At 67.1% G+C, this 230,686-nt stretch carries 202 protein-coding genes, 2 tRNA genes, 3 rRNA genes and 2 pseudogenes (1 of these 209 cut by a window edge); 120 read left to right on the forward strand and 89 right to left on the reverse strand.

The genetic code is table 11. The annotated features are described in order from the left end of the window. The first annotated feature begins 101 nt into the window (after positions 1-101). The gene (dapE, locus tag JF781_RS01400) at positions 102-1,166 is read left to right on the forward strand and encodes a succinyl-diaminopimelate desuccinylase (protein ID WP_225330213.1); all 1,065 of its coding nucleotides are present in this window, start codon (positions 102-104) and stop codon (positions 1,164-1,166) included. Here the strand turns inward: dapE and JF781_RS01405 are convergent. Next, positions 1,163-3,280 carry an AAA family ATPase gene (locus JF781_RS01405; protein WP_225341132.1) on the reverse strand — a complete coding sequence of 706 codons (2,118 nt, stop codon included), beginning with the start codon at positions 3,278-3,280 and terminating at the stop codon, positions 1,163-1,165. The two genes, dapE and JF781_RS01405, sit on opposite strands and share 4 nt — an antisense overlap. A gap of 86 nt (positions 3,281-3,366) precedes the next feature. Here JF781_RS01405 and JF781_RS01410 point away from each other — a divergent pair, with 86 nt between their 5' ends. The 7 genes from JF781_RS01410 to JF781_RS01440 all read left to right on the forward strand — a co-directional run bounded on the left by JF781_RS01410 (position 3,367) and on the right by JF781_RS01440 (position 9,110). Beyond that, positions 3,367-3,930 (forward strand): TIGR00730 family Rossman fold protein, encoded by a 564-nt coding sequence (locus tag JF781_RS01410; RefSeq protein ID WP_225330164.1) that lies wholly within the window; start codon positions 3,367-3,369, stop codon positions 3,928-3,930. A gap of 75 nt (positions 3,931-4,005) precedes the next feature. Further along, positions 4,006-5,784 carry a long-chain-acyl-CoA synthetase FadD6 gene (gene fadD6, locus JF781_RS01415; protein WP_225330165.1) on the forward strand — a complete coding sequence of 593 codons (1,779 nt, stop codon included), beginning with the start codon at positions 4,006-4,008 and terminating at the stop codon, positions 5,782-5,784. Between the two features lie 179 nt (positions 5,785-5,963). After that, positions 5,964-6,788: a dihydropteroate synthase gene (gene folP / locus JF781_RS01420; protein ID WP_225330180.1), complete on the forward strand. Its 825-nt coding sequence runs from the start codon at positions 5,964-5,966 to the stop codon at positions 6,786-6,788. Next, the gene (locus JF781_RS01425; RefSeq protein WP_225330166.1) at positions 6,785-7,774 is read left to right on the forward strand and encodes a glucosyl-3-phosphoglycerate synthase; all 990 of its coding nucleotides are present in this window, start codon (positions 6,785-6,787) and stop codon (positions 7,772-7,774) included. Before folP ends, JF781_RS01425 begins: the two co-directional genes overlap by 4 nt. Before the next feature lie 58 nt (positions 7,775-7,832). Then, positions 7,833-8,186 (forward strand): DivIVA domain-containing protein, encoded by a 354-nt coding sequence (locus JF781_RS01430; RefSeq protein WP_225330167.1) that lies wholly within the window; start codon positions 7,833-7,835, stop codon positions 8,184-8,186. 2 nt (positions 8,187-8,188) lie between these two features. Then, positions 8,189-8,770: a DNA-3-methyladenine glycosylase I gene (gene tag / locus JF781_RS01435; RefSeq protein WP_225330168.1), complete on the forward strand. Its 582-nt coding sequence runs from the start codon at positions 8,189-8,191 to the stop codon at positions 8,768-8,770. A gap of 166 nt (positions 8,771-8,936) precedes the next feature. Further along, entirely contained in the window at positions 8,937-9,110 is a 174-nt protein-coding gene (locus JF781_RS01440) for a DUF3117 domain-containing protein (RefSeq protein WP_003878471.1), read from the forward strand. A 29-nt stretch (positions 9,111-9,139) separates the two neighbouring features. On the opposite strand, the gene glgA is transcribed toward JF781_RS01440, so the two are convergent. Next, on the reverse strand, positions 9,140-10,312 hold the full coding sequence (gene glgA, locus JF781_RS01445) for a glycogen synthase (RefSeq protein WP_225330169.1): 1,173 nt from the start codon (positions 10,310-10,312) through the stop codon (positions 9,140-9,142). 155 nt (positions 10,313-10,467) lie between these two features. Between glgA and glgC the strand changes: the two genes are divergently transcribed. Continuing rightward, positions 10,468-11,682 (forward strand): glucose-1-phosphate adenylyltransferase, encoded by a 1,215-nt coding sequence (glgC, locus tag JF781_RS01450; RefSeq protein ID WP_225330170.1) that lies wholly within the window; start codon positions 10,468-10,470, stop codon positions 11,680-11,682. Here the strand turns inward: glgC and JF781_RS01455 are convergent. The 6 genes from JF781_RS01455 to JF781_RS01480 all read right to left on the reverse strand — a co-directional run bounded on the left by JF781_RS01455 (position 11,679) and on the right by JF781_RS01480 (position 18,042). Next, positions 11,679-13,361 carry a CocE/NonD family hydrolase gene (locus JF781_RS01455; protein WP_225330171.1) on the reverse strand — a complete coding sequence of 561 codons (1,683 nt, stop codon included), beginning with the start codon at positions 13,359-13,361 and terminating at the stop codon, positions 11,679-11,681. The genes glgC and JF781_RS01455 overlap by 4 nt on opposite strands. A gap of 22 nt (positions 13,362-13,383) precedes the next feature. Beyond that, entirely contained in the window at positions 13,384-14,058 is a 675-nt protein-coding gene (locus JF781_RS01460; protein ID WP_225330172.1) for an isoprenylcysteine carboxylmethyltransferase family protein, read from the reverse strand. A 7-nt stretch (positions 14,059-14,065) separates the two neighbouring features. Next, positions 14,066-15,709: an ABC transporter permease gene (locus JF781_RS01465; RefSeq protein ID WP_225330173.1), complete on the reverse strand. Its 1,644-nt coding sequence runs from the start codon at positions 15,707-15,709 to the stop codon at positions 14,066-14,068. Then, complete coding sequence (locus JF781_RS01470) at positions 15,706-16,638, reverse strand: ABC transporter ATP-binding protein (protein ID WP_225330181.1); 933 nt, start codon at positions 16,636-16,638, stop codon at positions 15,706-15,708. The genes JF781_RS01465 and JF781_RS01470 overlap by 4 nt, the downstream gene beginning before the upstream one ends. Positions 16,639-16,659: 21 nt before the next feature. Continuing rightward, positions 16,660-17,298, reverse strand: a complete 639-nt coding sequence (locus tag JF781_RS01475) for a TetR/AcrR family transcriptional regulator (RefSeq protein ID WP_225330174.1) — start codon at positions 17,296-17,298, stop codon at positions 16,660-16,662. A 75-nt stretch (positions 17,299-17,373) separates the two neighbouring features. Continuing rightward, entirely contained in the window at positions 17,374-18,042 is a 669-nt protein-coding gene (locus JF781_RS01480) for an O-methyltransferase (RefSeq protein WP_225330175.1), read from the reverse strand. A 202-nt stretch (positions 18,043-18,244) separates the two neighbouring features. On the opposite strand from JF781_RS01480, the gene sigE reads away from it, so the two are divergent. From sigE to tatB, 4 genes are all read left to right on the forward strand, one after another. Beyond that, a complete protein-coding gene (sigE, locus tag JF781_RS01485; RefSeq protein WP_225330176.1) occupies positions 18,245-19,000 on the forward strand; it encodes an RNA polymerase sigma factor SigE in 756 nt (251 codons plus the stop codon). Between the two features lie 142 nt (positions 19,001-19,142). Next, on the forward strand, positions 19,143-19,538 hold the full coding sequence (gene rseA, locus JF781_RS01490; RefSeq protein ID WP_225330182.1) for an anti-sigma E factor RseA: 396 nt from the start codon (positions 19,143-19,145) through the stop codon (positions 19,536-19,538). A 157-nt stretch (positions 19,539-19,695) separates the two neighbouring features. Beyond that, on the forward strand, positions 19,696-21,210 hold the full coding sequence (locus JF781_RS01495) for a S1C family serine protease (protein ID WP_225330177.1): 1,515 nt from the start codon (positions 19,696-19,698) through the stop codon (positions 21,208-21,210). Then, complete coding sequence (gene tatB, locus JF781_RS01500; protein ID WP_225330178.1) at positions 21,211-21,630, forward strand: Sec-independent protein translocase protein TatB; 420 nt, start codon at positions 21,211-21,213, stop codon at positions 21,628-21,630. A 16-nt stretch (positions 21,631-21,646) separates the two neighbouring features. Here tatB and JF781_RS01505 read toward each other — a convergent pair whose 3' ends face one another. The 5 genes from JF781_RS01505 to JF781_RS01525 all read right to left on the reverse strand — a co-directional run bounded on the left by JF781_RS01505 (position 21,647) and on the right by JF781_RS01525 (position 26,872). Beyond that, entirely contained in the window at positions 21,647-22,801 is a 1,155-nt protein-coding gene (locus JF781_RS01505; protein WP_225330179.1) for an Mrp/NBP35 family ATP-binding protein, read from the reverse strand. 86 nt (positions 22,802-22,887) lie between these two features. After that, the gene (locus JF781_RS01510) at positions 22,888-24,183 is read right to left on the reverse strand and encodes a lytic murein transglycosylase (RefSeq protein ID WP_225341133.1); all 1,296 of its coding nucleotides are present in this window, start codon (positions 24,181-24,183) and stop codon (positions 22,888-22,890) included. A 105-nt stretch (positions 24,184-24,288) separates the two neighbouring features. Further along, positions 24,289-24,831, reverse strand: a complete 543-nt coding sequence (locus JF781_RS01515) for a DUF1003 domain-containing protein (protein WP_225330218.1) — start codon at positions 24,829-24,831, stop codon at positions 24,289-24,291. Beyond that, entirely contained in the window at positions 24,828-26,135 is a 1,308-nt protein-coding gene (locus JF781_RS01520) for a magnesium transporter MgtE N-terminal domain-containing protein (protein WP_225330219.1), read from the reverse strand. The genes JF781_RS01515 and JF781_RS01520 overlap by 4 nt, the downstream gene beginning before the upstream one ends. 140 nt (positions 26,136-26,275) lie before the next feature. Then, positions 26,276-26,872, reverse strand: a complete 597-nt coding sequence (locus tag JF781_RS01525; RefSeq protein WP_225330220.1) for a DUF4190 domain-containing protein — start codon at positions 26,870-26,872, stop codon at positions 26,276-26,278. Positions 26,873-27,055: 183 nt separating this feature from the next. Between JF781_RS01525 and JF781_RS01530 the strand changes: the two genes are divergently transcribed. From JF781_RS01530 to JF781_RS01555, 6 genes are read left to right on the forward strand one after another with little or no spacing between them, the layout of a single operon-like run. After that, positions 27,056-27,583, forward strand: coding sequence for a general stress protein (locus JF781_RS01530; protein ID WP_225330221.1), 528 nt, complete (start codon positions 27,056-27,058; stop codon positions 27,581-27,583). 23 nt (positions 27,584-27,606) lie between these two features. Beyond that, on the forward strand, positions 27,607-29,019 hold the full coding sequence (locus JF781_RS01535; protein ID WP_225330222.1) for an extracellular solute-binding protein: 1,413 nt from the start codon (positions 27,607-27,609) through the stop codon (positions 29,017-29,019). 32 nt (positions 29,020-29,051) lie between these two features. After that, positions 29,052-29,957 carry a carbohydrate ABC transporter permease gene (locus JF781_RS01540; protein ID WP_225330233.1) on the forward strand — a complete coding sequence of 302 codons (906 nt, stop codon included), beginning with the start codon at positions 29,052-29,054 and terminating at the stop codon, positions 29,955-29,957. Continuing rightward, positions 29,947-30,786 (forward strand): carbohydrate ABC transporter permease, encoded by an 840-nt coding sequence (locus JF781_RS01545; RefSeq protein WP_225330223.1) that lies wholly within the window; start codon positions 29,947-29,949, stop codon positions 30,784-30,786. Before JF781_RS01540 ends, JF781_RS01545 begins: the two co-directional genes overlap by 11 nt. A gap of 4 nt (positions 30,787-30,790) precedes the next feature. Next, positions 30,791-31,969 carry an ABC transporter ATP-binding protein gene (locus tag JF781_RS01550; RefSeq protein ID WP_225330224.1) on the forward strand — a complete coding sequence of 393 codons (1,179 nt, stop codon included), beginning with the start codon at positions 30,791-30,793 and terminating at the stop codon, positions 31,967-31,969. Beyond that, a complete protein-coding gene (locus JF781_RS01555) occupies positions 31,966-32,559 on the forward strand; it encodes a suppressor of fused domain protein (protein WP_225330225.1) in 594 nt (197 codons plus the stop codon). Before JF781_RS01550 ends, JF781_RS01555 begins: the two co-directional genes overlap by 4 nt. An 85-nt stretch (positions 32,560-32,644) precedes the next feature. Here the strand turns inward: JF781_RS01555 and corA are convergent, their stop codons facing one another. Next, on the reverse strand, positions 32,645-33,745 hold the full coding sequence (gene corA, locus JF781_RS01560) for a magnesium/cobalt transporter CorA (RefSeq protein ID WP_225330226.1): 1,101 nt from the start codon (positions 33,743-33,745) through the stop codon (positions 32,645-32,647). A 178-nt stretch (positions 33,746-33,923) separates the two neighbouring features. On the opposite strand from corA, the gene JF781_RS01565 reads away from it, so the two are divergent. The 3 genes from JF781_RS01565 (at position 33,924) to JF781_RS01575 (ending at position 37,047) form a co-directional block, all read left to right on the forward strand. Continuing rightward, complete coding sequence (locus JF781_RS01565; protein ID WP_225330227.1) at positions 33,924-34,913, forward strand: malate dehydrogenase; 990 nt, start codon at positions 33,924-33,926, stop codon at positions 34,911-34,913. A 74-nt stretch (positions 34,914-34,987) separates the two neighbouring features. Next, positions 34,988-36,178 carry an NADP-dependent malic enzyme gene (locus JF781_RS01570; RefSeq protein WP_225330228.1) on the forward strand — a complete coding sequence of 397 codons (1,191 nt, stop codon included), beginning with the start codon at positions 34,988-34,990 and terminating at the stop codon, positions 36,176-36,178. Next, complete coding sequence (locus tag JF781_RS01575; RefSeq protein ID WP_225330229.1) at positions 36,175-37,047, forward strand: glycine betaine ABC transporter substrate-binding protein; 873 nt, start codon at positions 36,175-36,177, stop codon at positions 37,045-37,047. The genes JF781_RS01570 and JF781_RS01575 overlap by 4 nt, the downstream gene beginning before the upstream one ends. Before the next feature lie 59 nt (positions 37,048-37,106). On the opposite strand, the gene JF781_RS01580 is transcribed toward JF781_RS01575, so the two are convergent. From JF781_RS01580 to JF781_RS01595, 4 genes are all read right to left on the reverse strand, one after another. Continuing rightward, the gene (locus tag JF781_RS01580; protein WP_225330230.1) at positions 37,107-37,958 is read right to left on the reverse strand and encodes an SDR family oxidoreductase; all 852 of its coding nucleotides are present in this window, start codon (positions 37,956-37,958) and stop codon (positions 37,107-37,109) included. 110 nt (positions 37,959-38,068) lie between these two features. Continuing rightward, the gene (locus tag JF781_RS01585) at positions 38,069-38,896 is read right to left on the reverse strand and encodes an SDR family oxidoreductase (protein WP_225330231.1); all 828 of its coding nucleotides are present in this window, start codon (positions 38,894-38,896) and stop codon (positions 38,069-38,071) included. 129 nt (positions 38,897-39,025) lie between these two features. Continuing rightward, positions 39,026-42,760 (reverse strand): multifunctional oxoglutarate decarboxylase/oxoglutarate dehydrogenase thiamine pyrophosphate-binding subunit/dihydrolipoyllysine-residue succinyltransferase subunit, encoded by a 3,735-nt coding sequence (locus tag JF781_RS01590; protein ID WP_225341134.1) that lies wholly within the window; start codon positions 42,758-42,760, stop codon positions 39,026-39,028. A 184-nt stretch (positions 42,761-42,944) separates the two neighbouring features. After that, positions 42,945-43,724, reverse strand: coding sequence for a hypothetical protein (locus JF781_RS01595; protein ID WP_225329980.1), 780 nt, complete (start codon positions 43,722-43,724; stop codon positions 42,945-42,947). A gap of 408 nt (positions 43,725-44,132) precedes the next feature. Here JF781_RS01595 and JF781_RS01600 point away from each other — a divergent pair, with 408 nt between their 5' ends. Beyond that, on the forward strand, positions 44,133-46,007 hold the full coding sequence (locus JF781_RS01600) for an MFS transporter (protein WP_374109657.1): 1,875 nt from the start codon (positions 44,133-44,135) through the stop codon (positions 46,005-46,007). 5 nt (positions 46,008-46,012) lie between these two features. Here the strand turns inward: JF781_RS01600 and JF781_RS01605 are convergent, their stop codons facing one another. Both JF781_RS01605 and JF781_RS01610 read right to left on the reverse strand, forming a co-directional pair. Then, positions 46,013-49,435, reverse strand: coding sequence for a TM0106 family RecB-like putative nuclease (locus tag JF781_RS01605; protein WP_225329978.1), 3,423 nt, complete (start codon positions 49,433-49,435; stop codon positions 46,013-46,015). 60 nt (positions 49,436-49,495) lie between these two features. Then, positions 49,496-50,098: an LppP/LprE family lipoprotein gene (locus tag JF781_RS01610; protein WP_225329983.1), complete on the reverse strand. Its 603-nt coding sequence runs from the start codon at positions 50,096-50,098 to the stop codon at positions 49,496-49,498. A 99-nt stretch (positions 50,099-50,197) separates the two neighbouring features. On the opposite strand from JF781_RS01610, the gene JF781_RS01615 reads away from it, so the two are divergent. The 3 genes from JF781_RS01615 (at position 50,198) to JF781_RS01625 (ending at position 53,820) form a co-directional block, all read left to right on the forward strand. Next, positions 50,198-51,901, forward strand: coding sequence for a DEAD/DEAH box helicase (locus tag JF781_RS01615; RefSeq protein WP_225329977.1), 1,704 nt, complete (start codon positions 50,198-50,200; stop codon positions 51,899-51,901). Further along, a complete protein-coding gene (locus tag JF781_RS01620; RefSeq protein ID WP_225329976.1) occupies positions 51,898-53,037 on the forward strand; it encodes an acyltransferase in 1,140 nt (379 codons plus the stop codon). Before JF781_RS01615 ends, JF781_RS01620 begins: the two co-directional genes overlap by 4 nt. Positions 53,038-53,103: 66 nt before the next feature. Then, positions 53,104-53,820 carry a siderophore-interacting protein gene (locus JF781_RS01625; RefSeq protein ID WP_225329975.1) on the forward strand — a complete coding sequence of 239 codons (717 nt, stop codon included), beginning with the start codon at positions 53,104-53,106 and terminating at the stop codon, positions 53,818-53,820. 25 nt (positions 53,821-53,845) lie between these two features. Here the strand turns inward: JF781_RS01625 and JF781_RS01630 are convergent, their stop codons facing one another. The 3 genes from JF781_RS01630 to JF781_RS01640 form a co-directional block, all read right to left on the reverse strand. Beyond that, positions 53,846-54,427 (reverse strand): TetR/AcrR family transcriptional regulator, encoded by a 582-nt coding sequence (locus JF781_RS01630; protein ID WP_225329974.1) that lies wholly within the window; start codon positions 54,425-54,427, stop codon positions 53,846-53,848. Further along, complete coding sequence (locus tag JF781_RS01635) at positions 54,427-55,668, reverse strand: cytochrome P450 (protein ID WP_225329973.1); 1,242 nt, start codon at positions 55,666-55,668, stop codon at positions 54,427-54,429. The genes JF781_RS01630 and JF781_RS01635 overlap by 1 nt, the downstream gene beginning before the upstream one ends. 135 nt (positions 55,669-55,803) lie before the next feature. After that, positions 55,804-57,171 carry an FAD-binding oxidoreductase gene (locus JF781_RS01640; protein WP_225329972.1) on the reverse strand — a complete coding sequence of 456 codons (1,368 nt, stop codon included), beginning with the start codon at positions 57,169-57,171 and terminating at the stop codon, positions 55,804-55,806. A gap of 65 nt (positions 57,172-57,236) precedes the next feature. Here JF781_RS01640 and JF781_RS01645 point away from each other — a divergent pair, with 65 nt between their 5' ends. Genes JF781_RS01645 through JF781_RS01655 form a run of 3 tightly spaced genes read left to right on the forward strand, consistent with a single transcriptional unit; the run spans position 57,237 to position 60,277 of the window. Then, positions 57,237-58,073 (forward strand): uracil-DNA glycosylase, encoded by an 837-nt coding sequence (locus tag JF781_RS01645; RefSeq protein ID WP_225329971.1) that lies wholly within the window; start codon positions 57,237-57,239, stop codon positions 58,071-58,073. After that, positions 58,070-59,200: an FAD-binding protein gene (locus tag JF781_RS01650; RefSeq protein ID WP_225329970.1), complete on the forward strand. Its 1,131-nt coding sequence runs from the start codon at positions 58,070-58,072 to the stop codon at positions 59,198-59,200. The genes JF781_RS01645 and JF781_RS01650 overlap by 4 nt, the downstream gene beginning before the upstream one ends. A gap of 45 nt (positions 59,201-59,245) precedes the next feature. Further along, on the forward strand, positions 59,246-60,277 hold the full coding sequence (locus tag JF781_RS01655; RefSeq protein ID WP_225329969.1) for an LLM class flavin-dependent oxidoreductase: 1,032 nt from the start codon (positions 59,246-59,248) through the stop codon (positions 60,275-60,277). A gap of 7 nt (positions 60,278-60,284) precedes the next feature. On the opposite strand, the gene JF781_RS01660 is transcribed toward JF781_RS01655, so the two are convergent. Then, positions 60,285-64,217: a bifunctional diguanylate cyclase/phosphodiesterase gene (locus JF781_RS01660; RefSeq protein ID WP_225329982.1), complete on the reverse strand. Its 3,933-nt coding sequence runs from the start codon at positions 64,215-64,217 to the stop codon at positions 60,285-60,287. A gap of 148 nt (positions 64,218-64,365) precedes the next feature. After that, positions 64,366-64,800, reverse strand: a complete 435-nt coding sequence (locus JF781_RS01665) for an HIT family protein (RefSeq protein WP_225329968.1) — start codon at positions 64,798-64,800, stop codon at positions 64,366-64,368. Positions 64,801-64,883: 83 nt separating this feature from the next. On the opposite strand from JF781_RS01665, the gene JF781_RS01670 reads away from it, so the two are divergent. After that, positions 64,884-66,272, forward strand: a complete 1,389-nt coding sequence (locus JF781_RS01670) for an amidase (protein ID WP_225329967.1) — start codon at positions 64,884-64,886, stop codon at positions 66,270-66,272. A gap of 30 nt (positions 66,273-66,302) precedes the next feature. Here JF781_RS01670 and JF781_RS01675 read toward each other — a convergent pair whose 3' ends face one another. Next, the gene (locus JF781_RS01675; protein ID WP_225329966.1) at positions 66,303-66,824 is read right to left on the reverse strand and encodes a DNA-deoxyinosine glycosylase; all 522 of its coding nucleotides are present in this window, start codon (positions 66,822-66,824) and stop codon (positions 66,303-66,305) included. Between JF781_RS01675 and JF781_RS01680 the strand changes: the two genes are divergently transcribed. Both JF781_RS01680 and JF781_RS01685 read left to right on the forward strand, forming a co-directional pair. Beyond that, on the forward strand, positions 66,823-67,989 hold the full coding sequence (locus JF781_RS01680) for an adenylate/guanylate cyclase domain-containing protein (protein WP_225329981.1): 1,167 nt from the start codon (positions 66,823-66,825) through the stop codon (positions 67,987-67,989). The genes JF781_RS01675 and JF781_RS01680 overlap by 2 nt on opposite strands. A 272-nt stretch (positions 67,990-68,261) precedes the next feature. Then, positions 68,262-68,846, forward strand: coding sequence for a hypothetical protein (locus JF781_RS01685; protein WP_225329965.1), 585 nt, complete (start codon positions 68,262-68,264; stop codon positions 68,844-68,846). 42 nt (positions 68,847-68,888) lie between these two features. Here the strand turns inward: JF781_RS01685 and JF781_RS01690 are convergent, their stop codons facing one another. The 4 genes from JF781_RS01690 to JF781_RS01705 all read right to left on the reverse strand — a co-directional run bounded on the left by JF781_RS01690 (position 68,889) and on the right by JF781_RS01705 (position 75,701). Continuing rightward, on the reverse strand, positions 68,889-70,670 hold the full coding sequence (locus JF781_RS01690; protein WP_225341135.1) for a serine/threonine-protein kinase PknH/PknJ: 1,782 nt from the start codon (positions 70,668-70,670) through the stop codon (positions 68,889-68,891). Between the two features lie 174 nt (positions 70,671-70,844). Next, positions 70,845-71,990: a BTAD domain-containing putative transcriptional regulator gene (locus tag JF781_RS01695; RefSeq protein WP_374109655.1), complete on the reverse strand. Its 1,146-nt coding sequence runs from the start codon at positions 71,988-71,990 to the stop codon at positions 70,845-70,847. A gap of 43 nt (positions 71,991-72,033) precedes the next feature. Beyond that, a complete protein-coding gene (locus JF781_RS01700; protein WP_225326747.1) occupies positions 72,034-73,938 on the reverse strand; it encodes an ABC transporter ATP-binding protein in 1,905 nt (634 codons plus the stop codon). Continuing rightward, positions 73,935-75,701, reverse strand: coding sequence for an ABC transporter ATP-binding protein (locus tag JF781_RS01705; RefSeq protein ID WP_225326746.1), 1,767 nt, complete (start codon positions 75,699-75,701; stop codon positions 73,935-73,937). Before JF781_RS01705 ends, JF781_RS01700 begins: the two co-directional genes overlap by 4 nt. A 181-nt stretch (positions 75,702-75,882) precedes the next feature. Between JF781_RS01705 and JF781_RS01710 the strand changes: the two genes are divergently transcribed. Both JF781_RS01710 and JF781_RS01715 read left to right on the forward strand, forming a co-directional pair. After that, entirely contained in the window at positions 75,883-76,440 is a 558-nt protein-coding gene (locus JF781_RS01710; RefSeq protein WP_225326745.1) for a DUF3558 domain-containing protein, read from the forward strand. An 8-nt stretch (positions 76,441-76,448) separates the two neighbouring features. Further along, complete coding sequence (locus tag JF781_RS01715; RefSeq protein WP_225326744.1) at positions 76,449-76,979, forward strand: DUF3558 domain-containing protein; 531 nt, start codon at positions 76,449-76,451, stop codon at positions 76,977-76,979. Positions 76,980-77,052: 73 nt separating this feature from the next. Here the strand turns inward: JF781_RS01715 and JF781_RS01720 are convergent, their stop codons facing one another. Beyond that, complete coding sequence (locus JF781_RS01720) at positions 77,053-77,556, reverse strand: histidine phosphatase family protein (protein ID WP_225326743.1); 504 nt, start codon at positions 77,554-77,556, stop codon at positions 77,053-77,055. 163 nt (positions 77,557-77,719) lie between these two features. Here JF781_RS01720 and JF781_RS01725 point away from each other — a divergent pair, with 163 nt between their 5' ends. From JF781_RS01725 to JF781_RS01735, 3 genes are all read left to right on the forward strand, one after another. Further along, positions 77,720-78,871, forward strand: coding sequence for an exonuclease SbcCD subunit D (locus tag JF781_RS01725; RefSeq protein ID WP_225326742.1), 1,152 nt, complete (start codon positions 77,720-77,722; stop codon positions 78,869-78,871). Continuing rightward, positions 78,868-81,489, forward strand: coding sequence for an AAA family ATPase (locus JF781_RS01730; protein ID WP_225326741.1), 2,622 nt, complete (start codon positions 78,868-78,870; stop codon positions 81,487-81,489). Before JF781_RS01725 ends, JF781_RS01730 begins: the two co-directional genes overlap by 4 nt. Positions 81,490-81,584: 95 nt before the next feature. Next, positions 81,585-82,829 (forward strand): alpha/beta fold hydrolase, encoded by a 1,245-nt coding sequence (locus tag JF781_RS01735; RefSeq protein ID WP_225326740.1) that lies wholly within the window; start codon positions 81,585-81,587, stop codon positions 82,827-82,829. Here the strand turns inward: JF781_RS01735 and JF781_RS01740 are convergent. From JF781_RS01740 to JF781_RS01755, 4 genes are all read right to left on the reverse strand, one after another. After that, positions 82,816-84,522: an ABC transporter family substrate-binding protein gene (locus JF781_RS01740; RefSeq protein WP_225326739.1), complete on the reverse strand. Its 1,707-nt coding sequence runs from the start codon at positions 84,520-84,522 to the stop codon at positions 82,816-82,818. The two genes, JF781_RS01735 and JF781_RS01740, sit on opposite strands and share 14 nt — an antisense overlap. Continuing rightward, positions 84,485-86,320 (reverse strand): ABC transporter ATP-binding protein, encoded by a 1,836-nt coding sequence (locus JF781_RS01745; protein ID WP_225326738.1) that lies wholly within the window; start codon positions 86,318-86,320, stop codon positions 84,485-84,487. Before JF781_RS01745 ends, JF781_RS01740 begins: the two co-directional genes overlap by 38 nt. Continuing rightward, entirely contained in the window at positions 86,317-87,192 is an 876-nt protein-coding gene (locus tag JF781_RS01750; RefSeq protein ID WP_225326760.1) for an ABC transporter permease, read from the reverse strand. Before JF781_RS01750 ends, JF781_RS01745 begins: the two co-directional genes overlap by 4 nt. A gap of 101 nt (positions 87,193-87,293) precedes the next feature. After that, positions 87,294-88,271, reverse strand: coding sequence for an ABC transporter permease (locus tag JF781_RS01755; RefSeq protein WP_225326737.1), 978 nt, complete (start codon positions 88,269-88,271; stop codon positions 87,294-87,296). A 212-nt stretch (positions 88,272-88,483) separates the two neighbouring features. Here JF781_RS01755 and JF781_RS01760 point away from each other — a divergent pair, with 212 nt between their 5' ends. Beyond that, a complete protein-coding gene (locus JF781_RS01760; RefSeq protein WP_225326736.1) occupies positions 88,484-88,975 on the forward strand; it encodes a carbonic anhydrase in 492 nt (163 codons plus the stop codon). Positions 88,976-89,049: 74 nt separating this feature from the next. Here JF781_RS01760 and JF781_RS01765 read toward each other — a convergent pair whose 3' ends face one another. Next, on the reverse strand, positions 89,050-89,487 hold the full coding sequence (locus JF781_RS01765) for a PaaI family thioesterase (RefSeq protein WP_225326735.1): 438 nt from the start codon (positions 89,485-89,487) through the stop codon (positions 89,050-89,052). Between the two features lie 115 nt (positions 89,488-89,602). On the opposite strand from JF781_RS01765, the gene cysD reads away from it, so the two are divergent. The 3 genes from cysD to JF781_RS01780 are packed head-to-tail and all read left to right on the forward strand — an operon-like array spanning position 89,603 to position 92,917. Further along, positions 89,603-90,532, forward strand: a complete 930-nt coding sequence (gene cysD / locus JF781_RS01770) for a sulfate adenylyltransferase subunit CysD (protein WP_225326734.1) — start codon at positions 89,603-89,605, stop codon at positions 90,530-90,532. Further along, a complete protein-coding gene (gene cysC, locus JF781_RS01775) occupies positions 90,532-92,373 on the forward strand; it encodes an adenylyl-sulfate kinase (protein ID WP_225326733.1) in 1,842 nt (613 codons plus the stop codon). Before cysD ends, cysC begins: the two co-directional genes overlap by 1 nt. Before the next feature lie 58 nt (positions 92,374-92,431). Continuing rightward, entirely contained in the window at positions 92,432-92,917 is a 486-nt protein-coding gene (locus JF781_RS01780; protein ID WP_225326732.1) for an RrF2 family transcriptional regulator, read from the forward strand. A gap of 17 nt (positions 92,918-92,934) precedes the next feature. On the opposite strand, the gene JF781_RS01785 is transcribed toward JF781_RS01780, so the two are convergent. Both JF781_RS01785 and JF781_RS01790 read right to left on the reverse strand, forming a co-directional pair. Further along, positions 92,935-93,324 carry a VOC family protein gene (locus tag JF781_RS01785; protein WP_225326731.1) on the reverse strand — a complete coding sequence of 130 codons (390 nt, stop codon included), beginning with the start codon at positions 93,322-93,324 and terminating at the stop codon, positions 92,935-92,937. 57 nt (positions 93,325-93,381) lie between these two features. Continuing rightward, the gene (locus JF781_RS01790) at positions 93,382-93,795 is read right to left on the reverse strand and encodes a VOC family protein (RefSeq protein WP_225326759.1); all 414 of its coding nucleotides are present in this window, start codon (positions 93,793-93,795) and stop codon (positions 93,382-93,384) included. 66 nt (positions 93,796-93,861) lie between these two features. Between JF781_RS01790 and JF781_RS01795 the strand changes: the two genes are divergently transcribed. Both JF781_RS01795 and JF781_RS01800 read left to right on the forward strand, forming a co-directional pair. Continuing rightward, complete coding sequence (locus JF781_RS01795) at positions 93,862-94,740, forward strand: LLM class flavin-dependent oxidoreductase (protein WP_225326758.1); 879 nt, start codon at positions 93,862-93,864, stop codon at positions 94,738-94,740. Positions 94,741-94,795: 55 nt separating this feature from the next. Further along, a complete protein-coding gene (locus JF781_RS01800; RefSeq protein ID WP_225326730.1) occupies positions 94,796-95,668 on the forward strand; it encodes a tetratricopeptide repeat protein in 873 nt (290 codons plus the stop codon). Between the two features lie 16 nt (positions 95,669-95,684). On the opposite strand, the gene JF781_RS01805 is transcribed toward JF781_RS01800, so the two are convergent. Together JF781_RS01805 and JF781_RS01810 are read right to left on the reverse strand one after the other, a co-directional pair. Further along, the gene (locus tag JF781_RS01805) at positions 95,685-97,412 is read right to left on the reverse strand and encodes an NAD-binding protein (protein ID WP_225326729.1); all 1,728 of its coding nucleotides are present in this window, start codon (positions 97,410-97,412) and stop codon (positions 95,685-95,687) included. A gap of 260 nt (positions 97,413-97,672) precedes the next feature. Continuing rightward, positions 97,673-98,044 (reverse strand): nuclear transport factor 2 family protein, encoded by a 372-nt coding sequence (locus tag JF781_RS01810; protein WP_067176198.1) that lies wholly within the window; start codon positions 98,042-98,044, stop codon positions 97,673-97,675. A gap of 108 nt (positions 98,045-98,152) precedes the next feature. Here JF781_RS01810 and JF781_RS01815 point away from each other — a divergent pair, with 108 nt between their 5' ends. Both JF781_RS01815 and JF781_RS01820 read left to right on the forward strand, forming a co-directional pair. After that, positions 98,153-98,632, forward strand: coding sequence for an NUDIX domain-containing protein (locus tag JF781_RS01815; RefSeq protein WP_225326757.1), 480 nt, complete (start codon positions 98,153-98,155; stop codon positions 98,630-98,632). 115 nt (positions 98,633-98,747) lie between these two features. Continuing rightward, complete coding sequence (locus JF781_RS01820) at positions 98,748-99,218, forward strand: hypothetical protein (RefSeq protein ID WP_225326728.1); 471 nt, start codon at positions 98,748-98,750, stop codon at positions 99,216-99,218. A gap of 15 nt (positions 99,219-99,233) precedes the next feature. Here the strand turns inward: JF781_RS01820 and JF781_RS01825 are convergent, their stop codons facing one another. Continuing rightward, positions 99,234-99,905 (reverse strand): glycoside hydrolase, encoded by a 672-nt coding sequence (locus JF781_RS01825; RefSeq protein ID WP_374109658.1) that lies wholly within the window; start codon positions 99,903-99,905, stop codon positions 99,234-99,236. A 185-nt stretch (positions 99,906-100,090) separates the two neighbouring features. Here JF781_RS01825 and JF781_RS01830 point away from each other — a divergent pair, with 185 nt between their 5' ends. Then, positions 100,091-100,432 carry a hypothetical protein gene (locus tag JF781_RS01830; protein WP_225326726.1) on the forward strand — a complete coding sequence of 114 codons (342 nt, stop codon included), beginning with the start codon at positions 100,091-100,093 and terminating at the stop codon, positions 100,430-100,432. A 66-nt stretch (positions 100,433-100,498) separates the two neighbouring features. On the opposite strand, the gene JF781_RS01835 is transcribed toward JF781_RS01830, so the two are convergent. Together JF781_RS01835 and JF781_RS01840 are read right to left on the reverse strand one after the other, a co-directional pair. Further along, entirely contained in the window at positions 100,499-101,671 is a 1,173-nt protein-coding gene (locus JF781_RS01835) for a Fic family protein (protein WP_255640742.1), read from the reverse strand. Positions 101,672-101,858: 187 nt separating this feature from the next. Next, a tRNA-Arg gene (locus tag JF781_RS01840) sits at positions 101,859-101,934 on the reverse strand. 115 nt (positions 101,935-102,049) lie between these two features. Here JF781_RS01840 and argS point away from each other — a divergent pair. The 21 genes from argS to JF781_RS01945 all read left to right on the forward strand — a co-directional run bounded on the left by argS (position 102,050) and on the right by JF781_RS01945 (position 123,800). Continuing rightward, the gene (argS, locus tag JF781_RS01845; RefSeq protein ID WP_225326724.1) at positions 102,050-103,702 is read left to right on the forward strand and encodes an arginine--tRNA ligase; all 1,653 of its coding nucleotides are present in this window, start codon (positions 102,050-102,052) and stop codon (positions 103,700-103,702) included. Beyond that, positions 103,699-105,117: a diaminopimelate decarboxylase gene (gene lysA / locus JF781_RS01850; protein ID WP_225326723.1), complete on the forward strand. Its 1,419-nt coding sequence runs from the start codon at positions 103,699-103,701 to the stop codon at positions 105,115-105,117. Before argS ends, lysA begins: the two co-directional genes overlap by 4 nt. 3 nt (positions 105,118-105,120) lie before the next feature. Then, the gene (locus JF781_RS01855; protein WP_225326722.1) at positions 105,121-106,446 is read left to right on the forward strand and encodes a homoserine dehydrogenase; all 1,326 of its coding nucleotides are present in this window, start codon (positions 105,121-105,123) and stop codon (positions 106,444-106,446) included. Then, positions 106,443-107,525 (forward strand): threonine synthase, encoded by a 1,083-nt coding sequence (gene thrC, locus JF781_RS01860; protein ID WP_225326721.1) that lies wholly within the window; start codon positions 106,443-106,445, stop codon positions 107,523-107,525. Before JF781_RS01855 ends, thrC begins: the two co-directional genes overlap by 4 nt. A 94-nt stretch (positions 107,526-107,619) precedes the next feature. Further along, on the forward strand, positions 107,620-108,555 hold the full coding sequence (gene thrB / locus JF781_RS01865) for a homoserine kinase (RefSeq protein WP_374109659.1): 936 nt from the start codon (positions 107,620-107,622) through the stop codon (positions 108,553-108,555). A gap of 266 nt (positions 108,556-108,821) precedes the next feature. Further along, complete coding sequence (rho, locus tag JF781_RS01870; RefSeq protein ID WP_225326720.1) at positions 108,822-110,693, forward strand: transcription termination factor Rho; 1,872 nt, start codon at positions 108,822-108,824, stop codon at positions 110,691-110,693. A 182-nt stretch (positions 110,694-110,875) separates the two neighbouring features. Beyond that, the gene (gene rpmE, locus JF781_RS01875; protein WP_225326719.1) at positions 110,876-111,106 is read left to right on the forward strand and encodes a 50S ribosomal protein L31; all 231 of its coding nucleotides are present in this window, start codon (positions 110,876-110,878) and stop codon (positions 111,104-111,106) included. 99 nt (positions 111,107-111,205) lie between these two features. Then, on the forward strand, positions 111,206-112,279 hold the full coding sequence (gene prfA, locus JF781_RS01880; RefSeq protein ID WP_225326718.1) for a peptide chain release factor 1: 1,074 nt from the start codon (positions 111,206-111,208) through the stop codon (positions 112,277-112,279). Positions 112,280-112,313: 34 nt separating this feature from the next. Beyond that, positions 112,314-113,228 (forward strand): peptide chain release factor N(5)-glutamine methyltransferase, encoded by a 915-nt coding sequence (gene prmC / locus JF781_RS01885; protein WP_374109660.1) that lies wholly within the window; start codon positions 112,314-112,316, stop codon positions 113,226-113,228. After that, positions 113,228-113,887, forward strand: coding sequence for an L-threonylcarbamoyladenylate synthase (locus JF781_RS01890; RefSeq protein WP_225326716.1), 660 nt, complete (start codon positions 113,228-113,230; stop codon positions 113,885-113,887). The genes prmC and JF781_RS01890 overlap by 1 nt, the downstream gene beginning before the upstream one ends. Before the next feature lie 44 nt (positions 113,888-113,931). Next, on the forward strand, positions 113,932-115,125 hold the full coding sequence (rfe, locus tag JF781_RS01895) for a glycosyltransferase family 4 protein (protein ID WP_225326715.1): 1,194 nt from the start codon (positions 113,932-113,934) through the stop codon (positions 115,123-115,125). A 216-nt stretch (positions 115,126-115,341) separates the two neighbouring features. Next, on the forward strand, positions 115,342-115,830 hold the full coding sequence (locus JF781_RS01900) for an ATP synthase subunit I (protein ID WP_225326714.1): 489 nt from the start codon (positions 115,342-115,344) through the stop codon (positions 115,828-115,830). Then, positions 115,823-116,581, forward strand: coding sequence for a F0F1 ATP synthase subunit A (gene atpB / locus JF781_RS01905; protein ID WP_225326713.1), 759 nt, complete (start codon positions 115,823-115,825; stop codon positions 116,579-116,581). Before JF781_RS01900 ends, atpB begins: the two co-directional genes overlap by 8 nt. Before the next feature lie 84 nt (positions 116,582-116,665). After that, complete coding sequence (locus JF781_RS01910) at positions 116,666-116,914, forward strand: F0F1 ATP synthase subunit C (RefSeq protein ID WP_024636915.1); 249 nt, start codon at positions 116,666-116,668, stop codon at positions 116,912-116,914. 9 nt (positions 116,915-116,923) lie between these two features. Beyond that, positions 116,924-117,457, forward strand: coding sequence for a F0F1 ATP synthase subunit B (locus JF781_RS01915; protein ID WP_225326712.1), 534 nt, complete (start codon positions 116,924-116,926; stop codon positions 117,455-117,457). A 6-nt stretch (positions 117,458-117,463) separates the two neighbouring features. Further along, a complete protein-coding gene (locus tag JF781_RS01920) occupies positions 117,464-118,804 on the forward strand; it encodes a F0F1 ATP synthase subunit B/delta (RefSeq protein ID WP_225326711.1) in 1,341 nt (446 codons plus the stop codon). A gap of 67 nt (positions 118,805-118,871) precedes the next feature. After that, positions 118,872-120,524 (forward strand): F0F1 ATP synthase subunit alpha, encoded by a 1,653-nt coding sequence (gene atpA / locus JF781_RS01925; protein ID WP_225326710.1) that lies wholly within the window; start codon positions 118,872-118,874, stop codon positions 120,522-120,524. Positions 120,525-120,530: 6 nt separating this feature from the next. Then, positions 120,531-121,445 (forward strand): F0F1 ATP synthase subunit gamma, encoded by a 915-nt coding sequence (locus JF781_RS01930; protein ID WP_225326709.1) that lies wholly within the window; start codon positions 120,531-120,533, stop codon positions 121,443-121,445. Between the two features lie 28 nt (positions 121,446-121,473). After that, a complete protein-coding gene (atpD, locus tag JF781_RS01935; RefSeq protein ID WP_225326708.1) occupies positions 121,474-122,934 on the forward strand; it encodes a F0F1 ATP synthase subunit beta in 1,461 nt (486 codons plus the stop codon). A gap of 50 nt (positions 122,935-122,984) precedes the next feature. Continuing rightward, on the forward strand, positions 122,985-123,350 hold the full coding sequence (locus JF781_RS01940) for a F0F1 ATP synthase subunit epsilon (RefSeq protein WP_225326707.1): 366 nt from the start codon (positions 122,985-122,987) through the stop codon (positions 123,348-123,350). A 6-nt stretch (positions 123,351-123,356) separates the two neighbouring features. Beyond that, positions 123,357-123,800: a DUF2550 domain-containing protein gene (locus JF781_RS01945; RefSeq protein ID WP_225326706.1), complete on the forward strand. Its 444-nt coding sequence runs from the start codon at positions 123,357-123,359 to the stop codon at positions 123,798-123,800. A 30-nt stretch (positions 123,801-123,830) separates the two neighbouring features. Here the strand turns inward: JF781_RS01945 and JF781_RS01950 are convergent, their stop codons facing one another. Continuing rightward, positions 123,831-124,415 carry a cob(I)yrinic acid a,c-diamide adenosyltransferase gene (locus tag JF781_RS01950; RefSeq protein WP_225326705.1) on the reverse strand — a complete coding sequence of 195 codons (585 nt, stop codon included), beginning with the start codon at positions 124,413-124,415 and terminating at the stop codon, positions 123,831-123,833. A 195-nt stretch (positions 124,416-124,610) separates the two neighbouring features. On the opposite strand from JF781_RS01950, the gene murA reads away from it, so the two are divergent. The 4 genes from murA to rrf all read left to right on the forward strand — a co-directional run bounded on the left by murA (position 124,611) and on the right by rrf (position 131,360). Next, positions 124,611-125,864, forward strand: a complete 1,254-nt coding sequence (gene murA, locus JF781_RS01955) for a UDP-N-acetylglucosamine 1-carboxyvinyltransferase (RefSeq protein ID WP_225326704.1) — start codon at positions 124,611-124,613, stop codon at positions 125,862-125,864. A gap of 369 nt (positions 125,865-126,233) precedes the next feature. After that, positions 126,234-127,765 (forward strand): 16S ribosomal RNA (locus JF781_RS01960). A gap of 283 nt (positions 127,766-128,048) precedes the next feature. Continuing rightward, positions 128,049-131,157 (forward strand): 23S ribosomal RNA (locus JF781_RS01965). A gap of 90 nt (positions 131,158-131,247) precedes the next feature. After that, positions 131,248-131,360: ribosomal RNA gene (gene rrf, locus JF781_RS01970) — 5S ribosomal RNA — on the forward strand. The 16S, 23S and 5S rRNA genes sit together here, the layout of an rRNA operon. A gap of 297 nt (positions 131,361-131,657) precedes the next feature. On the opposite strand, the gene JF781_RS01975 is transcribed toward rrf, so the two are convergent. Next, positions 131,658-132,827, reverse strand: coding sequence for a PPE family protein (locus JF781_RS01975; protein ID WP_304621345.1), 1,170 nt, complete (start codon positions 132,825-132,827; stop codon positions 131,658-131,660). 12 nt (positions 132,828-132,839) lie between these two features. Beyond that, positions 132,840-133,139: a PE family protein gene (locus tag JF781_RS01980; protein ID WP_225326703.1), complete on the reverse strand. Its 300-nt coding sequence runs from the start codon at positions 133,137-133,139 to the stop codon at positions 132,840-132,842. Positions 133,140-133,504: 365 nt separating this feature from the next. On the opposite strand from JF781_RS01980, the gene JF781_RS01985 reads away from it, so the two are divergent. Continuing rightward, on the forward strand, positions 133,505-134,656 hold the full coding sequence (locus tag JF781_RS01985; RefSeq protein WP_225326702.1) for a PPE family protein: 1,152 nt from the start codon (positions 133,505-133,507) through the stop codon (positions 134,654-134,656). Between the two features lie 30 nt (positions 134,657-134,686). Here the strand turns inward: JF781_RS01985 and JF781_RS01990 are convergent, their stop codons facing one another. The 4 genes from JF781_RS01990 to JF781_RS02005 form a co-directional block, all read right to left on the reverse strand. Then, a complete protein-coding gene (locus JF781_RS01990; RefSeq protein ID WP_225326701.1) occupies positions 134,687-135,400 on the reverse strand; it encodes a hypothetical protein in 714 nt (237 codons plus the stop codon). Between the two features lie 23 nt (positions 135,401-135,423). Next, the gene (locus tag JF781_RS01995; RefSeq protein ID WP_225326700.1) at positions 135,424-135,732 is read right to left on the reverse strand and encodes a hypothetical protein; all 309 of its coding nucleotides are present in this window, start codon (positions 135,730-135,732) and stop codon (positions 135,424-135,426) included. A 61-nt stretch (positions 135,733-135,793) separates the two neighbouring features. After that, positions 135,794-136,285: a methylated-DNA--[protein]-cysteine S-methyltransferase gene (locus tag JF781_RS02000; RefSeq protein WP_225326699.1), complete on the reverse strand. Its 492-nt coding sequence runs from the start codon at positions 136,283-136,285 to the stop codon at positions 135,794-135,796. After that, the gene (locus JF781_RS02005) at positions 136,282-137,769 is read right to left on the reverse strand and encodes a DNA-3-methyladenine glycosylase 2 family protein (protein ID WP_225326698.1); all 1,488 of its coding nucleotides are present in this window, start codon (positions 137,767-137,769) and stop codon (positions 136,282-136,284) included. Before JF781_RS02005 ends, JF781_RS02000 begins: the two co-directional genes overlap by 4 nt. A gap of 219 nt (positions 137,770-137,988) precedes the next feature. On the opposite strand from JF781_RS02005, the gene JF781_RS02010 reads away from it, so the two are divergent. Continuing rightward, complete coding sequence (locus tag JF781_RS02010; protein ID WP_225326697.1) at positions 137,989-139,062, forward strand: GGDEF domain-containing protein; 1,074 nt, start codon at positions 137,989-137,991, stop codon at positions 139,060-139,062. Between the two features lie 13 nt (positions 139,063-139,075). Here the strand turns inward: JF781_RS02010 and JF781_RS02015 are convergent, their stop codons facing one another. Continuing rightward, entirely contained in the window at positions 139,076-140,701 is a 1,626-nt protein-coding gene (locus JF781_RS02015; RefSeq protein WP_225326696.1) for an adenylate/guanylate cyclase domain-containing protein, read from the reverse strand. Between the two features lie 45 nt (positions 140,702-140,746). Here JF781_RS02015 and nucS point away from each other — a divergent pair, with 45 nt between their 5' ends. Together nucS and JF781_RS02025 are read left to right on the forward strand one after the other, a co-directional pair. After that, positions 140,747-141,418, forward strand: coding sequence for an endonuclease NucS (gene nucS / locus JF781_RS02020; protein WP_225326695.1), 672 nt, complete (start codon positions 140,747-140,749; stop codon positions 141,416-141,418). Between the two features lie 23 nt (positions 141,419-141,441). Next, on the forward strand, positions 141,442-141,750 hold the full coding sequence (locus JF781_RS02025; protein WP_225326694.1) for a hypothetical protein: 309 nt from the start codon (positions 141,442-141,444) through the stop codon (positions 141,748-141,750). A gap of 10 nt (positions 141,751-141,760) precedes the next feature. Here the strand turns inward: JF781_RS02025 and mce are convergent, their stop codons facing one another. Next, on the reverse strand, positions 141,761-142,228 hold the full coding sequence (gene mce, locus JF781_RS02030) for a methylmalonyl-CoA epimerase (protein WP_225326693.1): 468 nt from the start codon (positions 142,226-142,228) through the stop codon (positions 141,761-141,763). A gap of 88 nt (positions 142,229-142,316) precedes the next feature. Between mce and JF781_RS02035 the strand changes: the two genes are divergently transcribed. Beyond that, positions 142,317-143,498: an acetyl-CoA C-acetyltransferase gene (locus JF781_RS02035; RefSeq protein WP_225326692.1), complete on the forward strand. Its 1,182-nt coding sequence runs from the start codon at positions 142,317-142,319 to the stop codon at positions 143,496-143,498. A 181-nt stretch (positions 143,499-143,679) separates the two neighbouring features. Further along, on the forward strand, positions 143,680-144,597 hold the full coding sequence (locus JF781_RS02040) for a tetratricopeptide repeat protein (protein WP_225326691.1): 918 nt from the start codon (positions 143,680-143,682) through the stop codon (positions 144,595-144,597). Positions 144,598-144,689: 92 nt separating this feature from the next. Here JF781_RS02040 and glgB read toward each other — a convergent pair whose 3' ends face one another. After that, positions 144,690-146,885 (reverse strand): 1,4-alpha-glucan branching protein GlgB, encoded by a 2,196-nt coding sequence (glgB, locus tag JF781_RS02045; protein ID WP_225326690.1) that lies wholly within the window; start codon positions 146,883-146,885, stop codon positions 144,690-144,692. Positions 146,886-146,920: 35 nt separating this feature from the next. Then, on the reverse strand, positions 146,921-149,014 hold the full coding sequence (locus JF781_RS02050; protein WP_225326689.1) for an alpha-1,4-glucan--maltose-1-phosphate maltosyltransferase: 2,094 nt from the start codon (positions 149,012-149,014) through the stop codon (positions 146,921-146,923). Between the two features lie 283 nt (positions 149,015-149,297). On the opposite strand from JF781_RS02050, the gene glgP reads away from it, so the two are divergent. Continuing rightward, the gene (gene glgP, locus JF781_RS02055; RefSeq protein WP_225326688.1) at positions 149,298-151,943 is read left to right on the forward strand and encodes an alpha-glucan family phosphorylase; all 2,646 of its coding nucleotides are present in this window, start codon (positions 149,298-149,300) and stop codon (positions 151,941-151,943) included. A gap of 10 nt (positions 151,944-151,953) precedes the next feature. Here the strand turns inward: glgP and JF781_RS02060 are convergent, their stop codons facing one another. Further along, positions 151,954-153,975: an ATP-dependent DNA helicase gene (locus JF781_RS02060; protein WP_374109656.1), complete on the reverse strand. Its 2,022-nt coding sequence runs from the start codon at positions 153,973-153,975 to the stop codon at positions 151,954-151,956. An 8-nt stretch (positions 153,976-153,983) separates the two neighbouring features. Beyond that, positions 153,984-155,291 carry a nicotinate phosphoribosyltransferase gene (locus JF781_RS02065; protein ID WP_225326687.1) on the reverse strand — a complete coding sequence of 436 codons (1,308 nt, stop codon included), beginning with the start codon at positions 155,289-155,291 and terminating at the stop codon, positions 153,984-153,986. 66 nt (positions 155,292-155,357) lie between these two features. Between JF781_RS02065 and clpS the strand changes: the two genes are divergently transcribed. The 8 genes from clpS to rdgB all read left to right on the forward strand — a co-directional run bounded on the left by clpS (position 155,358) and on the right by rdgB (position 161,170). Next, a complete protein-coding gene (gene clpS / locus JF781_RS02070) occupies positions 155,358-155,663 on the forward strand; it encodes an ATP-dependent Clp protease adapter ClpS (RefSeq protein ID WP_055404466.1) in 306 nt (101 codons plus the stop codon). A gap of 24 nt (positions 155,664-155,687) precedes the next feature. Continuing rightward, on the forward strand, positions 155,688-156,269 hold the full coding sequence (locus JF781_RS02075) for a DUF2017 domain-containing protein (protein WP_225326686.1): 582 nt from the start codon (positions 155,688-155,690) through the stop codon (positions 156,267-156,269). 5 nt (positions 156,270-156,274) lie between these two features. Next, the gene (locus JF781_RS02080; RefSeq protein ID WP_225326753.1) at positions 156,275-157,327 is read left to right on the forward strand and encodes a P1 family peptidase; all 1,053 of its coding nucleotides are present in this window, start codon (positions 156,275-156,277) and stop codon (positions 157,325-157,327) included. A gap of 60 nt (positions 157,328-157,387) precedes the next feature. Next, on the forward strand, positions 157,388-158,059 hold the full coding sequence (locus tag JF781_RS02085; protein ID WP_225326685.1) for a rhomboid family intramembrane serine protease: 672 nt from the start codon (positions 157,388-157,390) through the stop codon (positions 158,057-158,059). Continuing rightward, complete coding sequence (gene murI, locus JF781_RS02090; RefSeq protein ID WP_225326684.1) at positions 158,056-158,871, forward strand: glutamate racemase; 816 nt, start codon at positions 158,056-158,058, stop codon at positions 158,869-158,871. Before JF781_RS02085 ends, murI begins: the two co-directional genes overlap by 4 nt. 72 nt (positions 158,872-158,943) lie before the next feature. Continuing rightward, positions 158,944-159,726 (forward strand): cyclic nucleotide-degrading phosphodiesterase, encoded by a 783-nt coding sequence (locus JF781_RS02095; protein WP_225326683.1) that lies wholly within the window; start codon positions 158,944-158,946, stop codon positions 159,724-159,726. Between the two features lie 23 nt (positions 159,727-159,749). After that, on the forward strand, positions 159,750-160,529 hold the full coding sequence (gene rph, locus JF781_RS02100) for a ribonuclease PH (protein WP_225326682.1): 780 nt from the start codon (positions 159,750-159,752) through the stop codon (positions 160,527-160,529). A 2-nt stretch (positions 160,530-160,531) separates the two neighbouring features. Beyond that, positions 160,532-161,170: an RdgB/HAM1 family non-canonical purine NTP pyrophosphatase gene (gene rdgB / locus JF781_RS02105; protein ID WP_225326681.1), complete on the forward strand. Its 639-nt coding sequence runs from the start codon at positions 160,532-160,534 to the stop codon at positions 161,168-161,170. A gap of 48 nt (positions 161,171-161,218) precedes the next feature. Here rdgB and JF781_RS02110 read toward each other — a convergent pair whose 3' ends face one another. Both JF781_RS02110 and JF781_RS02115 read right to left on the reverse strand, forming a co-directional pair. Then, positions 161,219-161,569, reverse strand: a complete 351-nt coding sequence (locus JF781_RS02110; protein ID WP_225326680.1) for a DUF3817 domain-containing protein — start codon at positions 161,567-161,569, stop codon at positions 161,219-161,221. Next, the gene (locus JF781_RS02115) at positions 161,566-161,946 is read right to left on the reverse strand and encodes a hypothetical protein (protein WP_225326679.1); all 381 of its coding nucleotides are present in this window, start codon (positions 161,944-161,946) and stop codon (positions 161,566-161,568) included. The genes JF781_RS02110 and JF781_RS02115 overlap by 4 nt, the downstream gene beginning before the upstream one ends. 78 nt (positions 161,947-162,024) lie before the next feature. Between JF781_RS02115 and JF781_RS02120 the strand changes: the two genes are divergently transcribed. Continuing rightward, positions 162,025-162,108, forward strand: a tRNA-Leu gene (locus JF781_RS02120). 226 nt (positions 162,109-162,334) lie between these two features. On the opposite strand, the gene JF781_RS02125 is transcribed toward JF781_RS02120, so the two are convergent. The 5 genes from JF781_RS02125 to JF781_RS02145 form a co-directional block, all read right to left on the reverse strand. Then, positions 162,335-162,658 carry a hypothetical protein gene (locus tag JF781_RS02125; protein WP_225326678.1) on the reverse strand — a complete coding sequence of 108 codons (324 nt, stop codon included), beginning with the start codon at positions 162,656-162,658 and terminating at the stop codon, positions 162,335-162,337. 365 nt (positions 162,659-163,023) lie between these two features. After that, the gene (locus JF781_RS02130; RefSeq protein WP_225326677.1) at positions 163,024-163,296 is read right to left on the reverse strand and encodes a hypothetical protein; all 273 of its coding nucleotides are present in this window, start codon (positions 163,294-163,296) and stop codon (positions 163,024-163,026) included. A 360-nt stretch (positions 163,297-163,656) separates the two neighbouring features. Next, complete coding sequence (locus tag JF781_RS02135) at positions 163,657-163,806, reverse strand: hypothetical protein (RefSeq protein ID WP_225326676.1); 150 nt, start codon at positions 163,804-163,806, stop codon at positions 163,657-163,659. An 11-nt stretch (positions 163,807-163,817) separates the two neighbouring features. Continuing rightward, positions 163,818-164,090, reverse strand: a complete 273-nt coding sequence (locus JF781_RS02140; protein ID WP_225326675.1) for a hypothetical protein — start codon at positions 164,088-164,090, stop codon at positions 163,818-163,820. A gap of 228 nt (positions 164,091-164,318) precedes the next feature. Continuing rightward, positions 164,319-164,753, reverse strand: coding sequence for a thiol-disulfide oxidoreductase DCC family protein (locus JF781_RS02145; protein WP_225326674.1), 435 nt, complete (start codon positions 164,751-164,753; stop codon positions 164,319-164,321). Positions 164,754-165,027: 274 nt separating this feature from the next. Between JF781_RS02145 and JF781_RS02150 the strand changes: the two genes are divergently transcribed. From JF781_RS02150 to JF781_RS02160, 3 genes are all read left to right on the forward strand, one after another. Then, entirely contained in the window at positions 165,028-167,643 is a 2,616-nt protein-coding gene (locus JF781_RS02150; RefSeq protein WP_225326673.1) for an ABC transporter ATP-binding protein/permease, read from the forward strand. Then, a complete protein-coding gene (locus JF781_RS02155) occupies positions 167,640-169,385 on the forward strand; it encodes an ABC transporter ATP-binding protein (RefSeq protein WP_225326672.1) in 1,746 nt (581 codons plus the stop codon). Before JF781_RS02150 ends, JF781_RS02155 begins: the two co-directional genes overlap by 4 nt. Before the next feature lie 87 nt (positions 169,386-169,472). Continuing rightward, positions 169,473-170,555: a phosphotransferase family protein gene (locus JF781_RS02160; RefSeq protein ID WP_225326671.1), complete on the forward strand. Its 1,083-nt coding sequence runs from the start codon at positions 169,473-169,475 to the stop codon at positions 170,553-170,555. Here the strand turns inward: JF781_RS02160 and JF781_RS02165 are convergent. From JF781_RS02165 to JF781_RS02180, 4 genes and pseudogenes are all read right to left on the reverse strand, one after another. Then, a pseudogene (locus JF781_RS02165) lies at positions 170,541-173,800 on the reverse strand (LuxR C-terminal-related transcriptional regulator). The gene JF781_RS02160 and the pseudogene JF781_RS02165 sit on opposite strands and share 15 nt — an antisense overlap. A gap of 107 nt (positions 173,801-173,907) precedes the next feature. Continuing rightward, complete coding sequence (locus JF781_RS02170; RefSeq protein ID WP_225326670.1) at positions 173,908-174,336, reverse strand: pyridoxamine 5'-phosphate oxidase family protein; 429 nt, start codon at positions 174,334-174,336, stop codon at positions 173,908-173,910. Positions 174,337-174,385: 49 nt separating this feature from the next. Beyond that, positions 174,386-175,207, reverse strand: coding sequence for a mycofactocin-coupled SDR family oxidoreductase (locus JF781_RS02175; protein ID WP_225326669.1), 822 nt, complete (start codon positions 175,205-175,207; stop codon positions 174,386-174,388). After that, complete coding sequence (locus JF781_RS02180) at positions 175,207-176,400, reverse strand: acyl-CoA dehydrogenase family protein (protein ID WP_225326668.1); 1,194 nt, start codon at positions 176,398-176,400, stop codon at positions 175,207-175,209. Before JF781_RS02180 ends, JF781_RS02175 begins: the two co-directional genes overlap by 1 nt. Positions 176,401-176,513: 113 nt before the next feature. Here JF781_RS02180 and fabG point away from each other — a divergent pair, with 113 nt between their 5' ends. From fabG to JF781_RS02210, 6 genes are all read left to right on the forward strand, one after another. Then, positions 176,514-177,263, forward strand: a complete 750-nt coding sequence (gene fabG / locus JF781_RS02185) for a 3-oxoacyl-ACP reductase FabG (RefSeq protein WP_225326752.1) — start codon at positions 176,514-176,516, stop codon at positions 177,261-177,263. Between the two features lie 111 nt (positions 177,264-177,374). Further along, positions 177,375-178,592 carry an acetyl-CoA C-acetyltransferase gene (locus JF781_RS02190; protein WP_225326667.1) on the forward strand — a complete coding sequence of 406 codons (1,218 nt, stop codon included), beginning with the start codon at positions 177,375-177,377 and terminating at the stop codon, positions 178,590-178,592. Continuing rightward, positions 178,589-179,791 (forward strand): CoA transferase, encoded by a 1,203-nt coding sequence (locus JF781_RS02195; protein WP_225326666.1) that lies wholly within the window; start codon positions 178,589-178,591, stop codon positions 179,789-179,791. The genes JF781_RS02190 and JF781_RS02195 overlap by 4 nt, the downstream gene beginning before the upstream one ends. 23 nt (positions 179,792-179,814) lie before the next feature. Then, the gene (locus JF781_RS02200) at positions 179,815-181,008 is read left to right on the forward strand and encodes an acyl-CoA dehydrogenase family protein (protein WP_225326665.1); all 1,194 of its coding nucleotides are present in this window, start codon (positions 179,815-179,817) and stop codon (positions 181,006-181,008) included. 4 nt (positions 181,009-181,012) lie between these two features. Then, positions 181,013-181,687: a GntR family transcriptional regulator gene (locus JF781_RS02205; protein WP_225326664.1), complete on the forward strand. Its 675-nt coding sequence runs from the start codon at positions 181,013-181,015 to the stop codon at positions 181,685-181,687. 76 nt (positions 181,688-181,763) lie between these two features. Beyond that, positions 181,764-182,126, forward strand: coding sequence for a hypothetical protein (locus tag JF781_RS02210; protein WP_036454922.1), 363 nt, complete (start codon positions 181,764-181,766; stop codon positions 182,124-182,126). Here the strand turns inward: JF781_RS02210 and JF781_RS02215 are convergent. The 6 genes from JF781_RS02215 to JF781_RS02240 form a co-directional block, all read right to left on the reverse strand. Next, positions 182,123-183,652, reverse strand: a complete 1,530-nt coding sequence (locus JF781_RS02215; RefSeq protein ID WP_225326663.1) for a class I adenylate-forming enzyme family protein — start codon at positions 183,650-183,652, stop codon at positions 182,123-182,125. The two genes, JF781_RS02210 and JF781_RS02215, sit on opposite strands and share 4 nt — an antisense overlap. Next, positions 183,645-185,186: a class I adenylate-forming enzyme family protein gene (locus JF781_RS02220; RefSeq protein WP_225326662.1), complete on the reverse strand. Its 1,542-nt coding sequence runs from the start codon at positions 185,184-185,186 to the stop codon at positions 183,645-183,647. Before JF781_RS02220 ends, JF781_RS02215 begins: the two co-directional genes overlap by 8 nt. After that, positions 185,176-186,645 carry a class I adenylate-forming enzyme family protein gene (locus tag JF781_RS02225; protein WP_225326661.1) on the reverse strand — a complete coding sequence of 490 codons (1,470 nt, stop codon included), beginning with the start codon at positions 186,643-186,645 and terminating at the stop codon, positions 185,176-185,178. Before JF781_RS02225 ends, JF781_RS02220 begins: the two co-directional genes overlap by 11 nt. Then, the gene (locus tag JF781_RS02230) at positions 186,645-187,439 is read right to left on the reverse strand and encodes an enoyl-CoA hydratase/isomerase family protein (protein ID WP_225326660.1); all 795 of its coding nucleotides are present in this window, start codon (positions 187,437-187,439) and stop codon (positions 186,645-186,647) included. Before JF781_RS02230 ends, JF781_RS02225 begins: the two co-directional genes overlap by 1 nt. A gap of 8 nt (positions 187,440-187,447) precedes the next feature. Further along, on the reverse strand, positions 187,448-188,260 hold the full coding sequence (locus tag JF781_RS02235) for an enoyl-CoA hydratase/isomerase family protein (protein WP_225326659.1): 813 nt from the start codon (positions 188,258-188,260) through the stop codon (positions 187,448-187,450). Positions 188,261-188,356: 96 nt separating this feature from the next. Then, positions 188,357-189,178, reverse strand: a complete 822-nt coding sequence (locus tag JF781_RS02240; protein WP_225326658.1) for an enoyl-CoA hydratase/isomerase family protein — start codon at positions 189,176-189,178, stop codon at positions 188,357-188,359. A gap of 197 nt (positions 189,179-189,375) precedes the next feature. Here JF781_RS02240 and JF781_RS02245 point away from each other — a divergent pair, with 197 nt between their 5' ends. Together JF781_RS02245 and JF781_RS02250 are read left to right on the forward strand one after the other, a co-directional pair. Then, complete coding sequence (locus JF781_RS02245) at positions 189,376-190,062, forward strand: hypothetical protein (RefSeq protein ID WP_225326657.1); 687 nt, start codon at positions 189,376-189,378, stop codon at positions 190,060-190,062. Beyond that, positions 190,059-190,955 carry an enoyl-CoA hydratase/isomerase family protein gene (locus tag JF781_RS02250; RefSeq protein WP_225326656.1) on the forward strand — a complete coding sequence of 299 codons (897 nt, stop codon included), beginning with the start codon at positions 190,059-190,061 and terminating at the stop codon, positions 190,953-190,955. Before JF781_RS02245 ends, JF781_RS02250 begins: the two co-directional genes overlap by 4 nt. Positions 190,956-190,974: 19 nt before the next feature. Here JF781_RS02250 and JF781_RS02255 read toward each other — a convergent pair whose 3' ends face one another. Continuing rightward, a complete protein-coding gene (locus JF781_RS02255; protein WP_225326655.1) occupies positions 190,975-191,778 on the reverse strand; it encodes a TetR/AcrR family transcriptional regulator in 804 nt (267 codons plus the stop codon). Positions 191,779-191,970: 192 nt separating this feature from the next. Between JF781_RS02255 and JF781_RS02260 the strand changes: the two genes are divergently transcribed. Then, on the forward strand, positions 191,971-192,768 hold the full coding sequence (locus JF781_RS02260; RefSeq protein ID WP_225326654.1) for an SDR family NAD(P)-dependent oxidoreductase: 798 nt from the start codon (positions 191,971-191,973) through the stop codon (positions 192,766-192,768). Between the two features lie 43 nt (positions 192,769-192,811). Then, positions 192,812-193,828 carry a dihydrodipicolinate synthase family protein gene (locus tag JF781_RS02265; protein WP_225326653.1) on the forward strand — a complete coding sequence of 339 codons (1,017 nt, stop codon included), beginning with the start codon at positions 192,812-192,814 and terminating at the stop codon, positions 193,826-193,828. 61 nt (positions 193,829-193,889) lie between these two features. On the opposite strand, the gene JF781_RS02270 is transcribed toward JF781_RS02265, so the two are convergent. Then, positions 193,890-194,129 carry a CsbD family protein gene (locus JF781_RS02270; RefSeq protein WP_225326652.1) on the reverse strand — a complete coding sequence of 80 codons (240 nt, stop codon included), beginning with the start codon at positions 194,127-194,129 and terminating at the stop codon, positions 193,890-193,892. 262 nt (positions 194,130-194,391) lie between these two features. On the opposite strand from JF781_RS02270, the gene JF781_RS02275 reads away from it, so the two are divergent. From JF781_RS02275 to JF781_RS02300, 6 genes are read left to right on the forward strand one after another with little or no spacing between them, the layout of a single operon-like run. After that, entirely contained in the window at positions 194,392-195,216 is an 825-nt protein-coding gene (locus JF781_RS02275) for an enoyl-CoA hydratase (RefSeq protein ID WP_225326651.1), read from the forward strand. Positions 195,217-195,235: 19 nt separating this feature from the next. Further along, a complete protein-coding gene (locus JF781_RS02280) occupies positions 195,236-196,438 on the forward strand; it encodes an amidohydrolase family protein (protein WP_225326650.1) in 1,203 nt (400 codons plus the stop codon). A 22-nt stretch (positions 196,439-196,460) separates the two neighbouring features. Further along, positions 196,461-198,086, forward strand: a complete 1,626-nt coding sequence (locus JF781_RS02285) for an acyl-CoA synthetase (protein WP_225326649.1) — start codon at positions 196,461-196,463, stop codon at positions 198,084-198,086. Then, positions 198,083-198,913 carry an amidohydrolase family protein gene (locus JF781_RS02290; protein ID WP_225326648.1) on the forward strand — a complete coding sequence of 277 codons (831 nt, stop codon included), beginning with the start codon at positions 198,083-198,085 and terminating at the stop codon, positions 198,911-198,913. The genes JF781_RS02285 and JF781_RS02290 overlap by 4 nt, the downstream gene beginning before the upstream one ends. Positions 198,914-198,915: 2 nt before the next feature. After that, positions 198,916-199,962 carry an acyl-CoA dehydrogenase family protein gene (locus JF781_RS02295; protein WP_225326647.1) on the forward strand — a complete coding sequence of 349 codons (1,047 nt, stop codon included), beginning with the start codon at positions 198,916-198,918 and terminating at the stop codon, positions 199,960-199,962. Next, positions 199,962-201,161 (forward strand): acyl-CoA dehydrogenase family protein, encoded by a 1,200-nt coding sequence (locus JF781_RS02300; protein ID WP_225326646.1) that lies wholly within the window; start codon positions 199,962-199,964, stop codon positions 201,159-201,161. The genes JF781_RS02295 and JF781_RS02300 overlap by 1 nt, the downstream gene beginning before the upstream one ends. 33 nt (positions 201,162-201,194) lie before the next feature. Here JF781_RS02300 and JF781_RS02305 read toward each other — a convergent pair whose 3' ends face one another. Genes JF781_RS02305 through JF781_RS02315 form a run of 3 tightly spaced genes read right to left on the reverse strand, consistent with a single transcriptional unit; the run spans position 201,195 to position 204,835 of the window. Beyond that, positions 201,195-202,340, reverse strand: coding sequence for a thiolase family protein (locus JF781_RS02305; RefSeq protein WP_225326645.1), 1,146 nt, complete (start codon positions 202,338-202,340; stop codon positions 201,195-201,197). Positions 202,341-202,389: 49 nt separating this feature from the next. Next, positions 202,390-203,604 carry a CaiB/BaiF CoA-transferase family protein gene (locus JF781_RS02310; protein WP_225326751.1) on the reverse strand — a complete coding sequence of 405 codons (1,215 nt, stop codon included), beginning with the start codon at positions 203,602-203,604 and terminating at the stop codon, positions 202,390-202,392. A gap of 22 nt (positions 203,605-203,626) precedes the next feature. Further along, a complete protein-coding gene (locus tag JF781_RS02315; RefSeq protein ID WP_225326644.1) occupies positions 203,627-204,835 on the reverse strand; it encodes a cytochrome P450 in 1,209 nt (402 codons plus the stop codon). A gap of 90 nt (positions 204,836-204,925) precedes the next feature. Here JF781_RS02315 and JF781_RS02320 point away from each other — a divergent pair, with 90 nt between their 5' ends. Both JF781_RS02320 and JF781_RS02325 read left to right on the forward strand, forming a co-directional pair. Beyond that, positions 204,926-206,422, forward strand: coding sequence for a coniferyl aldehyde dehydrogenase (locus JF781_RS02320; protein WP_225326643.1), 1,497 nt, complete (start codon positions 204,926-204,928; stop codon positions 206,420-206,422). Beyond that, on the forward strand, positions 206,419-207,624 hold the full coding sequence (locus JF781_RS02325; protein ID WP_225326642.1) for a cytochrome P450: 1,206 nt from the start codon (positions 206,419-206,421) through the stop codon (positions 207,622-207,624). The genes JF781_RS02320 and JF781_RS02325 overlap by 4 nt, the downstream gene beginning before the upstream one ends. Before the next feature lie 7 nt (positions 207,625-207,631). Here JF781_RS02325 and JF781_RS02330 read toward each other — a convergent pair whose 3' ends face one another. Further along, complete coding sequence (locus JF781_RS02330; protein WP_225326641.1) at positions 207,632-208,624, reverse strand: hypothetical protein; 993 nt, start codon at positions 208,622-208,624, stop codon at positions 207,632-207,634. A gap of 93 nt (positions 208,625-208,717) precedes the next feature. Continuing rightward, a pseudogene (locus tag JF781_RS02335) lies at positions 208,718-209,306 on the reverse strand (alcohol dehydrogenase catalytic domain-containing protein). 316 nt (positions 209,307-209,622) lie between these two features. Between JF781_RS02335 and JF781_RS02340 the strand changes: the two are divergent. Beyond that, positions 209,623-210,423, forward strand: coding sequence for a FadR/GntR family transcriptional regulator (locus JF781_RS02340; RefSeq protein ID WP_225326640.1), 801 nt, complete (start codon positions 209,623-209,625; stop codon positions 210,421-210,423). 244 nt (positions 210,424-210,667) lie between these two features. Here JF781_RS02340 and JF781_RS02345 read toward each other — a convergent pair whose 3' ends face one another. The 6 genes from JF781_RS02345 to JF781_RS02370 form a co-directional block, all read right to left on the reverse strand. After that, the gene (locus JF781_RS02345; RefSeq protein WP_225326639.1) at positions 210,668-211,510 is read right to left on the reverse strand and encodes an SDR family oxidoreductase; all 843 of its coding nucleotides are present in this window, start codon (positions 211,508-211,510) and stop codon (positions 210,668-210,670) included. Further along, positions 211,507-211,980 carry an SRPBCC family protein gene (locus tag JF781_RS02350; protein ID WP_225326638.1) on the reverse strand — a complete coding sequence of 158 codons (474 nt, stop codon included), beginning with the start codon at positions 211,978-211,980 and terminating at the stop codon, positions 211,507-211,509. The genes JF781_RS02345 and JF781_RS02350 overlap by 4 nt, the downstream gene beginning before the upstream one ends. 3 nt (positions 211,981-211,983) lie before the next feature. Continuing rightward, on the reverse strand, positions 211,984-213,636 hold the full coding sequence (locus JF781_RS02355; RefSeq protein ID WP_225326750.1) for an acyl-CoA synthetase: 1,653 nt from the start codon (positions 213,634-213,636) through the stop codon (positions 211,984-211,986). An 85-nt stretch (positions 213,637-213,721) separates the two neighbouring features. Beyond that, a complete protein-coding gene (locus JF781_RS02360) occupies positions 213,722-214,342 on the reverse strand; it encodes a PaaI family thioesterase (RefSeq protein WP_225326637.1) in 621 nt (206 codons plus the stop codon). After that, positions 214,339-214,968, reverse strand: a complete 630-nt coding sequence (locus tag JF781_RS02365) for a cysteine hydrolase (RefSeq protein ID WP_225326636.1) — start codon at positions 214,966-214,968, stop codon at positions 214,339-214,341. Before JF781_RS02365 ends, JF781_RS02360 begins: the two co-directional genes overlap by 4 nt. Then, entirely contained in the window at positions 214,965-215,972 is a 1,008-nt protein-coding gene (locus JF781_RS02370) for a Rieske 2Fe-2S domain-containing protein (RefSeq protein ID WP_225326635.1), read from the reverse strand. The genes JF781_RS02365 and JF781_RS02370 overlap by 4 nt, the downstream gene beginning before the upstream one ends. A gap of 83 nt (positions 215,973-216,055) precedes the next feature. Here JF781_RS02370 and JF781_RS02375 point away from each other — a divergent pair, with 83 nt between their 5' ends. From JF781_RS02375 to JF781_RS02395, 5 genes are read left to right on the forward strand one after another with little or no spacing between them, the layout of a single operon-like run. Next, a complete protein-coding gene (locus JF781_RS02375; protein ID WP_225326634.1) occupies positions 216,056-216,328 on the forward strand; it encodes a nuclear transport factor 2 family protein in 273 nt (90 codons plus the stop codon). Next, positions 216,321-217,943, forward strand: coding sequence for an NAD(P)/FAD-dependent oxidoreductase (locus JF781_RS02380; protein WP_225326633.1), 1,623 nt, complete (start codon positions 216,321-216,323; stop codon positions 217,941-217,943). Before JF781_RS02375 ends, JF781_RS02380 begins: the two co-directional genes overlap by 8 nt. A gap of 18 nt (positions 217,944-217,961) precedes the next feature. Then, positions 217,962-219,083, forward strand: coding sequence for a PHB depolymerase family esterase (locus tag JF781_RS02385; protein ID WP_225326632.1), 1,122 nt, complete (start codon positions 217,962-217,964; stop codon positions 219,081-219,083). Then, a complete protein-coding gene (locus tag JF781_RS02390; RefSeq protein WP_225326631.1) occupies positions 219,083-219,463 on the forward strand; it encodes a nuclear transport factor 2 family protein in 381 nt (126 codons plus the stop codon). Before JF781_RS02385 ends, JF781_RS02390 begins: the two co-directional genes overlap by 1 nt. Then, the gene (locus JF781_RS02395) at positions 219,460-220,536 is read left to right on the forward strand and encodes a TIGR03857 family LLM class F420-dependent oxidoreductase (protein ID WP_225326630.1); all 1,077 of its coding nucleotides are present in this window, start codon (positions 219,460-219,462) and stop codon (positions 220,534-220,536) included. Before JF781_RS02390 ends, JF781_RS02395 begins: the two co-directional genes overlap by 4 nt. Positions 220,537-220,555: 19 nt before the next feature. On the opposite strand, the gene JF781_RS02400 is transcribed toward JF781_RS02395, so the two are convergent. Beyond that, positions 220,556-222,052: an acyl-CoA carboxylase subunit beta gene (locus tag JF781_RS02400; RefSeq protein ID WP_225326629.1), complete on the reverse strand. Its 1,497-nt coding sequence runs from the start codon at positions 222,050-222,052 to the stop codon at positions 220,556-220,558. A 246-nt stretch (positions 222,053-222,298) separates the two neighbouring features. Between JF781_RS02400 and JF781_RS02405 the strand changes: the two genes are divergently transcribed. From JF781_RS02405 to JF781_RS02425, 5 genes are read left to right on the forward strand one after another with little or no spacing between them, the layout of a single operon-like run. Then, the gene (locus JF781_RS02405; RefSeq protein WP_225326749.1) at positions 222,299-223,522 is read left to right on the forward strand and encodes a cytochrome P450; all 1,224 of its coding nucleotides are present in this window, start codon (positions 222,299-222,301) and stop codon (positions 223,520-223,522) included. A gap of 16 nt (positions 223,523-223,538) precedes the next feature. Further along, complete coding sequence (locus tag JF781_RS02410; protein WP_225326628.1) at positions 223,539-224,360, forward strand: SDR family NAD(P)-dependent oxidoreductase; 822 nt, start codon at positions 223,539-223,541, stop codon at positions 224,358-224,360. Positions 224,361-224,407: 47 nt separating this feature from the next. After that, complete coding sequence (locus JF781_RS02415) at positions 224,408-225,064, forward strand: TetR/AcrR family transcriptional regulator (RefSeq protein WP_225326627.1); 657 nt, start codon at positions 224,408-224,410, stop codon at positions 225,062-225,064. Further along, positions 225,051-225,728 (forward strand): hypothetical protein, encoded by a 678-nt coding sequence (locus tag JF781_RS02420; RefSeq protein WP_225326626.1) that lies wholly within the window; start codon positions 225,051-225,053, stop codon positions 225,726-225,728. The genes JF781_RS02415 and JF781_RS02420 overlap by 14 nt, the downstream gene beginning before the upstream one ends. Positions 225,729-225,731: 3 nt before the next feature. Continuing rightward, positions 225,732-227,636, forward strand: a complete 1,905-nt coding sequence (locus JF781_RS02425; protein ID WP_225326625.1) for a YhgE/Pip domain-containing protein — start codon at positions 225,732-225,734, stop codon at positions 227,634-227,636. 8 nt (positions 227,637-227,644) lie between these two features. On the opposite strand, the gene JF781_RS02430 is transcribed toward JF781_RS02425, so the two are convergent. Then, positions 227,645-228,802, reverse strand: a complete 1,158-nt coding sequence (locus JF781_RS02430) for a Zn-dependent alcohol dehydrogenase (protein ID WP_225326624.1) — start codon at positions 228,800-228,802, stop codon at positions 227,645-227,647. Then, positions 228,799-230,031, reverse strand: a complete 1,233-nt coding sequence (locus JF781_RS02435) for a cytochrome P450 (RefSeq protein ID WP_225326623.1) — start codon at positions 230,029-230,031, stop codon at positions 228,799-228,801. Before JF781_RS02435 ends, JF781_RS02430 begins: the two co-directional genes overlap by 4 nt. A gap of 260 nt (positions 230,032-230,291) precedes the next feature. Here JF781_RS02435 and JF781_RS02440 point away from each other — a divergent pair, with 260 nt between their 5' ends. Beyond that, positions 230,292-230,686, forward strand: the 5' portion of a protein-coding gene (locus JF781_RS02440) for an alpha/beta hydrolase (RefSeq protein ID WP_225326622.1). The gene runs 562 nt beyond the window's last position; only the first 395 of its 957 coding nucleotides appear in the window; it begins with the start codon at positions 230,292-230,294; its stop codon lies beyond the right edge, outside the window.

Consider the following 230,686-nt stretch of genomic DNA (forward strand, 5'->3'; position numbering starts at 1 on the left):
TGCGCCCGGCTCCGCCGCGCTTGCGATCGCCACTGGGCCAGATGGTGGCGACCCGCTGCGCCCGGCTCCGCCGCGCTTGCGATCGCCACTACCCTGAGACCGTGCTGGACTTACGCGGCGATCCGATCGCGCTGACCGCGGCGCTGGTCGACATCCCCAGCGAATCGAGAAACGAAGCGCGCCTGGCGGACGAGGTCGAGGCCGCGCTGCGCGCGCAGGCCTCCGGCTTCGAAATCGTCCGCAACGGCAACGCCGTGCTGGCGCGAACCCGGCACCAGCGTTCGTCGCGGGTGCTGCTGGCCGGCCACCTGGACACCGTCCCGGTGGCCGGGAACCTGCCCAGCCATCGCGAGGGCGGCGAGCTGCACGGCTGCGGCACCGCCGACATGAAATCCGGGGACGCCGTCTTCCTCCACCTCGCTGCCACCGTCGCCGAACCCGTGCACGATCTGACGCTGGTGATGTACGACTGCGAGGAAATCGACGCCGCGGCAAACGGTTTGGGTCGCATCGAACGGGAGCTGCCGGACTGGCTGGCCGCCGACGTGGCCATCCTGGGCGAGCCGACCGGCGGCTACATCGAAGCAGGCTGCCAGGGCACCCTGCGCGTGGTCGTCAGCGCCACCGGGACCCGCGCCCACTCGGCGCGATCCTGGTTGGGGGACAACGCCATTCACAAACTGGGTGCCGTACTCGAGCGGCTGGCCGCATATCAGGCACGCAGCGTCGACATCGACGGCTGTACGTACCGTGAGGGCTTGTCCGCGGTGCGTATCGACGGTGGAGTGGCGGGCAACGTCATTCCCGATGCGGCCGCGGTGACGGTCAACTTCCGCTTTGCCCCGGACAGGTCGGTGGCCGACGCGCTACAACACGTGCACGACGTGCTCGCCGGGCTGGACGTGCACATCGAACAGACCGACGCGGCGGCCGGGGCGATGCCGGGGCTGTCCCAACCGGCCGCCAAGGCCCTGGTCGAGGCGGCGGGCGGCAACGTCCGAGCCAAGTACGGCTGGACCGACGTCGCCCGGTTTGCCGCGCTGGGCATACCGGCGGTCAACTTCGGTCCCGGCGATCCGAATTTGGCGCACCGGCGTGACGAACGCGTGGCGGTCGACAACATCACCGCCGCGGTGGACATGCTGCGCCGCTACCTGAGCGGCTAGGCACCACACCGCCGTGCCTGCGCGGCGGCGTCGGCGGCGGCCGCGTGCATCCCGATCGACGTCAGCTCGTCCGACACCGCCCGCAACGCCGCGGCATCGCCGGCGGTCAGCGCGCGGGCGTGGGCCAACGCGATTCTTCCTACGACACAATCGATCTCGTCGCAGAGCCGGGCCAACGGATCGGCGGCCCGGCTATCGCCCAGCCGCACGGCCTCGTGCCAGACACGCACCGCCACGGCCCGCTGCCCGCCGCGCTCGGCCGTGCGGGCGGCGTCGCGCGCGGCGGCCACCGCGCCGTGCGCGTCGCGCATCAACGCCAGCCGCCATGCCCGCGCCACCCCGAGCTCGGGCGCGAACAACGCCGACTTGGTTCCGTGCCGGGATTCGGCCCGGCTCAACGCTTTTGCCGCGGCCGCGGTATCGCCCAGCTGGGACAGCGCGGTGGCCAGCAGCGTCAGCGACAGCGGCCCCCACGAATAGCCGGTGCGCTCCAGGGTGGCGGCCGCCGGACCCAATAGCTCTGCCGTAGAAGCGAATTCGCCTTCGGTCAACAACACATGCGCCAGCAGCACCTCGCCGATCGCGCGGCCGGGCTGCTGCAGTTCGGCGAAGTCGGTGAACTGCCGGGCGAGCTGGCGGGCCTCGTCGAGCCGTCCCGCCAACAGCAGCGTGGTCGTCTGGGCCAGCCCGATGGTGAAGCGCAGCAGCCCGGGATGCTCGGCACCCAAGGCGCGCTGCGCCAACGGCTCGACGTCACCGAATCGGCCCTGCCGCGCCGCGCACAACGCGGCCGCGCTCCCGGCCCAGGCCACCGCCTGGTCATCGGCCGACGACGAGGTGAGCACTTCGTCGGCGACCTTGACCGCGTGCCCGACGTTGCCCGCGTTCATCGCGAAGGTTGCGCTCAGCGCGTCGAGGGTGGTCCGCGGGCCGGCCTCCGCGACGCGGTTGCGCACGGTCCGCAGGAACGCCGTCGCGCGCTCCGGCTCGCTGAGCATCCAGAACTGGTTCGCCGCCCGCAGCAGCGCCCAGTCCATCAGCGCGGCTTCGGTCAACCCGGTGGAGTCGACGTCGGCCAGCATCGCATCGGCCTCGCGGCCACGGCCCTGCCACGCCACCGCGTGGGCCAGCGCGAGCCGCGCCGCCAGAGCGCCGGAGCGCTCCAGCGCCGAGCGGGCCAGGCGCTCGCCCAGCGTCAGGTCACCCAGGCGGAGCGCCTGCTGCGCGGCGGCGACGACGTCGGCCGGCCGCGGGAGCGCGTCGCTGTCCAGCGCCAACGATACCAGCCGCAGCCGGTCGCTGAGATGGTCCGACGGGCGCTGCGCCATCAGTTCGACCAGCTCGGTGCGGCGTTGGCGCGCGTCGTCGGGGTCGAGCGCGGCGCGCGCCCGCTCGGCGAACAGCGGGTGGGCCGTATAGACGACCGGGTCCTCGGAGGCCCCGCCCCGCACCCGGGTCTCGGCCGCACCCCACTTGACCGCCTCGGCCACCGCGCCGTCGCCGGCCAGCACGGTCAGATCGGTGAGCGACAGCGGCTCGCAGACGGCGAGATACTCCAGCACCGACCGCGCCGGCGCGGGCAGTTCGGCGAGGAAGGTGTCGACCTCAGCGGGCGCCGTCGTGCCGCCGGGCGGCTCGATGTCGATCCGGTCGAGCAGGCCGTCGGTCCACAGCGCGGCGATCGCGTCGGGGGAGGACTCGGCGCGGGCGGTGACGATCAGCCGCGCCGCGCCGGCCCGCGCCAGCTGGTAGACCAGCGTTGCCGACAGCACGTCCAGATGTTGGGCATCGTCGACGACGAGCAGCAGGTCCTCGCCGCCCAGCGAGACGCGGGCGGCCCGCAGCAGCGCGGCCGGCTTGCCGATGTCGGCGATCTGCACCAGGTGGCTGAAGGCCCCGAACGGGACCGCGCGTTCGGTCGGGGTGCCGGTGACCCAGCGGACGAGGGTCTCGGGCTGCTGACCGGCGAAGTGCTCGGCGGCCACGCGGGCCAAGGTGGATTTGCCGACACCGTCGGGTCCCAACACCACCGCTCCCCGACCCCCGTCGGCCAAGGCCGCATCCAGCCGCTCTGAGGCCGTCGCATGTTGGGGGACGTTCCATCGAATCGGCACTGCCGGATTTTATGGCGCACGGGCCGTCGGCAAGGCGAAAGCCCCAGATATGACGGGCTATTGCGCTTGGTCTACCTTTGGCGGATATGCCCGGGGAACGCGATTCAGCCCGCGAGTGGGCGGTGTGTGTGTACTGCGCGTCCGGTCCGCAGCATCCCGAATTGCTCGGTGTCGCTGCGGAACTCGGCGAGGCGATCGCGGAGCGGGGCTGGACGCTGGTGTGGGGCGGTGGCCGCGTTTCGGCGATGGGCGCGGTGGCGAGCGCGGCGCGGGCCCGCGGCGGCCGCACCGTCGGCGTCATCCCCCAGGTCTTGATGCGCCGCGAGATCGCCGACGCGGACGCCGACGAGCTGATCGTGAGCGACACCCTGCATGAGCGCAAGCAGATCATGGAGGACCGCGCCGACGCGTTCATCGCGCTGCCGGGCGGCATCGGCACCCTCGACGAGTTGCTCGACACCTGGACGACGGCCTACCTCGGCCTCCACGACAAACCCATCGTCCTGCTGGACCCCGTGGGTCACTACGAAGGGCTGTGGATGTGGTTGTGCGGACTGCTGGATAGCGGTTACGTCTCCCAGGCGGCGATGGACCGATTGGTGCTGGTCGACAAGGTGAGCACCGCGCTGGACGCGTGCGCGCCCGGCTGAGCCCGCCGGCCGGTCCCAGCCCCTACTAGGCTGTCCGCCGAGCTTGACTTTTTGGAAACGAATCGAGGGGATCACGTGTCCGATCGTGACGGGGGAGCGCGCACGGCGGTCAAACTGACCGACATCGCATCTCGGGTGCCGGCCGTGCTGGCCGACCTGCCGGTGATCGCGCGCGGGGCGCTGACCGGGCTGCTGGCCCAGCCGGGCTCCAAGAAATCGATCGGCACGGTGTTCCAGGAGCGGGCCGCCCGTTACGGCGACCGGATCTTCTTGCGGTTCGGCGACCAGCAACTGACCTACCGCGACGCCAACGCGGCCGCCAACCGGTACGCCGCGGTGCTGGCCTCGCGCGGCGTCGGCCACGGCGACGTCGTCGCCATCATGCTGCGCAACTCGCCCAACGCCGTGCTGGCCATGCTGGCCGCGGTCAAGTGCGGCGCGGTCGCCGGCATGCTCAACTACCACCAGCGCGGCGATGTGCTCGCGCACAGCCTCGGCCTGCTGGAAGCCAAGGTGCTCATCGCCGAGACCGATCTGGTCAGCGCCGTCGCGGAGTGCGGGGGCTCGGGCGGCACCCAGACGCTCACCGTCGAAGACCTGGAGCGGTTCGCGGCGAGCGCCCCGGCCACCAACCCGGCGTCGGCTTCGGCCGTGCACGCCCGAGACACCGCGTTCTACATCTTCACCTCGGGCACAACCGGTTTCCCCAAGGCCAGCGTCATGACGCACCTGCGGTGGCTGAAGGCGCTCGCGGCGTTCGGCGGCATCGGGCTGCGGCTCAAGAGCGCCGACACCCTCTACTGCTGCCTGCCGCTGTACCACAACAACGCGCTGACGGTCGCGTTGTCGTCGGTGATCAACTCGGGGGCGACGCTGGCGCTGGGCAAGTCCTTCTCGGCGTCGAAGTTCTGGGACGAGGTGATCGCCAACGACGCCACGGCCTTCATCTACATCGGCGAGGTGTGCAGATACCTGCTCAACCAACCGGCCAAGCCGACCGACCGGGCGCACAAGGTGCGGGTGATCGCCGGCAACGGGCTGCGCCCGGAGATCTGGGACGAGTTCACGAAACGATTCGGGATCGCGCGCGTCTGCGAGTTCTACGCCTCCAGCGAGGGCAACGCCGCGTTCATCAACGTCTTCAACGTGCCCCGCTCCACCGGTGTTTTTCCGCTGCCGTTGGCCTACGTCGAGTACGACCCGGACACTGGCGCCCCGCTGCGCGGCGACGACGGGCGCGTGCGCCGGGTGCCGGCCGGGGAGCCGGGCCTGTTGCTCACCCCGGTCAACCGGCTGCAGCCCTTCGACGGCTACACCGACCCGGAATCCAGCGAAAAGAAGTTGGTGCGCAACGCTTTTCGTGAGGGCGACTGCTGGTTCAACACGGGCGACGTGATGAGCCCGCAGGGTCTGGGCCATGCCGCGTTCGTCGACCGGCTCGGCGACACCTTCCGCTGGAAGGGCGAGAACGTGGCCACCACCCAGGTCGAGGCGGCACTGGCATCCGACGAGTCCGTCGAGGACTGCACGGTCTTCGGGGTCGAGGTGCCGCGCACGGGTGGTCGCGCCGGGATGGCGGCGGTCAAGCTGCGCGACGGCGCCGAGTTCGACGGGCGGTCGTTGGCCCGTGCCGTCTACGAGCAGCTGCCCGGCTACGCGCTGCCGTTGTTCGTGCGGGTGGTCGAGTCGATCGAGCAGACCACGACCTTCAAGAGCCGCAAGGTGGAGCTGCGCGAGCAGGCCTACGGCCCCGACGTGGCCGACCCGCTGTACGTGCTGGCCGGACGCGACGACGGCTACGTGCCGTTCTACGACGAGTACCCCGACGAGGTCGCCGAGGGTAAACGCCCGTAGGGGGCGGCCGCGCCGATCAGTCGGTCGCGAGCGTGACCACACTGCGAGATGGCGAGTCGGATTTCGCAGTGCCGTTACGCTCGCGACCTGGCACTGCACGCTGTTCGGCGACCAGGCACCATAGACGCGTGCAATCGTCGTTCTGCGGCCGTCCCGTGTCAGCCGATCGCGCGCTGATCATGGCGATCGTCAACCGCACCCCGGACTCGTTCTACGACAGGGGCGCGACCTTCAGCGACGAGGCCGCCCGGACGGCCGTGCACCGGGCCGTGGCCGACGGAGCCGACGTCATCGACGTGGGCGGCGTCAAGGCCGGCCCGGGTCAAGAGGTCGACGCCGACACCGAGATCGCCCGGCTGGTGCCGTTCATCGAATGGCTGCGCGACGCCTATCCCGACCAGGTGATCAGCGCCGATACCTGGCGATCCGAGGTCGCCAAGGTGGCCTGCGCGGCCGGGGCCGACCTGATCAACGACACCTGGGCCGGCGTCGACCCCGCCCTGCCGGAAGTGGCCGCGGAGTTCGGGGCGGGTCTGGTGTGTTCGCACACCGGGAACGCGCAGCCGCGCACCCGCCCGTTCCGGGTGAACTACGGAACGAGCACGCGCGGCGTGGTCGACGACGTGATCGCCCAAGTCGCCGCCGCCGCCGAGCGAGCGGTCGCGTGCGGCGTGGCCCGCGACCGGGTGCTGATCGACCCGACCCACGACTTCGGCAAGAACACCTTCCACGGGCTGCTGCTGTTGCGCCATGTCGACGATCTTGTTAATACCGGGTGGCCCGTGCTCATGGCTTTGAGTAACAAGGACTTCGTCGGGGAGACTCTGGGTGTGGAATTGACCGAGCGGCTCGAGGGAACGCTGGCGGCCACCGCGCTCGCCGCGGCCGCCGGTGTGCGGATGTTTCGCGTGCACGAGGTCGCCGCCACCCGCCGGGTGCTGGAAATGGTGGCCTCGATCCAGGGGACGCGCCCGCCGGCCCGCACGGTGAGGGGGCTCGCATGACGATGTCGGACCTGGTCGCGGGCGATCTCGCCAGCGACGGGATGCTCGCCGCGAGGCCGGGGGACACCTGGCTGGCCGACCGCAGCTGGAACCGCCCGAGCTGGACCGTCGCCGAACTGGAGGCGGCCAAGGCCGGGCGGACCATTTCGGTGGTGCTGCCCGCCCTCGACGAGGAAGAAACCATCGAGTCGGTGATCGAAAGCATCTCACCGCTGGTCGACGGGCTGGTCGATGAGCTGATCGTGCTGGACTCCGGCTCGACCGACGACACCGAGATCCGGGCCGTCGCCGCCGGCGCCCGCGTCGTCAGCCGCGAGCAGGCGCTGCCCGAGGTGCCGATACGGCCCGGCAAAGGCGAGGCGTTGTGGCGTTCGCTGGCGGCCACCCGCGGCGACATCGTGGTGTTCGTCGACTCCGACCTGATCAACCCGCACCCGATGTTCGTGCCGTGGCTGGTCGGCCCCCTGCTCACCGGCGACAGCGTTCACCTGGTCAAGAGCTTCTACCGGCGGCCCCTCAATGTCGCCGATGTGGGTGGCAGTGCGGGTGCCACCGGCGGTGGGCGGGTCACCGAGCTGGTGGCCCGGCCGTTGCTCGCGGCGCTGCGGCCCGAGCTGGGCGGGGTGCTGCAGCCGCTCGGCGGCGAATACGCGGCCACCCGCGAGTTGCTGACCTCGGTGCCGTTCGCCCCGGGCTACGGCGTGGAGATCGGCCTGCTGGTGGACACCTTCGACCGGCTGGGTCTCGACGCGATCGCCCAGGTCAACCTGGGCGTGCGGGCACACCGCAACCGGCCGCTGGCCGAGCTGGGCGCGATGAGCCGCCAGGTCATCGCGACCCTGCTGTCACGCTGCGGGATCCCCGACTCCGGGGTCGGCCTGACCCAGTTCGTGGCCGTCGGGCCCGACGGTCAGGGCTACTCCCAGCACACCTCGCCGGTGTCGCTGGCCGACCGGCCGCCGATGCAGATGATCAGGCCCCGATAAGCCCCAAGGGGTCACGCTGGACATCGCCGCGTCGGCGGCATAGGGCAATATCGATCCCGTGGCGTTGGTGTTGCTGTACCTGGTGGTGCTGGTGCTGGTGGCGATCGTCCTGTTCGGCGCGGCCAGCCTGTTATTCGGTCGCGGCGAGCAGCTGCCGCCCCTGCCGAAAGGGACGACGGCGACGGTGCTGCCCGCCTACGGCGTGACCGGCTCCGACGTCGATGCCGTCAAGTTCACCCAGACGCTGCGCGGATACAAGACCAGCGAGGTGGACTGGGTGCTGGACCGGCTCGCCCGCGAGCTGGAGGCCCTGCGCGGCCAGCTCGCCGCGGTGCACGCCGCGCCCGCGGCCGAACAGGACACCGAGGACGATTCCGCGGAACCCGGCGAGGGCGAGGATCGTCAGGACTGAATGTGAGCGAAGACGAGCTGGTTCGGTGCAGCTGGGCGGCCATTCGGCCCGGGCCGGACTTCGAGATGTACCGCAACTACCACGACCAGGAGTGGGGTCGTCCGCTGCGCGACGGGGTGGCCCTGTTCGAGCGGATGAGCCTGGAGGCCTTTCAGAGCGGCCTGTCGTGGCTGATCATCCTGCGCAAACGGGAGAATTTCCGGCGTGCGTTCTCCGGGTTCGACATCGCGACCGTCGCCGAGTACACCGACGACGACGTGCAGCGGTTGATGGCGGACCAGGGAATCGTGCGCAACCGCGCCAAGATTGACGCGACGATCGCCAACGCCCGCGCGGCCGCGGAGCTGGGAACTCCGGCGGACCTGGCGGAGCTGCTGTGGTCGTTTGCGCCGTCGCCGCGGTCGCGCCCGGCCGACGCAACCCAAATTCCCTCGGCCACTGACGAATCGAAGGCCATGGCGCGTGAACTCAAGCGGCGTGGGTTCCGCTTCGTCGGTCCGACCACCGCCTATGCGTTGATGCAGGCGACCGGCATGGTCGACGACCACATCCGGGGTTGCTGGGTGCCCGCGACCGCCCGCTGAGCACACAGTTGTGGGTCTTTGTACGAGCGGTGACCTGGATAGGGAACAATGGAGGGGTGATAAGTCAGTTCGATGGCGGGCATGGCTTGAAGTTCGCTGGCGGGGCGTGCTCGGTGCCGACCAGGTCCGCGCGGGCGGGCCAGCTCGAACCTGGAGGGAGCACTCGATGGCGGCGATGAAGCCCCGGACCGGAGACGGTCCTCTGGAAGCAACCAAGGAGGGGCGCGGCATCGTGATGCGGGTACCACTTGAAGGTGGAGGTCGACTGGTCGTCGAGCTGACGCCCGACGAAGCCGCTGCCCTCGGTGACGAACTCAAGGGCGTCACGAGCTCCAGCTAGGGCTTGCCGCCGAACGAGAGTCGGCGGTGCTACGCACACACCTTCCGATAGATCTCCAGGGTCTGCTCGGCGACGTGGGCCCAGGAGAACTCCTCGACGCAGCGTTGGCGTCCTGCCTTGCCGTAGCGCTGCGCTTTTTCGCGGTCGGCGATGAGGTCGTTGACCGCCTCGGCCAATCCGGCCTGATAACCCGCCACATCGTCGGGGTCGTAATGCACCAGGGTCCCGGTGACCCCGTCTGCGACCACCTCCGGAATACCGCCCACATCCGAGGCCACCACCGCGGCCGCGCAGGCCATCGCCTCCAGGTTCACGATGCCCAACGGCTCATACACCGACGGGCACACGAAAACCGATGCGGCCGATAAGATTTCGCGCAATTCCCCGATGGGAAGCATTTCCCGGACCCAGAAGACGCCGGTGCGGCCGCGGGCCAGGGCGGCGACCGCATCCCGAATCTCGTCGGCGATCTCCGGGGTGTCGGGGGCCCCGGCGCACAGCAGCACCTGCGCCTCCGGGCTGAACCGGTGGGCGGCCGCCACCAGGTGCGCGAGCCCCTTCTGCCGGGTGATGCGACCCACGAACACCACCAGCGGGCGGGCGGGATCGACGCCGAGTGCGGCCAGCATCGACCCGGTCTGCGGTGGGGTCGCGGGGAACCAGACGTCGGTGTCGACGCCGTTGCGGATGACGTGTACGGCGCCGGGGTCCAGCGCGGGGTAGACGCGCAGGATGTCCTCGCGCATCGCGGAGCTGACCGCAATGACGGCGTCGGCGGCCAGCACCGCGGTGTGTTCGACCCAGGTCGAGATCCGGTAGCCCCCGCCGAGTTGTTCGGCCTTCCACGGGCGCAGCGGCTCGAGCGAATGCGCGGTCAACACGTGCGGGACGTCGTAGAGCAGCGCGGCCAGGTGCCCGGCCATGCCGGTGTACCAGGTGTGTGAATGCACCACGCTGGCCGCCGATGCCGCGGTGGCCATCATCAGGTCGGCGGACAGGGTCGTCATCGCCGCGTTGGCCCCCTGCAACCGCGGGTCGGGCTGGTGCACGTGCACTCCCTGGGCTTCCGGGCGGGGCGCGCCCATGCAATGCACGTCCACCGCGCACAGCCGGCGCAGGTGGCTGACGAGCTCGGTGACGTGTACCCCCGCCCCGCCATAGACCTCTGGGGGATATTCCCGAGTCATCATCGCCACCCGCATACCCGCACCGTAGTTCGGCGACGACGAGGGCCGTGAGTCGGGCGGGGTCGTCTGTTTGCCCGCAGACCCAAATACCTTGACGGACAGCCCCACAGAAGCGGGCAATGACGCCGTCCCCCTGGCAGCGTTTCGCGGCGGCCGATAGGTTTGACACCATGAGGGAAGCACCACACGTGCTGGGCATCGTCCTGGCCGGCGGTGAGGGCAAGCGGCTGTATCCGCTGACCGCGGATCGCGCCAAGCCCGCGGTTCCCTTCGGGGGCGCCTATCGGCTGATCGACTTCGTGCTGTCCAACCTCGTCAACGCCCGCTATTTGCGGATCTGCGTTCTGACGCAGTACAAGTCGCATTCACTCGACCGTCACATTTCGCAGAACTGGCGGTTGTCCGGCTTGGCCGGTGAGTACATCACGCCGGTGCCCGCGCAGCAGCGCCTCGGCCCGCGCTGGTACACCGGTTCGGCCGACGCGATCTACCAGTCGCTGAATCTGATCTACGACGAAGACCCCGACTACATAGTGGTTTTCGGTGCCGACCACGTGTACCGGATGGACCCCGAGCAGATGGTCCGGTTCCACATCGACAGCGGGGCCGGCGCGACGGTAGCCGGCATCCGGGTGCCCCGCAGCGAGGCCACCGCGTTCGGCTGCATCGACTCCGACGAGTCCGGGCACATCCGCCAATTCGTGGAGAAGCCGCTCGATCCGCCGGGCACCCCGGATGACCCTGAGACGACGTTCGTGTCGATGGGCAATTACATCTTCACCACCAAGGTGCTCATCGACGCGATCCGCGCGGACGCCGACGACGACCATTCCGACCACGACATGGGTGGTGACATCATCCCGCGACTGGTGGCTGACGGGATGGCCGCGGTTTACGACTTCAGCGACAACGAGGTGCCCGGCGCCACCGATCGTGACCGGGCCTACTGGCGGGACGTCGGAACGCTGGACGCGTTCTATGACGCCCACATGGACCTGGTGTCGGTACATCCGGTGTTCAACCTCTACAACAAGCGCTGGCCGATCCGCGGCGAGTCGGAGAACCTGGCGCCGGCCAAGTTCGTCAACGGCGGTTCCGCGCAGGAGTCGGTGGTGGGCGCCGGCAGCATCATCTCGGCGGCGTCGGTGCGCAACTCGGTGCTGTCGTCCAACGTGGTGGTCGACGACGGCGCGATCGTGGAAGGCAGCGTGATCATGCCCGGCGCTCGGGTCGGTCGTGGCGCGGTGGTGCGCCACGCGATCCTGGACAAGAACGTCGTCGTGGGGCCGGGCGAGATGGTCGGGGTGGATCTGGAGAAGGACCGGGAGCGCTTCGCGATCAGCGCCGGCGGCGTGGTCGCGGTGGGCAAGGGCGTCTGGATCTAGGGGATCTCCGGGATCAGCAGGTGCGCGCCGCGTTCCGGGCCCCAATGCAGGGTGACGCGCCCGCGCGGTGAGCTCTGGTAGGCCGCCGGGAATTGGCCCGTCAGCGGGTTTCTCGGGCACAACCAGCGCCCGGCGACCACCAGCCGCAGCTGCTCGCCCGCGCGGAACAACGTCGCCGACGGGCCCAGCGCGACGTTGACCTCGACCACCTCGCCGGCGGACACCGGCCGCGGATCGGTGCCGGTGGTGACGGGTTCTCCCGGGCGGGAAAGCTCGGGGTCCAGGGTGCGCAGCGAGACGCGCTGCCAGCCGGTGCTCACCCGGTCTCGACCGTAGCCATACGAGCCCTCGAATCCGACGAAGCGGTCCCCGCGCCACTTCTCCACCCCGACGAACAGGTTCGCGTCGTCGCAGCCGCTCAGCTCGACCCACAACCGGGCGGCCATCGGCCCGGTCAGCTCGATGTCGCCGGGAACCGTCCAGGTGAAAGATGCCGCGCGCGAACGTGTTCCGAATGTCACCCGGCCGGGATGCAAGGGAGGCTCGGACGTCAACACCCCGCTGGCGCCCAAATAGATTGGGCGCCACAGGGTTCGGTTCAGTGGCCACTCGGCCTCTTCGCGCACCGCCGCGACGGTATCGCGGTCCTCGCGTACCTCGAGGCGCACACTGCGCGAGGCGGGGGCGCCATTGAGCACACCGCGAAAGAACGCCAGCTGCTCGGCCAGCGCGTCCTCGGAGTAGAAGGTGGCCCACTTGCCGCCCCGATGCATGTAGAGCCGGGCGTGGCCGGACCCGCCGCGCGTGAACGCGCGGAGGGAGCCGCGGCTGTGCAGGTTGTTGTCGGACAGGCTCCCGCACACCAGCATGGGCACCGTGATCGAGGCCAGGTCCGGTGCCAGGGAGCGCCAGAACTCGTCGCGCTGCGGGTGGAGGTCCTGCATGCGTTCGAGGTCGTAGGTCTGCCGCGTAGCGCGTCGCACGTTTCGCGACCACATCCGGGTGAAGCCCCGCTCCCGGACACCGCCCGGAAACGTCAGGTCGTGGTAGGCGTCGGTGAAGCCTTCCCACGGACAGATCGCGCGCAGCGCCGGCGGCCGCAGCGCCGCGACGGCGTACTGGCTGATGGCCAGGTAGGACACCCCGAGCATGACGACGTTGCCGTGGCTCCACGGTTGGCCGGCGATCCACTGCACCAGGTCGTAGGTATCCTCGGCCTCTTGCCGCGACAGCAGGCTCCCGGTGCCGTCGGAGTGCCCGCAACCGCGCGAGTCGGCGTTCACCACGACGAAGCCCTGCGCGGTCCACCACGCCGGGTCGGGCGCCTCCCAGCCGGTCAGCGCCGAGAAGGCCACCGGCCGCGGCTGGCGCAGTACCCGGTACTGCGCGGAGAACGTCCACGTGTCGCCCCGCCGCTGCGGCAGGTTGTCCTTGCCGTAGGGGTGGATGCTGAGGACGACCGGTCGTGCTTCGGCGCCGGCATTGCGAAAGACGTTGATCCGCAACACCGTTCCGTCGCGCGTGGCGACGGCGACGTCGCGCTCGACCTCGAGGTCGGCGGGCGGGTCGGTGACGGTGACGGGTGGTCTGGCGACGCCGCGAATCCGGCTCAGTGCGTACCGCAGCCCACCGCGCCGTCGCCACGGGCGGTCCAGGGCCGGTAGCCGATTGGGCGCCACGGCAATACCCTAGGCGCGCCGGCTACCAGATGTAGGGAACCAACCGATAGCGCACGCGCTCGGCGTATTCGCGGTAGCCGGGCAATTCGTGAATGAGCAGCTTTTCCTCGTCAAAGATGCGCAGCGCGAGCACGATGGTGCCGGGGATGACGAAGAGCAGCCCCCAATACGAGTCGAGTGCCAGGGGGATGCCGATCATCATGATCACGTTTCCGACGTACATCGGATGGCGCACGAATTGATACAGGCCACCGGACACCACGGTCTGGTCCGCTTCCACCGTGACCGTGGCGCCGGCATAACTGTTCTGGACGATCACCAGCATGGCGATCCCGAGCCCGATCGCCACCAGCACGTCGCCGAGCAGCGACAGCCACGCCGGCACCGACGACCAGTCGAACCGATGGTCGAGCGCGCTGAAGACCATCGTCGCGAACAGACCCAGGAACGAGCCGGTGATGATGAATTTCTGAGCGGTTCTGGGTTCGGCCCGCGGGCCCGCACGCATGCGCCGCTGCAGGGCCGCGGGGTTGGCCCGGCTCAGGTAGACCGTGGGCACGATGGTCGCCACGGTGAACACGGCGATGAAGACCCACGCCTGCCAGTAGTGCAACGTGCCCGCCGGTAGAAGCAGGATCAAAACCCAGGAAAGAATGCCTCCGAGGGATGTCGTCGTCACGCGGATCCCGGTTTTCATCACGCTCCTAGCAGCGTAGATCGCGGCGCCGAAAAGCCATGGCACCCAGAACCACCAACCCTACGTCGATGGCCAGTAGCCATAGCAAGGGCACGGCGGTGAAATCAGCGCCAATTCTCGGGATGTGCCCGAACGGTTCGAGGTCGAGCAGCCACTGCGGGAACCGGGCCAACGATCCGATCAGGTACAGGGCGATGAAACCGATCAGCACGCCCCAGGCCACCGGTGTGAACCGCGGCGCGGCGCCGAAGACACCAACCGTCACGGCCGACAACAGCCAGACGGCGGGCAGTTGGACCGCCGCGCTTGCGACGACCGTCGCGAGTTTGCCGCCGACATCGCCGGCCGCGATGCCGTAGACAAACCCGGCGGTCAACCCGCTGGCCAGCATCGCCAGCGCGGACCCACCCAGTGCGGCCACCAAATAGCTTGCGAGCCAACGGGTTCGCGACACCGCCGCGGCCAACACCGTCTCGGCTCGCTGGGTGGCCTCTTCCTGGTGCAACCGTAGCGTGAGCGAGACGGCGAACGCGGCGGCCACCATGCCCATCATGGCGAACGCCACGGTGATGAAGGCATCCTCGAGGGCGCTGGTGCCGCCCATCCGGGCGACGATGTCGCGGGCCGCGCCGCTGTCGCCCAGCTCGTCGCCGATGCCGTGCACCACGCTGCCCACCAGCAGCCCGTACAGGCACAGTCCGACCGTCCACAGCAGCAGCGCCGCGCGGTCGAGGCGCCACGTCAGCCCGAACGCGTTGCTCAGCGCTGGCGAAGCGGTCGCGGGCCCGGGGCGTTCGGCGATGAGCCCGGCGCCGACATCGCGGCCGGCGAGCAGCCGATACGCTAGGAGGGTCAGCGCGGTCGCCGTCGCCAGGTGCAGCAGCAGCACCCACCAGCGATCACCCGCATACGGTTTGACCAGCAGCGACCACCCCAGGGGAGACAGCCACGACAACGCTCCCGACCCGGCGTCGCCGACGGCGCGCAGGGTGAACGCGGTTCCCAGGACGGCGAATGCGGCACCGCGCGCGAACCTGGCGCTGGGCGATAACTGTGCGGTCACCGCGGCGACCGCGGTGAACACGAGGCCGGAGCAGGCCAGCGCCGCCCCGAACGCCAGCGATCCGGCGGGCGGGACGTCGGTGCTCAGCAGGCCCGCCGCGCCGATCGCGCCGGTGCCGATCGAGGCCCCGAACGACAGCAGCAGCGCCGCGCTCAGGCTGGCATAGCGGCCGATCGCGGTCGAGTCCACCAACTCGGTCCGCCCGTTCTCCTCGTCGGCGCGGGTATGCCGGATCACCGTGAGGATGACGGCCACCGCGATCAGCACGTGGAACATCCCGGCTTTCCAAATCCCCACGGCGCCAAGGCTGTCGCTGTAGACCTGGCCATACAGCGCGCGCTGGGCCGGGCTGGCCATGATGGACGCGGCGAACCCGGCACGGCCGGCCTCGGTGGGGTAGATCTTTTCGATGCTGCCGACGTACACCGTCGCCAACGGCACCGACAGCAGAAACACCCACAGCGGCAACGAGACCCGGTCGCGGCGCAAGTAGAGCCGCAACATCGCAAGCGTTCCGGCAAAATTCGAACTGCGGGGCGGCGCAGGCGATGCCGACGCGTAAGGCCGGTCCAGTGTTGGCGCGCTCATGACAACGACACCTTTTCCGCGTCGCGCCCGTGCCGGCCGTCACGGCCGGAGGTGTCTCCGGACGTGTCATAGTGGCGCAAGAAGAGCTCTTCGAGCGTCGGCGGCTGGCTGACCAGGCTGCTCACGCCGGCGTCGCCGAGCACGCGGATGAGCTCGCCCAGGCTTTCGCTATCGACCTGGGCGCGCAGCGTATTGCCCTCGACGCTGACGTCCTCGACGCCTTTGATCCGCCTGAGATCGCCCGGGTCGCCGGTCATTTCGGCCCTGATCGAGGTGCGGCTCAGATGCCGCATGGAGTCGAGCGAACCACTTTCGATGGTCTTGCCCGCCCGGATGATCGTCACCCGTTCGCACAACGCTTCCGTCTCGGCCAGGATGTGGCTGGACAACAACACCGTCGTTCCCCGGTCGCGGGCCTGCGCCACGCACTGTTGAAACACGTTCTCCATCAACGGGTCCAGGCCGCTGCTGGGCTCGTCCAGGAGCAGCAGCCTGGCGTGGGACGAGAACGCCGAGATGAGGGAGACCTTCTGGCGGTTGCCCTTGGAATACGTGCGCGCCTTCTTGTGCGGGTCCAGGTCGAAGCGCTCGATCAGCTCCGCGCGGCGTCGCTTGTCGATGCCGCCGCGCATGCGGGCCAGTAGATCGATGGTCTCGCCGCCTGTCAGCGAGGGCCACAGCGTCACATCACCTGGGACATACGCGATTTGGCGATGCAGCGCGACGGATTGGGTCCAGGGATCACCGCCCAGCAACCGCACGCTGCCACTGTCGGCTTTCACCAGACCCAACAGGATGCGGATGGTGGTGGACTTTCCGGCGCCGTTGGGGCCGAGGAAGCCGTGGACTTCCCCTTCCTGCACGGTGAGGTCGAGGCCGTCGAGTGCCCGCACCGCGCCGAAATTCTTGGTGAGCCCTCGGATCTCGATCGGGGCAGAGCCGACGGATTTTCAGTTGCCATGGGATTTTCCTTGATCTTCGGCAGCCAGGAACGCGTCGTACATGGTCCGGCCGGTCAGCAATCCTTCGGTGTAGACCTCGAGGGCGGGCAGGATCATCTCACGCGCGTAGTCGCGCAGCACCGCGCGAAGATCCGTTGGTGTTTCATGCATTTGGATGTAGAGAAGGAACCCGCCGCCGCCGGTGATCGCCATATATTTGGCGCGGGCCTGGGGATCGCGGCTGGGCTTGATCGTCCCGGCGCGCACACCCTCTTCCATGTATTCTTGCGCGTTGTCAATCATCCTGCGCCACATCATGTTCGCCAGCTCGCCGCCGGTCTGCATGCTGCGCACCAGGTATGCCATCAGCGGTGCGTACTCCTCGATCTCGGCCATCTGGGTGAACCAGGTGGCCGGGTCGTTGGATTGGAGTGCCTCGGACTTGGTGTTGCGGATCTCCTCGGCGATGTGGTCCTCGCAGGCCTTGCGCAGGCCCTCCTTCGAGCCGAAGTGGTGGATCACTAGCGCGGCACTCACGCCCGCCGCTTCGGCGATGGCACGAAGCCCGACGCCGAATCCGTGCTCGCCGAACTGCTCGATGGCCGCATCGCGGATTCGGGCCGCGGCCGTCAGGTCGGCTGAACGCATGTTCAGTACGCTAAACGCACGTTCAGTCCGCGGTCAAGGATGACTCGCGTCAAGAATGCGTAAAAGTGTGCGAATTCAGTCGCGAACCGCGGCCAGGATGCCGTCGCCGAGCGGCACCAGCGCCGGGGTGAGCCGCTCGTCCTCGGCGATGAGGCGGGCCGCCTCGCGCACCGCCACCACCTCGGCGTCGCGGGCAGCCGGATCGCCGGCCCGCCCGCCCAGCGCCGCCCGGTGCACCACGATCACGCCGCCGGGGCGTAGCAACCGGACGCCCTCGACGACGTAGTCCGGCTGATCGATCGGGTCGGCGTCGATGAACACCAGGTCGTAGGACTCGTCGGCGAGCCGGGTGAGCACCTCTTGGGCGCGCCCGCCGATCAGCCGGCTGCGCGACGGGCCGATGCCGGCCTCGGTGAACGCCTGCTTGGCCAGCCGCAGGTATTCGGGCTCGATGTCGATCGTCGTCAAGACGCCGTCATCGCTCATGCCCGACAGCAACCACAGCCCGCTGACGCCCGCGCCGGTGCCCACCTCGGCGACGGCCTTGCCGCCGCTCAGCTTGGTCAGCAGGCTCAACAACGCGCCCACGGCCGGCGTCACCGCGCCCGCGCCGATGTCGACGGCACGCTCGCGGGCGGCCGCCAACACCGCGTCCTCCGATATCGATCCCTCGGCGTGGGCAAAGAGCGATTCGGCCCGACTGGGCGCTGTTTGGCCAGGGGCTTCTGCGTCGGTGCCGTCCATGCCCGCAGCGTATTCCAATTGATCGCGCGAACCGACAGGCGCGCCTAAAACCGCACGCCGGCGACACGCCCAACCGGCCCGGTGCGTTTAAGGTCACCGTGCGATGGATATTTCCTGCACAGCGCAGGTAACGAAACGGTTTCTCAGGCTCAGCTCAGACTGTTCATATACCGCACATACGCCGATACGCGACGGTGTCCGTATGGATCGCGGAGCGCGTTGGGCGGGGAATACCGAATGGCAGCTGCCTGTTGCCGTCAATGACGAAGTGCCAGTGATCGGCACACCCGATTCGGAGGAATTGATCATCACCACCTTGCTCAGCCCGTCCAGCATGTCTCACGCGCAGGAGCGCCCCACCGACGAGTGGGTGGAGCCGGCGGATGCTCCGCAGGGGACCGCGGTTTTCGACGCGACCGGGGACAAGTCGGCCATGCCGTCGTGGGACGAGCTGGTTCGTCAGCACGCCGACCGGGTGTACCGGCTGGCCTATCGGCTTTCCGGCAACCAGCACGACGCCGAGGACCTCACCCAGGAGACCTTTATCCGGGTTTTCCGGTCGGTGCAGAACTATCAGCCGGGCACGTTCGAAGGGTGGCTGCACCGCATCACCACCAACCTCTTCCTCGACATGGTGCGCCGGCGCGCGCGCATCCGGATGGAGGCACTGCCCGAGGACTACGAGCGGGTGCCCGCCGACGAGCCCAACCCCGAGCAGATCTACCACGATTCACGGCTCGGCCCTGACCTGCAGGCGGCGCTGGATTCGCTGCCGCCGGAATTCCGTGCGGCCGTCGTCCTGTGTGACATCGAAGGTCTGTCCTACGAGGAGATCGGTGCCACCCTGGGCGTCAAGCTCGGGACCGTGCGCAGCCGCATCCACCGCGGACGCCAGGCCCTGCGTGACTACCTCGCCGCCCACTCCGATCGGCACGAGCTGCGCGCCCAGTCGGCGTAGGCAGCGACCGCCCGCCTGTCTCGGCAGCGGAGCGATCAGGTAGATATTCAGCGGCTTTGCGCCCGTAGCTGCGCTATTGCCCACCGGCTCGCGCTACATTCGAGAGGAGGCGGCAAGGACAATGAGTGGCAAGGAGCTGGTGATGCCCGATCGAGGACATGTGTTCCGCCGCGCGTTCTCCTGGCTTCCCGCCCAGTTCGCCTCCCAGAGCGACGCGCCCGTCGGCGCACCCCGCCAGTTCGGTTCCACCGAGCACCTGTCCGTCGAGGCGATCGCCGCGTTCGTCGACGGCGAGCTGCGGATGAACGCCCACCTGCGGGCCGCGCATCACCTGTCGATGTGCCCCCAGTGCGCGGCCGAGGTCGACGATCAGAGTCGGACGCGCGCGGCGCTGCGCGATTCGCACCCGATCCGCATCCCCAGCACGCTGCTCGGCATGCTGGCTGACATTCCCTACGATTCGCCCGACGACTCGACCGCACCGGCATCCGACGGTTTCGCCGACCGCGATGCCCGCGAGCGTCGCAAGCGTCGATAGCGATCGGACTCGCTGCGCAATCGCCCCACTCGCTCGTTCATGTCGACCCACGACGCGCCGTGGATACTAGGGTGGACACGGACAACGCCGCTGCCGCACATATCGGCCGGTAAAGGCCCGTCTCGAGCGCTCAAGTAGAGGATCCAAAAGGGATAACGTGACCTCCGACCAAGGCTTCGACCGAAGCAATGACAGCGGCAACCGCCTAGCGCCGCGCCCCGTCTCGCGTCCGCCGGTCGACCCCGCATCGCGTCGGGAGTTCAGTCGTCCCGACGGGCTGCGCGGGTCGTTCGTGGCCGAGCGCGTCCGCCCGCAGAAGTACCGGGACCAGTCCGAATTCCGGCCGAGCGATCGTCCGGCCGACCCCGTCCTCCAGGAGGCCTTCCACCGGCCGCAGGGCAGCCTCGATTCGCTGCAGCGCCACCCCGTGGACGTCGGCGCGCTGGCCGCCGAGAAAGACGGCGGGGAGCCCGACGAGCTGGACGATCCCTGGCGGGATCCGGCGGCCGCGGCGGCCTTGGGAACCCCGGCGGTCGCGCCATCGACCTCGCGCTCCGCGCTGGGCTACGGCGGCAAACTGGGTGTGCGCGACGTGCTGTTCGGCGGCCGGGTGTCCTACCTGGCGTTGCTGGTGTTGGCGCTGATCGCGTTGGTCATCGGCCTGATCGGCGGGGTGGTGGGCCGCAAGACGGCCGAGGTCGCCGAGGCGTTCACCACCTCCAAGGTGACGCTGTCGACCAACGGCAACGGGGAAGGCCCGGCCGGGCGCTTCGCCAAGGTGGCGTCGGCGACCGCGAACGCCGTGGTGACCATCGAGTCCAAGAGCGACCAGGAGGGCATGCAGGGCTCCGGCGTCGTCATCGACGGGCGTGGCTACATCGTCACCAACAACCACGTCATCTCCGAGGCGGCGAACAACCCCAGCCAGTTCAAGACCACCGTGGTGTTCAACGACGGCAAGGAAGTGCCCGCCAACCTGGTCGGGCGCGACCCCAAGACCGACCTGGCGGTGATCAAGGTCGACAACGTCGACAACCTGAGCGTGGCGCGCCTGGGTGATTCCGACAAGGTGCGGGTGGGCGACGAGGTCCTCGCCGCGGGTGCGCCGCTGGGGCTGCGCAGCACCGTGACGCACGGGATCATCAGCGCGCTGCACCGGCCGGTCCCGCTGTCCGGGGAGGGCTCGGACACCGACACGGTGATCGACGCCCTGCAGACCGACGCGTCGATCAACCACGGCAACTCCGGCGGCCCGCTGATCGACATGGATTCCCAGGTGATCGGCATCGACACCGCGGGTAAGTCGTTGTCCGACAGCGCAAGTGGGCTCGGCTTTGCGATCCCGATCAACGAGGCCAAGGAAGTTGCCCAGACCTTGATCCGGGACGGGAAGATCGTGCACCCGACGCTGGGCGTCAGCACCCGCTCGGTGAGCAACGCGATCGCCTCCGGCGCCCAGGTCGCCAACGTGAAGGCAGGAAGTCCGGCGCAGAAGGGCGGCGTCCTGGAAAACGACGTCGTCGTCAAGGTGGGGAACCGCAAGGTCGCCGACGCCGACGAATTCGTGGTCGCGGTGCGGCAACTGACCATCGGCCAGGATTCCCCGATCGAGGTGGTCCGCGATGGCCGGCACGTCACCCTGACGGTGAAACCGGACCCGGATAGCGGCTAGATGTTCGCCAACGTCGGCTGGGGAGAGATGCTCGTCCTCGTCGTGGTCGGGTTGGTGGTCCTCGGCCCCGAGCGGCTTCCCGGCGCCATCCGGTGGTCGGCCAACGCGTTGCGCCAGGCGCGCGACTACCTGAGCGGTGTGACCAGCCAGTTGCGCGAGGATCTCGGTCCCGAGTTCGATGACCTGCGCGGTCCGCTCAGCGAATTGCAGAAGTTGCGGGGCATGACCCCGCGCGCCGCGCTGACCAAGCACCTGTTGGACGGCGATGACTCGTTCCTGACCGGAAACTTCGACAAGCCGGTGAACGGGGATGCGTTGGAGACGCCGCCGCCCGCCCCTCCCGCACCGGCGAACGGACAACCGCTCGGAGCGGAACAGCAGACGGGCGGCCACACGCCGTTCGACACCGACGCAACCTGAACCGGCCCGGCCGGTTTCAGCGGCCTTTCGGATCGAGCCCCAGCGATACGCCGGCCAGCCCGCGCCGACGCGAGGACAAGCTGTCGGCCACCCCGCGCAGCGCCTTGCCCACCGGCGAATCGGGCGCGCTCAGCACCAAGGGAGTGCCGGAATCGCCCGCGGCCACCAGCTCGGGATCCAGCGGGATCTGACCCAGCAGCGGCACATCGGCGCCGACCGCGCGCGACAGCCGCTCGGCTACCTGCTCGCCGCCCCCCTCACCGAACACCTTCAGCGTGGAGCCGTCCGGCAGCGTGAGCCCCGACATGTTCTCCACGACGCCGGCGAGGCGTTGGCGCGTCTGCAGCGCGATGCTGCCGGCCCGCTCGGCGACCTCGGCCGCGGCCAGCTGTGGCGTCGTCACCACCAGAATCTCCGCGTTCGGGATCAGCTGCGCCACCGAGATGGCGATGTCGCCGGTCCCCGGCGGCAGATCGAGCAGCAGCACGTCCAGATCACCCCAATAGACGTCGGCCAGGAATTGCTGCAGGGCGCGGTGCAGCATCGGCCCGCGCCATACCACCGGCGTGTTGCCCTCGGTGAACTGAGCGATCGAGATGACCCGCACCTCGTGGGCGATGGGCGGCAGGATCATCGACTCGACCTGGGTGGGCCGGTCGGTGGTGCCCATCATGCGGGGGATGGAGTGGCCGTGGATGTCGGCGTCCAGCACGCCGACGGACAGGCCGCGGGCCGCCATCGCCGCCGCCAGGTTGACCGTGACGGTGGACTTGCCCACCCCGCCCTTCCCGGACGCGACCGCATAGACTCGCGTCAGCGAATTCGGTTGTGCGAACGGGATAATCGGCTCACGCGCGTCACCACGCAACTGCTTGCGCAGCTCGGTGCGCTGCTCGTCGCTCATCACGTCGAGGCTGACCTTCACCGCGCCCGTGCCCGGGACGTCGGAGACCGCCTGGCTGACCCGTTCGGTGATCTCGTTCTTCTTCGGACAGCTGGCGGTGGTCAGGTAGATCGCGACATGGACCGAGCCGTCGGGTTCGGTGTCGACGCTTTTGACCATCCCGAGATCGGTGATAGGGCGCCGCAGTTCGGGGTCGATCACCTTCCCCAGTGCGGCGCGGATTGCCGCGCTCAGGTCGGCGGAATCAGAAGAGTCATGGCTGGACATCACCGCCGAGTGTAGGCGTGCGCGATGGAGCAGTCGGGCGGCGACCCGTTGAGCCCGGCTTTGCCGCGCTGGCGATCGCCGCGGTGTCAGTTGGCCGGGCCCGGCGCGGGCTTGTGCACCGCGGGCGCGTTCGGCGCCGCCGCTGGGCCGGCCGGTTTGGGCGACGGCGCGGCTTGCGGCGCGCTGGCTGCCGGGGGCGCCGGCGGCGCGACGACATCCGGGGGCGGCGGAGCGAACGGCTGCGGCGGAGCGAACGGCGGCGGAGGTGCCGCCGGAGGTGAGCTCTGGGTGCCGATGCAAATCACGGTGCACCCGGGAAGTTGGGCCGGCGCCTGCTGAGGCGTGGGAGACATCCAGGGGAACATCGGCGGGGGACTGACCATCGCGGGGCTGCTCAGGTCGATCAGTGGTACGCGCGCCAGCGGGTCGTCCAGCGGCAGGCCGTTGATGTTCATCGGCAGGTTGGGCCCCAGCCCTTCGGGATGCTCGAGGTGCGCGTCGCCCAGCGGCGGCGGCGGTCCGGTCATCGGCGGCAGGTCGACCGGGACGACGCCCGTGGCGTAGGCTGCCGCCCACCCCAGCACGTTCTGCGCATAGGGCATCGAGTTGTTGTAGCGCAGAATCGCGCTCAACACCTGCGACTGATCACGCAGGTTCAGCCCCCCGCTGCACAGATACCGGGCAGCCGCGAGGGTGGAGTCGAACAGGTTCTGCGGGTCGGCCACGCCGTCGCCCTTGCCGTCGGAGGCGTAGCGCGCCCAGGTCCCCGGCAAGAACTGCATCGGTCCCATCGCGCGGGCGTAGGTGACGCGATTGGCGGCGCTGCTCTGGATGATGACTTCGTTGCCGGGCAGCGTGCCGTCCAGCGACGGGCCGTAGATCGGGGTGATCGCGGTGCCGCGTGCGTCGACCGCGCCGCCGCCCGCGTGCCCCGATTCGATGCGCCCGATGCCTGCCAGCAGGTTCCAGCTGACGCCGCAGCCCGGGGCGGCGACGGCCATCTTCTGCTCCGCGTTGCGGTATGCGGCCAATGCGATGCTCGGAATGCCCAGTGCGCCACGCGCATTGACGATCATCGCCGGCGGCGGGGCGGACAGCGCGGGCTCGGCGACGTGAAAGGCGGTGGGGCTGCGGTCTACCGCGACGACGGCGGGCCCGGTGAGGTCGGGGAAGGTGGGGGAGACCGCGGCCACCGGAGTGACGGCGGCATGAACCGGCGGCATCTGCGCCGGAAGTTCAGGTGCCGCCCCGCTGACGGCGCCCGCGAAGACCAGCGGAGTGATCATGGCGACGCCGAATATCGGCTTGCGCGTATTCCGAAGTGCTAGCTGCCGCGCAGTCGCGGCGGCCGGGCTCGCACCCCGGTTTCCCCCTATGCGCACTCGACCGTCCTAGGTGTGAGCTGGACTTACTTTCTGTTAGATCGGTGAACCAGATCACCATACATAACTCTTGTGGCGCGAGTGGCGCAATGGTCGAAGCGGATCTCACCTTGATTTCTTAGCCGCGCGCTCCAGGTTGTCGCCCTGCGGTGCCGGGCCCGCATCGGGGGATTCCGGCGTCAGATCGGCGAGCAGTTCGCGCAGGTCATCCAGTTCGTGGCGCAGGTATTCGCGGGTCACCACCTCGCCGACGGCCAGCCGCAATGCCGCCAATTCACGGGCCAGGTATTCGGTGTCGGCCTTGGTCTGGGCGGCGCGACGGCGGTCCTCTTCGAGTGCGACGCGGTCGCGGTTCTCCTGCCGGTTCTGCGCCAACAGGATCAGCGGGGCCGCGTAGGCGGCCTGTGTGGAGAAGGCCAGGTTCAACAGGATGAATGGGTAGGGGTCAAAGCGCGCCTTGGCCGCGAACAGGTTCACCGCGATCCACACCACCACCATGACCGTCTGCAGCAGAAGGTAGCGGCCGGTGCCGAAGAAACGCGCGATCGATTCGGTGAGCTGCCCGACGGTCTCCGGATCCAGCCGGGGGGAATACCTGCGCGATGTCCGCGGGGTGTACAGCCCTCGCGGAGCCGTGGATTTGCTCACGCGGAACCTCCCAAGCCTTGGAATTGGCCGGCCGCGTCGAGTTCCTGCATGTCCACGCGCCAGTCGTGCGGCAGCAGGTGATCGAGCAGGTCGTCCACGGTGACCGCACCCAACAGGTGGTTCTGGTCATCGACGACGGGGCCGCACACGAGGTTGTACGCGGCGAGGTAGCGGGTCACCGCGATCAGCGGCGTCTCCGGTGTCAGGGTGAGCAACTCGCTGTCGACGATCCCGCCGACCAGCTCGGCTGGCGCCTCGCGCAACAGCCGCTGCAAGTGCACGCAGCCCAGGTAGCGGCCGGTCGGCGTCGCCGTCGGTGGACGCGCCACGAACACCATTGAGGACAGGGCGGTGCTGAGGTCCGGATCGCGGACCCGGGCCAGCGCCTCCGCGACCGACGTGTCCGGGGTGAGGACCACCGGATCGGAAGTCATCAGGCCACCCGCGGTGTCCGGCGAATGCGTCAGCAGCCGGCGCACGGGCGCGGACTCGTCGGGGTCCATCCGGGTCAGCAGCATCTCGGCGTCGGTGGGGTTCAGCACGCCGAGCAGGTCGGCGGCGTCGTCGGGATCCATCTCCTCGAGCACGTCCGCCGATCGCTCGGTGCCCAGCTGCGACAGCACCTCGGCCTGATCCAGCTCCGGCAACTCCTGCAGGATGTCGGCCAGCCGGTCGTCGTTGAGCGCCCTGAGCACCTCGTAGCGTCGCTTCGCCGGTAGTGCGCGGATCGCGTCGGCCACATCGATCGGCTTGCGCCCTTCAAACTGGCCCAGCAGCTGCGCCACCCCCTGCCCCGGCAAGGCCAGCGCCGACGGGGTCAAACCCTGCACGCTTTGCCAGTCCACGACGTGAACGGGACCGCGCCGTCCCAGCCGTCGGTGCGGGCGCACGGCGACCCGACTCACCATCCAGTCGCGCGTCCGGTTCTGTTCGATGCCCAGATCGGTGACCACGACGTCGAGGCCGGCCAGCTCGGGCAGTTCGGGGTCGTTGACCTTGACCTGGGTGTCCAGCACCTGGCCGATCGCCAGAACTTCCCCGGGCCGCTGCACGAAGTGGCGTAGGGACACGTTGCCGGTGCTCAGCGTCACGCCGTTGGGCTCGATGGACGCGACTCGCAGGATCGGGATGAAGATGCTGCGCCGGGTCGCGAGGTCGACGACCAACCCCAGGACGCGCGGCTGCTGGCGGACGATGCTGATGCTGATCACAACGTCGCGGACCCGGCCGACGGACTCCCCGAGTGGACCCAACACCAACATTCGCGCGAGCCGCGCGATGTACACCCTGTTGACCGATCCCATGGAAGTAGAGCCTAGGCAGCCATCGGTCCGATGGCAGACCGGCCGGGCTTATCGCGCCGGGCACTGATGCGGGGCGACCCGCTGCGCCCGGCTCCGCCGCGCTTGCGATCGCGCCAGGCACTGATGCGGGGCGAACGCCGCTAATGCGTGCGCAGCGCGAAGAGCACGATCACCAAAGTCACCACCAGCGTGGCGATTCCGATGACGATGCCGGCGACCGCCAGGCCGAAACCCTCCTGCCGGGTCCGCTTGATCTGGTCCAGGGCGATCGCGCCCAGCACCATGGCCACGATTGAGCCGATGCAGCACAACAGGCCGGTGAACGACGCGATGAGCGAGGCGATCGCCAGCGGGTTCGTCCCGGGCACAGCGGCCTGGGCCGGATAGCCACCGTGGTAGTCCGGCGGCGGGTAATAGCCGCCCGCATATCCGGGAGACCCGTAGGGGGGCGGCCCGGCGTACTGCGGTGGTGCCGGCGGGTAGGGCGATCCGCCGTAACCGGCTGGTTGTTCATAGCCCGGTGGTGGCGGGACGGGCGGGGGGTACGACGGCGGCGGATACCCGGCTGCGTAGTCGGTGGGATAGCCCGGCGGTGGATACGGCGGGGGCGCCGAATCGGCGGAGGGCGGTTCCCAGGGGGCCGGCTGGTCCTGCTGCTCAGAGGCGTCGCCGCCGGTGGGTGGGTCGGCCTTGTCGTCGTGGGCACTCTCGCCGAAGCCGCCGCCGGGAGCTGTCATGGTGTTCAACCTAACCCATGGGCAGGTGGCGGCCACCGGGGCGAAACGTCAGGGCCTTGCGCAACCCCGGGCTGGTCACTCCACGCCAGCGCGCCGTGTTTTCGCAGGTGGCGACGGGCCGCGGGATAGGGTGGAAAGGCCCTGAGATGAAACGACGACCGAGGCGGAGGACAATGAACGGCGATGACTAATCCTTTCCAGCCTGGGCAGGTTCCCGGCGCGACGCCAGGAGGCGCGACGGGGCGTGGGCGAGGGTCGCCTGGACTGCCGACACCTCCGCGGGGCTGGCCGGTCGGGTCCTATCCCACCTACGCCGAGGCGCAACGCGCCGTCGACTACCTCTCCGAGCAACAGTTCCCGGTCCAACAGGTGACCATCGTGGGTGTCGACCTGATGCAGGTGGAGCGAGTTACCGGCCGATTGACCTGGCCCAAGGTGCTCGGCGGAGGCGTGCTGAGCGGGGCGTGGCTGGGCCTGTTCATCGGCCTGGTGCTGGGCTTCTTCAGTCCCAATCCCTGGGGCGCACTGGTCACGGGCCTGGTCGCCGGCGTCTTCTTCGGGCTCATCACTTCGGCTGTTCCGTATTCAATGGCCCGTGGCACAAGGGATTTCAGTTCGACCATGCAATTGGTGGCTGGGCGCTACGACGTGCTCTGTGATCCGCAAAACGCAGAAAAGGCGCGGGACCTGTTGGCGCGCTTGGCGATCTGAGGCGCGCACGAGAGGTGTGATCGGTGGTGAGTCGTCGTGTGCGCGTACGCCGGACGGGCGCAATCGCGCTGGCGACGCTCACCATCGCCGCGGCGGTATCGGCATGCGCTTCCGGAACGCACGGGCTGGTAATCAGCTTCTACACCACGGCTGCCGACGGTGCGACGTTCACCGCGGTCGCGCAGGATTGCACCAAGCAATTCGGCGGCCGCTTCGCCATTCAACAGATCAGTCTGCCCAGAGCCCCCGGCGAGCAGCGTTTGCAGCTGGCGCGGCGGTTGACCGGTCACGACCGCACGCTGGACGTGATGTCGCTCGACGTGGTGTGGACGGCGGAGTTCGCCGAGGCGGGCTGGGCGCTACCGCTGTCCGACGATCCCGCGGGGCGCGCCGAACCCGACGCGACGGCCGATATCCTGCCGGGCCCGCTGTCGACGGCGCGCTGGGAAGGCAAGCTCTACGCAGCCCCCGTCACAACGAACACCCAATTGCTTTGGTATCGGCCGGATTTGGTGCGTCAGCCGCCGCGAACCTGGGATGGGATGGTGCGCGAGGCCACCAGATTGCACGCCGCGGGGCAGCCCAGCTGGATCGCCGTGCAGGCCAACGAGGGCGAAGGCCTGGTGGTCTGGTTCAACACGTTGCTGGCCAGCGGGGGCGGCCAGGTGCTATCCGACGACGGCCGCCACGTCACGTTGACCGACACGCCGGCGCACCGGGCAGCCACCGTCACTGCGCTGCGGATCCTCAAATCCGTGGCGAGCGCGCCCGGGGCCGATCCGTCGATCACCCGCACCGACGAGGGCACCGCGCGGTTGGCGGTCGAACAGGGCAGGGCCGCGCTCGCGGTCAACTGGCCGTACGCGCTGGCATCCATGCTGGAGAACGCGGTGAAGGGCGGTGTGCCCTTTCTGCCGCTCAACCAGGATCCGCGGTTGGCCGGCAGCATCAACGACGTCGGAACGTTCGTGCCCACTGACGAGCAATTCCGCATCGCCTATCAGGCCAGCCAGAAAGTCTTCGGCTTCGCGCCGTATCCCGGTGTGACGCCGGGCCGTCCGGCCAAGGTGACCATCGGCGGCGCGAACCTGGCGGTGGCCAGCACCACCCGCCACCGAGCCGAGGCGTTCGAAGCCATCCGCTGCCTGCGCAGCCTGCAGCACCAGAAGTACGTGTCGATCGCGGGGGGCCTGCCCCCGGTGCGCACGTCGCTGTATTCGGACCCGCAGTTCCAGGCCAAGTACCCGATGTACACGATCATTCGCCGCCAACTCACCGATGCCGCGGTGCGTCCGGCCACGCCGGTCTATCAGGCGGTGGCCATCCGGTTGGCCGCGACGCTGAGCCCGATCACCAAGGTCGACCCCGAGCGGACCGCCGACGAGCTCGCCACCGAGGTGCAGAAGGCCATCGACGGGAAGGGGCTGTTGCCGTGACGGCCGCGGCCCCCGAAACGCGCCCGGCCCGACTGCCTTCCGTCGCATCGCGTTTGCGGACCCGGAATCAGCACTCCGAACAGCGATTGGCTTTGTTACTCGTCGCCCCGGCGGCGATCCTGATGCTGACGGTGACGGCATATCCGATCGGCTACGCCGTGTGGTTGAGCCTGCAGCGCAACAACCTTGCCGTCCCCGACGACACCGCGTTCATCGGCCTGAGCAATTACGTGACGATCCTGACCGATCGGTATTGGTGGACCGCGCTGGCGGTCACCCTGGGCATCACCGTGGTTTCGGTGTCCCTCGAATTCGTCCTCGGCCTGGCGCTGGCGCTGGTGATGCACCGCACCCTCGTCGGAAAGGGCTTGGTGCGCACCGCGATCCTGATCCCGTACGGCATCGTGACGGTGGTCGCGTCGTACAGCTGGTACTACGCCTGGACCCCGGGGACGGGCTATCTGGCCAACCTGCTGCCGCATGGTAGTGCGCCGCTGACCGCTCAGATCCCGTCGCTGGCCATCGTCGTGATCGCCGAGGTCTGGAAGACGACACCGTTCATGGCGCTGCTGCTGCTGGCCGGGCTGGCGCTGGTGCCAGAGGATCTGCTGAAGGCCGCGCAGGTCGACGGCGCCGGCCCGTGGCGCCGCTTGACCGGAGTCATCATGCCGATCATCAAGCCGGCGGTAGTGGTCGCCCTGCTGTTCCGAACACTCGACGCCTTCCGCATTTTCGACAACATCTACGTCTTGACCAATGGCGCCAACAACACCGATTCGGTCTCGATCCTGGGCTATGACAACCTGTTCAAGGGGTTCAACGTCGGGCTCGGCTCGGCGATCAGCGTGCTGATCTTCTTCTGCGTGGGCCTCATCGCCCTACTGTTCATCAAGGTCTTCGGCGCGGCGGCGCCCGGTGGTGACGTCGATGGTCGTTGACGGGCAGGGCGCGCGGCGCACCGCGATCTGGGCGGTCATCGACATCGTGGTCGTGGTGTACGCGCTGCTTCCGGTGTTGTGGATCTTCAGCCTCTCCCTGAAGCCGACGTCAACGGTCAAGGACGGCAAGCTGATTCCGTCGTCGATGTCCCTGGACAATTATCGCGGCATCTTTCGCGGCGACTTCTTCAGCTCGGCACTGATCAACTCCGTCGGGATCGCGTTGATCACCACCGCGATCGCGGTAACTCTCGGGGCGATGGCGGGCTATGCGATCGCACGCCTGGATTTTCCGGGCAAGCGACCGCTGGTCGGCGCCACCCTGCTGATCACCATGTTTCCCGCGATCTCGTTGGTCACACCGTTGTTCAACATCGAACGCTTCATCGGCCTGTTCGACACCTGGCCGGGCCTGATCCTGCCCTACATCACGTTTGCGCTGCCGCTCGCGATCTACACGCTGTCGGCGTTCTTCCGCGAGATCCCATGGGATTTGGAGAAGGCGGCGACAATGGACGGCGCCACGCCGGCTCAGGCGTTCCGCAAGGTGATCGTCCCCCTGGCGGCGCCCGGCGTGGTGACCGCCGCGATCCTGGTGTTCATCTTCGCCTGGAACGATCTGCTGCTGGCGCTGACCCTGACCGCCACCAAAGCTGCCATCACCGCACCGGTGGCGATCGTGAACTTCAGCGGCAGTTCACAGTTCGAGGAGCCGACCGGATCGATCGCGGCCGGGGCCGTGGTGATCACCGTTCCCATCATCGCTTTTGTTCTAATCTTCCAACGACGAATCGTCGCCGGGTTGACCTCCGGCGCTGTGAAGGGATGACGCGATGGCCGAGATTGTGCTGGACCATGTCACCAAGAGCTATCCCGACGGCGCCGTGGCGGTGCAGGACCTGAACATCACCATCGCCGACGGTGAATTCCTGATCCTGGTGGGCCCGTCGGGGTGCGGTAAGACCACGACGCTGAACATGATTGCCGGGCTTGAAGATATCTCCTCGGGAGAGCTGCGCATCGGCGGCGAACGGGTGAACGAGAAAGCGCCCAAAGACCGCGATATCGCGATGGTGTTCCAGTCCTATGCGCTGTACCCGCACATGACGGTGCGGCAAAACATCGCGTTCCCGTTGACGCTGGCGAAGATGCCGAAGCCCGAGATCGCGCAGAAGGTCGCCGAGACCGCCAAAACCCTTGACCTGACCGAGTTTCTGGACCGCAAGCCTTCGCAGTTGTCCGGTGGGCAGCGGCAACGGGTGGCGATGGGCCGCGCCATCGTGCGCCATCCCAAGGCGTTTTTGATGGACGAGCCCCTGTCCAACCTGGATGCCAAACTGCGCGTCCAGATGCGTGGCGAGATCGCCAGGCTGCAAAAGAGGCTGGGTACGACCACCGTTTACGTCACCCACGATCAGACCGAGGCCATGACCCTCGGCGACCGAGTGGTGGTGATGCATTCGGGCGTCGCACAGCAAATCGGCACCCCCGACGAGCTTTACGAACACCCGGCCAACCTGTTCGTCGCGGGCTTCATCGGCTCGCCGGCGATGAATTTTTTCCCCGCCACCTTGACCCCCATCGGGCTGACGCTCCCCTTCGGGGAGGTGATGCTGACACCGGAAGTCCGGGAGGTGATCGCCCAGCATCCGACACCGGGCAGCGTCATCGTGGGGGTGCGGCCCGAGCACCTGTCCGACGCCGCGTTGATCGACGGGTACCAGCGGATCAGGGCGCTGACCTTCGAGGTGAAGGTCGACCTGGTCGAATCGCTGGGCGCTGACAAGTACGTGTACTTCTCCACGGCGGCATGGGCCGCGCACTCGACTCAACTCGACGAGCTTTCCGCCGAGGGAGACGCGCACGAAAACCAGTTCGTAGCAAGGGTTCCCGCAGAATCCAAAGCGGTCATCGGGCAGTCGATCGAGTTGGCATTCGACACGACACGGCTCGTTGTCTTCGACGCCGACTCGGGGGCCAACCTGACCATCGCACCGTCGGAGCCGCGGTGACCCAGCCGTTGGAGCAGGTGCGTGCGCATGTACGCGCTCACTTCGGCGACCTCGAACCCGACTCGGCGAGCGTGACATTTCTGGGCACCGAAACCATCGAAGTGCTGCGATTCCGCGAGACAAGCGGGCTGGTCCATTACGTCTCGCTGGGCTGCTCGCGCCACCCGATGACCGAACCGACCCTGGATGTCGCCGACCCGGTGCGCGGCCCGCGCGCCGAAATCGTCCTGCAATTGCGCGATCCCGGCCCGATCACCGGAATCGCCCGCAGCATCGCGATACTGGCGGCAACTCCGGCCGTCGAGGGTGCCGTGCTGAGTGCCGATGCGCTGATCGACCTCGGCTCCCCGCTGTGGGCGTCGCCGTCGCGGAAGGTGCCGTTCACCGCGGTGTTGCTGGGCCGCAGCGAGATCGCGGATCTACCACTGGAACCGCCCCGGGACCCGGTGCGCTTCTTGTCGGCGACGCCCATCACCGCGACCGAGGCGGCGTGGGTGCGGCTGAAAGGCGCCGAGGCGATGCGGCAGGCGTGGGACAACGACGGCGTCGACGTGCTGAACACCAATCGCCCCGCCGCGCAACCCAACTGACCGCGCTGAGCGCATCGTCGAACGTGCACTCAGGGCGAGAATTCTGCGATTTCTTCGCCGTGGATACACGCTCGGCGAAAAAGCATCAGAGCCAGTTGCGGTTGCGGAATTGGAAATACAGCACCAGGCAGACGACGACCATGACGGCCATCACCCCGGGGTAGCCCCACGTCCAATTCAGCTCGGGCATGAAGCGGAAGTTCATCCCGTAGATGGCGGCGACCATGGTGGGCACCGCCAGGATGCCGGCCCAGGCCGCCATCTTGCGCATGTCGTTGTTCTGCTGCATCCCGACGCGGGCCAACGCCGCCTGGATCAACGAGTTGAGCGTGTCGTCGTAGCTGGCGATCTGGTCTGCGGCCTCGGAGTGGTGGTCGGCGACGTCGCGCAGATAGCGCCGAAGTTCCTTGGAGATCACGTCCTTGTTCTCCACCTGGATCCGGTGGAACGCGGCCGACAGCGGGTTGACGCACCGCCGGAGCTCGACGACCTCGCGTTTGAGTAGGTAGATCGGTTCGACGTCGATCTTGCTGCCCGGAGCGAACGCCAGGCCCTCGATGCTGTCGATGTCGGACAACATCAGACTGCTCACCTCGAGGTAGTGGTCCACCACATGGTCGGCGATCGCGTGCATCACCGCGAAGGGGCCCAGCCGCATCTGCTCGGGGTCGCCGTCCATCCGCTTGCGCACCTCGGACAGCCCGCCGTGTTCACCGTGGCGGACCGTGACCACGAAATCGCGGCCGACGAAGACCATGATCTCGCCGGTCTCGACGATCTCGCGGGCCAGCACCACCGATTCGTGGCGGACGTAGTTGACGGTCTTGAGGACGAGGAACAGCGTGTCGTCGTAGCGCTCCACCTTGGGGCGCTGATGGGCGCACACCGCATCTTCCACGGCCAGCGGATGCAGCCCGAACACGTCGGCCACTTCCTGCATCTGGGCCTGGCTGGGTTCGCGCAGACCCACCCAGACGAACCCTTCGTGGCCCAGCGTTTCGATCTCGCGCACTTTGTCCAGGGACGCGGCGTAATCGATCTTGCCGGGCAGCCGGTGGCCGTCGGCGTAGACGGCGCAGTCAACGAGCGTTTCCTTGGGGGGTCGAGGGTCGGCGCTCGGCTGCGGCTCCGGTTCCTGCGCGAGCGGCCGAAGCGCTTCGGGCAGTGCGTCGAATCCTTGGAACACATCCACCTCCCACGCAGCACAGGTCCGACCGGGCGGTGCTCCATGCTACGCGTCCCGGCTGTTCAAAGCCTGACGATCAGCCCTGGTAGCGGACCGGAGGACGCGGTCGGAAAAGGGTGCGCTAGTTTCGAGCCGAAACCCGAATCTGCACGACCTTCTCCACAAGGAGTACATCGACGTGAGCGCAAGTCCTCTCAACGTCGCCGTCACCGGCGCCGCCGGCCAGATCGGCTACAGCCTCTTGTTCCGCCTGGCGAGTGGCTCGTTGCTGGGCCCCGACCGCCCGATCGAGCTGCGTCTCCTTGAGATCGAGCCCGCTCTCAAGGCGCTCGAGGGCGTCGTGATGGAGCTGGACGACTGCGCCTTCCCGCTGCTGTCCGGTGTCGAGATCGGCGCGGACGCGAACAAGATCTTCGACGGCGTCAACCTGGCTTTGCTGGTCGGGGCGCGGCCGCGCGGCCCGGGCATGGAGCGCAGCGACCTGCTGGAGGCCAACGGCGCGATCTTCACCGCCCAGGGCAAGGCGCTCAACTCCGTCGCCGCCGACGACGTCCGCATCGGGGTGACCGGCAACCCGGCCAACACCAACGCGCTGATCGCGTTGAGCAACGCCCCCGACATCCCCAAGGAGCGGTTCTCGGCGCTGACCCGCCTGGACCACAACCGGGCCATCTCGCAGCTGGCCAAGAAGACCGGTGCCGCTGTCACCGACATCAAGAAGGTGACGATCTGGGGCAACCACTCCGCCACCCAGTACCCCGACATCTTCCACGCCGAGGTCGGCGGCAAGAACGCCGCCGAGGTGGTCAACGACCAGGCCTGGATCGAGAACGACTTCATCCCGACCGTCGCCAAGCGCGGCGCGGCCATCATCGACGCCCGCGGCGCGTCCTCGGCCGCGTCGGCCGCGTCGGCGACCGTCGACGCCGCCCGGTCCTGGCTGCTGGGCAGCCCGGAGGGCGACTGGGTGTCGATGGCCGTCTATTCCGACGGCTCCTACGGCGTGCCCGAGGGCATCGTCTCGTCGTTCCCGGTGACCACCAAGGACGGCAACTGGTCGATCGTGCAGGGCCTGGAGATCGACGAGTTCTCCCAGGGCCGCATCGACAAGACCACCGCCGAGCTGGTCGAGGAGCGCACCGCGGTCACGGATCTCAAGCTGATCTAGCTCGGCGCTTCGCGCTCGGTATGACCCACGTCACCAATTAGGCCTACTAATGGGTAGTCAGTACCCTGAACCCCGTGTCCGAATTGCTTGAATCGATACAGACGCAGGCCGAGCATGGCGCGATCACCGACGAGGAGATCTTCGAGGCACACGTCGGCGGGAAGCTTTCGGTAGGCCTGACGTCCCCGCTGGACACGCAGCGCGCTTTGTCCATCGCGTATACCCCGGGTGTGGCGCAGGTCAGCCGTGCGATCGCCGCTGACCACGCTCAAGCGGCCCGCTACACCTGGGCGAACCGGTTGGTGGCGGTGGTCAGCGACGGCAGCGCGGTGCTCGGCCTGGGCGACATCGGGCCCGCGGCGTCGTTGCCGGTCATGGAGGGCAAGTGCGCCCTGTTCCAGGCGTATGGCGGGCTGAACGCCATCCCGATCGTGCTGGACACCAAGGATCCCGACGAGATCGTGGAAACCCTGGTGCGCCTGCGCCCGACGTTCGGCGCCGTCAACCTCGAGGACATCGCCGCGCCGCGTTGCTTCGAGATCGAACGCCGAGCCATCGAGGCGCTGGACTGCCCGGTGATGCACGACGACCAGCACGGCACGGCCATCGTTGTGCTGGCCGCGCTCATGGGTGCCAGCAAGCTGCTCGGCCGGGACATGAACTCGCTGAAGGTGGTGGTTTCCGGGGCCGGGGCGGCCGGCGTCGCGTGCACCAATCTCCTTATGGTGATGGGTGTTTCGGACATCACCGTCCTCGACTCGCGCGGGATTCTGCACACCGCTCGGGACGACATGAACGACGTCAAGGCGGCTCTGGCGCGGCGCACCAACCCCGACGGGCTGTCCGGCAGCGCGGCGGAAGCCCTGCGGGGCGCCGACGTGTTTCTCGGTCTGTCGGGCGGCGTGGTCCCCGAAGAGATGATCGCCACCATGGCCCCTAACGGGATCGTGTTCGCGCTGTCCAACCCGGATCCGGAGATCCACCCCCAAATCGCGGCCAAGTACGCCTCGGTGGTGGCCACCGGTCGCAGCGACTTCCCAAACCAGATCAACAACGTGCTGGCATTCCCCGGGGTGTTCCGCGGTGCGCTGGACGCCGGTGCCCGCCGGATCACCGAGAAGATGATGGTCGCCGCGGCCGAGGCGATCTTCTCCGTCGTCAGCGACGACCTTGCTCCCGACCGGATCGTCCCCAGCCCGCTGGACCTGCGCGTCGGGGAAGCGGTCGCCGCGGCCGTGGCGATCGCGTCCGACACCACGGGGTGAGGATCGGCAGGCTGGCGGCACCGCTGCTCGCCGCCTTAATCGCTGTTTCCGGTTGCGCGACCGACACCGCGGGCGATCGTCGCGCCGGCGCGGAAGTGGTGGTCGGGTCCCGGTCCGACGCCGAGTCGACGCTGCTGGCCAACGTCTACGTGGCGGCCTTGCGGTCCTACGGATTTGGCGCGCGGTTCCAGGCGACCGCCGACCCGAAGGGCCAATTGGATTCGGGCGCCGTCACCGTCGTTCCCGCCTTCACCGGCCGGGTGTTGCAGGCCCTGCAGCCCGGTGCGACGGCGATGTCCGACAAAGACGTCTACCGCGCGATGATCGCCGCGCTGCCCGAGGGCATCGTGGCGGGCGACTACACGACGGCCGCCGAGGACAAACCCGTGCTGCTGGTGAGTCGAGCCACCGCCAAGGCGTGGGGCGGCAGCGATGTCAGTGCGGACTTGAGCACGCTGCCGCAACACTGTGCCGGCCTCGTCGTCGGGGCCGTCGCCGGTCAACGGCCGCCGTCGGCCATCGGCCCCTGCCGCCTTCCCGCCCCGCGTGAATTCCCGGATGGCACAACGATGTTCGCGGCGGTCGCGGCCGGACAGCTGACCGCGGGATGGACGACCACCGCCGATCCCGGCGCGCACGCCGACCTGGTCGCGCTGGCCGACGCCAAACCCACACTGATTCGGGCCGAGAACGTGGTGCCGCTGTATCGTCGCAACGCGCTCAGCGACCGGCAATTGTTGGCGATCAACGAAGTGGCCGGCGTGCTGGACACCGCCGCCCTGGTCGACATGCGCCGGCAGGTGGGTGCGGGCGCCGACCCGCAGGCGGTGGCGGCGGGCTGGTTAGCCGAGCACCCGCTGGGGCGCTGAACGTCAGGGCTGATGTGCCCCGGCTCTCTTCGCGCGTATTCACGCGCTCATCGGCCGGGTCAGCGCTTGGGCATCAAGCGGTGCACAAATTGCTGAAGCCGGCCCATGATGGGCCCACCCAGCAGCAGCTCCGGTCGCGAACCCGTCAGTCGCACGACCAGGTCCATCGCCTTGACGTCCGGCCCCACCAGCACCCGGGCCTTGTTCTTGCGCACCCCTTCGAGGATGAGCTGGGCCGCCCGTTCCGGGGTGGTTTTGGCCTGCTGTTCCTCGAAGAGGCTGGCCAGCTCGGCGTGGTCGACCCCCTCGACGCCGGTGGCGTTGCGGGCGAACGCGGTTTTGATGCCGCCCGGGTGCACCGTCGTCACCCGCACCGGGTGACCGGCCCGCGCCATCTCCTGGTGCAGCGCCTCGGTGAACCCGCGGACGGCGAACTTGGCCGAGACGTATGCCGCCTGGCCGGGCGCCGAAAACAGGCCGAGCGCGCTCGAGATGTTGATGATGTGTCCGTCGCCGGAGGCGATCAGGTGGGGGAGGAAAGCCTTGGTGCCGTTGACGACGCCCCAGTAGTCGACGTCAATCACGCGTTCGATGTCCTTGAACCGGCTGTCCTCGATGGATCCGATGAACGTGATGCCGGCGTTGTTGTAGATCTGGTTGACCGCGCCGAAATGCTCGTTGACCGCGTCGGCGTAAGCCAGGAAGGCGCTGCGCTCGGTCACGTCAAGCTGATCGGACTTGACCGGCGCGCCGATCGCCGCCAGTTGCTCGGCGGTCTGCGCCAGTCCCGCGGTGTCGACGTCGCTGATCGCCAACTTGGCACCGGCGCGCCCCAACTCGACCGCCAACGCCTGGCCGATGCCCGAACCCGCGCCGGTGACCACGGCGACCTTGCCGGCGAACCCATCCATGCAATACTCCCTCGACCAGGCTTGACGCGTTGACGCTAATCGTTACCAGCGGCGGTGGCTAGCGCAGGGCGAAATGGTGGACATGCGGCCGCGCCGCACTGAGAGATCAATCACTGCTTGGGCAGCAGCCGGCCCATGACGGGCCCGAACAGCTGCTGATAACCCGAACCCGTCAGGCGAACCAAGATGTCCAGCACCTTGGCGTCCACCCCGACGAGCACCCGCGCCTTCTTCTTCCGCACCGCATCGAGGATGATCTGGGCCGCGCGGTGCGGGGTGGTCTTGGCCAGCCGCTTGTCGAACAACTTGGCCAGCTCGGCCTGGTCGAGGCCCTCGGCGGTGGTGGCGTTGCGCGCGATCGCGGTCTTGATGCCGCCCGGGTGCACCGTGGTCACCGCCACCGGGTGGCCGGCCGCCACCATCTCCTGCCGCAGCGCCTCGGTGAAGCCGCGGACGGCGAACTTGGCCGAGTTGTAGGCAGCCTGCCCCGGCACGGAGAACAGCCCGAACACGCTCGAGACGTTGACGACGTGTCCGTCGCCGGAGGCGATCAGGTGCGGGAGAAAAGCCTTGGTGCCGTTGACGACGCCCCAGAAGTCGACGTCCATCACGCGTTCGATGTCCTTGAACTGGCTGACTTCGACGTCACCGGTGAAGGCGATCCCGGCGTTGTTGTAGATCTGGTTGACCTTGCCGAAGTGCTCTTTGACCGCGTCGGCGTAGGCCAGGAACGCTTCACGTTCGGTCACGTCGAGGCGATCCGCCTTGACCTGCGCACCGATCGCCTTCAGCTGCTCCTCGGTGTGGGCCAGGCCTTCGAGGTCGACGTCGCTGATGGCCACCTTGGCTCCCGAGCGAGCCAGTTCCAGCGCCAGTGCCTGCCCGATACCCGAACCCGCACCCGTCACCACCGCGACCTTGCCGGCGAACCCTTGCATGAGCACCCTTCCTGTTGGCCCGTTTGCGTCGAGGCTAGCCGGTACCGGCGGTACCGCTCTCGTCGGGTGTGAACGTCGAGCAGTTGCGCGAATCCGGGCGTCTCCGCCCAACCAAGTCGACGTTCGTCATTAGCCGAAGGCGGTGTCGATGATCTCCTGCTGCTCGACGGCGTGCACCTTCGACGAGCCCGACGACGGAGCCGACATCGCCCGCCGGGAAATCCGTTTGAGCCCGGTCAGCTTGTCGGGCAGCAGCTCGGGCAATTCCAGACCAAAGCGCGGCCACGCGCCCTGGTTGGCGGGCTCCTCCTGAACCCAGAAGTACTCCCTGACGCTCGGGTAGCGGTCCAGCGTTTCGCCCAGCCGGCGCTTCGGCAGCGGAGCGAGCTGCTCGATCCGCACGATCGCCACGTCGTCCCGATCGTCCTTGGCCTTGCGGGCCACCAACTCGTAGTAGAGCTTGCCGCTGGTCAGCAGGACCCTGCTGACCTTGCTGCGATCACCGATGCCGTCCTCGTAGGTCGGCTCTTCGAGCACCGAGCGGAACTTGATCTCGGTGAAGTCCTTGACGTCGCTGACCGCCGCCTTGTTGCGCAGCATCGACTTGGGCGTGAACACGATCAGCGGCCGCTGCACGCCGTCGAGGGCGTGTCGCCGCAACAGGTGGAAGTAGTTGGACGGCGTGGAGGGCATCGCGATCGTCATCGAACCCTCCGCCCACAGCTGCAGGAAGCGCTCGATCCGGCCCGAGGTGTGGTCGGGGCCCTGGCCTTCGTGGCCGTGCGGCAGCAGCAGCACCACGTTGGACAACTGGCCCCACTTGGCCTCACCGGAGCTGATGAACTCGTCGATGATCGACTGCGCGCCGTTGACGAAGTCCCCGAACTGGGCTTCCCACAGGACGAGGGCGTCCGGGTTGCCCACGGTGTAGCCGTACTCGAAGCCGACCGCGGCGTATTCCGACAGCGGGGAGTCATAGACCAGGAACTTGCCGCCGGTGGGGGTGCCGTCTGGGTTGGTCGCCAGCAGCTGCAGCGGCGTGAACTCCTCACCGGTGTTGCGGTCGATGATCACCGAGTGCCGCTGCGAGAAGGTGCCGCGCCGGGTGTCTTGCCCCGACAGCCGCACCAGCTTGCCCTCGGCCACCAGCGAGCCCAGCGCCAGCAGCTCGGCGAAGGCCCAGTCGATCTTGCCCTCGTAGGCCATCTCCCGGCGCTTCTCCAGCACCGGCTGCACCCGCGGGTGCGCCGTGAAGCCCTCGGGCAGCGCCAGGAATGCGTCACCGATACGGGCCAGCAACGCCTTGTCCACCGCGGTGGCCAGGCCCGCGGGCAGCATCTGGTCGGCTTCCACCGATTCGCTCGGCAGCGCGCCGTGCTTCTCCAGCTCTCGGACCTCGTTGAACACCCGCTCGAGCTGGCCCTGGTAGTCGCGCAGGGCGTCCTCGGCTTCCTTCATCGAGATGTCGCCGCGGCCGATCAGGGCTTCGGTGTAGCTCTTGCGGACTCCGCGCTTGATGTCGACGACGTCGTACATGGCGGGGTTGGTCATCGACGGGTCATCGCCTTCGTTGTGCCCGCGCTTGCGGTAGCACAGCATGTCGATGACGACGTCCTTCTTGAACTCCTGCCGGAAGTCGACGGCCAGCTTGGCCACCCACGCGCACGCCTCCGGGTCGTCGCCGTTGACGTGGAAGATCGGCGCCCCGATCATCTTCGCGACATCGGTGCAGTACTCGCTGGACCGCGAGTACTCCGGCGCGGTGGTGAAGCCGATCTGGTTGTTGGCGATGATGTGAATGGTGCCGCCGACGCGGTAACCGGGCAGGTGGGTCAGGTTGAGGGTCTCGGCGACCACGCCCTGACCGGCGAACGCCGCATCGCCGTGCAGCATCATCGGCACCACCGAGAAGGCCTTGTCGTCGCCCTGGTCCTCGGCGCCCCGGTCCAGCAGGTCCTGCTTGGCCCGGACCAGGCCCTCCAGCACCGGGTCGACGGCTTCCAGGTGCGACGGGTTGGCGGTCAGCGAAACCTGAATGTCGTTGTCGCCGAACATCTGTAGGTACACGCCGGTGGCGCCCAGGTGGTACTTGACGTCTCCGGAGCCGTGTGCCTGCGCCGGGTTGAGGTTGCCCTCGAACTCGGAAAAGATCTGTGAGTACGGCTTGCCGACGATGTTGGCCAGTACGTTGAGCCGGCCGCGGTGCGGCATCCCGATGACCACCTCGTCGAGCCCGTGCTCGGCGCACTGGTCGATCGCCGCATCCATCATTGGAATGATGCTTTCCGCACCCTCAAGTGAAAACCGTTTCTGCCCAACGTATTTGGTCTGCAGGAAGGTTTCGAAGGCCTCGGCCGCGTTCAGTTTGCTCAGGATGAACTTCTGCTCGGCCACCGTCGGCTTGACGTGCTTGGTCTCGACACGCTGCTGCAGCCATTCCTGTTGCGAGGGCTCGAGAATGTGGGTGTACTCCACGCCGATGTGACGGCAGTAGGCATCGCGCAGCAGACCCAGCACGTCGCGCAGCTTCTTGTATTCGGAACCGGCGAACCCGTTGACCTTGAACACCCGATCCAGATCCCACAGCGTCAGACCGTGGTTGAGGATCTCGAGGTCGGGGTGGCTGCGGAACCGGCTGCCGTCCAAGCGCAGCGGGTCGATGTCGGCCATCAGATGGCCCCGATTGCGGTAGGCCGCAATCAACTCCATCACCCGGGCGGTCTTGTCGACGATCGAGTCCGGGTTGTCGGTGCTCCAGCGCACCGGTAGATAGGGGTTTCCCAGCTCGCGGAAGATCTCGTCCCAGAAGGCGTCCGACAGCAGCATCTCGTGGATGGTGCGCAAGAAGTCGCCGGATTCCGCGCCCTGGATGATGCGGTGGTCATAGGTCGACGTGAGCGTGATCAGCTTGCCGATCCCCAGCTCGGCGATGCGTTCCTCGCTGGCGCCCTGGAACTCGGCGGGATATTCCATGGCGCCGACGCCGATGATGGCGCCCTGGCCCGTCATCAGCCGCGGCACCGAGTGCACGGTGCCGATGGTGCCCGGGTTGGTCAGCGAAATCGTCACGCCGGCAAAGTCTTCGGCGGTCAGCTTGCCGTCGCGGGCCCGTCGCACGATGTCTTCGTAGGCGGTGACGAACTGCGCGAACCGCATGGTCTCGCAGCCCTTGATGCCGGCCACCACCAGAGAACGCTTGCCGTCCTTGCCCTGCAGGTCGATGGCCAGGCCGAGGTTGGTGTGCGCCGGGGTGATGGCGGTGGGTTTGCCGTCGACCTCGGCGTAGTGCCGATTCATGTTCGGGAACTTCTTGATCGCCTGCACCAGCGCGTACCCGAGCAGGTGGGTGAACGAGATCTTGCCGCCGCGCGTGCGCTTGAGTTGGTTGTTGATGACGATCCGGTTGTCGATCAGCAGCTTGGCGGGGACGGCGCGGACACTGGTCGCCGTCGGCACGTCCAGCGACGCCGACATGTTCTTGACGACGGCCGCCGCGGCGCCGCGCAGCGTCTGCAACTCGTCGCCTTCGGCCGGCGGGGGAGCGGCGGCCTTCGCCGGCGCGGGCCGCGCCGGGACCCCGTTGCCGGCGGCCGTGCTGACGGGGGGTGTCGTGCTGGAAGGGGGCGCGGGCTTGGGGCTTTGGGCGGGAGCCGGGGCCGGCTTCGCCGGCGCGGGGGCCGCGGCCGGCCGGCCATCGCCGCTGGTCGGGGCCGCGGGCGCCGCCTCGCCGGTGGGCTCGGGGTTGTAGTCGACCAGGAATTCATGCCAGCTCGGATCCACCGACGAGGGGTCATCGCGGAACTTGCGGTACATCTCCTCGACCAGCCATTCGTTCTGACCGAATGGTGAACTTATGTTGCTCACGACCGCAGTTCGCCTCAATCCCTTTGTCCTACAGGGTCACCGCAGCGCTATTGCGCGGCAGCACCCTCGTCGGCCCCGGCGGGCCGAGCACCTCATAGCCATGGCGGCACGCATTGCTTCCGCCCTATAAAGGCTAACCTCTCGCCACCAATCTGCCAGGCGGACCGGGGGGCCTCGGGGAGGGTCAGCCGGCTTCGGGGACCGGGGGCACCAGATGCAGGGCGCGGGGCCAGCGCGCGGGTGGGGCGCCGAACGCCCGCTTGGCGTTGCGGACCATCTTCTTGCCGGCGAGGTAATTGCCCACTGCCCCCACCACGACCCCGATCCCGACCGGCAGCAGTTTGCCGAACAACAGGGCGCCCCGCCGCACGGTGTACTTCCTGACCCACGACTTGAGCAGTCGCGAGTTCAGTCCCGACATCGACGACAGCGGCAGCGCGGCCAGGCTCTCGGAAATCCAGCCGCCGCTGGTGCGCCGCGGACCGAGCAGCTCCGCGACGGCGTGCTCGCTGTTGTCACCGACGAGCACCGCCAGCACCAGGGCGCGGCGTCGTTCGCGGTGATCGGCCGGAATGTCGTGGACCACCGCGACCGCCAACACGAAGAACGCGGTGGCCTCGAGGAACGTCACCGTTTCCGCGGCCGCCGCGGACAGGGCACTCAACGTGCCGATTCCGGGGACGGTCGCCGCGGCCCCAACCGCAACGCCGCCGGCCGTCACGATGGCCACGTAACGCTTCTGCAGCTTGGCCAGGATCTCCGCCGGGCTGGCCTCGGGATCGGCGTTGCGCAGCCGGTTCACATAAGCCTCGGCGGCGGGGCCCTGTATCCGCGAGCTGCGCTCGATGACCTGCGCCAACGCCCGCGCGGACATCTTGGGCCGACCGTCCTTGCCGGTCGGCGCCTCTCCCGCGTTGGCCATGTTGAAAAACCGCTTCCGCGACCTGTTCCGTCGGGCCCGCATACTGTCTCTCCTGCAAATGGGGTTCCTTCAGGCTAACGTGCCCGCGGCACATCCTGACGCGTTATCTGTCCCCACCGGATCCGTGGCTGCCGGCCCTCTTGCGCCGCCGGGAATAATGCAGGCTGGATGTCTGCGACGGCCGTGCCGTTGGTCGGTCGTCGTGGTGAACGGTTCGCCGTGCGCGCGGTCGATGACCTGGCAGTTCAGGCCGGTCGACCAGACGGGCCGATGCGGCGTAAACGGCATCGTCGGGAGCGAAACGAGGTGGGGTGGATGACCACGGCTGCGCCCCGCACGCCCGGGGGTCAGGGGCGTGCGGGTTCCGGGCCGGCGCGGGCCGCCCATCGCTGGGATTTCATCACCCGGAGCTCGCCGCACTCACAGAACCCCTGGAACCCGCTTTGGGCGATGATGATCGGCTTTTTCATGATCATGGTCGACTCGACCATCGTCGCGATCGCAAACCCGACCATCATGGCCAACCTGCGCATCGGCTACGACACCGTGGTCTGGGTGACCAGCGCCTACCTGCTGGGTTATGCCGTCGTGTTGCTCGTGGCGGGTCGCCTCGGCGACCGGTTCGGCCCCAAGAACCTGTACCTGATCGGCCTGGTGGTCTTCACTATCTCCTCGGTGTGGTGCGGACTGTCGGGCAGCGCCGCCATGCTGATCGCGGCCCGCGTCGTGCAAGGCATCGGAGCGGGCGTGCTCACCCCGCAAACCTTGTCGACGATCACCCGGATCTTCCCGCCGGAACGGCGCGGCATCGCGGTGAGCTTGTGGGGCGCCACCGCGGGAGTCGCCAGCCTGGTGGGCCCGCTGGCCGGCGGTGTCCTGGTCGACGGGCTGGGCTGGGAGTGGATCTTCTTCGTCAACGTCCCCATCGGGGTGATCGGGCTGGCGTTGGCGTATTGGCTGATCCCGGTGTTGCCCACCCAGTCACACCGGTTCGATCTGATCGGGGTGGGCCTGTCCGCGGTGGGCATGTTCTTGATCGTGTTCGGGCTGCAGCAGGGGCAGGCCGCGCACTGGCAGCCGTGGATTTGGGCGTTGATCGTCGCGGGCTTCGGGTTCATGACGGTGTTCGTCTTCTGGCAGTCGGCGAACCCCCACGAACCGCTGATTCCGTTGGTGATCTTCGGTGACCGCGACTTCAGCCTGTGCAACGTCGGGGTGGCCATCGTCTCGTTCGCCGCGACGGCGATGATGCTGCCGCTGACGTTTTATGCGCAGGCTGTTTGCGGGCTGTCGCCGACGCGCTCGGCCCTGCTGATCGCGCCGATGGCGATCGCCAACGGGGTGTTCGCGCCGTTCGTCGGCAAGATCGTCGACAATTACCATCCGCGGCCGGTGCTCGGTTTCGGTTTTTCGGTGCTGGCGATCGCGCTGACCTGGCTCACCTTCGAGATGGCGCCGACGACGCCGATCTGGCGGCTGGTGTTGCCGTTCTTCGCGATGGGCGTGGGGATGGCGTTCGTGTGGTCGCCGCTGACCGCGACCGCGACGCGAAACCTGCCCGCGCAGCTGGCCGGTGCGGGCTCTGCGGTGTACAACTCGGTCCGGCAGCTGGGCGCGGTGCTCGGCAGCGCCGGCATGGCCGCATTCATGACCTGGCGGATCAGTGCCGAGATGCCGCGGCGGCCGTCCGGTGGGGGCGTCGACGAGGACGCCATCGCGTTGCAGTTGCCCCCGTTTCTGCGCGAACCGTTTGCGGTCGCGATGTCGCAATCGGTGCTGTTGCCCGCGTTCATCGCGTTGTTCGGGATCATCGCCGCCCTGTTCTTGGTGGGCTTCGCCCCCTGGTCGCGCACCGGCCGAGGCGGCGATCCCTTCGGGCCCGACGACGATGACATCGTCGACGACGACTATGACGACGACGAGTACGTCGAATTGCTCCTCCAACGCGAATCCGATGTCGAGCGCGGCGGCCCGCCGTCAGGGGAGCGGGCTAATGCGGGGCCCCCTCCCGCCGGCCCGCGGCCGCGGGGCCCGGTCGATTCGTCGCGCAGCGTGTTCAATGAGCCGGTAGCGCCGGCGCAACCAATTGGCTTTGCCCACAACGGCTCTCATGTCGACAGCGGCAAGCGCCTCCGTCAGGTGGCGGTGCGACGCTCGGTCAAGCCCAGCCCGCCGGTGGAGCGGTTTACCCGACCGCCGCGCCGCCCCCACAGGGGTCCGGCGGGTCACCACTTCACCGAGGGTGACTCGCTGCGAGGTCACCACCACCGCGCCGATCCCGACGACGATCCCACCGGTTACGGCCGGCACTCGTCGGGAAATTAGGCGCCTCAGCGCAGATCGGGTTGGGTGAGCGCCAAGAATGCGCCCAGGTCGGTCAGGCCCGCGGGCGTGGCGGGCAGGTAGTCCGTCAGCGACGGCGACCGCACGATCACCGCTGCGTATTGCGCCCGGCTGACCGCCACGTTGAGTCGATTCCTGTTGAGCAGGAAGGACATTCCGCGTGGCACCACGTCCGTGGAGGAAACCGTCATCGAGATGAACACCACGGGCGCCTGGCCGCCTTGGAACTTGTCGACGGTCCCCACCCGCACACCGCCGAGCCCGGCAGAGCTCAACCGGCGACGCAGCAATGCCACCTGCGCGTTGTAGGGTGCCAGCACCAGCACATCGGCGGCCGTCAATGCCCGGCGGCCGTGCTCATCGGTCCATGGCGCGCCGAGCAGTTGCCCGATCTCGGCGGCGATCGCGTCGGCCTCCTCCGGGCTTTCGGTCGAATTACCCTGGTGCTCAACCGAAAGCAGCTGCACACCCGGCCCATACCCGTCCAGGCGGCGGGCGGCGGTGCATTCATCCGAATGCAGCCTGCCTTCGTAGGACAGCGAGGACACAGCGGCGCAGACGGCCGGGTGCATCCGGTAGGAACGGTCCAGAAAGTAGCCACGTTCGTCGGGCAGCGTCCGTTGACCGTCGACCAGCCAAGCCAGCGCGGACGTGTCCACCTGCTCCGGATGGGTGCCCTGGCTGACTTGCGGCAACTGTTGGGGGTCTCCGAGCAGCAGCAGATTCGCGGCGGCCGGAGCCACGGCGATGGTGTTGGCCAGACAGAATTGGCCCGCCTCGTCGATCACCAGCAGATCCAGGCTGCCCGGCGGTATCCGGTTGGCGTTGGCGAAATCCCATGCGGTGCCGCCGATCACACAACCCGGCGTGTCAGCGAGGAACGCGGCGTACGCGCTGCCGTCGATCTCTTGCCAGCGCGGAGCCTGGTGGTCGTTGCGCTTCTTCGCGATCCGTTGCGGATCCAGGCCGGCGTCGATCACGCAGTCCAGCAGGTTCTCCACCGTGGCGTGCGATTGCGCGACGACGCCGACGCGCCAGCCGCGCTCGGTGACCAGGTGTTGGATCACTCGCGCGGCCGTGTGCGTCTTGCCGGTGCCGGGCGGCCCGTGCACCGCCAGGTACGACGAATCCAAATCGAGTAGTGCGGCGGTGATGTCGGCTGTGATGTTCGAGGCGTCGGTGCCGCGCGGCAGGGGAGTGCCGCTGCGCGTGCGGGGCGCGCGGCGCAGCAGGACGTCGACGATGGCGCTGCAGGGTAGGCGCGGGAGTCCGTCGGTCAGTGCTGCGGCGGTCGCCTCGATCGACTCCCGCAGCGCCGTGGTGGGAATCGGCGGGCCGGGGGTCAGCGCGAAGGGCAGCTGGTGAAATGGCTTGCCGTCGCCGCCAACTCGTTCGAGGACGATCACTGTGGTGGGCACCGCCGGGTCGTCGGCTTCGAGGACCGTGGCCCGTCCGGCCGCCCGTCGGTCCGGGCTGTCGGTCATGCCGGGCGGCGCCGGCGGTTTGTACAGCGCAAAGACGTCGCTCTTCAGGTCGCCGCGGGCCAGCTCGCCGTGTAACTGCAGGCGTCGCTGCGGTTTGCGCGCGCGGGGCGGGGTGTGCCAGTCGACGCTGACGGACGCGTCCTCGGCGACGAAAACATCGGTGTTGTCCGCCCATTCGTCGACGGGGAAGTTCAGCCGGTCGAAATGCGCCCACCAGAACGGTTTGTCCTCGCGGCGGTGGTAGCCGCGTGCGGCGGCCACCAACGCCACCGCCGTCTGCTCCGGGGTGCGCTCGTCGATGCCGGCAGCCCCGGTGAACGCCGACAGCGTCACCGCCAGTGGGTCGCGGTCCTCGACGGTGTTGCCGTCGCCCACGGGCTGGGCGCCGATCGGTACGACGCCGGATTCATAGGCGCGCAGCAGCAGCCAGTTACGCAATTCCTGAGTCGACCGGCAGTCGTAGTGGTTGTAGTCCTCGATCTCCTTGAGCACGGACGAGGCCTCGTCGCCCCGGCCCTCTGCGTGCAGTTCGCAATACCGTGCGTAGGAGGTGATCGAATCGGTCGCGGTGGTCACGTCCCCCGCGCGCAGTTGGGACCCCATGTAGAGGGGCTCGAGCGCCTTGAGGCTGAATGACTCCGCGCCGACGCGAATGCTCCTGCGCACCAACGGGTAAAGGTCGACCAACGTGCCGCTGCGCAGCAGTTCGTCGACTTCGTCCTCGCCGACGCCGTAGCGCCCGGCCAGCCGCAGCAACGCGGTCTTCTCGTAGGGCGCGTAGTGGTAGATGTGCATGTTGGGGCGGCGCTTGCGCCGTTTGGCCACCATCGCCAAGAAATCGGTCAGTGCTTTGCGTTCATCGGTCCGGTTGTGCGCCCACAGCGGGCGGAACGTGCCCGTCGGGCCGGCCTCCAGGACACCGAACAGGTATTCCAGGCCCCACTCGCGGCCGTCGGTGGTCCACAGCGGGTCGCCTTCGAAGTCGAAGAACAGATCGCCGGGGTCCGGCTCGGGGAGTAGCGCCAACGGCTGTGGGTCGATGACCTCGACCTGCGCCACGCCTGTGTCGCGTTGGCGCACTTGCAGTTTCGCCTGAGTCGTCAACGTGGCGACGACACCGGGGGCAAGCCCGGGCACGGGTCCGTTGTGGGCGGCCAGTTCGGCGACGGTGGTGATGCCGGCATGGAACAGCTTGTCCCGCTGGCTTACTCGTAAGCCGGCGACCAGCAGCACATCGTCGGCGGCCCGTAGCTGCTCGAGGCACAACGGACAATGAAAACAGGCGGCCACGCTTTCGTCGTCCCACCGCACCGCGGCGCCGCTCGCATAGTGGTCGACGAGCAGCCGCTGCAGGCGCGCCCGCTGCGAACGGTAGACCGGGACCAGGTCGCAGACGCGGTGCCGCACGGCCGTTCCGTCACCGAGCCGCAGTTCGGCCTCCGGCGCGACCGGCACGCCCGAGGCGGCCAGCGCGTCGGCGTAGGCGGCGAGCTGCAACAGCGCGGTCACCTTTTCGGAGCGGGCCAACTTGGTGTCGACGACCCGATACTGCTCGCCGTCACGCACTAGGAAGTCGGCGAATCCGAGGAAGCGGCCGTCGAACATCGCGGCTTGATACACCGCGGGGGCGCGGTCGGCGACGGCGCGCAGCGTCGCGTCGGTGGCCGCCGCCAGCCCGGCGGTCGTGTACGCCGGGCGGCCGATGACCGCGACCTCATCGCCGAACCGCTCGCGCAATCGGGCGAGCTCGCGCCGCTCATGCTCGTCGCCGAGGGCGGCTGTCCGCGTGAGCAGTTCGTCCTCGATCGCGGTCGCCGGGCCGCGGCCGAGTTTCGCGTCGAAATCCCGCAGCAGCGCGAATTCGCAGCGGGCGGCGGCGGCAAGGTCCGACGCGCTGTAAACGATGCTGTCGCCGGTCACGAACACTGGAGCCACTGTAGGACAGGGCTCCGACAGGATGGTCGCGCTGGGCGGGCGTGCCCGGGATCAGTGCCCGGGCGTATTGCCGATCAGTTCGACCGCGTTGCCGTTCCAATGGAACTTCACGTCGGTGTTCAAGCCCTTGATCCCGCCCGGGTAGGTCAACGCCACGGTGTCGCCCGTGGTTTGCGCCGGGTCGATGCCGTTGAAGCCGTAGGTGTCGGGGACACCCTGCGGGATGAATTGGCCGAGGTGGAACAGCACCGCGCGGGTGGTCGGGCTGACCGCGTTGGTGTTGGCCTTGATGATCACCGCCGAGAGCTGCGCGCACTGGTTGTAGTTGCCGGCCAGCGGCTCGGGATTCCACGGCTGCTGGCTGCGCGGGTCGCGCGGCAGTTCGGACACCACCTTCGCGATGGTGGGCGAGGCGAGATTGACCGCGCATGGATCGGCCGGTGGCGCGTTGCCGGGCTGGGCAGCCGGCGACGGCGTGGCCGGGGCAGTGATCGACGGGGTTTCCGACGTCCTGGCCTGCGGTGTCTTTGCGACGGTGGAATCTCCTGAACCGCAGCCGGTCAAGGTGATGGCGATTAATGCAACAGCGGCCGAGCAGGTCAGTGGCTCGGTACGACACGGTAGCGACCACACATCGACGCACCGTACCGTCATCGGCTCCGCGGGTGTGGCAGGCGTGGCCGGGCCCCGCTCGGCTGTGCTGATGATCACGCGGACCGCCGGACGGCCGGTCACCACTAGACTCCTTGGGCGATGACCCTCTCAGACAGCTCGACCGGGGCTGCCTCTCCGACGTTTGCCGACCTGCAGATCCACCCTTCGGTGCTGCGGGCGGTCGCTGACGTCGGTTACGAATCACCCACCGGCATCCAGGCCGCGACGATCCCGGCGCTGATGGCGGGCTCGGACGTCGTCGGACTGGCGCAGACCGGCACCGGCAAGACCGCCGCGTTCGCGATCCCGATCCTGTCCAAAATCGACGTCACCAGCAACGCCACCCAGGCCCTGGTGCTCGCCCCGACCCGGGAACTGGCCCTGCAGGTTGCCGAGGCGTTCAGTCGGTACGGTGCCCACCTGCCCAAGATCAACGTGCTGCCGATCTACGGCGGCTCGTCCTACAGCGTGCAGCTGGCCGGGCTGCGCCGCGGCGCCCACGTGGTGGTCGGGACGCCCGGTCGGGTGATCGACCACCTCGAACGGGGGACGCTGGACCTGTCCCACGTCGACTACCTGGTGCTCGACGAGGCCGACGAGATGCTCACCATGGGCTTCGCCGAAGAAGTCGACCGCATCCTGTCCGAGACCCCGGAATACAAACAGGTGGCTTTGTTCTCCGCGACCATGCCGCCCGCGATCCGAAAGCTCACCACCAAGTACCTGCACGATCCGCTCGAGGTCAGCACCAAGGCGAAAACCGCTACCGCCGAGAACATTTCGCAGCGCTACATCCAGGTCGCCGGCCCCCGCAAGATGGACGCGCTGACCCGGGTCCTCGAAGTCGAGCCGTTCGAAGCGATGATCATCTTCGTCAGGACCAAACAGGCCACCGAGGAAGTCGCCGAAAAGCTCAGGGCGCGAGGTTTCTCCGCGGCCGCCATCAACGGCGACATCGCCCAGGCGCAGCGCGAGCGGACCGTCGCCGCCCTGAAGGACGGCAGCATCGACATCCTGGTTGCCACCGACGTGGCCGCGCGCGGGCTCGACGTGGAGCGGATCTCGCACGTGCTCAACTACGACATCCCGCACGACACCGAGTCGTACGTGCACCGGATCGGGCGCACCGGCAGGGCCGGACGTTCGGGAACCGCGCTGCTCTTCGTCTCCCCGCGAGAGCGCCACCTGCTCAAGGCGATCGAAAAGGCCACGCGGCAAACGCTCACCGAAACCGAGTTGCCCACCGTCGAGGACGTCAACGCGCAGCGGGTGGCCAAGTTCGCCGATTCGATCACCAACGCGCTCGGGGCCCCCGGCATTGACCTGTTCCGCAAGCTGGTCCAGGACTACGAACGCGAGCACGACACCCCGATGGCCGATATCGCCGCCGCGCTGGCCTTGCAGTCCCGCGACGGCGAGGCGTTCCTGATGGCACCCGAACCTCCGCCCGAGCGACGCGAGCGGCGCACCGAACGGCGCGATCGGCCCGAAAAGCCAAGGTCGACACGGCCGTTCGCCACCTACCGCATCGCGGTGGGCAAGCGCCACAAGATCGGTCCGGGGGCGATCGTGGGCGCCATCGCCAACGAGGGAGGGCTGCATCGCAGCGATTTCGGCCACATCTCGATCGGGCCGGATTTCTCGCTGGTGGAACTGCCGGCCAAGTTGCCCCAATCGACGTTCAAAAGGCTTGAGCAGACCCGCATTTCGGGGGTGTTGATCAACCTTCAGCCGGACAGGTCCTCCGCCAAGGCCCGCGGCGGCCGCGACGGCGGGAAACCGCGCAGGAAACACGGCGGATGACGCTGTCTGAAGAACAGGACGCCCAGGGCGGGCTCGAGCAGACCTCCCGCGTCGACCGCGTCGCCTCGCTGACCGGCGTCCGCGCCGTCGCCGCGCTGCTCGTCGTCGGCACCCACGCGGCCTACACCACCGGCAAATACACACACGGCTATTGGGGCCTGGTCGGTTCCCGGATGGAGATCGGGGTGCCGATCTTCTTCGTGCTCTCCGGTTACCTGTTGTTCCGTCCGTGGGTGAAATCCGCCGCAACGGGTGGCCCGCCGCCGTCGCTGAGTCGCTATGCGTGGCACCGGGTTCGGCGCATCATGCCCGCCTACGTCATCACCGTGCTGTTCGCCTACGTGCTGTATCACTACCGCGAGGCGGGGCCAAACCCCGGACACTCGTGGCTCGGGCTGGCGCGCAACCTGACGCTGACCCAGATCTACTGCAACGGCTACCTGGGCAAGTATCTGCACCAGGGGCTGACCCAGATGTGGAGCCTGGCCGTGGAGGCCTCGTTCTACGTCATCCTTCCGCTGCTGGCCTACCTGCTGCTGGTGCTGATCTGCCGGCGGCAGTGGCAGCCGAAATTGGTGCTGGGCGCCCTGGCGGGGATGCTGTTGATCAGCCCGGCGTGGTTGGTTCTCGTGCACACCGATCACTGGTTTCCCGACGGTGCCCGGCTATGGCTGCCTACCTACCTGGCCTGGTTCCTCGCCGGCATGATGCTCACGGTGTTGCAAGAGATGGGTGTGCGCGGCTACGGGTTCGTGGCCATCCCACTGGCGATCATCAGCTATTTCATCGTCTCCACTCCCATCGCCGGCGCGCCCACCACCTCCCCGGCAACCCTGAGCGAAGCGTTGTTCAAGACCTGTTTTTACGCCGTGATCGCCGCGCTGGCGGTGGCGCCGCTGGCGCTGGGGGACCACGGATGGTATTCGCGGCTCCTGGCCAGCCGCCCCATGGTGTGGCTGGGGGAGATCTCCTACGAAATCTTCCTGATCCACCTGATCACCATGGAATTCGCGATGGACTACGTGGTGGGCGCGCGCGTCTACACCGGGCCGATGCTGTACCTGTTCATCGCGACGCTGGTGCTGACGATCCCGTTGGCATGGCTGCTGCACCGTTTCACGCGCGTCCGCGACTGAGCCCACAGATCGACAAAGATAGGTTACCCTTACCTAAGTTCAACTTGAGGAAAGGGCATCCGACGCATGAGCGATCACCAGGCTTCACGGGGATGGACCGGCACGGTGCTCAAGCTGCTGGGGGCCGGCGATTACCGGCTCACCGTGACCGCCCGCCGCGAGATCACCCCGCACTACCTGCGCCTGAGCTTCGCCGATGGCGGATTGCTCGGCCAACACGGGGTCCATCCCACGATGTGGGTACGGCTGTGGTTCGCCGACGGCGACAAACTGCACCAGCGCGGATACACGCTGGTGGACCCTGACCCGGCGGCCGGCGCACTGGACATCGAGTTCGCTCTGCACGACGGCACCGCGTCGCGGTGGGCGCGAACGGCGCAACCCGGCGACACGATCGACGCCACCGTGCTCGGCAGCAGGTTCGCCGTTCCCGATCCGGCCCCAGCCGGCTACGTCATCGTCGGGGACTGCGCGTCGCTGCCGGCGATCAACTCGCTGCTCACCTCGATCGGTGAGGTGCCGGCGCGGGTCTTCTTGGAGGCGGGCCACGAGGGTGACAAAGACCTGCCGGTGGCGCGTTGCGCCGATGTCATCTGGGTGGACCGCAAGGATGCCGGTCAGGCCTTGCTGGAGGCGGTGCGGTCGGCGGCCTTTGACGCCGGGGACCACTTCGGTTGGGTGGCCTGCGACAACCGCACCACCCGCTCGGTTGCCAAAGCGTTGCGGGAGGACTTCGGTATCCCGCGCAAATCGATTAAGGCGCAAGCCTATTGGGTGGCCTGATGAAGGAGAGGGGGACGGCTGCCAGCTAGCGGCGGGCGCTTGCCGGGGCGATGATCGGGACGACGAACTCCTCGATCATCGCCCGCTCCTCGTTATCGTCGCGGCCCGGATACATCAGCATCGACACGATCACCCGGACCACCCAGCGCGCCCGGCGCGCGACGATCGCGGGATCGTCGGCCCCCAGGGAGTGCAGGAACGCCGCCGCCAGGGCCGCGATGACGTCGGACTGGCCTGCCAACTCGCCGCCGACCGGCGGGCGGCTCGTCGCGAACCAAGACGCAAGCGCGGGACTCTCGCGCACCATCCCCAAGGTGACGAGAATGCTCACGATCAGCCGTTCGTGCGGGTCCTCGATGCCGCCGGTGCGCGCGAGGATCTCGCGGCCCAGTCGGTGGGTCTCACGGTGCACATAGGCGGTGCGCAGGGCCTCGCGGTTCTCGAAGTACCGGTACAGCGTCGCGCGGGAACACCCCGCGGCCCTGGCGATTTCGTTCATGCCGATCGAACCCGAGTCGCGCACGGTGTAAAGCTCCTCCGCCGCGTCGAGTATCCGGTCGACGGCCGCCTCGTTGCGGCGCGAGGAAAGCCAGTCGTTACCCGCCATCAGGACCGCATTCGGATCGGCACCGACAGCTGCCGCCGCACGTAACTGCCGCCGGCCCAGACGATGCCCGCCTCGTCGACCTCGAAGTCCGGACACCGCGCCAGCAGTTCGGTGAGCGCCACCCGGGACTGCATCCGGGCCGCGGCGGCGCCCAGGCAGTGGTGCGCTCCGTGGCTGAACGTCAAAATGTTGCGCGGGCATCGCGTCACGTCGAGTTCGGCGGCGTCCGGCCCGTATTGGCGTTCGTCGCGGTTGGCCGACCCGTACAGCAGCAGCGCCCGACGCCCGGCGGGAATGGTGGTGTCGCCGATCGTCACGTCGCGGGTGGTCGTGCGCGCCAACCCCTGGACCGGTGAGGTCATCCGCAGCAGCTCTTCGACGGCGTCGGTGATCAATTCGGGGTTGTCCACCAGAAGCTTTCGCTGGTCGGGCCGCTCGTGCAGCAATGGCATCGACCCGCCGAGCATCCCGGTGACGGTGTCGTTGCCGCCGGTGACCATCGTGAACGTGAAGGCGAGGATCGACAGCGTGCCGGCGATGTCGCCGTCGGCTCCGACCCCGGCGGCGACCAGGTGCGAGATCGTGTCATCCTCGGGTTCGGTGCGACGCCGTTCGATCAGGCCGGTGAAGTAGGCCATCATCGACCCGACCGCATCGCCGACGGTTTCCAGCGCGCCCGCGACGCCGCCCTCGGCGGTGTTGGCCGCGACGATCGCCTGGGTCCATCCGTCGAACTGCGCCCAATCCTCTTCGGGCACACCCAGATAATGCGCGACCACCATCGACGGCAGCGGTTTGAAAAGCTCGGTGACGATGTCACCGCCGCCGGCCGCGCGCAACCCCTCGATGCGCTCGACGACGAAATCCCGCACCTTGGGTTCCACCGCCTCGACCTGTCGCGGCGTGAACCCACGCGACACCAGCTTGCGGAACTCGGTGTGCACTGGCGGATCCTGCATCACAAACGGCGGATTGTCCTGCAGCCCAATCAATTCCAGATCGTCATAGTTGACGGTCAGGCCCTTTGCCGAGGAGAAGGTTTCGTGGTCCCGTGCCGCGGCCCACACATCGGCGTGCCGGGACAACACGTAGTAGTCGTCCGCGGGGGATTTCGGGGGAACGACGTGGTGCACGGGATCGTGGTCGCGCAGGGCGCGGTACATCGGCCACGGGTTCGGCCAGGTGGCGGCGGTCGCGAGCTGGAATGCGACCGGCACGTTCTGGGACATAACAGTAGCCATGTCTCATTCGTACGACAGTGGTAGCAATATGTCAACCGTCGCTGGCGACGACAGCGCGGCCAGCTTCACGTTCGGGACCGAGCGTGCGGCCAGCTTCACGCTCGACCAGCGGCTCGCCGCCGAGCCAAACCAGAACTAGATGCCCGACCCTGGGTTGAGGATGCCGAGCGGATCCAGCGCCTGCTTGATGCGCCGGTTGAGGTCCATCACGTCCGGCCCCAGATAGCCCGCCAGCCAGGGCCGCTTCAGCCGGCCGACGCCGTGCTCGCCGGTGATCGTGCCGCCGAGCCCCACGGCCAGATCCATGATCTCGCCGAACGCCAGGTGCGCGCGCTCGGTCATGTCGGCGTCGGCGGGGTCATAGACGATCAGCGGGTGGGTGTTGCCGTCGCCGGCGTGCGCGATCACCGAGATCATCAGGTCGCGTTCGGCGGCGATGCCCGCGATCCCGGTGACCAGCCGGCCGAGCGCCGGAAGCGGCACGCCTACGTCCTCGAGCAACAGCGATCCCTTGGCTTCGACGGCCGGGATGCAAAACCGCCGCGCGACGACGAACGCTTCGCCCTCATCGGGATCGTCGGTCGAAAACACTTCCGTCGCAGCGCTTTCCGCGAACACCTTGGCCATGATCTCGGCGTCCTCGCTACCGGCGCGGCCGCGCTCGTCGGACCCGGCCACCAGCATGGCCGCCGCCCCGCGATCCAGGTCCATGCGCAGGCTGTCTTCGACGGCGTTGATCGCCGTCGAATCCATGAACTCCAGCATCGACGGGCGAAGCCGCGCGGTGACTGCGAGCACCGCGTCGACCGCGTCCTGCACCGACGCGAAGCTGGCGACGACGATGCTGGACGCGTTCTGCTTGGGTACCAGCCGCAGCGTCACCTCCGTAACGACCCCCAGCGTGCCTTCGCTGCCGACGAAGAGCTTGGTCAACGACAGGCCCGCGACGTCCTTGAGTCGCGGCCCGCCCAACCGGACCGCGGTGCCGTCGGCCAGCACCACCTGCATGCCCAGCACATAGTCGGTGGTGACGCCGTACTTCACGCAGCACAACCCGCCGGCGTTGGTGGCGATGTTGCCGCCGATGCTGCAGATCTCGAACGAGGACGGATCCGGCGGATACCACAGGCCGTGTTCGGCGGCGGCCTTTTTCACCTCGGCGTTGAACAGCCCGGGCTGACATACCGCGGTGCGGGTCACCGGGTCGACGGCGACGTCGCGCATCTTCTCCATCGAGAGCACGATGCCGTTGTCCAGCGCGGTCGCCCCGCCGGACAAACCGCTGCCGGCGCCCCGGGGCACGACCGGAACCCGGTTCGCTGTGGCCCAGCGCAGCACGGTCTGCACCTCTTCGGTGCGCCGCGGCCGGACCACGGCCAGCGGTTTGCCGGCCGAAGGGTCGAACGCGCGGTCCTGGCGATAGCCCTCGGTCACGGTGGGATCGGTGACGACCATCCCGTCGGGCAGGTCGGCGATCAGGCTGGCCAGGGCGTCGGAGCTCACGGCCCGATAGTAAGCCCGTGTCGCGGCCCCGGACGGCGCCCGGGTCGGCACGACGTGGCCGCTGGATGCAGGATGTTCATGTGCTCGACCACCCGCGTACCGGCCAGCCGTTCGACTCTCCGGTTGGCGCGGGCACCGGATGGCCGGGTGATCCGGCCACACCGCAGACCCCGGTAGCGGCCGATGCCGCCCAGGTCGTCGCGCTCGCGCAACGCGCCACCTCGATCCCCGAACTCGACGCCCTGGTCAGCGTGTGCCGGGCCTGCCCGCGGTTGGTCGATTGGCGCGAGGAGGTCGCGCTCATCAAACGGCGGGCCTTCGCCGACCAACCGTATTGGGGCCGGCCGGTGCCCAGCTGGGGAGCGGCGCGGCCCCGGCTGTTGATCGTCGGGCTGGCGCCCGCCGCGCACGGCGCCAACCGCACCGGCCGGATGTTCACCGGCGACCGCTCGGGCGACCAGTTGTACGCGGCGCTGTACCGGGCCGGACTGGTGAACCAGCCGACCAGCGTCGACGCCGCGGATGGCTTGCAGACCAAGCAGATTCGCATCGTCGCCCCGGTGCGGTGCGCGCCGCCCGCCAACGCCCCGACCCCGACCGAGCGGGACACCTGCTGGCCCTGGCTGCAAGCCGAATGGCAGCTGGTGGCCGACCACGTTCGCGTGGTCGTGGCCCTCGGAGGTTTCGGGTGGCAGATCGCGCTGCGGCTGCCGGGTCCCTCCGCTACAAGAGCGGGGCGCAAGCCGCGGTTCGGTCACGGCGTCGTTGCCGACCTGGCGCCCGGCGTGCGGTTGGTCGGCTGCTACCACCCGAGCCAGCAAAACATGTTCACCGGTAGGTTGACTCCAGCAATGCTCGACGGCGTCTTCCGCGACGCGAAAGAACTGGCAGGGATCAAGTGAGCGAGGTTCTGGTTTCCGGTGCCAGCGTGGCGGGCACGGCGGCCGCGTTTTGGCTTGGGCGGCACGGCCATTCGGTGACGGTGGTGGAGCGCTATCGCGGCCCGCGGCCGGGTGGCCAGGCGATCGACGTGCGCGGCCCGGCGCTGACCGTACTCGACCGCATGGGGCTGCTGGCCGCCGCCGAGAAGCGCAGGACGCAAATCCGCGGCTCCTCCGTCGTCGACCGTGACGGCAATGAACTGTCCCGCGACACCGAGTCGACTCCGACCGGCGGACGCATCGACAGTCCCGACATCGAACTGCTGCGCGACGACTTGGTCGAATTGCTTTACGGCGCAAGCCAATGGACCACCGACTACCTTTTCGACGACAGCATCACCGCGCTGGAGGACGTTGGTGCGGCCGTCCGCGTCACCTTCGAGCGCGCCGCGCCACGCGAATTCGACCTCGTCATCGGTGCCGACGGATTGCACTCCAACGTACGGCGATTGGTGTTCGGGCCGGAGGAGAATTTCATCGAGCGGCTGGGCACGCACGCGGCGATCTTCACCGTGCCCAATTTCTTGGACCTGGATTACTGGCAGATGTGGCACTACGGGGACTCCACCATGGCGGGGATCTACAGCGCGCGTAACAACGCCGAGGCCCGGGCCATGTTGGGTTTCATGGAGCCAGAGCTGCGGATCGACTACCGCGACACCGAGGCCCAATTCGGCGAGCTGGAGCGGCGGATGGCCGGTGAAGGATGGATTCGCCCGCAACTGCTGGAGTACATGCGGACCGCGCCGGATTTCTACTTCGACGAGATGTCGCAGATCAAGATGGACCGCTGGTCACGCGGCCGGGTGGCGCTGGTCGGCGACGCCGGGTACTGCTGCTCGGCCCTGTCGGGTCAGGGAACCAGCGTCGCGCTGCTGGGCGCCTACGTGCTGGCCGGCGAGCTCAAGTCCGCCTCCCAGGACGGGACAGCCGATTACGAACGCGGATTCGCCGACTACCAGCGCGAGTTCGGTGACTACGTCCAGCGCAACCAGTGGCTGGTCGTGGACAACATTCCGGGCGGCGCACCGATACCGCAAGAGGTGTTCGACCGTATCGTCTCCTCGATCACCCTCAAGGACTACTAGGGCGGGTTCGGGAACGTTTGCCGGGCCGCACACGTTGACGCCATCGTGCGTCTTTCCGTCCTTGATCTCATCCCGGTGCGCACCGACCAGACGACCGGCGACGCCCTGGCGGCCACCGTGCAGCTGGCGCAGGCCGCGGATCGGTTGGGCTTTACCCGCTACTGGGTCGCCGAGCACCACAACATGCCTTCGGTCGGCGCCACCAGCCCGCCGGTGGTGCTCGCCTATCTGGCCCCGCAGACCTCGCAGCTACGGCTCGGCTCGGGCGGGGTGATGCTGCCCAACCACGCGCCGCTGGCGGTGGCCGAACAATTCGCGCTGCTGGAGGCGGCCGCCCCGGGTCGCATCGACCTCGGCATCGGCCGGGCGCCGGGATCGGACCCGGTGACCTCATATGCGCTGCGGGGTGGGCATGACGGTCGGGACATCGAGAACTTCCCCGAATACCTCGACGACGTGGCGGCGCTGATGAGCGCGCGCGGCGTGCGGGTTGCGTTGCGCTCCGGCGACTACACGCTCAAGGCCACCCCCGCCGCCGCGACCGAACCGCGCCTGTGGCTACTGGGTTCGTCGATGTATTCGGCGCATCTGGCCGCCGCCAAGGGGTTGCCGTACGTCTTCGCACATCACTTCTCCGGCAAGGGAACCGAAGAGGCGCTCGAGGTTTACCGCTCCCGCTTCAAGCTCAGTGCCGTGGCCGCCGAGCCGCGGACGTTTTTGACGGTCAACGCGGCGGTGGCCGAAACCCGGGAAGAGGCAACGGCGTTGATGTTGCCCAACCTGCAGATGATGGCCAGGCTGCGCACCGGGCAGCCGCTTGGGCCGGTGCCGCTGGTGGAGGAGGCGGCGACGGCCGAGCTGACGGGACCGCAGCAGGGGATCGTCGAGAGTGGTCTGCGACGGGCCGTCCTGGGTGCACCGGCGGAGGCCGCCGAGCAGATCCGGGCGCTTGCCGAACGGTTCGGCGTCGACGAGGTGATGGTGAACCCGGTGGCTTCGGCCCGCCGCGGCACCGACCCCGACGCCGCACCGGCGCGCGTCGCGACGCTGGAGCTGCTGGCCAAAGAGTTGTTCTGAGTCCCGCTCAGGCCCGCGGGTTGGTCTGGCTGGGGCGGGGTTCGGGTGCGTTGTCGGCCATCCAGTGCCGTAACTCTTCCGGAGGCATGGGCGGGCTGTGCACGAAACCCTGGGTGATCATGCAGCCATAGCGGTGCAGGGCGTTCAGCGTGGTCTCGTTTTCGACGCCCTCGGCGACCAGGTCGGCGCCCAGGTTGTGCGCGAGCGCCACGGTCGAGCGCACGATGGCGACCGATCGCGTGTCGTGGGCCAGGCGGGTTACGAAAATCCGGTCGAGTTTGAGCTCGTCGACCGAAACCTCTTGCAGGCGAGCCAATGACGACCAGCCGGTGCCGTAGTCGTCGATCGATATGCGAATTCCCAGGCGTTGCAATGCGGCGACGGTGTTGCGGGATCGCGCGGAATCCATCAGCGCGCTCTCGGTGATCTCGAGGATGAGCGCGTCTGCGGGCAGGTCATAACTTGCGAGCAGCCGCTCGACGGTACCGACGAGCTCGATGTCGAGCAGGTTGGTCGTCGACAGGTTCACCGCGACGGTGAGCGTGATGCCCTGCTCACGCCAGCACCGGACCTGTTTGAGAGCCATGCTCAGTGTGCGGTTCGAGATCTTGCGCATCAGTCCGGCGCGTTCGGCGATGGGCAGAACTTCCTCGGGCAGCAGCGTTCCGCGGGTGGGGTGCTGCCAGCGCAGCACCGCCTCGACGCTGTGAACGCTGCCGTCGCGCCCGTCGATCTTGGGTTGGTAGTGCAATCTCAGCTCGTCGGTGTCGAACAATGCCGTGCGCAGGTCCTCGATGAGGTCGGGGTCGTTGTTCCGATAAACCTCGAACGACGAGTCGTACACCGCGATCTTGCTGCGGGCGGACTTGGCGTGCGCCATCGCGGTTTCGGCGCGGCTCAGCAGCTCCTGCGGGCGGTCGCAGTGGTCGGGACACAGCGCGATGGCGATGCGGCCTTCGACTTGGACGGTGATCGGATCCAGGGCGATCGGCTCGCTCAACGACTCCAGCAGCCGGCCCGCCTGGGCGCTGGCGGCGGTGAGGTTGGCCCCGTCCGAGAGCAGCACGGCGAATTGGTCATCACCGACCCGCGCAAGCATGTCGTCGCGGCGGACGCTGCCGGACAATCGGTTTGCGATATGGCACAGCAACTCATCGCCGAATTGGCGACCGATCGAGTCGGTGATCTCGCGAAAATCGCTGAGGCTCAACAACAACAATGCCCGCCGCGCGTGCGCTTTGCTTGGCAGCGACGACGGCCCCGGCGACGCCGAAGCGGGCAACGCGGTCAGCGCCGCCGCCAGTGAATGCCGGTTCGGCAGCGCGGTCAACTCGTCGGTCATGGCGTGCTTGCCGTGCGTGTGCAGCAGGCTCACGTCGCGGAAGGTCAGCGAGAACCGCCCCGTCGCCACGACCAGGCTCAACGCCGCCAGCGTCGCGGCTGGTCGCGAATGATGCGCCAGGACAATCACTCCCAGTGCGACAACCGAGGTCATCGCCGGGGTGATATACGGGCTGAATCGGTACTTGGGCAATGGCGCCGCCGGCGACGAAGGGGACCAGCTGGCCATCGCGATGAGTAACGACGACGCCGGCCAGCAGGCATCCAGCAAGGTGCCGACCCGATACGAGCCGGCGGTCGTCTGGAACAGATACGCCCCGTCCGCCACCGCAAACAAGACCAACCCGGCCACCAGCAGAGCCCAACGAAATTCATTGCGCCAACCGAGTATTGGCAACATGCCGGCGGCCAGGGCCAGGAGCACCAGGTCGATCCAGGGGTAGACCAGGCCCATCCAAACCGTCGCCGGTGTGCGTAACGTCGCCGCGCGCATGGGGCCCTCGGTCAAGGCCACGGCCACCGCCGCCAACGTCAGGGCGCACACCAGCGAGTCGAGCTGGATCGGGATCGGCAGCCGCTTGAACCGTGCCCGCATGAGCAGCAGCAGCCCCGCGTAGACCAAGGGGTAGTACGCCAAGTACACCGGGTCGGCCACCGACGGGGACCGACCGTTGGGCACCCACACGGCGTAGACGATGTCGCCCGCGGCCGAGAACGCCATAGCGGCGGCGATCAGTGACCACGCCAAGCGGTCGCCCGGGACGCGGCACACGCGAAGGGCAACCAGGCCGGCCGCCAACACGTTCAGCGCCGAATACAGCGTCGTGGCCGAGAACATGCCATGTCCCGTATCCGGATGTACGACGCTGGACGCGGCGAAGGCGATCACCCCGATGGCCAGCACCGCGAAGCCGGCCTGGACAACGCTCGGCGGTCGACGGGGGGCTTGCGCGACATCGGCGGCGGGCGAGGTCGTGGGTGTTGTCGCGACGTCGGACACGGGCGGCGGCGGTGTCGCCTCGGCGCTGACGGCGACACGCGACGCAACCGCGGAATCCTGCGAACCGGGAGACGGCGGAAAGGCATACGGCAGCGGCCGGTCGGGCATGAAGCTGCGGATGCATTGCCCGCCTTCGCGTTTGGCGGCGTACATGGCGAGGTCGGCATGCCGCAGCAGCTGATCGACCGTGCAGGCCGACGCGCCGGTGCACACCGTGAATCCGATGCTGGGCCGGACGGTGATCGGAATGCCGTCGATCAGAATGGCCCCGGTGAAGGCGTCGAGGATCCGATGCGCGGCCGCCTGCGATTCCGTGACGGAAGCCTCGATGACGGCCGCGAATTCGTCGCCACCAAGGCGGGCGATGGTGCCGGCTTCCCCCAACGCCGCGGTGAGCCGCCCGGCCACCCGGATGAGGAGCTCGTCGCCGGCGGGATGCCCCAGGGCATCGTTGACCGCCTTGAAGTTGTCGAGGTCCAGGCACAACACCGCGATGGGCATGCCGTTGGGATGCCGGCGCGCCACCGCCTGTTCCAGGCGCTGCAGGAAGAGGGCCCGATTCGCCAGACCGGTCAGGTTGTCACGAAAAGCTTCCCGCGCGACTTCCGACAACAGATGCTGGTTGTCGACCAGGACGACGAATTGGCGGGCCAGGACGGCGGCCACCAGTACGCCCAGCGCGGCCAGCATGGGATCGTGCAGCGAATTTCCCGCCGCGTGTGCCCAGACCGCCGCGGCGGCGAGGATCAACGGCAAGTAGGGCAGCCACAGCCGGGCCCGGAATTCGATCTCATCCGGCGATGCCGGCGCGGGACCCTCGTGCACCGCGGACAGCGCCGCGAGCGCCAACAACGCCAGCCCGGCCACGCGGACCAGGTCACCGACACCGCCCGTGTGATAGCTGGCGATGCCGGTATAGAAGACCAGCGCCATGTCGGCGAGGCAGATGGTCGCGACGCCACCGGCGAGCAGGGTGCGGCTCGGCCGGTCACCGGGACGAGCCCGGGACAGCATCAGGATCGCCGTCGTCACCTGGATGATGTCGGCGAAGACCTCCGCCGAGGTCACCAGCCGTGCACCGGAATGCTTTTGCAGCTGCGCTTCGACCACGAACACCCAGGCGATGACGAACAGCGACGTCGCCACGATGAGACCGTCGAGAAGCAGACGCCGGGGACTGTTGCGAGACAACTGGGACAGCAGCACCAACGACGTCATGGCGCCGACCGGCCACAGCAGCAGCACGAACTCTGTCGCCGCGGGGTGGGTGGCGTGGTCGAATTCCGGCCGCACGTCATAAACCGCCCAGATGACCTCCCCGGCCGCCCAACCGAGCAGGGCCGCGACCAGCGCCAGCCAGCCGTATCGTTGCCGCGGGGGCTTGGAGCGGGCCGCGCGCCCGGCGTATGCCGCCGCGACGGCAAGGCACATCGCGATGACGAACCCATTGACCGGGTGCGTCCCGTACGGGCCGCGCCATCCCCAGAACGACGACAGCACGATCAACAACCCGGCTACGCCGTATACGGCGACGAGGAGCCACCCGGCGGGCGCGGGCACCCCCGACCGCCGCCACGGATTCACCGCCCGCCGTTTCATGCCGCTCCAGCCGCTCCCCTGCTGTGTGGTGAAAACGAACAACTTCACCACGAGTTACAGGGCATTAAACCGCTGCGGATGTGCGCTGAGTGTGGCTTTTGCCAGGTTGGTGCGGCCCCTGCCCACCGAGCGGCGGCGGGCGCCGAGCCTAGTCCGGCTGACTTGCGTCGATACGGGCCAGCGCGTTGCGCAGAATCTGGCCGGTGGCGTCGCGGTCCGGGTCGCGGCGCAGCAGCATTCCTTTGGCCACCGACAGCTTGTCGCCGTTGCGGCGCGGCAAGACGTGCAAGTGGATGTGGAACACCGACTGAAAGGCCGCGCTGCCGTCGTTGATGGCGATGTTGGTCGCGTCGGCCAATTCCGTCGTGCGCGCGGCCCGGGCGATGCGTTGGCCCAGGGTGACCATCCCGGCCAGCGTTTCCGGTGCGGTGTCGGTGAGGTCGACGCTGTGCCGCTTGGGCACCACCAGCGTGTGGCCGCGAGTGAACGGGCGAATGTCGAGGATCGCCAAATAGTCGTCGTCTTCGTAGATCCGGATGGCCGGAGCTTCCCCGGCGACGACCGCACAGAACACGCAGGACATGTCGCCCACGGTACTTGTTGCTGCGCCGCAACCCCGCCGGGACCAGCCAGGGCCCGGCCCGTTTACGGGGTTACGCTGCCGCAGTGACCGACGATCTCGCCTTCGCCGGCACGGCGGCGCAGGCGCGCATGCTGGCCAACGGTGAACTGACCGCACCGGAATTGCTCGAGGTCTACCTGGAGCGGATCGCGCAGCTGGACAGCCAGCTGCGGTGTTACCGCGTGGTGCTCGCCGACCAAGCCCGCTACGAGGCCGCCGTGGCGCAGGACCGCCTGGACGCGGGTGAACGGCTGCCGCTGCTCGGTGTGCCGATCGCGATCAAAGACGACGTCGACGTGGCCGGGGAGGTGACGACCTTCGGTAGCGGCGGGCACCGGCCTGCGGTGAGCTCCGACGCGGAGGTGGTGCGGCGGTTGCGCGCCGCGGGCGCCGTCATCGTCGGCAAAACCAATGTGCCCGAGCTGATGATGCTGCCGTATACCGAGTCGCTGACGTTCGGAGCTACCCGCAATCCGTGGGATCCCAGGCGCACGCCGGGCGGCAGCAGCGGCGGCAGCGCCGCCGCGGTCGCGGCCGGGCTGGCTCCGCTGGCGTTGGGGTCCGACGGGGGCGGGTCGATTCGCATCCCGGCGACCTGGTGCGGCGTGTTCGGCCTGAAGCCGCAACGCGATCGGGTGTCGCTGGAACCCCACGACGACGCCTGGTACGGGTTGAGCGTCAACGGCCCGATCGCCCGCACGGTGATCGACGCGGCCTTGTTCCTGGACGCGACCTCGACGGTGCCCGGCCCGGAGGGGGAGTTCGTGGCCGCGGCGACGCGCAGCCCCGGCCGGCTACGAATTGCGTTGAGCACCAAGGTCCCAACGCCGCTGCCGGTTCGGGTCGGCAAGCGAGAGTTGGCCGCGGTCGACCAGGCCGGCGCGTTGCTTCGCGATCTCGGGCATGACGTCATCACGGCCGACCCGGAATATCCGGCCTCGGCGATCCTCACCAACTACCTGCCCCGCTACTTGCGCGGCATCTGCGACGACGCGGACGCCCTGGCTCATCCGGAACGCTTGGAATCACGCACCCGCAACATGGCCCGCTTGGGATCGTTCTTCTCGGACCGCCGGATGGAGTCCCTCCGGGCGGCCGAAGGAGCCGTGGTCTCGCGGATCCAGGCGATCTTCGACGATGTCGACGTCGTCGTCACGCCCGGAACAGCAACGGGCCCATCCCGTATCGGCGCCTATCAACGGCGCGGTGCCGTGTCGACACTGCTGAGAGTGGGGCAATACGTTCCCTACCAACAGGTCTGGAACCTGACCGGACAGCCCGCGGCGGTGGTTCCGTGGGACTTGGACGCAGACGGTATGCCGATGTCGGTGCAACTCGTCAGCCGGCCTTATGACGAAGCGACGCTGTTGTCGCTGTCGGCGCAGATCGAAGCCGCTCGACCGTGGGCCCTTCGCCGGCCGCCGGTGTCATAAGAGCGGCCCAGCCTCCGCGATCGGCTGGATCTACGCGCGCCGACCCGCTTCGCCCGGCGGCGCCTCCGCGATCACTGCCCACGCCGCGAGCTTCGCGCCCGGCCGCATCACGTGGGCCGGGCTGGTCGACGGCAGCCGGGTGCACCGGATCTCGCTAGGCGATGCCACCCGCCTGCGGTAGAGCTCCGCGGCCTTGACGCCGTTGAAGTACACCGTCGTGAGGGCGGGGTAGTCGGCGAACAGCTCGCCGAAGTCGTTGACCGCCAGGCTGGTTGGGTCGATGGCTGAGTCGGAACTGCCGCGGCGACGACACGCGTGAAGCACATCCCAGAGCGCAATTCCGTGGGATTGCAGTTCGGCCAGGCGCCTGTCGTAGGGCGCGGCGGCATCGAAGCCGAAGAGCTCGCCGGTGATCGACCAGAACGCGTTGCGCGGATTGGCGTAGTACTGGCCCGCCACCAGTGATTGCGCACTGGGAAACGATCCCAGGATCAACGTCCTGGCGCGCTCGTCGATGACCGGCGGGAATCCCCGCAGCAACGGTGTGCTCATCACCTCACATCATGACGCCCCCGCGTTGTACGTTGGCGACGTGCACGACGGGGACGACCACACCATCGAAGACCTGCTCGAAGGGCTCGAGGGAACCGCGCGCACGGAACGGGCCGAACTGGTGCAGTGGCTGCTCGAACAGGGCATCACCGCCGAGGAGATCCGGGCGACCAATCCGCCTCTGTTGCTGGCCACCCGCCACATCATCGGCGACGACGGCACGTACGTGTCGACGCGGGAGATCAGCGAAACCCACGGCATCGACCTGGGATTGCTGCAGCGAGTGCAGCGCGCCATCGGTCTGGTCCGCGTCGACGACCCCGACGCGGCCGTTCACATGCGCGCCGACGGCGAGGCCGCCGCCTTCACCCAGCGGTTCGTCGAGCTGGGACTGGACCCCGAGCACGTGGTTCTCGTGGTTCGGGTGCTCGCCGAAGGTCTGTCGCGCACCGCCGAGGTGATGCGGTATTCGGCGCTTTCGGCGATCATGCGCCCGGGTGCCAGCGAGCTCGAAATCGCCCAAGCGTCAAAGGCTTTGGTGACCAAAATCGCGCCCATGGTGGGCCCGATGATCCAGCACATGTTGTTCATGCAGCTGCGCCACATGCTGGAGACTGAAGCGGTCAACGCCGCGGAGCGCGCCGCCGGCGAGCCGCTGCCGGGCGCGCGCCAAATCAGCGTCGCCTTCGCCGACCTGGTCGGCTTCACCCGGATCGGTGAGGCGGTCACGCCCGAAGAGCTGGGGCATTTGGCCAACCGGCTGGCCATCCTCGCCCGCGACATGACCGTTCCGCCGGTGCGTTTCATCAAGACCATCGGTGACGCGGTGATGTTCGTCTGCCCCGAGCCGCAACCGTTGCTCGACGTCGTCGTGAAACTGGTCGAAGCGGTCGATTCCGACAACGACTTCCCTCGGTTGCGGGCGGGCGTGGCCTCCGGCATGGCGGTGAGCCGGGCGGGCGATTGGTTCGGCAGTCCGGTCAACGTGGCGAGCCGTGTCACGGGCGTGGCGCGCCCGGGCACGGTGCTGGCGGCGGATTCGGTGTGGGACGTCATCGGGGAGCGCGGTGAGTTTTCGGCATCGTTCGCGGGTTCCCGCCGCCTCAAGGGCATCAAGGGCGAGGTCAAACTGTTCCGCATCCGGCGGGGCGACGCCGACGACTGACGGCCACGGTGGTGCCGGTATGGGCAGGCCCGGTGCGACTCTAGGGGGCGTCTGACTCCGTCTTACGCGTGTCCTACGCGGCCGGATTCCTACCCCGTGTTCCGGCACTTCGAATTGGTCGCTTCCCGGGCCTGCTTCGCTACCCAAAATACGCCGTCGAACAGCCCGGATCAACGGGTTTTCGGGTCCGGCGACGAGATCGGCGACCGGTCGCCTTCAGCTCCCGGCGAACACCCGTTCCATTTTAAGTGCAACGGTGTAATCATGTAATCATGAAAGCTCATCACGCACACGGGCGGCGCTACGGCCGCCCCGGGGGCTGGCAGCAAGCCCAGCAACCCGACGCCGGCGACGCCGCGGAATGGTTCGCCGGACGTCTACCGGTGAAGTGGTTCGACGGCGACCCCACGGTGATCGTCGACCGCGAAGAGATCACCGTCATCGGAAAGCTCGCGGACACGGCGAGCGCCGAAGGTGGGGAGAGCGAGGCCCGCGCGGCCGGGCGAGCGTCGCGATTCCGCGAGGAAACGCGCTCCGAACGGATGCATATCGCCGACGAAGCCCAGGATCGCTACGGACGCAAGGTTTCCTGGGGCGTCGACGTCGCCTCCGCATCCGGCACCGAACGAATCCTGTTCACCCACATCGCAGTACCCGTCATGACCCGGCTGAAGCAACCAGAACGCCAGGTGCTCGACACGTTGGTCGATGCCGGCGTCGCACGGTCCCGCGCCGACGCGCTGGCGTGGTCGGTGAAGCTGGTCGGTGAACATGCCGAGGAGTGGCTGGCCAAATTGCGCGACGCGATGACGGCGGTCGACGACCTGCGCGCGCAGGGCCCCGATCTGCAGTCATAGCAATCCCGCAGCGCCCCAACGGCATTACCGCGCAACCCCGCGCTACTCGTTGTCGATCCTGGCGACGATCTTGTCCGCGATCTGGCCGCCTTGATCGCTGATGTGGTACCCGCACGCATTGATATCGACGATCACGTTGTTGGCCACGCTCAGCGCGCGCTGGCACTCCCAGCCGTCGGCGCCTTCCTGGGTGTCCATCAGCGTGATCTTCGGCGGACCGCCTTGCACCTGAGCGAACGTCCACCGGTATGTCTTGCTCTTGTTCGTGACGGTGACCGTCTTGCCCGCGCAGCCCTTCCACTTCTCCGCCGAGTTCTCCAGGAAGCTCTTGGCCTTGTCGGCGGACGGAAACAGCACGACCGCTTGGTTGACCCAGTGGTCGTAGTTGTCGCCCGGCTCCGAGGACACCAGTCCGCTCACCGAGGTGTAGCCGGTGCCCGCGTACACCGGATCCTGGGTCGTGTAGAGCGCGCCCTGGCAGTCGGGGGTCGACACCGTCACCGACGAACTGTCCGTTGACGTAATGGGTTTGCCCGGCTGCATCGTCGACGAGCCCATCACGGCGTTGATGTCGGACGGGCTGAGCAGCAGGGCGCTGAGACGGTCGGCCGCCAGCGGGGCGGCAGGTGGCGGTTCCGGATCGGGCCGCACGGCGAGCCAGATGCCCAACCCGCTCCCGAGGAGAACGAACACCACGGCAACGGCCACTATGACGGGCCAGACGTTGCGGCGCGGCCTGGGTGGGGGCGGACCCCAGGGAGCCGCGTTGGCGAACTGCGGAGGAGGGGCGCCCCAATTGGCGCTGCCGCCTTGGTAATACGGCGCCCCGAGTGGCGACGGCGGCGGGGTATTGAAAGCGGGCTGGTACGGCGGGGGAGGCGGTACCGGCGGCGCCGGAGCGGTGTTCTGCCGGGCATCGGCGTTGCCGGCCGTGGGCAGTGCGGCTTCCTGGCTGCGACGCAAAATGGTGGCCGCGCGGTCTCGATCGGGATTGCTCAGCGCCTGCTTGGCGGCCAGCGCGAGGTCACCCGCGCTCGCGTAACGGTCCTCGGGCTTTTTCGCCATGCCGCGCGCGATCACCGCATCGAAGGCCCTGGGAATATCCGGGCGCTGCCGGCTGGGCGCGGGAATGGGGTCCCTCATGTGGGCGGAGACCAGCACGCCGGCGCTGTCGGCCCGATACGGCGGGGACCCGGTCAGGCATTCGAACAACACACACGCCAGCGCGTAGATATCGGCACGGTAGGTGACCTCAGCATCGGAAAACCGTTCGGGCGCCATGTATTTCCAGGTCCCGACCGCGGTGCCGAGCTGGGTGAGTTTTTCGTCGGTGGTCGCGCTGGCGATGCCGAAGTCGACGAGGTAGGCGAAGTCGTCGCTGGTGACCAGGATGTTTTGCGGTTTGACGTCGCGGTGCATGACACCGGCGGCGTGCGCGGCATCGAGAGCGGCGGCGATCTGTGTGATGATGGCGACCGCGCGTGGCGGGGCCAGCGGGCCGAAGCGTTTGAGCACGCTGTCCAGGTCGGTGCCCTCGACCAGGCGCATCTCCAAAAAGATCTGGCCGTCGATTTCACCGTAGTCGTGCACGGGCACCACGTGGGGTTCCTGCAAACGGCCGGCGGTGCGGGCCTCACGTTTCATCCGCTCGCGAAAGACGGGGTCTCTGCTGAAGCTTTCCGAGAGAAGTTTGACCGCCACGGTCCACTCCTTGACGGTGTGTTCGGCCTCGTAGACCTCACCCATCCCACCGCGGCCCAGCAGCCGTTTCAGGTGGTAGGGGCCGAACATCGACCCCGCCCGTGAGGCCTGCTCGTCGCTCATTCCTCATCCTTCCAACCCGACCCCGCACCCGCCGGTCCCATGACGATGTCTGCGGGCGGACGCACGATCGTGACCCATGACCGAGCAATCATGACGGTAAGCGCCCACCCGCCCCGGCGCACGATAACGGCGACAATCGCCGGGCACGCCCGCGCGGCAGGGCGCCCGCACTTCCTAGGCCTCGTTTTGGCCGTTACCGGCTATCTGGAAGGTGAATTCGTGGTCGCAGATGCGGATACGGTCACCATTCTGCAGGCTGGCGGCTGCGACGATTCGCCGGTTCTGCACGTGCACCCCGTTCGAGGACCGCAGGTCGTTGATCATGTAGCTGCTTCCTGTGTCGACGATGACGGCGTGGTGCCGGCTGACTTCAGGGGAGTCGAGGACGATGTCGTTGCCGCCAAGGCGCCCAATCGTTGTCGACGCGTGGAGCGGATACCGGCGCCCGGACGCGTCGTGCAGATGCGCGACCGCCTTCCGGTCGGATGCCACGGTGTATTGCTCGAGCACGGTGATCGTGGCCGCCGCGGTCGTCATGGCGTTCTTCTTGGCGTCCAGCGGTTCCTGGCGCAGGATCCGGTCGTTGAGGGTGCGCAAGTTTTGGCCGGGGTCGATCCCGAGGTCATCGGCGAGCGATCTCTGCACGCGGCGGTAGGCCGCCAGCGCGTCGGACTGGCGGTCGGTGAGGTAGTAGGCCGTCATCAACTGAGCCCACAGCCGCTCGCGGTACGGGTGTTCCCGGGTCAGCGCTTCCAGTTCGGTGATGACGGTAAACGCTCGCCCGCAAGCTATTTCGGCCTCGGCCTTCGCCGTGTGGGCCAGGATCTTCTCCTCGACGAGGGAGGTGGCGAACGCGTCGACGAACCGAAAGTCCGCCAGGTCCTCGAGCACCGGGCCGCGCCATTGGGCCAGCGCGGCCGATAGGTGCTGACTGGCGTGTTCGAACCGGCCGGAGGCCGCCGCGTGCACCCCGGCGGCGTTCTCGGCGATGAACCGGCCGAGATCGCATGCGTCTTTGGGGACATTGAGCCGATAACCCGGCGGCGCGGCGACCAACACCGCGCGCGGGTCGACCCCGGCGCCGGCTAGCAGCTTGCGCAGGTTGGACACGTAGGAGTGGATGCTGGCTCGCGCCCCCGACGGCGGCGACTCGTCCCACAGGGCGGTGATCAACCGGTCGACGCCGACCGGGTTGTTGCGGTTCATCAGCAGCATGGCCAGCACCGCCCGCTGCTTGGGCGTGCCCAACGGAATTAGGACGCCGTCGACGCTGCACTCCAACGGTCCGAGTAGCCGGAAGTCGAGACGTTTGTCGGTCATCGCGCCTACCAGCCTTTCGCGTCCGCGGCGCGGGGGGCGGTTGTCATGCCCGGGTCATCGCGTAGTAGGCGCCGCGGCGGGCCAGCAGTTCGGCGTGGTTGCCTTGTTCGACGATCCGGCCGGCCTCGACCACCAGGATCCGGTCGGCGTCGCGGATCGTCGAAAGACGATGCGCGATAATGAAACTCGTCCGATCTCGGCGCAGTTCGCACATCGCGTGCTGGATGTGGGCCTCGGTGCGGGCGTCGACCGAGCTGGTCGCCTCGTCCAGGATCAGCAGCTGCGGGCGGGCGAGGAATGCGCGCGCGATGGTGATGAGTTGTTTTTCGCCGGCGCTGATGTTGGCGCCGTCGCCGCTGACCCGGGTTTGGTAGCCGCGCGGCAACGACCGCACGAACCGGTCGACGTAGGCCGCTTCGGCGGCCGCCACCACCTCGTCGTCGCCCGCCTCGGGGCGCCCGTAGGCGATGTTCTCCGCGATGGTGCCGTCGAAGAGCCAGGTGTCCTGCAGCACCATGCCGATCCGCGACCGCAGCGAACGCCGGTCCAATGTGGTGATGTCCACCCCGTCGATGAGGATCTGGCCGGAGTCGACGTCATAGAACCGCATCAACAGGTTCACCAGCGTGGTCTTGCCGGCCCCGGTCGGTCCGACGATCGCTACCGTGCTACCGGGCTCGGCCACCAGCGACAGGTCGTCAATCACCGGGGCGCCGGGGCGATAGGCGAAGCTGACGTGCGCGAATTCGACGCGCCCGCCAGACCGCGGGGCGCCGTCGGTGGGCGGCGGGGGCCCGGCGGGCTCGGGATCCTGCGATTCTTCGGGTTCGTCGAGCAGGGCGAAGACGCGTTCGGCGCTGGCCACCCCGGACTGCAGGGTGTTGTACATCCCGGCCAGTTGGCTCAGGGGCGAATTGAACTGCCGCACATATTGAATGAAAGCCTGGATGTTGCCCAGGGTGATGTGGCCGGTGGCCACCTGCAGGCCCCCCACCACGGCGACGGCGACGTAGCCGAGGTTGCCGATGAACGTCGTCGCGGGCGCCACCAGCCCGGAGAAGAACTGGGCGCCGAAACTGCTCCGGTAGACGTCGTCGTTGAGGGCGCGGAACTGCTCCCGGGCCGCGGCCTGGTGGCCGAACGTCTTCACCACCGTGAACCCGCTGTAGGTTTCCTCGATGTGGGCGTTGAGGCGCCCGATGCTCGTCCACTGGGTGAGGAACAGGCGCTGCGAACGTTGGGCGATCGCCCGCGTCGCCAGCAGCGACAGCGGCACCGTCAGCACCGTGATCCCCACCAGCAGTGGCGAAATGGACAGCATCATCGCCAGCACCGCCACCACGGTGAGCACCGATGTCAGCAGCTGGCTGACCGTCATCGACAGTGACGATTGGACGTTGTCGATGTCGTTGGTGACCCGGCTGAGCAGCTCGCCGCGCTGGCGTCCGTCGAAGTACGACAACGGCAATCGGTGGATCTTGTCCTCGACATCGGAGCGCAGCGCCACCATGGTGCGCTGCACGGTGAGGTTGAGCAGCCGGGCTTGCGCCCAAATCAACACCGAGGCAACGAGATAGAGGGCCAGCGCCAGCGTCAGGGTCCGCGCGACCGCCCCGAAGTCCACGCCGTGGCCCGGCACCACGTTCATCCCGGACAGCAAGTCGGCGAAGGTGTCCTCGCCTCGGCCGCGCGCGGCGGAGACGGCTTGTGCCTTGCTGATCCCGGCGGGAAGCTGCCGCCCGATGACGCCGTTGAACAGCAGATCGGTGGCATGGCCGAGGATCCGTGGAACGATCACGCCGATCGCGGTGCCCGCGATGCCCAGCGTAATCACCCCGATGCTCAGCCCGCGTTGTGGCGCAAGTTGTTTCACCAACCGGGCGGCCGAACCCCAGAAATCGCGGGACGCCCCGGCCGGCGCCGCGCCGCGGGTCGCGGTGTTGGTCATTGCGCGCCCCCGACTTGCCCTGATGGCAGGGCGCCCACCGCTTGCGAGTCGGCGAATTCCGCGTAGGTGGGGCACTCGGTGAGCAGCGACTCATGCGTGCCGGCGCCCACCAGTCTTCCGCCGTCGACGACGAGCACCTGGTCGGCCTGGGCGGCAGTCGAAACCCGTTGAGTGACAACGATGACGGTGGCTTCGCCCGATAGGTGTTCGAGGGCGGCGCGCACTCGGGCATCGGTGTGCACATCGAGGGCGCCGAAGGAGTCGTCGAACAGATAGATGGTGGGGCGGCGGATGACCGCGCGGGCGATGGCGAGTCGTTGCCGCTGCCCGCCCGAAAAGTTGATGCCGCCCTGGGCCACCCGCATGTGCAGCCCGTCATGGTGTGCGCGCACGAACCCGTCGGCGTCGGCCACCCGCAACGCTTCCCACATGTCCTCGTCGGTGATGTCCTGCCCCGGGGCGGCGCCGTACCGCAGGTTGTCGGCGACCGTCCCGGAAAAGAGGTAGCTGCGCTGGGGGACCAGACCGATCGCCGACCACAGCCGCTCGGTGTGGTAATCGCGGACGTCGATGCCGTCGATCAGGACAGCTCCGCCGGTCACGTCGTAGAGCCGGCAGATCAGGGAGATCAGCGTCGACTTGCCCGAGCCCGTGCCGCCGACGATCGCGGTGGTGGTTCCGGGCCGGGCGCAAAACGAGATACCTTGCAGCACGGGGCGATCGGCGCCCGGGTAGGTGAATGTGGCGCCATCGAGGCGGACCACGCCGGTGATGCCGCCCGGGGGAGATGTTGGGCTCGGTGGGTCGGTGACGGCGGGACGGGTGGAGAGCACCTCGGTGATCCGCTCGGCGCATACCGACGCTCGCGGCAGCACCACCAGCGTCATCGTCGCCATCAACACGGCCATCAGGATCTGGGTGAAGTACGCCAAAAATGCGGTCAACGAGCCGACCTGCATTTGGCCGCGATCGATGCGCAGCCCGCCGAACCAGATCAGCGCGACGCTGGACACGTTGATGGTCAGCGTGGTCACCGGCAGCATCAACGCCTGCCAGTTGCCCGCCGTCAGTGCGGTATTCGACAGCGCGGTGTTGGCCCGCGCGAAGCGGTCACGCTCAAAACCTTCCCGCGCGAACGCCCGGACCACCCGCACTCCGGCCAGCTGGTCCCGCATCACCCTGTTGATGCCGTCGATCAGGCCCTGCATCCTGCGGAACAGGGGCAGCATGTGCGACATCACCCAGTAGTTGGCCACCGCCATGATCGGCACGCTGACCAGCAACAGCCACGTCAGCGCCGCCTCCTGGTGGATGGCCATGACGATTCCGCCGAGGCACATGATCGGGGCCGTCACGAGCACGGTGCCCGTGATCTGGACCAGGTACTGGATTTGCCGCACGTCGTTGGTGCTGCGCGTCAGCAACGTCGGCGCGCCGAACCGGGCGCTCTCACGCTCGGAAAAGGTGACGACGTGTTCGAACATCGCCGCGCGCAGATCGCGACCGAAGCCCATCCCGGTCCGGGAGCCGAAATAGGTCGCCCCGACCGAACACAACACCTGCAACCCGGTGGCCCCGAGCATCACGATGCCGAGCCTGACGATCGTGGCGGTGTCGCCCTTGGCCACACCCTCGTCGATGATGGCGGCGTTGACGGTCGGCAGGTACAGCGACGCGAGGTTGCTGATCAGCTGCAGCACCATCAGCACCGCGACCAGCCGGCGGTACGGCTGGATGTACTGGCGCAGCAGTGCCAGGAGCATGGGGTAACTGTCGCACACCGGCGGCCCGGTCGTCCGCGCCAACCGCCGACGGCCAACGCCCGCACGGCACGGGTTGGCGGCGTTGAAATTCCTGCTCAGGCGCGTCGGTGGTTGACCCGCTGGGCTGCCGCTACAGTGCATCGTGTGGACCAGCAGCGGGCGGAACGGAAGCAGGGTAGCGGTGCGGCGTAATGCGAGGGCGCTGGCTTTTGTCGCGTCAGCATTGACGATCCTGATTCCCGCGGTTGCGGCCTGCTCCGATTCCGGCGGCAACAAACCCGGAGCGACGGCGTCGTCGACGCCGCAGAAGGGGCAAGGCAACCACGGGCCGATGTTCCCGCAATGCGGCGGCATCAGCGACCAGACGGTGGCCGAGCTCACCAGGGTGACCGGGCTGATCAACACCGCCCGCAACTCCGTCGGGTGTCAGTGGCTCGCCGGCGGCGGCATCCTCGGGCCGCACTTCTCCTTCTCCTGGTATCGCGGCAGCCCGATCGGACGCGAACGCAAGACCGAGGAGCTTTCACGTGCCAGCGTCGACGACATCAACATCAACGGCCACGGCGGTTTCATCGCCGTCGGGAACGAGCCGAACCTGGGTGACTCGCTGTGCGAAGTAGGCATCCAGTTCCAGGACGACTTCATCGAGTGGTCGATCAGTTTCAGTCAGAAGCCGTTCCCGCCGCCGTGCGATATCGCGAAAGAGCTGGCTCGGCAGTCGATTGCGAACTCGAAATGACGGCCCCGATGCGCGCCGTGGCGGCCGTCTTCATGGTTGCGCTGCTGGTGTTGACGGGCTGCTCCAGGTCGGTCGGAGGCAACGCGGTCAAGGCGGGCGGCAACGTGCCCCGCAACAACAACTCCCAGCAGCAGTACCCGAACCTGCTCAAGGAATGTGAGGTGTTGACCAGCGACATCCTGGCCAAGACGGTCGGGGCGGACCCGCTCGACATCCAGAGCACGTTCGTCGGCGCGATCTGCCGGTGGCAGGCGGCCAACCCGGGCGGCCTGATCGATATCACCCGGTTCTGGTTCGAGCAGGGCAGCCTGAGTAATGAGCGCAAGGTCGCGGAGTTCTTGAAGTACAAGATCGAGTCGCGGCCGATCGCCGGGATCGACTCGATTGTGATGCGTCCCGACGACGCCAACGGCGCGTGCGGGGTGGCCAGTGACGCGGCCGGTGTGGTCGGCTGGTGGATCAACCCGCAGGCGCCGGGCATCGACGCGTGCGGGCAGGCCATCAAGCTGATGGAGCTGACGCTGGCCACCAACTCCTAGCCATTTCACCCCGCCGAACGTCGATATCGTGTTTCGAGCTCAACAAGTCCACGTTCGGCGCAGCGGAGTGCGCTTAGCGCGGAACCACGAAGTCGACCAGGGACGCACCCCCGAGCTCCAGCTCGTTCCATGCGCACGGCACCGCAAGGACCGCGATCGCCGACGTCGGGAACTTGGCCGAAATGCGTTGGGCCGCAGCGGCGTCGGTGCCGCCGGCACGGCCCAGTCCCAGGGCGAGGGTCGACATCGTCGGCTCGTGTCCGATGACGAGCAGCGTGGAGATGCCGTCGCCCACCGCGTTGATCTCGTCGATGATCGTGCCCGGCGTGCTGGCATAGAGGCGCTCGCAGTATCGCACGGGCGCATCGATGCGGGTGTTCCGCAGCGTCTCGCGGGTCCGCGTCGCCGTGGAGCACAGCACTTCGTCAATGGTGGGCGCGTGGGCGCGCAGCCAGTCTCCGGCGAGCCCGGCCTGCCTGATGCCGCGGGGCGCCAACGGCCGATCGTGGTCGGCGACCCCGGCCGGATACTCGGACTTCGCATGCCGCATCAACAGCAAGGTGCGCTCGGCAGTCACGAACAATCAGATTAGTCAGAGCGGCAGCCCGGCCGGCCATGCCCTGCGCGCCGGTATTTGGCCAGTGCCAAGACCTGCCGATCGAGGTCCCGCGTCTTGTCGGTGCGCAGACCTAAACTCGCGATGCCCCGGTAAACACGCAGTTCGAAAGGGGGTCGCCCGCATGCGATTCCTGCATACCGCCGACTGGCAACTGGGTATGACCCGGCACTTCCTCGCCGGCGACGCCCAGCCACGCTATTCGGCGGCCCGCCGCGACGCGGTTGCCGGTCTGGGTGCGCTCGCCGCGGAAGTAGGCGCCGAGTTCGTCGTCGTGTCGGGCGACGTCTTCGAGCACAACCAGCTTCCGCCGAAGGTGATCGGTCAGTCCCTGGAAGCCATGCGCGCCATCGGAATTCCGGTCTATCTGCTTCCGGGCAACCACGATCCCCTGGACGCCTCATCGGTGTACACCAGCGCGCTGTTCACCGCCGAGCGTCCGGACAACGTCGTGGTGCTCGACCGTGCCGGCGTCCATCAGGTGCGTCCCGGGCTGGAGATCGTCGCCGCGCCGTGGCGGTCGAAGGTGCCGACCACCGACCTCGTGGCCGACGTTCTCGACGGCCTGCCCGCGGCCGCGGGCACCCGAATCCTCGTCGCGCACGGCGGAGTCGACGTCCTGGACCCCGACAAGGACAAGCCCTCGCTGATCCGGCTCGCCACGCTCGGCGACGCGCTGTCCCGCGGCGCGGTGCACTACGTGGCGCTGGGGGATAAGCACTCACTGACCCAGGTCGGCAGCAGCGACCGGGTGTGGTACTCCGGCGCGCCGGAAGTCACCAACTTCGACGATGTGGAATCCAAGCCCGGCCACGTGCTGGTGGTGGAGATCGATGAGGCCGACCCGGGGCGCGCGGTCTCCGTGACCGCGCGGCACGTCGGATGCTGGCGCTTCGTCACGATGCACCGGCAGGTCGACACCAGCCGCGACATCGCCGACCTCGACGTGAACCTGGACCTGATGACCGACAAGGACCGAACCGTGGTGCGCCTGGCGCTCACCGGCTCGCTGACGGTCACCGACCGTGCGGCGCTGGACGCCTGCCTGGACAAATACGCACGGTTGTTCGCCTGGCTGGGCCTGTGGGAACGGCACACCGATCTGGCGGTGATCCCGGCCGACGGCGAATTCAGCGATCTCGGCATCGGGGGATTCGCCGCCGCGGCGGTCGAGGAATTGGTGGCCACGGCCCGCGAGGAGGATTCCGCCGCCGCCGTCGACGCGCAGGCGGCGCTGGCGTTACTGCTGCGCCTCACCGATCGGGGCGCGGCGTGAAGCTGCACCGATTGATCCTGACGAACTACCGCGGCATCTCGCACCGGGAAATCGAATTCCCCGACCACGGCGTCGTGGTGGTGTGCGGCGCCAACGAGATCGGCAAGTCGTCGATGATCGAGGCCCTGGATCTGCTGCTGGAGTCCCGGGATCGCTCGACGAAGAAGGAAGTCAAGCAGGTCAAGCCCACTCACAGCGACGTGGGCTCCGAGGTGTCCGCCGAGATCAGCTGTGGCCCCTACCGTTTCGTCTATCGCAAGCGGTTTCACAAGAAATGCGAAACGGAGCTGACGGTCATCTCGCCGTGCCGCGAACAACTGACCGGCGACGAAGCCCACGAACGGGTCCGGGCGATGCTGGCCGAGACGGTGGACAGCGACCTGTGGCATGCCCAGCGCGTGCTGCAGTCGGCGTCGACGACCGCGGTGGATTTGTCCGGGTGCGACGCGCTGTCGCGCGCGCTCGATGTCGCCGCCGGTGACAGCGGCGGCCTCTGCGGCACCGAGCCGTTGCTGATCGAGCGAATCGACACCGAATATGCACGGTATTTCACGCCGACCGGGCGTCCGACGGGGCAGTGGGCCGCCGCGATTGCCCGGCTGGCCGATGCGGAGGCCGCGGTCGCCGAGTGCGCGGCCGCCGTCGCCGAGGTCGATGACCGCGTGTCTCGTCACGCCGTCTTGACCGAGCAGGTGGCCGACTTCTCCCAGCGGCGCATCGCCGCCGGCCCGCGAGTCGCGGCCGCGCAGGAAGCGGCCGACAAGATCGCGGAGCTCACCGCGCAGCGGCGCGAAGCCCAGTTGATGGCCGCCGCGGCGGAAGCCACCAGCGCGGCGGCGGGCGCCGCCCACGCCGGACGCTTGCAGCTGCTCGCCGAAATCGACACCCGCGCTGGCACTGTCGCCGAAACGGAAGCCCACGCGCACCAAGCCGCGGCCGCGCACTCGGCGGCGCGTGCGGAGGCGGAGGCGTGCGACGCCACGCTCCAGCGGGCCACCCAGGTGCTGGCCGACCTGCAGTGCCGGGTCGACGCCGCACGGCGCGCCGTCGACCGGCTCGCCGACCGCGAGGAGGCCGACCGGTTGAGCGCCCGGCTGGCCAGGGTCGATGCCATCGAGCGGGATCGTGAGCGAATCTGCGCCGAGCTCAGCACGATCGCCGTCACCGAGGAAGTGCTGCGCCGAATCGAGGACGCCGCCGCCGCGGTCGATCGCATCGGCGACCAGTTGGCGTCGACGTCGGCGGCGGTCGAATTCACCGCCTCCGCCGACATTCACCTCGTGGTCGGCGGCGAACGGATCACCTTGGCGGCGGGGCAAAGCTGGTCGACCACCGCCGCCGGGCCCACCGTCGTCGAGTTCCCCGATGTCCTGACCGCCCGGGTCACCCCGGGCGCCACCACGCTGGATATTCACGCGAAACACGCCGCGGCACAACAAGAAATGACCACGGCGCTGGCAGCGGGCGAGGTGGCCGATCTCGCCGCCGCGCGCTCGGCCGACCGGCGACGCCGCGAGCTGCAAAGCACCCGCGATCAGCTCAGCGCCACCCTGGCCGGTTTGTGCGGCGACGAAGTGATCGAGGAGATGCGCTCGCGCCTGGCGCAGCTTCGCGCCGAACACCCGGCCGAACCGGAGCCGGGCGCCACGGACATCGGCGCTGCCCGCGCCGAACTCGACGCGGCCCGACAGGGTCACGCGGCCGCATCGAGCGACTGCGAGGCTCGCCGTCAGGCCGCCACCACCGCCGCCGCGGCACTGGCCGAATTATCAACCCGGACAAGCGTTCTGCAGAACACGTTGGAAGCCCAACGCGCCGAGCTCCAGGCGGCCGCGGCCCGGCTGGACACCGAACGCGCCTCGGTCAGCGACGAGGAACTGGCGGCATCGGCGGACTCGGCGTTGCGGGCCCGGCAGGCCGCCGAACAACGGCTCGGCGAGCTCGACGCCGCCTTGGCCGCCGCGTCCCCCGAAGCGGTAGCCGCCGAATTGGCCGAGGCCACAAAGGAAGCCGAGTCGTTGCAGGAGCGCTACGAAGAAGCCGCCCGCGCGTTGCGCGAGATCACCATCGAACTCTCGGTGTTCGGCAGCGAGGGGCGCCAGGGCAAGCTGGACGCCGCGGAAACGGAACGCGAGCACGCCGCCACGGAGCACAGGCAGATCGGCGGGCGGGCCCGGGCCGCGCAACTGCTGCGCTCGGTCATGACGCGCCACCGCGACACCACCCGGCGACGCTACGTCGAGCCCTATCGCGCGGAGCTGCAGCGGCTCGGCCGTCCCGTGTTCGGCCCCAGCTTCGAGGTCGACATCGACAGCGACCTGTGCATCCGTAGCCGCACGCTCAACGGCATCACGGTGCCCTACGAATCCTTGTCCGGCGGCGCCAAGGAGCAACTCGGCATCCTGGCCCGGCTGGCCGGCGCCGCCCTGGTCGCCAAGGAGGACGCCGTCCCGGTGGTCGTCGACGACGCACTGGGTTTCACCGACCCCGACCGGCTGGCCAAGATGGGGCAGTTGTTCGACAGCGTCGGCACTCACGGCCAGGTGATCGTGCTGACCTGCAGTCCCGACCGGTACGACGGTGTCCGGGGCGCACACCGCATCGACCTCAGCGCCTAACCCGGGCGGCTGACCTCAACCGATACGGCCGGCGTGACGACTCGTCACCGCCGGATGCGCTGCCTGCAGAATGGGACCATGGCGGTCCGACACGAATGACCATGAACGCGAAGCGCAGCCGGGTGCAGCAGAAGCTGGCGGAATTGCCCGGCGTGCGCGCCGTGCGCCGGCCGATCTCGCCCCACAGCGCCGAAGAGTTCGATCTGTACTACCTGCGCACGGGCCGCAAATCCCCCCACCCGCTGGTCATCATCCCCGGCGGGCCGGGGGTCGCGTCGGTGCAGATGTACCGGGGGCTGCGCAGGCGCGCCGCGGCGGCCGGTCTCGACGTCATCATGATCGAACACCGCGGGGTGGGGATGTCGCGCCACGACGATTCGGGTGCCGATCTGCCCCCGCAGGCGATGACGGTGAATCAGGTGGTCGACGACGTGGCGGCGGTGCTCGACGACGCCCACGCGGACGCGGCCGACATCTACGGCGCCTCCTACGGCACCTACATCGCGGCCGGGGTCGGTGTGCGCCATCCCGACCGCGTACACGGGATGGTGCTCGATTCGCCACTGCTGTCGCGGCACGACATCGTCATCGTGCGACGGGCGATCCGCCGACTGCTGCTCAAAGGCGATAGTCCCGAAACCGCCGCATTGGCACCGAAAATGCGCAAACTCGTCGACGCCGGCGTCATGACCCCGGCGGCAACGCATGTCGTCGCGACCATTTACGGCTATGGTGGGGCAGCACTGCTCGAGCGTCAACTCGACCTGTTGCTGGAGCGCCGAAAACTCTTGTGGTGGGCGCTATCCCGGTTCACCACCCTGAGCAACCTGCCGTACCGCTACGAGGAAGACCTGGTGAGCCGCATCGCGTTCCGCGAGCTGGACTACGCGGCCGAACCCGACGGCCTGCCGCTGGATCCCGCGGTGGCCGAACGCGAATCACGCACGCAGCGGGTGTCGTTCGAGGACGAGCCCTATGACCTGCCCGCCGAAATGCCGAATTTCAACTGGCCCACCGCGGTGATTTCCGGCGGCCGTGACCTCATCACCCCGCCCGCGGTGGCCGAACGCGTGGCAGCGCTGCTGCCCAGCGCGGTGCTCGTGAGCCTGCCAAGCATGGCGCACAGCGCGCTGGATTTTCGTGAGCCCGTCGCGCTCGCCGCCGCCGACGCCGTTGGGCGCGGTGACCTGGATGGCCTTGCCGCCCAAGCGTCGTCGCTGGACGCGCTTCCGCCGCGCCCCGAGGTGCGCCTGCTGTGGAAGTTGGTCGGGACGGCGGCCGCCGCCGAAGGGGCGCTGCCGATCCCGTCGCGGCTGCTGCGGCGGCTCAACTCCGCGTGAAACCGATGGCGGTGTAGTCCAGGTCGCCGAGGCCGGCCGCGCCGAAGTTGGCCAGCGTGCTGCGCACCGCGACATCGCCGGGCGATTGGGTGAGCGGGAGGCTGAACCCCTCCGCCCAGATGAGTTTGTCGAGGTCGTTGGCCAGCGCCCGCGCCTTGTCGGGGTCGAGTTCTTCCAGGGTCCGCTCGATGGCGGCGTCGATCTGCGGGCTGCCGATCTTGCCGAAGTTGCTCTCCCCATCGGATTTGTAGATCTGGGTCAGCCCCGAGAGCGGGAAAGCGTCTCCGAGCCAACCGAATTGGGCGAGATCGAAGTCTCCGACGTTGACGTAGTTGGTGAAGAAGCCGCTGCCCGCCCGGGCGACGAGTTCGAGCTTGACGCCGATTTGGGCGAGGCTGTGCTGGGTGATCTGGGCGAACTGTCGGCTGCCCTGGGCGTCGTAGAACAAATCACGAATGACCAGCTGTCGACCGTCCTTCTCCCGGAACTGGCCGACCTGCCGCCAGCCCAGGGCGTCGAGCTCGCGTTTGGCGGCGGCCGGGTCGTAGGGAACCACGGCGGCGTTGTCCTGGTAGCCCTTCTGGCCCGCGACGTAAATGTGATTGCCCAGCGCCACCGGGTCACTGGTGAGGCCATATTGGACCACCTTGGCGATGGTCTGCCGGTCGATGCCCTTGGACACCGCGACCCGCAACGCCTTGTCGGCCAGGATCGACCCCGGCGCGCCGTTGAACGTGATGTGAGACCAGGCCGGGCCCGGGGCGCGCCGGATCGTGATTCCCTTGGCGCGCTGCGCGATGGTCAGTTGATCGATCGTGCCGACCCCGGCGGCGTCGATCGTGTTGTTTTGCAGCGCCGGCAGCCGCGCGGCGTCGTCGAGCACCAAGTAGGTGATGCTGTCCAGGCGGGGCCGCGGACCCCACCATCTCGGGTTGCGACTCAACACAATCCGCTGGGTCGTCCGATCCAACGACGATGCGACGAACGGGCCGCTCGACGGGCCCGGCCCGTCGAGCTGGCCCTTGTTGAACGCCTCCGGGGTGGCGGTCATGCTCTTGGGCAGCAGCATCCCGTTGCCGGCGAACATGCCGCGCCACTCCGCGTACGGCTTGGCGAAGGTCATGACGGCCTGCCGGTCGTCGACCCCGCGGGTTACCGAGGCGACGCGGTCGGCGCCGCTGGGCCCGGCGATCTCGAAATTCTTGTCGGCGCCGCTCAGGGCGTGCACCTGGCTCGCGATGTCCTCCCAGGTGATCGGTGTGCCGTCCGACCACACCGCGTGGGGGTTGATCGTGTAGGTCACCACTTGCGGTGCGGTGCCGGTCAGTTCGATGCTGGTGAAGTAGTTGGTGTCGACCGTCGTCGAGCCGTCCGGCCCGATGATGAAGGCGCGCGGCAAGGTGGCCTTCATCATCGCGGCGACCTCGGCCGAATTGCCGTCGATGTGCAAGATGTTGAAGTTAGGCGGGAACGCGGTGAGCGCGAGCCGCAGGTCGCCACCGTCTTGCAGGGTCGCCGGATCGTGCGGATTGATGTCGCTGGTCGAGCCGATGCGCGCGTTTTGACCCGTCTCCGGAATCACGTTGATCGCCGGTGAGCAGCCCGGCAGCGCCAGCGCCATCGTGAAAAGCGCTGCCGCGAACCGGATGCCGCGGTTAGACACGATTGCCCGGATCCGGTTGCGGCACCGCATTCAGCAGCTGCCGGGTGTATTCGTGTTGCGGGTTGGCGAAGACCTGCCGGCTGTCGCCCTGCTCGACGATCGCTCCGGCATGCATGACGACCACCTCGTGCGCGAGGTGCTTGATCACCGAAAGGTCGTGCGAGACGAACAGATAGGACAATCCGAAGGTTGCCTGCAAATCGAGCAGCAGGTTGATGATCCCGGCCTGGATGGAGACGTCGAGCGCGGAGACGGGCTCGTCGAGTGCGAGAATCTTCGGTTGCAGTGCCAGCGCACGCGCGATGCCGATGCGCTGCTTTTGCCCGCCGGAGAACTCGGCGGGGTAGCGGATCGCGTCGGCGCGGCGCAGCCCCACGATGTCCAGCAACTCGGCGACGCGCGCGTTGGTGTGGCTCTTGTCGAACCCGTTGGCGCGCAGGGGTTCGGCGAGCAGCTCGAACACGGGCAGCCGCGGGTCCAGCGAGGCGACCGGGTCTTGGAACACGACCTGAATGTCGCGCCGCAGCGAACGTCGACCGGCCGGGCTCAGGGTGGTGACGTCGGTGCCCAGCACCTCGATCGATCCCGATTCGGGCCCGGTGAGCTCCAGGATCTCGTGCAACGTGGTCGATTTCCCCGAACCGGACTCGCCGACGATGCCCAGGGTGCGCCCCTGACGCAATTCGAAGCTGACACCGTCGACCGCGCGGACCTCGCCGACACTGCGGCGCAACACGCCCTGCGTCAGTCGGTAGGTCTTGGTCAGGTCACGCACCCGGACGACGACCGACGAATCACCGGATTCCGCCGCATGGGCTTCGGTGCTGACGCCGTAGATGTCCGCGGCGCTGCGGCCCTCGACCTGGTCGGTGCGGATGCAGGCCGCCCGATGATCGGCGCCGACGGACAGCAATTCCGGCTCCTCGAGCCGACATTCGTCGATGGCAAGCGGGCAGCGCGGGGCGAAGGGACAGCCGGGATCCAGGCCGGCCAACGACGGCGGTGCGCCGGGGATCGGCACCAGCCGGGTGCCCTGTGCGGCGTCCAGGCGCGGAACCGAGCCCAACAGCCCGACGGTGTAGGGCATGCGGCGGTCCCGGTAAAGCGTGTGCACGTCGGCGGATTCGACGACCCGTCCCGCGTACATCACCAGCGCCCGGTCGGCGAACTCGGCGACCACACCGAGGTCGTGCGTGATGATCAGCACCCCGGCTCCGGTGACGTCGCGTGCGGTTTTGAGGACCTCGAGGATCTGCGCCTGCACGGTGACATCGAGTGCGGTGGTGGGCTCGTCGCAGATCAACAAGTCGGGGTCGTTGGCGATCGCGATCGCGATGACGACCCGTTGCCGTTCGCCGCCGGAGAGTTCGTGCGGAAACGCGCGGGCGCGTCGCTCCGGCTGGGCGATGCCCACCAATTCGAGCAGCTCCACCGCGCGGCGGCGGGCCGCTCTCCTTCCCACCCGCGGCTGGTGGATCTCGATCGCCTCGGCGATCTGGTCGCCGACGGTGTAGACGGGCGTCAGCGCCGACATCGGATCCTGGAACACCATGCCGACCGTCTTGCCCCGGAACCGCGACATCGCGCCGTCGTCCAGGCCCAGCAGCTCGGTGCCGTGCAACCGGACCGAGCCGCTCACCCGCGCATAGTCGGGCAACAGGCCCACCACCGCCATCGCGGAAACGGACTTGCCCGAACCTGATTCGCCGACCATGGCGACGACTTCTCCCGGTCCGACGCGGTAGCTGACGCCGCGCACCGCGGTCACCGGGTCGCCGCCGGTTGCGAAGGTCACGGCCAGGTCGGTCACCTCGAGCAGGGTGCTCATCGGTCGCCCCCTCGGCCCGCTGTGCTGCCGGGGTCGAGCGCGTCCCGCAGGCCGTCGCCGGTGAGGTTGGCGCACACCAAGATCAGCACCAGCACCCCGGCGGGGAACAGGAACACCCACGGGAACGTGGTCGCCGACTGGGTGCCATTGGCGATCAAGGTGCCCAGCGACACATCCGGCGGCTGAATGCCGAAACCCAGGAAGCTCAGGCCGGTTTCGGCCAGGATGGCCGACGCGACGTTGAGCGCCGCGTCGATGATCAGGATGGAAGCCACGTTGGGCACCACATGCCCGACGATGATGCGGCGACTCGATACGCCCATATACCTTGCGGCGCGGATGAATTCGCGCTCACGCAAACTCATGGTCATCCCGCGCACCATGCGGGAACTGACCATCCAGCCGAACCCGGCCAGCAGCAGAACCAGCATCAAGATATTGGCCGAATCCTTGGTTCGCGGCGTCACGATGGCGATCAGGATGAAGCTGGGCACCACCAACAGCAGGTCGACCACCCACATCAGCACGCGGTCGCGCCAACCGCCGAAATAGCCTGACACCGACCCGACGGTGGCGGCGATGCCGGTGGAGATCACCGCGACACAGACACCGATCAGCATCGACTTCTGCATTCCCCGCAGGATCTGCGCCAACAGGTCTTGGCCCAGCGCGTTGGTGCCCAGCCAGTGGCGTGCGCTGGGCGGCTGCAGCAGCGCGGTGAAATCGAGGTCCTCGTAGGAATAGGGCAGCACCGCGGGCAGCGTGTAACAGCCGACGAACAGCAGCACCAACAACGTCAGCGACGCCACCGCGAACCGGTTGCGCGCAAACCGGCGCAACACCAGCGTGCGGCGCGAGGTGAAGCCCGCCACCTCGTGACCCGAAAACCCATGGGCGCCATCGATATCCGCCGCGGAGGTCCGTGGACGCCCCTCCTCCTCGTCGCTTCGCCCTGCATCGTCGGCGGCGCGGGTCATGACACCCTGACCCGGGGATCGAGGGCCGCGTAAAACACGTCGGAGAGCAGGCCGGCCAGCAACACCACCGCGCCGGAGAACAAGGTGATGGCCGCGACGATGTTGGTGTCCTGCGTCGCGATGCCCTGCACCAGCCATTCGCCCATGCCGTGCCAGCCGAAGATCTTCTCCACGAACACCGCTCCGGTGACCAACCCGGCCACCCCGTAGGCGAACAGGGTGGCCAGCGGGATCAGCGCGGTGCGCAAGCCGTGCTTGACCAGCGCACGCCGGCGGGTCAGCCCCTTGGCGCGCGCGGTGCGGATGAAATCCTGGCCGAGGACGTCGAGCATCGCGTTGCGCTGATAGCGGCTGTATCCCGCCGCGGCCGCCAGCGCCAGGGTCAGCGACGGCAACACCAAATGCCGCAGCCGGTCGAGCAACTGCGCGCCGGCCCCGCCGGACACACCCGGTGAGGTCTCCCCGGTGTAGTCGAAAATATGCAGGCCCACGGCCCAGTTCACCCGCAGCGCGGCGAGAATCAACAGGTTGGCAATGACGAACGTCGGGGTGCTCAGGACCAGCAGAGCCACCATGGTGACGACGCGATCGCTGAGCCGGTACTGCCGAATGGCGCCCCACGCCCCGGCCGCGATGCCCGCGGCGGTGCCCACCAGCGAACCAATGATTAACAGCCGCAGCGTCACTCCGACGCGGCGCCACAGTGACTCCCCGACGGGCTGGCCGGTGATGGTCTTGCCGAAGTCACCGCGGACGGCGTGCGAAGCCCAGTGCGCGTAGCGGATCGGTATCGGCTCGTCGAGACCGAGCGCGTGGGCCTTGGCGTCGATGACGGCTTGTGGCGGTCGCGGATTGCGCTGCAGCAGGCTGTCCAGCGGCTTGAAAGCCACCGACGTCAGGCAAAACGTCAAAAACGATGCCAGCGCGAGCAGCACGACGTAGTTGAGCAACCGGCGCGCGAGGAACCGAGTCATACCCGTCCGCACAGCCCGCGTCGCATTGGGACAGGTTATCGAGCCGACAGCACAGCGTCGCGGGTGCAGCGCCCGGCGCGTTCGGTGACCTTTGGATCTGCTTGATTCTCATGCGTGCATCGCGTGTGATCGGTTGTTAGCATCCACCGCGGTACCGAGCGGTGCGGCAATTGCGGCACGCCTCAGACCGCGACACTCCCGAGGAGGCTTGCGTGACGGTTACCGACGATCTCCTGGCCAACAACGCCGAATATGCGAGCACTTTCAAGGGGCCGCTGCCGATGCCGCCTGGCAAACATGTGGCGGTCGTCGCGTGCATGGATGCGCGGCTCGACGTGTATCGCCTCCTCGGCCTCAACGAGGGGGAGGCCCACGTCATCCGCAACGCCGGGGGAGTCGTCACCGACGACGTCATCCGCTCGCTGGCCATCAGCCAACGACTGTTGGGAACGCGCGAGATCATCCTGATTCACCACACCGATTGCGGGATGCTCACCTTCACCGACGATGACTTCAAGCGCGGCATCCAGGAGGAGACCGGGGTCAAGCCGTCGTGGGCGGCCGAGGCGTTTCCGGACGTCGCCGAGGACGTCCGTCAGTCGCTGCGCCGCATCGAGGGCAATCCGTTCGTCACCAAGCACGTCTCCCTGCGCGGCTTCTTCTTCGACGTCGCCACGGGCAAGCTCAACGAGGTCAAGATCTAGAAGCGTGCGCCGAGCGTGTAGCCACGGCGAAAAATCGGCCCAATCCCCGCCACCAGTGCACGTTCGGTGGCCCTTCAGCCGACCTTGTAGGTCGCCAAGGCCTTGGCGACCAGCGTGCCCCCCGAGTCGACGATCTCGGCCTCGCAATTGACCAGTGATCGGCCGCGGCGCAGCACCCGGCCGATGCCGATCACGTCGGTGGCCCGAGCCGGGGCCATGTAGTCCAGCGCCATGGACACCGTCACGCCCCGTAGTTCCGGCGGGGCCGGGGCGCCGCACCACGCCGCGGCCATCACGGTGAGGTCGGCGAGGGTGGCGATGGCCCCACCGTGAACCATGTCGCCGAGCGTCACGTTGGACGGGTCCCAGGGCAGCCGCAGTCGCACGTCGCCCTCCTCGAGCCGGTCGGCGACGATGCCCAACTTGACGACAAACGGGGACTGGGGGAGGAACTGCGCGATAACGTCGCGACCGCTCGGCGCGGGCGGGCGAGAAGGTCCGGAGGTAGTCATTCGTCCATGCTTTCGCACCCCAGGTTGACAGGTCCAGTGCCAGCTGGTCTCATATATCGCTAAGGTGCTAAATATGGTCAATTCTGCCAGGTTTTAGCCGATTGCGAAGGAAGCGATGACCAGTGATCTGAAGGCGGCCCCCGCCGTCGGACAGTACGAATTGAGCCATCTGCGCTCGCTGGAGGCAGAGGCGATCCACATCATTCGGGAGGTGGCGGCCGAGTTCGAGCGGCCGGTGCTGCTGTTCTCGGGTGGCAAGGACTCCATCGTCATGCTGCATCTGGCGCTACGGGCGTTCCGTCCCGGCCGGCTGCCGTTCCCGGTGATGCACGTCGACACCGGGCACAACTTCGACGAGGTGATCGCCACCCGCGACGAGTTGGTCAACGAGCACGGGGTGCGCCTGGTCATCGCCTCGGTCCAGGAAGACATCGACGCCGGGCGGGTGGTAGAGCCGCGCCAGGGGCGCAACCCGATTCAGACCGTGACCCTGCTTCGCGCCATCCGGGAGAACAAGTTCGACGCCGCGTTCGGCGGGGCCCGCCGCGACGAGGAGAAGGCCCGGGCCAAGGAGCGCGTGTTCAGCTTCCGCGACGAGTTCGGTCAGTGGGATCCGAAGGCGCAGCGGCCCGAGCTGTGGAACCTCTACAACGGCCGGCACCACAAGGGCGAGCACATCCGGGTCTTCCCGCTGTCCAACTGGACCGAGTTCGACATCTGGTCCTACATCGGCGCCGAGAACATCGCGTTGCCGTCGATCTATTACGCGCACCGGCGCAAGGTCTTTCGCCGCGACGGCATGCTGCTCGCGGTCGACCGGAACATGCAGCCGGCCGCCGACGAGCCGGTGTTCGAGGCGACCGTGCGCTTCCGCACCGTCGGGGATGTCACGTGCACCGGATGCGTGGAATCGCAAGCCGCCACCGTCGACGAGGTCATCGCCGAGACCGCGGTGTCCCGGCTCACCGAACGCGGGGCGACCAGGGCCGACGACCGGATCTCGGAGGCCGGCATGGAAGACCGCAAACGACAGGGATACTTCTGATGGCCACCTTGCTGAGGCTCGCAACCGCGGGTTCCGTCGACGACGGCAAGTCCACCCTGATCGGTCGCCTGCTCTACGACTCCAAGGCCGTCATGGAAGACCAGTGGGCCGCGGTGGAGCAGACGTCCAAGGACCGCGGTCACGACTACACCGACCTGGCGCTGGTGACCGACGGCTTGCGGGCCGAACGCGAGCAGGGCATCACGATCGACGTCGCCTACCGCTACTTCGCCACTCCCAAGCGGAAATTCATCATCGCCGACACCCCCGGTCACATCCAGTACACCCGCAACATGGTCACCGGGGCGTCGACCGCCCAATTGGTGATCGTGCTCGTCGACGCGCGACACGGCCTGTTGGAGCAGTCGCGCCGGCACGCCTTCCTGGCGTCCCTGCTGGGCATCCAGCACATCGTGCTCGCCGTTAACAAGATGGACCTGATCGGTTGGGACAGAGAGAAATTCGAAGCCATCCGCGACGAGTTCCACGCGTTCGCCGCTCGGTTGGACGTGCACGACGTCGCCACCATCCCGATTTCCGCGCTGCACGGCGACAACGTCGTGACCAAGTCGGACCAGACGCCGTGGTACGACGGGCCGGCATTGTTGTCGCACCTCGAAGAGGTGTACATCGCCGGTGACCGCAACATGGTCGACGTTCGGTTCCCGGTGCAGTACGTCATCCGGCCGCACACCCGCGAACATCAAGACCACCGCAGCTACGCCGGCACCGTCGCCAGCGGCGTCATGCGTGCCGGGGATGAGGTCGTGGTGCTGCCCGTCGGCAAACACACCCGCATCACCGCGATCGAGGGGCCGAATGGTCCGGTCGAAGAAGCGTTCCCGCCGATGGCCGTATCGGTGTCCCTCGCCGACGAGATCGACATCTCGCGGGGAGATCTGATCGCGCGCACCCACAACCAGCCCAGGGTCGCGCAGGAGTTCGACGCGACGGTGTGCTGGATGGCCGACAACGCGACGCTCGAGCCCGGCCGCGATTACGTCATCAAGCACACCACCCGCACCACGCACGCCAAGGTGACCGCGCTCGATTACCGGCTCGACGTCAACACCCTGCACCGTGACAAAACCGCGACGGCGCTGAAGCTCAACGAGCTTGGCCGTATTTCGCTGCGCACCCAGGTTCCGCTGTTGCTGGACGAGTACACCCGCAACCCGAGCACCGGCTCGTTCATCCTCATCGACCCGCACACCAACGGCACCGTGGCGGCCGGCATGGTGTTGCGCGACGTGTCGGCGCAGGCGGCGAGCCCAAACACCGTGCGGCACAAGCCCTCGGCCACCGCCGAGGCCCGGCCCCGCGGTAAGACGGTGTGGTTCACCGGCCTGTCGGGTTCCGGCAAGTCGTCGGTGGCGATGCTGGTCGAGCAGAAGCTGCTCGAAAGCGGTTCTCTGGCTTACGTTCTCGACGGTGACAATCTGCGGCACGGTTTGAACGCCGACCTGGGCTTTTCCATGGCCGACCGCGCCGAGAACCTGCGGCGGCTCGCGCATGTGGCGGCGCTGCTCGCCGACTGCGGCAACGTGGTGCTGGTGCCGGCGATCAGCCCGCTGGCCGAGCAACGCGAACTGGCGCGCAAAGTGCACGCCGACGCCGGATTCGACTTCATCGAGGTGTTCTGTGACACCCCGATCGACGAATGCGAAAAGCGTGATCCGAAGGGCCTGTATGCGAAGGCGCGCGCCGGTGAGATCACGCAGTTCACCGGAATCGACAGCCCGTATCAGCCGCCGGTGAATCCCGATCTGCGGCTCACCCCGGACGGCACTGTCGAGGAGCAGGCGCAGCGGGTCCTCGACCTGCTGGAATCACGCGGCTAGCCTGCCGGTGCAGCCTGGCTGCACCGAAATGCACGCTCTGGATGGCACAATCCTGAGAGTGCGCATGTCAGCGAAGGCGGAGTACGCCGTGCGGGCGATGATCCAGCTCGCCACGGTGTCCGACGGGACGCTGGTGAAGACCGACGACTTGGCCCAGGCTCAGGGCATTCCGCCGCAATTTCTCGTCGACATCCTGACCAACCTGCGCACCGACCGGCTCGTGCGCAGCCATCGCGGCCGCGAGGGGGGCTACGAATTGGCCCGCTCTGGCAGCGACATCAGCATCGCCGACGTGCTGCGCTGCATCGACGGGCCCCTGGCCAGCGTCCGCGACATCGGCCTCGGCGACCTGCCGTATTCGGGACCGACGGCCGCGCTCACCGACGTCTGGCGGGCGCTGCGCGCCAGCATGCGATCCGTGCTGGAACAGACGACCCTGGCCGACGTCGCTACCGGTGGCCTGCCCAAGCATGTCGCGCAACTGGCCGATGACTATCGGAAACAGGAGAGCCAGCGGCACGGCTCGGCGCACGCCGGCGAGTAGGCAACGCGCCCTACGGCTCAGCCGCCCGACCCGTAGGGGCGGGTGAGGATCTCCATGGCATGACCGGACGGGTCGAGAAAATACACCCCGCGCCCGCCGTCGTTGTGGTTGATCTCGCCGGGAAGCTGGGCGCCCGGATCGGCCCAGTGCTGCAGGCCGCGCGACCGGATCTTGTCGTAGATGGCGTCGAACTCCTGCTCGGACACCAGGAACGCGTAGTGCTGACGCGGGATGTCCGCGCCGTCGGGAGCGTCCGCGTAGTCGAGGTTGGCGCCATGTTCGAGTTCGACAACCATGAAGTGGCCGAACGGCTTTGGGCTGGGCAGCCCGAACAGCTCGGTGAGAAACTCGGCGGATTCTCGTTTGTCGCGCGACGCGACGATGGTGTGGTTGAAACTGATGCTCATAGTTCTGTCCAGTCAACCACCGGTCGCCCTGCGCGACAACGCTGAAAGAGCGTTGCGCTACTTCGGCGCGGTCAGCTCCAGGGCGATGTTGTCGGGGTCGCGGAACTCCAGGATGTATGACGGCCCGATGTCCTTGACCGGCTCGTGGGCCACCCCAAGATCATCGAGATGCGCTGCCGCCGAATCCAATTCGGCCCTACTGGTCAGCCGGAACGCGATGTGGTCCAGCCCGACGCGATCCTCGTCGAAGCGGTCCGCGGCGACGGGCCGCAGCCCGAGCAGCGTCCCGCCCAAGTCGTAGATGACACCGCCGAACAGGAAGCTCAACTGATTGCGGGTGGATTCGTCGGCGTTGTCGGGGACCTCGAGCAACACCGGCCAGCCGAACACGCTCTCGTAGAACTGCCGGGATCGCTCGATATCGGTCACGGTCAGCCGGACATGCGCGATGGAAGTGCTGGTGAAGTCCACTCGCTCCATGGTTCCACTGATGGGCCGCATGTTAAACATGCCAGAATCGCCGTCGTGCAGATAGCGATGACCATGCCCGTGATGGAACCGGACCTGGATGCGACGGTGCTCGAGACCTGGGCGCGCACCATTGACGACGGACCGTTCTCGTCACTGTGCTGGGGCGAGCGCATCGCATTCGACAACCCGGACAACCTGACGCTGCTGGGCGCGCTGGCCGCCTGGACCAGCCGGGTGCGGCTGCTGACGACCGTGATCGTGCCGCAACTGCACGACCCGGTCATGCTCGCCAAGGGTCTGGCGACCGGCGACATGCTCAGCGGCGGCCGGCTGACCGTGGGCGTCGGGGTCGGCGGCCGGCACGAGGACTACCACGCCGTCAGCGCCGACCCGGCCACGCAGACGATGCGCGGGATGGCCGAACGGGTGGCCGTGATGAAGCGCGTCTGGGCGGGGGAGAAGATCACCGACTCGGTGCTGCCCGTCGGGCCGGCGCCGGTGCAGCCCGGCGGTCCGCCGCTGTTCGTGGGCAGCATCGGTCCGAAAACCATCCGCAGCGCGGCGGCGTGGGCCGACGGGCTGGCCGGCACCACCCTGGACCTCGACGTCGCCAAGCAGAACGAGCTGTTCGACGTGACGCGAGACGCCTGGGCGCAGGCCGGCAAGCCCAAGCCTCACCTGATCACCTCGTTTTGGTTCGCATTCGGCTCGCCCGAGGAGTCCCGCGCCCAGATACACCGCCATCTGCGCCGCTACATGAATTGGATACCGGCCGAATACGTCGACGCCATGGCGCCGATGACCGGTTGGGCCGGCAGCGAAGACGAGCTGCTGGACGTGCTGCGTCAGTTCGAGGAGATCGGCACCGACGAGGTTCAGCTCATCCCGACGAGCTCGGATGTCGATCAGTTGCGCCGCGCCGCGGAGGTCGCCGGGCGGCTGTAGCTCGTCCGGCGCAGGGTGAATTGCCGCATCGGCGCCGCGGCGTTTTCATTAGCGAATGACGCAGCAGGAGTTGCCCGCCCCGCTGGCCGAAATGACCGGGCTGATGGCGCAGTGCGCGAACAACGGCGATTTCGCCGGCGCCGCGGTGCAGGCCAACGAGCTGGTGACCCTGTGCCGAGCAACGCTAGGGGAGCGCGATCCCAACGTCCTCGACCTCAAGGTGACGCTGGCCACCGTGCAGCTGCGGGCTGGCGAGGACGCCGCCGTCTACGCCGACCTGGAAGAGTTGATACCCGATCTCGTCGAGGTGCTCGGTCGCGATCACCTGAGCACCTTGACCGCTCGTCACCTGCTGGCGGGTCGCCAACAGTCCCCGCTGTCCTCGCTGTCCGAATGGTCACAGCTCGTCGCCGACGAACAGCGCATTCTGGGGGCCGATCACGAGAGCACGCTGATGGCCCGCGAGAGGGTCGCTGAGAAGCGTTGGGAGAACGGTGATTTCGCCGGAGCTATGACCGAGGGGCAACACGTGCTCGCGGCACGGCGACGGGTGCTCGGCGACGATCACGCCGACACCCTCGGGACGCGGTTGATGCTGGCGATCTGGCGGGGCCGGGCGGGTGACATCCCGGCGGCGGTCACCGAACTCGAGTGGTTGATCGGCGAACTGCGCGACAAGCTGGGAGGCGACCACGTTCACCTGCTCATGGCGCGGCACATGTTCACGCTCTGGGCCCCGGACCGGGCCGGCGTGACGGACGGGGTCGCTGCATGGGAGGCGCTGGTCGAGGAAGAGGCGCGCGTGCTCGGTGACGAGCATCCGGTGACGGTCGCGGCCCGCCACGAATTGGCCGGCTGGTGTGCCCGGCACGGCGGCCGCGCGGACAAACCCGACACCCACGGGTCGGTGGACTGGTCTGCGTCCTGACCTCGACGAGCTGCTGTCAGGTCGCCGCTTTGTCCGCCGGGCGTTCGTCGTCGACGGAAGGCTCCTGGGGCGGCTGCCCCTTGCGGAGCGTCTCGAGCAGCTCGCGGTACGGCCCAACCAGGTAGACGGTGTCGCCGCCGCGAAGCCAGGCGTCGCGGCGCGGGTGCAGCTCGACCGGGGTATCGCGACGGGTGATCGCGATGACCCGGGTCTGGGTGGACATTTCGAACATCCGCAGCCCATCGAGTTCGCTGCCGGCCGCTACGTGCATGGCGCCGACCATGAAGGAACGCTGCCCGACCGAGAACGTGCCCAGCACCTGCAGGCCCATCGCGGCGCCGATGAACCAGGGAGCGGCCAGGTCGACCGTCGACCGGACGTTCTCGAACCCGAACCGTTTGGCCACCGCGTCGCCGAGGGTGCGGTCGTAGATGCGCAGGACGATCGGCACGTCGGGCCGGTTGACCTCGGGCATCACCCGGGGGCCCAGCATCTCGCGCAGCACGATGCCGATCTCGATGTTGACCATGTCGTCCTGGGTCAGCACGGCGACGGCCCGCGCGCGATCGACGCGGGCCGACTCCAGCGTCTGGCGCAGCGTCGCGTCCCCGAAGATCACCGGCACGTCGAGTTCGGCCGCGGTCGACAAAAACCGGTTGTTCTCGTCGCGTTCGATCACCGCGACGTCGTATCCGGCCGCGGTCAGATCGCCGACGACGCGGCTGCCGAAAGACCCCAGCCCCACCACGATGATGTGGTCGCGCAGGTGGCGCGCGCGCCGCACTCCGGCCGATTGCAGGACGCGGCGCGACAGCAGCAAGTCCGCCACGAAGGCGACGAGCAGCGCGGTGGTGGTCACGCCGGCGAACATCAAGGCGACGGCGAAGATCCGTAGCCACGCGGATTGTTGGGCGAAGGTGAATTCGCCGTATCCCACCGTGGTGATGGTCTCCGCGGTGAAATACATTGCGTCCAACCAGGACAGCCGCGGCTTCGTGTAGGAGAAGTGCACGATGATCGTCGATGCGAGCAGCAGGCCGAGCGCGAGCAGCATTGCGGGGAAGAGCATGGGGTTCACGTCGTCGCGCATGGCGCGCGCGGCGTCCGAGGCCCGCCGCACCCACGATCGGCGAGAGCGCGTCCCTGCCGGTTGGGGCGTTTTGATGCCGCGCGCGGCCAGCTCGTCGGCGCTGCCGATCATGGCGGTCCAATCACCGGCGCGCACTCGATGGTCGCGGCCCGGACAGGGCACCACCTCGTCCGGGGTGGCGGCGTCTTTGCCGTGGATCACGGCCACCGGTGCCAGGTCGCCGTAGATCTCTCGAAGGGTCGCGTCGCGTGGCGCCTCGGCCCCCGACACGACGAAGTTGATGCCGGCCGCCTCGACCGGGTGGGTGTTGCTCGCCAAGCAGGCCTCGACGACCGACGGCGCCGCCAGGTCGGCGACGTCGAGAATGGCGCCGGGACCGTTGTCGGCGGCCACCGCTCCGCGCAGCACGTCGTTGCCCAACCGGGCGACCACACGCAGATCCGGATTCGTTTTCCTTGCCAACAAAGCGTTTTCGAGATTCTTCGCGTCGTCATGCCCGGCGCAGACGATGGCGCTCGCTCGGGCCAGGTCGGCGCCGGCGAGCTCCTCGCTGGGCAGTTTGACGATGGCGGCGCCCGCGCGGTTCAGTTCCGTGGCGATCGTGGTCGCGAGCACGTCGTCGCCGCTGACGATGATGTGACTGCGCGCGCTCATGGACGTTTCGCCGCGACGGTGACGGCACAGTCGCGGTCGTTTTGGCGTGGTGAGTCGTCACGCATAAACCCCACCTCTGATGACTTGGCGCTCACTTGTTGCTACGACTATCGGGCACCGTGTCGATTGACGCCAGTGCGACATGTGCTCGAGCGCGAATTGAATTGGGTGGCCGCCACGCCACGGCGGCGGCCACGGGCACGCGCGATCACCGCCCGCTTCCGAGTTGAGCCGTCCGCCAACGGAATTGGCCAGGTTAGTTACAAAACCTGAACGTCCGCAGGTGACCAAAACGCCCGCATCGACGTGATCTTGGCGTCCGCGTCGAAGGACATCGTCGAGATGGGCGAGATCCGGGTGCGGCTGTCACCGGCGTCCAGCGTGAGGTGCCAGAGGAAGGCGGCTTCGCTGCCAGAGACCCGCAATTCGGCGAGTTCGGTGTCTTTCTTGGCGTCTTGGAAACCGGCATAGAAGCCGCGGATGGCGTCGTGCCCGCGGCGAATGTCGGCTCCGATCGGATCCTCGATGGTGGCGTCGGCAGCGTACAGGGTCACGATGTCGTCGGCGGTGCCCGTGGCGACCAGCGCCAGGTAGCGATTGACGGTCTCGGTGATGGCTTCTGGGGACGGCATGGATTCGGACGCTACTCCCTCGCGCTTCAGGTGCGGTATGGCGGCGATACTGGCGGCGTGACTTTTATCGAATGCCTCGCGAGCCGCGAGGTCTACCGGAATCCGTGGATGGTGCTGCGCGAGGATGACATCCGCCGCCCGGACGGCAGCACGGGCCTCTACGGGGTCGTCGACAAGCCGGCGTACGCGCTTGTGATGCCCTATGACGGGCACCGCTTCCGGTTGGTCGAGCAGTTTCGCTACCCCATCGGGGAGCGTCGTTGGGAGTTTCCGCAAGGCACCGCTCCAGGCCTGGCCGACGCCGCACCGGCCGAGTTGGCCGAGCGTGAGCTGCGCGAGGAAACCGGATTGCGCGCAACGACGTTCGAGGTGCTCGGCGAGCTCGACGTGGCTCCGGGGATGACCAGTCAGCGCGGCCGGGTGTTTCTGGCCACGGGGATCATCGAGGGCGAAGCCGACCGCGAACACGAGGAGCAGGACATGCGCAGCGCGTGGTTCGCGCGCGACGAGGTCGAGCGGATGATTCGCGGGGGAGTCATCGCTGACTCGCAGTCGATCGCCGCCTACGGCCTGTTTCTCTTGCGCTGAGGACCGACGTCGCGCAACACCGTGATCGTGTCCTCGCCGAGATCGCACTGCGTCATCGGACACCCACCATTGACCAATGCGGCCGAGGTTTCGGGTAGTTGCGGTGCTCACTGCCGTGACTGCCTCGGTCGCCGGTACACCCGCTGTCGGCGCGCACGCGGTGTCGCCGTCGTGGAACGGCAAATACTCACTGGTGCGGTATGCAGCCGGCAAATCCGGCACCAGCGTCGCCGCGACGCAAGCCGAACCGACGTTCAGCGCCGACTACGTCTTCACCACCGCATGCTCGTCGGGCACGTGCGTGGCCACCGCGACCAACGGCCCCATGCCCAAGAATCCGACCCTTCCCCAGCCGTCGCATTACACCTGGGATGGGGCGAAATGGGTGGAGCGCTTCGACTTCCAGTGGGATTGCTATATGGGAGACGGCGTGCAGAAGGTGTGGGCCCCGGCGCGATCCTGGGCCTTCTACACACCGCAGGCGGACGGATCGTTGCGCGGGCTCTGGCACACCGACATCAACGGCGGCCCGTGCGGCGGGACCGTCGAGATGCCGGTGGCGGCGTTTGCCGCCGAGCGGGGCTGACGAAGACGCCGTCGATCAGTCCGGCGGCGCGCTGGTCATGGAGGCGATGTAATAAATCTCGTGACCGGTGGGATAGCCACCACCGTCGGTGGCGATGTGAACGTGGTCGTAGTGGTCGGCGGTTTCTGAGCCCAAGTCGGCCATCCAGTTTCCCCCGCCGACGCCCGGGTAGATCTTCTGCCGCCAGATGACGTGGTTGATTCCCCACCGCTTCGCATTTGCCAGCGCATACCCGGCGATCTGATTGCCGAGCTCGATGCCCTCCGGGGTGTGGAAGTTCGGGATCATCACGTCGATCGCCAACCCCTTGGGATGCCACGGCAGCGGGTCTTCCCGATACCCGTAGATGGTCTTGATCTGGGGGAAGAGCACGCCGATGGCACGGGCCGCCCAGATGGTCTTGACCTGCAGCCGATCCTCGGACGCGACGCCGCGGGGTAGCGGGAGCTGGAATTGCTGACCGGCGGAAGGCGCGGGGGGCGCCAGCGCGGTCAGCGCCTCCAACTCGGCCGGACTGGCGGTGCGCGGCGCGCCGGGTGGCGGAGTCGCCGCGGTGGAGGTGGTGGGGGTCGCTGCCGGGGTCTCGACGCAGCACCGCGGCTTGGTGCCCTGGGCGTGGATCATGGCGGCGGAGACGACGAGCGACGCCGCGATCGCCAGCCATCGGCCACTGCCCTTAGCGAACACCTTCGCCCCCACGACCAGCAGCTTAACGTCGTCTGTGACCTGTGGGGCGAGGTTTTCAGAAGACTGGCGCGCGAAGCGTCGTTCAAGCAAATGACCGTCTCGGCGACGGCAGAAGTGGGTAAACAACGCACTAGCGCGCGGAGTTCACGTTCGAGAGCGAGTCACCGGTCGAAAGGCGGCAGCACATGGTTCGTCACGAGGGAGGCCGATGGGACGTCGGAATCAAGGATGCCGCGGTCTACGTCGAACGTATTTCTGACAGCGACGAGCGCCTCTTCGAGGATTCGTTGGCCGCTGAGGAGGCCCGCGACCTAGCCGGGCTGCTGACCAAGTATGCGGACAAGCTCGACGAGGCGAAGGATTCCGACAAGGCCAAGGAGGCCGAGGAATCCGAGGAATCCGAGGACTCGGAGAAGTCCGATAAGTCCGACGGGTCGGAGGACTCCGACGGATCCGACAAGTCCGACGGCTCAGAGGACTCCGACGAATCAGACAAGTCCAAGGGGTCGGAGGACTCCGACAACTGACGACCTGAGCTGGTTAACCGCGCACGCTATAACGTTGTTGCGCAGTGCAATACCTCGTGAGAGAAGTCAGCCTCGTCGCCCGGCCCGCTCGGCGAATGCGTCGAGCGCGGCCAGCACTTCAGGAGAACGCCACACTCGGTTGCGGGGTCCACTGGCCGTTTCGACAAGGATTCCCGCCTCGGTGAGCGGGTTGAGGTAGCGGTGAGCGTTGGTGGATTCGATGCCGAGCTCCTGTGCCAGGAGCGCAGCGTTGACGACCGGGCGGCGGGGCAACAAATCGGCGACCTTCCACACCGCCGAGTCGGACCGCGCGGTGATCACATCGTTCCAGCTCTCCCGGATCCCGCGAATTTCGACGACCAGCTGACGCCCGTTCGCGATAGCCAGGACGCTGGCGTTGGAGAAGCGCTCGACAATCGGGGCGGCATCACCGTCGCGGTACGCGGTGAGAGCGGCGAAGTAGGAGTCGGTGTCGGCCAGCAGCCCTGCCGAGACCGGGACCGTCACCTGGTGGGTCAAACCTTTGTTGCGCAGCATGGCTTGCACCAGTGCCCGGCCCGTGCGTCCGTTTCCGTCGGTAAACGGGTGAATGGCCTCGAACTGCGCGTGGGCCACTGCGATCTGCGGCAGCGCGGGGACATCGGCGCGCTGCGCGAACGTGAGCAGGTCATCAATGGCCCCGGGGATTCGCTCGTGGCGCGGCCCGACGAATGTCGCGCCGATGGGAGTGGATCCACCGCCGATCCATACCGGCTCGGTGCGGAATTCGCCTGGGGTATGGCGCGGCTCGTTGGCCATCAATGCACGGTGCATCGCCAAAATGGCGTTGGAGTCAACAGTGTCGGACAGGGCGATCGCTGCTTGCATCGCGGCCGTGTTGGCGACGATCATTTCGGCGTTTCTCTTCGCCTTGCCGCCGGGCAGCTCGGCCTCGGCGATGGCTCGAGACGATGCGGTCAGGTTTTCGATTTGCGAGCTGGCGGCGGATTCCGACCGCATCAAAACGGCGGCAAATGGTGCGATCTCGCCTCCGAGCTCGGCGTCAAAACGCGTGATCTCGCGGCTGGCGGATTCGGCCTCCGCCAACACGGACGGCGGCAAGTCCAGGATCAGGTCGGCAACGTTGGCCGGCACTGCCGGGTGGTACGTGCCGTACTTCGGCCGCGCCGCGTTCGCATACCGCGTCCCCTGTGGTTCCCAACGAACATGTTCGTGAGTGACCGGCTGAAGTGAAGTCATTGGTCCCAGTTAACCTCACTTGCGCGGTTAAGTGAAGTCAATGGTGGTGGTAGACGTCACTTAACAGATCTGGTGCGTCAAGCGCGTGCGATCTCGGCGCCTTAGCGCAATTGTTGTGCCGAGCTGACAGCGGCGACGAAGTCGAATCACACCTCACAGCAAAACCATGCCTGAAGTGCGGTGACACTGGTGCCCCCGGCAGGATTCGAACCTGCGGCCTTCTGCTCCGGAGGCAGACGCTCTATCCCCTGAGCTACGGGGGCGCTACAACTTTGTTGCTGCACCATTGGGCTCCGACAGACTAACGCATCGAGGCGGCTGCCCCGCCACCGCAATGGATTCGGGGCGCGGGCGCCCCAGCCAATAGGATGGACGCTCGTGACCCCCGCTGACCTCGCTGAGCTGCTCAAAAACACCGCCGCCGCGGTGCTGGCCGAGCGTGGGCTGGACGCTGCCGTGCTGCCGCCGACCGTGACCGTGGAGCGGCCCCGCAACCCCGAGCACGGCGATTACGCCAGCAACCTGGCGATGCAGCTGGGCAAAAAAGTGGGCGCCAACCCCCGCGAGCTCGCCGGATGGCTCGCCGAAGCACTCGCGCAGGCCGACGGCGTCGCGTCGGCGGAGGTGGCGGGGCCGGGCTTCATCAACATGCGCCTCGAGGCGTCGGCGCAGGCGGTCGTCGTCAACAACGTCATCGGCGCCGGCGCTCGCTACGGCCACTCCGACGCGCTGGCCGGCCAGCACATCAACCTGGAATTCGTCTCGGCCAACCCGACCGGACCGATCCACATCGGCGGAACCCGCTGGGCCGCGGTCGGCGACGCGCTGGGCCGGCTGCTGTCCACCCAGGGCGCCGACGTGGTGCGCGAATACTATTTCAACGACCACGGCGCCCAGATCGACCGCTTCGCCAGCTCGCTGATCGCCTCCGCCAAAGGCGAACCCACCCCGGAAGACGGCTACGCGGGCGCCTACATCAACGACATCGCCGCCCAGATCATGCAGAAGGCGCCCGACGCGCTGAGCCTGCCCGACGCCGAGATGCACGAGACCTTCCGCGCCATCGGCGTCGACCTGATGTTCACCCACATCAAGGAGTCGTTGCACGAATTCGGCACCGACTTCGACGTCTACACCCACGAAGACGCCATGCACACCAGCGGCCGGGTCGACCAGGCCCTCGCCAAGCTGCGTGAGACCGGCAACATCTACGAGAAGGACGGCGCAACATGGTTGCGCGCCAGCGCCTTTGGTGATGACAAGGATCGCGTCGTGATCAAGAGCGACGGGAAGCCCGCCTATATCGCCGGGGACATCGCCTATTACCTGGACAAGCGGCAACGCGGCTTCGACCTGTGCATCTACATGCTCGGGGCCGACCACCACGGGTACATCGCCCGCCTCAAGGCCGTGGCCGCCGCCCTCGGCGACGACCCGGCCACCGTCGAGGTGCTCATCGGCCAGATGGTCAATTTGGTCCGCGACGGCCAGCCGGTCCGGATGAGCAAGCGCGCGGGAACCGTGCTCACGCTCGACGACCTGGTCGAGGCGATCGGCGTCGACGCCGCGCGCTACAGCCTGATCCGGTCCTCGGTGGACACCCCGATCGACATCGACCTGGCGCTGTGGTCGTCGGCGTCCAACGAAAACCCGGTCTATTACGTGCAATACGCGCACGCCCGGCTCTCGGCGCTGGCCCGCAACGCCGCCCAACTCGGCCTGATTCCCGACACCGGGAACCTCGGGCTGCTCAGCCACGACAAGGAGGGGACGCTGCTGCGCACCCTCGGCGAATTCCCCCGGGTGCTCACCACGGCGTCGTCCCTGCGCGAACCGCACCGGATCTGCCGCTATCTGGAAGACCTCGCCGGCGACTACCACCGGTTCTACGACTCCTGCCGGGTGCTGCCGCAGGGCGACGAGCAGCCCACCGATCTGCACACCGCGCGCCTGGCGCTGTGCCAGGCGACCCGCCAGGTGATCGCCAACGGCCTGGCGATACTCGGCGTCACTGCCCCGGAGCGAATGTGAACGTTCATCCCGCCGGTCCCCGGCACGCCGAAGAGACCCGTCACGCCGAAAGCCCGCCACGACCGCAGTCGGCCGAGGAGCTGCTGCTGCTGGCGCCAAACGTGTGGCCGCGCAACACGACTCGCGATGAGGCCGGCGTCGCCAGCATCGCGGGCGTCGCGGTGACCGACCTCGCCCAGGAGTACGGGACCCCGCTGTTCGTCGTCGACGAGGACGACTTCCGTTCCCGCTGCCGCGAGATTGCGTCGGCGTTCGGTGGGGGCAAGAACGTGCACTATGCCGCCAAGGCCTTTCTGTGCAGCGAGATAGCACGCTGGATCGACGAGGAAGGCCTGTCGCTCGACGTGTGCACCGGCGGCGAGTTGGCCGTCGCGCTGCACGCCAACTTCCCGCCGGAGCGGACCACCTTCCACGGCAACAACAAGTCGGTCGCGGAGTTGACCGCGGCGGTCAAAGCCGGTGTCGGCCATGTGGTTTTGGACTCGATGACCGAGATCGAGCGTCTCAATGTCATTGCCGGGGAGGCGGGCATCGTCCAGGACGTCTTCGTCCGTCTCACCGTCGGCGTCGAGGCGCACACCCACGAGTTCATCTCGACCGCGCACGAGGACCAGAAGTTCGGGCTGTCCGTGGCCAGCGGGGCGGCGTTGGCCGCCGTCGGCCGGGTATTCGAAACCGAACACCTGCGGGTGGTCGGTCTGCACAGCCATATCGGTTCGCAGATCTTCGATGTCGCCGGCTTCGAACTCGCCGCGCGCCGCGTCCTCGGACTGCTGCACGAGGCCGTCGAGCAGTTCGGTGTCGAGAAGACCGCGCAGATCTCCACAGTGGACCTCGGTGGCGGACTTGGTATTTCGTACCTGGCGGCGGACGACCCCCCACCGATGGGAGAGCTGGCCGCCAAGCTGAGCGCAATCGTCAAGAACGAGTCAGCGGCGGTCGGGCTGCCGACACCGCGCCTGGTGGTCGAGCCCGGACGCGCCATCGCGGGACCCGGCACCATCACCCTCTACGAGGTGGGCACGGTCAAGGACGTGGATGTCAGCGCCACCGCACACCGGCGTTACGTCAGCGTCGACGGCGGCATGAGCGACAACATCCGCACCGCGCTCTACGACGCGCAATATGACGCCAGGCTGGTCTCCCGGCTCAGCGATGCGCCCGCGGAGCTGGCGCGCGTCGTCGGAAAGCATTGCGAGAGCGGCGATATCGTCGTGCGCGACACCTGGGTGCCCGGCGACCTGCACCCCGGCGACCTGATCGGGGTGGCCGCCACCGGCGCCTACTGTTATTCGTTGTCGAGTCGTTACAACATGATCTGCCGGCCCGCCGTCGTCGCGGTGCGCGACGGGTGCGCGCGCCTGGTCCTGCGCCGCGAGACGGTCGACGATCTACTGAGTCTGGAAGTGAGGTGAACTGTGCCCCGTGACGAAAAGCCGGTCGGTGTAGCGGTACTCGGGTTGGGCAACGTCGGAAGCGAAGTTGTCCGAATCATCGAGGACAGCGCCGATGACCTCGCGGCTCGTGTCGGTGCGCCCCTGGTGCTGCGCGGCGTCGGAGTGCGCCGCGTCGCCGACGACCGCGGCGTTCCCGCCGAGCTGCTCACCGACGACATCGAAGGGCTCGCCGCACGCGACGACGTCGACATCGTCGTGGAGCTCATGGGGCCGGTCGAGCCATCTCGCAAGGCCATCCTGTGCGCCCTCGAGCACGGCAAATCGGTCGTCACGGCGAACAAGGCGCTGCTGTCCGTCTCCACCGGCGAGTTGGCGCAGGCGGCCGAAAGCGCGCATGTCGACTTGTATTTCGAAGCCGCCGTCGCGGGCGCCATTCCCGTCATCCGGCCGCTCACCCAGTCGCTGGCCGGCGACACGGTGTTGCGGGTCGCCGGCATCGTCAACGGCACCACGAACTACATCTTGTCCGCGATGGACAGCACCGGCGCCGACTACGGCACAGCGCTGGCCGAAGCCAGCGCGCTGGGCTACGCCGAGGCCGACCCCACCGCCGACGTCGAGGGCTACGACGCCGCCGCCAAGGCCGCGATCCTGGCGTCCATCGCCTTCCACACCCGCGTGACCGCCGACGACGTCTATCGCGAAGGCATCACCAAAGTCACCCCGGCCGACTTCGAATCCGCCCGGGCGTTGGGCTGCACCATCAAGCTGCTGTCCATCTGCGAGCGCATCGCGGGCGACGATGGCCAGGAACGGGTTTCGGCCCGCGTCTATCCGGCGCTGGTGCCGTTGGCGCATCCGCTGGCCTCGGTCAGCGGCGCATTCAACGCGGTCGTGGTCGAGGCCAAGGCCTCCGGAAGGCTGATGTTCTACGGCCAGGGCGCCGGCGGTGCGCCGACCGCGTCCGCGGTGGCCGGTGACTTGGTGATGGCCGCACGCAACCGGGTGCTGGGTAGCCGCGGACCCAGGGAATCCAAATACGCCCAACTCCCCGTGGCCCCAATGGGTCTCATCTCCACGCGCTACTACGTCAGCATGAACGTGGCGGACAGGCCCGGTGTGCTGTCCTCGGTGGCAGCCGAATTCGCCAAGCGCGAGGTCAGCATCGCCGAGGTGCGACAGGAGGGCGTCGCGGACGAAGGCGGACGACGGGTGGGGGCCCGGATCGTCGTGGTCACCCACCGCGCCACGGACGCCGCGCTGTCCGAAACGGTCGACGCCCTCGCCGATCTCGATGCCGTGCAGAACGTGGCAAGCGTGCTGCGACTGGAAGGGACCACCCTATGAGCGCGCCGCGCACCGCCGTCCATCAGCCGTGGCCCGGCCTCATCGAGGCCTACCGGGACCGGTTGCCGGTGGGCGACGACTGGACCCCGGTCACCCTGCTCGAGGGTGGCACCCCGCTGATCGCGGCGACCCGCCTGTCGGAAAAGACCGGCTGCAGCGTTCATCTCAAGGTCGAGGGCCTCAATCCCACCGGCTCTTTCAAAGACCGGGGCATGACGATGGCGGTCACCGATGCGGTGGCACGCGGCCAGCAGGCCGTGTTGTGCGCCTCGACCGGCAACACCTCGGCGTCGGCGGCGGCGTATGCGGCCCGCGCCGGGATCACCTGTGCGGTGCTGATCCCGCAGGGCAAGATCGCGATGGGCAAGCTGGCGCAGGCGGTCATGCACGGCGCCAAGATCATCCAGATCGACGGCAACTTCGACGACTGCCTGGAACTGGCCCGCAAGATGGCCGCCGACTTTCCGACGATCTCGTTGGTCAACTCGGTCAATCCGGTGCGCATCGAGGGCCAGAAGACGGCCGCGTTCGAGATCGTCGACGCGCTGGGCGTCGCGCCGGACGTGCACGCCCTTCCCGTCGGCAACGCGGGAAACATCACCGCGTACTGGAAGGGCTACACCGAATATCACCACGAGGGCCTGATCGAAAAGCTGCCGCGCATGCTGGGCACCCAGGCGGCCGGCGCCGCCCCCCTGGTGAACGGTGCGCCGGTCAAGAACCCGGAAACGATTGCGACCGCAATCCGCATCGGCGCCCCCGCGTCGTGGACGGCCGCGGTCGACGCGCAGCAGCAATCCAACGGCCGCTTCCTGGCGGCCACCGACGAGGAGATCCTGGCCGCCTACCACCTGGTGGCCGAATCCGAAGGTGTCTTCGTCGAGCCCGCCTCGGCGGCCAGCATCGCCGGTCTGCTCAAGGCCGTTGACGACGGCTGGGTGGCTCGCGGTTCGACGGTCGTGTGCACGGTGACGGGCAATGGCCTCAAGGATCCCGATACGGCACTGCGGGATATGCCCACCGTGACTGCGCTGCCGGTCGATCCGGTCTTGGTGGTCGAAAAGCTGGGGCTGGCCTAATGACGATCGCAAGCGCGGCGGAGCCGGGCGCAGCGGGTCGGCACGCATTGGGATCGGTTGAAGCTTGCGCGACGAAGGGCTGTTGGTGACCTCGATGCTGCCCGCCGGGCTGGTGGCCACCGCCGTGGTTTCGGCGTCCAGCGCTAACCTCGGCCCGGGCTTTGACAGCATCGGTCTGGCATTGAGTCTCTGCGACGAAATCACCGTGGAGACAACATCTTCCGGCTTGTCGGTCACGGTCGAGGGTGAAGGCGCCGGCCAGCTACCGGTGGGTCCCGACCATCTGGTGGTGCGCGCTCTCGAGCGCGGCCTGCAAGCCGTCGGGGTCCGCGCTCCCGGCCTGACGGTGCGCTGTCGCAACGCCATCCCGCACTCCCGCGGTCTGGGCTCGTCCGCGGCGGCGGTGGTCGGCGGCCTTGCGGCCGCGAATGGCCTTGTCGCGCAAACGGATTGGAATCCACTCGACGATACTCAGCTGATTCAGCTGTCCTCGGAATTCGAGGGTCATCCCGACAACGCGGCGGCCGCTGTGCTGGGCGGTGCAATCGTGTCGTGGGTTGACCGCAGCGGTGATCACCCGCGGTACGCGGCGGTGCCGCTGCGGCTGCACCCCGAAATCCACCTGTACTGCGCCATTCCCGAGGACCGCTCCCTGACCGCGGAGACCCGCGTGCTGCTGCCGGCACAGGTCAGCCATGACGAGGCACGCTTCAACGTCAGCCGCACGGCGTTGCTGGTGGTCGCACTCACCGAACGCCCCGACTTGCTCATGGCGGCCACCGAGGATGTGCTCCACCAGCCGCAGCGCGCGCCGGCCATGCCCGCCTCGGCGGAATATTTGCGTCTGTTGCGGCGTTACGAGGTGGCAGCGACGCTATCCGGGGCTGGTCCATCGCTCATCGCGATGACCACGGCGGCGGAGTTGCCCTCGGAGGTGGTGCAGTACGGCGCCACCAACGGATTTGCCCTCTTCAAGATGGCCGCCGGCGAACGAGTTCGCTGGAGTCCGGGAGTCACCGTCGCGGGTTGATCAACAGCGTGGCCGGAGGGTTTGCTTGCTTCCAGCAGGGATGGGGGCTATCCTCGGAGCCGTCCAGCAATCGCAGCATCTGCATCTGCATCCATACTGCCTTGCCGCTAGGACAACACCAATTCTTCTCGTGGACGAGGTTCGCCGTTTACTCCGCCGATCCAGGCGATCACCGTTGCAGAGTCGATGATTGGGCGCACTCGGCAATTTGGCTGAATGCAACGAACCCCCCTATGACGTGATCAGCGGGGGAAGAAAGGAACTCCGTGACTGATACGGACCTGTTCACGGCTGGCGAAAACACTGACGCCAATCAACTGTCTAATGCCGTGACCACCACCGACACTCCCGACGCGAAGACGAACGCTCCGGCCGGTGCCTTGTCCACCATGGTGCTGCCCGAGCTACGCGCGCTGGCCAACCAGGTCGGCGTCAAGGGGACGTCGGGCATGCGTAAGAACGAACTGATCGCCGCGATCAAGGAAGTCAGGGGACAGGCCAACGGCACTCCCGCCAACGGCACGAAGTCCGCTGAGGACAGCGGTAAGTCGGACATCAAAGTCAACGACACCAAAGACAACAAGGACGACAGCGGCGCTGAAGCACCGCCGGCCAAGGAAGGCCAGAACGGTGCCGCCACCGAGGCGCCCCGCCGCGAACGACGCGGCGCGTCCCGCGACGCCGGATCGGCCGCCCGCGGCAACGCCGAGGCCGATCGCGAGCGCACCGGCAGCCGAGATGGCGGCGCCACCGGCGAGACCGAGGGCCGCGAGCAAGGCAAACAAGACAAAGACACCCAGAGCGAAGACCGCGGCCAGGGCGGCGGCAACGAGGATCAACAGAACTCCGGCGGCCAGCAGGGGCGCGGTGGGTCGAACCAGCAGGACGACGACGGCGAAGGACGTGGGGGCCGGCGAGGACGCCGCTTCCGCGACCGCCGGCGCCGGGGCGAGCGATCCGGCGAGGGCGGCGATGCCGAACTGCGCGACGACGACGTCGTTCAGCCCGTAGCCGGCATTCTTGACGTCCTCGACAATTACGCCTTCGTGCGGACGTCCGGTTACCTGGCCGGTCCGCATGACGTCTACGTGTCGATGAACATGGTGCGCAAGAACGGCCTGCGCCGCGGTGACGCCGTCACCGGCGCGGTGCGCGTGCCGAAGGAAGGCGAGCAGCCCAACCAGCGCCAGAAGTTCAACCCGCTGGTGCGCCTGGACAGCGTCAACGGCGGCTCCGTCGAGGACGCCAAGAAGCGGCCCGATTTCTCAAAGCTGACGCCGCTATACCCCAACCAGCGGCTTCGTCTGGAAACCACGCCCGACCGGCTGACCACTCGGGTCATCGACCTGATCATGCCGATCGGGAAGGGCCAGCGTGCGCTGATCGTGTCGCCGCCCAAGGCGGGTAAGACGACGATCCTGCAGGACATCGCGAACGCGATCACCAGGAACAACCCGGAATGCCACCTCATGGTCGTGCTCGTCGACGAGCGGCCCGAGGAGGTCACCGACATGCAGCGTTCGGTCAAGGGTGAGGTCATCTCCTCGACCTTTGACCGGCCGCCGTCCGATCACACCCAGGCCGCGGAGCTGGCCATCGAGCGGGCCAAGCGGCTCGTCGAGCAGGGCAAGGACGTCGTCGTGCTGCTGGACTCGATCACCCGCCTCGGGCGCGCCTACAACAACGCGTCGCCGGCGTCGGGCCGCATCCTGTCCGGTGGTGTCGACTCCACCGCGCTGTACCCGCCCAAGCGCTTCCTGGGGGCCGCGCGCAACATCGAGGGGGGCGGCTCGCTGACCATAATCGCCACCGCGATGGTCGAGACCGGGTCCACCGGTGACACGGTCATCTTCGAGGAGTTCAAGGGCACCGGTAACGCCGAGCTCAAGCTGGACCGCAAGATCTCCGAACGGCGGGTCTTCCCGGCGGTCGACGTGAACCCCTCCGGTACCCGCAAGGACGAACTGCTGCTGTCGCCGGACGAGTTCGGCATCGTGCACAAGCTGCGCCGTGTGCTGTCGGGCCTGGATTCCCACCAGGCCATCGACCTGTTGATGTCGCAGCTGCGCAAGACGAAGACCAACTACGAGTTCCTGGTTCAGGTGTCCAAGACGACGCCTGGGATGGACAACGACTAGCCCGGTCGGAGAGACCTGAGCGCACCCGGGAATGCGCGGGCGCGGCTCGCTGTTTGGGATGATGGCGGTTGACCTGGCATAATCGGGGCTCGATTATCCGCCAACCGCATGAGGTTCGGAGTTCACGCCTGACCGTCTGATTCCTGGACGGGGGCGGGCGACAAACGATCGAAGAGGACACCATGAAAGCTGACATTCACCCCGCTTACGCGGAGACCACGGTGCTCTGCGGGTGCGGTAACACGTTCCAGACCCGCAGCACCAAAGAGGGCGGTCACATCACCGTCGAGGTCTGCTCGCAGTGCCACCCCTTCTACACCGGCAAGCAGAAGATTCTGGACAGCGGTGGCCGGGTCGCGCGCTTCGAGAAGCGCTACGGAAAGCGCAGCACCGGAGCTGCTGCCGACAAATAGCTCGGTTTCCGACGCCCGAACTGTGCGTGCAGTCGCACAGGCCGGGCGTCGGTTTGCGTTTGCGGCAGTGACGGGCGACAGCGAGGCAGGAGGTGTGGCATGACGAAGCCGGTACAGACCATTGACGTGCTGCTGGCCGAGCACGCCGACCTCGAGCAACGGCTGGCCGACCCCGAACTGCACAGCAACCCCGACGAGGCCCGCAAGGCCGGACGCCGGTTCGCGCGGCTGGCCCCGATCGTCGGCACCTACCGCAAGCTGATGGCCGCCCGCGAGGACCTCGAGGCCGCACGCGAGCTGGCCGCCGACGACGATTCGTTCGCCGCCGAGGCGGCCGACCTGGAATCCCGGGTGGCCGAGTTGGACACTGCGCTCACCGACATGTTGGCCCCGCGCGACCCGCACGACGCCGACGACATCGTGCTCGAGGTCAAATCCGGGGAGGGTGGTGAAGAGTCGGCGCTGTTCGCCGCCGACCTGGCCCGGATGTACATTCGCTACGCCGAGCGGCACGGCTGGACCGTCACCGTGCTCGACGAAACCACCTCGGACCTCGGCGGTTACAAGGACGCGACGCTGTCCATCGCCAGCAAGGGTGATTCGGCGGACGGGGTCTGGTCGCGGATGAAGTTCGAGGGCGGGGTGCACCGCGTGCAACGCGTCCCGGTGACGGAATCCCAAGGCCGCGTTCATACTTCGGCGGCGGGTGTGCTCGTGTACCCCGAACCCGAAGAAGTCGGCGAGGTGCAGATCGACGAGTCGGACCTGCGCATCGATGTCTATCGCTCTTCGGGGAAGGGCGGCCAGGGTGTCAACACGACCGACTCCGCGGTGCGAATCACGCATCTGCCCACCGGAATCGTGGTGACCTGTCAGAACGAGCGCTCCCAGTTACAGAACAAGGCGCGGGCGCTGCAGGTGCTGGCGGCTCGCCTGCAGTCATTGGCCGAAGAGCAGGCGTTGGCCGATGCGTCGGCGGACCGGGCCAGCCAGATCCGCACGGTGGACCGCAGCGAGCGCATCCGCACCTACAACTTCCCGGAGAACCGGATCGCCGACCACCGCATCAACTTCAAGTCACACAATCTCGATCAAGTGCTCGACGGCGACTTGGACGCGTTGTTCGACGCCCTGGCCGCGGCCGACAAGCAAAGCCGGCTGCAACAAGCATGACGTCCCCGCGATGCAGAGGGAAGCGCTGAGGATGATTCAGCTCAGTCTGCGGCGCGCGATCGACGATGCGGCGGCCATCCTCGCCGACGCGGGAATCGATTCTGCGCGTTGGGATGCCGAGCAGCTGGCCGCGCACCTGGCGGGCGTCGACCGCGGTCGCCTGGCCGTGCTGGAATCGCCCGGCGAGAACTTTTTCGGGCGGTACCGCGACGCCGTGGCCGCCCGGTCGCGACGTGTGCCGCTGCAGCATCTGCTCGGGACGGCGGCGTTCGGTCCGGTGCTGCTGCGTGTCGGCCCTGGCGTATTCATACCCCGCCCCGAAACCGAGGCGCTGCTGGAATGGGCAGGCGCGCAACAACTGACGCCACGGCCGGTGATCGTCGACCTGTGCACCGGGTCCGGCGCCTTGGCGGTGGCGCTGGCCCGCCACCGGCCGGGGGCGCGCATCATCGCCATCGATGTCTCGGATGCCGCTCTCGAGTACGCGCGCCGCAACACCGAGGGCACGGCGATCGAGATCGTGCGGGCCGACGTCACCGAACCCGGCTTGCTCCCGGAACTGGACGGTCAGGTCGACTTGGTCGTGGCCAACCCGCCCTATGTTCCCGACGGCGCCGTGCTGGATCCTGAAGTCGCCCAGCATGATCCCCATCAAGCGGTGTTCGGCGGGCCGGACGGTCTGGCGGTGATCGCTCCGATCGTCGGCCTCGCCGGCCGCTGGCTGCGCGCCGGAGGGTTGATCGGCGTCGAGCATGACGACACCACCTCGCGGGAGACGGTGGAATTGTTCGAGCGCACGGGGCTTTTCGAGGACGTCCGGGCGCGGCATGATCTGACCGGCCGGCCACGCTTCGTGACGGCCCGCAAGACGTCGGCCGTTGGGAGGAGTGGCGCCAACGACACGCGTCGCGACGATGCAGAGCGCAGCGATGAGGAGGAGTGGCGCTAATGACAGACGTTTTTGACTGCGCCGATCCCGAACAGCGCGCGCTCGGAATCGCCGCGGCGGCGGGAGCTCTCAAGGGCGGGCGACTCGTGGTCATGCCGACCGACACCGTGTACGGGATCGGCGCCGACGCCTTCAACAGCGCCGCGGTCTCGGCGCTGCTCTCGGCAAAGGGACGGGGCCGTGACATGCCGGTGGGCGTGCTGGTCGGCTCCTGGCACACCATCGAGGGACTCGTCTACACCATGCCGGACGGTGCCCGCGATCTGATCCGCGCGTTCTGGCCGGGCGCACTCAGCCTGGTCGTGACCCAGGCGCCGTCGTTGCAGTGGGATCTCGGCGATGCTCGCGGCACCGTGATGCTGCGGATGCCGCTGCACCCGGTCGCCATCGAGCTCCTGCGTGAGGTGGGGCCGCTGGCGGTGTCCAGTGCCAACATCTCGGGCCGTTCGGCCGCCGTGGACGCCGGCGAGGCGCGCAGCCAACTCGGCGATCTCGTCGACGTCTACCTGGAAGCGGGCCCGTCCGAGCAGGGCGCCGCCTCCACGATTGTGGATCTGACCGGTGCCGCGCCGCGCATCCTGCGTCCGGGCCCGGTGAGCGCCGAGCGCATCGCCGAGGTGCTCGGCATCGATCCGGAAACCCTGACCGCCCAGGCCTGACTGGAGCGGTTGTCGAGCTCCCAGGTTGGTGCACTACGGTCTCGTTGGTGTCCAGCGATGTGACCAACCTTGCCGGTGGTTTGCTCGCCCTTTCTGATCGCGGCGCCGGTGTTCCGCTGCGCGAGCTGGCGCTGGTGGGATTGACCGCGGCGATCATCACCTATTTCGCCACCGGACCGGTCCGCGTGCTGGCGACCCGGCTGGGCGCCGTCGCCTATCCGCGGGAACGCGACGTTCATGTGACGCCCACCCCGCGCATGGGCGGGCTGGCGATGTTCCTCGGCGTCGTCACCGCCGTGTTCCTGGCCTCCCAGCTTCCGGCGCTCACCCGCGGGTTCGTTTACTCCACCGGCATGCCCGCGGTCCTGGTGGCCGGCGCGGTCATCCTGGGGATCGGGCTGATCGACGACCGTTGGGGTCTGGATGCCCTGACCAAGTTCGCCGGCCAGATCACTGCGGCCAGCGTGCTGGTCACCATGGGCGTGGCCTGGAGCGTCCTGTACATCCCCATGGGCGGGGTCGGCACCATCGTGCTCGACCAGGCCTCGTCGATCCTGCTGACACTGGCGCTGACCGTATCGGTGGTCAACGCGATGAACTTCGTCGACGGGCTCGACGGGCTGGCCGCCGGGCTGGGCCTCATCACCGCGTTGGCGATCTGCATGTTCTCGGTCGGGCTGCTCCGCGACCACGGCGGCGACGTCCTGTTCTATCCGCCGGCGGTGATCTCGGTGGTGCTCGCCGGGGCGTGTCTGGGCTTTCTCCCACACAACTTTCATCGCGCCAAGATCTTCATGGGCGACTCCGGCTCGATGCTGATCGGCTTGATGCTCGCCGCCGCGTCCACGACGGCGGCCGGCCCCGTTTCGCAGAACGCCTACGGCGCCCGCGACGTGTTTGCCCTGCTGTCACCCTTCCTGCTGGTGGCGGCGGTGATCTTCGTGCCGATGCTCGATCTGCTGCTGGCGATCGTGCGTCGCACCCGCGCGGGCCGCAGCGCGTTCAGCCCCGACAAGATGCACCTGCATCACCGGTTGCTGCAGATCGGCCATTCGCACCGCCGCGTGGTGTTGCTGATCTATCTGTGGGTCGGCATCGTCGCGTTCGGCGCGGCGAGCACGATCTTTTTCCGTCCCCGCGACACCGCCGCGGTCATGCTGGGCGCCATCGTGGTCGCCGGTGTCGCCACGGCGATCCCGCTTTTGCGCCGGCGCGACGAGTACTACGACGAGGAGTAGTAGTAGGGGCCTGTTGTGTGGTACGGTCCAGGTAGAACCCCAAAAAGCCGCACAGGCAACCGGCCCCTCGGAGGCTAATCCGATCGGGCTGGTTCAAGACCGGCCTCGGGAGATACCCCTTGGGTGATTCAACTGTGACGTGCGATACGCTCGGCGGGCCACCGATCAGTCGGTCGAGGGGTTCCCGTATCACCAACCTGGGATTGAGGTGCTGCAGTGACGACACCAGCGCAGGACGCGCCGTTGGTGTTTCCCTCTGTTGCTTTCCGTCCGGTTCGGCTCTTCGCGATCAGCATTGCCATCACGGCGGTGGCGGTGCTCGCCGCCGGATTGTCCGGGCACCTGATGGTCGGCGTCTTCTTCGGGATCGGGCTGCTGCTGGGTTTGCTCAACGCGGTACTGGTGCGCCGCTCCGTTGAGTCGATCACCGCGAAGGATCACCCGCTGAAAAGGTCGATGGCCGTCAACTCGGCGTCACGGCTGGCCATCATCACCATCGTCGGGCTGATCATCGCCTACGTCTTCCGGCCCGCCGGCCTGGGCGTGGTGTTCGGGCTGGCGCTGTTCCAGATCCTCTTGGTGGCATCGACGGCGCTGCCGGTGTGGAAGAAGCTGCGCGCCGGCGACTGGGCGGAATCCGCGGACGGTGCCGGAGGCAACGCAGGAACCGAAGGTACGGAAGGAAGGAACACCACCGATGCCTGAGACGACGTTCCTGGCCGAAGCCGCGATCGAGGTCGGCGAGCACAGCCACGCCACCTGGCTCGGCATGACCGTCAACACCGACACCATCATGTCGACGGGGATCGCCGCGCTGATCGTGCTCGCGCTGGCCTTCTTCCTACGGGCGAAGATCACCTCGACCGGCGTCCCGAGCGGCGTGCAGTTGTTCTGGGAGGCCATCACGGTCCAGATGCGCGATCAGATCGAGGCCGCGGTGGGCATGCGCATCGCGCCGTTCGTGTTGCCGCTCGCGGTCACCATCTTTGTGTTCATCCTGATCTCCAACTGGCTGTCGGTGCTCCCGCTGCAATACACCGACGCCGCCGGGCACACCACCGAGTTGCTGAAGTCGGCGGCGGCGGACATCAATTACGTTCTGGCGCTGGCCCTTTTCGTCTTTGTCTGTTACCACGTGGCCGGCATCTGGCGCCGCGGCGTCGTCGGACACCCGCTCGCCGTGCTCAAAGGCCACGTGGCGTTCCTGGCGCCGATCAACGTCGTCGAGGAGTTGGCCAAGCCAATCTCGTTGTCACTCCGACTTTTCGGCAACATCTTCGCCGGCGGCATCCTGGTCGCGCTGATCGCGCTGTTCCCGCCGTACATCATGTGGGCGCCCAACGCGATCTGGAAAGCCTTCGACCTGTTCGTCGGGGCGATCCAGGCCTTCATCTTCTCGATTCTGACCATCTTGTACTTCAGTCAAGCCATGGAGATCGAGGATCACCATGACTAAAGCCAGCATGAATTGTTTTGTCCCACGCACCATTACAGAGGCCTGGTAGACCCCTACCAGATATCAAGGAGGATAAGAATGGCTCTGGACCCCCAAGTCGCTGCCGCTGCACTCATCGGCGGTGGACTCATCATGGGCGGCGGCGCGATCGGTGCCGGTATCGGTGACGGTATCGCCGGCAACGCGCTGGTTTCCGGGATCGCCCGGCAGCCCGAGGCGCAAGGCCGGCTGTTTACGCCGTTCTTCATCACCGTCGGTCTGGTTGAGGCGGCCTACTTCATCAACCTGGCCTTCATGGCGCTGTTCGTCTTCGCCACGCCCGTCGGCACCTAGTTCGCTGTGATGGGTGACGCGAGCCTGAGCGTTCTGGCGTCCAGCCAGGTGGTGGCAGAGGGAGGCAACAACTTCCTCGTTCCCAACGGCACCTTCTTCTTCGTGCTGGCCATCTTCCTGATCGTGCTGGCCGTCATCGGCACGTTCGTCGTGCCGCCGGTCATGAAGGTGTTGCGCGAGCGCGACGCCATGGTCGCCAAGACGGCCGCCGACACCAAGAAGGCGGCCGAGCAGTTCGAAGCCGCCCAGGCCGATTACGAAGAAGCCATGACCGAAGCCCGAGTGCAGGCGTCGTCGTTGCGCGACAACGCGCGCGCCGAGGGCCGTAAGGTCTTGGAAGACGCGCGCGCCCGGGCCGAGCAAGAGGTGTCCTCGACGTTGCAGCTGGCCGCCCAGCAATTGAAGCGGGAAAGGGACGCCGTGGAACTGGATTTGCGTGCCAACGTGGCGTCCATGGCGGCGACGTTGGCCAGCCGAATCCTCGGCGTCGATGTCGCCCCCGCCGCAGCGACCACATCCGCAACCAAGACATCCGGACGGTAATCACGTATGTCGACTTTCATCGGCCAGTTGGTGGGCTTTGCGGCCATCGTGTTCCTGGTGGTGCGTTATGTCGTGCCGCCGGTGCGTCGCTTGATGGCCGCGCGGCAAGCCGCGGTGCGCCAACAATTGAAGGACGCGGCCGCGGCGAGCGATCGGTTGACCGAGTCGACCACCGCGCACAGCAAGGCCGTGGAGGACGCCAAGGCCGAGTCGAAACGCGTTGTCGAAGAGGCGGAGTCGGACTCCAAGCGCATCACCGAACAGTTGGGGAACCAGGCCGGCGTCGAGGCGGAACGCATCAAGTCGCAGGGCGGCCGCCAGGTCGACCTGCTGCGCACCCAGCTGAGCCGTCAGCTCCGCTTGGAGCTCGGTCACGAAGCGGTGCGCCAGGCGGGCGAGCTGGTGCGTAACTTCGTCGCCGACGCCGCACAGCAATCGGCCACGGTGGATCGATTCCTCGACGACCTCGACGCGATGGCGCCCGCCTCGGCCGAGGTCCAGTATCCGCTGATGACCAAGATGCGCTCGTCGAGCCGCGTCGCGCTGACCAACCTGCAGGAGCGGTTCAGCACCCTCGCCAAAGACCTTGACAACAAGGGGCTTTCCACCCTGTCCGGTGAACTCGTCGCCGTGGCCCAGACGCTGGATCGCGAAATCGTTGTCACGCGGTATCTCACCGTGCCCGCCGAGGATGGGGCGCCCAGAGCCCGATTGATCGAGCGGTTGCTCGCCGGCAAGGTCGGCGACCCGACCCTCGACGTTCTGCGCGCTGCCGTATCGGAGCGTTGGTCGGCCAACTCCGACCTCATCGACGCCCTCGAGCACGTGTCGCGGCAGGCGCTGCTCGAAGTTGCCGAACGTGAGGACAAAGTCGACGACGTCGAGGAACAGCTGTTCCGGTTCTCCCGCATCCTGGACGCGCAACCGCGACTGGCCATCCTGCTGGGCGACTACGCCGTTCCGGTGGAAGGCCGAGTTGCGCTGCTGCGCAAGGTGCTCGACAGCGCGAGCGCCAGGGTCCAGCCGATCGTGGCCGCACTGCTGACCCAGACGATCGAGTTGCTCAGGGGCCAGCCCGCCGAGGAGGCCGTCCAGTTCCTCGCCGAGGTTGCGGTGGCGCGTCGCGGCGAAGTCGTTGCGCACGTCAGCGCGGCAGCCGAACTGAGTGACGCCCAGCGCACCCGCCTCACCGACGTGCTCGGTCGCATCTACGGTCATCCGGTCGCGGTGCAGCTGCAGGTCGACAGCGAACTGCTGGGCGGACTGCTCATCTCCGTGGCTGACGAAGTGATCGACGGGACGCTCGCGTCCCGTCTGACCGCGGCCGAGGCGCAGTTGCCCGACTGACCACCTGACCAATCACAAACCATTCCGACACAAGCGTTACGAAGATCAAGTAGGAAGACGAAAAGCCATGGCCGAGTTGACAATCTCCGCTGATGACATTCAGAGCGCCGTCGAGGAGTACGTAGGCTCTTTCACCTCCGACACCGCCCGCGAAGAGGTCGGTACCGTCGTCGACGCCGGTGACGGCATCGCCCACGTCGAAGGCCTGCCGTCCGTCATGACCCAGGAGTTGCTCGAGTTCCCCGGCGGCGTGCTCGGCGTGGCGCTCAACCTCGACGAGCACAGCGTCGGCGCGGTGATCCTGGGTGACTTCGAGAAGATCGCAGAGGGCCAGCAGGTCAAGCGCACCGGCGAGGTCCTCTCGGTCCCCGTCGGCGATGCGTTCCTGGGCCGTGTGGTCAACCCGCTGGGCCAGCCGATCGACGGCCAGGGCGACATCGAAACCGACATCCGGCGCGCCCTGGAGATCCAGGCGCCCTCGGTGGTTCAGCGGCAAAGCGTGAAAGAGCCGCTGCAGACCGGGATCAAGGCCATCGACGCGATGACGCCGATCGGCCGCGGCCAGCGCCAGCTGATCATCGGTGACCGCAAGACCGGCAAGACCGCCGTCTGCGTCGACACCATCCTCAACCAGCGGCAGAACTGGGAGACCGGCGACGAGCAAAAGCAGGTGCGCTGCGTGTATGTGGCCATCGGCCAGAAGGGCACCACGATCGCCTCGGTGCGGCGCGCGCTCGAAGAGGGCGGCGCGATGGACTACACCACCATCGTCGCGGCGCCGGCGTCGGACTCCGCCGGGTTCAAATGGCTTGCGCCCTACACCGGTTCGGCGATCGCCCAGCACTGGATGTACGACGGCAAGCACGTGCTGATCGTCTTCGACGACCTGAGCAAGCAGGCCGAGGCCTACCGCGCGATCTCGCTGCTGCTGCGCCGCCCGCCCGGCCGCGAGGCCTACCCGGGTGACGTGTTCTACCTGCACTCAAGGCTTTTGGAGCGTTGCGCCAAGCTTTCCGACGAGCTCGGTGGCGGCTCGTTGACCGGCCTGCCGATCATCGAGACCAAGGCCAACGACATCTCGGCCTACATCCCCACCAACGTCATCTCGATCACCGACGGGCAGTGCTTCCTCGAGTCCGACCTGTTCAACCAGGGTGTGCGGCCGGCCATCAACGTCGGTGTCTCGGTGTCCCGCGTGGGCGGTGCCGCGCAGATCAAGGCGATGAAGGAGGTGGCGGGTTCGCTGCGTTTGGACCTGTCGCAATTCCGCGAACTGGAATCGTTCGCCGCCTTCGCCTCCGACCTCGACGCGACGTCGAAGGCTCAGCTCGACCGCGGTGCACGGCTGGTGGAGCTGCTCAAGCAGCCGCAGTACCAGCCCATGCCCGTTGAGGAGCAAGTGATTTCGATCTTCCTCGGCACCGGTGGTCACCTGGACTCGGTGCCGGTGGAGGACGTCCGGCGCTTCGAAACCGAACTGCTGGACCACATGCGGGCCTCCGAAGAGAAGATCCTGTCGGGGATCCGCGACACCCAGAAGCTCTCCGACGAGGCGGCCGAAGAACTCGAGAAGGTGATCAACAACTTCAAGAAGGGCTTCGCTGCCACCGGTGGGGGATCGGTGGTGCCCGACGAGCACGTCGAGGCGCTCGATGAGGGCGAGCTGGAAAAGGAATCGGTGAAGGTCAAGAAGCCTGCACCCAAGAAGGCAAAGAAGTAGCAACCTATGGCTGCCACACTTCGTGAATTACGCGGACGCATCCGCTCGGCCGGGTCGATCAAAAAGATCACCAAGGCCCAGGAGTTGATCGCGACATCGCGGATCGGTCGGGCGCAGGCTCGGCTGGACTCCGCCAGGCCGTACGCCTTTCAGATCACCGCGATGCTCACCACGCTGGCCGCCGAGGCCGCGCTGGACCACCCGTTGCTCGTCGAGCGGTCCGAGCCGAAGCGTGCGGGCGTGCTGGTGGTGACTTCTGACCGGGGTCTGTGCGGTGCCTACAACGCGAGCATCTTCCGCCGGGCCGAGGAGCTCTTCTCCTTGCTGCGGGAACAGGGCAAGACGCCGGTGCTGTACGCCGTCGGCCGTAAAGCGCTGAATTACTACACGTTCCGCAACTGGGACATCAAAGGGTCCTGGACCGGTTTTTCCGAGCAACCGCAGTACGAGAACGCCGCCGAGATCGCCGAGACGTTGGTCGAAGCATTCATGCTGGGCACCGGCGACGAGGACGACGGTCAGTCTGACGCCGAGGGTGTCGACGAGTTGCACATCGTCTACAGCGAGTTCAAGTCGATGTTGTCGCAGGCGGCGGTCGCCCACCGGATCGCCCCCATGGTGGTCGAATACGTCGAGGAACAGCCCGAAGTGCGGACGTTGTATTCGTTCGAGCCGGACGCGACAACGCTTTTCGAGTCGCTGCTGCCGCGGTACTTGACCACCCGCGTTTACGAGGCGCTGCTCGAATCGGCGGCATCGGAGCTGGCGTCGCGCCAGCGCGCGATGAAGTCGGCCACCGACAACGCAGACGACCTCATCAAGGCCCTGACGCTGATGGCGAACCGCGAGCGGCAGGCCCAGATCACCCAGGAGATTAGCGAAATCGTCGGTGGCGCAAACGCGCTCGCCGACGCCCGCTAGGTAGCACCACTAGGAAGCGAAAGAAAATATGCCTGCTACGACAGCAACCGACGAGAAGTCCACGAAGTCGGCCAAGAGCGACACCAGCGGCCGGGTGGTACGGGTCACCGGGCCGGTCGTCGACGTCGAGTTCCCGCGGGGGTCCGTGCCGGAACTGTTCAACGCGCTGAACGCGGAGATCACGTTCGAGGAACTGGCGAAGACGCTCACGCTCGAGGTCGCCCAGCACCTCGGGGACAACCTGGTGCGCACCATCTCGCTGCAGCCCACCGACGGCCTGGTGCGTGGGGTCGAGGTGACCGACACCGGTCGTTCCATCTCGGTGCCCGTCGGCCAGGAGGTCAAGGGCCACGTGTTCAACGCCCTGGGGCACTGCCTGGACAAGCCGGGCTACGGAGAAGACTTCGAGCACTGGTCGATTCACCGCAAGCCGCCGCCGTTCGAAGAGCTCGAGCCGCGCACCGAGATGCTCGAAACGGGTCTGAAGGTCGTCGACCTGCTCACCCCGTATGTGCGTGGTGGCAAGATCGCGCTGTTCGGTGGTGCGGGCGTGGGCAAGACCGTGCTCATCCAGGAGATGATCAACCGTATTGCCCGTAACTTCGGTGGTACGTCAGTGTTCGCCGGGGTGGGGGAGCGCACCCGTGAGGGCAACGACCTCTGGGTCGAGCTGCAAGAAGCCAACGTGCTCAAGGACACCGCGCTGGTGTTCGGTCAGATGGACGAGCCGCCCGGCACTCGTATGCGGGTGGCGCTCTCCGCGCTGACCATGGCCGAGTGGTTCCGTGACGAGGCCGGCCAGGACGTGTTGTTGTTCATCGACAACATCTTCCGGTTCACTCAGGCCGGTTCGGAGGTGTCGACGCTGCTCGGTCGTATGCCGTCGGCGGTCGGTTACCAGCCCACGCTGGCCGACGAGATGGGTGAGCTGCAGGAGCGCATCACCTCGACCCGTGGCCGGTCGATCACGTCGATGCAGGCGGTCTACGTGCCCGCCGACGACTACACCGACCCGGCGCCGGCGACGACCTTCGCGCACCTGGACGCCACCACCGAGCTGTCGCGTTCGGTGTTCTCCAAGGGCATCTTCCCCGCGGTGGACCCGCTGGCCTCGAGCTCGACGATCCTCGACCCGAGTGTCGTCGGTGACGAGCACTACCGCGTGGCGCAGGAAGTCATCCGAATCCTGCAGCGGTACAAGGACCTTCAGGACATCATCGCGATCCTCGGTATCGACGAGCTGTCCGAAGAGGACAAGCAGCTCGTGCAGCGCGCACGGCGCATCGAGCGGTTCCTGTCGCAGAACATGATGGCGGCCGAGCAGTTCACCGGTCAGCCGGGTTCGACGGTACCGCTGAAGGAGACCATCGAGGCGTTCGACCGCGTGACCAAGGGCGAGTTCGACCACGTGCCCGAGCAGGCCTTCTTCTTGATCGGTGGCCTGGACGACTTGGCCAAGAAAGCAGAGAGCCTTGGCGCCAAGCTCTAACTTGCAGCCGGGCCGAAACCGGCCCGCAAGCTATCGAAGGGGTCTGTGGCATGGCCGAATTGAACGTTGAGATCGTCGCCGTTGACCGAAAGATCTGGTCGGGTGAGGCAACCTTCCTGTTCACCCGCACCACCGTCGGTGAGATCGGCATCATGCCCCGGCACATCCCATTGGTGGCGCAATTGGTCGACGACGCAATGGTGCGCGTCGAACGAGAGGGCGACGACGATCTACGGATCGCGGTGGACGGCGGATTCCTGTCGGTCACCGAGGAGGCGGTGACCATCCTCGCGGAATCCGCCGAGTTCGAGTCGGAAATCGACGAGCACGCGGCCAGAGAGGCTTCTGAGTCGGACGATCCGCGTATTGCCGCCAGGGGGCGCGCCCGATTGCGCGCCGTCGGCGCGATCGACTAACCGCCGATGAGCGCGCCCATGACCGCCATGGTCGTGCTCGTCGTCGTGCTGGCGGCCGCCGTTGTCGCGCTGAGTTATCGGCTGTGGAAGCTGCGTCAGGGCGGCACCGCCGGGATCATGCGAGACATCCCCGCGGTGGGTGGTCACGGGTGGCGACACGGGGTAATCCGTTACCGCGGCGGCGAAGCCGCGTTCTACCGCCTTTCCAGTCTGCGATTGTGGCCGGACCGACGGTTGAGCCGGCGGGGCGTGGAGATCGTGGCCAGGCGCGCGCCGCGCGGCGACGAGTTCGACATCATGACCGACGAGATCGTCGTCATCGAGCTGCGCGATACCACCCAGGACCGCCGGTCCGGCTACGAGATCGCGTTCGACAAGGGCGCGTTGACCGCGTTCCTGTCCTGGCTGGAGTCGCGTCCGTCGCCGCGTTCGCGCCGGCGCAGCATCTAGGCCGCATCACCAAACGTGTTGCCGTTTCGGCTAGCTCGGAGCATCCTTCCCGCCGCCCGGCTTCCAGAGCACATCGCCGTCTGGGTTGGCCACTCGCGACAGGATGAACAGCAGATCCGACAGGCGGTTCAGGTACTTCGCGGGCAGGACGTTGACCTGTTGCGGCGCCGCATCGACCGCCGCCCACGCCGAGCGCTCGGCCCGACGCACCACGGTGCGGGCGACATGCAGCAACGCCGACAACGGCGAACCCCCAGGCAACACAAAGGAATTCAGCTTCGGCAACGACTCGTTATATGTGTCACACCACTTTTCGAGCCGGTCGATGTAGGGCTGGGTGACCCGCAGCGCCGGATACTCGGGGTTTTCGACCACCGGGGTGGACAGATCCGCGCCGGCGTCGAAGAGGTCATTCTGGATCTGGCGCAATACGGCGCTGAGCTCGTCGCCGGGCTGACCGATGGCGACGGCGACGCCGATCGCCGAGTTCGCCTCGTCGCAGTCGGCGTAGGCCACGAGGCGGGGGTCGGTTTTGGGGACCCGCGAGAAGTCGCTCAATCCCGTGGTGCCGTCGTCGCCGGTCCGGGTGTAGATGCGAGTCAGGTGCACTGCCATGAGCAAAACGGTACTGCGGCGCGTAAAGGGGCCGGGACTTGCCTCGAGTGCTCGCTCCTCCGCACTCCGCTGCGCGGAGCGCATCGTCACCACGTGGCCCCGATGGCTTGGCTCCTCCGCACTCCGCTGCGCGGAGCGCATCGTCACCAAGCTGGCCGACTGACAAGCCGATACCGCTTCACTAGACTGACGCGGATGGCTGAGCGATTCGTGGTGACCGGCGGCAACCGGTTGTCAGGCGAAGTCGCGGTCGGGGGCGCAAAGAACAGTGTGCTCAAGCTCATGGCCGCGACGTTGTTGGCCGAGGGCACCAGCACCATCACCAATTGCCCCGACATCCTCGATGTGCCGCTGATGGCGGAGGTCCTGCGCGGCCTCGGCGCAACCGTCGAACTCGACGGCGACGTCGCCCGAATCACCTCGCCCGACGAGCCGAAATACGATGCCGACTTCGCCGCGGTGCGACAGTTCCGGGCTTCGGTGTGCGTGCTGGGGCCATTGGTCGGTCGGTGCAAGCGCGCCCGCGTCGCACTCCCCGGCGGAGACGCGATCGGCTCGCGGCCGCTGGACATGCACCAGGCCGGCCTGCGCCAGTTGGGCGCGCAATGCAACATCGAGCACGGATGCGTGGTGGCGCAGGCTGATACGTTGCGCGGCGCGGAGATTCAGTTGGAATTTCCGTCGGTGGGGGCCACCGAGAACATCCTGATGGCCGCGGTCGTGGCCGAAGGCGTCACCACCATCCACAATGCTGCGCGCGAACCCGACGTCGTCGATCTGTGCACGATGCTGAACCAGATGGGCGCCCAGGTCGAAGGCGCCGGTTCGCCGACCATGACCATCACCGGCGTCCCGCGGCTACACCCCACCGAACATCGCGTCATCGGGGATCGCATCGTCGCCGCCACGTGGGGCATCGCCGCCGCGATGACCCGCGGAGATATCTCGGTCACCGGCGTCGACCCGGGGCACCTGCAGGTGGTGCTGCACAAGCTGCACGACGCCGGCGCCACGGTCACCCAAACGGAAAGCAGCTTCCGGGTGACCCAGTACGAGCGGCCGAAGGCGGTCAACGTGGCGACGCTGCCTTTTCCCGGGTTTCCCACCGACCTGCAGCCCATGGCGATCGCGCTGGCCTCGGTCGCCGACGGCACGTCGATGATCACCGAGAACGTATTCGAGGCGCGCTTTCGTTTCGTCGAGGAAATGATTCGGCTGGGCGCCGACGCCCGCACCGACGGGCACCACGCCGTCGTGCGCGGACTGCCGCAATTGTCGAGCGCGCCGGTGTGGTGTTCGGACATTCGGGCCGGCGCCGGCCTGGTGTTGGCGGGGCTTGTCGCCGACGGCGACACCGAGGTCCACGACGTCTTTCACATCGATCGCGGCTACCCGTTGTTCGTGGAAAACCTGGCGATTTTGGGAGCGGAGATCGAGCGGGTAGAGTAACCAAAGTCAGTGCCCCACAAGCGCGATCACCAACGCGAAGGTGGACGAGAGCGGGGCCTTGACTCCCTCGCTGGATTGGTACTAGCCTGGCACGGCTGCTCCCGACACGGTCTCTGGAAGACCAAAAACTGGGAGTTGACTCCACTGCCGGACTTGTATTAAGCTGGCAGGGTTGCCCCAAAACGGGCGAAACAAGTGTTGTTTGAGAACTCAATAGTGTGTTTGGTCTTTTTATTTGTTGTTGTTTTTTGGCCATACCTAACACCCCCCGTGTGTGGGTATGGCAATTTTTGATGCCAGTTTTTGGTGTCTTTTTGTTAGGTCAGATTTTCTCTGATTGTGAATTCGCCTCGTTCATCGAGGAGTTTTTGTTTGGAGAGTTTGATCCTGGCTCAGGACGAACGCTGGCGGCGTGCTTAACACATGCAAGTCGAACGGAAAGGCCCCTTCGGGGGTACTCGAGTGGCGAACGGGTGAGTAACACGTGGGCAATCTGCCCTGCACTTCGGGATAAGCCTGGGAAACTGGGTCTAATACCGGATAGGACCTTTAGACGCATGTCTTTTGGTGGAAAGCTTTTGCGGTGTGGGATGGGCCCGCGGCCTATCAGCTTGTTGGTGGGGTGACGGCCTACCAAGGCGACGACGGGTAGCCGGCCTGAGAGGGTGTCCGGCCACACTGGGACTGAGATACGGCCCAGACTCCTACGGGAGGCAGCAGTGGGGAATATTGCACAATGGGCGCAAGCCTGATGCAGCGACGCCGCGTGGGGGATGACGGCCTTCGGGTTGTAAACCTCTTTCACCATCGACGAAGGTTCGGGTTTTCTCGGATTGACGGTAGGTGGAGAAGAAGCACCGGCCAACTACGTGCCAGCAGCCGCGGTAATACGTAGGGTGCGAGCGTTGTCCGGAATTACTGGGCGTAAAGAGCTCGTAGGTGGTTTGTCGCGTTGTTCGTGAAATCTCACGGCTTAACTGTGAGCGTGCGGGCGATACGGGCAGACTAGAGTACTGCAGGGGAGACTGGAATTCCTGGTGTAGCGGTGGAATGCGCAGATATCAGGAGGAACACCGGTGGCGAAGGCGGGTCTCTGGGCAGTAACTGACGCTGAGGAGCGAAAGCGTGGGGAGCGAACAGGATTAGATACCCTGGTAGTCCACGCCGTAAACGGTGGGTACTAGGTGTGGGTTTCCTTCCTTGGGATCCGTGCCGTAGCTAACGCATTAAGTACCCCGCCTGGGGAGTACGGCCGCAAGGCTAAAACTCAAAGGAATTGACGGGGGCCCGCACAAGCGGCGGAGCATGTGGATTAATTCGATGCAACGCGAAGAACCTTACCTGGGTTTGACATGCACAGGACGCGTCTAGAGATAGGCGTTCCCTTGTGGCCTGTGTGCAGGTGGTGCATGGCTGTCGTCAGCTCGTGTCGTGAGATGTTGGGTTAAGTCCCGCAACGAGCGCAACCCTTGTCTCATGTTGCCAGCGGGTAATGCCGGGGACTCGTGAGAGACTGCCGGGGTCAACTCGGAGGAAGGTGGGGATGACGTCAAGTCATCATGCCCCTTATGTCCAGGGCTTCACACATGCTACAATGGCCGGTACAAAGGGCTGCGATGCCGCAAGGTTAAGCGAATCCTTTTAAAGCCGGTCTCAGTTCGGATTGGGGTCTGCAACTCGACCCCATGAAGTCGGAGTCGCTAGTAATCGCAGATCAGCAACGCTGCGGTGAATACGTTCCCGGGCCTTGTACACACCGCCCGTCACGTCATGAAAGTCGGTAACACCCGAAGCCAGTGGCCTAACCCTTTGGGAGGGAGCTGTCGAAGGTGGGATCGGCGATTGGGACGAAGTCGTAACAAGGTAGCCGTACCGGAAGGTGCGGCTGGATCACCTCCTTTCTAAGGAGCACCACGAAAAGCACTCCAATTGGTGGGGTGCGAGCCGTGAGGGGTTCTCGTCTGTAGTGGATGGGAGCCGGGTGCACAACAGCAAATGATTGCCAGACACACTATTGGGCCCTGAGACAACACTCGGTCGATCCGTGTGGAGTCCCTCCATCTTGGTGGTGGGGTGTGGTGTTTGAGTATTGGATAGTGGTTGCGAGCATCTAGATGAGCGCATAGTCCTTTGTGGCTGATGCGTTTATCAAAATGTGTAATTTCTTTTTTGGTTTTTGTGTGTAAGTAAGTGTTTAAGGGCGCATGGTGGATGCCTTGGCATCGAGAGCCGATGAAGGACGTAGGAGGCTGCGATATGCCTCGGGGAGCTGCCAACCGAGCATTGATCCGAGGATTTCCGAATGGGGAAACCCAGCACGAGTGATGTCGTGTTACCCGCATCTGAATATATAGGGTGCGGGAGGGAACGCGGGGAAGTGAAACATCTCAGTACCCGTAGGAGAAGAAAACAATTGTGATTCCGTAAGTAGTGGCGAGCGAACGCGGAACAGGCTAAACCGCACGCATGTGATACCGGGTAGGGGTTGTGTGTGCGGGGTTGTGGGAGGATACATCTCAGCTCTACCTGGCTGAGGGGTAGTCAGAAAGTGTCGTGGTTAGCGGAAGTGGCCTGGGATGGTCTGCCGTAGACGGTGAGAGCCCGGTACGCGAAAACCCGTCACCTACCTTGTATCAATTCCCGAGTAGCAGCGGGCCCGTGGAATCTGCTGTGAATCTGCCGGGACCACCCGGTAAGCCTAAATACTTCTCGATGACCGATAGCGGATTAGTACCGTGAGGGAATGGTGAAAAGTACCCCGGGAGGGGAGTGAAATAGTACCTGAAACCGTGTGCCTACAATCCGTCAGAGCCTCCTTGTGGGGTGATGGCGTGCCTTTTGAAGAATGAGCCTGCGAGTCAGGGACACGTCGCGAGGTTAACCCGTGCGGGGTAGCCGCAGCGAAAGCGAGTCTGAATAGGGCGCATCCCCTTTGGGGTGTAGTGGCGTGTTCTGGACCCGAAGCGGAGTGATCTACCCATGGCCAGGGTGAAGCGCGGGTAAGACCGCGTGGAGGCCCGAACCCACTTAGGTTGAAGACTGAGGGGATGAGCTGTGGGTAGGGGTGAAAGGCCAATCAAACTCCGTGATAGCTGGTTCTCCCCGAAATGCATTTAGGTGCAGCGTTACGTGGTTCACCACGGAGGTAGAGCTACTGGATGGCCGATGGGCCCTACTAGGTTACTGACGTCAGCCAAACTCCGAATGCCGTGGTGTAAAGCGTGGCAGTGAGACGGCGGGGGATAAGCTCCGTACGTCGAAAGGGAAACAGCCCAGATCGCCGGCTAAGGCCCCTAAGCGTGTGCTAAGTGGAAAAGGATGTGCAGTCGCAGAGACAACCAGGAGGTTGGCTTAGAAGCAGCCACCCTTGAAAGAGTGCGTAATAGCTCACTGGTCAAGTGATTGTGCGCCGATAATGTAGCGGGGCTCAAGCACACCGCCGAAGCCGCGGCACATTCACCGTACGGTGGATGTGGGTAGGGGAGCGTCCCTCATTCAGCGAAGCCTCCGGGTGACCGGTGGTGGAGGATGGGGGAGTGAGAATGCAGGCATGAGTAGCGATAAGGCAAGTGAGAACCTTGCCCGCCGTAAGACCAAGGGTTCCTGGGCCAGGCCAGTCCGCCCAGGGTGAGTCGGGACCTAAGGCGAGGCCGACAGGCGTAGTCGATGGACAACGGGTTGATATTCCCGTACCCGTGTATGGGCGTCCCTGATGAATCAGCGGTACTAACCACCCAAAACCGGATCGACCATTCCCCTTCGGGGGCATGGAGTTTCGGGGCTGCGTGGGACCTTCGCTGGTAGTAGTCAAGCAATGGGGTGACGCAGGAAGGTAGCCGTACCAGTCAGTGGTAATACTGGGGCAAGCCTGTAGGGAGAGCGATAGGCAAATCCGTCGCTCATTAATCCTGAGAGGTGATGCATAGCCGATTGAGGTGAATTCGGTGATCCTCTGCTGCCAAGAAAAGCCTCTAGCGAGCACATACACGGCCCGTACCCCAAACCAACACAGGTGGTCAGGTAGAGAATACCAAGGCGTACGAGATAACTATGGTTAAGGAACTCGGCAAAATGCCCCCGTAACTTCGGGAGAAGGGGGGCCGGAATACCGTGAACACCCTTGCGGTGGGAGCGGGATTCGGCCGCAGAAACCAGTGGGTAGCGACTGTTTACTAAAAACACAGGTCCGTGCGAAGTCGCAAGACGATGTATACGGACTGACGCCTGCCCGGTGCTGGAAGGTTAAGAGGACCCGTTAACCGTAAGGTGAAGCGGAGAATTTAAGCCCCAGTAAACGGCGGTGGTAACTATAACCATCCTAAGGTAGCGAAATTCCTTGTCGGGTAAGTTCCGACCTGCACGAATGGCGTAACGACTTCCCAACTGTCTCAACCATAGACTCGGCGAAATTGCACTACGAGTAAAGATGCTCGTTACGCGCGGCAGGACGAAAAGACCCCGGGACCTTCACTACAACTTGGTATTGGTGTTCGGTACGGTTTGTGTAGGATAGGTGGGAGACTGTGAAATACAGACGCCAGTTTGTATGGAGTCGTTGTTGAAATACCACTCTGATCGTATTGGACACCTAACGTCGAACCCTTATCGGGTTCACGGACAGTGCCTGGCGGGTAGTTTAACTGGGGCGGTTGCCTCCTAAAATGTAACGGAGGCGCCCAAAGGTTCCCTCAACCTGGACGGCAATCAGGTGACGAGTGTAAGTGCACAAGGGAGCTTGACTGCGAGACTTACAAGTCAAGCAGGGACGAAAGTCGGGACTAGTGATCCGGCACCCCCGAGTGGAAGGGGTGTCGCTCAACGGATAAAAGGTACCCCGGGGATAACAGGCTGATCTTCCCCAAGAGTCCATATCGACGGGATGGTTTGGCACCTCGATGTCGGCTCGTCGCATCCTGGGGCTGGAGCAGGTCCCAAGGGTTGGGCTGTTCGCCCATTAAAGCGGCACGCGAGCTGGGTTTAGAACGTCGTGAGACAGTTCGGTCTCTATCCGCCGCGCGCGTCAGAAACTTGAGGAAACCTGTCCCTAGTACGAGAGGACCGGGACGGACGAACCTCTGGTATACCAGTTGTTCCACCAGGAGCACGGCTGGATAGCCACGTTCGGACAGGATAACCGCTGAAAGCATCTAAGCGGGAAACCTTCTCCAAGATCAGGTTTCTCACCCTTTTAGAGGGATAAGGCCCCCCGCAGACCACGGGTTCGATAGGCCAGACCTGGAAGCTCAGTAATGAGTGCAGGGAACTGGCACTAACCGGCCGAAAACTTACCAACACACAATCGCAACCACAGTCCATTTCCGCGGCAATTTGCTGCGGAAAGCTTCGACACCGCACCCCTCCACCAAACAAATTTAAATAGAGTTACGGCGGCCACAGCGACAGGGAAACGCCCGGTCCCATTCCGAACCCGGAAGCTAAGCCTGTCAGCGCCGATGATACTGCCCCTACGGGTGGAAAAGTAGGACACCGCCGAACATACACAAAAACACCCCCGGCAACGGGGGTGTTTTTGCATTTGCGCCCAAACCATTGGGGCGCCGGCATTTATAGACATATGTCGACGCGCGCGAGGGATCGCAGTGTGCGGTTTGCCTTGGCCGGCGACACGGGGTGGGCGGTGGGCGGACCACGGTGCAGCATCCGAACCTCCGTCGCCACACCGCGTGTCGACGTGCGCACGCGGCGCCCGGGAGGGGTGCAGCGCCCGTCTGGTCGATTCGAACGTCGTTGCCCTGAACCGGGTCTCGACCGAACTACCCGAGATGTCGTCGTCTATCCGGCAAACGGCGGGCGCGCCATCACCGTCGGACGGATCCCGTAGCGCGGGCCGGTGCCGGCCGAACTTCCGCCGACACCCGCCAGCGGCATCCCGCCCAACAGGTTTCCGGGCCCCGACGTGTCCGGGGTGGTGATGAAGCGGCTGACCGGAATTGACGATGCCCCAGAAGGGGCCGCCGGGGTCGCGGCAGACCAGGTGGGCGGCACGGACAGCCCACCGACCGGTGCTGCAGAAGCCAGGCTTGCCGATATGGCGCTCCCACCACCCGTGAGGCCGCGCAGCGACGCGCCAACGGTGGGCAGGGCCGCGGCGGCCTTGGCTCCCTCGCTGGCCGCCTTGGCGGCAGGCGCCAAACCCTTTGAGAGCGAGAGGAAATGGGTCGACATCCCGGTAACGCGATACATCATCGCGAGGGTGTTCTGCGCGGGGCTGGCGTATTCGGCCCACATGTCGAACACGGGATTCTGTTCGAGCACCTCGGTGATCGGCGGCGGCGCCGTGTTCGCCGCGGGCGACGCGAGCGCCTGCAGCGTGGGCGGTACCGAGGACAGCAACTGCGCCTGCGTCGACTCTGCGCCGGCCGAGGTGCCGGCCGCCTGGGCGACCGAGGCGGCTTGCATGGCCTCGCCGGCCGGATTGGTGGTCTCCGTCGGCCGGGTGAACGGCGTCACTTGGGTCACCGGTGCGGCCTGGCCGGCGTACCCGTACATCGCGGTGGCGTCTTGCGCCCACATTTCGGCGTACTGCGCCTCGAGTTGCACGATGAGCGGCGTGTTTTGGCCCAGCACGTTGGTCGACACCGCCTGCGCGAGCTGGGTGCGGTTGGCTTCGATCAAAGGTGGGGGCACCGTGGCGGCAAACGCGGCTTCGTAAGCGCCCGTCGCGGCCCTGGCCGAGATCGCGGCCTGTTCGGCCTGCACGGCGGTGGTGCGCATCCACGTCACATAGGGTTTGGCGGCCTCGGCCATTTGTGCCGACGCCGGACCCATCCACTCTTCGCTGACGAGTTGCGTGATGATCGTGTCGTAGTCATTGGCTGCGGAATCCAACTCCGCGGCCAGCATGTTCCACGCCCATGCCGCGGCCATCATCGACGACGGGCCGGGGCCGGAATACATGCGCCCAGAATGGATCTCCGGGGGTAACGCTCCGAAATCCAGCATGTATCGCCCTCCTCAGCTGGACGCGGCGGCGTTGATGGCTTCGGTTGCCGCATACGAACCGGCGCCGAAGTGCAACATCCTCACGAAGCTGTCGTGAATCACCGTGGCCTGGGCGCAGACGGTCTGATACATCTGGGCGTGCGTGGCGAATTGGGCGGCAACCAGCACCGAGACCTCATCGGTCGCCGCGGGAACCACTCCCATCGTCGGCGCCGATGCCGCTGCATTCTGTGCGGCCAGCGCCGCGCCGATGGCAGCCAGGTTCTGGGCTGCGGCGGATAACGCTTCCGGCTGGGTGGTCACGAAGGACACGGTGAATTCTCTCCTCGCTGGTTCCGGTTTCAACGGTGTTGAACGGCCGCTAAAAGCCGCTCCTCCGCGAGGTTAAGTGCTGCGCGCCCAATAGTGTATGACCCAAGACAAATGTTCATCTTCAGCTAGATTCAGTTCAGATTTGTGAACTATCACGTACATATATGTTCTTACGATCACATTTGTGTACAAACGTCCACTCATGAAAGACAGCCGCCGCGGCCGAAGAACGGCATCGCGTTCGTGACTCCCTCGCCGACGGTGTCGGCTGCGCCGGACGGTACCCGCGCACCAGTATCTGACCACAGTTTCGGGCGGCGTTGGTGTGCGTGTGCCAGCCGTCGACATGACGAGGGGACCCATTAGTGGATTACGGGGCGCTTCCGCCGGAGGTCAACTCCGGGCGGATGTACGTCGGCGCGGGTTCGGGGCCGATGCTGGCGGCCGCCGCAGCCTGGGACGGGTTGGCCATCGATCTCTACACCACGGCAGCCTCCTACAGTTCGTTGATCGCCGAACTCACGGGCGTGTGGGTGGGCCCGGCGTCGGCGACGATGGCCACCGCCTCGGCCCCGTACACGGCGTGGCTGACCGCGACCGCCGCACAGGCTGAGCAGACGGCAATCCAGGCGAAGGCCGCCGCGGGCGCCTATGAGGCGGCGTTCGCGATGACGGTTCCCCCACCGGTGATCGCGGCGAACCGCGCGCAACTGATGACGTTGATCGCAACGAACTTCTTTGGTCAGAACCTGCCGGCGATTGCTGCTACCGAAGCCCACTACGCCGAAATGTGGGCCCAGGACGCAGCCGCGATGTACGGCTACGCCGCGGCGTCGGCCGGCGCCTCAACGTTGACCGCGTTCGACCAGCCGCCGTCCACCACCAACCCGGCGGGGCAGGGGGGTCAAGCCGCGGCGGTCGCCCACGCCGCCGAAACAGCCGCCGAGACAAGCGCCCAGCCCGGTGCGTCCTCGGCGCTGGCAAACTCCGGCTTAGCCGTGGGCGGAGCGGTGGAGGGATCCGCCGGGACAACCGGATCGTCCGCGTCGGAGTCCTGGAAGAAGTGGACAGGGCTGTATACCAACCACCTTGGTATGGCCTACAACCACATGGGCGACTGGGAGCACATGATGAAGATCTGGGAAGGCGCGGTGCCGGCCGCCGCCGACAGCAAAGGCCTGGCGGCCGCCGCCACCTTGCGCGGTGTGGGAGGAACGCTGGGCGGTGGCCCGATGTCCTCGGGCACCTCCTCGACGGTCTCGGCGGGTCTGGGCAGGGCGGCCACGGTGGGCCACTTGTCGGTGCCGCAGAGCTGGGCCGCCGCGGCTCCCGCGACAAGCGCGGAAACAGCGCCGCCGGCGGTCAGCAGCGTCAGCGCCGGCCCCGAAGCCAAGGGAAGCGGGTTGCTCCGCGGCATACCGCTGTCGGGCACGGGCCGGGGGGCCGGGGGCAAGATCGTCGGACAGCGGTACGGGTTCCGTCCGATGGTCGTGGCGCGGCACGTGGTGGGCGGATAAACGCTCAGGTTGCCGAAGGCGCGGGGCGGCCTATTCGCCGGACGTGAACCAGGCGACCTTGGCCTGCCAAGATCGCGCGGATCCGTAGGCGAAGCCGATGGCGCTCAGGCAGGCGCACAACCAGACGGGCAAGGCGATATCGGTGCCCGCCCAGGCGGTGCCGATTTGAATCACGCTCGCCGCCACCCCGAATCCCGCCGAGATCAGGTAGAGGTCGACGGTCGTCGTGGAGCGGGGATCCGTTCGCAGGATCAGCAGCACTCGCCCGGCGTAGGAGAGGAGGTAGATCATCAGGGCGCCCAGGACGAGCCAATAGGCCAGCAGCCAGAAGTCGGCTGGGGCCGCGAAGAAGTCAAGGTGATGGCCTTCGTCGGCGATGACGAACAGCACCACCAGCAGCGGAACCGCGACGCGCAGCGGGCGCGTGACGTGCTTGCGTAACAGTTCGCTCTCGTGGGTTTCGTCGACTAGGCGGATGAGCCCGTGCCGGATGATCGCCGTCACCGCGAAGATCCAGCAGATGTGGCCGAGCAGATGTTGGACGTTCCACAGCCCGAAGATGCGGTGCAGCGGGGGTCCGAGTGCGGCCGCCGCCCAGTGCGACATCAGCAGCACGGCACAGCCATGCAGGGCGATGTTGCGGGTCGCGCCGGCCTCCCATCGGGAGCGCCAGGTGTCGCGTCGGATCCACAGGCTGCACGCGAGGGCGGCCAGGGTGGCGATGATCAGTGCGGTTTTGATCATTCAGACGGTCCCGGCAGTGCCGCTCATACGGGCGGACTGTTGGGATCGGGGCGAAGGTCGCGCAGCCTGGGCGGGCCGGCCTGGGACTCCAGGTACTCGGTGACGGAGTCGGGGTCGATCAAGCCATAGCGGACTTGCAGGTCAATCGGGTTCAACCCCAAATACTTGGCCGCCCTGATCAAGTTGTCGGCGGTGATCAGCCTGCCCTCGCGAGCCGCCTTGTAGTACGCGGACTTGCGGTAGCCGAACGCTTCGTAGACCTCGGTGGCCGCCAGGGGCCGACCGACCAGATACGGCAGCACCACCGCCGGATCCTTCGCACTGTCGTCCACAAATATGGACGATAGCGTCGTACGACGGACCTCGCAAAAGAAACGCGACCGCGCCCGGCGGTTAATCGAACAGCGTTGCGCAGCTGTGGACCTTTTCCAGGTCCAGCAGGGCGCGTTTGCGCTGCAGGCCGCCGCCGTAGCCGGTGAGGGTGCCGTTCGCGCCGATCACCCGGTGGCACGGCACGACGATGGCGATCGGGTTATGCCCGTTGGCCAACCCCACGGCGCGCGCGGACCCTGGAGCGCCGATCTGCTCGGCGATCCATCCGTAAGACCTCGTCTCCCCATAGGGAATTGTCAGCAGCGCGTTCCACACGCGCCGCTGAAACTCGGAGCCGTGCAGATCGAACTCGAAATCGAAGTCGGTGCGCTCGCCGGCGAAGTAGGCGGCCAGCTGCTCGACGGCAGCGCCGAACGCCCGCGGGTTCGGCGACCAGCCGGCGCGGCTCGGCTCGTAGGTCTGGTCGACCATCCGTAGGTTCGTCAGCACCGAGCCGCGACCGGCCAGGGTGAGCAAGCCGATGGGGCTGTCGACGGTGCGGTACTCGATCATGCGACCTCCTGTGGCGGCCAATGGTTTACCGGATGCGCGAGGGTGGTCCAAAGGTATTGGGTGGCATACGAACGCCAGGGGCGCCAACGGGCACCGCGTTCGACGAGGGAGCGTTCGTCGGACGGCAACCCCAGCTGTTTGGCGGCCAGGCGCAGCCCGAGATCGCTGGCGGGGAAGGCGTCCGGGTCTCCGAGGCCGCGCATCGCGATCACTTCCGCGGTCCAGGGGCCCACCCCGGGTAGGGCGAGCAATTGTCTGCGGGCACTGTCCCAGTCGCATCCGGTGTCCAGCACGATGCTGCCGTCGGCGAGGCCGGCGACCAATGCGCTCAGCGTGCGCCGGCGGGCCTTGGGCACCGCCAGGTGGACGGGATCGATCTCGGCGAGATCCTCGACGGAGGGGAAGGTGTGGGTTAACGTTCCCCCGGCATCGGTGACGGGGCGTCCGTACGCGGCGACCAGGCGGCCGGCATGGGTGCTCGCGGCCCTGGTCGACACCTGCTGTCCGAGCACCGTGCGCACCGCGAGTTCGGCTTCGTCGACGGTGCGCGGGATGCGCTGCCCGGGCGCCTTGGTCACGACGGGACGCAGCTCGGCGTCCCCGCCCAGCGCTTCGTCGACCGCTTCCGGGTCCGCATCGAGGTCCAGTAGCCGCCGGCAGCGGGCGATCGCCGTGGTCAGATCGCGGAAGTCGTCGAGCACGAGGACGCAACGGACATGGTCGACGGCGGGCGCCAGGGTCACGATGGCGTTGCCGAACGGAAGGCGCAAGCTGCGCCGGTATGCGCCGTCGCGGACCTCCTCGCAACCGGGAACGGTGCCGGCCGCGAGATGGCCGAAGACGCCCTCGTAGGCGAAGGGTGTGCGAACCGGGAGCCGAAGGCACACGGTGCCAGGCGAATTGGCCTCGGACGCGGACCGTGCCGCGGCGCGCTGGCGCAGCGCGCTCGGTGAGCCTTCGAACACCGAACGCACGGTGTCGTTGAACTGACGGATGCTGGAAAAGCCCGCGGCGAATGCAACGTCGCCGAACGGCAGGTCCGTCGTTTCGATCAGCACACGGGCGGTCTGTGCGCGTTGCGCACGGGCCAGCGCGAGGGGGCCGGCGCCGACCTCGGCCTGCAGGAGCCGTTCGAGCTGCCGAGTGGTGTAACCGAGGTGGGCGGCCAGACCGTTGACGCCGTCGCGGTCCACCGTGCCGTCGGCGATGAGCCGCATCGTGCGCGCCACCACGTCGCCGCGCACGTTCCATTCCGGCGACCCCGGAGAGGCGTCGGGGCGGCACCGCTTGCAGGCCCGGAAGCCGGCGCGCTGGGCGGCCGCCGCTGTGGGATAAAACCGCACGTTGCGGGCGAACGGCGGGCGCACGGGGCAGCTGGGGCGGCAATAGATCCCGGTGGTGAGCACCGCGGTGACGAACCAGCCGTCGAACCGCGCGTCCTTGGACTGGACGGCGCGGTAGCAGCGGTCGAAATCGTCGTGCACGCTTCCAGACTTACACCCGCGCACCGACAAAACTAGCGGGAAAGCGACATCGTGGTGGGCGGGTGTGCCGGGGCGGCGCTTCGGCGTTGGTCGGCCTCACCTCGGACCGGCTTTCTTGTCGATTCGAGGTACTTAGTGCACGCGATGGTATTTACTGTGAGCCAACTCGCCGGCTCTGACGGCGTGGCCCGACGGGGTGAGTTCGGGGAAAGGCGAACGATGAAGCGGCTGGCGACGTGGTGGGGGCAGGACGACCACTTCGATTGGCTGACAGGCTATTTGCAAGCGCATGGGCTGAGCACCAACACCCGCAGGGTGCTGGCTGTGGTGGCGGCCTCATTGGTGCTGGTGCCCGTCAACGTGTACTGGGGCCCCGTCCCGTTGTATCCCCATGTGGCGCTGACGGTTTCCCTCGTGTCCGCCGTGATCGGACTGGGCATGACGGTGCTTTGGTTGAGCGGCTGGCCCACTCGGCGCCAGTCCATTTTTTACATCATGACCGGCTGCGTATCCATTGGCGGCGGCTGCCTGTGGCAGCCCCAGCCGCTCGTCGGGCTGATGTCCTGCTCGGCGCTCTCGGTGACCGGCGGCTATATCGCGTTCTTCCACACCACCAGGCTCATGGCGCTGAACTTCTGTGTGGCCAGCGCGATCGGGGCCTGGCAAGCGGTGCGCCTGGCGGCCGAGGGCCAGGCGGTGTTGGCCTTCACCGGCTACTTCTTGGTCCTGGAACTCAACGTCGTCGTTCCGCTTGCCATTCAGGTCGTCGTGCGCGCGCTGTGGGTGGATCTTTCGCGCGCCAACCGCGACCCGTTGACCGGCTTGCTGAACCGGCGCGCCTGCGACAGGGCGATCGTCGGGCGGATGCTCGCCGGCGCCCATCACATGTTCCTGGCCGTCGCGATGGTTGACCTGGACCGCTTCAAAGAGCTCAACGACACCCGCGGGCACGCCGCCGGCGACGAGGCGCTCATCGAGGTGGCCGGCACCCTGACGACCGCCTGCGGTGAGACCGCCATCGTCGGCCGCGTCGGCGGTGAGGAATTCTTGGTCGCCGACATCGTCACCGCAGAACAACTGCCGGAGTGGGGCCGAGACCTTTGTGACGCGATTGCCGCGATGAACGCATCGGTCACCGCCAGCGTCGGAATCGCCACCCTGGCGTTGCGCGGCGTCGTCTCGGACTATGCCGAGCACGCGTTCCACCAATTGGTGGCCCAGGCCGACACCGCGATGTATGAAGCCAAACGGTGCGGCGGCAACCAAAGTCGCCACCGCCAGGTGGCGGTCTGAGCCCGCCGAAAATTTACTGAGCGGGCGGAGCGGCGTCGACGAGTGACGCCAGCCGGGTGGGACGCTCGTGCCCGCGCAGGGTGACGGTGTCGCCCAATGACCAACGGGCGCGCTCGTTTTCGCTCGCACCCTCGAGGGCGTCGGCCGTCGCAAGCACCCGTCGGTGGTGCGACTTGGCGAGCTCGCACAGCCGGGCCGCCTCGTTGACCGGCTCACCGATGACGGTGTATTCGAATCGTTCTTTGGCGCCGACGTTTCCGGCGACGACTTGGCCCGCCGCCACGCCGATGCCGGCCTCGAGGTCGGGCATTTCGTCGGCCAGTCGCTCGGCGATACACCGCGCGGCCGCCAGCGCCGCATCCTCAGGGCGGTCCAGGCGGTTCGGCGCTCCGAAGATGGCCAGCGACGCATCGCCTTCGAATTTGTTGACCAGCCCGCAGTACCGGTCCACCTCCTCGACGACGATCGCGAAGAAACGGTTCAGCACCGCAACGACTTCGGCCGGAGGCCGGCTGGTCACCAGCTGCGTCGACCCGACGATATCGATGAAGACGACGGCCACATGGCGTTCTTCGCCGCCCAGCTTCGGCCGTTCGCGCTCCGCGGCCAACGCGACCTCGCGCCCGACGTGGCGGCCGAAAAGGTCACGGACACGTTCGCGCTCCCGCAAGCCATCGACCATGGTGTTGAAACCGCGTTGTAGCTCACCGAGTTCGGTGCCGTCGAAGACCACGAGGTTCCCTCGCAGATCGCCCCGCTCGACGCGTGCCAGCGCCGCGCGGACCACCCGCACCGGTGTCGCGGTGAGCCAGGCCAGAATCCACATCAGGACGCATCCGAAGATCAACGGGGCCATCGACACGATCAGCACGCCCACCGCGAACTGAGTCTGGGTGAGATTCCGCAGCACGAGCTCGAAGAAGGCCAGCATCATGATCCCGATGACGGGCACGGCCGAACCGAGAAACCAGACCACCATCGTTCGGCCCATGATGCCCGCCGCCAACCGTCGTGGCGGTGGCCCGGCCTCGAGCGCCTGCGCGGCGACGGGCCGCAGCGCGAATTCCGCGAGCAGATAACTAGCGGTGGCGACCACCACTCCGCCAAAGCTCACGACGAGCAGAAACCGCGGAATGAACTGCGTGTTGACCAGGCCGTACAGCGTCGTCAGCAGCGCCGTCCCGACACCCCACAACACGAGGTCGACAAGGGCGATGCGCCACGGGGCGACAAAGGTGTTGCGCTCGTCCTCTGCAGTCGGCTTGCGCTCTTCGATCGCCCACCGCAGGGCGATCACGGTCCGCCGGGTGATCCAATACGTGCCCCACGCCGAGGCCGCCACGATGTAGGCGGGTGAAACACCGAACGTGAGCCACGCCGGCGCGTCGTCGAACACGCTCGGCACCGGAATGGCGACCGTCACCAACAACAGCGCGACGGCGATGCCGATCAGGTTCGCCCCCAGCACCAGCACCGTCATGATGATCTGGATGCGCACCCGGCGACGGCCCTGGCTTTCCGACACCCGCCCGAGCAGCAGGGAGCCGTACGCCGGCGTCTCAGGAAGACGGCCGCTCTGACGGGTGACGCGCTCGAGCACCCGGCCTATTCGTTGCGCCAAGGACGTGTTGGCCGACATGGTGGCGTCAGCCTAATTTGTCGGTCACGCTCTAAGGTGAGTCGGGTGCGTCTAGTGATCGCTCAATGCACCGTGGACTACGTCGGCCGGCTCACCGCGCACCTGCCCTCCGCGCGCAGGCTGTTGCTGTTCAAAGCCGACGGATCGGTCAGTGTGCACGCCGACGACCGCGCCTACAAGCCGCTGAACTGGATGAGCCCGCCCTGTTGGCTGAGCGAACAGGCCGGTGATCACGCACCGGTGTGGGTCGTCGAAAACAAGGCGGGCGAACAACTGCGCATCACCGTGGAGGAGATCGAACACGACTCCAGCCACGACCTCGGCGTCGACCCGGGGCTGGTCAAGGACGGCGTCGAAGCGCACCTGCAGGCGCTGCTCGCCGAGCACGTGCAGCTGCTCGGCGAGGGGTACACGCTGGTACGTCGCGAGTACATGACCGCCATCGGCCCCGTCGATCTGCTGTGCCGCGATGAACGCGGCGGCTCGGTGGCGGTGGAAATCAAGCGACGCGGCGAGATCGACGGCGTCGAGCAGCTCACGCGTTACCTCGAGCTGCTCAACCGGGACAGCGTGCTGGCGCCGGTGCAAGGGATCTTCGCGGCCCAGCAGATCAAGCCCCAGGCGCGCACCCTCGCCGTCGATCGCGGGATCCGTTGTGTGACATTGGATTACGACAAAATGCGCGGCATGGACAGCGACGAATACCGGTTGTTCTGAAGCCTCGTCACTAGACTGATCGCATGCCTCGGCGCCGCCCACCGCCACGTCGGCAGCGCCCGTCAGCGCCGCCGGCGGCATTGCGCCGGGTGGAAATCGGGCCCGACGGCCACGAGTACGAAGTTCGTCCCGTCGCGGCGGCCCGCGCGGTCAAGACGTATCGGTGCCCCGGCTGCGATCACGAAATCCGCTCCGGCTCAGCACATCTGGTGGTATGGCCGATCGATTCGATCTGCGGGGGAGACGCGGGTCACGTCGAGGACCGCCGCCATTGGCACACGCCGTGCTGGGCGCACCGCGCTACCCGCGGTCCCACCAGGAGGTGGTCTTGAGTATCGGGTCTCAGGCGGCCGGTTCGACGAGCTCGATCAGAACTCCGCCGCCATCCTTGGGGTGGATGAAGTTGATCCGGGAGTTTGCCGTGCCGTGACGGGGCGCGTCGTAGATCAACCGCACGCCCTGCTCGCGGAGCCGCTCGACCATGGTGTCGAGGTCGCTGACCCGAACGGCCATCTGCTGGATGCCCGGCCCGCGCTTGTCGAGGAACTTCGCGATCGTCGAGGAGTCGTCGATCGGGGCCATCAACTGGATCTGTGCGGTGCCCGCCGGGGCACCCCGCACCGCCAGCATGGCCTCGCGGATTCCCTGCTCCTCGTTGACTTCCTCGTGCACCAGGATCATGCCGAGGTGGTCGTGATACCAGGCGATGGCGGCGTCCAGGTCGGCGACTGCGATGCCGACGTGATCGATCGCCGTCACCAGCGAGGTGGCCAGGATCTGACGGGCGTCAACTTGATCGGTCGTCATCACATAACGGTAACCTGGCGGCAAAGATTGCGCTTCTCCGGGAGGCCGAAACGGCCGTCGGGGGAGCGCCCAGCAGGCCTTAGGAGTAGTCATGACGACGTCGGTGATCGTTGCTGGAGCGCGTACACCCATCGGCAAGTTGATGGGTTCGCTGAAGGATTTTTCGGGCAGCGATCTGGGCGCCATCGCGATCGCCGGCGCGCTGGAGAAGGCCAATCTGCCGGCCTCCGCGGTCGACTACGTGATCATGGGCCAGGTGTTGACGGCCGGGGCGGGTCAGATGCCGGCACGCCAGGCGGCCGTGGCCGCCGGCATCGGCTGGGACGTGCCGGCGCTGACCATCAACAAGATGTGCCTGTCCGGAATCGACTCCATCGCGCTGGCCGACCAGCTCATTCGTGCCGGGGAGTTCGACGTGGTGGTGGCCGGCGGTCAGGAGTCCATGTCGAAGGCGCCGCACCTGCTGATGGACAGCCGTTCGGGCTACAAGTACGGCGACGTCACGGTCTTGGACCACATGGCCTACGACGGCCTGCATGACGTGTTCACCGACCAGCCGATGGGCGCGCTCACCGAGCAGCGCAACGACATCGACAAATTCACCCGCCAGGAGCAGGACGAGTTCGCTGCGGGTTCGCATCAGAAGGCGGCCGCGGCGTGGAAGGACGGCGTCTTCACCGACGAAGTGGTGCCCGTCAACATCCCGCAACGCAAGGGTGATCCGCTGCAGTTCACCGAGGACGAGGGCATCCGCGCCAACACCACGGCGGAGTCGCTGGCCGGCCTCAAGCCGGCGTTTCGCCGCGACGGCACCATCACCGCCGGTTCGGCTTCTCAGATCTCCGATGGCGCGGCAGCGGTCGTGGTGATGAGCAAGGCCAAGGCGCAGGAGCTGGGGCTGAGCTGGCTGGCCGAGATCGGTGCGCACGGTGTGGTGGCCGGCCCGGATTCCACCCTGCAGTCGCAGCCGGCCAACGCGATCAAGAAGGCGATCAGCCGCGAGGGCATCTCGGTTGACCAGCTCGATGTCGTGGAGATCAACGAGGCGTTTGCGGCGGTGGCGCTGGCCTCGACCCGCGAACTCGGCGTGAATCCCGACATCGTCAACGTCAACGGCGGTGCGATCGCCGTCGGGCATCCCATCGGAATGTCGGGAGCGCGCATCACGCTGCATGCGGCCCTGGAATTGGCCCGCCGCGGGTCCGGCTACGCCGTCGCGGCGCTTTGTGGGGCCGGCGGGCAGGGCGACGCCCTGATCCTGCGGGCGAGTTAGCCAGGGATCGGGGTTCGCTGCGACGTTGCTGGGGCGGTGCGGCCTGGAGAATTGTGTGATCTTCGTCATACGGGCCGATCACACCCCATTTTGAGGTGATTTCGGGCCCCGTCCACCCCCTGCCCGAACGCCGCCGCCACCGGGTGGATCGGTAGCCCGCGCGCATGACAAACTTGACGGCGTGACGCGTCCGCGACCTTCCATCGGCCCCGCACTGGCGGGTGCTGTCGATCTGTCCGGTCTCAAGCAGCGGGCGCAGCCGCCCGGCGCCGCTCCCGGCGGGCCCGCGCCGTCGACTGCCGAGGGCGGCGCCGGCATCACCGCGGTCACCGAGGCCAACTTCGAGGCCGAGGTTCTGCTGCGGTCCGAGGAAGTGCCGGTCGTCGTGCTGCTGTGGTCGCCGCGCAGCGACGCGTGCGTCCAGCTTCTCGACACGCTGTCCGGGCTGTCCGGCCAGGACAACGGCAAATGGTCGCTCACGACCGTCAACGTCGATGTCGCGCCCAGGGTCGCGCAGATATTCGGTGTCGACGCGGTCCCGACCGTGGTGGCGTTGGCGGCCGGGCAGCCGATCTCGAGCTTCCAAGGCGTGCAGCCGGCCGAGCAATTGCGCGGCTGGCTGGACCAAATCCTTTCCGCGACGGCCGGGAAGCTCAGGGGGGCAACGGGTTCCGCGGAGTCTGACGTCGTCGACCCCGAGCTGGCCGCGGCCCGCCAGCAGCTGGAAGACGGCGACTTCGAGGCCGCCAAGGCGTCGTATCAGTCGATCCTGGATGCCAATCCGGCCAGCGCGGAGGCCAAGGGCGCGATCCGCCAAATCGATTTCCTCACGCGCGCTACCGCGCAGCGCCCGGACGCCGTCGCGGTCGCCGACGCGGCGCCGAGCGACATCCAAGCCGCGCTCGCGGCCGCCGACGTGCAAATCCTCAACCAGGATGTCGCCGCCGCGTTCGAGCGTCTGATTGCCTTGGTGCGCAGCACATCCGGCGATGACCGCGCCCTGGTGCGCACGCGCCTGGTGGAGTTGTTCGAGCTCTTCGACCCGGCCGATCCCGAGGTTGTCGCCGGGCGACGCAACCTCGCCAACGCGCTGTACTAGAGCGCATTTCAGCTCCACGAACGTCGAGTTGTTGCGGCCGACAGCGCCGAAATCGCGCAACTAGTCCACGTTCGGCGCGCGGGTAAGTAGCCCTACTCCGGTTCCAGCCACAGGGCCGACGTCGGCGGCAACACCAGCACCGCCGAGGCCGGGCGCCCGTGCCACGGGTCCTCGGTGGCGTCGACGCCGCCCAGGTTGCCGATTCCCGTGCCGTTGTAGACCGTTGCGTCGGTGTTGAGCACCTCGCGCCAGCGGCCGGCTGACGGCAGGCCGAGCCGGTATCCGCCGTGCTCGGCGCCGGCGAAATTGAACACGCACGCCATCACCGAGCCGTCCTTGCCGTAGCGCAGGAAGCTCAACACGTTGTTACCCGAGTCGTTGGCGTCGATCCAGGAGTAGCCGTCGGGCACGGTATCCTGGCTCCACAGCGCCGGGTGGCTGCGGTAGATGGCGTTGATGTCGCGCACCATGCGCAGGATCCCGTTGGAGAATCCCTGCTCGTCCAGCTGCCACCAATCCAGGCCACGCTCTTCGGACCACTCCGCGTGCTGGCCGAATTCCTGTCCCATGAACAACAATTGCTTGCCCGGGTGCGCCCACTGGTAGGCGAGCAGGCTGCGCAGGCCGGCGGCTTTGACGTGATTGTTGCCCGGCATGCGTCCCCACAGCGTTCCCTTGCCGTGGACCACCTCGTCATGGCTGATCGGTAGCACGTAGTTCTCGCTGAACGCGTAGAGCATCGAGAACGTCATCTCGTGGTGATGATAGCTCCGATAGATCGGATCGCGGCTGATGTAGTCGAGCGTGTCATGCATCCAGCCCATGTTCCACTTCATCGAAAAGCCCAGGCCACCAAGGTTTGTCGGCCGGGTGACCCCGGGCCACGAGGTCGACTCCTCGGCGATGGTGACGATGCCCGGGGCGGTCTTGTGCGCCGTGGCGTTCATCTCCTGCAGGAACTGGACCGCCTCCAGGTTCTCCCGCCCGCCGTAGATGTTCGGCGTCCAGCCGCCCTCGGGACGCGAGTAATCCAGGTACAGCATCGACGCGACCGCATCCACCCGTAAGCCGTCGATGTGGAATTCCTCGAGCCAATACAACGCGTTGGCCACCAGGAAGTTGCGCACTTCGCGTCGTCCGAAGTCGAATACGTAAGTGCCCCAGTCAAGTTGCTCGCCGCGTTTCGGGTCGGAGTGTTCGTAGAGCGGGGTGCCGTCGAACCGTCCCAGCGCCCACGCGTCCTTCGGGAAGTGCGCCGGCACCCAGTCCACCAGCACGCCGATGCCGGCCTGGTGCAGGGCGTCGACCAGGGCGCGGAACTCGTCCGGCGTGCCGAACCGCGACGTCGGGGCGTAGTACGACGTCACCTGGTAGCCCCAGGAACCGGCGAACGGATGTTCGGCGACCGGCAGCAGCTCGACGTGGGTGAAGCCGTGCTCCACAACGTAATCCGTCAGCTCGCGGGCCAACTGGCGATAGTTGAGGCCGGGTCGCCATGAACCCAGGTGCACCTCGTAGGTGCTCATCGGCTCGAACACCGGGTTGCGCCCGGCGCGCTGGGCCATCCAGTCCGCGTCTTCCCAGGTGTACTTGCTGCGTGTCACCCGGGAGGCCGTGTGCGGGGGCACCTCGGTGGCAAAGGCCATGGGGTCGGCGCGCTCGGTCACGACTCCGTCGGCGCCGTGGACGCGGAACTTGTAGAGCCCCTCGAGCGGAAAGCCGGGCCAGAACAGCTCCCACACACCCGACGAGCCCAGCACCCGCATCGGGGCTTCGTTACCGGTCCAGCCGTTGAACTCGCCGATCAGGCTGACGCCCTTGGCGTTGGGCGCCCACACCGCGAACGACACCCCATTGACGACGCCGTCGGCGGTGGTGAACGAGCGGGGGTGTGCGCCAAGGACTTCCCAGAGTCGTTCGTGGCGCCCTTCGGCGAACAGGTGCAGATCGACCTCGCCCAGGGTGGGCAAGAAACGGTAAGCGTCGGCGACGACGTGCGGGTCGGAACCTTCGTAGGTGATGCGTAGGCGGTAGTCGATCAGGTTGGTGAACGGCAGCGCCACGGCGAACAGGCCGGATTCGACGTGCTGCATCGGGAATCGATCATCGCCGACGAGGGCGACGACTTCGACCGCGTGCGGGCGGTACGCCCGAATGACGGTGTGGTCGCCGTATTCGTGTGCCCCCAGCACGCCGTGCGGGTTGTAGTGTGTGCCGGCGACCAGGCGCGACAGATCGGCAGGATCGGGCGCCAGGTGCGTCCGAGCGAGTTGGTCGGCTTGGCTCATGTCCCTATCGCCTCCGGTCCGTTTCATGTCCCGTCTCAATGCCTGCGCAGCAGTGTCATGCGAGCGTCATGCGGCACGAGCGGCATGTTGATGATGTGCGCGACCGCCTGGCCAGGATCGATGCGAACGTAATTGGCTTGCCCCCATTGGAATTCCTGGCCGGTGATCTCATCGCGCACCCAAAACCGCTCGTAGGGCTCCATACCCAGTGCGGCCATATCCAAAAACAGCGTCGCTTCCTCGGGGCCGAACGCGTTGAGGGTCACCACCACCAACACGCAGTCGCCCGTGGCCGGGTCGAACTTGCTGTAGGCGAGCAGCGCGTCGTTGTCCACGCTGTGGAAATGGATGGTGCGCAGCTGCTGCAGCGCGGGGTGGACCCGGCGAATCGCGTTGAGCTGCGTGATGAACGGCTCGAGCGAGCGTCCTTCGGCGAGCGCACCCGCGAAATCGCGAGGCCGCAATTCGTACTTCTCCGAGTCCAGGTACTCCTCGCTGCCTTCCCGCACCGCGCGGTGCTCGAAGAGCTCGTAGCCCGAGTACACGCCCCAGGCGGGCCCCATGGTCGCGGCCAGCACCGCGCGCACGGCGAACATGCCGGGCCCGTTGTGCTGCAAGATCGCGTGCAGGATGTCGGGGGTGTTGACGAACAGGTTTGGCCGGCGGAAGTCGGCGAGCGCGGCGATGTCGGTGCCGAATTCGGTCAGCTCCCACTTCGCCGTGCGCCAGGTGAAGTAGCTGTACGACTGCGTGAATCCCAGTTTGGCGAGCCCGTACTGGCGGGCCGGTGGCGTGAAGGCTTCGGAGAGAAACAGCACATCGGGGTCGATGGCCTTCACCGCGGCGATCAACCACGCCCAGAAATCCGGCGGCTTGGTGTGCGGGTTGTCGACGCGAAAGAACTTGACGCCGTGGTCCATCCAATGCCGGACGACGCGCAGCACCTCGTCGTAGAGGCCGGCCGGGTCGTTGTCGAAGTTGATCGGGTAGATGTCCTGGTACTTCTTCGGCGGGTTCTCCGCGTAGGCGATGGTGCCGTCGGGCAATTCGGTGAACCAGTTGCGGTGGCTACGCGCCCAAGGATGGTCCGGTGCGCATTGAAGAGCGAGGTCCAGCGCCACCTCCATGCCCAATTCGCGTGTTGCGGCGACGAACGCGTCGAAGTCCTCGATCGTGCCCAAATCCGGGTGGACGGCGTCGTGGCCGCCCTCGTCGCTGCCGATCGCCCAGGGGGACCCCACATCTCCGGGGGCGGCGGTGGGTGAGTTGTTGCGCCCCTTGCGATGTACCTTGCCGATCGGATGGATCGGCGGCAGGTAGACGACGTCGAATCCCATTGCCGCGATGCGCGGAAGCGCGGCGGTTGCCGTGGCGAATGTGCCGTGCACGGGGTTGCCGTCGGCGTCCCACCCGCCCGTCGAGCGGGGAAACATCTCGTACCAGGAGCCGAACCGGGCCAACGGCCGGTCCACCCAGACGCTGTACTGCTCGCCCCGGGTGACGAAATCGCGGAGCGGGTAGTCCGCCAGGATCTCTTCGATCTCCGGGCTCAGCGCTAGCGCGGTTCGGGTGACCGGGTCCCCAGGGGTGCGCAGCGCTGCGGCGGCGGCCAGCAGCGGTTCGCGCCGGGCCCGCGGCACCTCCGCGGCGGCGCGCTCGAACAACCCGGCACCGACGAGAAGATCGTTGGACAGTTCCTTCTCGCCCTGACCGGCGTCCAGTTTGGCGACCAACCCGTGTCGCCAGGAGTGGATCGGATCGCCCCACCCGTCGACGCGGAAGGTCCACAGCCCGACCTGGTCGGGGGTGAACTGGCCGTGGAACACATAGGGTTCCAGACCCATCGTCATCGGCAACGCCAGCGGCTTGATCCGTTGCTGGTCAGCCTTGCCGTCGCGGTCGGTGACCGGCTTTGCCGGGGCCTGAACCGCTTTGACGCGGCGAGTCTCCGTTACTTGCGGATAGCCTGGCCCGAGGTAGCGCACGACCAGGGTTGCCGCCACGGCCTCGTGGCCTTCGCGCCATACCGCGGCGCTGACCGGCACGACCTCGCCGACCACAGCTTTCGCGGGATACGCGCCACAGGAAACGACCGGCTGGACGCTATCGATCTCGACACGACCGGGCACCACCACTCCGTTCCGATTTTCCCGCTTCCTCCGCGTCCCGCGCCGCGGGCCGCATCGTCACCGGGAGCGTTCCGATTGTGTGCGGCCAATCCGGGTGTGCTCCCCGCGGAACGCCGCTCGTCGGGAAACTTCCTGTCGTGGGGAACTTTCTGTGCGGGGAGGCATCGTTGCGACCCCGATAACTAACCGATACCCACCCTAGTCTTCGGTCACACCCCGCTGCGGAAAAGCGGTCTTTCCCGCCGCCGTGCGCGGGGCGGAATCCTCAGTAAGGTAGGGACGCGTGAAAGCCCTCCGCCGGTTTACCGTCCGTGCTCATCTTCCCGAGCGTTTGACCGCGCTGGACCAGCTCTCGACCAACCTGCGTTGGTCGTGGGACAAGCCGACGCAGGATTTCTTCGCGACGATCGATCCCGACCTCTGGGACCGGTGTGGCCGTGACCCGGTGGCGTTGCTGGGCGCGGTGAACCCGGCGCGGCTCGACGCGTTGGCGATCGATGAGGCGTTCCTTCGCCGGCTCGACGAGCTGACCGCCGATCTGAACGATTACCTGACCCGCCCGCTGTGGTACCAGCAACAGCAGGAACACGGGGCCGAAATGCCGGCGGCCGTCGCCTACTTCTCGATGGAGTTCGGCATCGCCGAAGTGCTGCCGAACTACTCCGGCGGGTTGGGAATCCTTGCGGGTGACCACCTGAAGTCCGCATCGGATTTGGGCGTGCCGTTGGTGGCGGTGGGCCTCTACTACCGCTCCGGCTACTTCCGGCAGTCGTTGACCGCCGACGGGTGGCAGCACGAGAACTACCCGTCGCTGGACCCGCAGGGGCTGCCGCTGCGGCTGCTGACCGATGCCACCGGCGATCCCGCCCTGGTCGAGCTGATGCTGCCGGACTCCGCGCAGTTGCATGCCCGGATCTGGGTCGCGGAGGTCGGCAGGGTCCCGCTGCTCTTGCTCGATTCCGACGTCCCCGAGAACGAGCATGATCTGCGCGGCGTCACCGACCGCCTGTACGGGGGCGATCAGGAACATCGGATGAGGCAGGAGATCCTGGCCGGCATCGGCGGGGTGCGGGCGATCCGCGCCTACACCGCCATCCAGGGCCTGCCCGCACCCGAGGTGTTCCACATGAACGAGGGGCACGCGGGGTTCCTGGGCGCCGAACGCATTCGCGAGCTGATGACCGGTCCGGGGCTGGACTTCGACACCGCGCTGACGGTGGTGCGCTCGAGCACCGTGTTCACCACGCACACCCCGGTGCCCGCCGGCATCGACCGTTTCCCCATCGACATGGTGCGGCTCTACTTCGACGACCATCGTGGCGACGAATCGGAATCCGGCCAGAAAGGCGCGGCGGCCGATGCCACGAGTGCGCCCGCGTTGCTGCCCGGGGTGCCGACGGCGCGCATCCTGGCGCTCGGCGCCGAGGACGACCCGGCCAAATTCAACATGGCGCACATGGGTCTGCGCCTGGCCCAGCGGGCCAATGGGGTCTCGTCGCTGCACGGCCGGGTGAGCCGGGCGATGTTCAACGAACTGTGGCCCGGATTCGACGCCGGCGAGGTGCCGATCGGGTCGATCACCAACGGAGTTCACGCGCGCACCTGGGCGGCGCCGCAGTGGCTGCAGCTGGGCTACGAGCTGGCCGGGTCGGATTCGTTCAGCGATCCGGGGGTGTGGTTGCGCCTGCAGCAGGTCGATGCGGGCCACCTGTGGTGGATTCGCTCACAATTGAGGTCTCTGCTGGTCGACGACGTGCGGCGCAGGCTGCGCCGCTCATGGCTGGAACGTGGCGCCTCGGATGCCGAATTAGGTTGGATAGCAACGGCTTTCGATCCAGAAGTGCTGACCATCGGGTTCGCTCGGCGGGTGCCGACGTACAAGCGGTTGACGCTGATGCTGCGGGATCCGGATCGGCTGGAACAGCTGCTCCTGGATAGCGAACGGCCGATTCAGCTGATCGTTGCCGGTAAGTCGCACCCGGCCGACGACGGCGGCAAGGCGCTGATCCAGCAGGTGGTGCGGTTTGCCGACCGGCCCGAGGTGCGGCACCGCATCGCGTTTTTGCCCGACTACGACATGTCCATGGCCAGGCTGCTGTATTGGGGCTGCGACGTCTGGCTGAACAACCCGCTGCGGCCGCTGGAGGCCTGTGGCACTTCGGGAATGAAGAGCGCACTCAACGGCGGGCTGAACCTGTCCATCCGCGACGGCTGGTGGGATGAATGGTACGACGGCGAAAACGGTTGGGAGATACCGTCTGCCGACGGTGTGGCCGATGAGGGGCGCCGCGACGACCTCGAATCCAGCGCGCTCTACCGGCTGCTGGAAGAAGCCGTGGCACCGAAGTTCTACGAGCGCGACGAACGCGGGGTGCCACCCCGCTGGATCGAAATGGTGCGCCACACCCTGCAGACGCTCGGCCCGAAGGTCCTCGCTTCCCGCATGGTGCGCGACTATGTCGAGCAGTACTACACGCCCGCGGCCCAATCGCTGCGCAAGACGATCGCACCCGACGACGCGGGCGGCGGCGAGTTCGGCGCCGCCCGCGAGCTGGCGGCCTATCGCCGGCGCGCTTACGAGGCGTGGCCGAAGATCGTGATCACCGACGTCGACAGCACCGGCCTGCCGGACAGTCCCGTGCTCGGTTCCAAGCTGACCCTGACCGCCACCGTGCAGCTGGCCGGGCTGGCACCCGACGAGGTCACGGTCCAGGCGGTGGTCGGCCGGGTCGACGCCAGCGATGCGCTGCTGGAACCGGTCACCGTCGAGATGTCGTACACCGGCACCGCCGAGGGCGGCAACCAGGTGTTCTCGACGACGACGCCGCTGCCGTTGGCGGGATCGGTCGGCTACACCGTGCGCGTGCTGCCCCGCCATCCGATGCTGGCCGCCGGCAACGAGCTCGGTCTGGTCACCCTGGCCCGGTGATCGGTGCCCCTCAGGCCGACAGGTCTTGCTCCGCGGTACGCAGCCGCCGCAGCGCCTCGCGCACCTGCGCCCCGTTGGTGGTCTGCCAGAACGGCGGCAGCGAGGCTCGCAGGTAGCCGCCGTAGCCGGCGGTGACCATGCGCGAGTCGAGCACCGCGACCACCCCGCGGTCGGTGACGCGGCGCAACAGACGGCCGGAACCCTGCGCCAGCAGTAGCGCCGCGTGGTTGGCCGCGACCGCCATGAAGCCGTTGCCGCCCCGCGCGGCGACCGCCCGCTGGCGCGCCCCCAGCAGGGGGTCGTCCGGGCGGGGGAACGGGATGCGGTCGATCAGCACCAGCGACAGCGATGGCCCGGGCACATCGACGCCCTGCCACAGGGACAGGGTGCCGAACAGTGACGTCTGCGGCTCCGCGCTGAACTGCTCGACCAGCGCGGAAGTGCTGTCGTCGCCCTGGCACAACACCGGTGTCGAGAGCCGTTCTCGCATGGCCTCGGCGGCCGCGCGGGCCGCCCGCATCGACGAGAACAGCCCCAGGGTGCGCCCGTCGGCGGCGGTGATGAGCTCGGCGATCTCGGCCAGCTGCTCGGCCGAACCGACGCCGTCGCGCCCGGGCGGCGGCAGGTGCGCGGCCACGTACAGGATGCCCGCCTTGGCGTGCTGAAACGGCGATCCCACGTCGAGGCCGCGCCAGCGCGCGTCGCCGCCGTCGTCGTCGCTCGCGGGAGCGGTCAGACCCCACGCCGCGGCCATGGCGTCGAACGAGCCGCCGATCGTCAGCGTCGCCGACGTCAGCACCACGGTCGACCGCGAGAACACGCGCTGACGCAGCAGGCCGGCGACCGACAGCGGAGCCACCCGCAACACTGGGCGCGGTGAACCCCGGTTCTCCTCGTGTTCCAGCCACACCACGTCGGTGCGGTCGGGGATGGCCGGTCCGAAGGACGCGAGCACCCGCGACGCGGTCTCCGAAATCTCGCTGAGCGCGGCGACAGCTTCGGCGCGCGCCGACGCCGCCTTGGCGTCGTTCGTGGTGTCGATCGCCGAGCGCGCCGCGGTCGCGACGTCCCGCAGCGCGGCGAGGTAGGTCGCCATGTCCTCGTCGAGGCGGTCGATGCGCCCCGGCGTGCCGTCGTGGATGGCGGCGGCGAAGTTGGCCGTCGTCGCGTCGAGGCGCTGGACCAGTTCCGGGCTCACCAACCGGCTGATCCGCCGCGAGGCGACCCCGAGCGCGGCCGACGTCAGCTCCGCGGTGGCCACCGAGGTCACCCGGTCCACCAACTCGTGCGCCTCGTCGACCACCAGCAGCGCGTGCTCGGGCAGCACCGCGGATTCGGACACCGCGTCGATGGCTAGCAGCGCGTGGTTGGTGACCACGACGTCGGCGCGGCCGGCCAGGCCCCTGGCCCGCTCGGAGAAGCACTCGGTGCCGAACGGGCAGCGGGCCACCCCGAGGCATTCCCGCGCGGAAACGCTGACCTGAGACCAGGATCGGTCGGGGACGCCCGGCTTCAAGTCGTCGCGGTCGCCGGATTCGGTGGTCGACGCCCACTCGGTGAGCCGTTGCACGTCGCGGCCCAGGGCGCTGACCGCCATGGGGTTGAAGAGTTCCTCCTGCGGCCGCCCGTCGGGGTCCTCGCCCTCGGCCGCCCCGCCGTTGTGAATCTTGTTGAGGCACAGGTAGTTTCGTCGTCCCTTGAGTAAGGCGAACTGCGGGCGGCGCGGCAGCGCGTCGGCCAGGGCATCGATGAGCCGGGGCAGATCGCGGTCGACGAGCTGGCGCTGCAGGGCGATGGTGGCCGTCGACACGACGACGGGGGAGTCGTCGCCGAGGGCCTGCACGATCGCGGGCACCAGATAGGCGAGCGACTTGCCGGTGCCGGTGCCGGCCTGCACGACGAGGTGCTCGTCGGTGGCGAAGGCCCGCGCGACCGCGGCGGCCATCTCCTGCTGGCCGCTGCGTTCACTGCCGCCGAGCGCGGCCACGGCGGTGGCCAGCAGCTCGGGCACGGACACGTCGGACGTGGTCACTCCCTTGGTCAGGCCCGGATCTGCGTCGTCGTGACCGCGGGTTCGCCGTGTGACAAGTTCAAACCCTCCCACGGCAGACTGCGCAGCCCGGAAGCTACCAGCTCGCGCGCCGCCGCGAGGTTCGGTTTGGACACCAGCTCGCCACCGCGGACCAGCGGGACGGTCAACACCCGGGCCGGTTCACCGACGTCGGGCTGACGGCCGGCCGGATACAGGATCTCCTCGGTGATGGTGCCGGAGCTGCGCGAGGTGCGCAGCGCCTCTTTGTGTCCGCCGTGGGATTCCTTGTGGCTGCTGCGCTTCTGCACCGCCAGGCCGTCCACTTCGACGAGTTTGTACACCATGTTCGCCGTCGGGGCGCCCGAGCCCGTCACCAGCGACGTGCCGACGCCGTAACTGTCCACGGGCTCGGCGGCCAATGCGGCGATGGAGAACTCGTCGAGGTCACCGGAGACCACGATGCGGGTCCGGGTGGCGCCCAGCTCGTCGAGCTGCCGGCGCACCTGGCGGGCCAGCACGCCCAACTCGCCGGAGTCGATGCGCACCGCGCCGAGCCCGGTGGCGGCGGCGGCCACCGCGTTGGCCACGCCGGCCGTCACGTCATAGGTGTCCACCAGCAGGGTGGTGTCGACGCCGAGCGCCTCGACCTGCGCCCGGAAGGCCGCCAATTCGGTCGATGCCGCGGGGGTGTCGGCGCGGGCGTGCAGCATGGTGAACGCGTGCGCGGAGGTGCCCTCGGCCGGTATTCCGTAGCAGCGCTCAGCCTCCAGGTTGGAGGACGCGGCGAAGCCGGCGATGTAGGCGGCGCGGGCGGCGGCGACCGCCGCCTGCTCGTGGGTGCGCCGTGACCCCATCTCGATCAGCGGGCGCCCCCTGGCCGCGCTCACCATCCGCGCGGCGGCCGAGGCGACGGCGGTGTCGTGGTTGAAAATGGACAGCGCCAGCGTTTCGAGCACCACGCATTCGGCGAACGTCCCGCTCACCGACAGCACCGGCGATCCCGGAAAGTACAGCTCGCCTTCGGCGTAGCCGTCGATATCGCCGCCGAACCGAAAATCGCGCAAGTACCGCAACGTATCTGGATCGAGGAATTGGCCGAGCGACTGGCAGGCCTCGTCATCGAAGGTGAACTGCGGCAGCGCCTCGAGCAGCCGTCCGGTTCCGGCGACCACGCCGTAGCGACGGCCCTCGGGAAGGCGGCGGGCGAAAAGTTCGAAGGTGGTGCGCCGATTGGCGCTGCCGTCCCGCAGCGCCGCCGCCAGCATCGTCAACTCGTACTTGTCGGTCAGCAGCCCCGTGACGACCGGGTCGTTCATTCCATAACGGTATCGGCTGCCCGCTGGGCTCGGTAACGTCGTCCATCCCTCGGTATCGTGGAGGCCATGGTTGTTATGTCAGCGCCCACTAAGCCGGGCACTACAGGACAACGCGAGTCCGCTCCGGTCGAGGTGACGGCGAGTCCCTGGGTCACGATCGTCTGGGATGACCCGGTCAACTTGATGACCTACGTGACATACGTGTTCCAGAAGTTGTTCGGCTACAGCGAGCCGCATGCCACCAAGCTGATGCTGCAGGTGCACAACGAAGGAAAGGCCGTGGTGTCCGCCGGTAGCCGGGAGTCCATGGAAGTCGATGTGTCCAAGCTGCACGCCGCCGGTTTGTGGGCGACGCTGCAGCAGGACCGCTGACGCTCGAGGCGCTGGCGATTCCCTGTGCGCAAATGGAAGCGCGTCGAGACCGCGGACGGTCCCCATTTCCGGTCGGCCCTGGCGTCCCACGAGGCGGCCCTGCTCAAGAACCTGGCAACCGCGATGATCGGTCTGCTCGATGAGCGTGAATCCTCTTCGCCGGCAGACGAACTCGAGGAGATCACCGGCATCAAGACCGGCAACGCCGAACCGCCGAAGGACCCGACCCTGCGCCGGCTGCTGCCCGACTTCTACCGTGACGACGACCAGGACACCGCGCCTCCCGATGCCGCGGAGAGCCTGAACGCCGCGCTGCGCAGCCTGCACGAGCCGGGCATCGTCGAGGCCAAACGCGTTGCGGCACAGCGGTTGCTGAGCACCGTCCCCGAGGACGGCGGCAAGTTCGAGCTGAGCGAGGACGACGCAAACTGTTGGATCGGGGCCGTCAACGATATCCGGCTGACGTTGGGCGTCATGCTCGAGGTCGGACCGGAGGGCCCCGAGCAGTTGCCGGCCGATCATCCACTGGCCGTGCACTACGACGTCTATCAGTGGCTGACCGTCCTGCAGGAGTACCTGGTGTTGGTGCTCATGGGGTCCCGGTGACCGCGATGGGCGCCATCACCGACGTCGGGGGGATCCGCGTCGGCCACTACCAACGCTTGGATCCCGACGCCGCATTGGGTGTGGGCTGGGCCTGCGGCGTCACCGTGGTGCTCCCTCCACCGGGGACCGTCGGCGCGGTCGATTGCCGCGGCGGTGCGCCCGGCACCCGGGAGACCGACCTGCTGGACCCCGCCAACACCGTGCGGTTCGTGGACGCGGTGCTGCTCGCCGGGGGCAGCGCCTACGGCCTGGCCGCCGCCGACGGCGTCATGCGCTGGCTCGAAGAACAGGAACGCGGCGTCGCGATGGGTGAGGGCGTGGTGCCCATCGTGCCGGCAGCGGTGATCTTCGATCTGCCGGTCGGCGGCTGGCAGTGCCGCCCGAGCGACGAGTTCGGCTACCTGGCCTGTGCGGCCGCCGAGCAAGGCGCGGCGATGACCGTCGGGAACGTCGGCGCTGGGGTGGGCGCCCGGGCGGGAGCGCTCAAGGGCGGTGTCGGGACCACCTCGACGACGCTGCCCAGCGGCGTGACCGTCGGCGCGGTGGCCGTGGTGAACTGCGCGGGCGAGGTTCTCGACCGGGCGACCGGCTTGCCGTGGATGGCGGACTTGGCCGAGGCGTTCGGGCTCCAGCCGCCGCCGCCCGAGCAGATCGACGCGCTCGCCCAGCTGCCGTCGCCGTCGGACCCGATGGACAACCCCCTCAACACCGTCATCGCGGTGATCGCCACCGACGCCGCCCTGAGCCCGGCGGCGTGCCGGCGGGTGGCCATCTCAGCCCACGACGGCCTGGCCCGCAGCATCCGGCCGGCGCACACGCCGGTCGACGGGGACACGGTGTTCGTCCTGGCCACCGGGGCGGTCGAGGTCGATCCCCCGTCGGCCGGTTCGAAACCGGTGCCGGCCGCGTTCTCCCCGGAAACGCGGCTCGTCACCGAGGTCGGTGTCGCGGCGGCCGATTGCCTGGCGCAAGCGGTGCTCGGCGGTGTGCTGGCCGCCGAATCGATCGCGGGGATACCGAGCTACCGCGACGTGCTGCCCGGCGCGTTCGGCCGGTGAGGAATCCGCCTGCCACGCCGGTAGCCTTGACCATGCTGGAAACGCGCTGGAAGGGCAGCTATGGGTAAGACCGCGCCGAGGGCACCCGCCGCCCAGGCGAAAACGCGGTCCACGCCGATCGTGGGCGCCGCCACGATCCTCACCTTCGTCGTGTTGCTGTACCTCGTCGAGCTGATCGACCAGATGTCCCGGCATTCGCTGGACGCCAACGGCATTCGGCCGCTGGAGGTCGACGGCCTGTGGGGCATCGTCTTCTCCCCGCTCTTGCACGCGAGCTGGGAACATCTGATGGCCAACACGGTGCCGCTGCTCGTGCTGGGATTCCTCATGACGCTGGCCGGGCTGTCCCGGTTCGTGTGGGCGACCGCCATCGTGTGGATCCTGGGCGGTTTCGGCACCTGGCTCATCGGCGACGTCGGCAGCAGCTGCGGCCCCACCGACCACATCGGGGCTTCCGGCCTGATTTTCGGCTGGCTCGCCTTCCTGCTGGTGTTCGGGATATTTGTCCGCCGGGTGTCCAGCATCATCATCGGGCTGGTCGTGATGTTCGCCTACGGCGGCGTCCTGTTCGGCGCCATGCCGGTCCTCGGAGTCTGCGGTGGCGTGTCCTGGCAGGGGCATTTGTGCGGGGCGATCGCCGGCGTCGTGGCCGCCTATTGGCTGTCCGCCCCGGAACGCAAGGCCCGGACCGGAAGGACGGCCGGCACCGCGTCGCCGCGCCCCAAGACATGAGCGGCCCACTGGCTCCCGTCGGGGTCTTCGACTCCGGTGTCGGGGGACTCACCGTCGCGCGGGCGATCATCGACCAGCTGCCCGACGAGGACATCATCTACGTCGGCGACACCGGCCACGGGCCCTACGGCCCGCTGAGCATCCCCGACGTTCGGGCGCACGCGTTGGCCATCGGCGACGACCTCGTCGGCCGCGGCGTCAAGGCGTTGGTCATCGCCTGCAACACGGCATCCGCGGCCTGCCTGCGCGACGCTCGCGAACGCTACGACGTGCCCGTCGTCGAGGTGATCCTGCCCGCGGTGCGCCGCGCCGCCGCCACCACGCGCAACGGACGCATCGGCGTCATCGGCACCCAGGCGACCATCAACTCGCACGCTTACCAGGACGCGTTCGCCGCCGCCCGCGACACCGAGATCACCGCGGTGGCCTGCCCCCGGTTCGTCGACTTCGTCGAGCGCGGCGTGACGAGCGGGCGTCAGGTGCTCGGGCTGGCCGAGGGCTACCTGGAGCCGCTGCAGCGCGCGCAGGTCGACACGCTGGTGCTCGGATGCACGCACTACCCACTGCTGTCGGGCCTCATCCAGCTGGCGATGGGTGAGCACGTGACGCTGGTGTCCAGTGCGGAGGAAACCGCCAAGGAAGTCCTTCGGGTGCTCACCGAGCGGGATCTGCTTCGCCCTCATGACGTGTCGCCCGCGACTCGGGTCTTCGAAGCCACCGGCGACCCCGAGGCATTCACGACATTGGCGGCCCGCTTCCTCGGTCCCGCCGTCTCCGGAGTACGGCCTGTTCAACAGGTGCGCATTGACTGACGGCCGGGCGAGATTCTCGTCACACCAATGCGGCCATGTTTTCGTCATGGTCCCGTCGGGCATGGCACAGTAGTGTCCGTGCGAATAACCGTGCTCGGCTGCTCGGGCAGCGTGGTGGGTCCGGATTCGCCTGCGTCGGGTTATCTGCTCCGGGCACCGGACACGCCGCCGTTGGTCATCGACTTCGGCGGGGGTGTTCTCGGCGCACTGCAGCGCTACGCCGACCCCGGTTCCGTGCACGTGTTGTTGTCGCATTTGCACGCCGATCACTGTCTGGATTTGCCCGGATTGTTCGTGTGGCGGCGCTATCACCCGACGCGCCCGCTCGGGAAGGCGTTGCTGTACGGCCCCGGCGACACCTGGTCGCGGCTGGGTGCGGCGTCCTCACCCTACGGCGGTGAGATCGACGATTGTTCGGACATCTTCGACGTTCGCCACTGGGTCGACGGCGAGCCGGTGACGGTCGGGGCGCTGACGGTGACGCCGCGCGTGGTGGCTCATCCGACCGAGTCCTACGGATTGCGCATCACCGATTCGTCGGGCGCATCGTTCGTCTACAGCGGTGACACCGGCGCCTGCGATCAGCTCGTCGAGCTGGCGCGCGACGCCGACGTCTTTCTCTGCGAGGCGTCCTGGACGCATTCGGCGGACCGGCCGCCCGCGCTGCATCTGTCGGGGACCGAGGCGGGGCGGGCCGCGGCCGAGGCCGGCGTTCGCGAACTGCTGCTGACGCACATCCCGCCGTGGACCTCGCGTGAGGACGTGATCAGTGAGGCCAAGGCCGAGTTCGACGGTCCCGTGCATGCGGTGGTGTGCGGTGAGACGTTCGATATCCGCCGCTCCGAGAGGGTCTGAGTACTCCACGTTAGGGTTGCGTCGTGACGAGACGAGAAGACGGCCGCCTTGACGACGAGCTTCGGCCCGTCGTCATCACCCGCGGTTTCACCGAGCACCCCGCCGGTTCGGTACTGATCGAATTCGGCCAGACCAAGGTCATGTGCACCGCCAGCGTGACCGAGGGTGTGCCGCGCTGGCGCAAGGGTTCGGGTCTGGGGTGGCTGACCGCGGAGTACGCGATGTTGCCGTCGGCGACCCATACGCGCTCGGACCGCGAATCGGTGAAGGGGCGGCTGTCGGGGCGGACCCAGGAGATCAGCCGGCTGATCGGGCGGTCGCTGCGGGCGTGCATCGACCTGGCGGCGTTGGGGGAGAACACAATTGCCGTCGACTGTGACGTGTTGCAGGCCGACGGGGGTACCCGCACCGCGGCCATCACGGGTGCGTTCGTGGCGCTGGCCGATGCGGTGACGTATCTCGGGGCGGCGGGCAAGCTGTCCGATCCCCGACCGTTGTCGTGCGCCATCGCGGCGGTCAGCGTCGGAGTGGTCGACGGCCGGGTCCGGGTGGATCTGCCCTATGAGGAGGACGCCCGCGCCGAGGTGGACATGAACGTCGTCGCCACCGACACCGGGACCCTCGTCGAGGTCCAGGGGACCGGCGAGGGGGCGACCTTCCCGCGTTCGACGTTGGACAAGCTGCTCGACGTGGCGTTGGCCGCCTGCGACAAGTTGTTCGCCGCCCAGCGCGAGGCATTGGCGCAGCCGTACCCCGGTGAGCTCCCCGAGGGAGCTCCGGCGCCGAAGGCGTTCGGCAGCTGACCGTGCCCGATGGTGACGACCCGCCGCGCCCGTCACGCCTACTGGTCGCCAGCCGCAACACGAAGAAGCTGGTCGAGTTGCGCCGGGTGCTCGACGCCGCCGGCCTGACGGGCTTGACGTTGGTGTCGCTCGACGATGTGGCCCCGTTCGAGGAGGCGCCGGAGACGGGCGCGATCTTCGAGGAGAACGCGTTGGCCAAGGCGCGTGACGCGTTCACCGCGAGCGGGTTGCCCAGTGTGGCAGACGATTCCGGGCTGGAGGTGGCCGCGCTCAACGGCATGCCCGGAGTGCTGTCGGCGCGCTGGTCGGGCAACCACGGCGACGACGCCGGCAACACCGCCTTGCTGCTGGCGCAAATGCGCGACGTGCCCGATGAACGGCGCGGCGCGGCGTTCGTGTCCGCCTGCGCGCTGGTGTCGGGGGCCGGTGAGGTCGTCGTGCGCGGCGAATGGCCCGGCAGCATCGCCCGGGAACCGCGCGGCGACGGCGGTTTCGGGTATGACCCGGTTTTCGTGCCCGACGGGTGCGAGCGCACGGCGGCCGAGCTCAGCCCGAGTGAGAAGGACGCGGTCTCGCATCGCGGTCGCGCGCTGCGGCTGCTGTTGCCGTCGCTCGAGACGCTGGCCCGGTCCGAGGGCTGAATCCCCGGTCCCTTGCGAGGCATGGGCCACACGGGTCACGGGTGCGGCCTACAAGCCGAAGCGGGCTTTGACCTCTCGGGTTTGGAAGTGCTCGACGATGATCCCGAGCAGCGGGATGGTCCCCGACAGCAGCACGCCGACCGTCTTACCGATCGGCCAGCGCACCTTGATCGCCAGGTTGAACGCGGTCAGCACGTAGATGAAATACACCCAGCCGTGGACCACTTCGATCCACCGGATCTCGTGGTCGAAAACCAGGTGCGAGACGATCTCGTAGCACAGCGCGATGAGCCACAGACCCGTCGTCCAGGCCATGATCCGGTAGCCGAGCAAGGCGGTGCGGATCTTGTCGGCGGGCACTGCGGGCACTGATCCGCCGGGCGTCTGCGGAGTGGTCATGCGGTTGTCCTCTTTTGTTTTTCGGCGTCTTGCGCGGCGAGCTCGGCCAGGTAGTTGTTGTACTCCCGCAGCGCCGGGTCGTCGGGCGGCTGGGGCGTGCGCGTGGGTCGCTCGGGCAGCAGCCCGGCGGGTATCTCCGTCATGGCGTCGTTGCTGCGCGGCTGTGGTGGTTCCTCTTCGTAGCGCACGAATTTGCGGTACGCGTACACACAGAACCAGGCGAACAGCGGCCACTGCAGCGCGTAGCCGAGGTTCTGAAACGAGCCGGAGACGGATTGGAACCTGGTCCACTGCCACCAGCCCAGGGCCAGGCAGCCGCACGCCGCGACGATCACCAGCGCGATCAGCGCGGGTCTGCGACGGTGTGTAGTGGACACCTCTTGACCGTACCGCGCGCCAGTAAGCGCCCGTCGCCAATAAGTTGGCCATGTCACAAGCGATACGATCGGCAAGCCGCGGGCGTGGCGAAATTGGCAGACGCGATGGTTTTAGGTGCCATTGCTCGAAAGAGCTTGAGGGTTCGAGTCCCTCCGCCCGCACTGATGTTTATGCAGTTCAGGTGGTGTTTTCGGCTCCATCCTGGCCAGCCGTGGTCACACTATGAGCACACTTCAAACGCGCGTGGTCGCTGTGGCAAACACCGTCTTGGCGCTCGCCTTCGGCGCGTACCGCGCCTGCAGGTTCTCGGCGCCGTGGTGGTGAACCGAGCTGAGAATTGAGTAGATCGTCCCGACGGACCTTAGACCTACTTCATGAGCAACAAACCTAAGTCCCGAAGCCGCTTGCGGTACCCACAAAGGAAACAAGAAGTCCCCAAATCGCCCAGGTCAGGTCGAGTGCTTGTCGGCTGTCGAGGTTCCGGTCGAATGTCTGGATCTGAGTGGCCGTGTGTGCCTTCATGTTTCGCTCTAACTCCGTCACGGTATCTTTGACCCCATCGATATCCAGCCTCAATTTGGTGATATTGATCGCCATCTCCGATGCCTCGCCGGTTCTGTCGTTCACGTACTGAACAAGGCGTTTGACCTGCTCGTCGAGGCTCTGGGTGATGTCGATGATGTGCGCCGGCGGCGTTTGCGTGACACCCACGCGCCCAAACTTTGCCGTTGACTGGATAGTTGGACAGTGATCGTTTGGGGCAGGCGCAAGAGCCGTCCCCAGAACATCTTGATCCCGTTGACAATTCGCACCGAGACGGATTGGGCATACGTTGCTCGGACATAGGCGCGGAGCAAACCATAGAAAGCGACCAGCGCCCCCATCGCCTGGATTTCGACGGCGATGTTTTTCCGGCTGAGTAAGCAATGTCGGACAAAGAGCCAATGTGCATTCCACCCGATGGCGGCGCTGCCGGTGTGTTGCCCAACCAACACGGTGGCCGCAAGTATTGCGGCGACGCTACACAGCGCTTTGAGCAACAAACGGGCATCATCACGTCCCATGCGGATTTTTGCTCAATTCGCCTTGCGGCGAATCACATTGCCCGCCGCCCAGCCTGGCCCCGGCTGCGGCTCGCCTTCGAAGAAAATCGTGAACGTCCAACGGCCTGCGTCATCGCGGTCGATCCGCCACGACCGCGACGAACCGTCCCGGACGCGCTCGATTGTTACCCATTGATCATTGAACACGTCAAACAGGCAGTCGCCTACTTGCACGGCAGAGGCCGGAACAATCGCGCGGTCGGATTCGGGAACATCGTGGATGTGCACCGGGGGCTTGGCGGTCATGCCTGGCGACGCTAGCGCCGGATAGTGGGCATACGGAAGTGGTATGCCACCGGCGTGTCTCGCAACACTTCGCGCACCCGGTCCAGCGCGGCCACTATGGCAGCGTTATCGGGTCACGCCCGAGCCGATCCTCGTACCATGTGGCGGCGGGGGCAGGATCGAATTCATGACCCTGCAACGCGGCGGCTTCAATAGTTGTCCACGGTTGATTTGACGCCGACACGTCGGCGTCTGTCCCACGCCGACGAAAACACCCTAGCGTTGCGTTGAGCCAGGGTGTCTAGTCACCACGCACCAAGTCTGAGCGCCGCGCTGTCCCCGAATTGGTGAGTTCTGGTTTATGAGGGGATTGCGCGGGCACTACGATTCGGCGAGTTCCTTGACTCGTGGATCGACCTCGCGGCCCGTCTTTTCACTGGCAGCTACCGCCGCCTGCGCGGCGGCCTTGCGCACGTCGAGGCTGCGTTGCTCGGTTCGGGGGCCGTTATCCGATGTGTGTTCCGTTGTCATCTTCATCCCCTTCACGTCCCGCCCAATGCCGTCTGCTCCGCGATGATCTGAATGATCTCGGAATCGTCTTTAGTCGCCAGTTTAGAAGCCGCCAGCTTAGAGAGCATCTTCCAGCCAACTACGGCTTCGTCATACTCAGTGGTGAACGTACGCTCAAATGCCCACTGTGTGCGCCTCCACCACTCACTGCGCCTGTCGGCCTGATTCTTCTGTTGCCACGTGACGATGACGCCGATGGTCGCTAAGCCCCCGACGATCAGCGTCACCCATGCTTGCGCGGGCATCTGTCCACTATCGCAGATCGGACCCAGCTACGTTGCACGTCGCGAGCAATCACACTCGTGAGCACATTTTGAGCACAACTTCAGCGGAGTTGCACATAACTCATTTGAACCCATCTGACCCTAAAGAGCAGGTCAGTTCGGACTTGAGCGATTGAACAGGATAGCTGAATAGGGTTCGAGTCCCTCCGCCCGCACAGATCTTCAACGCCCGTCAGCAGCGGACGCGCCTCAGTCCTCCACGAAGCGGGCGCGAACCTCCGGCGACGGCAGCGGACAGCTGTCGTACTTCCCGAAAGCCCGGTAGCGGATCGCGGCGAACCTGTCGTAGAGCCAGTCGCGCAGGGGAGCCGGCAGGATGCGGGCGACCGTTAGCACCCGCCATGCCCCGCCGAGGTAATCCGCGACGCGTAGCGCGGCTTCGGATCGGACAGCCACCCGTTCCGACGGCTGGCCGGGGTCGTCGACGAACACCATCGAGTCGACGTTGCCGATCTCCGGGTGCCGCTCGACGATCGCCTTGGCGAACACGCTCTGCAGGGCCGCAAACCGCAGCGGACCGGCGGCATCGAAACGGATTATCGTGCGGACCGATCGATTGCAAAACCCGCAGACACCGTCGTACAGCAGGACCGGGGCCACTGACTCGCCGCTCTCACCGCTCATACTTCCCAGGTTACTGACCGCCGCGCAGCGTGGACAGCGACCGAGGTTGACCTATGGTAAGGCAACCCTTAGTTTGTGGGGGTAACGTACCGAGTCGTGACCGGCTGGCCGGTGATCCGCGGCGGGGTGCCGCCCGCGCGGGATCGTGGCAGGCGTCGAATCCACAGTGTGTGCGGTCCTCACCGGCCGCATCGATCCGCGGCCTCGTGGCGGTGATCCCGCCGGATCGTCAGATCGCCGCCGCGGCGCGGAGCGCCGCGAGAAAGGACCGCTAATGGCACGCGGATTCTCCGGTGTGATGTTGCGCAGCTTCGGCGCGCGCGATCACACCGCGACGGTGATCGAAACCGTCCGAATCGCACCGCACTTCGTCCGCGTGCGCATGACGTCGCCGACGCTGTTCGAGGACGTCGATGCCGAACCCGCCGCCTGGCTGCGGTTCTGGTTCCCGGATCCGGACGGATCGAAAACGGAGTTCCAGCGCGCCTACACGATTTCGGAAGCGGACGTTGCGGCCGGCCGCTTCGCGGTCGACATCGTGCTGCACGATCCCGCGGGTCCGGCGTCGCAGTGGGCGCGCACCGTGCAGCCCGGCGCCACCATCGCCGTCATGGCGCTGATGGGTTCGTCGCGGTTCGACATGCCCGACGAGCAGCCGGCCGGATATCTGCTCATCGGCGACTCGGCTTCCATCCCCGGAATGAACGGCATCATCGGCGTCGTCCCCGACGACGTCCCGATCGAGATGTACCTCGAACAGCACGACGACAACGACACACTGATCCCGATCGCGCCGCACCCCCGTCTGCGACTGCATTGGGTCGCCCGTCATGACGAGAAATCCCTTGCCGCGGCGATCGAAAGCCGGGACTGGTCCGACTGGTATGCGTGGGCGACGCCGGAGGCCACGACCCTGAAGCAGGTGCGGACCCGGCTGCGCGACGAATTCGGATTCCCCAAATCCGAGGTGCACGCTCAGGCCTACTGGAGCGCCGGGCGCGCGATGGGCACCCGCCGCGGCGACGAGGCCGAGGGATCCGAAAGCGTCGCACCCGCCGTCTCTGCGGAAGAGGTTGCGGCGCAGCTGGAGTCGGCTCAACGGGTCCCGGAGACGACGCCCGCCCCGGTGTCCCGCGGGAACTGGCGCGCCCAGGCGGCCGGCCGATTGCTCGCGCCGCTGCGTTCGGCGTTGATCCTGTCCGGTGTGTTGCAGGCGGTGATCACGCTGGTGCAGCTGGCGCCGTTCGTGCTGCTGGTGGAGCTGGCCCGGCTCCTGGTATCCGGGGCGCCCGCGTCGCGGCTATGGAACGTGGGCATCGCCGCGGTGTCGTTGCTGGGCCTGGGGGCGTTGCTGGGCGCGGCCCTCACCCTGTGGCTCCATCTGGTCGACGCGCGCTTCGCCCGCGATTTGCGTACGGGATTGTTGCGCAAGCTGTCTCGGCTCCCGCTGGGCTGGTTCACCGCACGCGGATCGGGGTCCATCAAGCAGCTGCTGCAGGACGACACGCTGTCCCTGCACTACCTGGTCACCCACGCCATCCCGGACGCCGTCGCCGCGGCCGTCGCGCCGGTTGCGGTGCTGGTCTACCTGTTCGTCGTCGACTGGCGGGTGGCGCTGGTGCTGTTTGCGCCCGTCCTGGTTTACCTGGTGCTGACGTCGTCGCTCACGATTCAGTCGGGTCCGCGCATCCCGCAGTCGCAGCGCTGGGCGGAGACGATGAGCGGCGAGGCCGGCGCCTACCTGGAGGGCCAGCCGGTGATCCGCGTCTTCGGCGGGGCCGCGGCATCGAGTTTCCGGCGGCGCCTGGACGAGTACGTCGGCTTCCTGGTCGCCTGGCAGCGCCCGCTGGCCGGCAAAAAGACGTTCATGGATCTGGTCACCCGCCCGTCGACGTTCCTGTGGCTCATCGCGGCCACCGGCACCCTGCTGGTGGTCGGGGGGCGGATGGATCCGGTGAACCTGCTGCCATTCTTGTTGCTGGGAACCACCTTCGGCGCACGCCTGCTCGGGATCGCCTACGGCCTCGGCGGCATCCGCGCCGGCATGTTGGCCGCCCGGCGCCTGCAGAACACGCTCGACGAACCCGAACTCGCCGTGCGCGATCACGGCGAACCCGCGGGGGAGTCGTCGAAGGCGGTCGTGTTCGACGACGTCAGTTTCGGCTATCGCCCCGGCGTTCCCGTGATCCACGACGTGTCGCTGACCCTGCGCCCCGGCACCGTCACCGCACTCGTCGGCCGGTCGGGATCCGGCAAGTCGACGCTGGCCGCCTTGCTGGCCCGGTTCCACGACGTCGACGGGGGCTCGATACGCGTTGGGGGACAAGACATTCGGTCGATGACCGCCGACCAGCTCTACGCCCAGGTCGGTTTCGTGCTACAGGAGACGCAGTTGGTGCACGGCACCGTGGCGGAAAACATCGCGCTGGCCGCACCCGATGCCACCGCCGCGCAGATCGAACGGGCGGCGCGCGAGGCGCAGATCCACGACCGCATCATGCGCCTGCCGGACGGCTACGACACCATGCTGGGCGCCGGCACCGGCCTGTCCGGCGGGGAGCGCCAGCGCCTCACCATCGCCCGTGCGATCCTGGCCGATACCGAGATTCTCATCCTCGACGAGGCCACCGCGTTCGCCGATCCGGAGTCGGAATACCTTGTGCAGCAAGCGCTCAACCGTTTGACCCAGAACCGCACCGTACTGGTGATCGCGCACCGGCTGCACACCATCACCCGGGCCCACCAGATCGTCGTGCTCGACCACGGCCGCATCGTCGAGCGCGGCACCCACGACGAGTTGCTGGCCGCCGACGGCCGGTACCGGCGGCTGTGGGAGGGCGGCCGCCGCGACCGGGTGGCCGCCGGCGCGGCCGGGGAGGGTGCCCGATGATCCGCACGTGGTTGAGCCTGGTCCCGGCGGATCGCCGCAACCGGGTCGTCGCCTACACGGTGCTGGCGTTGATCTCCGTGGTGGTGCGGGCGGTCGCCACCGTGCTGCTGGTCCCCCTGGTGGGCGCGTTGTTCAGCGACACCCCGCAGCGCGCGATGGTGTGGCTGGGCTGGCTGACCGCCGCCACCGCGCTCGGCTGGGTGATCGACACCGCGACGGCGCGTATCGGCTTCAACCTGGGCTTCGCGGTGCTGGACCACAGCCAGCATGACGTGGCCGACCGACTGCCCGGCGTTCGGCTGGACTGGTTCACCGCCGAGCACACCGCGACCGCGCGGCAGGCGATCGCGGCGACCGGCCCCGAACTCGTCGGCCTCGTCGTCAACCTGCTCACGCCGTTGATCTCGGCCGTGTTGCTGCCCGCCGCCATCGCGGTGGTCCTGCTGCCGGTCTCCTGGCAACTGGGCCTGGCCGCCCTGGGCGGACTGCCGCTGATGTTGGGCGCGCTGTGGGCGTCGGCCCGCCTGGCGCGTCGCGCCGATTCCGCTGCGGCCGAGTCCAATAGCGCGCTCACCGAGCGGATCATCGAGTTCGCCCGGACCCAGCAGGCGTTGCGCGCCGCGCGGCGCGTCGAACCGGCCAGGAGCATGGTCGGCGACGCGCTGGCCGCCCAACACGGCGCGACCATGCGGCTGCTCTCCATGCAGGTCCCGGGTCAGCTGCTGTTCAGCCTCGCCAGCCAGCTGGCTTTGATCCTGCTGGCCGGGGCGACCACCGCGCTGACGGTGAACGGAACGCTGTCGGTGGCCGAGGCCATCGCACTGATCGTCGTCATCGTGCGCTACCTCGAGCCGTTCACCACGATCAGCGAGCTGGCGCCGGCGCTGGAGAGCACCCGCGCCACGCTCGACAACATCCGCTCGGTGCTCACCGCGCCGCTGATGAACGCCGGCGCCGCGACGCTGCCGGGCGCCACGTCGCCGCGTATCGAGTTCGACGACGTGACGTTCGGGTACCCAGCTTTCGGTGGCGCCACCGACCTGGTGCTCGACGGGGTGAGTTTCTGGTTGGAGCCGGGAAGCACGACGGCGATCGTCGGACCGTCCGGATCGGGCAAGAGCACCATCCTGGCGCTGATCGCCGGGCTGCACGAGCCCACCCGCGGCCGGGTGCTGATCGACGGTGTCGACGCGGCGACGCTGGACGCCGACGCCCGGCGCGCGGCAAGCAGCGTCGTGTTCCAGCATCCCTACCTTTTCCACGGGTCGATCCGCGACAACGTGTTCGCCGGGGACCCGGGCGCCGGCGATGACCGGTTCGCGCGGGCGGTGGCGCTCGCCCGCGTCGACGAGCTCGTCGCACGCCTGCCCGACGGCGCCGACAGCGTCGTCGGTGAAGCCGGCTCGGCACTCTCAGGCGGTGAACGCCAACGCGTCAGCATCGCCCGCGCGCTGCTCAAACCCGCGCCGATACTGCTGGTGGACGAGGCGACCAGCGCTTTGGACACCGAGAACGAAGCCGCCGTGGTCGACGCGCTGACCGCCGACCCGCAATCGCGCACCCAGGTGATCGTCGCGCACCGGTTGGCCAGCATCCGTCACGCCGACCGCGTCCTGTTTCTCGACAGCGGCCAGGTGGTCGAGGACGGCACGGTCGACGAATTGCTTGCTGCGGGCGGGCGTTTCGACGAATTCTGGCGCCAGCAGCACGAGGCCGCCGAATGGCGCATTCTGGCCGACTAAATCACCGCGGTTGACCGCAAATCTTGCGGTATGCCTTACAGTTGGTCAGTCGAACCGAGCTGTCCCCGTACAGGAGGCGTGCCGCCTATGAGTGCTGTGCTGTCGTCGATACCGCGTTACCCCGGCGACGTGACCCCGGCATGGTTGTCGGCCGCGCTCAGTGGGCGCGGCGCGCCCGTCGAGGTCGCCGAGGTGGACGTGGTCGCGATCGGCACGGGACAGACCGGGGCGACCTACCGGGTGACCGCCCGCTATGCGACGGATCCCGGTGACCTTCCGCAGACCTTTGTGATCAAACTCCCGGCCCAGGACGACACCGTGCGCGACAGGGTGGTCATCGGCTACCGCAGCGAATGCGCGTTCTACTCCTCGGTGGCGGATTGGGTGCAGGTGCCGACCCCGCGGTGCTTCTACTCCGAGATCACCGAGGATGCAATGGATTTCGCCCTGCTGCTCGCCGATCAGGCGCCGGCGGTGCAGGGCGATCAGCTCATCGGCTGCGGTGAAGCCGAAGCGCGGCTGGCGGTGAACGCGCTGGCCGGCCTGCACGCGCCGACCTGGTGTGACCCCGCCTGGCTCGATTTCCCCGGCATCGCGTTCGGGCGCCCGGATGAGTCCGGCGCGGCCGGCATGGGCGAAGTGGCGAAGATGAGCGCCGACATCACGCTGGAGAAGCTGGGCGCTCGCATGAGCGCCGAGGATCGCGAGACCTTCAGCGCGGCCATGGGAGTGATCACACCCTGGCTGCTGTCCGAGTACGACCGGTTCGCCCTGCTGCACGGCGACTACCGCCTGGACAACCTGCTGTTCGACCCGGATCGGACCAGGGTCAGCGTGGTCGACTGGCAGACACTCGGTGTCGGCCTGCCCACACGCGATCTCGCGTACTTCACCGCGACGAGCCTCAATTCGCAGCTGCGAGCCGCCATCGAGGAGGAGCTGGTCGCCGACTACCATCGCGCGCTGACGGCCGGCGGTGTCAGCGACTACGACCGCGAAACATGTTGGCGCGATTACCGGCTCGGGGTTCTGCAGGCGCCGCTGATCTCGGCGCTGGGGTTTGCGTTCGCCGCCGCGACCGAGCGTGGCGACGACATGGTGCTGGCCATGCTCAGTCGCGGCTGTCAGGCGATCCGCGAGCTGGGCACGCTCGAATTAATCGAGCACTGATCGCCGGGTTGCCTCCTGAGCCAGCTGCATCCGCGACGTGAGCCCGAGTTTCGCGTAGACGTGGTCAGGTGCGTCTGTACGGTGCGCGGGGAAATGAAGAGGCGTTCGCCGATGTCCTTGTTGCCCAGTCCCTCGCCGACGAGGCGGACGACATCGCGCTCGGTCGGGGTCAGCGAGTCCCAACCGCTGGGCGGGCGTTTGCGTTCACCCCGCCCGCGGCGGGCGTAGGCGATCGCCTCGTCGGTGGACAGAGCGGCTCCTGCGGTCCAGGCGTCATCGAACTCCTTGTCCGTCAAGGCGTCGCGGGCCTTTTCCACCGACGCCTGGTAGTCGGCGTCGTACACCCGGAAGCGGACTATCCCGGTGCGCTCGCGGACGGCGTGCGCCGCGCCGAGAAGCCGCGTCGCTTCCGGGTGGCTGCCGGCGTCTCCGGCCACCCGGGCGAGGCACTCCAATAGGTCGGGAACGAACAAGTGGGCCTGCGTGTCCGCGGCGCGGGTCAGCGCGTCATGGAGATCGCGTTCGGCTCGCCCGGGCTCGTTTTCCGCCAGGGCCACGCGCGCCCGAGTGAGCAGCGCCTGCACCGTGAACCAGCCCACCCCCGTCGCGACGTCTTCCTCGGCGAAGCGACGCGCGGCCGTCAGATCGCCCCGGGCGAGCGCGGCCTGTGCCGAGGGTTTGTTGGCAGGGCTCGCCAGCGGCAAGCCGGCGAACCGCTCGCGCGCCGCATCGCTGGCATCGGTGGCCGCGCCCACGTCGCCACCGGCGAGCGCTGCGAACGCCAGCGCCGCGTAGACGACACCTTCCTGGTAGCGGCCGATCCCCGCGGCGTCGTCGAGCGCCTCCAGCGCAAGCGCCCGCCCCACGTCCGCCTGTCCGCTGTGGGCCAGCACGTGGCCCAGGGCCGCGCGGGCATTGACCTGCCAGATCAGGGCGTGTGCCGCATCCGCTTCGATCATCAATTCGCGATGCCCCGCTTCGGCCCCCGCGACGTCGCCCCGCACCCATTGCACGCCGGTGAGACACCACCGGCATGCGCGCGAGTAGCCCCGGTCGCCGGCCTCGTCGGCGAGGTCACGGCCTTCCGTCGCTGCCGCCGCGGCGGCGTCCAGATCCCCGCCGCCGAGCAGGGCGGCGAGCGCCTGGCTGTAGAGGAGCTGGCTCAGCCTCCACCGGTCGCCCATCGCTCGGGTCAGGTTTTCCGCCTCCGATAAGTAGGGCCGGGCCAGTTCGGCGTCCAAGGCGGCGAGGCGTCCGCATGCGGTGAGGGTCCGCGCCAATAGCGCCGGATCGTCGAGCTCGCGCGCGATGGCCAGCGAACGCTGCGCGCGGGCAAAGCCTTCCGCGTCGCGCATGTTGTCCAGGAATGCCTTGTCGGCCAGCGCCCGCGCGATCGCGTGGAGAGCCACGTCGGCGCCCGGACGCTCCGCGTCGGCAAGACCCGCGTCGAGCCAGTCCGATCCCTCCCGGAGGCCGCCCCGGGTGAGCCACAGCGGCTGCAGCGACGTCGCCAGCTGCAATGCGCTGTCGGTGTCGGAGTTCTCCCGGCTCCACGCGAAGGCGGCACGCAGATTGTCGATTTCGGTCTGCGCTCGATCGAGCAGGGGCTCCAGGCCGATGTCCCCCGGAACGTCGAGCGCCGTCGCCAGCGCGGTGAAATGGTCACGGTGCCGTTGCCGCACAGCGATGACTTCCGGGGATTCGCTGAGCTTTTCCTGCGCATACTGGCGAATCGTCTCCAGCAATCGGTATCGCATTGGGCCGCCGGCGGATTCGGCCGTCACCAGCGACTTGTCGATGAGCAGCGCCAGCACATCCAGCACCTGGTGCTGGGCCAGGCCTTTGTCACAGACCACCTTTCGGCAGGCGTCGAGGTCGAACCCGCCCATGAACACGCCGAGCCGGCGGAACAAGATCCGCTCCGGCTCGGTCAACAGCGCGTGCGACCAGTCCACCGAGGCGCGCAGCGTCTGCTGGCGGCGCACCGCCGTCCGCGATCCGCCGGTCAGCAAGCGGAACCGGTCCTGCAGGCCGGCGAGAATCTCGTTGGGCGACAACGCGCGTACGCGTGCCGCGGCCAACTCGATCGCCAGCGGCATGCCGTCGAGGCGGCGGCAGATTTCTTGCACGGCGGCCGCGTTGCCGTCCTCGAGGTTGAAGCCCGGGCGCGCGTGCCCGGCGCGGTCGGCGAACAGCCGCGCGGCGTCGTCGTCGAACGACAGGGACGGCACCCGCCACGTCACCTCGCCGCTCACCCCGATCGGCTCGCGGCTCGTCGCCAGCACCGTCAACCGCGGGCAGGCGCCCAGCAGCGCACCGGTCAGCGCGGCGCTGGCGTCCAGCAGGTGCTCACAGTTGTCGAGCACCACCAGCATGCGCCGGTCGCCGATGAACTGCAGCAGGCTTTTCTCCGGGGATCGCCCGGGCTGATCCGGTAGCCCCAACGCCCGGGCGGTGGTGAGCGACACCAGGTCGGGGTCGGTGAGCGGAGCCAGGTCCACATACCAGATTCCGTCGGCGTAGTCCCCGGCGACACTGGCGGCGACCTGAACGGCCAGCCGGGTCTTGCCCGCGCCGCCGGCGCCGGTCAGCGTCACGAACCTGTTCTGCGCGAGCATGTCTCGCACCTCGCGCATTTCGGCTTCGCGCCCCACAAAGCTGGTCAGTTGCGCGGGAAGGCGTTGAGAGACAACAGATTCGCGTTTCCGAAGCGGCGGAAACTCGTTGCACAGGTCGGGATGGCACAGTTGCACCACCCGCTCCGGGCGCGGCAGATCTCGCAGCGCATGGGTTCCGAGGTCGGTCAACCAGGCGTCGTCGGCGAGCGTGTCGGCGACCAGATCGCCGGTGGTGCCCGACAACACCGTCTGGCCGCCATGCGCGAGCTCGCGGAGTCGCGCCGTGCGGTTGATGGCCGGCCCCACATAGTTGTTCTCGTCGCGCAGCTGAACCTCGCCGGTATGCACACCGATCCGCAGTCGCAACGGTGCCAATGGCGCCCGTTGCAACGCGAGCGCGCACGCCACCGCGTCGGACGCGCGGCTGAACGCGATGACGAAGCTGTCGCCCTCACCCTGCTCGACCGGGCGGATTCCGCGATGGGCCCCGACCAACTCGGCCAGCGTTTGATCCAGATTGGCGATCGCCGCGGTCATCTCCTGCGGCTGGGAGTCCCACAGCTGCGTCGAGCCCTGGACGTCGGCCAGCAGCAGCGTCACGGTGCCGGTCGGCAGGGGCTCGTTCATCGCTTCGCCTACGCCCAGGTCGCTCCACTCGATCTCGCTCATGTTAGCCAGCATGGGCCGGGCGCACGCCGCAAAACATCGGCGGATGCGCGTAGATTTCCGGCGGTTTACAGATCGCCGGTGAAGTCGGCGCTCAGCCAGCGGTCGGGCCGGATGGTGAAGAGCACCTCCTCGACGCCTTCCATGCTTTGGACGAACGCCCGCCCGCCTTCTTCGCCGAGGTAGCGAACGGCGATGGCTTCCTGCAGATCGGCCGGGGCCGGCTTGGTGGTCTCGACCACCGCGCCCTCGACCACCACGTACTGGTACGGCGGCTCCTCGCGCTGGACGACGAGCGTCACCACCCCCGCCCGCTCGATGAGCCGCGCCTTGCGGCTGGACGCGCCGGTCATGATCCGGACGTTGCCGCCGGGCGTGTAGTCGTACCAGATCGGGACGCTAGCCGGCGGCCGGCCATCGGTGGCCGCGACGGACAGGACGCCGACGTGCTTGGCGGCCAGGAACTCCTGACGTTCGGTCTCGGTGAAGGCTTTCATGTGGCGTGAAAGCGCGGATGCTCCGCGATCTATTCCCGCCGCGCTGGTCTCAGTACTGCGTCGAGCCCTGATCGACGGGGATCTGCGCGGCGGTGACCTTGCGGGACTCGTCGCTGGCCAGCCAGCACACGGTGTCGGCGATCTCCTCCGGCTCGGCGATCCAGTCCGGCAGGAACGGGGTGAGGACGTGCGACAGCTGCGGGTTGGTCTCCATCGTCTTGCCCACCGCCGTGACCATGTCACCCGACCCCATCGGAGTGTTCACCGGGCCCGGGTGGACGCTGTTGACCCGGATCGAGTGCTTGCCCAACTCGGCGGCGAACGCCCGCGCCAGCCCGGTGACGGCGTGCTTGCTGGCGGTGTAGTGAATCATGAACGGCTGCATCTTCATCCCGGCAGCGGAACTGATCAGGATGATGGAGCCGCCGCGGCCGCCGTCGATGATCTTGTCCGCGCCGGCCATCACGGTGTTCCACGTGCCGGTCACGTTGATGTCCATGACGTCCCGGAAGTCTTCCGGCGTGATGTCGTCCCATGCCTGCGGCGCCGCGACCCCGGCGTTGGCGACGATGATGTCCAACCGGCCCAGCGCGGCGACACCGTCCGCGACGACCTTTCGCAGTCCGTCGAAGTCGCGCGTGTCCACGACCGACGCGATGATGCGGCGGTTCGATTCTTCGACCAGGCGAACGGTTTCGCTCAGGTCGTCCGGGCTCGCCGGGTCGTAAGGTACGCAGGACGGCAGCTTGCCGGCGATGTCGACGGCAATGATGTCCGCGCCTTCGGAGGCCATGCGCACCGCGTGTGCCCGGCCCTGGCCGCGCGCCGCGCCGGTAATCAATGCCACTTTTCCGGCAAGCCTGCCTGCCATTAACGCTCCTTCGTTGTGCTGGTCCGCCCCGCCGCCTTGACCAGGTTCGATCCGATGATCAGACGCTGAATCTCGCTGGTGCCCTCGTAGAGCCGCAGCAGGCGCACGTCGCGGTAAATGCGCTCGACCACAACGCCACGCATGTAGCCGCTGCCGCCGTGGATCTGCACCGCGAGATCCGCGACGTTGCCGGCCATTTCGGTGCAGAACAGCTTGGCCGCCGACGGGGCGATCCTGCGGTCCTGATCGGTGACCCATAGCCGCGCCGCGTCCCGCACCAGCGCGCGGCCGGCCATCACGCCGGCCTGCTGGTCGGCGAGCATCGCCTGCACCAACTGGAAGCTTCCGATCGGCGCCCCGCCCTGCGTCGCGGTGGCGGCATACGCGACGGATTCGTCGAGCGCGCGTTGGGCGGCGCCCACGGCGAGGGCGGCGATGTGTACCCGGCCGCGGGCCAGCGAGGTCATCGCCGCCCGATAGCCGATGTCTTCGCTGCCGCCGATCAGCGCGCCGTCGTCCACCCGGACATCGTCGAAGACGACGTCGGCGGTCCACGCGCCTTCCTGGCCCATCTTGGCGTCCTTGGCACCAACCTGCACGCCGGCGGCATCGGCCGGAACCAAAAAGACCGCGATCCCGGGTCCCTTGTCGTCGGCCGGGCGGGTGCGGGCGAACACCACGAAAAGGTTGGCGACGGGCGCGTTGGTGATGAACCGCTTCTGCCCGGAGATCACCCAATTGTCGCCGTCGCGAACCGCTTTGGTGCGCAGGCCGGCGGGGTTCGATCCGGCGCCGGGTTCGGTCAGCGCGAAGGAGGCGACGACGTCGCCGGACGCGATCGACTCCAACCAGCGCGACTTCTGTTCGTCGGTGCCGAACCCGACCAAGACCTGTCCGGCGATGCCGTTGTTGGTGCCGAACATCGACCGCAGCGCCAGCGACGTGTAGCCCAGCTCCATCGCCAGCTCGACGTCTTGCATCAGGTTGAGGCCGAGGCCGCCCCATTCCTGGGGGATCGCGTAGCCGAACAGGCCCATCCTCTTGGCCTCATCGCGCAGGTCGTCGGGGACGCGGTCGTCGTCGAGGATCTCCTGCTCGCGGGGGACGACCGCGCTGCGCACGAATTGCCTTGTCTGAGCCAGGATCTCGCGGAAGTCCTCGTCGGAGACTTCGGCGATTTCGGCGGTGGCCATCGGCTCCACGCTCCTCTCCCGATCCGGGGCACCCCGGTTCAGGGGAGGATCCTATATCAAATATGATATTTGCCTTGAGGGTGCCCGATGGCGGCGATAACAGAGAAGGATGTGTGATCCAGGTGGCGTTGTTGACAGGTCAGACCGCGGTAATCACCGGCGGAGCGCAGGGACTCGGTCTGGCCATCGCGGAGCGCTTTGTCGCCGAGGGGGCGCGGGTCGTTCTCGGCGACGTCAATCTCGAGGAGACCCAGGTGGTGGCCAAGCAGCTGGGCGGTGACGACGTCGCGATCGCGGTGCGCTGCGATGTCACCCAGTCATCCGACGTCGAGACCCTGATCCAGACCGCGGTCGAGCGGTTCGGCGGCCTGGACATCATGGTCAACAACGCCGGGATCACCCGGGACGCGACGATGCGCAAGATGACCGAGGAGCAGTTCGACCAGGTCATCAACGTCCACCTGAAAGGGACCTGGAACGGCACCCGGCTGGCCGCCGCCATCATGCGGGAAAACAAGCGCGGCGCCATCATCAACATGTCCTCGGTGTCGGGCAAGGTCGGCATGGTCGGCCAGACCAACTACTCGGCGGCCAAGGCCGGCATCGTCGGCATGACCAAGGCGGCCGCCAAAGAGCTGGCGTACCTGGGCGTGCGGGTCAACGCGATCGCCCCCGGTTTGATCCGGTCGGCGATGACGGAGGCCATGCCGCAGCGCATTTGGGATTCGAAGGTGGCCGAGGTGCCGATGGGCCGGGCCGGTGAGCCGAGCGAAGTCGCCAGCGTTGCGCTGTTCCTGGCCTCCGACCTGTCGTCATACATGACCGGCACCGTCATGGAAATCACCGGCGGCCGACACCTGTGAGAACCCCCGCGAGCAGTCCCCCGCAAGCGGGAGGTGCCCCCGGCAAAATCGCACAAATCTTGCCGCATCAATGCGATTCTGCGTCTGCTCGGCATCAGGACAGGAGTCACAATGCGTGAAACCGTCATCTGTGAGCCGGTGCGGACGCCGATCGGCCGCTACGGCGGAATGTTCAAGGCGCTCAGCGCCGTCGATCTCGGTGTCACCGCCCTGAAGGGTCTGCTCGGGCGAACCGGGCTGGCGCCCGACGCCGTGCAAGACGTGATCCTCGGCCACTGCTATCCCAACAGCGATGCGCCGGCGATCGGGCGCGTGGTGGCGCTGGATTCCGGCCTGCCGGTGACGGTTCCGGGCATGCAGGTCGACCGGCGTTGCGGTTCGGGCCTGCAAGCGGTGATCCAGGCGTGCCTGCAGGTGGGGAATGGCGACCACGATCTCGTCGTCGCCGGGGGCTGCGAAAGCATGAGCAACGTCGCCTTCTACTCCACCGATATGCGCTGGGGCGGAGCCCGCGGCGGCGTCCAGGTCCACGACGGGCTGGCGCGCGGACGCACGACGGCCGGCGGGCGGCACTACCCGGTGCCGGGCGGAATGCTGGAGACCGCCGAGAATTTGCGCCGCCAGTACGGCATTTCGCGCCAGGAGCAAGACGAGCTGGCGGTGCGGTCGCATCAGCGCGCGGTGGCGGCGCAAAAGCATGGCATCCTGGCTGACGAGATCATTCCGGTTGCCGTCCCCACGCGCAGCGGCGAGGAAGTCATCGACACCGACGAGCACCCGCGCGCGGACACGTCGGTGGAGTCGTTGGGCAAGCTCAAACCCGTTCTGCTGAAGGAGGACCCGGAGGCGACGGTCACGGCCGGCAACTCCAGCGGGCAGAACGACGCGGCGTCCCTGTGCGTGGTGACCACACCGGAGAAAGCCGACGCGTACGGACTGACGCCGTTGGTGCGCCTCGTGTCCTGGGGGGTGGCGGGGGTGGCGCCCAACATCATGGGCATCGGGCCGGTCCCCGCGACGGAGGTGGCGCTGTCCAAGGCGAACCTGGCGCTGTCGGACATCGACCTCATCGAGCTCAACGAAGCCTTTGCCGCGCAAGCGCTTGCGGTGATGCGGGAATGGAATTTCGGCGCGGCCGACCATGGGCGCACCAATGTGCACGGTTCGGGAATCTCGCTGGGCCACCCGGTGGGCGCCACGGGCGGACGGATGCTCGCCACGCTGGCGCGCGAGCTCGATCGCCGGCAGGCGCGCTACGGGCTGGAGACCATGTGCATCGGCGGCGGCCAGGGACTTGCCGCCATCTTCGAACGGGTCGCATCGAGATGACCGAACCCGGGTTACCTCTGAACGGCCTCACCGTGGTCGAGGTGTCCAGCTTCGTCGCCGCGCCCCTGTGCGGCATGACGCTGAATCAGCTTGGCGCAGAGGTGATCCGGGTCGACCCGATCGGCGGTGCGTCCGACGTGCAACGCTGGCCGCTGTCGGCGGACGGTACGTCGATCTACTGGACCGGCCTGAACAAGGGAAAGCGTTCGGCCACCATCGATCTGCGCTCCGAAGACGGCCAGGCATTGGTTCAGCGGTTGATTGTCGAGGGCGACGGCATCGTCGTGACCAACGCCGCCGGGCTGTCCTGGCTGAGCCACGACGTCCTGGCGGCCCAGCGCCCCGACGTCATCCACGTCCAGTTAGTCGGGCGCGGTGACGGTTCTACGGGCGTGGATTACACGGTCAACGCAGGGCTGGGCTATCCGCTCGTCACGGGCCCCGCCGATCATGCCGGTCCGATCAATCACGTCTTGCCGGCCTGGGATGTGTGCTGCGGACTGTACGCCGCGCTGTCGGTCGTCACCGCCGTCCACCGCCGTGACAAGTCCGGGGCGGGGACGCGGATCAGCCTGGCGCTGGAGGACGTGGCGCTGGCCACCGCCGCCAATTTGGGGTTGCTCACCGAGCCGCAAGTCAATGGGACGCAACGGGAACGGCTGGGCAACGCCATCTACGGCCAGTACGGGCAGGACTTCACCTGTCGTGACGGCGCCCGGTTCATGGTCGTCACCCTCACCAAGCGGCACTTCCGCGATCTGGTCGAGGTCACGGGTACCGGCGCCGCGGTGTCGGCGCTCGCCGAGGCGCTCGAGGTGGATTTCGGATCCGAAGGCGATCGGTACCGGTACCAGGATGTGCTGTCCGGGCTGTTCGCCACCTGGTTCAGCGATCACAGCGCCGACGAGGTCACCGCCGCTCTGTCGGAGACCACGGTGCTGTTCGAGCGGTACCGAACCTTCGCCGAGGTCGCGGCGGGGCCGAAAGTCGCTGATAATCCGCTGTTTTCGCGATTGCATCAACCGGGTCTCGGCGACTACTTCGCGCCCGGCCTGCCGGCCGCGTTCGACGGCGCCCATCCCGCCAGCGCGCCCGCGCCCGCTTTGGGACAAGACACCGCCCAGGTCCTCCAGCGGGTCTTGGGGCTGACCACCGCCGACGTCGAGCGCCTGACGGACGCTAAGACGATCGCGGGCTGAGCGGCCGGAAGGGAACCACGCACATGACCAAACTCGCCCAGACGCTCGGATTGACCGACGTCCAGACCGAGATCATCGCCACCGTACGGCAATTCGTCGAGAAGGAAGTCATCCCCAACGCGGTTGAGCTGGAGCGCGCCGACACCTACCCGCAGGCCATCGTCGACCAGATGCGTGACATGGGCCTGTTCGGTCTGATGATTCCCGAGGAGTACGGCGGCCTGGGGGAATCGCTGCTGACCTACGCCCTGTGCGTCGAAGAGCTTGCGCGCGGGTGGATGAGCGTGTCCGGGGTGCTCAACACCCATTTCATCGTGGCGTACATGCTGCGCCAGCACGGCACCGACGAGCAGAAGCAACGGTTCCTGCCGCGCATGGCGGCCGGTGAGACTCGCGGCGCCTTCTCGATGTCGGAGCCCGAGCTGGGCTCGGACGTTGCCGCGATCCGGACTCGGGCGCGACGCAACGACGACGGCTCCTACACGATCGACGGCCAGAAAATGTGGCTGACCAACGGCGCCACCTCAACGCTGGTGGCGACGCTGGTGCGCACCGACGAGGGCTCGGACAAGCCGCACCGCAATCTGACCGCCTTCCTGGTCGAGAAGCCGGTCGGCTTCGGCGAAGTCGTTCCGGGCCTGCGCATCCCGGGCAAGATCGACAAGCTGGGCTACAAGGGCATCGATACCACCGAGATGATTTTCGACGGCTACCAGGCCAGCGCCGATGACGTCCTCGGCGGGGCGACGGGGCAGGGCTTTGTCCAGATGATGGACGGCATCGAGGTCGGTCGTGTCAACGTGTCGGCCCGCGCGTGTGGGGTCGGGATTCGCGCTTTCGAGCTCGCGGTGCGCTACGCACAACAACGGGAGACCTTCGGCAAGCCGATCGCCGAGCATCAGGCCATCGCCTTCCAGCTGGCGGAGATGGCGACCAAAGTCGAAGCCGCACACCTGATGATGGTGAACGCGGCACGGTTGAAGGACTCGGGGGAGCGCAACGACGTCGCCGCCGGAATGGCCAAGTACCTGTGCAGCGAGTACTGCGCCGAGGTCACCCAGCAGAGCTTCCGGATCCACGGTGGTTACGGCTATTCCAAGGAATACGAGATCGAGCGGCTGATGCGTGACGCGCCATTTCTACTCATCGGCGAGGGAACCAGCGAGATCCAGAAGAACATCATCAGCAAGCGACTGCTCGCCGAATATCAGGTGTGAAACGATGAGTGTTCCGGATTTCGCTGCGCGCCCTCAACTTTCCGAGGACGTTGCGCGCTTGATCCGCAGCAGGATCTTCGATGGCACCTATGCCGCCGGGTCGTACGTCCGGCTCGACCAGCTGGCCGCGGAGCTGGGCATCAGTGTCACACCGGTGCGTGAGGCGCTGTTCGCGTTGCGCGCCGAAGGATTGATCGCCCAGCAGCCGCGCCGGGGTTTCGTGGTGTTGCCGGTCACCGGCCGCGACGTCACGGACGTGGCGAATGTGCAGGCGCATGTGGGAGGCGAGCTGGCCGCGCGGGCCGCGCTCAACATCACCGACGACCAGCTACGCGAGCTCAAACAGATCCAGGCGCAGCTGGAGGATGCCTATGCCGGCGATGAGCACGAGCACACCGTTGGCCTGAACCACGAATTTCACCGGGCCATCAACATCGCCGCCGATTCGCCGAAGCTGGCGCAGCTGATGTCGCAGATCACCCGCTATGCACCCGAATCGGTGTTTCCCGCCATCGAGGGCTGGCCCGAGCAGTCCATGAAGGACCATCGGCGGATCTTGTCCGCGCTGAAAAAGCGTGACGGCGAGCTGGCGCGGGCGGCCATGTCGGAACATCTCGCCGCCGGCGCGATTCCGTTGATCGATCACCTCGTCGCGCGCGGTGTGGTGGTGGAGGAATAGCCACCACCATCCCTTGTCGCACAGCCGGGTTCGGCCTACGCTGCGATCAGGGTGGGCGACGGACGGAGAGAACAAGATGCCCGCAACGCTTCGCGCATCGGCCCTATTCGTTGCAACGCTGACAGGCCTCGCCCTCGCCGCGCCGGCCCGCGCCGACCAAATCGACCCGATCCCCGGCAACGGTGTGTTTGTCGTGGGGCCCGATATCGCGCCGGGCCTCTACCACACGGGCGGCTCGGGTTCGGCCTTCGGCGTGTGGATAAACAATGTGCCGACGCAGGACTCGATGTGTTCGTGGTTCACCTACAGCACCCCTGATGCGAACAAGGACCATGTGCTGCAGACGAATACCTCCATCGGCCCGATGTACGCCAACATCAATTCCGCCGTCAAGGCCTTCGAGTCGCAGAACTGTCAACCCTGGACGCGGGTCCCCTAGGACCGGTTCGCGTCGATCAACATCTCCCGCAGCCGGCGGACGTCGACCTTTCCGGTGCCGCCGCGCGGAACGTCGTCGTCGGAGTTCAGCAGCAGCCACACCGTGGGTACCTTGAAGGCGCTCAGCAACTTTCGAGCCGATGCCTGAAGATGCTCGGGGGTGAGCGCGTCGTCGCACACCACCGCCGCGCCGACCCGTTCGCCCGCCGCGCCGGGCACATTGGTGACGAGGGCGTTGCCGACGCCGTCGATGGTGCGTAGCGCGCGCTCCACCTCGCTGGGGTAGACGGTCGCACCGCTGACTTTGAACATGTCGTCGGATCGCCCGTGGTAGAACAGGAATCCCTGCTCGTCGAGGTGGCCGAGGTCACCGGTCGAATAGAAGCCGTCGGGGGTGAAGAGCTCTTCGCGACGGCGGCCGCAGATGCCGCGCAGGGTGTGCGGTCCGCGGATCTGGATCATGCCGGCGGTTCCCGCCGTGGCGGGCTCGCCGCTTTCGGGGTCGACGATGCGGACTTCCATGCCGGGAAACGGCTTTCCGCAGCTTCCCCACGCCGTCGCGGGCATGTCCGTGTCGGCGGGGTAGCCGCAATACGACCCGAATGCCTCGGTCATGCCGAACAGCGTCGCGCGCGCCCCGGGCTGAGCGCGCCGCTCCGGCGGCAACAGGGCTTCGAGGCTGCCGGGTCGCAGCGCCGAGAGATCAACGCCGACCGAGTTGGCGTGCCGTGCCAGTGCCTCGGCCTGATCGGGCCAGCCGCGAAACAGGGTGACCCGTTCGCGCTCCAGCAGTCGCAGGGTGGTTTCGGGCCGGGGGGTCTCTTCGGTCACCAGGGTGGCACCGGCCAGCAGGACGGACAGGATTCCACTGCCGAACCCGCCCACCCAGAAGAACGGCATCGGCAGATACAGGCGGGTTTCGGCGGTGATGCAGCGCGCCGCCAGCCCCGACTGCACGGCGCCCAACGCGTTGCCGTGCGAGTGCAAAACCCCCTTGGGCGATCCGCTACTGCCCGAGGTGAACATGATCACCAGTGGGTCGGCGGGGGTGACCGTTTCGGTCATCGCGTCGATGATCCGGCGGGCCCGGTCGCTCGCGGGTGCGCTATCGAGCCGATCGGTCGACCAAACCTGCTGCAACGCCGGAAGTTCGGATCTCCCCACGGTCCTCAGGTCGTCGAGATAGCGATGCCCGCGGAATTCCTCGACGCTCACCAGGAACTGGACGGCGGCGACCCGCAGCTGCGCGACGAGTTCGCGGGGCTGCAGCAACGTGCTCAGTGGCACCAGGACGGCGCCGATGCGGGTCAGCGCGACGGCGATCTGTACCCAGCGGGTGCCATTGGGCATGATCAATCCGACCCGCGTGCCCTTGCCCACGCCCGCCTCGACGAACACCGCGGCCAAATCGCTTGTAGTGACATCGAGTTCGCGGTAGCTGAGCCGCGTCGCGGGATCGATCACCATCGGTGTGTCCGCATTGTGCTGGGCACGAAACCTCACCAGTTGGTCGATGGTGCTAGGCATCGAAGAGCTCTCTCAGCCGTCGCGTGTCGACCTTGCCGCTGGACAACAGCGGGAGGTCGGTGCGGGAGAGGGCGAGGAACCGCTTGGGAATCTTGTACGACGACAGCTCGCCTTTGAGCCGTTCCCGCACCGCCGATTCGTCGAAATCCGGTTGGACGACGACCGCGGCGACCAGCTCTCCCCGTTGGGTATCGGGGACGCCCACCACGTAAGCCTCGGCGCCCGTGACCCTGGCGATCGCCTGCTCGACCTCGGCCGCCGACACGTTGGCGCCCGCCGTCTTGACCATCGCGCCGAGCCTGCCGACGAAGTAGACGAATCCGTCGTCGTCGGTGCGCACCAAATCGCCGGTGTGAAACCAGCCGTCGGCGTCGAAGCACTCCTCGCGACTGCGCTTGTAGTAGCCCTGCATCACGTACGGTCCCCGGATGCAGAGCTCACCGACTCCGGAGGCGTCCGCGTCCAGGATCATCGTCTCGAAGCCGGGGGCGGGCTTACCGTATGACCCGCGCCGCGTTTCGGGTTGGTCGGATTCGTCCTCGCTGATCAGCACGACGCTGCCAGCCTCGGTCATCCCGAGCATGTTGTGCCGCAACTCCGGGTCGGCCGGCCTGGAGTCGAGGGCCATGATCGGGTAGAGGTTACCGCGCCGCATCGACGACAGATCACGCTCGGCGTAGCTGGGGTGGTCGGCGAGGTGAGCGACCCCGGCCGCGAACCCATTGGTCATGGTGGGTCTTTCGGCCTCCAACAGGTCGAGTGTGGCCCCGGCGTCGATGGCGTTGGAGCAGACCAGGGTCGACCCGGCCACCACCGTGGCCAGCAGGCCGAACGCGAATCCGCCGATCCAGAAGAACGGCGAATTGCAGAACAGCTTGTCCGACGCGGTCAGGCCGCGGATCGTATTGAGGTTCCGCTGATGTCCGAGCAGCGCGGCATGCGTATGCACCACCCCCTTGGGGGTACTGGTCGATCCGGACGTGTAGACGATCGCCAGCGGATCGCAGTCGTAGACAACGTCTTCGGTCGCCCGCAGCAGCGCCGGGTCGACTGTGCCGGCCAGCGCGCGCACCGTCTCGTGAGCGAACGCCACGCGGCGCAGTTGCGGCACCGCGGCGCAGAACAAGCGATCGCCGGAATCGAAATCGGCCCCCGGAAGAACCTCGGACAGTCGCTGTACGTAGTCGTGAGACCGAAATGATGTGGCGCTCAACAGGATTTCGACGTCGCTGTCGACCAGCTGCTCGCGCAGTTCTCGGGCGGTGACGAAAGTGGAGAACGGGACGACCACGGCGCCGATCCGCGCCGCCGCCAGCATGCCGACCACGAAGTCGGGTCCGTTCGGATAGAGGAGGCCCACATGGGTTCCCTTACCGGCGCCGAGTGCCATCAGACCGCGGGCGAGCTCCGCCGACCTGCGGTCGGCTTCGGCGTATCCGATGCGGTCGTCGTCGCAGACCAGCAGCGGGTGATCCCCGCGCACCCGGGCCTGGTGTCGCAACGTCGCGGCGACGGTCAAATAATCAGCGCCCATGGTTGCGCGGCGCCGCGGGCTCGCGGAAGTAGTCCTGGATGGCGCCGAGATCGGCCTTGCCCGACGGCGTTCGCGGAATGGCGTCGACGATCGCGATTTCGGTCGGAATCTCATAGCGCGCCAGCCGCTCTCGCAGGTGCTCCACCAGCGCGTCGGCGTCGGCGGCAGCCGATTCGCGCAGTTCGACCATGGCGACCGGCGTCTCGCCGAGCCGCTCGTCGGGCCGGGCGATCACCGCCGCGCCGGACACCGCGGGGTGGCTCTCCAGCGCGGCGCGAACGTCGTCGGGCATCACCTTGAAGCCGCCGCGGATGATCGCCTGGTCGGCGCGGCCGACGATCCAGAGGAACCCGTCGGCGTCGATGCGCGCCATATCCGTGGTTCGCATCCATTGCGCGCCCGGCCCCAGCTGACCCGGCTTGACCTCCAGCAGGCCGACTTCGTCCGGGCCTAGCGGTGTTCCGTCGTCGGCGACCACCCGCAGCTGAGCGCCCGGATTGGCCCGGCCGACGCTGCCCCGTTTGGCCCGCCAGTGCCGCTGATAGTCGGGAAGGGTCCAGCCCGCCACGCCGCCGCCGAACTCGGTTGCGGCATAGGAGGTCAGCACCGGGATGCCGTACTTGTCGGTGAAGGCGTCGGCGTCGTCGGCCGACAGCGGCGCCGTCCCGCAGGTGACAACCCGGACACTGTCCAGGTCGGCGGGCGGCACATCCGAGTGCAAGACGGTGCGCAGGGCCGCCGGTACCAGCGATACGGCGCGGGGCCGGTGCTTGCGCACCGCCTCGGCCCATGCGTTGAGCTCGAATCGCTCCAAGAGCACAAACGGTCTGGCCTCGGCGATGCATTGCAGCACCCGGAATACGCCGCCGATGTGCACCAGCGGCGAGTTCACGATGGCGACGCCGCGCCGCAGCTCGGTGGGCGCGGGTGCGCGGTCGGGTTCGGCGCCCATCACGCTGCGCGCCAACATGTCGTAGCTCAGGTCGATTCGCTTGGGCGGTCCCGTCGTGCCGCTGGTCAGCATGCGCACCGCGACACCGGTCGGTGGACCCGCCCCGACGCCGGGTTGCCCGGACACGTCGACGTCGTCTGCCGGTCCCGAAATCGCGACCGTCGGGGTGCCCACCGTCACCAGCGACGCCAGATCGTCACGCTCGCCGACGATCAGCGGAAGCTGCAGTCGCGCGATGTCGGCCTTGGTGCGCTCGTCGCCGCGCGACGGGTTGATGACCACGACGGTCCCACCGCCTAACAGCACGCCCAGAAAGGCCGCCACATGCCCCGGCCGGTTGCGCAGCAGCATCCCGACCTCGGCGCCGGCGGCCAGGCCGGCGATGCGCCGCGCCAATGCGTCGATCTGGCCCCACGAGATCCATTGGCCGCCATATTCGATGGCGTGTGAGTGGGGCTCGAGGTCGAGCACGTCGGCGATGCGTTGGATGAGCGGGTGACGCGGCATCAGCGGATCTTCGGTGTGGGCTTGGTGGCCCGGACGCGGGCGCCCTGCTGCGCGGCCAGTTCCGCGGTGCCGAGCGGGTTTCCCAGCCGGGTATAGATGAGGCCCTGTTCCAGGGCGGCGCGATACGGCTTGTCCAGCGATTCCCAAATCGCCTTCACCGTACCCTGAGTCGCCGTCGGAGGCTTGGCGGCGATGGTCGCCGCGATCTCGTGGGCGCGGTCCCAGAGCTGATCGGATGAGACGACCTCCGAGACCAATCCGATCCGCAGCGCGGTGTCGGCGCTGACCCGTTCATCGTTGCCCATCAGGGCGATGCGCAGCGTCTCCCCGAGGCCGACGCGGCGCATCAGACCGATCGGCTCCAGCGCACAGATTAGACCGGCCGACACGTGGGAGTCGAAGAACGTGGCGTCTTCCGAGCAGATGACCACGTCGGATTCGTTGATGAAGTAGAACGCGCCCGCGGTGCACATGCCCTGGACCGCGCAGACCACCGGCTTCCACATCTTCTGCCACTTGGGGCTCAGAGCCTCGCCGGGATCCTCGTGGTTCCAGATGTTTTCGGGCTGACCGTAGGGCGTCTTGATGTCCAGCCCCGCGCTGAACGCCCGGTCGCCGGCGGCACGCAGTACCACCGCGTGCACCGACTCGTCGAGTTTGACCGTGCGCCAGGCGCGGGCCATTTCCTCACACATCGTGCGGTTGAACGCGTTCAGCTGCTCGGGCCGGTTCAACGTGATGGTCGCGACGTGGTCGGCGGGGTCGGCCTCGAGGAGGATCGTTTCGAACTTCATCGGCTCGCTCATCGACACTGCCAATTCGGTTCGCGCTTTTCGACGAAGGCCTTGGGTCCTTCGGCCGCGTCCTCCGTCCGCAGCACACGTTCGCGGAACGTCTCGGCGAGTATCTCCGCCTCGTGCAGCGGCACATTCAGGCCCTTGAGGATGGCCAGCCGGGTACCCCGAACCGCCAGCGGTGCATTGGAATTGACGATGTCGGCGATCTCATGGGCCCGGTCCAGCAGCCGGTCGTGCTCGACGACTTCGCTGATCAGTCCGAGTTCGTAGGCGCGCTCTGCGCTCATCCGCTCGTGCTTGCCCATCAGGGCCATGCGCAGGGCGATGGAGCGGGGCAGCACGCGAGACACCCGCACCAACTCGCGGCCCGCCACCAGTCCGATGCTGACGTGCGGATCGAAGAAGGTCGCCTGCTCGGAGGCGATGACGATGTCCGTCGTCGTGACCCAATCCATGCCGGCGCCGCAACAGATCCCGTTCACCGCGGTCAGCACCGGCTTGGCCGTGGTGCGGAACGGCGGCGTGCCCTCCTGCGGCGCCTCCCACTGGTCGTACGTCGACAGGTATGGGCGCTCGTAGATCACCTTGCCGTCTTCGGGAATCTCCTTGACGTCGGCGCCGGTGCAGAACGCGCGGCCGGTGCCGGTGACGATGGTCAGCCAGACGTTGTCGTCGTTTTCGGCCTCGTCGTAGGCGGCCCGCAGTTCGGTGATCATGTGCGGGCTGAGCGCATTGAGGGCGTCTGGGCGGTTCAAAGTGATCGTCGCGGTGTGCCCGTCGACGTCGTACTTGATCGTGTCGAACGAATCAGTGGGCATCAGTCATTCCTTCGCTTTGTATCGAACGTCGCGTGGGGCATATGGGCGAATTCGAGGCAGTTTCCGTGCGCAGGGCCCACATTCGACGCCCAAGGCCTAGCGTCCACGAAAGTCCGGATCCCGCCGCTGCCGAAAGGCCTCCAGGCCCTCCTTGAAATCGACTGTCCGGCAAGACAATTCCAGATTGAACAACTCCTGGTTCAGCGACTGGCTCAGCGTTGCATGCTGCCCGAAGTTCAGGGCCTGCTTGGCCAGCCCGATCGCCGCCGTGGGTCCGGAGGCCAGCCGGCCGACCAGCTCCTCGGCGGCGCGGTCGACGTCGGGGCCGCTCACCGCCTGGTGAATGAGCCCCCACTCGGCCGCGTCGTGCCCGCTCACCTTCTCGCCGAGCAGCAGCATCCGCCTGGCCCGCGCCAGGCCGACGAGCCGGGGTAGCAGCCAGGTGGACCCGGAGTCGGGGCTGAATCCGCGGTCGAGGAACGGCTCCCAGAACACCGCATCGCCGGCGGCCACGGTGAAGTCAGCGGCCAGCGCGAGATTGCAACCGAATCCCACCGCCCATCCCCGCACGCTGCACACCACCGGCAGCTGAATGCCCGCGACGAGTTCGATCACACGGTGAGCGGCATGGGGAATCCGCCGCACCAGATCGCCGACGCGGGGGCGTTGGCCGCCGGGATCGTTGGCGGCCACCCAGTCGGCGCCGGCGCAGAAATCGTCTCCCGCGCCGCGGATGTGCACGGCGCGTAGCGAGTCGTCGGACGCGGCAGTGGTCAGCGACTCGACCAGGGCCCCGATCATCAACTGCGTCAACGAGTTACGCCGTGATGGGCGATCGAGCGTCACCAGTAACACCGCACCCTCTCGGTGCACTGTCACCGAACCCTCGACTCCGGCCGCGCCGGCCCCTTGACTCACCGTCGATCCGGCCTCTCTCCGCCGATACGGTTACCCATACAGTAGGCAATACGATTGATACGCTGTATAAGTTAGCAAGGATACGCTGCCTGCGAAACTACTGAGGTGAAAGAGGGAATCATGGCCCGCGCCGGCGATGATGCGGCGGGCGCACCTCCCGCCTGCTGGGGACGCAGCGATGAGGAGGAGTGGTGCCTATGACCCTGCCGGAGGGGCACGCGTCGACGCGTGGCGACGACGCCAGATTCGGCGAGGCGCCGCTTGCCCAGACCGTGGCCGCGGCCGCCGCCATGCGCCGCCTGAGCTCACTGCTGGTGTCGATGGAGCATCCGCACCCCGCGGTGGACGCCATGTTGGACAAGTTCACCGAGTGGGAGGGCGAATTGTCCGCCGCCGCGCCGGCGGACAACGCACCGCGCATCGGCGACCTGCCGGACGATCCCCGGCGCGTGTATCTCAATCACGCGACCGACATCGGCGCCTACAACCCGTGTTTTCCCGAGTACCGGTTCACCGAATTCGATGCCGAGAAAGCAACGGGAGGCGTCGAATTCCCCGTGATATACGAAGGGCCACCGGGATTGGTGCACGGCGGATTCCTCGGCGTCTTCTTCGACTGCGTCATCCAGCACCACAATTGCGTCACCGGCCTTTCCGGCAAAACCCGGTCCTTGGCGGTGACCTTCCGCAGACCCACACCGGTGTTGACCGACCTGCGATTCGACATCGTGCGCTCGGAAAGCGAACGGGGCATCACGTCGACCGCGCGACTGTTGCTCGACGACGAAGTGCTGTGTACGGGCGAGGTCAACACGTTGGCGTCACGGCCCGAAAAGCTTGCCGGATCGCGATTCGGCAGGCGCCGAAAGGAGTCCGACAAATGACCGCTTCGAGCACCTCTGACGATCGCGTGCTCTTCGACGTCGATCATGACCGGCGCATCGCGACGGTCACGCTGAACAATCCCCAACAGCGAAACTCCTATGACGCCAGCATGCGCGTGGCCATCGCCCGTTGCCTGGACCGGGTGGCCGATGACGACGACCTCACGGTGGTGTTGTTGCGCGGAGCCGAGGGGGTCTTTTCCACCGGGGCCGACATGAACAATGCGTACGGGTGGTACGGCGACAAGTCCAGGCCGCCCGACGACGCGGCGGCCAAACGCCGCCCGAGTCAGCGGCGCCGACTCACCGTCGACCGCAAGTCTTTTGGCTTCTACCACAATTTCATGGGCTTCCCCAAGGTCACGGTGGGGGAGATCGCCGGCTACGCGCTCGGTGGCGGCTTCGAGATGGCCCTGATGACCGACATCTCGGTCATCGCGCGCGACACCAAGATCGGCATGCCGGCAACCCGCTTCCTGGGCCCCGCGCTGGGCAGCCTGCACATGTTCTTCCACCGGCTCGGCCCGGTGCTGGCCCGGCGCCTGTTGTTGACCGGTGACATCATCGAGGCGGGCGAGGTCGAACACCTCGGAATCTTCACGGACACCTGCGATCCCGGTGCGGTAACGGCGCGGGCGCGCTACTGGGCCGAGAAGGCGGCGAAGATGCCGGCCGATGGGGTCGTCATCGCCAAGGAGGCGTTCCGGCTTGTCGAGCAGAGCCAGGTGTACCAGGGTGAGGAGGTCGCCAGCTATCTGTTCCACGCCTTCGGCACCAACCTGCAATTCGGGCCGGGCGAATTCAACTTCGTCAAGACCCGCGCGCAGCACGGCGCCAGGGAGGCGTTCCGGCTACGCGACGAGCACTTCCACGTGCCCGAACCCGAGGCGTGACAAGCGATTTCGGGCGGGATTAGCGACTCGCCGGCGCCTTGGACCGCCCTCGCGCGGTCGAGGCCTTGCGCTGGCGGCCCGCCCCGGCAGCCTTGCCTTTTGATGCGTTGCTCTCGTCGATCAGCCTGCTGGCGTGATCGAGGATGCAGGTGAGGCCGTACTCGAAATTGGTTTCGTCGGGGGCCCCGATCCGGTGTCCGATTCGGGTTACTTGAGAAAGCAGCGGGGTCTTTTCGGGGTCGATGGCGACGGCGTCCTCGATGGCGCGGGGTCCGATATCCGACGATTGGTTCTTTTCGTAAAGGCGTTGCAGCACCACCGATCCGCGAACGTGGACCGAGACCGCCGAATAGGTGTCGAACGCGTCCTCCGGCGACAAGCCGGCCTCCACCAGATTGGAGACCGCCTTTTCCATCTCCTGTGCGCCCATCCGTGCCGCTTTCGGGGACAGCGCCGCCCGGATCAGAATCAGGTCGCACAGAATTGGGTTGCCCATGAACGTCTTACGCATCAAGCGCGCGTGGTTGCGCAAGGTCTCACGCCAGTCGCTGGCTTCGACATAGGGAGTGGCGAACACATACTTGCTCAGGGCGCGGTCGGTCATCGCGTTGAGCAGGTCGTCCTTCTTGCGGAAGTACCAGTAGATGCTCGTCACACCCACGCCGAGGTGTTTGCCGAGCAGCGGCATGCTGAGGTTGTCGATCGACACCTCTTCCGCGAGTTCGAATGCGCCGCTGATGATGTCGTCGGGGTTGATGGACCCGCGCTCGCGTCGTTGGCGCTTATCGGCGGTTGCCTGTTTTGCCACTACGGGCACCTCCATCAAAATCTGTTTCGTGCATGCGGTCTGCCAGCCGTGCTGCAGGTAAAGTCGAATTTACCGGCTGTTCTGTTCTGACCTGCGTATACGCTTTCGTGTCGTATTTTCCCTCTGCTACTGTAATACCTATCGTAGGCTTTTTGGTAAATCGGCTGGACAGGCGAAAATGACCAGGTTAGAGCTACGGATTAAGCAATGGATCTAGGGCTGGCGAACGCCACCGCGGTGGTGGTCGGCGGTAGCCGCGGTATGGGTCTGGCCACCGCGCGCTGCCTCGCCGACGAGGGGGCCCGCGTAGCGGTGGTCGGCCGTAGCCGTGACGCGCTCGACTCCGCGGTGACCGATCTCACCCAACGGGGTAGCCCTGACGCACTCGGGCTCGCCGCCGACATCGGGGACGACGCCGCGGTCGACACGGTGTTCGGTAAGCTTTCCCAGCGCTGGGGCGGCGAACTCAACGCTCTGGTCATCACGGTGGGGCCGGGCGCCGCGGGCACCTTCGAGGATTTGACCGACGACCAATGGCGACAGTCGGTCGAAGACGGGGTGCTGGGCATGGTGCGCTGTGTGCGGGCGGCGCTTCCGCTGCTGCGTAAGGCGCAATGGGCGCGAATCGTCAACTTCTCCGCCCACTCGACTCAGCGACAAAGTGTCATGCTGCCCGCATATACGGCGGCGAAATCGATGTTGACGAGCGTTTCGAAGAACCTGTCCCTGCTGCTGGCCAAGGACGAGATCTTGGTCAACGTGGTATCGCCGGGCAGCATCGCATCGGAATCGCTGGTCGGCTGGGCGGATTCGGTCGGTGTCGACGGTCACGATCCGTATGCCCTGATGGATGCGATCGGCAAGCATTTCGGTCACCCCGCGCACATGCCGCGGGCGGGCCTTCCCGAAGAAATAGGCCCGGTCGCGGCGTTCCTGGCCTCGCGGCGTAACTCCTACATGACCGGAGCCAACATCAACGTCGACGGTGGTTCAGACTTCACCTGACCACAGGTCGATGAAATCGATTGGCAGACAGAAGGAGTCGATTGTGGCTACGGCAGCAGAGGCTCGGGCATGGGCGCCTGGCGCGTTGCGGGGGATCGGCGACTCCCTCTACACCCCGTTTTGCGGCACCGACGGCGACGACATCGACTGGGACGCCTATCGGACGTTGGTGCGCTACTGCGTCGGTGACCTCGGGCACCCGATGTTGTGGTGCACCAGTGGCATTGCGGAGTTCTGGTCGCTGACCCTCGACGAGCGGAAGCGCCTGCTGGAGGTCGCGGTCGAGGAGGCGCGCAGCATCAACCCCGGTGTGGTGGTGCAGGCCTGCACGGCGGCCATGTCGGCGAAGGACTGTCTGGATTTGACGCTGCACGCCCAGGAGGCGGGCGCCGACATCGTCTACATCCAGACGCCGATGATGGAGGCCCACGGGGGAGAAGGCGTGCTGCGCTTTTTCCACTACGTGGCTGCGCGCACGAACATCGCTCTGGGCATGTTCAATTCGCCGTCGTCGGGCTACGTGTTGACCCCGGCCGAGAGCGCACGCATCTACGACGAGGTGCCCGCGGTGTGCGCCACCAAGGAGGGCGCCTTCCGGCCGGCCGGCAGCCGCCTGCTGCATGAGCTCGCGCCCGGCCTGGCGGTATGGGAATGCGACAAGACGGTGTACCGGGCCGGGTGGCTGCGTGACGGGATCGTGTGCCCGGCACAACTAGGCACCGCGGGCTACCTGTTCGAGACGCCCGAACGGCGAATATATTCCGAATATTGGGATTTGGTGCAGAGCGACAAGCTCATCGAGGCCATGGACTACGGTCGCGAGTCCGGGCTGGATCAGTTCGACCTCGACGTCGGATCGTGGTGGACGTGCTACCCCGGACGCGCGGACTACTTCACCCACTGGGGCGGCGCGTTCAAGTACGCCGCTTCCCTGCTGGGGCTGCCGATCGGTGCCTACCCGCATTCCCGCCCCCCGCAGGCCGAATTGCCCGCCGAGGCGAAGGCCCAGATCGAGAACGCCTACCAGCGCCTGGGTTTGATCCAAACGGTGTTGCAGTAGAACGGATTACAACGCGAAGCGGGCCCGGTGGATAACCGGGCCCGCTCGCTCAGCCGACCGATTACTGCTGTTCGGCCCGCTCACGTTCCTCGTACGCCTTGGCCTTGCCGCGGGCCTTCTCGGCGGCGGCTTCCTTTTTCCCGGCGCTGCGCTGCGCATCCGCCTTGTCCTGCTGGGCCTTGCCCTCTTCGATCAGGTCGTTGTGGCCGATGATGATGCCGACGACCTGCTTGGTCTTTCCGAGGACCTCTTCCACGATGCCCCGAACGAATTCGACCGGACCGCTCTTGGTGTCAACCATTGCCTCTCCTTCCCGGATGTGATGATTGGCTTCTTAACGCGTTCCCGATCACGGGGTCGAGGCAAACATGGGTCAGCGTGTCGATGGCCACAACCGTCGCCAACGCCCGACCCGCGGGGCGGTCGCCGCGCCGAGCCGACGCCCAAAATCGCTGTTTAGTCGCCGTTCACGGGGGTGCGGACGCAGTTGTGGAATGCGGTACCGATAGGTATACAGTATGGGTACAAACTCGCCAGTTGGTCAGCTATGAGGGGACGGTCATATGGGCGCCGCCGACCGTGTGGTCACCGATGAGGCGGTGCTGTATGAAACCACCGAAACCGGTGTTGCGGTCGTGACCTTCAACCGCCCCGAGCGGCTCAACGCCTGGGGCCCCGACCTCTCGCGGGGCTTCTACGCGAGCATCGACCGCGCCGAGGCCGACCCCGCGGTCCGAGTGATCGTGTTGACCGGTGCCGGCAAGGGATTCTGCGCGGGCGCGAACCTGGGTGGCGCGGGATCCATCGACGAAAAACTCGGCGACGGCGACACCGACGTCACCAAGTTGGTCGGCGACCGCCACCCGCACTTCCTCACCGAGCTGCGAAAGCCGATCATCGCCGCGGTCAACGGCGCCTGCGTCGGCATCGGCCTGACCCACGCCCTGATGTGTGACGTCCGGTTCGCGGCCGCCGGGGCCAAATTCGCCACCGCCTTCACCCGGCGGGGTTTGATCGCCGAGTACGGGATCTCCTGGATCCTGCCGCGGCTCGCCGGCTGGGGCGCAGCGATGGACTTGCTGCTGAGCGGGCGCACGTTCTTCGCCGAGGAGGCCGCGGAACTCGGACTGGTCAAGGACGTTGTCGCGCCCGAACAACTGTTGTCTCGCACCATGGCGTACGCCGAGGACATCGCGCACAGCTGTTCGCCGGCGTCGCTGGCGGTCATCAAGCGGCAGGCCTACGGCGACGCGCTGCGCGATGTCACCGACGTCAGCGCCCGCGCCGAAACACTCATGCACGAGTCGCTACTGCGGCCCGACGTCGTCGAAGGCATCACGAGCTTCCTGGAGAAGCGGCCACCGCGGTTCCCGCCGTTGGCCACCTAACCAGCCGGAAAGGAACATCATGACCACCCTGAACTATCAAGCGATCGATGTCGACAATCACTACTACGAGCCGTTGGACTCGTTTACCCGCCACTTGGACAAGCGATTCAAACGGCGCGGTGTCCAGATAGTCAGCGACGGCAAACGCAGCTGGGCGTTGATGGGCGACCGCATCAACCACTTCATCCCGAACGTCACCTTCGACCCGATCATCGTGCCCGGCTGCCTCGACCTGTTGTTCCGCGGCGAGATCCCGGAGGGCGTCGACCCGGCGTCGCTGATGAAGGTCGAGCGGCTCGCCGAGCACCCGGAGTACCAGAACCGCGACGCCCGGATCGCGGTGATGGACACCCAGGACATCGAGACGGCGTTCATGCTGCCGACATTCGCGTGCGGGGTCGAAGAGGCGCTCAAACACGACATCGAGGCGACAATGGCCTCGGTGCACGCGTTCAACCTGTGGCTCGACGAGGACTGGGGCTTCGACCGTCCCGATCATCGCATCATCTCCGCCCCGATCGTCTCGCTGGCCGATCCGGTCAAAGCCGTCGAAGAGGTCGAGTTCGTGTTGGCGCGCGGCGCCAAGCTGGTGCTGGTGCGGCCCGCACCGGTGCCCGGGCTGGTCAAGCCGCGGTCGCTGGGCGATCCCAGCCACGATCCGGTGTGGGCCAGGCTGGCCGAAGCGGGAGTGCCGGTGGGATTCCACCTGTCTGACAGCGGTTACCTGGCGATCGCCGCGCTATGGGGCGGCAAGTCGACCTTCGAGGGCTTCGGCGCGAAGGATCCGCTGGATCAGGTGCTCCTGGACGACCGGGCCATTCACGACACCATGGCCTCGATGATCGTGCACGGCGTGTTCACCCGCCATCCGAAACTCAAGGCCGTCAGCATCGAAAACGGGTCCTACTTCGTGCATCGACTGATCAAGCGACTCAAGAAGGCGGCCAACACCCAGCCCCAGTATTTCCCCGAGGACCCGGTGGAGCAGCTGCGCAACAACGTGTGGATCGCCCCCTACTACGAGGACGACCTACCGGAGCTGGCCGAAGTCATCGGCGTCGACAAGATCCTGTTCGGTTCCGACTGGCCGCACGGGGAGGGCCTCGAATCGCCGGTGTCGTTCGCCGATGAGCTGAAAGGCTTCAGCGAGTCCGACGTCCGAAAGATCATGCGAGACAACGCCCTCGACCTCCTGGGCGTCCAAGTCGGCTCGGCCGCTTGATCATCGGGGCCCGGTTACTTCCGTGAGCGAATGGACCATCGGGGCGGTGCTCGACGAGATCGCCGACGTCATCGGTGACCGGACGATGACGGTGTGCGGCGACCGTCGCAGCACCTTCGCCGAGTCGGCGGACCGCACCCGCCGGCTGGCGAACTTCCTGGCCAGCAAGGGGTTCGGCGCACACCGGGAGCGGGCGGACCTGCAGAACTGGGAATGCGGGCAGGACCGGGTTGCCCTGGTGATGCACAACGACCTGTACCCCGACATGGTCATCGGGTGCCTCAAGGCCCGCACCGTCCCGGTGAACATCAACTACTACTACACGCCGCGCGAGGTCGGTGAACTTCTCGATTACGTACAGCCCCGGGTGGTCATCTACCACCGCGCGCTGGGCGCCAAGTTCGCCGACGTCCTCGCCCGTGCGGGCGTCGATCTGTTGATCACGGTCGACGACGGCAGCGACGCACCCGACCTACCGGGCGCGATGTCGCTGGAAGACGCTCTGGCGCAAGGGGAAACTGACCAGCGCGTCATCGCATCGCCCGATGACCTGCTGATGATCTGCACCGGGGGCACAACCGGTCGGCCCAAGGGTGTGCTGTGGCGGCAGTCCGACATCTATGTCTCGTCGATGGTGGGGGCAGACCACGCCTGTGCCCAGGAGATTCACGACAAGGTGCGCGGGGCGGCCGGGGCGCCGTGGTTCGCGGTGTCGCCGCTGATGCACGCCGCCGGCATGTGGACGGCGTTCTCGGCGATCATGGCCGGCACGCCCGTGGTGATGTACGACACCGGCAAAAAGCTCGACCCGCGAACGGTCTTGGAAACGGCGCAGCGCGAGAGGGTCGGCTTGATGACGATGGTCGGCGACGCCTACGCCGCGCCGCTGGTGGCCGAACTGCGCCGCGGCTCCTACGACCTGTCGTCGCTGTACGCAATAGGCACCGGCGGCGCCGCAACGAACCCGAAATACCAACGCGCCCTGGTGGAATTGATCCCCCAGGTCACGGTGATCAACGGGTACGGCTCGTCGGAGACCGGAAACATGGGATTCGGCCACAGCCGGCGCGACACGCAATCCGACACGTTCACCCTGCGGGAGGGTGGACTGGTTCTCTCCGAGGACTACAGCCGCTTTCTCCGTCCGGGCGAGGCCGAGGTGGGTTGGGTCGCCAGGGAAGGACGAATCCCGTTGGGGTACTTCAACGATCCCGACGCGACCCGCAAGACCTTTCCCGAGATCGACGGCAAGCGGGTGGTGATATCGGGCGACCGCGCCGCCCTGGAGCCCGACGGCACGCTGCGGCTGTTCGGCCGGGACTCGCTGGTGGTCAACACCGGCGGCGAGAAGGTCTTCGTCGAGGAAGTCGAAGAAGTGCTGCGCGCCCACCCGGCGATCGCCGACGCGCTGGTGGTCGGGCGCCCCAGCGAGCGCTGGGGAGAAGAACTCGTCGCCCTCGTCGAACTCCGTGCGGAGGCCGCCGCGACGGCCGATGAACTGCACACGCTGTGCACCACGCAACTCGCACGGTTCAAGGCGCCCAAGGAATTCCTCTTCGTCGAGCACGTCCAACGCTTGGGCAACGGCAAGGCCGATTACCGTTGGGCGAAACGTCACGCGACAGCAAAGGCGCCGGTGTCCCCATGAAAGTGATCGATTGCCTGGTCAACGTGCGCTTCGGCGAGACCGAGAAGCAACCGACCTGGATGCTCAAGGTGCGTGACGATTACTTCAAGGGGCCGGAGTCCATGTTCGCGCCCGTCGAGCTGTCCGAGCTGCTCGACGAAATGGACGCCCACGGCGTGCGCAAGGCCATCCTGATGGACAATCTCGCCAAGCCGTCGGTGACGGCGCGCAAATTCGTCGAGGAGAAGCCCGAGCGGTTCGCGCTGGCCATGGGCGGGGTGAACCTGCTGCGGCCGATGCCCTCCCTGCGGGAACTTTCTGCCGTCGCCGGCGACCTGCCCGTGGCGTATGCGGCTGTGGGGCCGAGCTTTTGGGGGGACGGCCAGTACCCGCCCAGCGACGCCGTCTATTACCCGCTGTACACCAAATGCGCCGAGCTCGAGCTTCCGCTGTGCATCAACACCGGCATCCCCGGGCCGCCCATTCCCGGCGAGGTGCAGAATCCGATTCACCTCGATCGGGTGTGCGTGCGGTTCCCAGAACTGAAACTGTGCATGATCCACGGCGCGGATCCGTGGTGGGACATCGCGATCAGACTGCTGATCAAATATGCCAACCTGCGCCTGATGACGTCGGCGTGGTCGCCGAAGCGGTTACCGGAGAGCCTGCTGCACTACATGCGCACGCGCGGGAAGGGCAAGGTGATCTTCGGTTCCGACTGGCCCGTGCTGAAGATGCACCGCGTCGTGCCCGAGGCCGCCGCGCTGGATTTGCCCGCCGACGTCCTCGAGAACTATCTCTACAACAACGCCCAAGAATTCTTTTTCGGTGGCCAGGAGGAACGCTGAGTATGGACCGTTACGAACTACGCAGGCTCGACTACAGCCTGACGTCGGATCACGAGGCGTTGCAGGCCGCGTACCGCGATTTCTTCAAGACCCATTGCCCGATCGAGACCGTGCGCGCCGCGGAGGAGACCGGATTCGACAAGAACCTCTGGGAGCGGTTGTGCGCCATGGGCGCAACGACGATGGCCCTGCCGGAATCCGCCGGCGGCGACGGCGCGACGCTCGTCGACCTGACCCTGGTGGCCGAGGAGATCGGCCGGTCGCTGGCGCCGGTGCCGTGGATCGACCAGGTCTGCGCGGCGCGTCTGCTGGCCCGGCTCGGTGCGGTGGAACCCGATGTGGTCCAAGGCAAGCGACTGGCCGCGTTCGATCCGCAGCACGACAGCCCCTCCGGGACGCGGCTCCTGCCCACCGGGTCGATCGCCGACCAGATCATCGTGCGCGACGGTGCGGAAGTCATCGCGCTGACCTTCGGCACCCGCCCTACGAAGGTAGACAACATCGGCCGCCTGCCGATGGCCTGGGTGGATCCGGCGGCCGCCGACACCCGCACCGTGCTAGCCAGCGGGCCCGGCGCGGCGGCGGAATATCAACGCGCGCTGGATGAGTGGCGGGTGCTGTCGGCCGCGGCATTGGTGGGCTTGGTGGAAGAGACCATGACGATCGCCGCCGAATTCGCCAAGACCCGCTACACACTGGGCGTGCCGATCTCGACGCTGCAGGGCATCTCCCATCCACTGGCCAACATCGCCATCACCGTGCAGGGCGGCCGCAATCTGGCGCGGCGCGCGGCCTGGTTCCTGGACAACGAGCCCGACGAACGCCCCGAGTTGGCGCCCTCGGCGTTCGTGTTCATGGCGGAAGAGGCGGCCAAGGCCGCGACCATGGCGGTGCATGTGCAAGGCGGTCTTGGTGTTTCGGCGGAGGCGGCGGCGACGGCCTATCTGGTGCGTGCCCGCGGCTGGGCCCTGGCGGGCGGAGATCCCGGCGCCAGCGCGAAGTACATCGGCGAGCTCGTCGCCGCACGCGAAAGCGGAAGGGGCGCATAGTGGATTTCTCGCGAGTCACGCTGTCCGACGACGATCAGCGATTCCTCGACGAAGCGCGCGAATTCCTGCGCACCCACGTGACCGAGGACGTCAAGCGTCGGGACCGCGAAACCGGCGACAACTTCGACGAAGGGGTGCACCTGGCGCTGGGCGCCGCCGGCTACCTGGAACGCGAATGGAAGCCGGAAGCCGAAGGCGGCTTCAGCCGCGTGCGTCGCCGCATCTGGGAGCTGGAGAAGCGGCGCGCCCACGTGCCCTGGGTGACCTGGGGTACCACCGCCATGGTGGCGCGTTCGGTCGCGCGGTTCGGGTCGAGCGAATTGCAGGACGAAGTGCTGCCGGGCGTCTTCAGCGGACATGTCCGGCTGTGCCTGGGCTACACCGAACCCGAGGGCGGATCCGACATCGCCACCTGCAAGACGCGGGCGGTGCGGGAGGCGGATGGATCAACGTGGATTATCAATGGGTCCAAGATGTTTACCACCGGGGCGCACAATTGCCGGTACGTGTTCCTCATCACCAACACGGATCCGAACGCCCCGAAGCACAAGAGCCTGACGATGTTTCTGGTTCCGCTGGACTCGCCGGGCATCGAGATTCAGGGCATCCGCACGGTCGACGGCGATCGCACCAACATCGTCTACTACAGCGACGTGCGTGTCGACGACAGGTATCGGCTGGGCGACGTGAACGCGGGCTGGACGGTGCTGCGCGAGCCGCTCAACGTCGAGCACGGCGCGGTGGCGGCCGCCCCCGACGGGCTGCAGGACGTGTCGATCATGATGCATCAGGCCGGTTTCATGGCCGACGCGCTGGACAAGGCCGCGGGCAAGGTGTCACAGCGGGACCCGAACGGGCGCAGGCTCATTGACGATGCCGCCGTGGCGTACCGGTTGGGACGCAGCGCCGCGCGAATGGAAGCGGCGCTCAGTGCGCCCGGCATCTTCGGGCGCGTCGCCCTCGCACAGACGATGCGCGACATCTCCCCGGACCTGATGGACATCCTCGGCACGGCGTCCACGCTGCCGATCGGCACCGACGGTGCGGCCGACGACGGCGCCTCGGAGTACGTATTCCGGTTCGCGCCGCTGGTGGGCATTTACGGCGGCACCCTCGAGGTGTTCCGCAACATGATCGCGCAGTACATGCTGGGCTTGGGCAAGCCGGCTTACGCGCCGGTCGCGCAGAAAGCTTCCTAGCGCTGGTTCTTAGCCCTGCGTCTGCTCGCGGGGTCAGGTCGTCAGGACTGTCGCCGCGGCGGTGCCGGGCGCGCCATAGAGCTGAGCGAACCCGACGCGCGGTTCACCGGCCACCTGACGATCGCCCGCCTCGCCGCGAAGCTGGCGCACCAGCTCATGGATCTGCCGCAGGCCGGACGCCCCGATCGGTTCGCCGTTGGCGATCAGCCCGCCGTCGGTGTTGATCGGCATCGAGCCGGTGATCTCGGTGGCACCGTCGGCCAGCAGCTTCTCCTGCTCGCCGTCGGCGCAGAACCCGCATTCGGCCATGTGGATGATCTCCGCGCCGGCGTCGGTGTCCTGCAACTGAATGACGTCGACGTCTTCCGGTGCCACTCCGGCCTTTTCGAACGCGGACTTGGCGGCGTACACGGTCGGCGCCACGTCCTCGTCGACCGGGGCGAAGGTGGTGTTCACCTCGTAGGCGCCGTAGCGGCGGGTACGCACCTCGACCGCCCGCACGAAGACCGGCTTGGCGGTATAGCGGTGCGCGATGTCGGCGCGGCACATGACCACCGCGGCGGCGCCCTCGTCGGGCGCACAGAACATGTACTGGGTGAGCGGGTAGTTCAGCATCGTCGAGTTGAGGATCTCGTCTTCCGGAATCGGTTTGCGCCGAAACGCGTTCGGATTCTGCGCGCCGTTACGAAAGTTCTTGGCGGCCACCTTGGCCAGCGTCTGCTGGGAGATGCCATGCTCGTGCAGGTATCGGTTGGCTTTCATGCCGAAGAACTGAGTGGTGAGGTACTGCCCGTTTTCGGCATACCAGCGCGGCATTCCCACCAGAGCCGGGTCCTCGGTGAACGCCCCGCGCGGATGCTTGTCCAGGCCGATGGCGATCCCAATGTCGTAGTCGCCCAGCCGGATTCCGTCGGCGCACGCCTTGGCGGCGCTGGCCGCGGTCGCGCAGGCGTTGAACACGTTGGTGAAGGGGATGCCCGAGAGTCCGACCATGCCGACGATCGCATCGGGATTGGCGACCGTCCAGCTGCCCCCGGTGGCGGCCTGGATGTCCTTCCACTGCACGCCCGCGTCGTCGACCGCGAGCCGGATGGCGTCGACGCCCATCTCCATCGCGGATTTGCCCTCGAAGCGACCGAAGGGGTGTAGGCCCACGCCGATGATTGCGACGTCATTCATTTGCGCCACTCCTCCTCATCACTACGTTCTGCGTCGTCGTCGGCGCGATTCACGCGATGGCTCCTGCTCCTTTGAGTTCGGCGATGCGGTCCCAGTCCATCCCGAGTTCTATCAAGACGATCTCGGTGTGCTCGGAGGCCTGCGGGGCCCGGGTGGTGACGAGCGGTTCGTGGTTGAACTGCACCGGCCCGCGCACGACCTTGAACGGCGCACCGCCGTCGTTGGCCTCGACTTCGACGATCATGTCGTTGGCGATCGCTTGCTCGTCGTCGGCCAGATCGATGAGGCTCTGGAACGGCGCCCACTGGCCCTTCATCGTTTTGAGGTGCTGTCGCCAGTAGTCGAAGGGCTTGCCGGCGAAGGCCTTTGCGATCAGCTCGGCGGCCGCGTCGGCGTTTTGGATCAACGGCAGCACGTCGGAGAAGCGGGGATCGTCGGCCGCCTCGGGGATGCCGAGGTGCTCGAACGTGTCGCGAATGTAGCCCGTCGGACTGACGATGCACAGGTTGATCGTGCCGCCGTCGGAGGTTTCGTAGTTGCCCAGAAACGGATTCACCGATGCGGCCGCGGATCCTGGCATCGGGGTGCGCATGACCTCCCCGGTCTCCATGCCTTGCGTGACGCTCGCGCCCGCCGCCCACCACGCCGTGCTCAGCAACGACACGTCCAGCTCGAGCGCCTCGCCGGTGCGCTCGCGGTGCAGCAGCGCGGCCGAGATGCCGCCGGCGATGAACATGCCGCCAATGGAGTCACCGAATGCGGGAATGCCCTGTCCCAGAGCGCCGCCCAATTCCTCGGGGGTCAGCGCGTACCCCACCCCGCTGCGCGTCCAGAACGCCGTTCCGTCATAGCCGCCGACGTCCCGCTCGGCCCCCTTGTCGCCGTACGCACTGCCGCGGGCATACACGATGTTTGGGTTCACGGCGCGAATGTGCTCGACGTCGAACTTGTTTTTCTGCCGCTGCGCGGGCATGTAGTTGGTCAGGAACACGTCGGCGGTCTTGGCCAACTCGTAGATCACTTCCTGGCCGCCCGGGGTGGAGACGTCGATCCCGACGCTGCGCTTGCCCCGGTTGGGATGCTCGATCAACGGATGCCGGTCAGGATTGAGCTGGAAGCCACCCATGTTGACAAAGCCACGCTGGGTGTCGCCGCGCGCCGGGTGCTCGACCTTGATGACGTCGGCGCCCCAGTCGGCAAGGATCGCGCCGGCAGCGGGGACGAACGTGAACTGCGCAACCTCGAGGACCCGAAAGCCCTGCATTACCTTTACCATTCCCGGGACCCTACTTCGCGTCGAACGTAACCGGAAGCGCCGTCGGCGAACGGAACGGCTGACCGTGGATATGCGGATCGTCATCGGTGAGCAGGTTGACGTTGGTCACTCGATCCAACAGGCATTCGAGCGCAACCCGGGTTTCCATACGCGCGAGGTGCAGCCCCAAGCAGGTGTGCTCGCCGGCGGCGAACGAAATGTGGGGCATGTGCGGACGGAAGATGTCGAACTCTTCCGGGCGCTCCCAGCGGCTTCCATCGCGATTCGCCGAGCCGATGCACACGTCGACCACCGACCGCGCCGGGATGTTGACGCCTTCCAATTCGGTGTCCTCGGCGGTGAACCGCTGCACCGTGGTCAACGGCGTCTCGAAGCGCAGCCCCTCCTCGATCGCCGGGGCGATCAACGTGGTGTCGGCCTGCACTGCGGCGAGCTGTTCGGGGTGGGTGAGCAACAGGAACAGCAGATTGCCCGAGGACCGGTAGGTGGTTTCCAGCCCGGCGGGCAGCAGCAGCCGCAAAAACGAGTAGATGGCTTCGTCGCTGAGCTTTTCGCCGTCAATCTCCGCGGTGACCAGGTCGCCGATGATGTCCTCGGTCGGATTGGTCTTGCGCGCTTCGATCTGCTCGAGGAAGTAGTCCTTCAACGCCGCCGACGCTTCAAAGGCGCGTTCGTAGCGGACCGCGTAGCTGATCAATTCCACCGCGCGCCGGTGGAACATGGGCACGTCGTCGTCGGGCAGGCCCAGCAGCGCGGCGATGACCCGGGTCGGAAACTCGAACGTGAACTGGCGGACCAGATCGGCCTGGCCCTCGGCGATGAACTCGTCAATGAGGGCGTTGCAGATCGGGCGCACGACCGTGGGCTCCCAGCGGGCCAGCGCCTTGGACTTGAACGCTGCCGACACCAGGTTGCGATGATCGCGGTGCTTTTTGCCCTCCATCGCCAGAATCGTCGGCCCCATGAACAGGCCGATGGTGGTGTCGTACATGGCCGAACTGAACACCCGGCCGTCGCGAAACACCTTGTTGACCGCGTCGAAGGACACCGCCGCGAAAGACCGCTTGGGGCGTAGCGACTCGGGGGTCTTGGAATAGTCCATGACGGTGCCGCGAAACACCCCGCCCTCGGTGCGCTTTTGCGCGAAGTACGGGTACGGGTCACGCAGGTAGTCGCCCGGCTTAGCGCCGGTGACGGCATCCTGAAGCTGACTTTCCACGGCTGCTCTCCGGCTCGGGTACACGGTCGTACTGTAAAGATTACAGTAGACTATATCGACGCGGCCACGGCTGCCGTAAGCTGTGCAGCCATGGGTTCAGTTGGCCAACAGGTTGACAGTCCGGCGGCGCGGCAACAGACCGATTTGCAGGCGATGCTGGACCGACAACGGCGATCGTTTCTCGCCGAGGGGCCGCCCACCGCCGCGGTCCGGCGCAACCGCATCGACCGATTGATGGCGCTGCTGCTGGACAACAGCGACGCATTCATCGACGCCATGGCCGCCGACTACGGCACCCGGTCCAAGGCGGCCTCTTTGTTCACCGAGATCATCGGGATCACCTCGGTGGTCGAGCACACCAGATCCCATGTGGCGCAATGGATGCGCCCGGCCAAACTGATGCCCGCCGCCCGGCTGTGTGGCCTGCGGGCCGAAGTCCAGCCCACCCCGCTCGGCGTCGTCGGCGTGATCGGTCCGTGGAACTTCCCGGTCAATCTTGTGGTGCTACCCGCGTCGGCGGCGTTCGCGGCCGGCAACCGGGTGATGATCAAGATGTCGGAGATCACCGCGCACACCGCGGATCTGATGGCGGCGACGGCGCCCCAGTACTTCGACCCGACTGAGCTCGACGTCGTCACCGGCGGCGCCGACGTCGCGGCCGAGTTCGCGGCGTTGCCGTTCGATCACCTGTTTTTCACCGGGTCCCCGTCGGTGGGCGCGCTGGTGCAACGCTCGGCCGCCCAGAACCTCGTGCCGGTGACGCTGGAACTCGGCGGCAAGAACCCGGTGGTCGTTGCGCCGGGCGCCGACATCGCGCGGTCGGCGGCGCGCATCGCCCGTGGCCGCATGGTCAACGGCGGACAGGTCTGTGTCTGCCCCGACTACGTGCTGGTGCCCGACGCCCACCTCGACACCTTCGTCGACACAGCCCGCGAAACCCTGCGCGGGATGTTCCCGACGGTCATCGCCAACGCCGACTACTGCTCCAGCGTCAACCAGGCCAATTTCGACCGGGTGGTCCGGCTGATCGATGATGCGCGGGCGCACGGTGCTCGCGTGGAAACGATTGCCCCGGAGGGCGAGCCGCTACCCGACCGCGCCAGTCGCAAAATCGCGCCCACCATTGTCCGCGACATCGACGACCGGATGCGGATCGCCGACGAGGAGGTCTTCGGCCCGGTGCTGGCCGTCATGGGGTATTCCCGGCTGAACGAGGCGATCGACTACATCAACCGTCGGCCGGCGCCGCTGGTGGCCTACTGGTACGGTCCCGACGACGACGATTTCCGCACCTTTGTCCGCAATACCCGCAGCGGCGGCGTCGCACGCAATGATTTTGCGGCGCAGATGATCCCGTCCGCGGCCCCATTCGGGGGAGTGGGCCGCAGCGGGATGGGTGCCTACCACGGCAAGGCCGGTTTCGACACCTTCAGTCATTACCGCACCGTGGTCGGCAACGACCTGCCGTTCAGCATCACCGGGACCGCGGCGCCGCCGTTCGGCAGCTCGTTGCGGTTCTACGCCAACACCGCCCTGCGGATCGCGCGGGCCCGCACGCACCGCCGGCTAAAGAAGGTTACGAAATGACCGTCGCCGAACTGGAATTCGACCCGTTCTCGGAGGACTTCTTCAACGGGCCCTACGAGACGTATCGCCGGATGCGTGAGGAAGCCCCGGTCTACTACAGCGAACGGTACGACTTTTACGCGCTGAGCCGCCACGTCGATGTCGCCGCGGCGTATAAGAACTTCGAGACGTATTCGTCGGCGCGAGGTGTGGACCTCGCGGCGGTGCGCTCCGAGGAGCCCATGGGGCACAAGTCGATCATCATGATGGACCCGCCCGAACACCGGCACATGCGCGGCCTGGTCAACAAGGTCTTCACCCCGCGCGCCATCGAATCGATGCGGCCCTTGGTGACCGGCCTGATCGATCGCTATCTGGGCGCCACCGACCCCGCGGGATTCGATGTCGTTCAGGATTTCTCGGCGCTGTTCCCCGTCGAAGTCATCACGACGATGCTCGGGGTGCCGGAGGGGGATCGCCAGCAGATCCGGCTGTGGCTCGACGAATTCCTGCACCGCGAACCGGGCGAGGTCGAGATGTCGGAGGCGGGTGTGCAGGCCGCCACGCAAATGGCGATCGCCTACTACCAGCTGGTGAAGGAGCGCAGGGCCGCCCCGCGCAACGACATGATCAGCGCATTGGTGGCCGCCCGCGTGGAGCGCGAGAACGGCGAGCTCACCGCGTTGGACAACATCGAAATCGCCCAGTTCGCCGTGCTATTGGGCGGGGCGGGCGCCGAGACGGTGACCAAGCTGGTGGCCAACGCGGTGGTGTTGTTTGCGCGCCATCCCGAGCAATGGCAGAAGTTGCTCGACGACCGCAGCAGGGTCCCCGCCGCGGTCGAAGAGGTGCTGCGCTACGAATCCCCGAACCAGTACAACGTGCGCTGTTCGCGCGAAGACGTCACCCTGCACGGCGTCACCATCCCGGCCGGCAAGCCGGTGTTCCTACTGCTCGGCTCGGCCAACCGTGATCCCGACGCGTGGACGAAGCCAGAGGTCTTCGACATCGACCGCGACCGCGCCGAAGCACAGAACCTGGGATTCGGCTACGGGATCCACAGCTGCCTCGGGGCGGCGCTGGCACGCATGGAAAGCTCTGTCGCACTGCAGAAGTTGCTCGACCACATGCCGCGCTATGAGGTGGACTGGGCGGGCTGCCGTCGCGTCAACATGCAAAATGTCGCCGGCTGGAACAACGTCCCGGTGCGGGTGCTGCCGTAATGCGGCGTCAGCGACCGCGGGCGAGCCGGAAGCGCTGCATCATGTAATCGAGGAGCTCCGGGGTCAGCATGCCTCCGGCGTACTCGACCCAGCACCAGCTGCGAGCCGGGGTCTTACCCGTCGAGCTGCTCGTCAGGCGGCCGAAGAAATGGATGGGGCTGCCGCTGGTGTCGAAGGCGAACGAGTATGCGTCCGAGCCGATGGATACGTCCAGCGCAACCAGCTTGTTGTCTTCGTCGAAGGTCGGTTTGGCCACGACGTCGTCATGCGCCGAGGTGATCCCGCCCTTGAGCTGATAGCCGGGTCCGAAAGCCACTCCGTCTCGGCCTTGCCAGAAGCAGCCGCCGCCCAGCTCGCCGTCGTCGTACTGGTGCAGCCAGGACACCCACATGCCCTGAAGTTGGCGGGCGATCGGAAGTTCCGGGTAGACCATTCCGGGTGGGCCGTAGGCGTAGTCCTGATGGAGGTATCCCGACACCTTCGTCCCGTTGACTTGGCCTGTGGCCCAGAGTAGTTGGTGACGGTAATAGACCTCGTCGTCGATTCCGCCTTGCGCCGGCACGTGGACGGTGAAGATGTCGGTAGCGTCCCTGCCGTGTATCTCCCAGCGCTCGCTCGCGTCGTACCAGTGAAAGCCATCGGCGTCACGCTCCATGCGGCCGCTGTAGTAGTTCAGTTGCACCGCGGCCCCGCTGTCGACGTATTCGAGTGGCTCGAACCAGTCGATCGAGGAGTATTCGGCGAACAGGTGGGGCGGATCGGCGTCGAACGTCTTCTGCAGTGCCTTGAATCCGGTGATCGGCGACACTACGTGGGTCATCCCAACGAGGAAGTCATCGGCTCCCCGTAACCCCCAGTAGTCCTGTCCCGACGCGTCGCTGACAACCGCGCCGATCCACATTCCCGCCAGGCCCACATCGGGCCCCGGCACCCACTCGCGCCGATAGTGGTCCAGTGAAGGCGTCGCTACCTGTACTTCGAAGTCGATGCGATCCGGCATTCAACTCACCTCTACCTTCTGGCCGAATTGGCTAGGCCGCTTTCGGGGTCGGGCTTCTACGGGTGTGGCGCATAGGGTTGCCCTTTGCTGCGCTCACGAGCCGGTGAAGTCGATGACACCTCGGATGTTGCATCCCTCGCGCAAATGCTTGATCGCGTCGTTGATCTCGCCGAGCTTGTATCGCCGGGTGACGAGTTCGTCGAGCTTGAGATCGCCCGCCTCGTACATCGACAGCAGCATCGGCATGCTTACCCGCGGGTTCATCTCCCCGTAGAGGGAGCCCTTGAGGGTTTTGCAGGAGTTGACCATGTCGGCCAGGATGAGCGGCACGTTCATCTCCGATAGCGGGGTCATTCCGGTCAGCACGCACGTTCCGCCCTTACGTGTCATCAGCATGGCGACGGGGATCAACCCCGGGGCCGCCCTCTTCGACGATACCGGCGCCTTCGTGCCCGCCCAACAGCGGAAACCATTGGGGCACGGGCATTCCGACGGCTGCCATGGCGGCGGCCATATTCTGGTCGGGCACGCTGTCACCGGTGGCGAAATGGTCGTCCGAATGGCAGATGCCCGCAACGGCCATCTTCACCAGCACCTCTCCCGCCCGCGGGGGATCGATGTCGATGGTGGTGACGTCCCAGTCCTGACCGACACCATGAAGGACTGCTGCTTTCGTTTTCATCGAGGTCTCATTTCAGGTGGCTCGTGCCTTTCCTGCGGGCTAGATCCGGACGGGAGAGCCTGGACCCGGCATCACCGACCTGTCGATCCGGCCGACGGTTCACCGACCGTCGCCGGCGTGAACCGGGCGGCGGTCTAGCGCCATTTAAACCTCTAGATGTATCGTTTGTAAAGGCGCGTGAGCCACCGTCCCGGCGTCGACTGCGTCCGGGCTTTACGACCTGTTTGGCCCGTATTGGGAAGGATGGGCACCGAATTCATGGGGCGACGCTGAACCGAAAATGCCGGACAGTCAAGCTCGCGAGTGTGCTGGAATAGTGGCCGGTCGTGCGGTAGGGAGAGACGTGGCTAAGCGCACAACGCTGACGGGCTCGGCGGTGCAGGCCCAGACAGCGGGCAAGCCGAAGCAGATCGCCGACGAACTGCGTGCGCTGATCATCACCGGCGGGCTCGACGAAGGTGACCTACTGGGCACCGAGGCTGACCTGCTCGAACGGTTCGGTGTGTCGCGGCCGTCGTTGCGGGAGGCCTTGCGCATCCTGGAGGCCGAAGGTCTGATCTCGGTCGTGCGGGGCGCCCTCGGAGGTGTGGTCGTGCATCGGCCCGACCAGCGCACGACGGCACGGGCGGCCGCACTGGTGTTGCAATCACGCAGCGTCTCACTGGCCGATGTGTTCGACGCGAGTGCGGTCATCGAACCGGCGGCTGCTCGGATGGTCGCAACCTCGCGTGGCCACCAACGCGCAGCGAACCAGTTGCGGCAGGTGATTGTCGACCAGAAACGCACGGTAAACGATCCCTTGGCCAGCACAAACGCGATGATTCGATTTCATGGGGACATCGTGCGCCTCGCGGGAAACCAAACACTCATCCTCGTGACCGAGATGCTCAACGAGGTGATCGCGCGTGCGATTGCCGACGTGCTCACCCGCACGCGCCACGAACCTGTCACGGCGCGTCGGCGCACGATTCGCGCCCATGAGCTGCTCGTGGAGTTCATCGCGGCCGGCGATGGGGATGGGGCCCAAGCGCACTGGAACACTCACATGGCCCGGTTGCGCGGCTCGTTACTCGGCGAACACGCGGCCACCGTTGTCGACCTCAACCACCATCGCTGAAGGCGGTTCGTATCAGCGGCTGCGCGCCACCGTCTTTCGCGGCATCAGATGCGCAGTTGGTGCGCGGGCCGCCGCGGCGACTCGCAGCGATTGGAATAAACCTCTAGAGGTATAGCCAGGCGGTGACGCCAACCTGCGGTGCGTTCGGTTGGGTTTTGAAACGTCAGATGTTTATGCGCCTGCGGTGCGAGCCGGCGACTCCGGGAGTCGCGGTGAAGAATCGCCCCGCCGCAATAGGCTCGCGTCAGCGGTCGGCGCGTCCCGAACGCGAATTCGTCACCCTCGCGGCATAGGCCTGCAGAGCGGCGTAGTGCGCGCCCAGTAGCCGGGGCATCGCCGCCATCACGCGCCCGTCGGGCCCGATGAGGATCCTGGCTCGGTTCTTCTCGGCGCCTCGCAGAATGAGGCGGGCGGCCTTCTCGGGTGAGGTGAGCGCCGCGCGCGCAAAGAGTTTGGCCGCCTGGTCGGGATCCTCCGTATCGGCGGCGCGCATGTTGGTCCCGAAGTTGGTTCGGACCACCCCGGGGTGCACGCAGTGCACGGTCACCGGGTGGCGTTCGATGATCATCTCCTGCCGGAGCGCCTCGGTGAAACCCCGCACCGCGAACTTCGCCGTGCTGTAAGCCCCTTGGTAAGGCACCGCGATCAGCCCGAAGGCACTGGACAGGTTGACCAGCCGCGCCGGGCGCTGGGGAATACCCGACTCGATGAGTTGCGGCAGGAACGCCTTGGTCCCATTGACGACGCCGCCGACGTTGATCCCGATGAGCCAATCAAAATCGGTCCACGACATGTCAGCCACGCTCGCGAACAGGTCAACTCCCGCATTGTTGAACAACATCGAGGCCGGCCCGAGCTGCCGGTGCACGTCTTCGGCGAAACCCAACACGGCATCCCGGTCCGCCACATCGACCCGGTACGGCGTGACCCGGCCGGGCCGGCACGATGTTTGCGTCTCGGCGAGACCCTTGTCGTCGATGTCGGCCGCCGCGACATGCGCCCCGTCCTGGGTGAGCATCTGCGTCAATGCGCGGCCGATGCCGGAGCCGGCACCCGTGACTACCGCAACGCGGTCTTGGTAGTTCATGAATTGCCCGCCTCGACAATCGAGCGAATGCGGTCCACCGAGGTTTCAAGGTTTGTTTGAAGATCGCTACGTCGATCCCGGATGAACAGAAAGAGGTGTTCGAACAGCACGGCCCCGAAAGGCAATGGGACGCACATCCGGACGGCTTCGGTGAGACGCGACGTGCCGGCGGTGGAACCGGGTTCGATGAGATATGTCCACTGCGTCCAGTCCCCACCCATGGCCTGAACGACGAACGAGAACCGTTGTCCCGGAACTGCTTCGACGACGATCGCTTCGGTCCGCCACCGGCCCAGTCGCCGACGGTTCCAGGCTCGAAAACGGTCCGGAGCCAGCCACTGGGCACGCACCGTCTCCGGGCTCCACTCCGGGATCCGCGTGACGTCGGACACGACGGCGTAGATCCGGTCCTCGGAGGCGCGTACTTCAGTCGATGCCGTTAGCGTCTCGTCCTTCTGCAGCAACGACATCGCTCAACCATTCACGGCTTGCTCACGAGCCCACCGGTAGTCGGCCTTGCCCGAGGGGCTGCGCTCGATGACCGGACGGAAGACGATCGCCTTCGGAAGTTTGTAGCGCGCCAAAGTGTTTGAGGCGTGGGCGACCAGCTCGTCGGCCTCGACGCTGGCGCCCTCGGCCAGCGCCACGACCGCGACGACCTCCTGGCCCCACCGCTCGCTCGGCCGTCCGGCGACCACCACGTCGGCCACGGCGGGGTGCGACGCGATGGCCGTTTCGACCTCCTCGACGAAAATCTTCTCGCCGCCGGAGTTGATGGTCACCGAGTCGCGGCCGAGCAGTTCGACGGAGCCGTCGGCGCCGTGGCGGGCGCGGTCACCGGGAACGGCGTAGCGAACGCCGTCGATCACCGGAAAAGTCTTGGCGGTCTTGGCCGCATCACCCTTGTAGCCGAGCGGAACATAACCTCGCTGGGCCAGCCAGCCCATCCCGTCGTGCCCGGGTTCCAGGATGGCCGTCAGGTCCTCGGCGGCGACGAAGGTGTCCGGCCCGGCGTTGAACGTGCCGGTGGCTACCGCGCCCGAGGTGGACATGTGATGCATCTGGGCACCCGTCTCCGACGACCCGACGCCGTCGACGACAACGGCGTTCGGCAGCACTTCGATCAAGCGCTGCTTGACGTACGGGGTCAGCAGGGCGCCCCCGTTGGCGACGACCGCCAACGACGACACGTCGGCGATCCCCTTTTCGATCGCGGCAACCAGCGGGCGGGCCATCGCGTCACCCACCACGGTGACCACCGCGACCTTTTCCCGCTCGATGGTGCGCACCACGTCGTCGGCGTCCAAATGGTCGACGACCGTGGGGAAAACGACGGACTGCCCCGTCGTGATCGCCGTCATCACGCTCCACTGGGCCGCGCCGTGGATCAGCGGGGGCAGGATCATCAGCTTGGTGCCGGGACCCGAGGCCGCCCGCTCGACGATCCCATCGATGGACGCCGAGGGTTCGCCGGTCATCAGATTCCGCCCGCCGAAGGACGTCATGAAGATGTCGTGCTGGCGCCACAGCACGCCCTTCGGCATGCCCGTCGTGCCCCCGGTGTACAGGACGTACAGGTCGTCGGCGCAGTGCTGCACCGGCGGCGGCTCCGGCGACACGGACGCCAAAGCGGCCTCGTAATCGACGGCGCCCTCGAGCAAGTCGTTGCCCGAGCCGTCGGCGATCTGGATCAGCACGCGTAGCTGCGGAAGATCCGGCAAGATCTCGGCAACCCGTGGTGCAAATGCGCCGTGGTAGAGCAGCGCGGTGGCCCCCGAATCCGCCAGCAGATACTGGAGCTCGCTTTTGACGTAGCGGAAATTGACGTTGAACGGGGCCACCCGGGCCGCGAAGCTGCCCAGCAGCGCCTCGACGAATTCGTTCCCGTTGTAGGCGTAGAGGCCGAGCAGGTCCTGGCCCACCTCGTGGCCGGCCAGCGCGGAGCGCTCGGTGTGGCATCCCAAACCTTGCGAGTGCAGGTAGGCGGCGAGCCGGTTCGAGCGGTCGATCACCTGCGCGTAGGTGTACCGGCGATCGCCCTGGATGACCAGCTCCCGATCGGGGATGGCGGCCGCGACGGCCTTCGCGACGGCAGGCACCGTGAATGTTGTTGTGGTGTCCACTATTTCCTTTCCGCCGAGCAGACGCAGAATCGCATGCGCAAGGCTGGTGCGGTGCGATTCTGCATCTGCTCGCCAAACCGGGGTCCGCTCACGGCTGGTGGGGTAGCAGGCGAACCATCAGGCCGTTGGCTTCGCTGAGCAGCGTACCGTCGGCGGCTGTCATAGTAGCGTCAATGAAAACCTTCCGGCCGTCGACGTCGGTGATGCGGCCCTGAGCGGTCAGCGGCTGATCGATCGGGGTGATCTGCCGGTAGTCGACGTGCAGATAGGCCGTGCGCGTCGGCCGGATGTCCGCGGTGGACACGACCATGCCGAACAGCCAGTCGTAGAACAGCGGGATCATGCCGCCGTGCACGGCCCGGTTCCCGCCGATGTGCGAGGTGGTGAAATGACCGGCCATCGTGACGCCGTCGGCACCGGCATCGGTCACCATCCAGGGCGGCAGTAGGGGATGGGCCAGCCCGGGCAGGCTCAGCACCCGGCCGGCCACCGCCTCGACCTCGGGCACCTGGTGGCCATCCAGCAGCGCGCAGGCGTTCTCGATGTGCGCGGTCGCGGCGGCCCACAGCGCGGGGTCCGGCTTGGTGGACACGGTCAGGTCCTGCAGTCGGCGCAGTGCGGCGACGAACGGGCCCAGTTCCGCGGGAGCGTCCTCGACGGGCTTGACGTCGGGGAATCCGCCGCGAACTTCCGGCGCTGTGTCGGTCATCGCGCTTCCTCGTCCCAGGCCCGGAGCAGATCGTCGGTGCTGGTGATGGTGGCAAGCAGCGACAGCGTATTGGCGATCATCGCTGCACCATAGTCGGCGGGTATGCCGGCGACGGCGTCGCGGGGCAGGACCACCCGGTAGGCGGCGTTGACCGCGTCCATGACGAGGTTGGGGATCGCGATGTTCAGCGAAACACCCACCACGACAATGGTCGAGACGCCGAGATTGCGTAACACCGCGTCCAGATCGGTGCCGCCCATCGGCCCCACGCCGTGCCAGCGGCGCAAGACCAAATCCGAAGGCTCCGGACCTAATTCGGGCAGCACCTCCGCACCCGGCGTGCCGGGGGTGATGTCCACCTGGTTGCCGCCGCCCATCGCGAAGATCTTCGCGTTGTGGTTGGAGCCGAGCCCGTCGGGCCGCCGCTGCACCAGGCAATGCACGACCCGCACCCCGGCCGCGCGGGCCGCGGGCAGCAGGCGCGCGATGTTGGGCAACGCCTCGCGGCGGGCTTCCTCGGCCAGCATCGCCAGTCCGGCGTCGGGACCCATCACCGCGCCCTGGCACTCCTGGGCGACGATCGCGGTGTGCTCAGGTGCGACAAGTCCCGCCAGCCGGTCCGTCATGCGGGGGCGCCCACCGGCGCGACGTCATAGAACTGCGTCGCCCACTTCCTCAGCGCCATATAGCCTTTCGCATCGGTCTTCGACAGTGCCGGGTGTTCCACATACTTCTGGTAGCGCCAGATCTGCAGGTCGTCGAACACCGTGGACAGGAACTGCTTCTCGATGACGTCGCGCAGTTTTCCTTCCGGAACGTCCGCCGTGTCGCCGGGGATTCGCGGCCACCAGATCGAGTAGAACAGGTCCGAGCACTCGTCGTCGACCGGCGTGCAGGTGAAGATCAGCCGGTGGTTTTGCGCGCCCTCGAAGACGCTGATCGCCCCGCCGAGCCCGAACAGGTGGCTGTGAAACCGTAACGCGAGATCGTCGGGATTGTCGCTAGTTGCGTCCGGCCAGCCCGCGATGAACTGCCATTCGTGGTCGACGATCTTCCAGTCGAGCACCCGGGGCGTCACCGTGGCGTGGTGCACGTACTCGAAATGGGCGCTGTCGGGTGCGTTTTCGGCCACGATCTGCGGATGCACCGGTTCGCGCTCCGCGCGCCGGGAAAACTCCGGATACGCCCGGTAGTACTGGGCAGGATCGGTCTCGAATTGCGGGAACTTGCGGAAGATATCCGGCATTTCCCACTGTGGCTCCTTGCCGTCCGGGTGGTGCCAGATGAACACGCAGTCGTACTGCTCCCGGACGGGATACACCTTCAGCCGCAGCCCTCGGTTGGGCCGGTCCGGCTGATACGGGATGTATTTGTTGCAGCCGTCCGGCCCCCAGCGCCAGCCGTGGAAGGGGCACTCGACGCAGTCGCCGACCACCTTGCCGCCGTGGCCGATGTGGGCGCCGAGATGCTTGCAGTGCGCTTCCAAAACATGCAGCTCACCCTGCTCATCCCGGTAGGCCACCAGGTCCTCCCCGAAATAGCGCAGCGGCCGGACCTCGCCGACGGGAAACTCCGGGGACCAGCCGACCATGAACCAGCCGGTGACCTTCCAGGTGAAGGGAACTTTCACGCCAGTGCCTCCCGTGATCGTTGATACTAAATCCATTACAGTATAGATTTCAGCAGTCCGGCCCGCGCGCGGCAAGGAGTGACATGACGACAGCGGCTGACGAGCTGGAAGCCATCCGGCAACTGAAGGCGCGCTACTGCCGTTTTCTGGACACCGAAGACCTGGAGTCTTGGTGCGACGTGTTCACCACCGACGTGGTCGTGACGCTGGACATGGCGGTGTCCACCGCGGGTGCCGACCCTCAGACCGCGCCCCCGATCGAGGGGGTGGGGAACTTCGCACCGATGGTGATGGGGGGCTTCGGGGGAAACCTGAGCCGAACCATCTTGAAGATAACCGGCGGCGACGATGGCTGAAGCTGATACCTCCTACGACGTCCTCGTCATCGGCGCCGGGTTCTCCGGGCTGTACATGCTGCACCGGCTGCGGCAACTCGGGCTACGTACCCGCGTGCTGGAGATGGCCGAAAGCGTGGGCGGCACCTGGCTTTTCAACCGCTATCCCGGCGCGCGGTGCGACATCGAGAGCATCGAATACTCCTACAGCTTCTCCGAAGAGATCCAGCAGGAGTGGGTGTGGACGGAGTCGATGCCGGCCCAGCCGGAGATCGAGGCCTACCTGAACTTCGTGGCCGACCGGCTCGACCTTCGCCGCGACATCCAATTCGGCACCAAGGTCGTCGCGATGACGTTCGACCACGAAGCCGCGATGTGGTCGGTGCGCACCGAATCCGACGACATTTTCCGGGTTCCCTTCGTCGTCGCCGCCTCGGGCATCCTGTCCGTACCGCTGGAGCCGGACATCCCCGGGATGGACACGTTCGCCGGGGCGTCGCTGTTCACCAGCCGCTGGCCCGAGGGCGGCGTCGACCTCACCGGCAAGCGCGTCGGCGTCATCGGCACCGGCTCGACCGGCGTGCAACTCATCCCCGTCGTCGCCCGAGAAGCCCTGCAATTGTCGGTGTTTCAGCGATCACCGGCATACACCTTGCCGTGGCGGGTGCATCGCTTCGAGCCGGGCGAGCTCGACGACATGAAGGCCCGTTACGGCGAAATCCGTGCGGCCCAGCGCGCCCACCCGATCGGCGCGGCCCGGCTGAGCGCGTTTTCCGTCCTGCTCGAAATGCTCGGCAGGCCGCCACTGAAGTCGGCGACGCGCGAAGAGCAACTGCGCGCCATCGAGGAGAACGGCGTCATGGGCGCACTGAACTGGGGCGACATCTTCTTCGACATCGACGCCAACCGGATGGCCGCCAAGTTGTACGGCGAGGCGGTGGCCCGGATCGTCAAGGACCCGGACACCGCCGCCTCCCTGGTTCCCGTGCACCCCTTCGCCTGTAAGCGCCCGATCATCGACCAGGGCTACTACGAGACGTTCAACCGAGACAACGTCACCCTCGTCGACCTGCGAAAGTCGCCGATCCGCGAAGTCACACCCGCCGGCATCCGCACCGAGGACCGGTTGCACGAACTCGATGCCATCGTCTACGCCACCGGTTTTGACGCCATGACCGGCGCGCTGAGCCGCATCGACGTCCGTGGCCGCGGCGGTGTCTCGCTCGGCGAATTCTGGGCCACCGAAGGCCCGCTGTCGTACCTGGGTCTGGCGGTCGCCGGGTTCCCGAACCTCTTCACGGTTCAGGGCCCGGGCAGCCCGAGCGCCGCGACGAACTTCGTCGCCGCCCTCGAACAGCACGTGGAGTGGATCGGCGACTGCCTCGCGTATCTGCGCGCCAACGACATCCGCACCATCGAGGCGCTCAGCACCGCTCAGCAGGAGTGGATCGACCACACCACGGCGCTCGTCGCGCCTACGGTTCTGGTCCACTCGTCGTGCAACTCCTGGTACAACGGTGGCAACGTGCCGGGCAAGAAACGGATGTATATGGGCTACACCGGCGGAATCCCCGAATACCGGCGGCGCTGCGACGAAATCGCGGCAAGCGGATACACCGGATTCAAACTGGCTTAGCTGTTGAAGGTGAGCGACATGGCGAAGGCATTGAACGGGCTGAGCCTGGCCAAAGATGTGGCCCGGGAACTCGCAATGCTGGTGCCGCGAACGGTGGCCGGTCTGCAGGAGTCCACCGGTTGGTCCCCGCTGTCGCCACGCGGTGTCCGCCAGTTCGGTGAGGTCATGCTCGACGAGCTTGTGCTGAGCGGCTTTTCGCTGCTGGGCGGCAGCCCCGCGGCGATGCGCCCGCTGGATGCGTGCACCGCGGCCGCCGAGGAGCTCTCGACGCTCGGCATCGACCGGGCGCACGCCGAGCCGAAACCGTTGCGGGCCGCCTCGATACGCCGGCGCCGTATCGCCGGCCTGGCATACGAACGGCTGACCTTCGAACACGATCCGGCCCTGCCGCCGACCCTGGAGGCCGACGGGTTGGGCGGGCCGGCGCGAGCGGTGGTGCACGTGTGCCGGCACCGCGACGGGCCCAGACCGTGGCTGGTATGGGTGCACGGCGCCGGTCAGGGCGGCACCGAAGACCTGCTGATGTCCGGCATCGGCCGGATACATCGCAAACTGGGCTTCAACATCGCGATGCCGGTGCAGCCGGGCCACGGGTGCCGACGCGGCCACTGGCCGGCCTATCCCGACATGGATCCGCTCGGCAACGTCGCGGGAATGATGCGGGTCGTCTCGGAGGTGCGCGCCGTGGTGCGCTGGGCGCAGGCGCAAGCCACCGCCGTTGTGGTGGCCGGGATTTCGATGGGCACCCCGGTGGCCGCGCTGGTGTCGCACCTGGAAAAGCGGATCGATGCGGTGGCCCTGTACACGCCCATCCTGGGGCTCAACGCGATGATCGCGCGACACCTTCAGCGGTGGGGGCCGTCGCGCGACGGATTCCGCGAGTTGCTGGAATCTCCCGTGGTCACCCAGCTGACCTCGGTGATCGACCCCCTGGCGGTCACACCCTCGCCGCCACCGGAGCGCCGCCTCATCGTCGGGGCGTGGCACGACCGGATGGCGATGCGTGAGCCCACGAACGCGCTGCAGGAACGCTGGGCCGGCCAGTTGTATTGGTACGACGGCAGCCACGTCGGGCACATTTTCTCCCGGCGCGTGCAGCGCATCACCGACCGATTCCTGCGCGACGCGGTGCCCGGCTGATGGCGCCGACCTGGACGGCACGGACGGTGGTCGAGCTCTACAACCTCGTCGTGTGGAATGAGCGCAACATCGAGCTGGCCGAGGAGCTGTTGGGCGACACCGTCATTCGGCACGAGGTCGGTGCTTCGCGCACGCTGACCCACGCCGAAGCGGTCCAGCGGGTGGTGGACATGTGGCAGGTGGCCGAATCGTTGCACTTCGACCTCAATGTCGTCATCGAGGGCGAGGACGGCGAACACGTGGCGATCGTCTACGACTCGACGATCAGGACCAAGGACGGCACCCAAACCAACATCGCCAGCATGGAGGTGTTCCGCGTGGTCGATGGCAAGATTACCGAGGTGTGGAACTGCGGCTACCAGCAAGGGGTTTGGAATTGAGTGACCGTACGCTTGATGAATTGGGCTTCTATCTGCTGGCCGGCGCCGGGGGTGAGGGCCCGGCTGCATTGATGGACGAGGCCCGTCGCGGCGAGGAACTCGGCTTCGGCACCGGATTCATCTCCGAGCGGTGGAACGTCAAAGAGGCGTCGTCGCTCGTCGGGGCGGCGTGCGCGGTGACCACCCGCATGCAGATCGCCACCGCCGCAACCAATCACAACACCCGCCACCCGCTGATCACGGGATCGTGGGCGACCACGATGCATCGCCTTTCCGGCGGCCGATTCACCCTGGGCGTCGGCCGGGGCATCGCCGCAATCTACGGGGCCTTCGGCATACCGGCGGTGACGACGGCGCAAATGGAGGATTGGGCCCAGGTCATGCGCCGACTGTGGCACGGCGAGCTGATCTTCAACCACGACGGCCCGATGGGCAAGTACCCCATCCTGTTTCTCGATCCGGACTTCAACGAAGACATCCGGTTGGCCCTGGTGGCGTTCGGCCCTAACACGCTCGCGCTCGGAGGCCGGGCCTTCGACGACGTCATACTGCACACCTACTTCACCCCGGAAACCTTGCAGCGCAGCGTCAAAACCGTGAAGGCGGCCGCGGAGAAGGCGGGCCGCGACCCCGACAGTGTACGGGTGTGGTCGTGCTTCGCGACCGTCGGCGACCACCTGCCCGAAGAGTTGCGGCTGAAGAAGACCGTCGCGCGGCTGGCCACTTATCTACAGGGCTACGGCGACCTGCTCGTCCAAACCAATGACTGGGATCCCGCTGTGCTGCAACGGTTCCGCGAAGACCCGGTCGTCACGTCGATCGCCGGCGGGATCGACCACAAGGGCACGCCCGAGCAGATCGAGCACATCGCGACGCTGATCCCCGACGAATGGCTGGAGCCCTCGGCGACCGGGACGGCCGAACAGTGCGTGGACCGCATCCGCAAGGAGTTCGACTACGGGGCCGACGCGGTCATCATGCATGGCGCCACCCCCGACGAGCTCGAGCCGATCGTGACCTATTACCGCGAAAGTGCAACTGGCGACGCGTTTCCCGAGAGGCGCAGTCGGTAGATGCACTCTCGCGGCGGTTCTAAGGCAGGATGACGGTCCGGGTTACCGGCTCGGCGGCGGCCTGCCTGCTCGACAGGCCGCGCTTCAAGGACGCGAGCAGGGCGTCGCGTGTCTCGCGGGGATCGATCAGTTCGTCGAACCCCATGTGCTCGGCCGAGCGGTAGGAGGCCTCCAGCTCGGCGTTACGCAGCTTGGCCGAAAGGTCTTCGCCCGCGTGTGAGGCGCGGCTGAGGGCCGCGGCGCTCATGGCGCCCATCGTGGCACCGGGGTAGGCGAAGGTCGCGACCTGATGGTCGAAACCCAACAGCGACATGACCATCGACCCGAAGCCGTACGCCTTGCGCAGTGTGAGGTGCAGCTTCAACGTGGTAGCGGCCGTTTGCGCGGCGAACATCCGCGCGCCGGCCCGCAGCACGCCGGTGCGTTCGGATCGGCTGCCGGGCAGCATCCCGGGGTTGTCGGCGAGGAACACGATCGGCAGGTGGAAGGAATCGGCCACCATGATGAAGTGGGCCGCCTTGTCGGCGGCGTCGGCGTCGATGGAGCCCGCGAGCACCTGCGGCTGGTTGGCCACCACCGCGACGGGGTGGCCGCCGAGGTGGGCGAGTGCGCAGATGATCGCCTTGCCGAACTGGGGCTGCACTTCGAACCAGTCGGGGCTGTCGAAGACCACATCGAGCACGGCGCGCATGTCGTAAACGCGGCGGTTGTCCCGGGAGACGATGTCGAGCAGCTCCGGCGTCGGCCGCGGTGCGCAGGCCGCACCGGACGGTTGCGGCGACGGGTACGACCACGCGCTGGGCGGGAAGTACGACAGGTAGCGGCGGACGTCGTCAAGCACCGCTTCGTCGTCCTCGGCGACATTGTGGATCACGCCGCTGGGCAACGCGACGCCCGGCCCGCCCAGGTCCTCTTTCGAAATGTCTTCTCCGGTCGACTCTTTGACGACGGGGGGCCCTGCGGTGAAGATCGCGCCCTGCCGGCTCATGATCCGGAAGTCGCAAACGGGTGCCACCAGTGCGCCGTGTCCGGCCGAGGGGCCGAGGACGGCGGCGACGGTCGGGACGCGCCCGGAGCATTGCGCCTGCGCGAGCAGGTCGGTCGGGGTGCGCCCGTAATGCCCGCCGGTGGGGCGGAAGCCGGCGCCTTCGAGCAGCATGATCAGCGGGATCTTGTCGCGCAGCGCCAGTTCGGCGATGCGGTACCGCTTGGAATTGCCGCCGGGCCCGATGCTGCCGGCCAGGGTGGTGAAGTCCTCGGCGCCCAGCATCACCGGTGAGCCGTTGAGCTCGCCGGAGCCCACGACCAGGCCGTCGGCCGCGGTCTCACCGCCGACCAGGGTGCCGAGCTCGCGGAACGTGCCCGGGTCGAGGAGGTACTCGATCCGAGCGCGGGCGTCGAGCTTGCCCTTGTTGCGGTGCTTGTCGAGCCGCTCCGGCCCGCCCATTTCGAGCGCGTGCTGACGGCGTCGCTCGAGATCGTCGAGCGTTTCTCCCCAGTCCTGGGCTTTCGGCATGCCTATGTCCTACCTCATAGAGGATTCGTCGCGCGAGCAGTCCTTATGGTGGCGACCCGTCCCCCGCAAGCGGGAGGTGCCCCCGGCGCCGGCTACGCCGCGCTTGCGATCGCCACGTTGCGGGGTCACATACTGGATTGCTTACGGTAAAGTTACCCGCAGTCCTGATGCCCCGTCCCTCGAGGTCCGTCTTTCGCCGGCGGGGACGCCCCGAATCGAGGAGTTTCACCAGTGAGCACCACCACGATGGACGAGGCCGCCAACCTGCTGACGGACCCGTTGGCGTACACCGACGAGCAGCGGCTGCATGCGGCGCTGACTCACCTGCGCGCCAACGCTCCGGTGTCGCGGGTGGAGGTGCCGAATTACCGGCCGTTCTGGGCGATCACCAAACACGCCGACATCATGGACATCGAGCGGGAAAACATGCTCTTCACCAACTGGCCGCGACCGGTGTTGACGACCGCCGAAGGCGACGAGATGCAGGCCGCCGTCGGCGTGCGCACATTGATCCACCTGGACGACCCGCAGCACCGGGTGGTGCGCGCGATCGGCTCCGACTGGTTTCGCCCAAAGGCGATGCGGGCCCTGAAGGTTCGCGTCGACGAGCTGGCCAAGATCTACGTCGACAAGATGATGGCGGTCGGTCCCGAATGCGACTTCGTTCAGGAAGTCGCCGTCAATTACCCGCTCTACGTGATCATGTCGCTGCTGGGCCTGCCCGAGGCCGACTTTCCCCGCATGCTCAAGCTGACGCAGGAATTGTTCGGCAGCGACGACTCCGAATTCAAGCGCGGCAGCTCCAACGAGGACCAGCTGCCGGCGCTGCTCGACATGTTCCAATACTTCAACGGCGTGACGGCGTCCCGCCGCGAACACCCGACCGAGGATCTCGCCTCGGCGATCGCCAACGCCCGCGTCGACGGCGAACCCCTGTCGGACATCGACACCGTCTCCTACTACCTGATCGTCGCCACCGCGGGCCACGACACCACCAGCGCCACCATCTCCGGTGGCCTGCAGGCGCTCATCGAAAACCCCGACCAGCTGCACCGCTTGCGCGACAACCTCGACCTGATGCCACTGGCCACCGACGAGATGATCCGCTGGGTGACGCCGGTCAAGGAGTTCATGCGCACCGCCGCCAGCGACACTGTCGTGCGCGGAGTCCCCATTGCCGCAGGCGAATCCGTGCTGCTGTCCTACGTGTCGGCCAACCGCGACGAGGAAGTCTTCGACGAGCCTTTCCGCTTCGACGTCGGTCGCGACCCCAACAAGCACCTGGCCTTCGGCTATGGCGTGCACTTCTGCATGGGCGCGGCGCTGGCCCGCATGGAGGTCAGCAGCTTCTTCTCAGAGCTGCTGCCACGCCTGGAATCCATTGAGTTGACCGGCGACCCGGAGCTGGTCGCCACGACCTTCGTCGGCGGGCTCAAGCACCTGCCGGTTCGTTACTCACTGCGGCGGTGATCGATACACTCCTGCGGTGACGTCAAAGACGATCGTCATCACGGGCGCCAGCGACGGCATCGGTGCGGCGGCGGCCCGCCGGATCAGCCGTGGCGGGCACAACGTCGTGCTGGTGGGGCGGTCGGAAAGCAAGACCGCGGCCATGGCCGCGGAGTTGGGCGCCGACTATTTCCTGGCCGACTTCGCCGACCTGTCCCAAGTTCGGGCGCTGGCAGACAAAATCCGGTCCGCCTGCCCGCGCATCGACGTATTGGGCAACAACGCCGGAGGAGTGTTCTCGAAGCTCCGGAGAACCCCCGACGGCCATGAGATCACTTTTCAGGTCAACTACCTGGCGCCGTTCTTGCTCACCACGCTGTTGCTGGACGTGCTCATCGGCTCGCATGCCACGATCGTCAACACGTCCAGCTCGTCACAGCGGCTGCTGCGCAATGTCAAGCTCGCCGATTTCGACACGACGGAACGGCGCCGGCCCAGCACCGCCTACGCGGTGGCGAAGTTGGCAAACATCTTGTTCACCAAGGAATTAGATCGGCGCTATCGGGCCGATGGTCTTTCGCTGGCAGTGGTTCACCCCGGTTTCGTCAACACCAACATCGGTCATTCGTCCGGCTCGCGGTTTCTGACGACCATGCAACGCACGCCCGCTAGCCGAATGATCAAGTCCGCGGATGATGGCGCCGATCAGCTGGTCTGGTTGGCGACCAGCGTGCCCGGCGTCGACTGGACGGTCGGCGAATACTACGCGAAAGGCAAAGTCGCCAAAGCCAATCGGGCGGCCTACGATCCGATCCTCGCGCGCCAACTCTGGGATCACGCCCTGGCCAAGCTCCCTTAGCACCATCCCCTTCGATACTTGCTAGTATCCATTCGATACCGTCGAGTATGCTGCTGACCATGTCCCCTGTCAAGCCGCACCGAACCCGCCCCACCCGCGGCGAGGTTCGCGACCGGATCCTGGACGCAGCGTCGAAGGTTTTCGCCGCCGAAGGCTTCGCCGGGGCCACCATCGATGCCATCGGCCAGGCCGCAGGTTTCACCAAGGGCGCGGTCTACTCGAATTTCGAATCCAAAGACGAGCTGTTTTTGGCCCTGCTCGACCGCGAGTTCGAGCTCCGCGGTGAGCAGATCGCCACAGCGCTGGACAGCAGCGGTGGCGACACCGGTGCGGCCGCACGGGAATTGAGCCGGTCATGGCTGGACGCAGTTCGCGACCATTCCGACTTCTACGTGCTGTTCGTCGAATACTGGCTGCGCGCCCAGCGTGACCACCAGCTGCGCGAGCGTCTCATCGAACGCCGCCGCGCCGCCGCCGCCGACCAAGCGGTGCACATCGTCAAATCGAGCCCGTCCGTGGCGTCCGATCGAGAGCTGGCCGACCTCGCCCAGCTCGTCGTCACGATCAACCTCGGCGTGGCGATGGAAGAGGTCCTGCGTCCCGGGACCATCAACCCCGACCTGCTAGCGCAGCTGGTCACCGCGGTGCTGGAATCTATCCGGGCTTCCGCCGGTCAGGAAGGACCTCACCATGGATGCGAATGACGGGCCGGACGCGGTGGCGCCGGTGATCATCGCCCGCGGGTTAGGCGTCGACGGCGAGCACGGCCCCCTATTTTCGGATATCGATCTCGCCCTCACACCGGGTTTTCACGCTATCCAGATGCCCGGCGGGCCGGGGCAGACCACGCTGCTGCTGACGCTCGCGGGGCGTTTCAGGCCGAGCCACGGCACGCTGACCGTCCTCGGCGAAACAACCCCGCGCGCGATCCGCCGGCAATGCTCGATCGCGGCCTTCGACGACATCGACGAGCTGGAGGATTCGGTGACCGTGGAGACCGTGCTCGCCGAGCAACGACGGTGGCTGGCGCCGTGGTATTCATCGGTGCCGCTTCAATCGGGTCCGGCCGAGCTGACCGAGGTCTTCGGCGAGATGACCCCCCCGTCCGGCGACACCTACATCGTCGAATTGTCAGACCTCGAACTGTTTCTGCTGCGCATCACGCTCGCGTTGTTGTCGAATCGTCCGATCCTGGTGGTCGGCGACCTCGAACAGGTTCGTGACAATTCCCGGCGAACGGTCGCGGTCGACAGGCTCGGCGTGATCGCGGAGCAGCGCACCGTCGTCGTCGGGGTGACCAACCCGCTCGGCACGGACTCGCCCGACCACGAACTACACGATCACCGCATCCCGACCGGAGAGGGCTGAACGATGTTGGCTGGACTGGCCTTTGGCTCGGAGATCAAACGTTTCGGCCGTAGCCGATTGACGCGCGTGGCCATCGTCGTACTGATGCTGCTGCCCCTGGTGTACGGGGCGCTGTACCTGTGGGCGTTCTGGGATCCGTTCGGCCACACCAACAAGATGCCGGTGGCGCTGGTCAACTCCGACCGCGGCGCCGTCGTATCCGGGCAGCAGTTCAATGCCGGCGCGGAGATCGCCAAGAGCCTGACCGCGGACGGCGGCCTTGACTGGCACGTCGTGGACTTACCGGAGGCACGCAACGGAGTCGACCACGGCAAGTACTACTTCATGGTCGAATTACCGCCAGATTTCAGCGCGGCCGTCGCGTCGCCGGTGACCGGGCAACCCAAGAAGGCCAACCTGATCGCCGTCTACAACGACGCCAACAACTACATCTCGACGAGTATCGGTCGTACCGCCATCGGCCAGGTGCTCAACGCGGTATCCAGCCGGATCTCGGGACAGGCCGTCAATCAGATGCTGTCGGTGGTGGTTTCGTCGGGATCAGGTATCAAGCAGGCCGCAGACGGGGCCGCGCAACTCGATGACGGCGCGGGCCAGCTGGTGGGCGGCCTGGACACCGCGCGGTCCGGCTCGGCAACGCTTGCCGCTGGTGCCAAGCAACTGTCAGACGGAATCAACCAGGCCACCGACCCGCTGCTCGCGGTGACCAAGGCGGTGTCGCAAATCGGCGGCAGCACGCAGCAATTGCAACAGGGCGCAGCCGCACTTGCGCAGGCCAACGACCAGCTCGGTACCATCGCCGCGGCGCAGGATGCCGCCGCAAACTCGCTGTCATCGGTGATCGATCAGCTCTCCGCGCGACAGGATCCGCTCGCGAACAACCTGCGCGGCATCCAGGATCAGCTCCGGGGTCACCAGTTCACACCCCAGATCCGCCAGCAACTCACCGATGCGCAGAACGCGGCGATCGCCATGACATCGGGGCTGCGTAACCCGGGCAGCCCCCTCGGGTCGGCGCTCGACCAGGTCGGCAGCAAGGGACAGGAGCTGACGAACAAGCTCACCCAGCTGCGCGACGGAGCCCAGCAAGTCGCCACCGGCAACGCCGAATTGGCCGGTGGCATTGCCAAGCTCGACGACGGGGCACGACAGCTCAAGGCGGGATCGGCCGAGCTGGCGACCAAACTCGCCGACGGGGCCAAGCAGGTACCCAACTGGACAAGCCAGCAAAAGGATGCGGTTGCCGACACAATTGGTGGTCCGGTGCAACTCGAGGCCTCGCATGAGAATGCCGCGCCCAACTTCGGCACCGGGATGGCTCCGTTCTTCCTCACGCTCGCCTTGTTCTTCGGTGCGTTGGTGCTGTGGATGGTGCTGCGGCCCTTGCAGTCTCGCGCGATCGCGGCGGAAGTGCTCGCGTTCCGCGTGGTCCTCGCCAGCTACCTGCCCGCCGCCGCGATCGCGCTATTCCAAGCGGTCATTCTCTACTGCGTGGTCCGGTTCGCCCTCGGTATGCACGCCGTCCATCCGGCGGCCATGCTGGGGTTCATGGTGCTGATTTCCAGTGCGTTCGTAGCCGCAACGCAGGCGATCAACGCGCTTGTCGGTCCAGCGGTGGGCCGGGTGCTGATCATGGCTCTACTCATGTTGCAGCTCGTCAGCGCGGGCGGCATGTATCCCGTGGAAACCACGTCACGGCCATTCCAGATCCTGCACCGCTTCGACCCGATGACCTATGGCGTCAACGGGCTCCGGCAGCTGATCCTCGGCGGCATCGACGCCCGGCTATGGCAGGCGATCATCGTGCTGGCCGGGATAACCGCTGCCGCACTGGCGATCTCCTGCCTGTCGGCGCGACGAGACAGGGTCTGGAATCTCAGTAGGCTGATCCCCGCGATCAAGATGTAAGCAGAGCTTCAGCCGATCCCGAAATCGATGATGCCCCGGACGATTTTGCCGTTGAGCAGATCGTCGTAGGCGTCGTTGACCTCGTCGAGGCGATAGCGCTTGGTGATCATCTCGTCGAGCTGCAACTGACCTGTCTCATACAGCCTCGCCAACCTGGCGATGTCGGCCTTCGGGTTACATGAGCCAAAGATGGTGCCCGCCAACGTCTTATTGGTCAGGATGAAATCCTGCAAGTCGATCTTGACGGACCGGGTCAACTGCGACGTCATGCCGGTGAGCACACACGTGCCGCCCTTGCGCGTGAGCCGCACCGCGTCGCGCACGTCGTCGGCGGTGATCAACGACGGTGAGACCACCACGGCGTCGGCCATCACCCCGTAGGTCAGACCCCGCACCAGGTCCAGCGCCTCGGCGGTCGTCGCCACGCTGTGCGTCGCACCGAATTGCAAAGCCGATTTCTGTTTGAAGTCAACAGGATCGACGGCCACGATCTGGGCGGCGCCGTTGATGCGGGCACCCTGGATGGCGCCCGTGCCGATCCCGCCGACGCCGATCACCACGAGGGTATCGCCCGCACGCATGTTGGACCGGTTGGCGACGGAACCGTATCCGGTCGGGATGGCGCAGGACAACAGCGCGCTCGACGTCAGTGGCAGATGTTGCTCGATCTTCACCAGTGAATTCGTCGAGACCACGGTGTGTTCGGCGAAGGCGCCGATCTTGGAAATATGACCCAACTTCCGGCCGTCGGCGGTGTGGTGGCGGAACGTGCCGTCGGTCGGCATTCCCGGAACCATGGTGCCGATGCCCTGGTCGCAGAGGTACTCGATTCCACTGGCACACCAACGGCATTGGCCGCACACGGCGACGAAGGACATCACCACGTGGTCACCCGGCGCGACATCGGTGACGCCGGGGCCGACCTCACGCACGATGCCGGCGCCTTCGTGGCCGCCGATCGTCGGGAACATGGTCGGCAGCCCGAGGGATCGCATCACCTCATTGGGCGCCGACATGTCGCCTTTGAGGATGTGGTCGTCGGAGTGGCACAGGCCGGCGGCGGCCATCTGCACCAGGACTTCGCCGGCCTTGGGCGGGTCCAGTTCGAAATCTTCGACGGACCACGGGCCGCCAACGTCGTGCAGGATCGCTGCGCGGCTTTTCATGCGGCGGGCGTGAAGGTGACCGGAAGCTTGTTCGGCGACCGGAATGTGAGCCCGACGATCTTGGACTCCTCCCCGGTTCCGTCGTCGGGCACGAACGCCAAATCCTCGACGCGGTCGAACAGGCTGTTCAACATGACCCGCGTTTCCAGTCGCGCCAGATGCATGCCGAGGCACATGTGAATGCCGCCCGCGAAGGCGATGTGGGCCTGGCGCGGGCGGCAGATGTCGAACGTGTTGGGGTCGCTCCAGCGGCTCTCGTCGCGATTGGCCGAACCCATACACATGTCGATCTGGGCGTTGGCCGGGATTGTCTTACCGCCGATTTCGACCTCCTCGGTCGTGGTGCGCATGACCATGGTCAGTGGCGTTTCGAAACGCAGGCCCTCCTCGATCGCCATCGGCAGCAACGACCGGTCCCGGCGGACCATCGCCAGCTGCTCGGGGTGGGTCAGCAGCAGATAGAGCAGATTGCCCGACGAACGGTACGTGGTTTCCAGGCCGGCGGGAAGCAGCAATCGCAAGAAGGAGATGATGGCCTCGTCGGTGAGCTTCTCGCCGTCGATCTCCGCGGCGACCAGGTCGCCGATGATGCCATCGGTGAGCTTGCGCCTGCGCTGCTCGACCTGTTTGAGGAAATAGTCGTAGAGCTCCGTGGCGGCGTTCAACCCCGCCTCGATGTCGGTCGGGATCGAGATGAGGTCGAGCGATAGGCGGCGGAACAGGTCGAGATCTTCGGCGGGCAGACCGAGCAGCGTGGAGATGATCCGCGTCGGGAACTCGAAGGTCACCGCCTTCACCAGGTCCGCCTGGCCCTCGTTTTGGATTTCTTCGACGAGCTGATCGCACACCGGCCCGATGACCGATGGCTCCCACCGCGCCAGGGCGGTGGCGCGGAAGGCTTTGGCCACCAGATTGCGATGGTCGTGGTGTTCCCTGCCGCCCATCGCCAAAATGGTGTGTCCCATCACCAGCCCGATGGTCTTGTCGTAGGCGGCCGACGTGAAGACCCGGTCATCGCGAAAAGCCTGGGACACACCGTCGTAACCGAACAGGACCCATTCGTCGTCGGGCCGCAATTCCTCCGGCAGCTGCCCGGAATCGGCCAGGGAGCCATGCCAGACCGGGTCCGTGTGCCGCATGTATTCGAAAAAGGGATAGGGGCTGGTTTCGCCGGTGAAGTCGAGCGGGGGGACCACGGGCTGACCGTTCGGGTCAGTGCTGAGCGTCATCAGCGCTTCCTCCTGGAAACAACCGAGTAAGGCCGTTCGCGCGGACCGATTGACGACCGCCCGCTAGTCCACGGCGGGTTTGTACCGAGCGGAATTTAGCTATCATAGTATAAATAGCAACGAAGCCCAACGGCTTGCTGCGATCGTCGCGTCGGGAGTCTTCTCGCGCCGATGCCTACCTCGTCTGCCTCCGGCGAAAAGCTCAGGTCTACCTTGAAGGTGGTTTAGCGTGCATGACGAGCCGGAGAAATTGAGTAGGTATGACACAGACGAACCTGGCCCGGCCCCATGGCCTCACCCGCATCGACCCGGTATTGCGCGATGCCGCCGTTGAGTTAGGCGTCTTCGAGTTCCGCGCCGAGACGTTGGCCGCCGAGCGGGAGCACGCCAACCTGCTGGCCGCCCAGCGCGCCGCGGCGGCCGACACCGCTGGCGTCTTGATCGACTCCCGATCCATTGCCGGGCCGGGTGGCCAGTTGGGGCTTCGTTTGTACCGCGGCCGCACCGAATCCGCCGCGCCCCTGGTGGTGTACGCGCACGGCGGCGGGTTCGTCACCGGGAACCTGGAGACAGACCATGCGCACTGCGTGGAGCTGGCCCGCGACGGCGGCTGTCTGGTGGTTTCCGTCGACTACCGGCTGGCGCCCGAAAATCC

The organism is Mycobacterium sp. WUMAC-067 (assembly GCF_020217485.1).
In the GTDB taxonomy this organism is placed as follows: Bacteria; Actinomycetota; Actinomycetes; order Mycobacteriales; family Mycobacteriaceae; genus Mycobacterium.

Excerpts from the sequence above, each read along its gene's own strand:
- JF781_RS01410 (WP_225330164.1), top strand. The coding sequence starts at position 3,367 with ATGCCCGGGGAACGCGATTCAGCCCGCGAGTGGGCGGTGTGTGTGTAC.
- folP (WP_225330180.1), top strand. The coding sequence starts at position 5,964 with ATGGCGATCGTCAACCGCACCCCGGACTCGTTCTACGACAGGGGCGCG.
- JF781_RS01425 (WP_225330166.1), top strand. The coding sequence starts at position 6,785 with ATGACGATGTCGGACCTGGTCGCGGGCGATCTCGCCAGCGACGGGATG.
- JF781_RS01440 (WP_003878471.1), top strand. The coding sequence starts at position 8,937 with ATGGCGGCGATGAAGCCCCGGACCGGAGACGGTCCTCTGGAAGCAACC.
- glgA (WP_225330169.1), bottom strand. The coding sequence starts at position 10,312 with ATGCGGGTGGCGATGATGACTCGGGAATATCCCCCAGAGGTCTATGGC.
- glgC (WP_225330170.1), top strand. The coding sequence starts at position 10,468 with ATGAGGGAAGCACCACACGTGCTGGGCATCGTCCTGGCCGGCGGTGAG.
- JF781_RS01460 (WP_225330172.1), bottom strand. The coding sequence starts at position 14,058 with ATGAAAACCGGGATCCGCGTGACGACGACATCCCTCGGAGGCATTCTT.
- JF781_RS01465 (WP_225330173.1), bottom strand. The coding sequence starts at position 15,709 with ATGAGCGCGCCAACACTGGACCGGCCTTACGCGTCGGCATCGCCTGCG.
- JF781_RS01475 (WP_225330174.1), bottom strand. The coding sequence starts at position 17,298 with ATGCGTTCAGCCGACCTGACGGCCGCGGCCCGAATCCGCGATGCGGCC.
- JF781_RS01480 (WP_225330175.1), bottom strand. The coding sequence starts at position 18,042 with ATGGACGGCACCGACGCAGAAGCCCCTGGCCAAACAGCGCCCAGTCGG.
- sigE (WP_225330176.1), top strand. The coding sequence starts at position 18,245 with ATGGATCGCGGAGCGCGTTGGGCGGGGAATACCGAATGGCAGCTGCCT.
- rseA (WP_225330182.1), top strand. The coding sequence starts at position 19,143 with ATGCCCGATCGAGGACATGTGTTCCGCCGCGCGTTCTCCTGGCTTCCC.
- tatB (WP_225330178.1), top strand. The coding sequence starts at position 21,211 with ATGTTCGCCAACGTCGGCTGGGGAGAGATGCTCGTCCTCGTCGTGGTC.
- JF781_RS01505 (WP_225330179.1), bottom strand. The coding sequence starts at position 22,801 with ATGTCCAGCCATGACTCTTCTGATTCCGCCGACCTGAGCGCGGCAATC.
- JF781_RS01520 (WP_225330219.1), bottom strand. The coding sequence starts at position 26,135 with ATGGGATCGGTCAACAGGGTGTACATCGCGCGGCTCGCGCGAATGTTG.
- JF781_RS01525 (WP_225330220.1), bottom strand. The coding sequence starts at position 26,872 with ATGACAGCTCCCGGCGGCGGCTTCGGCGAGAGTGCCCACGACGACAAG.
- JF781_RS01530 (WP_225330221.1), top strand. The coding sequence starts at position 27,056 with ATGACTAATCCTTTCCAGCCTGGGCAGGTTCCCGGCGCGACGCCAGGA.
- JF781_RS01545 (WP_225330223.1), top strand. The coding sequence starts at position 29,947 with ATGGTCGTTGACGGGCAGGGCGCGCGGCGCACCGCGATCTGGGCGGTC.
- JF781_RS01550 (WP_225330224.1), top strand. The coding sequence starts at position 30,791 with ATGGCCGAGATTGTGCTGGACCATGTCACCAAGAGCTATCCCGACGGC.
- JF781_RS01580 (WP_225330230.1), bottom strand. The coding sequence starts at position 37,958 with ATGGATGGGTTCGCCGGCAAGGTCGCCGTGGTCACCGGCGCGGGTTCG.
- JF781_RS01585 (WP_225330231.1), bottom strand. The coding sequence starts at position 38,896 with ATGCAAGGGTTCGCCGGCAAGGTCGCGGTGGTGACGGGTGCGGGTTCG.
- JF781_RS01595 (WP_225329980.1), bottom strand. The coding sequence starts at position 43,724 with ATGCGGGCCCGACGGAACAGGTCGCGGAAGCGGTTTTTCAACATGGCC.
- JF781_RS01600 (WP_374109657.1), top strand. The coding sequence starts at position 44,133 with ATGATGATCGGCTTTTTCATGATCATGGTCGACTCGACCATCGTCGCG.
- JF781_RS01610 (WP_225329983.1), bottom strand. The coding sequence starts at position 50,098 with ATGACGGTACGGTGCGTCGATGTGTGGTCGCTACCGTGTCGTACCGAG.
- JF781_RS01615 (WP_225329977.1), top strand. The coding sequence starts at position 50,198 with ATGACCCTCTCAGACAGCTCGACCGGGGCTGCCTCTCCGACGTTTGCC.
- JF781_RS01620 (WP_225329976.1), top strand. The coding sequence starts at position 51,898 with ATGACGCTGTCTGAAGAACAGGACGCCCAGGGCGGGCTCGAGCAGACC.
- JF781_RS01625 (WP_225329975.1), top strand. The coding sequence starts at position 53,104 with ATGAGCGATCACCAGGCTTCACGGGGATGGACCGGCACGGTGCTCAAG.
- JF781_RS01630 (WP_225329974.1), bottom strand. The coding sequence starts at position 54,427 with ATGGCGGGTAACGACTGGCTTTCCTCGCGCCGCAACGAGGCGGCCGTC.
- JF781_RS01635 (WP_225329973.1), bottom strand. The coding sequence starts at position 55,668 with ATGGCTACTGTTATGTCCCAGAACGTGCCGGTCGCATTCCAGCTCGCG.
- JF781_RS01645 (WP_225329971.1), top strand. The coding sequence starts at position 57,237 with ATGCAGGATGTTCATGTGCTCGACCACCCGCGTACCGGCCAGCCGTTC.
- JF781_RS01660 (WP_225329982.1), bottom strand. The coding sequence starts at position 64,217 with ATGAAACGGCGGGCGGTGAATCCGTGGCGGCGGTCGGGGGTGCCCGCG.
- JF781_RS01665 (WP_225329968.1), bottom strand. The coding sequence starts at position 64,800 with ATGTCCTGCGTGTTCTGTGCGGTCGTCGCCGGGGAAGCTCCGGCCATC.
- JF781_RS01675 (WP_225329966.1), bottom strand. The coding sequence starts at position 66,824 with ATGAGCACACCGTTGCTGCGGGGATTCCCGCCGGTCATCGACGAGCGC.
- JF781_RS01685 (WP_225329965.1), top strand. The coding sequence starts at position 68,262 with ATGAAAGCTCATCACGCACACGGGCGGCGCTACGGCCGCCCCGGGGGC.
- JF781_RS01690 (WP_225341135.1), bottom strand. The coding sequence starts at position 70,670 with ATGAGCGACGAGCAGGCCTCACGGGCGGGGTCGATGTTCGGCCCCTAC.
- JF781_RS01695 (WP_374109655.1), bottom strand. The coding sequence starts at position 71,990 with ATGACCGACAAACGTCTCGACTTCCGGCTACTCGGACCGTTGGAGTGC.
- JF781_RS01700 (WP_225326747.1), bottom strand. The coding sequence starts at position 73,938 with ATGACCAACACCGCGACCCGCGGCGCGGCGCCGGCCGGGGCGTCCCGC.
- JF781_RS01705 (WP_225326746.1), bottom strand. The coding sequence starts at position 75,701 with ATGCTCCTGGCACTGCTGCGCCAGTACATCCAGCCGTACCGCCGGCTG.
- JF781_RS01715 (WP_225326744.1), top strand. The coding sequence starts at position 76,449 with ATGCGCGCCGTGGCGGCCGTCTTCATGGTTGCGCTGCTGGTGTTGACG.
- JF781_RS01725 (WP_225326742.1), top strand. The coding sequence starts at position 77,720 with ATGCGATTCCTGCATACCGCCGACTGGCAACTGGGTATGACCCGGCAC.
- JF781_RS01735 (WP_225326740.1), top strand. The coding sequence starts at position 81,585 with ATGACCATGAACGCGAAGCGCAGCCGGGTGCAGCAGAAGCTGGCGGAA.
- JF781_RS01740 (WP_225326739.1), bottom strand. The coding sequence starts at position 84,522 with ATGCGGTGCCGCAACCGGATCCGGGCAATCGTGTCTAACCGCGGCATC.
- JF781_RS01745 (WP_225326738.1), bottom strand. The coding sequence starts at position 86,320 with ATGAGCACCCTGCTCGAGGTGACCGACCTGGCCGTGACCTTCGCAACC.
- JF781_RS01755 (WP_225326737.1), bottom strand. The coding sequence starts at position 88,271 with ATGACTCGGTTCCTCGCGCGCCGGTTGCTCAACTACGTCGTGCTGCTC.
- JF781_RS01765 (WP_225326735.1), bottom strand. The coding sequence starts at position 89,487 with ATGACTACCTCCGGACCTTCTCGCCCGCCCGCGCCGAGCGGTCGCGAC.
- cysD (WP_225326734.1), top strand. The coding sequence starts at position 89,603 with ATGACCAGTGATCTGAAGGCGGCCCCCGCCGTCGGACAGTACGAATTG.
- cysC (WP_225326733.1), top strand. The coding sequence starts at position 90,532 with ATGGCCACCTTGCTGAGGCTCGCAACCGCGGGTTCCGTCGACGACGGC.
- JF781_RS01785 (WP_225326731.1), bottom strand. The coding sequence starts at position 93,324 with ATGAGCATCAGTTTCAACCACACCATCGTCGCGTCGCGCGACAAACGA.
- JF781_RS01795 (WP_225326758.1), top strand. The coding sequence starts at position 93,862 with ATGACCATGCCCGTGATGGAACCGGACCTGGATGCGACGGTGCTCGAG.
- JF781_RS01800 (WP_225326730.1), top strand. The coding sequence starts at position 94,796 with ATGACGCAGCAGGAGTTGCCCGCCCCGCTGGCCGAAATGACCGGGCTG.
- JF781_RS01805 (WP_225326729.1), bottom strand. The coding sequence starts at position 97,412 with ATGAGCGCGCGCAGTCACATCATCGTCAGCGGCGACGACGTGCTCGCG.
- JF781_RS01810 (WP_067176198.1), bottom strand. The coding sequence starts at position 98,044 with ATGCCGTCCCCAGAAGCCATCACCGAGACCGTCAATCGCTACCTGGCG.
- JF781_RS01815 (WP_225326757.1), top strand. The coding sequence starts at position 98,153 with ATGGTGCTGCGCGAGGATGACATCCGCCGCCCGGACGGCAGCACGGGC.
- JF781_RS01830 (WP_225326726.1), top strand. The coding sequence starts at position 100,091 with ATGGTTCGTCACGAGGGAGGCCGATGGGACGTCGGAATCAAGGATGCC.
- JF781_RS01835 (WP_255640742.1), bottom strand. The coding sequence starts at position 101,671 with ATGACTTCACTTCAGCCGGTCACTCACGAACATGTTCGTTGGGAACCA.
- thrC (WP_225326721.1), top strand. The coding sequence starts at position 106,443 with ATGAGCGCGCCGCGCACCGCCGTCCATCAGCCGTGGCCCGGCCTCATC.
- thrB (WP_374109659.1), top strand. The coding sequence starts at position 107,620 with ATGCTGCCCGCCGGGCTGGTGGCCACCGCCGTGGTTTCGGCGTCCAGC.
- rpmE (WP_225326719.1), top strand. The coding sequence starts at position 110,876 with ATGAAAGCTGACATTCACCCCGCTTACGCGGAGACCACGGTGCTCTGC.
- prfA (WP_225326718.1), top strand. The coding sequence starts at position 111,206 with ATGACGAAGCCGGTACAGACCATTGACGTGCTGCTGGCCGAGCACGCC.
- JF781_RS01890 (WP_225326716.1), top strand. The coding sequence starts at position 113,228 with ATGACAGACGTTTTTGACTGCGCCGATCCCGAACAGCGCGCGCTCGGA.
- atpB (WP_225326713.1), top strand. The coding sequence starts at position 115,823 with ATGCCTGAGACGACGTTCCTGGCCGAAGCCGCGATCGAGGTCGGCGAG.
- JF781_RS01915 (WP_225326712.1), top strand. The coding sequence starts at position 116,924 with ATGGGTGACGCGAGCCTGAGCGTTCTGGCGTCCAGCCAGGTGGTGGCA.
- JF781_RS01920 (WP_225326711.1), top strand. The coding sequence starts at position 117,464 with ATGTCGACTTTCATCGGCCAGTTGGTGGGCTTTGCGGCCATCGTGTTC.
- atpA (WP_225326710.1), top strand. The coding sequence starts at position 118,872 with ATGGCCGAGTTGACAATCTCCGCTGATGACATTCAGAGCGCCGTCGAG.
- JF781_RS01930 (WP_225326709.1), top strand. The coding sequence starts at position 120,531 with ATGGCTGCCACACTTCGTGAATTACGCGGACGCATCCGCTCGGCCGGG.
- atpD (WP_225326708.1), top strand. The coding sequence starts at position 121,474 with ATGCCTGCTACGACAGCAACCGACGAGAAGTCCACGAAGTCGGCCAAG.
- JF781_RS01940 (WP_225326707.1), top strand. The coding sequence starts at position 122,985 with ATGGCCGAATTGAACGTTGAGATCGTCGCCGTTGACCGAAAGATCTGG.
- JF781_RS01945 (WP_225326706.1), top strand. The coding sequence starts at position 123,357 with ATGAGCGCGCCCATGACCGCCATGGTCGTGCTCGTCGTCGTGCTGGCG.
- JF781_RS01950 (WP_225326705.1), bottom strand. The coding sequence starts at position 124,415 with ATGGCAGTGCACCTGACTCGCATCTACACCCGGACCGGCGACGACGGC.
- murA (WP_225326704.1), top strand. The coding sequence starts at position 124,611 with ATGGCTGAGCGATTCGTGGTGACCGGCGGCAACCGGTTGTCAGGCGAA.
- JF781_RS01975 (WP_304621345.1), bottom strand. The coding sequence starts at position 132,827 with ATGCTGGATTTCGGAGCGTTACCCCCGGAGATCCATTCTGGGCGCATG.
- JF781_RS01990 (WP_225326701.1), bottom strand. The coding sequence starts at position 135,400 with ATGATCAAAACCGCACTGATCATCGCCACCCTGGCCGCCCTCGCGTGC.
- JF781_RS02000 (WP_225326699.1), bottom strand. The coding sequence starts at position 136,285 with ATGATCGAGTACCGCACCGTCGACAGCCCCATCGGCTTGCTCACCCTG.
- JF781_RS02010 (WP_225326697.1), top strand. The coding sequence starts at position 137,989 with ATGAAGCGGCTGGCGACGTGGTGGGGGCAGGACGACCACTTCGATTGG.
- JF781_RS02015 (WP_225326696.1), bottom strand. The coding sequence starts at position 140,701 with ATGTCGGCCAACACGTCCTTGGCGCAACGAATAGGCCGGGTGCTCGAG.
- JF781_RS02025 (WP_225326694.1), top strand. The coding sequence starts at position 141,442 with ATGCCTCGGCGCCGCCCACCGCCACGTCGGCAGCGCCCGTCAGCGCCG.
- JF781_RS02035 (WP_225326692.1), top strand. The coding sequence starts at position 142,317 with ATGACGACGTCGGTGATCGTTGCTGGAGCGCGTACACCCATCGGCAAG.
- glgB (WP_225326690.1), bottom strand. The coding sequence starts at position 146,885 with ATGAGCCAAGCCGACCAACTCGCTCGGACGCACCTGGCGCCCGATCCT.
- JF781_RS02065 (WP_225326687.1), bottom strand. The coding sequence starts at position 155,291 with ATGAACGACCCGGTCGTCACGGGGCTGCTGACCGACAAGTACGAGTTG.
- clpS (WP_055404466.1), top strand. The coding sequence starts at position 155,358 with ATGGTTGTTATGTCAGCGCCCACTAAGCCGGGCACTACAGGACAACGC.
- JF781_RS02080 (WP_225326753.1), top strand. The coding sequence starts at position 156,275 with ATGGGCGCCATCACCGACGTCGGGGGGATCCGCGTCGGCCACTACCAA.
- JF781_RS02085 (WP_225326685.1), top strand. The coding sequence starts at position 157,388 with ATGGGTAAGACCGCGCCGAGGGCACCCGCCGCCCAGGCGAAAACGCGG.
- murI (WP_225326684.1), top strand. The coding sequence starts at position 158,056 with ATGAGCGGCCCACTGGCTCCCGTCGGGGTCTTCGACTCCGGTGTCGGG.
- JF781_RS02110 (WP_225326680.1), bottom strand. The coding sequence starts at position 161,569 with ATGACCACTCCGCAGACGCCCGGCGGATCAGTGCCCGCAGTGCCCGCC.
- JF781_RS02130 (WP_225326677.1), bottom strand. The coding sequence starts at position 163,296 with ATGACCGCCAAGCCCCCGGTGCACATCCACGATGTTCCCGAATCCGAC.
- JF781_RS02135 (WP_225326676.1), bottom strand. The coding sequence starts at position 163,806 with ATGACAACGGAACACACATCGGATAACGGCCCCCGAACCGAGCAACGC.
- JF781_RS02140 (WP_225326675.1), bottom strand. The coding sequence starts at position 164,090 with ATGCCCGCGCAAGCATGGGTGACGCTGATCGTCGGGGGCTTAGCGACC.
- JF781_RS02145 (WP_225326674.1), bottom strand. The coding sequence starts at position 164,753 with ATGAGCGGTGAGAGCGGCGAGTCAGTGGCCCCGGTCCTGCTGTACGAC.
- JF781_RS02150 (WP_225326673.1), top strand. The coding sequence starts at position 165,028 with ATGGCACGCGGATTCTCCGGTGTGATGTTGCGCAGCTTCGGCGCGCGC.
- JF781_RS02155 (WP_225326672.1), top strand. The coding sequence starts at position 167,640 with ATGATCCGCACGTGGTTGAGCCTGGTCCCGGCGGATCGCCGCAACCGG.
- JF781_RS02160 (WP_225326671.1), top strand. The coding sequence starts at position 169,473 with ATGAGTGCTGTGCTGTCGTCGATACCGCGTTACCCCGGCGACGTGACC.
- JF781_RS02170 (WP_225326670.1), bottom strand. The coding sequence starts at position 174,336 with ATGAAAGCCTTCACCGAGACCGAACGTCAGGAGTTCCTGGCCGCCAAG.
- JF781_RS02175 (WP_225326669.1), bottom strand. The coding sequence starts at position 175,207 with ATGGCAGGCAGGCTTGCCGGAAAAGTGGCATTGATTACCGGCGCGGCG.
- JF781_RS02180 (WP_225326668.1), bottom strand. The coding sequence starts at position 176,400 with ATGGCCACCGCCGAAATCGCCGAAGTCTCCGACGAGGACTTCCGCGAG.
- JF781_RS02190 (WP_225326667.1), top strand. The coding sequence starts at position 177,375 with ATGCGTGAAACCGTCATCTGTGAGCCGGTGCGGACGCCGATCGGCCGC.
- JF781_RS02195 (WP_225326666.1), top strand. The coding sequence starts at position 178,589 with ATGACCGAACCCGGGTTACCTCTGAACGGCCTCACCGTGGTCGAGGTG.
- JF781_RS02200 (WP_225326665.1), top strand. The coding sequence starts at position 179,815 with ATGACCAAACTCGCCCAGACGCTCGGATTGACCGACGTCCAGACCGAG.
- JF781_RS02205 (WP_225326664.1), top strand. The coding sequence starts at position 181,013 with ATGAGTGTTCCGGATTTCGCTGCGCGCCCTCAACTTTCCGAGGACGTT.
- JF781_RS02210 (WP_036454922.1), top strand. The coding sequence starts at position 181,764 with ATGCCCGCAACGCTTCGCGCATCGGCCCTATTCGTTGCAACGCTGACA.
- JF781_RS02215 (WP_225326663.1), bottom strand. The coding sequence starts at position 183,652 with ATGCCTAGCACCATCGACCAACTGGTGAGGTTTCGTGCCCAGCACAAT.
- JF781_RS02220 (WP_225326662.1), bottom strand. The coding sequence starts at position 185,186 with ATGGGCGCTGATTATTTGACCGTCGCCGCGACGTTGCGACACCAGGCC.
- JF781_RS02225 (WP_225326661.1), bottom strand. The coding sequence starts at position 186,645 with ATGCCGCGTCACCCGCTCATCCAACGCATCGCCGACGTGCTCGACCTC.
- JF781_RS02230 (WP_225326660.1), bottom strand. The coding sequence starts at position 187,439 with ATGAAGTTCGAAACGATCCTCCTCGAGGCCGACCCCGCCGACCACGTC.
- JF781_RS02235 (WP_225326659.1), bottom strand. The coding sequence starts at position 188,260 with ATGCCCACTGATTCGTTCGACACGATCAAGTACGACGTCGACGGGCAC.
- JF781_RS02245 (WP_225326657.1), top strand. The coding sequence starts at position 189,376 with ATGACCCTGCCGGAGGGGCACGCGTCGACGCGTGGCGACGACGCCAGA.
- JF781_RS02250 (WP_225326656.1), top strand. The coding sequence starts at position 190,059 with ATGACCGCTTCGAGCACCTCTGACGATCGCGTGCTCTTCGACGTCGAT.
- JF781_RS02255 (WP_225326655.1), bottom strand. The coding sequence starts at position 191,778 with ATGGAGGTGCCCGTAGTGGCAAAACAGGCAACCGCCGATAAGCGCCAA.
- JF781_RS02260 (WP_225326654.1), top strand. The coding sequence starts at position 191,971 with ATGGATCTAGGGCTGGCGAACGCCACCGCGGTGGTGGTCGGCGGTAGC.
- JF781_RS02270 (WP_225326652.1), bottom strand. The coding sequence starts at position 194,129 with ATGGTTGACACCAAGAGCGGTCCGGTCGAATTCGTTCGGGGCATCGTG.
- JF781_RS02275 (WP_225326651.1), top strand. The coding sequence starts at position 194,392 with ATGGGCGCCGCCGACCGTGTGGTCACCGATGAGGCGGTGCTGTATGAA.
- JF781_RS02280 (WP_225326650.1), top strand. The coding sequence starts at position 195,236 with ATGACCACCCTGAACTATCAAGCGATCGATGTCGACAATCACTACTAC.
- JF781_RS02290 (WP_225326648.1), top strand. The coding sequence starts at position 198,083 with ATGAAAGTGATCGATTGCCTGGTCAACGTGCGCTTCGGCGAGACCGAG.
- JF781_RS02295 (WP_225326647.1), top strand. The coding sequence starts at position 198,916 with ATGGACCGTTACGAACTACGCAGGCTCGACTACAGCCTGACGTCGGAT.
- JF781_RS02305 (WP_225326645.1), bottom strand. The coding sequence starts at position 202,340 with ATGAATGACGTCGCAATCATCGGCGTGGGCCTACACCCCTTCGGTCGC.
- JF781_RS02310 (WP_225326751.1), bottom strand. The coding sequence starts at position 203,604 with ATGCAGGGCTTTCGGGTCCTCGAGGTTGCGCAGTTCACGTTCGTCCCC.
- JF781_RS02320 (WP_225326643.1), top strand. The coding sequence starts at position 204,926 with ATGGGTTCAGTTGGCCAACAGGTTGACAGTCCGGCGGCGCGGCAACAG.
- JF781_RS02325 (WP_225326642.1), top strand. The coding sequence starts at position 206,419 with ATGACCGTCGCCGAACTGGAATTCGACCCGTTCTCGGAGGACTTCTTC.
- JF781_RS02330 (WP_225326641.1), bottom strand. The coding sequence starts at position 208,624 with ATGCCGGATCGCATCGACTTCGAAGTACAGGTAGCGACGCCTTCACTG.
- JF781_RS02345 (WP_225326639.1), bottom strand. The coding sequence starts at position 211,510 with ATGAACTACCAAGACCGCGTTGCGGTAGTCACGGGTGCCGGCTCCGGC.
- JF781_RS02350 (WP_225326638.1), bottom strand. The coding sequence starts at position 211,980 with ATGTCGTTGCTGCAGAAGGACGAGACGCTAACGGCATCGACTGAAGTA.
- JF781_RS02360 (WP_225326637.1), bottom strand. The coding sequence starts at position 214,342 with ATGACCGACACAGCGCCGGAAGTTCGCGGCGGATTCCCCGACGTCAAG.
- JF781_RS02365 (WP_225326636.1), bottom strand. The coding sequence starts at position 214,968 with ATGACGGACCGGCTGGCGGGACTTGTCGCACCTGAGCACACCGCGATC.
- JF781_RS02375 (WP_225326634.1), top strand. The coding sequence starts at position 216,056 with ATGACGACAGCGGCTGACGAGCTGGAAGCCATCCGGCAACTGAAGGCG.
- JF781_RS02380 (WP_225326633.1), top strand. The coding sequence starts at position 216,321 with ATGGCTGAAGCTGATACCTCCTACGACGTCCTCGTCATCGGCGCCGGG.
- JF781_RS02385 (WP_225326632.1), top strand. The coding sequence starts at position 217,962 with ATGGCGAAGGCATTGAACGGGCTGAGCCTGGCCAAAGATGTGGCCCGG.
- JF781_RS02390 (WP_225326631.1), top strand. The coding sequence starts at position 219,083 with ATGGCGCCGACCTGGACGGCACGGACGGTGGTCGAGCTCTACAACCTC.
- JF781_RS02400 (WP_225326629.1), bottom strand. The coding sequence starts at position 222,052 with ATGCCGAAAGCCCAGGACTGGGGAGAAACGCTCGACGATCTCGAGCGA.
- JF781_RS02405 (WP_225326749.1), top strand. The coding sequence starts at position 222,299 with ATGGACGAGGCCGCCAACCTGCTGACGGACCCGTTGGCGTACACCGAC.
- JF781_RS02415 (WP_225326627.1), top strand. The coding sequence starts at position 224,408 with ATGCTGCTGACCATGTCCCCTGTCAAGCCGCACCGAACCCGCCCCACC.
- JF781_RS02420 (WP_225326626.1), top strand. The coding sequence starts at position 225,051 with ATGGATGCGAATGACGGGCCGGACGCGGTGGCGCCGGTGATCATCGCC.
- JF781_RS02425 (WP_225326625.1), top strand. The coding sequence starts at position 225,732 with ATGTTGGCTGGACTGGCCTTTGGCTCGGAGATCAAACGTTTCGGCCGT.
- JF781_RS02430 (WP_225326624.1), bottom strand. The coding sequence starts at position 228,802 with ATGAAAAGCCGCGCAGCGATCCTGCACGACGTTGGCGGCCCGTGGTCC.
- JF781_RS02435 (WP_225326623.1), bottom strand. The coding sequence starts at position 230,031 with ATGACGCTCAGCACTGACCCGAACGGTCAGCCCGTGGTCCCCCCGCTC.